Raw genomic sequence first — 192,505 nt, forward strand, 5'->3', positions numbered from 1 at the left:
AAACTGACTTTTATAATACGTTCTAAATGGTAGACCATAGATACCAACTTGAAAATTAGGTCGTATATTTTTTATAAGTTTTATTAATTTTTTAAAATCTGAAACAGCTTTTCTATATTTTTTCCCACAATTATTATCGCGAAGATTTTTAAATATTTGATTTTCTAGATTAATACACAAAACTCCTCCTTCATTTTTGTTTGGAAAAGTTTTAATTAGATATCTTTCCACTTTTTCTAGATTAATTATTCCTTCATTTTTAGGATCAATAAAGTGTTGAATAAGTATATTGTAACTTTTAAAGTTTTTATTCGTTTCCAAATATTTATTTGTTTCTTCATTATAAATATTTTTCTTATAATAAATACTAAACGTATTTTGTGAAAATACATTTAATGATGTTAGTAAAAATAGTACATATATAAATCTCATTGTCTAATATTTTTTGAATATGAAAAAAGTAATCCCATTGGAAAAAATAACAAAACGGAAAAGTAAATAGCCGCTGTAAAGGAATGCTGAACAAAACCTTGTATTAAAACTATAAAAACCCAAATATAATTGTGATCTAGATTTGATAATTTAAATGCTCGTTTAAAGGAAGGAATTAAAACCATTAACAACAAAATGAATCCAACAACACCTGTAGCCATTAGCGTTTCTAATATAAAGTTATGTGGATAAACACCAATTTCAATTCTTCCCCCAAAAATTGGATGTGCTAAAAATTCGTACCATGCTTCAGACCATAATTCTTGCCTAGCACTGATTCTATAACCTTGTGTAGTTTTTAATGTCCGTTCAAAAACAGAACTTCCAGTTTCTAAAGCCCCCCAAATTAATAAAGGAATACTTATTATTGTAATAAAAATAAATCTACTTTTTTTCTTTATGTTTCCAAAATAAAATAAAACAGGTACACTTAAAATTAATGCAATCACCGATCCTCTAGATGCTCCCAAAAAAAACATAATTGCAGCCAATATTATTGTCGAATATATATACAGTCGATATTTTTGTGATGTAGGCTTTTTATATAACAATACATATAAACATAAAACAATAGTAAGCGAACCAGCATAAGATAAAGCCAAAGGATTTAATGTTTGTGGTTCAAAATCTGCATATTTCGCTAAATTTATTCGCCCAACACCATTACTTAAAATTTTTCGATACAAAATTAATGTAACTAATCCCATTACAAATCCAGAAAATATTAATGAATTTAAAATAGTTTTACTATATTTTTTAAAATCAATGAGCATAAACATTATAAAAGGGAGAATAGAAAAATTTAACGCATAAAATATATATTCATACCAATTTCTAGACAAAGGCACATTTACATTCTGATTCAGTAATACTTTAAGTACATAAAAAAGCCAAAAACTACAGAATACAATTAATATCCATTTTTTGTAATAATCTAATTTTACTTTAGAAACAATTCTTAATATAACATAAAGCATTAAAAATGTTGTTACCATTCTTAAAGGTATTGTAACCCATCGAGAAGAATTAGTCATACCTAAAGCAAAAACAATTGCTAAAAAAGCATAATACCCAGAATAAATAAAAAATGTAACTAAATATATTATCCTATTCATAATTTTTTAGTCCTTTAAATAAGTGAATCCAACTTTCTCCAATAGTGTTTATAGAAAATATACCTGCTTTTTCAATAGCACTTTTTGAGACTTTATTTCTTAAAGATTCATTATTCATTAATTTGTTTAAACTATCTGCATATTGTTCAATACTAAATGGTTTTATTAAAAAACCATTTGTATTGTCATCTATTATGTCCGTAACAGATAAATAGCTCTTAAAAGCAAAAGGAATTACTCCATATTGCATAGCTTCAACTAAAACTATTCCAAAACCTTCAAATGATGATGTCATACAGAATAACGAAGCATCAATATAGTATTGTTTAGGGTTTTTAAAACCTTCAAATTTAATTCTTTCCAGTTTCAATATTTTAGCTTCATTTTTTAATTTTGGTAATTCAGGGCCATCACCAACTATAATTAATGACCAGTCTGGATTATTTTTAAAAACTTTTCTCCAAATTAAAAGTAATAAATCAACTCTTTTTTGAGATGTTCCAACTCTTCCAACATAAAGTAGCTGTTTCTTTTTTAGAACTAAATCAACTTTTTCTTTTTTAAACGAAGTTGGGTTTGATATGGCGATTATATTATCCTTACTTAAATTTTCAACAAAAAAATCTAATTCACTTTTAAAATTATCGGATAATAAAACAACTGAATCACTAATCTCGCATAATTTTTTATAATGTTTTTTATACTTATTTTTATAAAGATATAGAATTCCTTTTTTTATAATACTAAAATCTGTAATTGGTAATATCCACCCTAAATTATACTTTTTGGCTCTTGAAGCATAAGCACTACTAAAATTAGTGATAGACGATAACAATGAGTTATGTATACACGAAACTAATTTAACATTACAATCCTTTGCTGTATAAGCTAGTGAAGACAACACAGGATCCATACCATTTTGATTAATTAGGATATCAATTTTATTATCGGCTAAAAACACTTTAAAATAAGAAAAATTCTCCTTTGCAAGCACATCAGTATTGTTTGGAAAAAAAAATTGTCGCTTTTTATTAATTTCCCGTTCGTCATCATTTTCATTTTTCCCTGTTAAATATAAAACTTTATGTCCTTTAGATTCAAAATAATCAGCCAAGACATTGGTTACTCTTTGTATCCCACCTCTGGTTGGTATGATTGCTCCTCTATATATAAATAAAATATTCATTCCTTAACCAAGTATACTCGTTTCTAAAAAAGATTTTGATTTAATCTTTTCTATTTTTAAAATTTTATTAACTTTTTCATAATCTATTTTCTCAAAAACTGTATCCATATCAACACCTTGAGATGGTAAAACCAATCTATTTAATAAACCAACACTTTTCAAAAATGAAGTAAATCTAGTTAACCCTCTTTTTTCATTTCCAATAACAATAAATTGCTTCCCAAAAATAACAGAAAACATAGTGCCGTGAAATGAATCCGTAACTATAAAATCAGCATCTCTAAAACCCCTTAACCAATTAGACACAGAAGGGTATCTATAATTGTAAAAATCTAACGCTTTATTTTTAATCAACAATGCGGGATCTTTTTTATAATTAATTGATTGTATTTTTAAATTTAACTTTTTTGCAATGTCGTTTATAATTATTTCATTTTTCTTATTGTAATCTAATACATAGGTAATTAAAGTATTTTCTAAAGGTTTTAAGTTTTTATCGATAGTTTTTAAATATTCTTTTTTGTTAATTAAAAAAACGGGATCTAATACATGTGAAGCTTCTACTTTAAATACATCATGGCAAATATTCACTCCTGTATCTTCCCTAACAGAAATTGCATTAAAATCTTTTAATAGTTTAGAAATTTTAAGTATTTTTTCATCTGACCCATCAACTGTATCTTTACCAAATGAAGCAGCATAAGCAATTTTTTTAACCTTTTTATCACTTATAAAGTCAAGAAAGTAATTATTCTTAACACCTCCTACATTTTCAACTCTCCAAACTTGATCACTACCTACAATAAATGCATCAAAATCCTCTTTGTTTAGTTGTTGCATTTTTTCTTGAGAATCTATACTAAATGTTTTAGGGTTAATCCATTTATCACAAAACTTTTTTACTTTTCCTCTAATAATTTCATGGTAGATAAATTTCTGAACATAAAAACCTATTGTTTTTTTAGACCTATCCCATTGCCTATCCACTAAATAAGCATTGTAACCTTCATTTTTTAAATAGGTAAGTAATGCAAAAGCTTGTAAAACACCTCCGTAATTTCCCTTTAATGGTAATGTAAGAATCCCTATTTTTAATTTAGTTTTTAATTTACTCATATTTACTTTGATATTTTTAATAAGGTTTTAATCAATTGTTTTTCATAATTATTCATTCCAAAAAACCACATAGATAGAATAAAGAAACATCCATAAATTAATATTTGAACAAAATATAATATTGTTGAATTAGGAACAGAAACAAAATAATTAAAGCTATAATATAATATTACAACTCCTAGAACTGGCAAAGCCATTTTAATTATTTGAGTCCAAAATTCAATTATATTTAATTTTATTACTTTATGATAATAGATATTCATTATTAATCCATTACCTAATAATAAGCTTCCCCCAGTTACCATTGCACAACCTAAACCTCCATATTGTTTAGCTAAAGGAATAGAAAGTATAATATTTACTATAGCTATTAGCACATATACAATAGATCTAAATTTTTGTTGATTTTTAGCTTGTAAAATGGTAATTCCTAAATTTTGAATCAATGGTATTGAAATAGGAATTAAAATAAACAAAGCCATTAAATATGCTTCAGAATAATCTTTTCCTGCCCATAAAATAACAAATTTTTGACCAAAAAGAATAAAGCCTGATAATATAAACGAAAGGATAAGAAATTGAATACGGCCAACTTTTATAAAAATATTTGTAAGCTCTTGATTAGATACTTTAGCTGTAACCATTTGAGTAACCCTAGGTAGCAATACACTTACAATAGATGAAGAAAAAGACAAATACAAACTTCTTATAGTAATAGCAACGGCATAAACTGCAACCATAACGGTACCTGCTATTGCTCCTAAAATAAATTGACCGGTACTCCAATATATTTGATCAACAATAACACCTAAAAATATGTAGAATGAATAACCCAACACCTCCTTAAATAATTTTTTATCAAAAAATCCAAATGTTGGATTTATTTTGATTTTAGTTTTACAATAATAAAAATTTGTACCTAAAACTATTATGTTAAGAACCGTCATAACCACAACTAATGCTATTGATTTATATCCATAAAACAATAATGGAATCATTATTAAAGGGTTTGTGATTATTCTGAAAAGGTTAACTAGTTTAGAAAAAATAAAACGCTCATGTGAAATAATTATCGATCCATAAATACTAAATGGAAATGTTATCGCAAGATTAAAAGTTAAGAGCGCCATTAAAATCTTTATTTTTTCTAATTCCTCTGTATTCATACTATTACTAAAAATAGTACCTGCATTTAAATATAATATAGTTCCACATAAAGCAACAATAATGCCTAAAACGGCATATATTGCAATAAACATACCGTGTAAATTATTTTGAGTTTCTTCATCTCCTAAAGCTCTATATTTTGCAGTAAAACGAATAATAGAATTTCCAAAGCCCAAATCCATTATTGTCAAATACCCAATAGTTGCAGCAGCCAAAGAATACAAACCAAATTCTGATTGCCCTAAAGATCTAATTAAGAAAGGAGTATATGCTAATTTTATAATATTATTTAAAAATATTAACACATACGAAAGTATTGCTCCAGTTTTAACCTGATTCATTATTTACGTAATTTTAAATATAAAATTTTTAATCTCCCTGGTGCATATAAAATATATTTATAAAAAAATACTAAAGGAAACATTAAAAACTTAAAATAAAAAAAAGAATTTTTTCTTAAGGATTTTTCAAAGAAAATATGACTATACTTCGATAATTTAGACCTAGTTAAATAGATAATTTTATATCTAAAAGAGACTTTTTTATTGTTTTCATGAACTCTTTTTATTGGATACCATTCATTTTTTTTATTTTTTAGCCTTACTTTTAAACCCTCTCTTCTATGTCTTAAACCTGCAGATTGTGTTTTAATTATCTGTTCTGGATTTGCATTATCAATATGAATTTCATTTGCTTCAATTCCTTTCTTTATAATTTCAACAGCTAACTTATTTCTTGTAATTACCATATTAGTTCCGTTCGGATCTTTATTATATGGAGCTATCCAAGCATCACCAAAAGCTATATCTGCAGTTTCAGCTACTACATCATCACAATAATCACATGCATTATATTTAAACATCCCCAATCCCCAATCTGTACCATAAAAATTTTTCACCGATTGATTAATCTCTTTTTTTTCACTATTCAAATTAAAAGAAATTTTAGTGTTATAAGAACCTGCAAGTCCTTTTCCTGTTTTATGTCTAAAATCAATATTAGTCATTTCCCCTTTAGGCACACCTTTTTGAAACGCCAACATTTTAGAATAATTTGCACTCTTAAAATGCCCACAAACAAGTCCTACATAAAAAACAATACGATTTTTAATTATATCATTTTGTTCTGCTAATAATCTAACAGATTTTACAAAACAAGGAACACCTACTAAAACATATTTCTTCTCCCCTTTATTTAAAACTTCATTTATAACTTCACTTAATTCACCAGGATAATATTTTGTTTTTGCAGCATCTAAAACCTCTTCTTTAGTATGGGATATATCATATTTAAATAAAGTCTTACTATTAATATCTCTATTTTCTTTTAAATGAATTACACCATCAATAATTTTATTCTCTAATAATTTTAAGATAAACCATGTTGTTAATCCTCCTGAAGCTCCATATTTTCTATTTATTTTTGAATACCCAAAATATAAACCATTATAAGATCCCAAAAACTCATTTTTAAGATTATCATCAAAAATTCTTTGTGAAATTTGATCCTCATTTAAAGAATTATTTGAAAATGGACAAACTAAATTTGCTGCATTTTCTAACTCTCTATTTGACTCTCCTTCAAGAACTGCTTGATACTGACCATACTTATTAAAATCAACATTATAATTAGATACTGCTGAACAAACTCCACAGCCTATACAATAGTTATTTTTTACAACCGTGTTTAATAAAGTATTCATTTTTAAGAGTTATTATTTTTTAAATACCAATGATACATTTTCTCAATTCCTTCGTCCAACTCAATGGTATGCTTCCAACCTAACCCGTGTAATTTTGAAGGATTGGTTAATTTTTTCATGGTTCCGTCTGGCTTGTCTGTGTTAAAATAGAGGTTACCTTTAAAACCAACTTTATTTTTAATGGTTTCTGCGAGTTCACGGATGCTGATTTCTTTTCCGGTTCCTATGTTAATGTGGGTATTGCGGATTTCGGTTGATTGGGCATTTGACTTCACTTGATGAGACCCTGAAACAAGTTCAGGGTGACGGGCTTTTTCAGCAGCAGATTGCTTTGCGTCGCTCGCAATGACGTTAGTTCTACTTTCTGATTCTTCGACAAGTTCAGAATGACGTGTTGATTCTTGGTGAGACCCTTCGACAAGCTCAGGGTGACAAATAGTGTCTTTGAAATCTCTATTTTCCATGATAAATACACAAGCATCTGCCATGTCTTCGCTCCATAAGAATTCTCGCATTGGTTTTCCTGTTCCCCAGATTTCTACTTGGACTTGAGGGTTTAATCGGGCAGATTCTGAATCATTTGAGTTCTCTTGATGAGACCCTGAAACAAGTTCAGGGTGACGGTTGTGATTGGCTTTACGAGTAATTCCATATTTGGCTAATTTTTCCAAAATTACTGCTTCAGTGGCTGAACCATCAATGCCTTCAATAGGTAATGTATTTAAATCTGCTCGCAACCTATCCCAATCTCCAGATTCTAGCGCTTTCCCTAAATGCATTTTACGAATTAACGCAGGTAACACATGTGATTTTTCCAAGTCAAAATTATCATTAGGCCCGTATAAATTAGTGGGCATTACCGAAATAAAATTAGTACCGTATTGAATGTTGTAACTTTCACATAATTTAATCCCTGCTATTTTAGCTATGGCATAAGGCTCATTGGTGTATTCTAATGTATCCGTTAACAAACAATCTTCAGGCATAGGTTGTGGCGCATTTTTTGGATAAATACACGTACTCCCTAAAAATAATAATTTCTGAACTCCATGCACATAACTTTGGTGTACAATGTTGTTTTGAATCATTAAATTATCGTAAATAAATTCACCTCGGTACGTGTTGTTAGCAACAATTCCACCTACTTTAGCCGCTGCCAAAAATACATATGCTGGTTTTTCTTCTTGAAAAAAGTTTGCTACGGCTACGGTATCACGTAAATCCATTTCATCCAAGGTTCTAAACACAAAATTAGTATAACCTTTGGCTTTTAGGTTTTTATGTATGGCAGAGCCTACTAATCCTAAATGACCTGCGATGTAAATTTTATCTGTTTTGTTCATTTTTAACTACTACTATTGTTTTATTTTGTTCCATCATACTTCGACAAGCTCTGTATGACAGTTGTTCTTTGTTTCCGGCAGATTACTTCGTTGTTTTCACGCCTCGCAATGACGGGTTCTTCTTTTTCTTTTTTAAACACATTTCGACATGCTCAATGTGACAATTTTAATTTTATCATCATTTCCAACTTGATTGGAAATCTGTTCATTCTTTTCAGCAGATTCCGTGTCACATTTCGACTACGCTCAATGACCAAGTGCGGAATGACGGATTATTATTTTCGACAGATTGCTTCGTTGTTTTCACGCCTCGCAATGACGGGTTCTTCTTTTTCTTATTTAAACACATTTCGACATGCTCAATGTGACAATTTTAATTTTCTGGTTAAAAGATTACTCCGCCTGCTTTAAAATTTCATGACCTGCTTTTAACAAATCAACATCTTTTTTCATCAGCTGAACATCGCTTTTCATCATATCCTGTACCAAATCTTTTAAATCATATTCAGGAATCCAACCCAATTCTTCTTTTGCTTTTGTAGGATCTCCAATTAATAAATCTACCTCTGTAGGACGGAAATACGAAGGATCTACTGACAATACTTCTTTTCCTATTTCTAATTGAAACTCTTTAGTGTTGCATGCAACTACATACGCTTTCTCTTCTACTCCTTCACCTTTAAATTCTAATTCTATACCAACTTCTTGGAAAGCCATACGTACAAAATCACGCACCGTTGTAGTCACTCCTGTTGCAATTACCCAATCGTCTGGTTTATCTGCTTGTAGAATCATCCACATCATACGTACATAATCTTTAGCATGTCCCCAATCACGTTTTGCTTCTAAATTTCCTAAATAAAACTTTTCTTGCAATCCTAAGGCTATTTTAGCCACTGCTCGTGTAATTTTACGTGTTACAAAAGTTTCTCCTCTTCTAGGCGATTCATGGTTGAATAAAATACCATTACACGCAAACATATTGTATGCTTCACGGTAATTTTTAGTAATCCAAAATCCATATATTTTTGCTACACCATAAGGTGACCTTGGGTAAAATGGAGAAGATTCATCATAAAAACCTCTTTCATTTTTATTTTCTGACATTCCACCATACAATTCTGAAGTGGAAGCTTGATAAATTCTTGTTTTATTCTCTAATCCTAAAATACGTACCGCTTCTAATATTCTTAAAGTACCTAAACCATCAACATTCCCTACATATTCAGGAGTGTCAAATGAAACAGCAACATGAGACATAGCGCCTAAATTATAAATCTCATCTGGTTGAGCTTCTTGAATAATACGTGTTAAGTTCATGGAGTCGGTTAAATCTCCATAATGCAATTTTAACCGTAGATTTGGATCATGAGGATCTTGATATAAATGATCGATACGATCTGTATTAAACAAAGAGGATCTTCTTTTAATACCATGCACTATATACCCTTTATCCAATAATAGTTCTGCTAAATAAGACCCATCTTGTCCTGTGATACCTGTAATTAACGCTACTTTTTGTTTTTTCATTTTATGCTTTTTACATATGCACTTTACTTACCTTTTTAATATGCTTTAAAGCTGTATAAAAGTGCAATAATAATTTATTTTTTTAAGTTTAGTTTCCTGTTTTACAGAAAATTTAGCTTTTTATTTTTTTGCTGAAATTCATCAACATATTTATAATTTACTCTGATAGACTTTGAAATACAGTCTAAAAGATTGCTTCATTGTTCCACGCCTCGCAATGACGGGTTGTTATTTTTCTTCATCATGCTGAACTTGGTTCAGTATCTGTTACTTTTATTCTAAAAACTTCTAGTCTAACTAAAAGTGATCATCTTTCTTTTTATCCGGCAGACTCTGAATCAAGTTCAGAGTGACGGTTGTTTTTTTTCAGACAGATTGCTTCGTTTACATTTCGACTACGCTCAATGACCGAGCTCGGAATGACGGAATATCTTTTCCGATAGATTGCTTCGTTGTTCCACGCCTCGCAATGACGGGTTGTTATTTTTCTTCATCATGCTGAACTTGGTTCAGTATCTGTTACTTTTATTCTGAAAACTTCTAGTCTAACTAAAAGTGATCATCTTTCTTTTTATCCGGCAGACTCTGAATCAAGTTCAGAGTGACGGTTATTTTTTTTCAGACAGATTGCTTCGTTTACATTTCGACTCCGCTCAATGACCACTCGCAATGACGGTTCACTTCTCACTTCTCACTTACTATGTCAATTCCTTATTCGACTCTTTTACCTTATTGTAAATTCCCTTTACTAAATCACTTTCATTTTTAGGTAACACTAAAATAGCATCTTCGGTATCTACAACTATTACATTTGCTACTTCTGCACCTACTACTTTTTTCTTACCAAACACATAACTACTTCCTTTTTCACTAGATATTTTATTCAAATTATCTACTGTATTTCCTTCATCAAAATAATTTACAATCGCATCGAACGAACCTAAATCTGTCCAATAGAATTTAGACGCAATTGTTTTAATTAGGTCACTTTTTTCTAACACGGCATAATCAATACTATCGGCGGGTATCTGTTGCATCGCTTCTAAATTAATTTTTCCATTTTGAATGGTTTTATAGGCGTCTACACTTTTTTGATACATTTCTGGATTGTATTTTTTAAGCTCTTCTAACAATACAGATGCTTTAAAACAAAACATTCCAGAGTTCCAATAGAAATTTCCTGCTTCTAAAAATAACTTGGCATCTTTCAACGATGGTTTTTCTCTAAATTTCAACACTTCTTCCCCATTAAACTCAATATACCCATACCCTGTATGTGGCTCTGTTGGTTGAATTCCGAATGTAACAATTTGATTGTTTTGTGCAAGTTCTGAAGCTCTATCTATACATTTTTTATACACACTAGGATCTGCAATCATATGATCTGAAGGTGTTACAAATAAAATATCATCTGGATGAACAGCAAGCGCTGCTAATGCAATAGCCGGAGCTGTATTTCTTCCACATGGTTCAATAATTTTATGTGCTATTGAAATCCCCAATTCAATGGCTTGGTTTGCAGCCATCTCATATTGTACCTCATTTGTTATTAACATAAATTCATCCGCTACTTTTTGATTGCGTTCTAATGTATGTTGAAATAAACTTTTAGAATCAAAAATTTGTAAAAATTGTTTTGGATTGCTTGTTCTTGATAAAGGCCATAATCGAGTTCCTGAACCTCCACTTAATATTACGTTGATTACTTTTTGTTTCATTTTATGTTATTTCTGTTCTTTTATTTAATCACATTTCGACATGCTCAATGTGACAATTTTTATTTTTATCGTCATTACGAATGAAACGTAGTGTAATGAAGTAATCTCACCTTGTTGAATAGATTGCTTTGTTGTTCCACGCCTCGCAATGACGGTTGTTCAATTAATTCTTACCTATCTGATAATATTCAAATCCTTTTTCTTCTAATTTAAAAATATTGTATTGATTTCTACCATCAAATATAATAGGTGTTTTTAATTGTGATTTTAATTCTTCAAAATCTGGAGAACGGAACTCTTTCCATTCTGTTAATAGAATCAATGCATCTGTATTTTCAATAGCGTTGTATTTTGAATTTACATAATCAATACCTTCAACGCCTTTTAAATAAAACTCTTTGGCTTCCTCTACTGCTTTTGGATCGTAAGCCTTTATTTTTGCTCCTCGTTTTATCAATTCTTTCACCACATATATGGCTGGTGCCTCTCGCATATCATCAGTTCCTGGCTTAAATGCCAATCCCCAAAGCCCAAAAGTGAATCCTGTTAAATCTTCTCCAAAACGCTTTATAATTTTTTGAGCAATTACAAACTTTTGCGCATCATTCACATCTTCCACAGCAGAAATTACTTTTGCCTTATAACCATGTTCTTCAGCAATCTTTTTTAAAGCTTTTACATCTTTTGGAAAACAAGAACCTCCATAACCACAACCAGGATAAATAAAACTATATCCAATTCTATTATCAGAACCTATACCAATTCGAACTTGATTCGCATCTGCTCCAACTCGCTCACAAATATTAGCGATTTCATTCATAAACGAAATTTTTGTAGCTAACATAGCATTGGCTGCATACTTTGTCATTTCAGCTGATCGAATATCCATACCTATAAAACGATCATGATTCATACAAAAAGGGTTGTACAGCTGCTTCATAGTTTCCATAGCATACTCACTTTCTGCTCCAATTACCACTCGGTCAGGTTTCATAAAATCGTTAATGGCTGCTCCTTCCTTTAAAAATTCTGGATTTGAAACCACATCAAATTCTAATTCTGAATTTCGTTTATCCAATTCAGCTTGAATAGTTGCTTTTACCTTATCTGCTGTTCCAATTGGAACTGTTGATTTATCTACTACTACCAATCTTTTTTGCATGGTTTCACCAATTTCTTTAGCGACACTCAACACATATTGTAAATCTGCTGAACCATCTTCACCCATAGGAGTTCCAACAGCAATAAAAACAATTACTGCGTCTGCTATTGCTTCGCTTAATTTTGTAGTGAATTTTAAGTTTCCTCGTTCTACATTTTTCAAAACCATAGTTTCTAAACCTGGCTCATAGATTGGGATTATTCCATTTTTTAATTTTTCAACTTTTTCTGCAACATTGTCTACACAAGTTACTTTGTTACCCATTTCAGCAAAACATGTTCCTGATACTAATCCTACATATCCTGAACCTACAACTACTATTTTCATATATACTTTTTAATTTTTTACGTCATGCTGAATTTATTTCAGCATCTGTTTGTTTAAATCTAAAATTCCAATCTAGCTGAAAGAAATCATCTTTATTTCAATCGAGTAGACTCTGAAACAAGTTCAGAGTGACGTTTATCTACTTTTTATTATTTAAATACATTTCGACACACTCAAAGTGACAGTTTATTTTTTATTAGTTTCTTTTTGATGTACTTCTTTACGTAATCCACTACTTGAAAAACGATGGTCTCTTCCGTTGTAATACAACTCTATTCCTTTTTCTTTACAATATTTTTTCCCCGTAAAATCTTTCTTTTCGTATTCATCTCCAACAATACGCACATCTATTTTAAACGATCGCAATACATCTTCTAAATCTTGCTCTGTTGCATATGGAACAACTTCATCTACATACTTACAGCCCTTTAATTGTATATATCTTTCAACCACAGATTGAACTGGATGATTTTTTTCTGGTCTGTCTAAAGTTGGGTCTGTTTGTAGTCCACAAATTAAATAGTCGCATTGAGATTTTGCCTCTTCAAGCATTTTAATATGGCCTGCATGTAATAAATCGAATGTACTAAAGGTGATGCCTATTTTCATAATATTGTAATTTTTATTCTTTTTAAATAAGAGTAAAAACTGTAATAGCTTCAAAACTAATAAAAACAGTTTTTACAATATTGCAAATCTATTACTTATAATTTAAATGGGTGATTTGTTAATGGTTTTTTTACGAAAGGGTGAAAATCCCCTTTCGCTCCAATAGGTTCAGAATGACGTACTTGATGTACAATTTCAATGGCTTGCCTTGGAGCTTCTAGACCATATCCATTTCCTTTTAAAATCTCTTCATAGGAAACTGTGTGTAAATCTGTAAATCCACCACTAAATTCTAACTCTTCACCTTCAATAGTGATAGAGCGATAGGTGCGCTGCCCTTTTGCTTTGATAGCTTCTGGTAAAACATTGTAATTTATAGATAAAAACCATCGAACTCTCGCTTTTTTAAACTCTAAATAACCCGCTGAACGATCGTGCGTGTTAACATGGATTGTATTTTGTTTTAGGTCTCCGAATATCCATGAAAGCATATCAAAAAAATGAACTCCAATATTGGTAGCTATACCTCCTGATTTAGACTCGTCTCCTTTCCATGATGTATAATACCAATGACCTCTAGATGTTAAATACGTTAAATCTATATCGTAAATTTTATCTTTTGGTCCATTATCAATCTTCTGTTTAAGAGCGATAATACTTGGGTGCACACGCAATTGTAAAATATTGTAGATTCTTTTACCTGTTTCTTTTTCAATTTTTGAAAGCGCATCTATATTCCACGGGTTTAGCACCAATGGTTTTTCACAAATAGCATCTGCTCCTTGTCTTAACGCAAAACGAATATGCGCATCATGTAGGTAGTTTGGTGAACAAATACTTACATAATCTAGATTTATATTTTGATCGTATTTTAGTTTTGAGATATGACGATCAAAACGTTCGTATTCTGTAAAAAAATCAGCATTTGGAAAATAACTATCTATAATTCCTACACTGTCGTTTTTATCTAAAGCAGCCAATAAATTATTATTGGTTTCTTTAATAGCTTTCATGTGTCTTGGCGCTATATAACCACTTGCTCCTATTAATGCAAAATTTTTCATAATTTTCTATAACATTGACTAAAACAAAAACTCTATATTTTAATATTCTAGTTCTTAATCTTTTATATTTTTTTATCGTAATACTAAATTTGATTCAGCATCTGCGCGACAAAATTAATCCTTTTAATGAGACTCTGAAACAAGTTCAGAGTGACGCATATTTTTAAATTTTCCTAAACACATCACTTTTCACTCATTTCACTTCACTCCAATCTATAATTTCCCTTGAACTTCACAATCTAAAAATCCTTTTACATCGTAAATAACACCATTCTTTTTAAGGTGTTTTTTTAAATCAATTTTTAAAAACTCATTATGTGAAACTGCTAACACAATTCCGTCAAATTTTTCTTGTGGCATATTTCGATTTGTTCTTAGATTGTACTCTTCAAACACTTCGTCTGTATTTGCCCAAGGATCAAAAATAGTGACTTGGGTTCCAAATTCAGTTAAGTTACGAATAACATCTACAACTCTTGTATTTCTAACGTCTGGACAATTTTCTTTAAAAGTAATTCCTAAAACTAGTACTCTTGCTCCTTTTATATGTATATTGCTTTTTGCGAATAACTTTACCACTTCAGAAGCAACATAATTACCCATACTATCATTCATTCGCCTTCCTGCTAAAATAATTTCGGGATGATACCCTACTTCTTGTGCTTTTTGAGCCAAATAATAAGGGTCTACACCTATGCAATGCCCTCCAACTAATCCTGGTTTAAATGGTAAGAAATTCCATTTTGTACCTGCCGCCTGTAACACTGCTTTAGTATCGATACCTAAAATATTAAATATTTTTGCTAATTCATTTACAAATGCAATATTTATATCTCTTTGAGAATTTTCGATAACCTTTGCTGCTTCCGCCACTTTAATAGTTGGTGCTAAATGTGTACCAGCCTCGATAACTGATGTATACAATGCATCTACTTTTTTACCTGTTTCAATAGTTGAACCAGCAGTTACCTTTAATATTTTTTCTACGGTATGTTTTTTATCTCCAGGATTAATTCGCTCTGGTGAATATCCAACATAATAGTCTTTATTAAACTCTAACCCTGATTCTTTTTCTAAAATAGGAACACAAATTTCTTCAGTAGCTCCTGGAAACACTGTAGATTCATAGATAACTATATCGCCTTTTTTTAATACACTTGCAACGGCTTCACTTGCCTTTATTAATGGTGTTAAATCTGGTTTATTGTTTACATCAACAGGTGTTGGTACAGTTACAATATAGTAATTGCAATTTTCTAAATCAGTTAGTTTTGAAGTACAAAACAATCCAATAGTATCACTATTTTTAACTAGAACTTTTTTTAAAACAGCTGGTTCAACTTCTAAAGTTGCATCTACTCCTTTTTTTAATTCTGAAATACGCTCTGTATTAATATCAAATCCTACTACTTTGTATTTTGTTGCAAATAATCTAGCTAGTGGCAAGCCAACATAGCCAAGACCTATAATTCCTATTTTAATACTCATTTTTACAATTCACTTTTGTACTTTTCCACATACCAATCTACTGTTTTTTGAATACCAGATTCAAAATTTTCTTGCGGATTCCAGCCTAAATCATTTTTTATTTTTGAAGCATCAATGGCATATCTAAAATCGTGCCCTGCTCTATCTTCAACATATTCTATTTGATCTTTATACGATCCATTATTTTTTGGAACTTTTTCATCTAAAAGTTCACAAATTTTGTTTGCAATATAATTATTATCTCGCTCATTATCACCTCCTATATTATAAACTTCTCCATTTACACCTTTGTGATAAGCTATATCTATTCCAGTACAATGATCGTTTACATATAACCAATCTCTAACATTACTTCCATTTCCATAAATAGGGATTTTTTCTCCTTTTAATGCTTTTCTTATAACGGTTGGAATCAATTTTTCGTTGTGCTGATATGGGCCATAATTATTAGAACAATTAGTTATAATAATATTTAAACCAAAAGTATGGTGATAACTTCTCACCAACATGTCGCTACTTGCTTTTGAAGCACTGTAAGGTGAATTTGGAGCGTATGGTGTTTTTTCTGTAAACAAGCCTTTTTTTCCTAAAGTTCCGTAAACTTCATCTGTAGAAACATGTAAAAATCTAGGGAATTCGCCTTTTTTATTTGGATCACTATAGACTTCTTTATACACATGAGGTGCATCCATCCAATATTTATAAGCTACATCTAACAAGGTAAAGGTTCCTTTAATATTGGTGTCAATAAAAATTTCTGGACCTGTAATTGAATTATCTACATGAGATTCTGCAGCCAAATGGATAACTCCATTAATTCTATAAAACTGAAAAATACGTTCTACTAAACTTCTATCGCAAATGCTTCCTTCAACAAAAGTGAAATTTACTTCATTTTTTATAGCATCTACGTTATAACTATTTCCAGCGTAGGTTAATAAATCTAAACACACAAACTTATTATTTGGGTATTTTTTCACCATATACTGCAACAGATTAGAGCCTATAAACCCTGCTCCTCCAGTAACTAAAATTGATTTATGTTCCATACTTATTTTTTTTATTGAATAACTTTGTTTTCTTGACTTACAAAAATATAATTGATAAAACTCTTAAAATATATTTTCTACAATGTTTTATTTTAAGCTTACAAGCTTAAGATAGAACTTTCTAAATTCTCAATGCATTTTTTTAATGAACTTTTCCACTCTGGGATTTCAACATGATACTTCTCCTCGATTTTTAATGTATCTAACAAACTAAATTTTGGACGCTTTGCTTCGGTTGGATAAAAATCTGAACTTACTGGTTTTACTTCACATTGTAAATTGAAATTTTTAACAATTTCGGTTGCAAAATCAAACCAACTACAACTTCCTTTATTTGTATAATGTAACAATTCAACATTAGAATTATTTATTTGAGGTATAATATCTAGTATAGTTTTAGCCAAATCTTTAGCATATGTTGGAGAACCTATTTGATCATTTACAACTGAAATTGATTCTTTTTCTGAAGCTAAATTTGAAATAGTTTTTACAAAATTAGACCCATACTCACCATACAACCATGATGTTCTAATAATTATGGTGTTTTTTGGGTTGATTTCTAATAAAATTTGCTCTCCTTTTAATTTGGTAATACCATAAACATTTTGAGGATTAGTTATATCTTCTTCATTATAAGGAATTTGAGATTCCCCATCAAAAACATAATCAGTAGAAATGTGAATAAGTCCACAATTATTTTGTTTTGCTATTTCAGCCAAATTCTGAACAGCTTTAAAATTTAATCTATTTGCATTTTTCGTATTGAATTCTGCCTTTTCTACGTTTGTATAAGCTGCGCAATTTACAATTACAGCTATGTTATTCATTCTAACAAATGCTCTCAACATTTCTTTATCAGAAATATCCAAAACCGCCTTATTTGTAAAATAAAAGTTGAATTTTGAATATTCTGTTTGGTAAAATTGAATAGATTTACCTAGCATTCCATCTGCACCTGTTACTAAAACATTTATCATATATATTTTTTTAATCGAATATTTCAGCCTTATTAAAGGTTGGCTGATTTTTATCTTTTTCTGAAATTATTAAGTCTTCTGTTGGCAATTTCCAATCAATCCCCAAAACCTCATCATCAAACTTAATTCCTCTATCTAATGCTGCTGCATAATAATTATCTACTTTATACGAGAAAATAGTGTCCTCATCTAAAACCACATATCCATGCGCAAATCCTTTTGGTACAAACAACTGAAATTTATTATGTTCACTTAATTCTAAAGCTACATGTTTTCCATAGGTGGGTGAATTTTTTCGAATATCAACCGCAATATCCAACACTTTTCCTTTAATAACTCTTACCAATTTACTTTGAGACATTGGAGATAATTGATAATGTAAACCTCTTAAAACTCCCTTGGATGATTTTGCTTCATTATCTTGACAAAAAGAAATTTTAGCACCAATAAAGTTTTCCAATGCTTCTTTTTTAAACGATTCAAAAAAATAACCTCTATCATCTGTGTAAATTTTAGGTTTACACAAAACTACGTCAGGTATGTTTGTTCTAATAAATTCCAAATTAGTTTGAGTTTGCTATACGGAATAAGTAATCTCCGTATTCGTTATTTTTATACGTTTCTGCTAATTTTAATAATTGATTTTTAGATATATACCCTTTTTCAAACGCTATTTCTTCAATACAAGCCACTTTTAAACCTTGCCGTTTTTCTATAGTTTGTATAAAATTTGAAGCTTCTAACAACGAATCTTGTGTACCTGTATCTAACCAAGCATATCCTCTTCCCATTAAATCCATTTTCAAGTCTCCTTTTTCTAAATACTGTTGATTAACTGTTGTAATTTCTAGCTCACCTCTAGTACTTGGTTTTATATTTTTTGCTATTTCAACAACCGAATTAGGATAAAAGTACAAACCAACAACTGCATAATTACTTTTTGGTTTTACAGGTTTTTCTTCGATACTTATTACATTTTTACTTTTGTCAAATTCTGCAACACCATACCGTTGAGGGTCTTGAACAAAATAACCAAAAACAGAAGCTTTCTTTTCATTTTTTAACATTGAAACAGCTCTAAGTAATTTTTGTTCAAAACCAGCTCCATAAAAAATATTATCTCCTAAAATTAGACAAACATCTTGGTCACCTATAAAATCTTCCCCAATAATAAATGCTTGTGCCAAGCCATCTGGAGATGGCTGCTCTTTATAAGAAAAATGCATTCCAACTTCTGAACCATTTCCTAATAATTTTTTAAAATTAGGAAGGTCGTCTGGAGTAGAAATAATTAACACTTCTGTAATTCCAGCTAGCATTAATACAGATAACGGATAATATATCATAGGTTTATCATATACAGCCAGTAACTGTTTTGAGGTACCTTTTGTAATTGGATATAGTCTTGTTCCTGAACCACCCGCTAGTATAATTCCTTTCATGTTTATAAACTAAAAAAGCTAAAATAAAGTTATTAAATATACATCTATGCGAAAATAACCATTTAAAGTTAAAAAATACACATATTTAGAAGTATAATCTACCGTAAAACTATTTTGTACCATTAGAAACCTAACTAGAATAATAACTTAAAAAACTAATAAATGGCGTGTTTTTATAAATAAATGGCTGTATTTTTTGGTTTTTAAAATATTTTTATATAATTTTATACTTGTAAAAAACTAATAATCAAAACTATAAAGCAACCCCAAATTTTGAAAATGATGAATGCAATATCTTATGAAGAGTTTAATACTCACAATCATGTTGAGAAATTTGCTCTTAAAAATTACAAAACGTACGTATCACACTACAAGGAAAGAAAATTAACCCCTATGTCTTTTCAAGAGTTTTTAAAGAATTACATATCATAGTTTCAATTTACGCAATTTTAATAACAGCATTCTAAAATTAGAATGCTGTTTGCTTTTATACCATTTTAAAAAACAGTCTATATAAGTTCTATTTTTGTAAATAAAATTTACATTTACAAAATGAATAACGAATCCTCAATTTTTTCAAAAAAAGAAAAATTTAAAAAAATTTCAGAACTAAAAAACAAGCACTCACTTAATATAATAGATTTATTTTCCGGCTGCGGAGGCATGTCTTTAGGTTTTAAATGGGCTGGATTTAATTCTATTATAGCTACAGATATTGACGAAAATGCAAAAGAGACTTATAATCATAATTTTCCGAAAACGCCTTTTATAAATAAAGACCTACGTGAATTAACAAAAAATGAGTTTGATAAAATTATCGATTCCCAAAAAGTAGACGTAGTTGTTGGAGGTCCTCCATGTCAAGGTTTTAGTTTAGCAAACAAACGAAGAAACAAAATAAAAGATGACCCAAGAAATGAGCTGTTTTACGATTTTGTAAAAGTTGTAGACTGGTACAAACCTAAAGCATTTGTAATGGAAAATGTCAAAGGTTTACTTTCTATGAAAAATGGAGAAGTTATAAAAGTAATTCTACAAAGTTTTGAAGATATTGGATATACTGCAAATTACAAAGTTTTAAAAGCTTCTAATTATGGCGTTCCACAAGACCGAGAACGTGTTTTTATTATTGGCTATAAAAAAAACCTAAATATACCTGTCGAATTTCCAAAAATAAAAATATCAGAACCATTTACTATTGATGAAGCAATATCAGATTTACCGATTATAAATTCTGGAGAAGGAGAAGAAAGTGTAAAGTATTCTTTTAAAGCAAAAAACAGCTATCAAGAGTTTATGCGCTTAAATTCAAAAAAAGTTTTGAATCATGTTGCAATGAGGCATACTCCCAGAGTTGTAGAACGCTTTAAAGCTATTACAACTGGTAAAAAATTAATTGATGTTTGGGATACACATGGAGCTGTTTCAAGAGGAAATCCAAATCAAAAGTCAAAAATTAAGTTTTCACAAAATAATTTTAGAGTTTTCCCCCACAAACCTGCACCAACAATAGCCGCTTCTTTTCAAAGTAACTTCATTCATCCATATTTACATAGAAATTTTACCGCTAGAGAAGGCGCAAGACTCCAATCGTTTCCAGATAATTTCGAATTTAAAGGTATGCGAACAAAAATGAGTTGGGAAAAAGGCTTAAGTCAATACCAACAAATTGGAAACGCTGTACCTCCATTGCTAGCAAAAGCAATTGCAGAAGAAATATATACTAAAATAAACCCTCTTTAAGTAAAAATTGATACGCTCTAAAATAATACACCGATTTTAATCTGAATTCCGATTGCTTTAAAACAAATTTGATACATTCAAATTCTAAACCTCAATTTTAAATAGCCTGTATAAAAAATTGTTTTTTTTAATATATCGGAACGGTTTCAAACTAAAAATAATATATTTACACATTCTAAAAACAAAGGTTATAAAACCAATATTTTTAATACTAAAACCAATTTTAGGTTAGTTATTTAGTAGTAAAAAACAAGGATTACAATAAATTATAAAATACAAATTTAGGCATTATGAGAAGTGATGAAGTAAAAAAAGGACATCAAAGAACCCCACATAGATCATTATTCAGAGCAACGGGACTAGTTGATGAAGATTTTGAAAAACCATTTATAGGAGTTGCAAATTCCTATATTGAAATTATTCCTGGCCACTTTTTTTTAGATAGAGTTTCAAGAGTTATCAAAGATGAAATTAAAAAAAATGGCTGCGTTCCTTTTGAATTTAATACAATAGGTGTAGATGATGGGATTGCAATGGGACACGATGGTATGCTTTTCTCGCTACCTTCAAGAGAAATAATTGCAAACTCTATTGAAACAGTAATGAATGCACATAAGTTAGATGCTATGATTGCGATTCCAAACTGTGATAAAATAGTTCCTGGTATGATTATGGGAGCTTTAAGAGTAGATGTTCCAACTATATTTGTAAGTGGTGGACCTATGAAAAAAGGGCATACTAAAGATGGTGTACCAATTGATCTTGCCACAGCATTTGAAGCCGTAGGAAAATTTGAAGCTGGTGAAATGACCAATGAAGAATTAAACGATATTGAATGTAACGCATGTCCGAGTGGAGGAAGTTGTTCAGGAATGTTTACTGCAAACTCTATGAACACACTTATGGAAGCTATGGGTATTGCACTACCTGGAAACGGAACTATTCTTGCACTTACAAAAGAACGTGAAGAACTTTATAGAAAAGCAGCAAGAAGGATTTGTGAAATAGCAAAAAGCGAAGCACAAACAGAAAAATTTAAACTTAAAAACATATTAAACGAAAATGCTGTAAGAAATGCATTTGCTGTAGATATGGCTATGGGAGGAAGTTCCAATACCGTTTTACACATGTTGGCTATTGCCAAAGAAGCAAAAGTTAATTTTCAGCTTGAAGATATTAATCACATTTCTAAAAAAGTATCTCACATTGCAAAAATTTCACCAAGCTTATCAACTGTTCATATGGAAGATATTAACCGAGCTGGTGGTGTAAACGCTGTAATGAAAGAAATGACTAAAAGAGGAGACAACATTCTAAATGACAACCTAACAATTACAGGAGAAACAGTTTTAGAAAAGATAAAAGATGCTTCGATAAAAGATACTAGCATTATCCACACTATAGACAACCCATACTCTGAAGTAGGAGGTCTTGCTATATTATACGGGAATCTTGCAGAACAAGGAGCCGTTATTAAAACAGCAGGTATAACAGGTGCAAGAGCTTTAACAGGAACTGCAGTTTGTTTTGATGGTCAGCAACAAGCTATTGATGGTATTTTAGGTGGTAAAGTAAAAGCAGGTAATGTTGTTGTTATAAGATATGAAGGACCTAAAGGAGGACCTGGAATGCAAGAAATGTTAGCTCCTACATCCTTAATTATGGGAATGGGATTGGGTGATAAAGTAGCATTAATTACCGACGGTAGATTTAGTGGAGCAACTAGAGGTGCAAGTATAGGACACGTAAGTCCTGAAGCTGCTGAAGGTGGTATGATTGGATTACTAAAAGATGGAGATGAAATACATATTGATGTTGACAAATACATTCTAGCTGTTAATTTAACAGAAGAAGAAATTGCAAAAAGAAGATCAGGATTCACACCAATAAAAAAGGAGCTAAAATCTAGCTGGCTAAAACAATACAGAGCATTAGTAACCAATGCTAGTAGTGGAGCAATTTTAAAAACAGATTTGTTTTAAAATTCCATCCAAAAACCTTATAAAAATATTTATAAACAAAAAAAGCATCTCAAATGAGATGCTTTTTGCGGTCTGGACGGGACTCGAACCCGCGACCCCCTGCGTGACAGGCAGGTATTCTAACCAGCTGAACTACCAGACCGTTGCTTTTAGCGATTGCAAATATACACAATTTAACTAATAATACTAAAATAAAAATAAATTTAATCCATAAAAAAAAGCATCTCAAATGAGATGCTTTTTGCGGTCTGGACGGGACTCGAACCCGCGACCCCCTGCGTGACAGGCAGGTATTCTAACCAGCTGAACTACCAGACCGTTGCTTTTAGCGGATGCAAATATAAGCGGCTTTTTCATATTTGCAAAGGTTTTTGAAAAAAAATTACAAAAAATTCTTTCTACTAATTAAATATGATATTAATACCTGTTCAAAGCCTTTGTTAATATCAACAGGTACATAATCTATTTTATACTGCATACACTTCAATTTCAAATCATTAAAGTATTTTTTTACTTCCTCTTTATATTTTTTTTGTACAGAAGAAGCATATAAATTTATTTCTTCACCACTTTCAACATCAACAAACTTTTTTGGTGTATCCTCAAAATCAAAATCTAATTCACTTTTTCCATCATACGTATGAAATAAAACCAATTCGTGCTTATTGTATTTTAAATGTCGTAATGCTTCAAATAATTCCTCTTCATCTTTATTTGATTGAAACATATCCGTAAATAAAAAGATTAAAGAGCGCTTATGGACCTTTTCAGCTATTTCATGCAACATAGTATATGTTTCAGTTTCTGACTTTGAATAGTTTTTTAACAAACCTTCTAATTGAGACAATAACATACGTCTATGTCTATCACTTCCTTTTGCTGGAGCGTAATACTCGGTTTTATTACTATAAACACTTAATCCAATTGCATCTCGCTGTCTTCGTAAAATTTCCATAAGTGCAGCTGAAGCAATAGCTGAAAATCCAATTTTTGATAAATTTTCAGTTGTAGGTTTTTCTATAATTGGATAATGCATTGAAGCCGAATTATCTATTATAATGTGGCAACGTAAATTTGTCTCCTCTTCATAACGCTTAATAAACAACTTCTTTGTTTTCGCATACAATTTCCAATCAATATGGCGTGTACTCTCTCCTTTATTATACAATCTATGTTCAGCAAACTCAACAGAAAATCCATGAAACGGACTTTTATGCATTCCGGTAATAAATCCTTCTACTACTTGTTTTGCAAGTAGCTCAAGGTTATTTAATTCGGTAATATGTTTTACTGAAATTTCACTCATTATTTATACTTATAGTCTGTAAATATAGTACATAAACAAAAAATGCCCGACAAAAGTCAGGCATTTTATATAATTTATAAATTAACTCTTATAAATGAGCATCTATTTTTTCAGCATATGTTGCTTTTGGAGCTACTCCAACTTGTTTTTCAACAACCTCTCCATTTTTAAATACTAATACTGTAGGAATATTTCTTACTCCGTATTTAGCAGCAAATTCTTGATTTGCATCAACATCAACTTTACCTATAACTGCTTTACCATCATATTCAGTAGTTAATTGATCCATTATTGGAGCTACCATTCTACAAGGTCCACACCATGCAGCCCAAAAATCAACCATTACTGGTTTATCTGATTGTAATACTACTTCATCAAACGTTGCATCTGTTACTTCTAATGCCATAATCTATATTTTTTAATTAATATTTTCAATTTTTTACTCGTACAAAAGTAAGCAAATATTTTACCAAAACAATTCAACAATTATTACATTTATTTATAAAACTATCAACAAATTCGATATAAATTGTTAATTAAAACACCTCTTTTGCAATTGCCTTAACATTATCTGATTTTCCCATTGAATAAAAATGAACCACTGGAGCACCTTTAGCTATTAGTTCTTTAGATTGTTGAATTGCCCATTCTATACCTACTTGACGTACTTGTTTATTATCTTTACAACCTTCAATTGCTGAAATCAAATTTTCTGGCATATCTAATCTAAAAATTTGAGGTAAAATTTGTTGATGCCTTTTAACAGCAACAGGTTTAATACCTGGTATAATTGGAACCGTTATTCCAATAGCTCTTGCTTTTTCAACAAAATCAAAATATTTTTGATTATCAAAAAACATTTGAGTTACTACATAATCTGCACCAGCCTCAACTTTTTCTTTTAATCTACGCAAATCTGTTTCCATACTTGGCGCTTCTAAATGCTTTTCAGGATATCCAGCTACTCCAATACAAAAATCTGGCTTATTATTAGTTTCAATTATGTTATGCAAATACTTTCCTTCATTTAAGTCTCTAATTTGCACTACTAAATCCGATGCAAAATTATTTCCTCCTTCAGTTGGCACAAAATAAGGTTGATGTTTCATAGCATCACCTCGTAAAGCCATAATATTATCTAAACCTAAATAATGGCAGTCAACCAACACATATTCTGTTTCCTCTTTAGTAAAACCTCCACACAACACATGCGGTATAGCATCTACATCATACTTATACTTTAAAGCGGCACAAATACCAACAGTTCCAGGGCGCATTCTAGTCATTTTTTGCTCTAACAAGCCATTCTCTTTTTTAATGTATACGTATTCCTCACGCGAAGTAGTTACATCAATAAAAGGTGGTTTAAACTCCATTAACGGGTCTACGTTATTGTATAAATCTTGAATATTTTGACCTTTTTGTGGCGGCACTATTTCAAACGAAAACAATGTTTTACCGTTTGCCTGTTTAATATGATCTGTTACTTTCATTTTTATTTCTTTGGGCGTTACCTTTCAGGTCGCGCTATCCATTATATCTTTTTAAACTATTCTAATTGCGAAAACTTTTATTTACAAAGTTTGTGCATTCTGCTATATTCAACAGATTACTTCGTCGCAAACTCCTCGTAATGACGTTTCCTAATTTAAAAAGGATGCCATTGCTATCGCTAACGCAAATTATTTATACAACCGGTGATTGAGCGGAGTCGAAATCATCTTTTTAATTGTCACTTCGACTCCGTTCAGCAACCGATAATTTTCTACTTACTCCGCTAAATTAGGGTTTAACCACTTTTTAGCTTCGTCAAAACTCATATTTTTTCGTTCAGCAAAATCCTTCACTTGCTCTTCAGTAATTTTACCAACACCAAAGTATTTAGATTTTTCATTACCAAAATAATATCCCGAAACTGATGCTGCAGGCCACATTGCCAAACTATCGGTTAATTCAACACCAATAGTTTCTTTAACACTTAACAAGTCCCAAATCGTCAATTTTTCTGTATGATCTGGACAAGCAGGATAACCTGGCGCAGGACGAATTCCTTTGTATTCTTCTTTTATTAAATCTTGATTAGAAAGCACTTCACTAGAAGCATAACCCCAATACTCTTTACGCACTTTTTCGTGTAAATATTCAGCAAAAGCTTCAGCCAATCTATCAGCTAAAGCCTTAATCATTATTGAATTATAATCATCGTGGTCTTTTTCAAATTCAGCTGCTAATTCAGCAGTTCCAAAACCAGTAGATACACAAAATGCTCCAACATAATCTTCAATTCCAGTTTCTTTTGGCGCAACAAAATCTGCCAACGCAATATTAGGAATTCCTTCTTTCTTTTTAGCTTGTTGACGTAGTGTTACAAATTTTGTATTCACTACTTTTCTATCAGCATCAGCATACAATTCAACATCATCATCTCCAACACTATTTGCAGGAAAAATTCCAAAAACAGCTTTTGCTGTTAGTAACTTTTCACTTAAAATTTGAGCTAACATTATTTTTGCATCGCTAAATAACTTTGTTGCTTCTTCACCAACAACCTTATCAGTTAAAATTGCTGGATATTTACCTGCTAATTCCCACGTTCTAAAAAATGGAGTCCAATCTATATAATCAACCAATTTTGTTAAATCAAAATCTTCAAAAACTTGAATTCCTTCAAAATTAGGTTTTACAATAGTTGAAGTATTCCAATCTATTTTGAATTTATTTTTTCTTGCATTAACTAAAGAAACATATTCTTTTTTACTAGATCGGTTTGCAAAACCTTCACGAACCTTTACATAGTCTGCTTTTATATCACCCACATATTTTTGGTTGGTTCTTTTGTTCAACAAATCGCCCACAACAGTAACAGCTCTAGATGCATCGTGCACGTGAACTACTGCATTTTTATATTGTGGATCAATTTTTACAGCAGTATGTGCTTTTGAAGTTGTAGCTCCACCAATTAATAACGGAACTTCAAAATTTTGACGTTCCATTTCTTTGGCTAAATACACCATTTCATCTAAACTTGGTGTAATTAATCCACTCAAACCAATAGCATCTACATTTTCATCTTTTGCTGCTTGAATAATTTTTTCAGGAGCAACCATTACTCCTAAATCTACAATATCATAATTATTACAACCTAAAACTACGCCTACAATATTTTTACCAATATCGTGCACATCTCCTTTTACAGTTGCTAATAAAATTTTTCCATTCGATTGGCTAACACCATCTTTATCTTCTTCAATAAACGGTAATAAATAAGCCACTGCTTTTTTCATTACACGTGCCGATTTTACTACTTGTGGCAAAAACATTTTACCCGAACCAAATAAATCTCCAACCACATTCATACCAATCATTAAGTTACCTTCAATAACTTCAATTGGTTTAGCTGCTTCTAAACGCGCAGCTTCAACATCTTCAACAATAAATTCATCTAACCCTTTTACTAAAGAATGTGTAATACGTTCTTGTAATGGTTTTTCTCGCCAAGATAAATCTACTTTTCTTTCTTTGGCTGTGCTTACTACACTTTCGGCGAAATCTAATAAACGTTCGGTTGCATCATCTCTTCTATCTAAAATAACATCTTCAACGTGCTCTAGTAAATCTTTTGGAATATCGTCATACACTTCTAACATTGCAGGATTTACAATTCCAATATTCATTCCCGCCTGAATTGCATAATATAAAAACACCGAATGCATTGCTTCACGCACTGCGTTGTTTCCTCTAAATGAGAAAGACACATTACTTACACCTCCACTAACACTTGCATTTGGTAAATTTTCTTTTACCCAACGTGTTGCTTCAATAAAATCAATAGCATTTCTACGGTGCTCTTCCATTCCGGTTGCTACTGGAAATATATTTAAATCGAAAATGATATCTTCTGATGGAAAACCAACTTCGTTTACCAAAACATCATACGAACGTTTCGAAATCTCAATTCTTCTTTCGTAATTATCAGCTTGTCCAACTTCATCAAACGCCATTACTATAACAGCCGCACCGTACATTTTTATTTTTTTGGCGTGCTCAATAAATTGCGCTTTACCTTCTTTTAAACTAATAGAATTTACAACACATTTACCTTGAGCAACCTGTAAACCAGCTTCAATAATTTCCCATTTAGAGCTATCAATCATAATTGGCACACGCGCAATATCTGGTTCAGCTGCAATTAAATTCATAAAACGAACCATAGCTTGTTTTCCATCTAGCAAACCATCATCCATATTAATGTCGATAATTTGCGCACCACCTTCAACTTGATGACGTGCTATTGCCAACGCTTCATCAAATTTTTCTTCTTTTATTAATCGTAAAAACTTACGAGAACCCGCAACATTTGTTCTTTCACCAACATTAATAAAATTACTTTCAGGAGTAATTATTAATGGCTCAAGTCCCGATAGTTTTAAATATTTTTTTTCTGTATTCATTCTATAATTATGAGATTCTGAAACTAGTTCAGAATGACGAATATTTATTTTTTAAAAAACCTCTTTTTAGTAACTAATTACCATCAACCAAATTTCTAGGCTTATAACCTTCAGTAATTTCAGCTATTGCTTTAATATGTTCAGGTGTTGTTCCACAACAACCACCAATAATATTTATCAAACCTTTATCTAGGTATTCTTTTATTTGACCTGCCATTTGGTCTGGAGTTTCATCGTATTCACCAAAAGCATTTGGCAAACCTGCATTTGGATGCGCTGATACTCCAAAAGGTGCTTTTTGTGATAAAATCTCTAAATGAGGTGTTAGTTGTTTTGCACCTAACGCACAATTAAACCCAACTGTTAATAAAGGAATATGAGATACCGAAATTAAAAATGCTTCGGCTGTTTGACCAGATAATGTTCTTCCACTAGCATCTGTAATTGTTCCACTTAACATTACAGGTACATCTATATTTCTTTCAGCTTTAATTTCTTCAATAGCAAACAATGCTGCTTTAGCATTTAAGGTGTCAAATACTGTTTCAACTAACAGCATATCTACTCCTCCATCTATTAAAGCTTCGGCTTGTTGTTTGTAAGCGACTCTTAAATCGTCAAAAGTTACAGCTCTAAAACCTGGATCGTTTACATCAGGCGACATACTTGCCGTTCGGTTTGTTGGTCCAATTGAACCTGCTACAAAACGAGGTTTATTTGGATTTTTAGCTGTAAATTCTTCTGCTACTTCTTTCGCTATTTTAGCAGATTGGTAGTTTAACTCGTACACGTACTCTTCCATTTCATAATCAGCCATTGCAATGGTTGTACTAGAGAATGTATTTGTTTCAATAATATCTGCGCCTGCTTCTAAATATTTACCGTGTATTGTTTTAATAGCTTCAGGTTGTGTAATTGAAAGCATATCATTGTTTCCTTTTACCGAAACTTTGAAATCTTTAAACTGTTCACCTCTATAATCTTCTTCAGTAAATTTGTACTGTTGAATCATAGTTCCCATAGCTCCATCGAGTATAAGAATTTTATTTTTTAATATGTTACGAATGTCTTCCATTTTCTTTCTTTAGTTAGTTAAAAACACGGAAGTAATTACAATGAAGAGAGAGTTATCTGTCCGCAAAAACGGTAGAACGCGGCACCTTCTTTAGTTTAAAGGGTTGCCAAGGCTTCAACAGGTCTAATCCTTCTGCCTTTCTTAATAACTACTTGTGTGTTTAAGAACTTTTTGCAAATAAACGGCATATTCTTATTAATTACAAAAAAGCATTTCTTTTATTTAAGAATTTGACAAGTTTCTTACTCTAAAGAAATAAATTTCACATATAATTATATGTAATAGATTAAATTTTACGCCTATTTATTATTTTTCAATTTCAATTTTTACTGAATATCAACACTTCTTAACATTTTATGATAGCTTAATTTAACATATTACCAATTAACATGATGTTTTATTGATTATTTTTAATATTTTTTTTGATTTCATGTATTTTATTGATTGTTAAGTCATTTTTATTGAATTATTTATATATTTACTAAAAATAGAAATTTGAAAAATAAAATTGAACTACCGTTATTCTCTTCTTATGAATTTGATTCAAATTTTTACGATGAGCTGTTTAATAAAAACAAAGAAACCCGAGATATTTATAAACGTCTTTTTAAATTATTAAGTCAGTATTCGGTAAATGAATTCAATTCTTTAAACAATAGAGCTAAAGAATCTTTTTTCAACAATGGAATTACATTCCAAGTCTATAATTCTGATCAAGTTTCAGAAAAAATTTTCCCTTTTGATTTATTTCCTAGAATTATTAATTATAAAGAATGGTCTACAATAGAAAAAGGTGTTTTACAAAGAAGTAAAGCTTTAAATCATTTTTTATGGGATGTTTATCACGACCAAAAAATTATAAAACAAGGAATTGTTCCATTAGATTTAATAAGTTCTTCTGAAAATTTTTTACCTCAAATGGTTAATTTAGATCCGCCAGAAGGTATTTACAACCATGTCTCTGGAACAGATTTAATTAAACATTCCGACGGAAATTATTATGTGCTAGAAGATAACATACGATGCCCTTCCGGAGTAAGCTATGTAGTGGGAAATAGAGCCGCTGTGAAACACGCTTTATTTGGAGTATTTAATGAATATAATGCGCATACTGTTGTAGATTACGGAGCTAATTTATTAGAAATTATGGAGTCTGTAAAACCAAAAGGAGTAGACAACCCTGTTTGTGTAGTTATTACTCCTGGAGTTTACAATTCTGCATATTACGAACATTCTTTTCTAGCAAAACAAATGGGAATTGATTTAGTTGAAGGAAGAGACTTATTTGTTGAAAATGATTTTGTTTATGAACAAACTATTTACGGACCAAAAAAAGTAGATGTTATTTATAGAAGAATTGACGATTTATTTATAGATCCTTTAGAATTTAGAGCAGATTCTGTTTTAGGTGTTCCAGGTTTATATTCTGCTTATAAAAAAGGCAACGTTTCTCTAGTAAATGCACCAGGAACTGGAGTTGCAGATGATAAAGCAATTTACACATATATGCCAGAAATAATTAAATATTATTTAAACGAAGATCCTATTCTAAATAATGTACACACCTACCATTGCAGCCGTAAAAAAGAGTTAGACTACGTTTTAAAAAACATTAATAAACTGGTGGTAAAACCAGTTGATGAATCTGGTGGCTATGGAATTTCAATAGGAAATAGACTAACAAAAGCAGAAATTCAAAAAGTAAAAGATACTGTAAAAGCAAATCCAAGAAAATATATTGCACAACCTATAATGTCCCTGTCAACGCACCCAACTTATATTGAAGAGAGTGAATCTTTTGAGCCAAGACATGTAGATTTAAGAACTTTTACACTTTTAGGAAACAACAAAGAGTTTGTATTAAAAGGAGGCCTTTCGAGAGTAGCACTTAAAAAAGGAAATTTAGTTGTAAACTCATCTCAAGGTGGAGGTTCAAAAGACACTTGGGTATTAAAAAAATAAGATAAGTATGTTAGCAAGAGTAGCAAATAACCTATTTTGGATGGGTAGATATATAGAACGTTCTGAACATTTAGCAAGATATTTAAATGTAAATTATTTTTCATCGTTAGATGCTCCAAACGAATTATCACAATCTAGAGAATTTGTTCTTAGATCAATTCTTTTTATGGCAAGTAATAAAGTTGTTGATTCAGATGTAAATTTAAAAGAAGAAGATGTTTTATATAATATTGGATTAAATATTAAAGAACCATATTCTATTATATATTCCTTTAATTCAGCTCATGAAAATGCACGAAGTTCTCGTGATTTAATTTCAACTGAATTATTTGAATCATTAAACACCATAAACCATAGAATAAAAAATTACGATGCCAAATCTTTTGTAAAAAATGGCCTCTATGATTTTACATCAATAATTACAAAATCTGCATTAGAATTAAGAAGTAAAATGAGAGCAACTTTACTGCATGATGAACTTTATGCAGTTATAATGCTAGGTATTTATTTAGAAAGAGCTATACAAGTTACACGAATTATTAATTCTAAATGTAGTGATGCTACTGTTGAAAAATTAAAATATAAAGATTCTCAAGATAGTGGGCATTCATGGGCAACTCTTTTAAAATGTGTTTCTACTTATGATATGATGAGAAGACAGTACAAAAAAACCCCAACCCAAAAAACAACACTAGAATTTTTAATATTAAATGCTGATTGTCCTAGATCTATAAAAAATTGTTTAGATCAAATGGAAAAATATGTCGATACACTTGCAAAACATCAAATAATTAAAAGTGATTCTGCAGCATTTGAAATAAAAAAATTAAATGCTGAATTTAAATATAAACTAATAGAAGATATTGAAAAAGATATTGAAGGTTTTTTAAGTGACTTAATCAATAAATTAGTAATTATTGGTAAAAAATTAGATGAAAATTATTTTAAAGTAACAACATATCCCGTTATAAAAAACAAATCGGTTTCAACAACTCAAAGTCAATAAACACTAAAACTCTTTAGCCGGCCTAATATCAACAGAAATTTCCATTTTATTTTTACCTGAACTATAGGTAACACCTTTTAATGGTGGAACATCTAAATAGTCTCTTCCATGTGCTACCACTATATGTTGATTTTTTGGTATTTGATTATTTGTAGGATCAAAATCTACCCAACCAACAGTTGGTATAAAAACTGAAAACCATGCATGTGATGCATCTGTTCCAATTAATTTCTCTTTTCCTTCTGGAGGTAAAGTTTCAATATATCCACTTACATACCGTGCTGGAATACCAACCGAACGTATACATGCTATCGCAATTTGAGCAAAATCTTGGCAAACACCTTTCCGCTCTTTCATTACCTCATTTAAAGGAGTTGTAATAGTTGTAAATCCAGAAACAAAATCAAAATCATTAAAAATGCGCTCCATTAATTCAAAAGAAGCCTCAAACAAATTTCTATTTGGTTTAAATGAAATTTTAGAATACGATTTAATGTCTTCTGAATTAATTGAAATAAGTGGAGATTTTAACAAAAATTGTTTAGCATCTAGCACTTCATTATCAACACCTTTCATCAATTCTCTAGCTTTACTTATAGTAACTAACTTATGGTCTTTTAAATTAAGAACAGCTTCTTGCTCTTGATAATTTCTATAAACCTTACTTGTAGCAGTTACATCTAACTCTTCGTGATATTCTTGAATAGAAAAACTAGTAATAGTATTTCCAAAAAAATCTACTCTTTCTGAAATTTCACTTGGTACTGGATGTATTGCTAAATTGTAATCTAACAATTTTTGCCCAAGTATATTTTTGGGTTTTAACGTTGCTAAATTATGGCAAAAAGAAGCACCATTTTCATATTTATAACGTGTTGCATGAATTATATCAAAAACCATTAATCTACACTATTAGATTGTTGAATTACCATTTGAGTTTGTTTATACATATGATTAAAGTAAGTATTTGAAATTGACAATGAAGTTTCATGTAATAAATCACTTAACTCCTCCAAAACCTTATCTAAATTTAATCGCATATTCGAATTTAAATCTACAGCTACCAACTCTGAAACCTCTAAATTTTGAATTTTATCAAAAGCTTTTTCAATATTTTTTGTACAAGCAGTAAATTCATTACTTGTATTATTTGGCAGTTGATTTATATCTTTTTTTAACCTTCTAATTTGATAAGATAACGATTTTGCATATTCATTATCTAACAAAACTAAATTTACCACATTTTCTATACTTAAATAAGATTTATAACTGTACCTGTAAATATTTAAACTTTCATGACTACTTAACAAAGATTCTAAAATTTCATATTCCAATTCTTGATTATGATTTACAATAATTAACGATCTAAACTTTGCAATTGTCATGGTAGCTTCCTCCATCTGCAAACCAATAAAATAGAGCAAGAGTCCTTGTTTAACAAGAATACACTCTTCCGAAAGCGCTCTAAAAGCAATTAATCTTGTTATAATTCTATCAAAAAATTTCACTAAAACAGGAATTGAATAATTCTCTAAATCTTTAAAATTTTGCCATAACTTTTGAATACTATCAAATACACGCCACATATCTCTAGACCATAAATTTCTGCGAGAATAATAGGCATAATTAAAACTTGAAATAGTTTGTGCAAAACTACCAAACCTAGTTTCATCCAATATTACAGATTCAATTTCTTTTAATGGATTTTTCATAGCTTCTAATTCATTTTCACCAGTAAACCCAGGAAAAGTAGAAGTTATATTTGTTATTGATTGGAAGAGTATTTTTAAGCTTTCAGATTCAGATTTTCTAGTATTAAACTGAACATTTGCCATTTGATTTAAAGTCATTCTCAAATATCTTGCAGTAACTATTGTTCTACCTAAATATCTACCTGCCCAAAACAAATTTTCAGCAGTATCACTTGGTACATCATTAATTCCCCTAAATTGATTTGAGGTTGTCTTATGCCAAGAATAATGTTGAATATTACTTTGATTTTTATCACTTACCACCCAAAAATCTTTACTAGTTCCACCTTTTTGATTTGAAACCATTAACTCTTCCCTTTCAGCAGCTACTCTCACCAATCCGCCTGGCATTACACTATAACTATTGTTTTTAGCAACTGAAAAAGTTCGACACACTATTTTACGTGGCTCTAGCTTTCCATTAACAAAATTTGGAGCAGTAGAAAAATTAATATTTTCTTGTGCTACAAATTGATATGGCATTTTTGAGATTTCATTTTTAAGCTGTTTCAATTCTTTTTTACTCAAAAATTCACAAAAATAAATATGCTCTCTATGTGTTTTATCAATTCTTTTCAATACTAATGAAGGTAAATGACTTAAAACATATTCTCTTTCCTTTTCTTGTCCGCACCACCAAGATGCTATTTGCGGCAATAATAAATCTTCATTTAAAAAATATTTACACACATTATTTAAGAAAGGAATTAATCCCGGATTTTCTAAAATTCCACTTCCCACCGGATTTACAATAGCAACATTTTGAAGACGTACAACTTCCATTAAACCTGCAATTCCTAGATACGAATCTTCTCTCAATTCTAAAGGATCCATAAAAGCATCGTCTACTCTTCTATAAATAACATCAACTTGTTTTAATCCTTTTAAAGATTTCATCCACAATTTACCTCCTCTCACCACTAAATCACTTCCTTTTACTAAAGGATATCCTAAAAATGAAGACAAATAAGAATGTTCAAAATAAGTTTCATTATGTGGACCAGGAGTTAAAACTACAACTGTTGGATTTTCTTTATTTGACGGAGCTGAAGTTAATAAAAGCTGATTGAAATCTTTAAAAAAAGAAGATGGTTGCTCAACATTAATATCTTCAAAAATTTCAGGTAACATTTTATTTGTTGAAAACCTATTTTCTAAAGCATAACCCATTCCAGAAGGTGCTTGAGTTCTATCATTTACTACCCACATTCGTCCGTCTGGACCACGCGCTAAATCTGCTGAATGAATTAATAATTGTTTGGCTGTTTTGTATTGAATTTGATCACAAGATCTTAAAAAGCCTTTGTGTGCAAAAATAACTTCGTATGGAACAATCCCTTTTTTTATAAGTTCTCGCTTACCATAAATATCTTTCAACAATAAATTTAAAACTTCAGATCGCTGTTGAATTCCTTTTTCTATAGAATTCCATTCCTCTTTTTGAATTAAAAAAGGAACTACATTTAACTCCCAAGGTCTATTTAACCCTTTTGGATCGTTGTACACATTGTAGGTAACACCATTTTCAGATAGCAACCAGTCAACTTCTCCTTGTTTAATAATGAGGTCTTTACCTCCAACTTTTGAAAGATTATCTAGTAATTTGCCCCAGTTTTTATCAATACCTAAATCCGAAGCAAAAACTTCATCATAACCTTTATAATCTTTAAAATAATCTCTAAACAGTGTGTTTGTGCTCGTTGGCATTCTTCCTTTTATTTTTTCCTTAAGTCCAATGTATTTGGAAATTCAAAATTAATCGGAATTTCTTTATAACGAAACTTTTTTGAACTTCCTTTTTCTTGCACTGTTTTTGTTGAGTCATCATCATCTTGTAATGTCTCTTCAATAGGATCTATTTCACCTTGAGTATGTCCAAATTCCCAAAAACGATTAATTCTTCTGGATTCTGCTTCAAAACTATTTACTGGATATGTTTCATACGATCTTCCACCTGGATGCGCTACAAAATAAGTACAACCACCAATAGAGCGTCTGTTCCATTTATCAACAATATCAAAAACTAACGGCGTATCTACTCCAATAGTTGGGTGTAATGCAGAATATGGATCCCACGCTTTATATCTAATTCCTGCAACATATTCACCTTTTACAGGTGTAGGCTGTAATTGAACTTTCACTCCATTACATGTTAACACATAGCGTTCTTCAATAAAGTTATTAACTTTAACTTGAATTCTTTCTAATGAAGAATCTACATAACGTGCTGTTCCTCCACCAGTCATTTCTTCACCTAAAACATTCCAAGGTTCAATAGCGGAACGTAATTCAATATGAATATTATTTATATCAACCATTCCGTGTAGCGGAAATCTAAATTCAAAAAATGGATTAAACCAATCTTCTTTAAATTTATAACCTGCTTTATTTAATTGCTGAACAATGTCTTTAATATCCTCACGAACAAAATGTTCTATTAAAAATTTATCGTGTAATTCTGTTCCCCAACGCACTAAATCGTGTTCATAAGGTTTTTTCCAGAACCAAGAAACCAAGGTTCTTACCAACAACATTTGCATTAAACTCATTTCTGGATGTGGCGGCATATCAAAACCTCTCAATTCTAAAATTCCTAATCTTCCTGAAGAAGAATCTGGCGAATATAATTTATCAATACAGAACTCGGCTCTATGCGTGTTTCCAGTTAAATCGGTTAATAAATGCCTAAATAATCTATCCGTTAACCAAAATGGCACTTCCCCATCTTTTGGAATTTGACTAAATGCAATTTCCAATTCATATAAGTTTTCTTGACGTGCTTCATCAATTCTTGGGGCTTGACTAGTTGGCCCAACAAATGAACCTGAAAACAAATAAGATAATCCTGGATGATGCTGCCAAAACGTTAATAAACTTCTTAATAAACTTGGCTTTCTTAACAATGGACTATCAGCAGGTGTAATACCTCCTAAAGTTACGTGGTTTCCACCACCAGTTCCTGTATGTTTACCATCCAACATAAACTTTTCAGTTCCTAATCGAGATAGTTTTGCTTGTTCGTAAATGGTAAATGTATTTTCTGTAAGCTCTTTCCAATTGTGAGTTGGATGTACATTTACTTCAATTACACCAGGGTCTGGCGTAATTTTCATAGATTCTAGTCTACTATCTTTTGGTGGTTCATATCCTTCCAAAATAACAGGAATATTTAAAGCTCTTGCTGTTAATTCTATTGATGAAATTAAATCTAAAAATATTTCTGCAGAATCTAATGGTGGTAAAAAAAGATATAATTTACCTTCTCTAACTTCTGAACAAAGTGCTGTTCTTACAAAGTAATTGTGCCTATTCTCTAAAATTCCATCACTTAAAAATTCTCTATGCCTTTTTAAAACTCGATTTTTATAGCTTGGTAATTTTTTCTTTTTTGAAAAATTATCAGGTTCAAATTTAGGAAATTCGTTTCCTGGTTTTTCAATTAACGAATCTAACGGTAACCTTAATCCTACAGGTGAATTACCAGGAATTAAAAAGATATGATTTCTTCTAAACTCCCATTGATTGGTGTACCATTGACCTTCTGAATTATTTAAAGGCAACACGTAACCAACTGCTTTATCGGTTCCAGATTCTAATATTTCATTTAATTTTTTTCTAACTAAAGAAGCTTCTTTATCGTTAGAAGGATCAACATCTACTGGTAATTTACCTTGTTCCCATAAAAAGTAAAATGCATCTTCATAAGTTGGTAAAATATGCTGGTTTGAGATTCTTAAATAATTTGTAAGTGTTTCTAAAAACAGTAAGTCTGCATTTTCTTGTAATTCTACATTGTCTGAAAAAGCACCTAAAAGTTTTTCATTATGCCAAATTGGTCTTCCATCTTTACGCCAACAAATTTCAATTTGCCATCTTGGTAATGGTTCACCTGGATACCATTTTCCTTGTGCATGGTGTAAAACACCTCCTTTGGCAAATTTATCATATAGTTTTTCAGTTAGGTTCGCAGCTAGTTTACGTTTATGTTCTCCATCAGCATCGGTATTCCATTGAGCAGATTCCATATCGTCAATTGAAACAAAAGTAGGCTCACCTCCCATTGTTAAACGCACATCACCTTTTTCTAATTCTTTTTCAACTTTAAAACCAAGCTTATAAATTTCGTTCCATTGTTCTTTTGTATAAGGCTTTGTTACACGTGGAGATTCGAAAATACGTTTTACTGTATTCTCATAAAAAAATTCTGTTTCACACACGTCAGTCAACCCTTCAACAGGTGCTGCACTTTCAAAATTAGGAGTACACGCTAATGGAATATGCCCTTCTCCAGCCAATAAACCAGATGTAGCATCAAAACCAATCCAACCAGCTCCTGGCAAATAAACTTCTGCCCACGCATGTAAATCTGTAAAATCTTCTTCTGGACCCGAAGGGCCATCTAATGATTTTTCATCAGAAGCTAACTGCACTAAATATCCTGATACAAAACGTGCTCCAAATCCTAAATGACGTAACGTTTGTACAAACAACCAAGCATAATCTCTACAAGATCCATTTTTTTGTGCTAAAGTTTCTTCACATGTTTGCACTCCAGGATCTAATCTAATATTGTAGTTTAAATACTCATAAATTTTTCGATTAATATCAATTAAAAAATAAATAGTTTTTCGCGGTGTATAATCTATGGTTTTTAAAAAACCTTCTAAAAGTTTTCCTTTTTCAGTTATTTCTAAATAAGGAGATAATTCTTTTTTTATAGTATCGGTATATTTAAACGGATATTCTTCGGCAGATTCTTCAACAAAAAAATCAAATGGATTTATTGTTTTTAAATCTGCTATAATTTCAACATCAATAGATAACTCTTTTGTTTTCTCTGGAAAAATTAAACGCGCCATATAATTTCCAAAAGGATCTTGCTGCCAATTAAAAAATTGATTTTCAGGTTTTATTTTTATTGAATAAGACTCTATTGGTGTTCGGCTATGAGGCGCAGGTCTTAATCTAAAAATATGAGGTGATAGTGAAACTGATCTGTCATATTTATAGGTTGTTTTATGAGAAATTACAATTTTTAAAGCCATATATTTTTTTTGAAAACAGTATTTGTTTAACGTTATTTATTATAAAATAAAGATTTCTTAAATTTAATAATATTTCAATAAAAACATATTTTTATTGAATATAATATTGCATTTTTATACAAACTATTAAAAGTGATGATTATTTTAAGTAAAATACTTCAATATCAAAATTTTAAATAATGAATATTGAAGTAAGTATAATATTAGAGTAAATTATTTAATGAACTTATAAAGGTATTTGCTCTTTGTTATCAATAATTCGTTTAGTTAGGGAGTTTAACGTTGATACTTTTTCTTGAAAATCTCCTTTTATGGTTTTTCTAAATCTATTTAAATTAGTGGCTAAATCATCAATATTATCGGGAATAACTTCTTCAAAAAACTGACGTAGACGTTTTGCTAATGTAGGTGATTTACCATTTGTTGAAATTGCAATTTTAATATTTCCTTTTGTTACAATTCCTCCTAAATAAAAATCACATAAACTTGGTGTATCTGCAATATTTACTAATATATTTTCTGCTTTTGCATCTAAATATATTTCTCTATTAACTATTTTATTATTAGTAGCTCCAATTACTAATTGCTTATTTTTTAATGCTGATTCACTATAAGCAGATTTTACCATAGAAACGCAATATTTTTTAGCAAGGTTTAAAAAATCATCATCAAATTCTTTTGAAACCACTACTACATTTGCATTTGGGCTCGATTTTAATAAGAATGATAATTTTTCTAAAGCAACTGTTCCTCCTCCAACAATTAAAACATTTAGTTGGTGTACCTTTAAAAATATTGGATATAATTCGTTTTTTATCATAATTGTATGAGTAGAATGTTTATAAATAAAACTAGTTATGTTGAACTTAACGATATTTAATATTGATGTTCAACTAAATTTAAACTTTGATAGAAAGAGCGTAGTTTTGAACTTTCTTTTACAACCTCGCCTATAACAATAATGGCTGGAGATGATAGCTTTTTTTGAGCAACAACCTCTTCAATAGTACTTATTGTACCTAACCCTAGTTTTTCGTTTTTAGTGGTTCCATTTTGAATAATTACTGTTGGAACATCTTCTTTTTCAAACTGCTTAAAAATAGAAACTATTTGATTTAACTTACTCATTCCCATTAAAATAACAACCGTTGCAGTTGATTGAGCTGCTAAATAAACATCGTTTGATAGGTTTTTTTCTGTGGTTGTTCCGGTAATTACCCAAAAACTTTCAGAAACGCCCCTTTTTGTTAATGAAATTCCTTGACTTGCTGGAACAGCCATTGACGAAGAAATTCCCGATATTACTTCAGTTTCAATCCCAAAAGACTCTATATAATCTACTTCTTCTGAACCTCTACCAAAAATAAAAGGATCTCCACCTTTTAAACGAACTACATTCTCAAATTCTAACGCGCTTTTCACAATTAACTCGTTAATTTTATCTTGTGAAAACCGATGATAACCTTTTCGTTTTCCAACAAATATTTTTTTTGCTGTTGGTGCATATTCTAATAATTCTCTATTAATAAGAGCATCGTACAAAACTACTTTTGCTTGTTTCAATGCTTTTACCCCTTTCACTGTAATTAAATCTGGATCACCTGGACCTGCACCAATTAAGGTTACTTTTCTTTTTATATTATTCTTCATTACTTACAGTTTTGGCTCTATAATTATCTACTTTTTTATAGAATGATTTAGCATCATTCAAATACTTTTCAGCAAATTGCTGTGATGGTTCATTATTTTTTATTTGATAAATTAATTCAGAAAAAGGAATATCTAATTCAATCTTATCATGAAAAACCTCTTCGAATTGAGAGATAATTCCGGCATGTGTATTTGTTTTTTTTCCTTCTGAAGTTAACAATGCTTTTGCTGTATTTACAATACTAGAATATGCATAGTAAATGCTATCTGAATATTGATTTAATTTTAAGGACTCTGAAGCATTTTCTAATTTTTCTTCGCTTTCAAATAAAAGTGTAGCTATTAAATCAATTACAACACCTGCACATTCACCAACTCCAACAGCTTTAACATATGCTTCATTACTTCCCCAATCAACAAAATCGCTTGGCTCTAAATTTGAAGTATCCGCTAATGGCTTTAATAAATTGTAAAAATACTTTTCACCTTGTCTATCATAATAATCAATAAAAGATTCTTCGTCTTTTACATTTGCTTCGTAATTGTTTAAAATTGTTCGCAATGCTTGAGGACCTCTTTTACTTGGAATTTTTAAAACCTTATCAGCAATTCTTCCTTTTCCATCACCCAAAACACTTCCACCTAACAACACTTGTAATGCAGGAGCAACTAACTTTCCTGATTTAATAGACATACCTTGAAAACCAATATGAGCCATTGTATGCTGCCCACAAGAATTCATACAACCACTAATTTTTATGGTGATATTTTTGTTGTTTGCATAGTGTGGATATTCCGTTTTTAAAACCCTTTCTAATTCTGTAGAAATTCCAGTACTGCTAGCAATACCTAAATTACAAGTATCAGTTCCCGGACAAGATGTAATATCTAATGCACTTTGGTAACCTAAATCTACAAATCCAAGTTTTTGCAATTCAACATAAAAAAACGGTAATAACTCATTTTTTACATGACGAATTAATATATTTTGACGTAGTGATAAACGAATTTCGTTCCCCGCATATTTTTTAATTAAATCTGCTAAAATTCTAGCTTCTTTTGTATAAAAATCTCCTAATCGAACTTTTACACCAATTGCACTTAAACCTTTTTGTTTCTGTTCAATTACATTTGTTGCTTTCCATGTTTCAAAAGCATTTTGATCTTCAATTTCTACTGTAGTGATTTGAACATGAGATAAATCAACCTCTTTATTTAAATTTGATGTATCTATAGGAAAAGTAGACACTGATAACGCTTTTTGTTCCTCTTCTACTAACTTTACAAAAGCATCAAAACCAATGTCTTTTATTAAAAATTTTAAACGAGCTTTTGCTCTTTTAGAGCGCTCTCCATACCTATCAAAAACTCGTAGTACAGCTTCAGTAATAGGAATAATTTTATCTGCTTCAACAAACTCAAACAACGTATCGGCTAATCTAGCTTGAGAACCTAAACCACCAGCAATCATCACTTTAAAACCAACAACACCATTTTTAATTTTGGCTATAAATCCTAAATCGTGCATAAAACTTAATGCAGTATCCTTGTCTGTTCCAGAGAATGAAATTTTAAATTTTCTACCTAATTCTTGACAAATTGGATTACGTAAAAAGAATTCGAATACAGCATGTGCATAAGGCGAAACATCAAAAGGTTCATCTTTATCAATTCCTGCAGTTTCACTTGCAGTAACATTTCTAACTGCATTTCCACACGCTTCACGCAGTGTAATATCATCTTTTTCTAATTCTGCCCAAAGTTCAGGTGTTCTATCTAAACTTACATGATGAATTTGAATATCTTGCCTGGTTGTAATATGAAGTCTTCCTCTAGAGTATTCATCAGAAACATTGGCTATTCTATGTAATTGTTCGCTTGTTAATTTACCATAAGGTAATTTAATACGAATCATTTGAACTCCAAATTGACGCTGCCCGTAAACTCCACGTGCTAAACGCAGACTTCTAAAACGTTCCTCGTCTATAGTTCCTTCATAAAATTGTTTAATCTTTTTTTCTAGGTCAATAATATCCCTCTCGACGATCGGATTTTCGATCTCGCTTCTAAAGCTTTGCATGCTATTTGTTTTTTTAGTTAGTAGTAATAGATTCCCTAGTTCATAAGGAATTATGAGCTTTAATAAATTATATGTATTTGATTTTTAGTTTCTTACCTTATTCGATAAATCCAACACCCACAGTGTTGTTTGATTGTGGATCTATTAAAATAAATGATCCGTTAGTTCTATTTTCTTTAAATGCATCAAAAAATATTGGCTTGTTTAATTGAAATGAAATTGATGCAATATCATTCATTTTTAAACTATCAACATCCAACTCAATTCCAGAATAATCTGGATTTATTCTATTATGAATTGTATTTACTTTTGCCAATACTTTATTTACTCCATGTTGTAAAACATATTTAGAGCCTGACTGTAAATTTTTATTATCCATCCAAGCTATAGTTGCAGTAAAACGTTTATCACTTTTTGGTAATTCTCCAACTCTAACAATCATATCTCCTCTGCTTACATTTACATCATTTTCTAATGTTACAGTAACTGATGATCTACGTGCAGCACTTTCGTATTTTTTGTCGTAGAAATAAATCTCTTTAATTTTACTTTTTGTTTCTGAAGGAAGAATTACCACATCGTCTCCGACTTTTAAATCACCTCCATAAACTTTACCTGCATACCCTCTAAAATCGTGATATTCTTCTGTTTTTGGACGAATAACATATTGAACTGGAAAACGAACATTTCCTTTATTATAAATATCTTCCGTATCTAATTTTTCTAAATGTTCTAGCAAAGTTTGGCCTTCAAACCAATCCATATTATTTCCTTTTTCAACTACATTATCACCTTTTAAAGCACTTACAGGAATAAACGTAATATTTTGATCTTCGTAATCACTTTTATCAACAAGTTTTTGAAAATCTGCTTTAATTTCGTTGTATCTATCTTCAGAAAATTCAACTAAATCCATTTTGTTAACAGCTACAATTACATCTTTAATTCTCAATAAATTATTTATGAAAAAGTGACGATATGTTTGTTCAATTACTCCATGACGCGCATCAATTAAAATTATTGCTGCTTGTGAAGTTGAAGCTCCTGTAACCATGTTACGTGTATACTCTACGTGACCTGGTGTATCTGCTATAATATAACTTTTAGTTGCTGTTGAAAAGTAGATATGTGCTACATCAATTGTAATTCCTTGTTCACGTTCAGCAACCAAACCATCTGTTGCTAAAGAGAAATCTAAATAATCATATCCTTTTTGTTTTGAACTACGTTCAATTGCTTCTAACTTATCATCGGTTAATGATTTTGTATCATACAATAATCTCCCGATTAAAGTACTTTTTCCATCATCTACACTTCCTGCTGTTGCTATTTTTAAAACTTTCATTTTTTTGTTTAGCTTTTTACCGTTCGCTTATTGCTATTGGCTTAATTTTAGTAATATTTTTTTCTCTGCTATTGGCTAAATGCCAAAAGCTAAAAGCACAATTTTCTAAAGAAAATTTTAAAAGTACCCTTGTTGTTTACGTTCTTCCATTGCTGCTTCTGAACGTTTATCATCTATTCTCGCTCCTCTTTCTGAAATACTAGAATCTCTAATTTCTGATACAACTTGATTAATTGTTTCAGCATAAGAATCTACTGCTGCTGTACAACTCATATCTCCAACGGTTCTAAAACGAACCATGCGTTCTTCTACTACTTCTTCTTCATCTCTATATACATGTTCAGAAGCAGACCATATAAGGCCATCTCTTAAAAATACACTACGTTTGTGAGCAAAATAGATTGAAGGAATTTCTAAATTTTCATTTTCTATATACGTCCAAACATCTAATTCTGTCCAGTTTGAAATTGGAAAAACACGCACATTTTGACCAAAATCAATTTCACCATTCAACATATCGAACAATTCTGGGCGTTGATTTTTTTCATCCCATTGACCAAAATCATCACGCACTGAAAAAATACGTTCTTTTGCTCTAGCTTTTTCTTCATCTCTTCGAGCTCCACCAATACATGCATCAAATTTAAACTCTTCAATTGCATCTAATAATGTTGTTGTTTGCAACATATTTCTGCTTGAATATCTTCCTGACTCTTCTTTTACTTTACCTTGATCTATAGAGTCTTGTACATTACGTACAATTAATTCTAATCCTAGTTCCTTAACCAATTTATCTCTAAATTCTATAGTTTCTGGAAAGTTATGTCCTGTATCAATATGCATTAATGGAAAAGGAATTTTAGCTGGGTAAAATGCTTTTTGTGCCAACCTTACTAATGTTATTGAATCTTTTCCTCCAGAAAACAACAGCACTGGTTTTTCAAACTGTGCAGCTACTTCTCTCATAATATAAATAGCTTCGTTTTCTAATTGATTAATGTGTAACTTCTCTGTCATAATTCAAATTTTATGAATGCAATCCGCATTCTCTATTCTCTAATACTTTTGTTGGGTCAAAATATGTAAACTCATTTGGCAATTCTTTTTCTGCTAAATAAGTATCTAATTCTTTATCTGTCCAATTATAAAAAGGACTTACTTTTAATTTTCCATCTTTACTAAAAGAAGCAACACTTATACTATCTCTAAAAGCAGTTTGACCTTTACGTAAATTAGTAAACCAAACATCTGGCTGATGCTCTTGCATTGCTCTATTAAACGGTTCTAATTTTACTTGTTCTGTAAACACTTTATGCATTGGATCATCAATTTGAGGAATTCCCATAATTGAATCTCTATGAGCAGTAGTTTGTTGCGGTACATATAAATGCACATTTAAACCTAATTTTTCGATAATTTCATTAGCATGTTTATAGGTGTTTGGTGTATTGTAACCAGTATCGCACCAAATAACTTTTAAATCTTTTTTTATTTCAGTACAAGCATTTAGAATTGCCACTTCGTAAGGTCTAAAATTGGTAGTTACTACTGGGTTTTTAGCATAATCTAAAGCCCAAACAATAATCTCTTCTGGAGATTTCCCTTCTAATTCCTTATTAATTTCTTCTATTGATAATTTACTCATTTTTTCCCCATTTTATATTATTCCAAGCTCTTTCATGAAAGAAATATAAAGCCATTTTAGTAACCAATTCTACTGTTCCAATACTAATTGCTAACGCAACTTCACCTGTAATTAACCAAGAAATAACTACTGTATCTATAGTGCCAACTACACGCCAACTTATTGATTTAACAACACTTCGAAGTGTGCTTTCAGAAGAGGTTTTTTCAACTTTTTTTGACTTTTCTTCTTTAGCCTTTTTTTGGTTCGATATAAATATTTGATCTAAAATCATTTATAATTTTAAAATTTACATTTTTTAACATTGCAAACATACATTATTTTTTATTACCCTACTAATTCGATAGACTTATAGGGTAAAATTTTTTAAACTTTTAACATATCCCTAAAAATCATCTTAAAATTTTAGCTATTTAGTGCTTGCTCTAGGTCTGAAATAACATCTATAACATTCTCTAAACCAACCGATACCCTTACCAATCCAGGTGTAATTCCTGCTGCTAACCTCTCCTCTTCACTTAATCTAAAATGTGTGGTTGAAGCTGGGTGCGTAACTATAGTTCTAGTATCTCCTAAATTAGCAGAAAGCGAACATAATTTAATGCTATTTAAAAACTTTTTACCTGCTTCAATTCCTCCTTTAATTTCAAAAGCAATTATATTTCCTCCTAATTTCATTTGCTTTTTTGCAATTTCATATTGCGGATGCGATTCTAAAAATGGATATTTTACCAAGCTTACATTTTTATTAGACTCTAAAAATTCAGCAACTTTTAAAGCATTTTCGCAATGTTTTTCAACTCTAACAGCTAAAGTTTCTAAACTTTTACTTAATACCCAAGCATTAAAGGGTGACATTGCTGGTCCTGTATTTCTAGAAAATAAATAAATTTCTCTTATTAAATCACTATTTCCAACAACTACTCCACCCAAAACTCTACCCTGACCATCCATTAATTTAGTTGCTGAATGTACTACTAAATCTGCTCCATATTTAATTGGTTGTTGAATGTATGGTGTTGCAAAACAGTTATCAATTACCAATAATAAATGGTGCTTTTTTGCAATTTTCCCCAACAACTCTAAATCTATTAAATCTACTCCTGGATTTGTAGGAGTTTCAGCATAAATTATTTTTGTTGAAGGCTTTATAAAACTTTCTATTTCTTCAGGCTTATTTATATCGAAATACGAAGTTTCAATATTCCATTTTGGAAGATATTTAGTAAACAATGTATGTGTTGAACCAAAAACAGAACGTGCCGAAACAATATGATCTCCACTGCTTAACAACGCTGCAAAAGTTGAAAAAATTGCTGCCATACCAGTTGCAAAAGCATAACCATCTTCAGCTTTTTCCATTGCTACCACTTTCTCTACAAACTCCGATGTATTTGGATTGCTGTAACGTGAATAAATGGTTCTAATTTTTTCTTCAGTAAAAGAAGCTCTCATATCCTCTGCATCTTCAAAAACAAAACTAGATGTTAAGTACATTGGTGTTGAATGTTCTTGAAATTGAGAACGTTCTAACTGGTTTCTAATGGCTTCTGTTTCAAAATTAAAATCGCTCATATTTATTGAATTCCTATATTTTAATATTCTAAAACAAGTTCAGAATACTGCTTTATTATTAGTTAAAATTAATTCTTTTCTGCTAAACGTAAAATATCTCCAAATACTCCACGCGCTGTAACTGCTGCTCCTGCTCCTGCTCCTTGAATAACAATTGGTTTTTCACCGTAAGATTCTGTATAAATTTCAAAAATGGCATCTGCTCCTTGAATTTGACCTAAAGCACTTGATTTTGGTACAGACACTAATTTTACTTCTAAAACACCTTTATCTTGTTGTAAATCTCCGGATAAATCTCCTATATAACGAAGTACGTGATTTTCTTTTTGATTGTCTTTTACTTCTTTATAATAACCGTTCAATTCTTCTAATCGTCCTAAAAACTCTTCAGCAGAACCTTTACGTAAATTTTCTGGAATTAAATTTTCAATAACTACATCTTCAAATTCATTTTGTAAATCTAACTCACGAGCTAATATCAATAATTTTCTACCAACATCATTACCACATAAATCTTCTCTTGGATCTGGTTCTGTATATCCATTCTCAATTGCTTCACTTAATACTTCACTAAAAGGTCTATCTTGAGCTGAAAAATTATTGAACAAATAACTTAATGAGCCTGAAAACACGCCTTTTATTCCTGTAATATTTTCACCTGAATCGTGTAATACTTTTATAGTATCTATTAAAGGTAAACCTGCTCCAACATTTGTTTCGTACAAATACGTTTTTCTATTTTTAGCTAGTTTCTCACGCAACTCTTTGTAAAAATCATAACTCAACGTATTTCCAACTTTATTTGATGAAATTAAATCGAATCCGTTTTCAACCAACTCAATATAATTTTCAACAAAGTCTGCACTTGCAGTATTGTCTATTGCAATTAAATTTTCTAAATGGTTTTTATCTGCAAATTCAATAACATTTTTTACTGAATAATTCTCTACACCTTCGCTCAATAACTTTTCCTCCCAATTTGAAGAAACTCCATTTTTATCTAACAATACTTTTGTTGAATTTCCAACAGCAAACACATTTAATTGTATGTTTTTACGTTTTAAAATATTTTGTTCGCTTTTTAATATTTGCTCAATTAAAGTTCCGCCAACTAATCCTTTACCAAAAATAGCAATGTTTATGTTTTTTGAAACTCCAAATATTTCACCGTGAACAACATTAACAGCCTTATTTAATTCAGTTTGCTTAACAACTAAACACACGTTTTCACCTGTTACTGTATTATTTATTAAAACAGGTGTTATATGGTTTTTTATTAAAGCACTATATGGCTGATGAAATGTATTTAATGTTTGTCCAATTATTGAAATTACCGATACATTTTCAGTTACAAATATGCTGCTAACATCTTTACTTTGGAAGTCATTTTTAAACTCGTTTTCCAATACATGTTTTGCTTTATAACCATTTTTAGCGTCTACTATAAAACCAATTCCACGTTCACTTGAACCTTGCGAGATTATACTTACACTAATCCCTTCTTTACCCAAAGCTGTAAAAATTCTTCCATCAACACCAACTTTACCTAACAAACCTCTACCAACCAAGTTTACCAAAGCAACATCTTCTTGAACAGACAACGATTTTATTCCACCATTTTCAGATTCTGGACCAATTAATGTTCCTTTATTTTCATTGTCAAAAGTATTTAAAATACGTAGTGGAATATTTTTTTGAATTAAAGGAATAATGGTTTTTGCGTGCAAAATATTTGCTCCAAAATTTGCCATTTCATTGGCTTCTTGATAGGAAAGTTTTTCAATTTTTTTAGCATTGTCTACCAAATCAGGATTTGCAGTAAAAATTCCGTTTACGTGTGTGTAATTTTGAAATTCTGAAGCATTTAAAAAATTAGCAATTAATGAGGCTGTATAATTACTTCCATTTCTACCCAAAGTAGTTGTTTCACCATTTAAATTTGAAGCAATAAAACCTGTAATTACTTGAATTTCATTTGCTGGATGTTCAGAAAAATGCTTAATTACCAAATCTTCCGAAGCATCTTCAAATAATTGTGCATCACCAAACTGATCGTTTGTTTTTAATAAAGTTCTAGCATCTACAAAATTTGCTTTGATTCCTTTTGAATTTAATACATGTGCAATTGTTTTTGCTGATAAAATTTCACCTTGTGCTAATACTTGATCTTTTACTTTTGCACTATAATCACCTAATAAATTAACACCTTTAAAAATTTCATCTAACAATTTAAACTCTTCTGAAACTTCAATGGTTTTATCTAACGCTAATTGGTACTTTTTAAAAGCTTCTAATTCCTCTAAATAAGGTAAATTATTTTTGGCTTTTTCTAAAATAGATTCTAATTGATCGGTAGATTTTCCTCTTGCTGAAACTACTAAAGTAATAGCTTCTTCATTAGCCACTTTATTAGAAATAACATTTAATGCACTTTCAATTCCTTTACCGTTTGCCAAAGATTTACCTCCAAATTTTACTACTTTCATGTTGTTTTTTGAACGCTTATTAAAAATAGGTTCTATAATTTTTTCTAGTTGTTTGTATTCTATTAAAAAGGCATCGTGCCCATGCACCGAGTTTATTTCATTATACGTTACATTCGGATTTATTAAAGCCAATTGCTTGTGCGTATCTCTATTTTCTTCAGCTGTAAAAAACAAATCAGAATCCACACCTATAATGTGAATATTAGCTTTAATAGTGTCTAAAATATTATCTTCTCTTCCTTTAGTAACATCTAATGTTTTAAGCAATTGATTCATTAATCTATATGCCGAAAGCTGAAAACGCTCTTGCAATTTTTCGCCATGATGCAACAACCAACTTTCTACATTAAAAATCTCTAACTCATCATTTTTTGAACGCTGAAAACGCTCTTTAAAAGATTCTGGTGTTCTGTAACACAACATTGCGTGCATACGGGCATCGTGCACTGGGTTGCTTGAATTTACCAAAAATTGTTCTTGAATTTGGCAGTTTGCAATTAACCAATCAGTAGCTTTCCAATCGGTTGCAATGGCAATTAAATGGGCTGTAATTTCTGGGTTTATCACTGCCATTTCCCAAGCTATTCCTCCTCCCAATGAGCCTCCAATTAAGGCAAATAATTTTTCAATTTGTAATTGTTTCAATCCTAATAAAAAAATATTTGCTATATCTCTGGCTTCAAAATCTTTATAGTTTACAATTTCAAAACCATCAAAACCATTTCCAGGTATATTGAATGAAAGAATTGTATAACAATTTATATCAATTACTTTTTCTTCACCTACTAAATCTTTCCACCAACCTTCTTCACCAGCAACGTTGCTATTTCCAGTTAATGCGTGATTTACCAAAATAATTGGAGCCGTATTAATTGGCTGTCCAAAAACTTGGTAAGACAATTTAATATCTGAATAAGAATCTCCTTTTTCAGAAGTAAAATTTTGAATTACTATGTGCTTTAATTCACTCATTATTAATTATTAAAAGATTGAAAAATCCAATCATTTATATTTGTTATTACAAAGCTACAAAGTAGCTGAAGTAATCTGTTTGTCTATTAACAGATTGCTTCGTCTCTATGCTCACCGCAATGACGAACGTTTGTTAAAAAATAATTGTTAAGAAAAAAGACAGAATTTCAGAAAAATTCTTGTGGGTTATCTATCCAAATAATTTGGTAGAATTTAGGCACCTTCTTTAAAGATAAAGGGTTGCCAAGGCTTCACAGGGTCTATTCCCTCTGCCTTTCTTGATAACAATAGTCAATAAATTACTGAACTCGAACGCAAATTAACGCATTAATTTTTTTCTAAACAACTGTTTTATACGTAATTATTTTTTTGTTAATCATCATTGCAAAATAGCTGAAGTGCTCTCTTTATCTTAACTACAGATTGCTTCGTTCCTAGCAATGACGATATTTCTATACAATAAACATTTATATAGCTTTAAAAGCTGCTTCTAAATCAGTTTTTAAATCTTCAATATCTTCAAGCCCAACTGACAATCTAATTAAATCTTGACTTACACCCGCACCTGCCTGTTGCTCAACAGTTAACTGTTGATGTGTTGTACTTGCCGGGTGAATAATTAGCGATTTTGTATCTCCAATATTTGCTAATAATGAAAATATTTTAGTTGCATCAGTTACTTTTTTAGCCGCTTCAAAACCTCCTTTTACTCCAAAAGTAACTAAACCACTTTGCCCTTTTGGTAAGTATTTTTTAGCCAACTTATTGTAGTTACTACTTTCTAAACCTGGATAATTTACCCAAGCAACTTCTTTTCTACTTTCTAACCATTGTGCTAATTCTAGAGCATTTGCACTGTGTTGTTTAATACGTACTGGTAATGTTTCTAAACCTTGTATAATTTGAAATGCATTGAACGGACTTAAAGCTCCACCAAAATCACGTAAACCTTCTAAAATTAATTTAAACGTAAACGCTGCTGCTCCTAAAGCTTCACTATAAATTAAACCATGATAACCTGCTGAAGGTTCAGTAAATTCTGGAAATTTTCCGTTAGTCCAATCAAAAGTTCCAGCATCAATTATTGCTCCGCCTAATGAATTTCCTTGACCGCCAATGTATTTTGTTAAAGAATGTATTACTAAATTTGCTCCGTGTTTTATTGGATTTAATAAAGCTGGACTCGCAACTGTGTTATCAACTATAAATGGAACTTCTGCCGCTTTAGAATGTTCAGCAATTGCTTCTAAATCCAACACATCTAACTTTGGATTTCCTAAAGACTCTACAAAAAATGCTCTGGTATTTTCTTGTACAGCAGCCTTAAAATTATCTGGATTAGAAGCATCTACAAAAGTGGTTGTAATACCTAATCTTGGTAATGTTACATTTAATAAAGTGAAAGTACCACCGTACAAACTACTAGAAGCTACTATGTGATCACCGGCTTTTAATAAAGTTAGTAACCCTGTTGATATTGCCGAAGTTCCAGATGCAAATACTACAGCTCCAACGCCACCTTCAATTGCTGCCAAACGTTGTTGTAAAATATCATTTGTTGGGTTATTAAGTCTTGTATAAATAAATCCTAATTCTTTTAGAGAAAATAAATTAGCCGCATGTTCTGTATCATTAAAAACGTACGATGAAGATTGGTAAATAGGAACTGCTCTAGTTCCTGCTGTTGTTGTTGTATCGTGTCCTGCGTGTAATGCCTGTGTTGAAATTTTTTGAGTACTCATAATTATATTTTTAATGTTTTATTCTGAAATTGATATAAAAAAGTCCCTTTAGTTAGGGTATTACCAAAGGGACTTAAAATCTATTTATTGATTTTTTAGTTTTTTCATTTTAGGCAATACCAATTCATTGTGCTACACATTATTTGCATTCGCATTTTTTGTTGATTTGACATGGTGTTTTTTTTAGTTGTATTCATTTTATAAAAAAAAACCTCTGAATTTCTTCAGAGGTTTATTATTTATATTTTATTAATATTTAAACAATAGTTACCTCTGTGTAATTTTACACATCATAGCACACATATTGTTAAACATTGTATTCATTTTTCTTGTTTTTGTTGCAACAAATGTAAATACTTTTTTCTAATCACCAAATATATTTTTAATTATTTTAATTCAGCGTGACCAAAACTCACCAAGAAATCTACACACCAAATTACTACATATTTATACTTTTCTAAATCGGTATTTTCAGGAATATTATATGTATAATTACCCTCAATTCCTTTTAAATCTCCCAAGTTCACAAAATCTGTTGACTCTACAGAAGTTGATAAATAAACCAATAATTTTGGTCCGTCATCGGTTTTGAAATTTTGAAAATTTAATGTTGAATTTGTAACTGTAGTTTTTCCTGAAGTTGGATGCGCATCTGAAACAAAATCACCCATAACTGTTACTTCTTCAGAAAGTTCAGATTCCAAATCTACCTCAATTTGATTCATTGTTAAAGAATCATCTGAATCACTTGAACTACAACTTACCATTACAAAAATTACAACTATAGCTAATATATATTTCTTCATTCTTAAAAAAATTTAATGTATTTGTCGAAAATTTTAAATACTTCTTACAGAATACTTCATAAAAAACAAATGAATTAAAATTTAGTTAAAATTTAGTTGTTATCATTCTAATTTTTATACATTTGCAGTCGAAATTAATAGAGGAAGGATTTGAACTGATTGCAACCTCTCAAAAAAAATGCTAAAGCAGTATGTATTACTTCCTTTAGCTTTCGCAACCAGTAAATTTTAAGTTTAAAAAACAAAAATAGATAGAATATGTCGTATTTATTTACATCAGAATCTGTTTCTGAAGGACACCCAGACAAAGTTGCTGATCAAATTTCAGATGCTTTAATTGACAACTTTTTAGCTTTTGATAAAGATTCAAAAGTAGCTTGTGAAACCCTAGTAACAACTGGTCAAGTTGTATTGGCTGGAGAAGTAAAATCTAAAACGTATTTAGACGTTCAAAAAATTGCTAGAGATGTAATCAATAAAATTGGTTACACTAAAAGTGAATATATGTTTGATGGAAACTCTTGTGGAGTTTTTTCTGCAATTCACGAACAATCTCAAGATATTAACCAAGGTGTTGATAGAGCTTCTAAAGAAGAACAAGGTGCTGGTGACCAAGGAATGATGTTTGGTTATGCTACCAAGGAAACTGAAAACTATATGCCTTTAGCTTTAGACTTGAGTCATAAAATTTTACAAGAATTAGCTTTATTACGTAAAGAAAATAATGAAATTACCTATTTACGCCCAGATTCTAAAAGCCAAGTTACTATTGAATATACCGATGATAATGTTCCTTTTAGAATTAAAGATATTGTAGTTTCTACTCAACACGATCAATTTTTAGAAGATGACAATGAAATGTTGGCTAAAATTAAACGTGATGTTATTGAGATTTTAATTCCACGTGTTATAGCTAAACTTCCTGCTGATATTCAAGCTTTATTTAACAATAATATTGTGTATCACGTAAATCCAACAGGTAAATTTGTTATTGGTGGACCTCACGGAGATACTGGATTAACAGGAAGAAAAATTATTGTTGATACTTACGGAGGTAAAGGTGCTCACGGTGGTGGAGCTTTTTCTGGAAAAGATCCAAGTAAAGTTGATAGAAGTGCTGCTTACGCAACGCGCCATATTGCAAAAAATATTGTTGCAGCTGGTGTTGCTGATGAAATTTTAATTCAAGTTTCATACGCTATTGGTGTTGTAGAACCTATGGGAATTTATGTAAATACCTACGGTACTGCAAATGTAGATTTAAGTGATGGTGAAATTGCTGAAATTATTTCAGAAATTTTTGATATGCGCCCATCTGCCATTGAAGATCGCTTAAAACTACGTCAGCCAATGTATTTAGAGACAGCTGCTTACGGACATATGGGACGTAAAAATGATACAGTTACTAAAACTTTTACAAATGTTGATGGAACTGAAATTTCTACCGAAGTTGAATTATTTACTTGGGAAAAATTAGATTACGTTGATAAAGTAAAAAAAGCTTTTAAGCTTTAAAAAACTATATAAAATAAAAAAAGCCTAACAAATTTGTTAGGCTTTTTTTATACTTTATTCTGAAATTCTATATAAAAAGTAAGATTACTGTTAATACAAAACCCGCTATTGTATAGTACATTCCTTTTTTAAAAATTTTTGATTTTGGAAGAAACATCCAAAAGGAAGAGATTGCAAAAAATAAAAGTGACACTCCAAAAAATACGTTTAACCAATACAATGGTTGTTTAGTTGTTGCTTTGTGTAAATGAACAAACTTATCTAAAACATACGGTAATTGTTTTGATGTATAGTTTACCAAACCAGTTTGTCTATTATAACTTCCACCATTAAAATATACCAAATCACCTTCAGCTTTTGAAATTTTAATATTTCGCTTTTTTATTGCTTTTCCAATTTCTGCTATTTCAGCATTTGGCTGAAGTTTTTTTTCAATTTGTTTTTCTACTTTTAAAAATTCCGTTTCTCTAAAAATTAAAACAACTCCACTTAAGGCGTAAACCGTCATAATTCCTGCTAAAAAAAAGCCTAAATATCGATGCACAATTCTCATATAAAGACTGGTAGATTTTTTGTTACTCATTATTTAATATTTATAAATTATATTTTACTGAAAACATCCATATCCTTGGTTGAATATAATATAATGATGTTGTGTTACTATTTACAATTTCGTTTAAACTATCTCTATTTATAGATGTATTATCTGTTAAATTATCTGCTGAAAGTATAAATTCCCACTTACTGTTTTTTTGCTGATAATAGAGTTTAGCATTTAAAAACGAATACTTGTTTTCTACCGTTTTCTCATCATTTTCATACTTAAAATGAGTATAATCTGCTGTTAAAATAAAGTTCTTTAAAAACCCTACTTCAATGTTTGCAAATGGCTTATCTGTAGTACTTCCTGTATTTGAATAATCTGTAAACGATTTTTGATAACCAACTTCAAAATTAGGTGCATTTTTAAATTTAGTAGCAACACTTGCAGTATAACTATGTGTTAATGATTTTAATTTTACACGCTCATCATTCACTAAATTATTGTAATTATTTTGAGAAATTCTTGTACTAAAGTTTGTTTTCAATTTACTATATGTTTTCCCATATCTAAAACTTCCTGAAAGTGATTCATCAGCAAAATTAAAATTTAAAGGATATGATATTCTATCAACACCTATTAATTCTGTATTGTTTTTTACTGAATTAACATTTTTTGAATAATTTATAGATGCATGAATGTTTGTAAACGAAAACATACTAAAACTAAAATAATTTAATGAGTAGTTATGTTTTAAAGAGTTTTCAATAGTTCTATTTCCGCGAGACATTGCGTTATATGTATCCAATAAATAACCTTCAGCTACAGTTTCAATATCAGAAAATTGCGAAGTAATTGCATAATTTAAACGAAGATTTGCTGAAGAATTAAAACTATATTTTGCATAAATATCTGGTAAAATCTTTGAAAAACTATCTTTATTTTCACTTCCTAATTGTGTATCTTTAGTTGTATATTGATGAATAGTAACACCCGGATTTAATGTAAACTTACCAGCTACAAGCTTATAATAAACACCTAAAAATACATCCGAAAAGTTATAATCTACATTGTTGTTTAATGTTGTATCTGAAAAACTAATGGTACTTCCATCAGGTAATTCTTGTTCAATATCCGATTCAAAATTTTGAGCACTAAAAGTTGTTCCAAAACGAATATTTATATTGCTTTTAGGAGTTAACAAATAGTAGTAATCTAGTTTAGCATCAAACTTACTTGTTGTTGTTTTTGAATTTTGAAACAAATTAAATAAATCTGACGCATCCTCTTGTACAGTTGGTAATAATTCAAAAGGTTGTGTTGAAGTTATTGAATTATACAAAGGCATATCTTTTTGATATAAATGCTGTATTTCAGTAGCAAATATATTTTTATCGTCAATAGTATAATACAAGTTAAAATTTTGATTTACTGAAGCTGGTTTTTCTTCTAAATAGGTATCAACTGCACCTCTGTTTGTAGAATTAACATCGTTAATTTCAGTTTGTTCAGAGAGCTTTCCAAATATATCATAATCTAAATGGATATTGGTATTTGGGCGATAGGTTGTACTAAATTTTAACATCCCTAACTTACTTTCTTGAAATGCTGAAGTTTCTCTTTCTTCAATTAAACCAGTATCGTTGTATATTGTATTAGATTTGGTTAACATGCTAGTTTCAGAATTATTTACAATAGCAAAACCATTTAAGTCTAAAGTTTTTTTAGGCGAAATATTAAAGTTTAATGCTCCAAATTTTGAAACTATTTCTTGTGCTTTGTTATTTTGAGCTGTTGTAAAACCTAAACCTCCTGTTGAAACATTGAAACTTGTTCCTCCACCTTGCATAGAACCACGTAAACCACCTGTAAAACGAAAATAATCGCTTCTTGTAAAAGGTGCAACACCAATATTATTAAAATCTGCTAATAGATTTACACTTTTTTTAGGACTGTAATAAAACAACTTTGGTTTAACAATATGTTTTTCGTTATCTCCAATACCTGCATTTACTTCTCCAAACCAAAAACTATCTTTTCCTGTTTTTAATTTTATGTTTAAGGCAATATTATCTTCATTATTAGTAACACCGCGCATTCCAGAAACTTCGTTATAATTTCTTAAAACTTGAACTTTATCTATGGCGCTTGCTGGAATATTTTGAGTGGCTAATTTAGAATCTCCATCAAAAAACTCTTTGCCTTCAACTAAAACTTTCTGTACTTTTTTCCCTTCAACTTCTACTTCACCATTGTCATCTATTTCAATTCCTGGAAGTTTTGCCAATACATCTTCCAATTTTTTCTCTTTTCCTGAAGTGAAAGAATCTGAATTATAAACAATGGTATCACCAACAATTTTTACGGGCATTTCGTAGGTAATTTCAACTTCATTCAATTCTTCATTGGATTGTGTAAGTACAAAATCCTTTTTAAAATCGTTTCCTGAATTATCAACTGAAATGTCTACATTTAAATTATCAAAACCTAAATAACTAATTTTAATTGAATAATCATTCGTATCTTCTAAACTTAACTTATAGTTTCCGCTATGATCAGTAATTGAATATGATTGTAGAAATTTAGTTCCTTTTTTAAAGGCAATTACATTTGCCATTTCTAACGGATTGCCCTCGTTATCTTTTACAGTTCCTTCTAATTTAACATTTTGTGAAAAAGCAGAAAAAGCTGTTAAAAATAATACTAAAACAATGCTGTATTTTTTCATTATTTAAATTTTAACGTCTATTAATTAGTTAACCTCTCATTCTATGTCCATTATTTCCACTTTTTTGACGCTCATTTTGCATACGTTCTCTCATCTCCTCCATTTTTTCAGTCGTAATTTTATCATATTCAGATTGGGTAACAACTTTCCCTTTTTTAGGTTCTGAAATTTCTATTTTATCTTTTGGATTTAGTACAATTTTAGTACATAAAATAGTTGTATTTGCATAAGAAAGTTCTAAAATTAAACCCGGCAAACCATAATAATTATCAGGTCCATGTCCAACAGGAACATCTAATGTGTACCAAGCAGTTACAACTGTATCAATAATTTCAGGATTCATCATTTCTTCCCTTTCTTTCTTTCGCTCCTCTTCTGTTTTTTTATCTTCTCCTGGTCTACCTCTACCAAATCTCATTTCTCTAGGTTTAGGCATTTGAACTATGGCAGTAGCTTTAAAACATAAATAATTACCAATAGTTTTGGTTTCTTGCTCCATTTTCCATTGATAAGTAGGTAAATTATCTTTTATTAAAAAGTTTTTTCCACTAAATTCATTTTCTTTAGTACTTTTTTTAGTTTGAATATTTTTATAATGTTCCCCAGTAGCACCTCCACCAAACATCATAAATCGCATGCCTCTTCCACCAGATGCATTGTCTAATTTCTCTTCTTCTTTGTAAATAGATTCTGTTTTATTAAACGTAAGCTTGTATGTTTTTTCTAACCTGCTTTTCATCATTTCTTTTACTCGTTGAATTCTATCAGCAGGAATTCCAGAATTATCTAAATCCATGTTTAAAGTAGTTTTAGATTGGTAATTTGCAATACCTTGAAAATCTTGAGCAAAAGATTGTATAGATATAAACAATACAATAGCCGAAGTTAATTTTAGTATTCTTGTATTCATAAGTATTCATTTTTAATTTTGTATCACAAATATAGTTTGAATAAATATTATTTATGGTTAAACAGTGTTAACGTCTGTTAATCGGCTGTGATATTAACATATCTATAACTACCTTTGAGTTATGAACAATAAACGGTACCAATGGATTATATATGTAATTGCAATTACTATTGCAATTACTATTGCTGTACAGGTATATTGGAATTACCGTGAATATCAAATAAATAAAGAGTATTTGATAACCAAAGTACAACGAAGTATTGATACTGCTGTTGAAGATTACTTTGCTGAAATAACAAAGTCTAGCTTTATTACTTTAACCTCATTAGACTCTTCAAATACTAAAAGAAAAAGTGACACTATTAAATTAAAAACACGTTCTAGAAGAATGATGTATAAAAAAATTGATAGTACCTTAATTGATTTAACTGAAAAAGATAGTACCAAAATTTTTGTGATTGATAAAGGAAATCATAAATATGGAGTACAAGATGGTAAAGGCTTTAATTTTTACAAAAAATCTGATTTTTTTGCTCAAAATATGGATAGTATCTTATCCAAAGTAGTTGTTTCTTTTTCAAGAGATTCGCTAGATTTAAACAAGTTAAACTTACAGATTATTAAAGAATTTGAAAGACAAAATATTAATGTTAAATACGCTTTAAACTTTACTTATTATGATTGGGTAGATTACGATAGTGTTACCACAAAAACACAAACCTTAAATATTAAAAATTTCCCTAAAAAACATTTAACCATAAAAACTAAATCGCATTATTTACCTCACAGAAGTAAATTAGAATTATTTTTTACCGATACTACCACTGATATTTTAAGAGAGTCATTTATAAGTATATTACTTTCTCTACTACTTTCAGCTAGTATTATTGCTAGTATTATTTATTTACTTAAAACCATTCACAAACAAAAACAACTATCTGAAGTAAAAAACGATTTAATTAGCAATATTACGCACGAATTTAAAACACCCATAGCAACTATAGCAACGGTTTTAGAAGCTATGAAAAATTTCAATGTTTTAGAAGATAAAAATAAATCTGAAAAATATGTTGAAATGGCAAGTACTCAAACAGCTAAGCTTCATTTAATGGTAGACAAGCTTTTAGAAACTGCAACACTAAAACAAGAAGAAATTAAATTAACTAAAGAACCTATAATTATAAATCAACTGTTGGAAAAAATTGTTGGAAAATATCGTTTACTAAACCCTGAAAAAACTTTTAATTTCAGCAATAAAAATGGAGATATAACTATAAATGTTGATACATTTCATTTTGAAAATGCTATTTCCAATATTATAGATAACGCTATAAAATATGGTGGAAACACAATTTCAACAAAGCAAAATAACACTAAAAAAGGTGTTGAAATTTTAATTTGGGATAATGGAAACGGGATTCCTAAAAATCAAAAAGATAAAGTATTTGAACAATTTTATAGAATTCCTACTGGAAACACACATAATATAAAAGGTTTTGGGATAGGATTGTATTACACTCAAAAAATTATTGAAAAACACAATGGTAGTATTTCAATAAATTACAATAGTAAAAACAACACTGTATTTAAAATTGAATTGCCAAATGAATAAATCAGTTAAAATATTACTTGCAGAAGATGAACCTTCATTAGGGCAAATTGTAAAAGAAAGCTTAGAAACAAGAAATTTTGAAGTTTTACTTTGTGTAAATGGTGAAGAAGCTTATAAAACTTTCAAAGCCGAACAGCCTGAATTATTGGTGTTAGATGTAATGATGCCAAAAAAAGATGGATTTACATTAGCAAAAGAAATAAGACTTGAAGATCCAAACATTCCAATTATATTTTTAACTGCAAAATCACAAACCGAAGATGTTGTAGAAGGTTTTAATTTAGGAGGAAACGATTACCTAAAAAAACCATTTAGTATGGAAGAGTTAATTGTTAGAATGAATGCCTTATTAAAAAGAAAAAAATCATCTGAATCTATTGATAAACCCATAAAAATTGGAAATTACACCTTCGATTTTAAAAAACAAACACTTTCAATAAAAAACAATTCAGAAAAATTAACACATAGAGAAGCTCAATTACTTTTTCATTTAAACCAACAAAAAAATCAAGTTTTAGAACGATCCTTTATACTTAAAAAGCTTTGGGGAAGCGATGATTTTTTTAATGCAAGAAGTATGGATGTTTTTATTACAAAGCTTCGAAAAAAATTAAAATCAGACGAATCAATTCAAATAATTAACGTACGAGGTTTTGGTTATAAATTAATTTATTAACAGTGTACACTTTGATTTGTTTTATCATAAAAAAAATAATTACCTTTAGCACTTTATAATCAAGTTATTTTATAAGTATGCACGTTGCAATTGCAGGTAATATTGGAGCCGGAAAAACAACCTTAACAAAACTATTAGCAAAACATTATAAGTGGGACCCTCACTTTGAATCTGTAGATGAAAATCCTTATCTGGATGATTTCTATGGTGAAATGGAACGATGGTCTTTTAATTTGCAGGTTTACTTTTTAAATAGTCGTTTTAGACAAATTTTAGAAATTAGAGAAAGTGGTAAAGCTATTATTCAAGATAGAACTATTTATGAAGATGCTCATATATTTGCACCTAATTTACATGCAATGGGTTTAATGCCTAATAGAGATTATCAAAACTACTCTTCATTATTTGATTTAATGGAACGTTTAGTATCTCCTCCAGATTTATTAATTTACTTGCGTGCATCTATTCCAACTTTGGTTGGACAAATTCATAAAAGAGGTAGAGATTATGAAAACTCAATAAGCATAGATTATTTAAGTAGATTAAATGAACGCTATGAAGCTTGGATTACAAAATACAGTAAAGGAAAATTATTAATTATTGATGTGGATGACATAGATTTTGTTGACAATCCAGAAGATTTAGGTTCTATTATTGATCGTATCGACGCTCAAATAAACGGACTATTTTAAATAGAAACAAGATATTCATAAATAAAAAAGCCTCGCAATTGCGAGGCTTTTTTTATTGCTTTTAAAAATCGTCATTCTAAACTTGTTTCAGAATCTCATTAAACTTATTCTACATTTTTGTGCGACCCTGAAACTAGTTCAGGGTAACGTTAATTTTATACTACTTAAAGTGCTTATCTCCTTGGAAAGATTTCTTTGTTTTCTTTTTACCTTTTGAATTGAATGAGTAAGTAACACCAAATTCAAAAACAGGTCCCATACGTTCATACAACGTTTCTTGATAAAAAATTTGATCATCAGCAGCATTGTATGCATTGGTGTCTAAACCTTGATCATTTTGAGCAAAAATATCCAAACCTCGTAATGAGAAATTCCACTCTTTAGCATTTTTTGGCTGATAATTTAATGCAATATTTGACACTGAAAATGCATCGTTCTGACCTTGTGAAGTTACTGTATTCGATTTTCTACTATAATCGTAATTGAATTTAAATTCATCAGATAAATTAAAAACAACATTACTTTTTACAGACCAGTTTGTACTATTTTGATCAACATTGTAGCCAAATACTTCACCATCAATTTGGTAATTATATAATGAAGCTCCAACAAAGAATTTAACAAAATTACCCACCATAATATTTGCATCAAATTCTGCTCCTAAACTTGTTGAATTTCCTGCATTTGTGTATGATCTAATTAAAACATCTTCACCTAAAATACTATATAAAGGTGCATTTTCTAATTGTGTAGTTACCGTATTTACTCTAAAAACGGTATTATCTGTTCCCCTATAAAAACCTGTTAAATTAAATGTATGTTTTCCAACAGATTTATTAAAACTTAATTCAATATTATTCAAGTATTCTGCTTCTAATTCTGGGTCCCCAACAACATAAACCTCAAAATGCCTTCGGTATAAGAATGGCGCTAATTTAGTAACTGATGCTCTGTTTATTCTTCTACTTCCTGCCAAAGTAACTTTATTATTGTCATTTAATTTATAGCTTAAATGTGTTGAAGGAAACAAATCAAAATCATCTTGAGCATAATTAGATTGTAAATCAGATCCAAAAATTGGCACATAATCAGTTTCAGCAATATCCATAGTTTGATCTTGGTATTCAGCTCTTAACCCAACTATATAACTTAAATCTCCAGTAGTTCCAGAATAATCCACATAAGCAGCAAACACAGTTCTTGTTAAATCAATTGAATTGTCTAAATTTTTAGAAACTAAATCATTATCAAAATTAAAATCTCCATCTATATTTGTGTATTGAATTTGAAGTCCTGTTCCAAAAGAATCCCCATTATTAAACTCTTTCTCGTAATCTAAAGCGAAACGTAAACCTTTTAAAGGAGTATTATCAGATAATGAATAATTATTAGCTTGGTATGCGTTTGAAAAGTTACTAGCTATATCATTATCAACATCTTCTTTTGAAGTATAAAAGAAATTTTTATTGTTTAATTCTCTACTTAATTTGGAGATCTCATATGCAGCGGCCATTTTAAACGAAGCATTATTTTCTAATTTTGAAATATAATCTACATTAAATGTGTTGTATTTTCCATCTCTGTTATCAATGTTTGGGTTGTACATAAAACGTTCCGTGTGTTTTCCTGATTGATCAGTAGCACCAAAAAAAGTGTTGTAAACATAATAAGCTGCTCTACCTTCGTTTCTATTTCCGTAGAAATAAGACAATGATAATTTTTTAGAATCGCTTAAATTAAAATCAATTCCTGCATTTGCAGAATAGTTTTCAAACCATTCTGGTCTTGCTCCATCATAGGCATTCATATGAAAATATTCATCTGGATTTGTTGAAGTTAAAACTCTTGCTTCACCTGAACGCTGTCCGTTAATGTTTTTCTTATTGTAATTGAAACCTCCATATAAAGTTGCTTTTTCAGTTCCGAAAGAAATATTAAAACCACCACCATAACGATCATCTTTTAAATTGTGATTACTGTAAGAATCGGTATAATCATTCCATGGATCACCACCCAATATTCCATTTACTGAAACAGATAAACCTTGTGCAATATTCTTTTTAGTTGTAATGTTTACAATTCCACCTTTTCCTTGTGCATCGTATCGAGCAGTCGGTACAGAAATAATATCTACCTTATCTATATTATTACTTGCAATTTGAGCCAATAAAACGGATGGTTCAATATTAGTCGGTTTTCCATTTAAATACACCATAAAATCTTCCGTTCCACGAACAGAAACCTTCCCATCAGAAGCTACATTTACCGAAGGTAATTTGTTTAAAACATCACTTGCTGTTCCACCTTTTGCAGTAGCAAAATCTGAAGCTATGTATGTTTTTCTATCAATTTTAGTGGTTTGGGTTTTATTTACCCCAGTAATTTGAACTTCTTTTAAAGCTTCAGTACTAACAGTTAATTTAATATTATCCAAATTAATTGTTGAGTTACTTTTTGAAACATGTATGTTTTCAATTATTTTATCTGTAAAACCTATGTAAGTGATTTCCAATTGATAATTTCCGACCGGTATTTTCTCGAACAAAAAATTGCCATCAAAATCTGAACTCAAACCTTTGGTTATTTTATTAGATTTTAAAACTAATGTAGCAAATGGAATTTTCTCATTGGATGTTGCATCTAAAATGGACCCTTTTATTGTACCATTTTGTGCCTCTATTCCAATAATTGAAAACATTGAGATACAAATTACTAAAAGTATTTTTTTTAACATAATGGTTTTATTTTCAATTTAAACATGCATAAACTTATTGTAATTCAATAAACTAAACTGCAATAAGTAACTAAAGTTACTTACTTACGAGCCTCAAAAATATAAAACTAAACGGAATAACAGTATTAGAACGCGAAAATTAATTGTAATTTTTACGTTTAATAAATGGAGTAGATATAAAAAAAAATATACCTAAAGAAACAAAAAAAAGACCCACATATGTGAGTCTTTCTTTATCTATTAAAATAGTTTAAACCTATTCTTTCTTTTTAATTTTTTCAACTTTTACCTCAACATCTTTTAAGCCTTCTAACTTTGCTTTAACTTCCGCTTCAGTTCCTTCAAAAACTTGTTCTTCAACTTTAATTTCACCATTTTCAGTAGTTTTAGTAACTACCGTAGCCATAACAGTTCCATTTTCAAGTGTATTCATTTTAACTTCAACATCTTTTTTAATTTCTTTTGAAGCTACTATTTCAGTAGCAACTTTATCAGAGGTATATTCAGAAACTGAATCAGAAGACATGGCTATACTTGGAGCAATTACCAATGCTACAACACTCATTAACTTTAATAAAATATTTAATGAAGGTCCAGAAGTATCTTTAAAAGGGTCACCAACAGTATCACCAACTACAGCAGCTTTATGAGCATCTGTACCCTTTCTACCTTGTTCTTCAATCATTTTTTTAGCATTATCCCAAGCTCCACCAGCGTTTGATTGAAATATTGCCATTAAAACACCACAAGTTGTAACACCCGCTAGTAAACCACCTAACATTTCAGCGCCGCCAAGAAAACCTACAGCAACAGGAACAACAATAGCTAATAAACCTGGTAATACCATTTCTCTAATAGAAGCTTTTGTTGAAATATCTATACATTTTTCATAATCAGCAACTCCATCAGCTTCATCAAAAATTGCTCTATCTTCAACAGATGCTTTAGACATATCTGAATCGTATTTACGCATTACAGCTAATGCAGCTTTTAATTTTGGAATATCTCTAAACTGACGACGAACTTCTTCAATCATTGCCATTGCAGCTCTACCTACTGCATTCATAGATAATGCAGAGAATACAAATGGCAACATACCACCTACTAATAAACCTGCCATAATATTTGGGCGAGAAACATCAATTGATGTTACGTTTGCAGTTTTCATAAATGCGGCAAATAATGCCAAAGCTGTTAAGGCTGCGGATGCAATAGCAAATCCTTTACCAACAGCTGCTGTTGTATTTCCAACTGCATCTAATTTATCAGTACGTTCACGTACTTCATTTGGTAATTCTGCCATTTCAGCAATACCACCTGCATTGTCACAAATTGGTCCGTAAGCATCAACTGCTAACTGAATTCCTGTATTTGCTAACATACCAACTGCTGCAATTGCAATACCATATAAACCAGCAAAGTGATGAGAAACCATAATAGCAGCAGCAATTAAAATAATTGGAATTGCTGTAGACATCATTCCTACACCTATACCTGCAATTATATTTGTTGCTGATCCTGTTTCAGATTGCTTTACAATTGATAGTACTGGTTTTTTACCGGTAGCTGTATAATATTCTGTTATTTTACCTACTAACAATCCTGCTACTAAACCTGCAATTGTAGCCATAAACACACCTGTTGAAGTATATTCAATTCCTGCATCAACCCATGTAGCTGGAAGCATTGCTTTTATAATGAAATAAGATGCAACTAACATTAAACCTGCTGAACCAAATTCACCAATATTTAATGCTGTTTGTGGATTCCCTCCATCTTTAACTCGTACAAAAAACGAACCTAAAATTGACATTACAATACCAACTGCCGCAAGAACTAATGGCAAATATACTGCTCCTAAACCGTTAAAAGCAGCTTGAAATTCAGGTAATGTAGCATAAATAGCTCCTAAAACCATTGTCCCAACTATAGAACCTACATATGATTCAAATAAATCTGCTCCCATTCCGGCAACATCACCAACGTTGTCTCCAACATTATCTGCTATTGTAGCAGGGTTTAATGGATGATCTTCTGGAATACCAGCTTCAACCTTACCAACTAAATCAGCACCAACATCAGCAGCTTTTGTATAAATACCACCACCAACACGTGCAAAAAGTGCAATTGAAGAAGCTCCCAAAGAAAAACCAGAAAGTACATTTAACACCATTGCTAAATTTTCTTGTCCAGACCACATTCCTTGGTATATCATAAAAAGTCCACTTAATCCAAGTACTCCTAGTCCAACAACTCCAAGTCCCATAACTGCTCCACCTGCAAAAGCAACTTCTAGTGCTTTTCCTAAAGATGTTCTAGCAGCTTGTGTGGTTCTTACATTTGCTTTTGTAGCAACTCTCATTCCAATAAAACCTGCTAAAGCAGAACAAATAGCACCTACAATAAAGGATACTGCTACCATTCCGTTGGAACCTGTTTCGTAAGTTCCTTTTAAAAACAATAATACTGCTACAGCTGCTACAAAAATTGCTAAAACTTTATATTCAGCTTTTAAAAAAGACATTGCTCCTTGAGCAATATTTTTGGCTATTCTTACCATCTTCTCATCTCCAACTTCTTGTTTAGAAACCCACATGTTTTTAACAAAAACAAAAATAAGCGCAAGCACCCCAAAAAGAGGTAAGAATTTTACTAATAAATCCATAGTTTAATTTAAGTTTAATTAATTTTAAAGTACTGTAAAAGTATTAAAATATGAGCGCAAAAAAAACTGCATTCACAAAAAAATGCAGTTTTAAGTATTGTTTTTTACGAAATCGATATATTTTTATATAGTGAATGTTCTTTTCTTCTTATGTTCACTTTCATCATATCTTATAACACACTCTTCATATATTTTAATTGCTGCTTCTGCATTACCCCAACCACCAGTATCAACTTTCTTTTCTTCTAAATCTTTGTAAACCTGAAAAAAGTGTTCAATTTCTTTTAATCTATGTGGGTTTAAATCATATATATCGTTTCTATTACTCCAAATAGGGTCAGATACTGGTACACAAATAATTTTTTCATCAGGTCCTTTTTCATCAGTCATATAGAAAACTCCAATAGGTCTAACTTCCATTACTACCATAGGATATGTAGGTTGATGACCTAACACTAATACATCAAGTGGATCTTGATCTAATGCTAATGTTTCTGGTACAAAACCATAATCTCCTGGATACATCATAGAAGAGAAAAGCATTCTATCGAATCTAATTTTGTGTAAAGTAAAATCGTATTCATACTTATTTCTACTTCCTTTTGGGATCTCTATTAACACATCAAATGTTATATCTTTTTTTTTCTCGCTCATAATTCTTGATAATTTTTGTAAAAATAATAATTTATAATTGGCTAACGTTAAGTTAAAGTGATTTTTTAGAAATGGAAACCAAAAGCACCTTTTACTGCAAAATTATTAGCTCCAGGTATATCTTTATAACTTCCTCTCCATGTGAAATCTATTCTAAATACTTTAAAAATATTTCCAACACCAACACCGTATTCATAATAACCCTTTGTTGGAGCTGCATAATTTAAAGTTGAAGCATTTAAAGCTTTATTTTCATCTGAAATATTACCCCAAACACCTTTTAATGTTACAATTTCACGTAGATTTAGTTTCCTTAACAATGGAACTCTTGAAAAGAAACGGCCATTAAAATTATGCTCTACGTGTAAACTTGCATATTGATCGGTTACAAATTCATAATAATCTAATAATGAATAGGTATTTTCAATGGTGAAATAAGATTGATTTCCAGGAACAACATTTAATAATCCAAGTGGAACTTCTCCAAATGTTTTTCCTACTTCTGCTGTAGCAAACATTCTACCAAATCCACCAATTAAAATAGGTTGACGATAATAGAGTTGTAATTTATCATAATTAAAATCACTATCAAACATACCTTTTACACCTTTTGAATAACTTAAATAGAAGGTTGAATACGTATCACTCACTTCGTTTCTTTCAACTCCATATCCAATTGTTTTTCTATTTGGAGTATATCTTAACGAAAAATCAAATTCTGTTTGTGCAACTTCAGATTGAGCTGTGGTTTGTGATGCATTAGCCCAATAATCTAAATTAAAAGTATCTGGAGAAGCTGATTTTAATGTTCTATATGATGCACCCAAACGTAATTCCAAATTCTTTTTTGGTTCAATAGACATGTATAAATTAGATAAATTAATAGATGTTAGTTTACTATTATCTCCACTTGCAAATAAAGCTGACGAGGCAAAACTTCTTCCTAAAACATCATTAGTTGTTGTTAAACTTACACCTATTTGCTCTATATCACGCCTATTTCCACCTCCAATAGTAAATCTACTTTTTGGATCTAACATCCATTTTCCAGATAAACCATATTTAAATTGATTGTCATCTAACCCATATGCTAAATATCCTTGCAACCTCCATGGCTCGTTACCTCCTAAATATGTTCTACCTCCAACTCTTAATCTCCATCCTTCAACATCATTTTTACCAAACGTAGAATAAATTGGCCCGTAATCAAAGTTATTGAATTCAATATAACCAGAACCTAAAATTGAAACTAGATTGTAAATTTGTTTAAACTTTGGAACTTGTGTTAATGTATCTAACATTTTATAAATTCCTTGTTCGTTTTTGTTTAACTCTTCTTGTCTATTTTCAGCCCAGTAGTCTTGAGTTTTAGTATAAATTTTTTCATCATAAACGTCTATTTTTTCATTATAAAAACTATCTTCTTCTGGTTTATCGAATTTATAATTGGTATACATGGTTGTTCTTTTACCATACAACCCTTTAGATTTATCTTTTTTATTAAGGCTGAAATCAGACAGCATATAATCTCGCTTTAACAAGAAAACAGAATCATTTAACACATCAAATTCTTGTTCTATATAAATATCTTTTACCCAGTTTATATTAGCACTTCTAGTAGCTTGCATATTTATTTCTTTTACAGCAAAAGTGCTATCATTTACCCAAAAATCTCCCTTAAAAGTTAATTCGCTTTTTCTTCTAGGGTAATAAATAATATTATAACACCATTTATTGTCTATAAAAGAACTATCTGCCAAAACATAATTATACGTAGAAACTCCTGCTAATTTAGATAATGGGCTTACAAAACTTTTGTCGAAAATTTTAATATAACTATCGTACACGTCATAATCTACATATAAATCTTTAATAAAAGCTATTACGTTTTGGTTTGAATTGAATCCAGAATTTTTGTTAGCAACAAGGTCTTCTCTCAATTTTTTTCCACCTTTATTTTTTCCGTACGTATTGTATACAGATTCATTTATAAATATGGGTAAAAATGCTTTTCCTGTAATTCTTGAGGTATCCACACTATTAAAAATAAATTCCATCCCTTTAAAAATCTTCCGCTGCATTAAAAGGCTGTCAATATTGTTCATATCAAACTCAAGTTTTTCATACTTTTCGTATTGATATTGATCAAATAGTGAAATTCCATTTTGACGTTTTTTCTCCCAAATTTTCTTTAAAATAGCAATAGCTGGATTTCCTTTTTTCTTAACTTTTCCAGCATAAATAAAGACTTCTTTTAACTGTGAAGCAGATTCTTCTAAAATAATATTTAATTTAAAATCTCTACTTTTTATATCTACAATTTTATTTTCAAATCCTAAAAATGAAACCTCTAATTGAGTATAGGTTTTAGGAGCTTCTAAATAAAATTTACCATTCTCATCAGATACTGTTCCAACTGTTGAACCCACAAAAAAAACATTTGCAAAAGGTACAGATTGATTTTCTTTATCAACAATAACTCCGCTTACTTTCACTTGTGAGAACCCAATAGCTAAAACAAAAAATAGTAATAAACTTAAAACTTTTTCTTTCATCTTTTTATCTTTATTATTTTTCAAAAAACAGATAAAATATCCTTTTAATAATTTTATTACACTACTTAATAGCAGTTTGAATACTTCATGTTTTTAAACGAAAAATTCCTTCCAAGTTAAACTCGAAAGGAATTTATAACGCAATTATTATGCCTTTATTTTATATACATTACATCTTTAACAGCTTTAACAACATCGTTAAAGTTTGGTAACCATTCTTCCATTAACACAGGAGAATAAGCTGCTGGAGTATCAGCTGTAGTAATTCTTCTAACTGGTGCATCTAAATAATCAAATATATTTTCTTGCACTTGGAAAGTAATTTCAGAAGAAATACTAGCAAATGGCCATGATTCTTCTAAAACAACCAAACGATTTGTTTTTTTAACTGAAGTAAATATTGCTTCAAAATCCATTGGTCTGATAGTTCTCATGTCTATAATTTCACAAGAAATCCCTTCTTTTTCCAGAACGTCAGCTGCTTTGTAAGCTTCTTTAATAATTTTACCAAAAGATACAATTGTTACATCTGTTCCTTCTCTTTTAATATCTGCAACTCCAATAGGAATAATATATTCACCTTCAGGAACCTCCATTTTATCGCCATACATTTGTTCTGATTCCATAAAAATAACTGGATCATCATCTCTAATAGCAGCTTTTAACAAACCTTTAGCATCATATGGATTTGATGGAATAACAACTTTTAAACCTGGTGTATTAGCAAACCAGTTTTCAAAAGCTTGTGAATGTGTAGCTCCTAATTGACCTGCAGAACCTGTAGGACCTCTAAAAACAATAGGACAATTTAATTGTCCACCAGACATTTGTCTGATTTTTGCTGCATTATTTATAATTTGATCAATACCAACTAACGCAAAATTAAACGTCATAAACTCTACAATAGGTCTATTCCCATTCATTGCTGAACCAACTGAAATACCTGCAAAACCTAATTCTGCAATAGGAGAATCAATTACTCGCTTTGCTCCAAATTCGTCTAGCATTCCTTTAGATGCTTTATATGCACCATTATATTCTGCTACTTCTTCACCTATTAAAAATATAGATTCATCACGACGCATTTCTTCGCTCATGGCTTCACAAATGGCTTCCCTAAATTGTATTGTTTTCATTTATATAGTTTTTAAAGATTTGCAAAATTAAACATTTAGTTAGCTTAAACCAATCAAATTAGCATATAACATCAAATATTTTACTATGCACGCATAGTATTTTAAAAAAATTTAGTACTTTCGTAGCAATTAAAAATCAAAAACACCTTAATTTTAATAAAAATTTAAACTTAATCAAGTATGAAAATATTAGTTTGTATTAGTCATGTACCTGACACTACTTCAAAAATTAATTTTACTGATAATAACACCAAGTTTGACACTAACGGTGTACAGTATGTAATTAATCCGTACGATGAGTTTGCTTTAACCCGAGCTATGTGGTTTAAAGAAAAACAAGGAGCAAGCGTAACAGTAGTAAATGTTGGAAATACCAGTACGGAACCAACTTTACGTAAAGCATTAGCCATTGGTGCTGATAATGCTATTAGAGTAAATATGGAACCTACAGATGGTTATACTGTTGCTAAAGAATTAGCCGAAGTTGTTAAAAACGGTGATTATAATTTAGTACTAGCTGGAAAAGAATCTATTGACTATAATGGTGGAATGGTTCCAGGAATGTTAGCTGCAAATTTAGATTTTAACTTTGTAAACGCTTGTATTGGATTAGAAATTAATGAAGAATCAGCAACTATTATTAGAGAAATTGACGGAGGTAAAGAAACCTTAAACTCAAAATTACCTTTAGTAATTGCTGGACAAAAAGGTTTGGTTGAAGAAAAAGATCTAAAAATACCAAACATGAGAGGAATTATGATGGCGCGTAAAAAACCATTAACTGTTATTGAACCTACAACTAGCGAAACTGCTAGTACTAGTGCTTCATTTGAAAAGCCAGAACCAAAATCTGCTTGTAAAATGGTTGATGCTAATAATGTTGACGAGTTAGTAAACTTATTACATAACGAAGCAAAAGTAATTTAATCTAACTATCCAAAATCGAAAAAATATGTCAGTATTAGTCATCGCCGATTCATCGGAAGGAAAAATAAAAAAATCAGCTTTTGAAGTAACTTCATACGGAAAAAAAATAGCTGAACAATTAGAAACAAACGTAGTAGTTTTAACTGTTAACACAAATGAAACTTCAGAATTATATACATACGGAGCAGAAAAAATTCTTTTAGTTTCAAACGAAAATTTAAACACCTTTAATGCCAAAGTTTTTGCAAATATTGTAAAACAAGCAGCTGAAAAAGAAAATGCACAAGTTGTTATTTTCGATTCAAATATAAATGGGTTGTATGCAGCTCCAATTGTTGCAATGAACCTTAATGCTGGTTATGCTAGCAATGTAGTTGCTTTACCAAGTAGTATTTCACCTTTTACTGTTAAACGTAAAGCATTTTCAAACAAAGCATTTAATAATACTGAAATAACTACAGCTATTAAAGTTATTTCTTTAGCTAAAAATTCGTTTGGCTTAATTGAAAATGAAGTGTCAGGAAGTTCTGAAGAGTTTTCACCATCAATAATTGAAAGTGGAGTTACTTCTCAATCAATTGAAAAAACCACAGGTAAAGTTACTATTGCAGATGCAGATATTGTTGTATCTGGCGGACGTGGTTTAAAAGGACCTGAAAACTGGGGAATGATTGAAGAATTAGCTGAAGTTTTAGGCGCTGCAACAGCTTGTTCTAAACCTGTTTCAGATTTAGGGTGGAGACCTCATAGCGAACATGTTGGCCAAACAGGTAAACCTGTAGCCTCAAATTTATATATTGCTGTTGGAATTTCAGGAGCAATTCAACATTTAGCTGGTATTAACTCTTCAAAAGTAAAAGTGGTTATTAACACAGACCCTGAAGCACCATTTTTTAAAGCCGCTGATTATGGTATAGTTGGCGATGCTTTTGAAGTAGTTCCAGTTTTAATTGAAAAGTTAAAAACTTATAAGGCAAATAACGCATAATTTTACTAAATTGTGCCTCTTAAAAGGCTGTCTAGTTATTGGACCTGCGTCCTTTAATTAGATAGCCTTTTCTATTAAATTAAATTTAATTTATGAGTTTAGTTCGATTGAACATAAAAGGAATCTCTTACAGTCAAACGCAAAGTGGTGCATACGCTTTAGTTTTAAGTGAAGTTGACGGTAGTAGAACTTTACCAATTGTTATTGGAGCCTTTGAGGCACAGTCTATTGCAATTGCATTAGAAAAAGAAATAAAACCTCCTAGACCTCTTACACACGATTTATTTAAAAGTTTTGCAGATCGTTTTCAAATAATTATAAAACAAGTTATTATTCATAAACTTGTTGATGGTGTATTTTATTCAAGTTTAATTTGCGAACGTGATAATATTGAAGAAATTATAGATACTAGAACTTCTGATGCTATTGCACTTGCTACACGATTTGATGCTCCAATTTTTACCTATGAAAATATTTTAGATAAAGCAGGTATTTACTTAAAAGTAAAAGATGAATTAGAAATTAATGATGAAAATGAAGATCTAAATCTAGAAGAACTTTCTGAAGAATCAAAACCTACACAAAAATCATCGTTTGTAAATGACTCACTAAAACAATTAAACGAAAAATTAAATCAAGCAGTTGAAAATGAAGACTATGAACTTGCTGCAAAAATTAGAGACGAGATAGAAAATAGAAAATAAAAAAGCTTCACAAACAATTAAACATAAAAATATGAATGTAAAAATAAAACTAACTATTATGAGTTTCCTACAATTTTTTGTTTGGGGAGCTTGGCTAATAACTGTTGGTGTATATTGGTTTCAAAATAAACAATGGTCTGGTGCCGAATTTGGAGCAGTTTTCTCAACTATGGGTATTGCTTCTCTATTTATGCCAACCCTTACAGGTATAATTGCAGATAAATGGATGAATGCAGAAAAATTATACGGTATTTTACATATTTTAGGTGGCTTAACATTAATGCTAGTTCCTACAATTGGAAATCCTAGTGATTTCTTTTGGATTATTTTATTAGCTATGGTGTTTTATATGCCAACTATTGCTTTATCTAATTCCATTTCATACAATGCTTTAAAAATAAATGGATTAGATATAGTTAAAAGTTTTCCACCAATTAGAGTTTGGGGTACTGTTGGTTTTATTGTAGCTATGTGGATTACTAATTTATCTGGTAATAAAGCATCAGCTAATCAATTTTATATAGCTGGTTTTGTAGGAGTTGCGTTAGGAGTTTATGCTTTTTTCTTGCCTAAATGTCCGCCGTTAGGAACAACTAAAGGTGAAAAATCTATGGTAAAAATGTTAGGTTTGGATGCTTTTAAGCTATTTAAAAATTACAAAATGGCTTTATTTTTCTTATTTAGTATGCTTTTAGGTGCTGCATTACAATTAACAAATGCTTATGGTGATGTATTTTTAGACGATTTTAAACATATTCCTGAATTTGCAGATTCTATTGTAGTAAAGTATTCTACGTTAATTATGTCTATATCTCAAATGTCAGAAACCTTATTTATACTTGCAATTCCATTTTTCTTAAAACGATTTGGTATTAAAAAAGTAATGCTTATTAGTATGATTGCTTGGGTTTTACGTTTTGGACTATTTGCTTATGGTGATCCTGGATCTGGGGTTTGGATGATTATTTTATCTGGAATAGTTTACGGAATGGCATTCGATTTTTTCAATATATCAGGTTCTCTTTTTGTTGAAACAGAAACAGATTCATCGATACGAAACTCTGCTCAAGGTTTATTTATGATGATGACCAATGGGTTTGGTGCAATATTAGGAAGTATAGCAAGCGGTATTATTATAGATTTATATTTTACATCTGAAGTTGGTAAAGACTGGAATGGTATTTGGCTTACATTTGCAATTTACGCTTTAATAGTAGCCTTTTTGTTTGCAATATTATTTAAGCACAAACACAATCCAGAAAAAATTGGAGACGTAAGTCATTAAATAATTTAGAATTACACTATTTAAATGAACTTGAGAGAATTTGTTCAATTCAACATTTTTTTCAAGTTCATTTTTTGAAATAAAGACTTTTAAAAATGAAACAATATTTAGATTTAATTAAGCACGTTAAAGACAACGGAATTGTAAAAGAAGACAGAACAGGAACAGGAACTAGAAGTGTTTTTGGTTATCAAATGCGTTTTGACTTAAGTGAAGGTTTTCCAATGCTAACTACCAAAAAATTACATCTAAAATCCATTATTTATGAACTACTTTGGTTTTTAAAAGGAGAAACTAATATTGAATATTTAAAAGAAAATAATGTTAAAATTTGGGATGCTTGGGCTGATGAAAATGGAGATTTAGGACCTGTTTACGGACATCAATGGAGAAATTGGGCAAGTGAAAATATTGATCAAATTTCTGAAGTTATTGAAACTATTAAAACAAACCCTGATAGTAGAAGAATGATTGTTTCTGCGTGGAACCCAAGTGTTTTACCTGACACATCTGTTTCCTTTGCTGAAAATGTAAAAAATGGAAAAGCTGCATTACCTCCTTGTCATGCTTTTTTTCAATTTTATGTAACCGAAGGAAAATTATCTTGCCAATTATACCAACGTAGCGCAGATATTTTTTTAGGAGTTCCATTTAATATAGCTTCATATGCGTTATTAACTATGATGATGGCACAAGTTTGCGATTTAAAACCTGGAGATTTTGTTCATACTTTTGGTGATGCTCATATTTACAACAATCATTTAGAACAAATAGATTTACAATTATCACGCGAACCAAGAACACTTCCTCAAATGGTAATTAACCCTAATATCAAAAACATTTTTGACTTTACTTTTGAAGATTTTACCGTTGAAAACTACAATCCTCATCCACATATAAAAGGAAAAGTTTCTGTATAAAATTTAAGACTGTTTTAATATAATTAAAAAATAGTTTTTTTAACTTTATCGAAAATGATAAACAATGGACTCACAAAATTTAAAAAATAAAATAACCGACAGAATTAATAGTATCAGCAATCCTGAATTATTGAATAACATTCAACAATTTTTAAACAATACTTCAAATGAAGATTTACATGAAATATTAGAAGCTGTTAATTCAAAACTACAACATGACAATTTAGGAGAAGAAAAAGATTATACTTCTTATATAAAAGAATGGGTTAAAAGTATGTAAATCCACATAACATGCTATGAAAAACTTATTATTTACACTTTTAACAGTGTTTTTTGTTTTAAGTGTAAATGCTCAACAAATTGGACTAGATAAATGGGAAAAATACACTAGCCCAAGTATTGATAATTATTTTTATCATCATTTTAAAAAGTATGTTACTCCAGATTTACTTTCAACAGAAATTTTTGAGAAAAATTCTTCAAAAATCATTCTAAAATTTTATCTAAACGATAAAAATGAAATTGCAAACGCAAGTTCTAATTCAAGATCTAAAAAACTTAATAAAGCTATTTTAAAAGGGTTTGAAAAACTAACATTAAGTAGGCTTAAAATTTATGGTGGCAACAAATTTAACAAGACTAACTACAATAAATATACCTTACAAATAATTGCAAATAAAAATGGAATAGCTACACTAAATTGCAGTTCATCTGTTCTCATAGAAAAGCTTCCTAAAGTTGTAAATTGTTGGGGTAAAAATTATATTGAATATTTTGAAAATATTAAAAAGGAACTCACAAGAACAATTGCCTCAAATATTGAAATAACCAATAAAACTATTATTAACAAATTTAATAATGATGGAGTTTCAACTATTCAACTAGCTATTAATTCCAAAGGAGAAATTTCTTTAAAAAGCATTGAACAAAAAGATGAACTCTTAAAAGAAAGTATTCAAAAAGCTATTGAAAATTCCTATTTAGATATTATTAAATCTGCAGAAATTAATGGGATACCTGAAAAATTTCTATGCACAGTGCAATTAGCTAATAACAATTTTTATTTAAAACTAACTAAAAGAAAAGATGGTAGTTTTGGAAAATCAGTTTTCTTAAATTCTTCAAAAAACACCTTAAAAACTTCAAAGGTATTAAATAAAGGAGATTCACAAATAGCGTCTCCTCTTTATATTGGTTTAACTTTAGCTGAACAAACTTTTGAATTGGATAAATGGGATACATACACAAATCCTGGAACTGATAATTTTATTAACCATCATTTCAGTAAATACATAACTCCTAAAATTCTTTCAAAAGAAAATTTCAACAAAAACTCAAATAAAATAGTTATTCAATTCGGTCTCAACAAGGAAAATTCAATAGTAAACCTTCGAACCAATTCTAAAATAACTTCAGTAATGCACCCAATTATTGAAGCTTTTAAAACTATTGATTTTTCAAAACTTAAAATTAATAAAGTCACCCCAACTCATAATTATTCGCTACAAATACTAGAAAAAATTGGTGATAAAGCTGTTTTAAAATGTAGTAGTAATTTACTTCAAGAAACACCTCCAATTAGTTCGGAAATAAACAAACAAATTGATTTTCAAGATTACAACTACAACCTTTCCAAAAGGTTAAAAAAATACTTAATCAACAATATTAACAGTTCAGATGTAGCTAATTTAGCTATAAATAGTGAATTATTTGACATTAATATAACCATAGATTCTATTGGAAAGTTTCAGAAAGTTACTACAACTTCATCTAACAATAGTTTAAATAATGTAATTAAAAAAGTTTTTGAAAATTCTACTATTAATTTTATTCCAGCAACTTATAATGGTAAAAACGATTCGTATGTAATTGCTATTAAACCCATTGTAGATTTAGAATTAATACAGTCTGAATTCTTCAAAACTTCATTAAAAAATAAGTTCAGCACCTATTTTCAAAGTAAAATTCCAAACTCAATATTAAAATTAGAAAAGCTTTCTACAAATAGAAATTCAGTGTTTATAAAATTTACTATCAATAAAAAAGGAAAATTACAAACAATACAATGTACAGCAAAAAACAAAACTGTAAATAAAAAAATTATTGAAGCTTTTAAAAAGTACCCAATTGAAAAACTTAATTTACTAAACATAGGTTCACCTCAAAGTATTTATTATCTAAATATTATTGAATATAATAATGGGAAAAATAGAATTAGTTGCACTCATAAAGTTCGTTCAGAAACCCCACCTATTATTTCAGATTGTTCTACATCTAAAACTTATGATATTCTAAAAAAGTGTAATAAAAACTCCATAAGTTTTCATATAAATAACAACATAAAAAAATACATAATTAAAAAACAACTTGATGTAAAAGGGCTACGAATTTTTACAGGTTTTAAAATTGACAATAAAGGGTTAATAACTAGAATAGATATTAGAAATTGTCCGGATAAAATAATAAGAGATGAGATAGTAAGAATTCTAAAGAGTATTAATGTTTTAGCTCCAGGTTTGTCTAACCAAACTCCAAAAGTAAATTATTACAACGTTCCAATTACATTACAATAATAATTAGATATTTAGACTAATAGATATACTCTAAACTATGAAAAAATTAATGCTATTTACCCTATTACTTTTGAGTATTATTACAATTAAAGCTCAAAAAACTGAATTTCAAGATACATGGGACATCTATACTACTCCTAGTACTGATAACTATTATTATTATCATTTCAAAAAACATCTTTCTTCAAATCTAATTTTATCTGAAAAGCTTTCAAACAAAAAGAAAAAAATTATAGTTGAGTTTAGTTTGGTTAATGGTGTTATTGAAAATGTTAAAACAAACGCAGCAAATACACTACTTAAAAAAGAAATTATTTATGCTTTTAATAAATTAGATTTTAGCAAAGTATCTATTCAAAAAAATAGCGTTTTCCATAATTATTCACTTCAATTAATAGAAAAATCAAATGGTAAAAATGTTTTAAAATGTAGTGCGTCTGTTTTACACGAAACACCTCCTATTTGCTATAATTGTGAGAAAAGAAAAGATTTTGAAAGTTATAATTTGTGTTTTAAAAACAAACTTGAAAAATACTTATTTGAAAATATTGATAGTACAAAATTTTCTGAATTAAAAATTAATATGCAAGAAGTTGATAAACCTTTTGCTTAATATTCATCAGAAAAAAGATTTATATCAAGCGGTAATAATCCTTTTTCTATAAAGGTTAAAATAAATGAAAATGGCCAGGTTTTAATTTCGAACAATGCAAAAGATATAGTTGTAAATAATGAAGTAAATAGAATTTTAAATACCTATAACTTTGAAAATATTACTCCTGCTACTTACAATAATATTAATAATGAATATACTTATGAATTAAAAACTTCAGAAAGAAGATTAGTAGATTTTTGGTTTTATAAAACTTCTGAAACTAATAATCTAGCGCATTATTTTAAAAATAATGTTTCTAGCACTTTAATAAATAAGGAGTTTTTAGATGATAAAAAAAATACTGTTTCAATAAGTTTTTCGATAGATAAAAAAGGAAAACTAGAAAACATTACTTCTTCTGCAAAAAATAAGGAATTAGACAAACGCTTAATAAATGTATTTAAAAAATATCCTGTTGAAAAATTAAAAATACTTGAACCTAAACGTACATTAAGTAAATACTTTTTTACTGTAATTGTTTCAGATGATTTTAATAATAGAATAAAATGTAATAATTATATTTTTAGCGAATCTGCACCTATAGCAAAAGGCTGTGAGAATTCAAAAAGTCATAGCCTTTTATTAAAATGCTTACAAAATTCTATAACAACTCATGTGAATAGAAACTTTAATTCTAACATAGCAAAAAAACTAAAATTATCTCCTGGCGTAAAAAGAATTTATGTGATGTTTAGAATTAGTAACACTGGAGAAATAACAGATGTTAAAGCTAGATCTCCACATAAAAAGTTAACTGAAGAAGCTATAAGAGTTGCCAAGAGTATTAAAATTACTTCACCAGGCTATCAAATGGGACAACCAGTTGGAGTAAAATACTCTTTACCAATTGCTTTTAGAGTAGAGCAAAAAAAAACAGAAGTTGATCCTTTTAAAGGAATGAATACAAGTAATAATAAAAGAAGATATTAATTTATTATTTTAGCTTAATCAAAATAAAGAATAATGGACCAAGAACAACACGAAAAATACGAATATGCCCGTAAAAGAGTAAAACAAAAAAAACGTTTATACTTTCACTTTATCGTTTTTTTAGTTGGCTCTGTATTTTTAATTATTTTAAACAAAGTACTTAATGTAGGTGAAGAATTTATTTCTGACTGGTTTGTTTGGGCAATATTATTGTGGTTTTTCTTTTGGGCGTTGCATTTTATAAATGTATTTATAACTAATAAGTTTATGGGAAAAGACTGGGAACGAAAAGAAACAGACAGATTAGTTTTAAAGCAAGAAGTGAAAATTGCAAAAATGGAAAAACAAATTGCAAAAGAGGCTCAACTAAAGGCTGAAAGCAAAGAGTTTTCTGTAGAAGTAAAACAACAAGAATTAAAAAAAAACGAGAACCCAACCAATTTATGATTACAATAATTGCTGCAATTGCTAACAATAATGCACTAGGTAAAAACAACCAGCTTATTTGGCATTTACCATCAGATTTAAAACGATTTAAAAAAGTTACATCTGGCCATTGTGTAATTATGGGGAGAAAAACTTTTGAATCGTTAGGGAAACCTTTACCTAATAGAACAAATATTATTATAACTAGAAATACAGCTTATAAAGCTGAAGGATGCTTAATTACAAATTCTTTAAATGAAGCTATTGAATTAGCAAAAAAAGAAGATAATAATCCATATATTTTAGGTGGAGCCGAGATTTACAAACAATCTTTAAAGTTTGCTGATAAACTCGATTTAACTTTTGTGCATCACACCTTTGAAGCTGATGCCTTTTTTCCAGAAATAGATTTAACTATTTGGAAGCAAAAAAGCAGAGAAGATTTTAAAGCTGACGAAAAAAATAAATACGATTACAGTTTTGTTACCTATACAAAAAAAGAGGTTTGATAAATCAAACCTCTTTCACACTTATTAAACTTAACTTAAATATGAATTTCTAAATTTCAATTTCTTTTACTAATACTTCTTCTTTTGTTGTTAAAACTAAATTGTAATGTCCTTCTGGCAATTCTTCTAGATTTAAACTTCTTTTTAAATCCATTCTACCTTTTAAAGTTTCAGTATAAATTAAATCATTTTCTGAATTATACATTTCTACTTTTAATGGATCTAGATTTAACGATAACTTTGTTATTTTTACCAAACTTTCATTTACAACCACAACTGGCTTGTAATAAACTTCTGTTTTATCGTAATCAAATTCTAACTTGTTTTCTTTTACATGAATAGGAAACGTTTTAATTTTTGTTTCTCCATTTAATTCAATAAAATAAACTCCTTTTGGCAACGTTTTTAAATCATATGTTTTTGTATATACAATACCGTTAAAATCTTCTGTGTAAAATACATGACCTTCTGAATCTTTCATAGATATTTGCATATCTCCATCAAAATTATTTAATGTAAACTGAATTAATTTAGAATCTAATCCTTTAATTTTAATGTTTACATCTCTTTCATTTGCCATACTTACTAAACCAGTAACCATTACTGCTATTAGTACTACCTTTTTAAATAAACTTTTCATAATTATTCTTTTTTAATTAGTATGCTACAAATGTATAATCATTCTAAATAGCAAAATACTACAGATTTTTCTATTTTATATTCTATTTTCACTAATACGAAATCGTTATAGTTTATTTAAGGTTAATTTAACACACAATGTAGTGAAATATTAACATTTATAAATTCAATTTTCTATATTTGTAAAAAATATAATGAATGAATACTACAAAACCTACTTTAAAAAAAATCAGTCCAGATTTTGGAAGTTCGTTAGTTGTTAACCAACATACACTAGAACATAAAACAGGGTTTTTGCCTTTTTGGCACTTTCACCCAGAGTTAGAATTAATATATGTAAATAAAGGAAAAGGAAAAAGACATATAGGAAGCCATCTATCATATTTTAATAATAGTCAGTTATTATTATTAGGATCAAATTTACCACATAGTGGATTTACAGATAGGTTTACTACTAATGGTTCTGAAACTATTGTACAGTTTAAAGAAGAGTTTTTAGGAAATGACTTTATTAATATTCCTGAAATGCAATCTGTTAAAAATCTTTTTAAACGAGCAAAAAAAGGATTGTTATTTTCTGTTGAAGCCAAACAAGTTATTGGACCAAAAATTGAAAGTTTAGTAAAATATCAAGGTTTAGAGCGTGTTATAAAATTTTTAGAAGTTTTAAAAGATTTAGCTGAAACTCCACACTACAGTTTATTAAATGTTGACGGCTTTGCTTTTGAGGTTGAACCACAAGACAATAAAAAGATTGATATTATTTTTGATCATGTGAACAAAAATTTTAAACGATCTATACCTTTAGATGAAATTTCTGAAAAAGTGAGTATGACAGTTCCTGCATTTTGTAGATATTTTAAAAAAGCTACAGGCAAAACTTTTACTCAATTTGTAAATGAATTTAGAATAGTACATGCAACTAAATTATTAGCTGAAAACCCAACAAGTATTACAGATATTTGTTTTGAAAGTGGTTTTAATAACTTTTCACACTTTAATAAGTTATTTAAAAAATTTACAGGTAAAAGTCCTTTAAAGTATAGAAATGAAATGAAGCAGTTACTTATTCAAAAGTAACACTACACTTACATAAGGTTATATTATATTCAAAAAACATATAAAAACAAAAATGAGGTTTAAAACCTCATTTTTAAGTTAACCAAATATCTAATAAAGTATGTAGTGTGCAAATGTAGTACTTATTAGAAATGTAAATATTATAACCTTAATTATTACATAACAAATATACTAACACTCCTAAATTCACAACACATCAAATTTTACAAATTTATTGCTTAAATTAACCTTTACGAAATCGTTTTAGCTATATAAATGTTAATTTAGAATATTTTTAAGTCAAAATACTATATTTCTATTACTTTATCTCTAACATAAAAGGTAGTTTAGCTTGTACACCTTTTGTTTGTGAAGCTTGCTTTAATTTTTGATAAATTTTAAAATATTCCTCCCCTAATTCTTCTTTTAAAATTTCACTTTTAGCTTTACTAAAAGGTAAAGAACTAAATCTATCTTCTAGCTCTACTTTATAACTAGGATAGTTTCTAACTTTATACTCATCTAGTTCAGCAAGTTCGGCCGCATAATCAATAGCATCTTGTAAACTTCCTAGCTCATCTACCAAACCATTTTCTTTAGCTTCTACTCCACTCCAAACCCTACCTTGAGCTATTTTATCAACTTCTTCAATAGTCATTCCTCTATTTTCAGCAACATGTGTAATAAACGTAGTATAAATTTTTTCGATACTTTCTTGCGTTACTACTCTAAAATCTTCAGTCATAGGTTCAAAAACACTATAGCTTGGTGATTTATTTGTACTTACTTGTTCTGCATTAATTCCAATGCTTTTTGAAAGCTCATGCATATTTGGAATCATACCAAAAACACCTATTGAACCAGTTATAGTTGTTGGTTCTGCATAAATTTTATCGGCTGCACATGCAATATAATAACCTCCTGAAGCGGCAACATCTCCCATAGATACAACCATTGGCAATTCTTCAGCTGTTAACTTTAACTCACGTAACATTAATTCACTAGCTAATGCACTTCCACCTGGTGAATTAACACGTAAAACTACAGCTTTGGTGCTTTTAGATTTTCTTGCTTTTTTTAGTGCATTTATTATTAAATCTTGACCTATTAATTCTTCATTTCCTTTTCCATAAATAATTTCACCTTGAGCATAAATTACAGCAATCTTATCTGATGCCGTTGAAGTAATTCTTCCTTTTCCTGTTGAAATATAATCTTTCATTGAAATTCGTTTCACTGCAGCTTCTTCGTCATTAGAAATTCCAATAGCTTGTTTTAATTTACTTTCATATTCATCAAAGTAAATAGCACCATCAATTAATGCACTTTCTTGTGCTTTAGTAGCATTTCTTCCTAATAAATTATCTGCAACTTCGTTTAATGCAGCTACAGAAACTGATCTACTTTCAGCAATATCAACTAGTAATTCATCCCATATAGATGATAAAAACGAAACTGTTTGCTCTCTATTGGCATCACTCATTTTATTTGTTAAAAATGGTTCCACAGCACTTTTATACTTTCCGTGACGAATCACTTCCATTTTTACACCTGTTTTATCTTGTAAATCTTTATAATACAATATTTCACCAGATAAGCCTTTAAAGCTAACTTCTCCAACAGGATTCATAAATACTGAATCTGCAACAGAACTTAAATAATACGATTTTTGGTCATATACATCGGCATATGCATATATAAATTTACCAGACTCTTTAAATTCTAATAGTTTATTTCTTATAGCTTGTGTTTGTGCAACTCCAGAAGTAATTCCCATTGTTCTTAAACTAATACCTTCTATTTTTTCATCGGTTTTAGCATTTTCAATTGCGTTTAAAATATTGTTTAAACCTAATTTTTGATTATTTAAACCTAATATTTCTTCAATCGGATCATCACTTTTTGGAGCAAAATCTTTTACAACTTTATCTAGCTTTATTTCTAAAACCGAACTTGATTCTACTTTAACTTTTTCGGTATCAGACATTAAACTTGCAACTCCTATAAAAATAAAAAGGATTAAAAATAAGGCAATAGTTGAACCAATAATTGAGGCTAGTAAATTTCTTAAAAATTTCATATATAATTTATTTAATAACTTATAAGTATACTAACTTATGCATTTGTTACACAAAAAAATGTTTATAAGTTGAAGCACAAATATATGCTTTTAAATAATTCTTTTCTTTTCTTTGTAACTACGTTTATGCAACTACTTAGAACCACATATTTATCACTTGGAAGTAACCAAGGAAATAAATTAGAAAACCTTCAAAAATCCATTGATAATATTGGTAATAATGTTGGTTTGGTACGTAAAATTTCTTCGGTTTACAAAACTGCTTCTTGGGGTTTTGAAGGTGAAGATTTTTTAAATATTTGTATTGAAGTTGCTACTGCATTAAATCCTGAAAATTTATTAAAAAAACTACAGGATATTGAATCTAAATTAGGAAAAGTTAAAAATAAAACAGAACATTATAAGGATAGACCTATTGATATTGATATTTTATTTTTTGATGATGAAATTATTTTTTCGAAAGATTTAATGGTTCCTCATAAAGAAATTTTAAATAGAAATTTTGTTTTAATTCCTTTAGCTGAAATTGCGCCAAACTTTATTCATCCAATTGAACATAATCGTATACAAACTTGTTTAGATAATTGCACGGACACTTCAGAAATAAAAAAAACAGATTTACCATTAATTAGACCTGTTTGTTTATCTGAAAAATACAATTACATTGCTATTGAAGGAAATATTGGTGCCGGAAAAACTTCACTTTCTAAAATGATTTCAGAACAATTTAATGCTAAAGTTATTTTAGAACGTTTTGCTGACAATCCTTTTTTACCAAAGTATTACGAAGATATGGAACGTTATGCGTTTCCTTTAGAAATGAGTTTTTTAGCAGATCGATACCAACAACTTTCTGATGATTTAGGCCAATTCGATTTATTTAAAAACTTTATTGTATCTGATTATTACATTTTTAAATCGTTAATATTTGCTCAAGTTTCATTAGCTAAAGAAGAATTTTTACTCTATCGCAGAATGTTTGATATAATGTATAAAGAAATTTCAAAACCAGATTTATACATTTATTTATACCAAAATACACCTCGACTTTTAGAAAATATTAAAAAAAGAGGTAGAGATTACGAGCAAAAAATTCCGGCTGAATATTTAGATAAAATTCATCAAGGGTATTCTGGATTTGTAAAAACACAAGAAAACCTTAACTCGTTAATTATTGATGTTTCAGATAAAGATTTTGTTAATAATAATGAAGATTATAATGAAATTGTTGATTTAATTAAAAAGGCTTAAAAAATTGTTATTCTGAACTTGATTCAGAATCACATCCATATTATCACTTCTAATCATGAGAACCTGAATCAGGTTCAGGTTAACGAAAATTATTTTAAAAATATTTTTTAACTATAGATTCCTGCCTCCGCAGGAATGACAAAACACCTCTCATCAACTAATACCTAAATTTACTTCTTCAACTCCAATTTTTCAGCAAAATAATCACAAAAATCTCGCATAGTTGCGCTCATTTTTTGATCGTTTGTTGAAGTTTCAAAAGTATTAGCCATAGAAACTAACGTTTGATGAAAAAATTGTTTCATTTCATCTAACGGCATATCTTTTGTCCATAAATCCATTCGCAATGTGTCTTTTGCTTTATGATCCCAAACCGAAAGCATAATACATTTAGATTCTTCGTTTTTAATTGAGCCATCATCTGCCGACCAGTTTATAGTTTCTGGAATTTTATTTTCATCTAATCCTACTGTAAATTCAATTTTTGAAGTATGCTTTACTGCCATTATTTTTTTGGTTTGTATTTTGAGTTTTTAAAAATAGTTTCTGCATTGGTTTGCAAAAGTTGGTGCAAAGTTACATTATTATTATTCATATATGCTTTTACAATTTGCCAACCTATAAAAACACCTATTTTGCCAGGAGACTCTTTATCAATATCTATATAAAATTTTGAAAATGGAGCATTGGCAATAAAACGTTCGTATAAACCACTATCTGTACTATACAATAATTTATTTTCAATAAAATATTTCCATATCATTTGTTCGTTTTCTGTTGCCCATAAATATTCTTCTAGAGTATATTCTATTATATTTTCATTTTTTATTAAAGGCAAATAACTATTTATCAAATACATTTTTTTGCCTTGGTTAATTAATGTAGTTAAAAACTGTCTGTTACGTTCAGGAATCAAATAGTTATCTGCAATTTCTTTAGCTACATCTATTTGCAAATATTCTTTTGAATAACTTTTTGAAAGGTATTTTGGAAAATCTTTATAAACCTCATTATCCATTCCTAAATACATATCTAACGATACTAACAATAAGCTATCTGCATAAATTACTTTATTTCTATAATCTAAATCTGTAATTAACGTAAGTATTTTTGGTTCTTTAAAAGTTGGATGGTAATACTTTACGTGTTTAAACAAATGCCTTAATGTTGCTTTTTCTGAATTAAAATCTCCAAATACATTTTCTGCATTTTGAAACAATTCTTGTTCGTTCTTAATTTTATTCACCCAAACAGAATCAGGGTTATTACTTGGAAATAAATAGGGATATTTTGCTTTTAGCTCTGATAAATCTAATGCTGTAGCATTGTAAAACTGCTGATCAAATCTATCAATTTTAACTTCAACATTAATATTAGAAACATCTACAAATTCCTTTTGTTTATTATCACACGAAGCTATTAGAAATAAAATTATTGCAACTATAATATATCTACTCATTAATTTTTATATTTACCATTCTATTTAAAAACGTTAAAAATACTAAATTAGTTTAATTATGAAGAGTGAAAAAGTTACTAAACATATTATTTCCTGGTTAAAGAATTATGCGGAAAAAGCAAAAGTAAACGGATTTGTAGTTGGAGTTTCTGGAGGAATTGATTCTGCAGTAACCTCAACACTATGCGCTGAAACCGGATTTCCAGTACTCTGTTTAGAAATGCCAATTCACCAAGGTGTACATCAGGTTAACAGAGCAAAAGAACATATTGAGCAATTAAAAGAACGCTATACAAATGTTTCTTCTGATGAAATTAATTTAACTGCTGTTTTTGAAGAATTTATATGTGCTGTACCTGCTTCAGAAGATGAAGCTAAAGTAAACTTATCGTTAGCAAATACAAGAGCTAGATTAAGAATGAGTACCTTATACTACTTTGCTGGTTTACATGGTTATTTAGTAGCTGGAACTGGAAATAAAGTTGAAGACTTTGGAGTTGGATTTTTTACAAAATATGGTGATGGTGGTGTAGATTTAAGTCCAATTGCTGATTTAATGAAAAGCGAAGTTTACAATGTTGCCGAAGTTTTAAAAGTACCTGCATCTATAATGAAAGCACAACCAACCGATGGTTTATTTGGTGATAGTAGAACTGATGAAGATCAAATTGGTGCTAGCTATAATGAATTAGAATGGGCTATGTTACAAGCTGAAAATGGTAAAACTGTAGCAGATTTTGAAGGAAGAGAAAAAGAAGTATTTACTATTTACAAACAACGTAATGCGGCTAACAAACATAAAATGGATCCTATTCCTGTTTGTATAATTCCAGCAGATTTAAAATAATTACATTATTCTATTTAAACGCTCAAATAAACGTTGTTTTAATTGAGTGTAATTCATAATAGATTCTAAAATAATTTCACGCTCTTTAATTTCTTCTTCATTAGAAATAAGGGCGTTTATTTTTTTCTCAATTAACACTCTTCTTAAATTATAAATAGCGTCTAAAACCATTTTAGATAAATCATTTTCTTTTGGTTTTATATAAATTCCTTTTTTATTCCAATCGCTCATAGAGTGTTTTTCATCATCCATTAAAACACTTGTAACCATATTAGCAATTTCTGTATTAGAATGATTCACCAACTCGTCAACCAAAATTGTTTTGTTCTGATTTAATTGATGAATAACTTCAAAATAAATTTCTTTAAATAAACTATCCGTAAACTCAATTTCATCTTCTTGTAAACTCAAATAAACTTCTTGAGACACCACATTATTAAACTCTACTTTTTTTAATGCTTGTACTTCATTATCATCAACTTGTTCTCCAGCCACAAAATCTACAAAGTCTACTTCGTTATTTCCATACAGCAACAATATTTTAATAATTTCTTGCTCATATTTTCGCAACTCATTTACCTTTTCAACTTGTGGTGTTTTGTCCACCTGCATCATTTCAGGATACAAAACATCTATAGGCGGTTCGTTTGGATCAGGAGCGTTTTGTTGTGTTTTTGTGCTCGAATAAGTTCTATTAGAATTTTTACTTTTTTTAGCTTCTTCTCTAATAGATTTATTTTTCAATTGAGCCAGCTCATTAAATAATACGCTTTCAGAAATATCCATTATTCTGGAACATTCTTGTATATAAACTTCTTGCTGAATTCTATCTGGTATTTTTGAAATACTTATTACAATATCTCTAATTAATCCTGCTTTTTTTACCGGATCATTTTGAGCATCTTCCATCAATAAGGAAACTTTAAAATTGATGAAATCCTGCGCGTTATTTTTTAAATATTCTTTTAATTCTTCTTCTGAAACTTTTTTTGCAAAGCTATCTGGATCGTCTCCATCTGGAAATGTAAGAACTTTTACATTCATTCCTTGTTCCAAAATTAAATCTATACCTCTAATAGAAGCTCTAATTCCGGCTGCATCTCCATCAAAAAGTATGGTAATATTTTTTGTGAGTCTATTTATTAAACGAATTTGATTTTCGGTTAAAGCCGTTCCTGAAGAAGAAACCACATTTTTAATTCCACTTTGATAAAATTGAATTACATCGGTATAACCTTCTACCAAAAAGCAATTGTCTTCTTTCGCTATGGTTTGTTTTGCATAATGAATTCCATATAAAACATTACTCTTATGGTAAATATCACTATCTGGCGAGTTTAAATATTTAGCTGCTTTTTTATCGTTAGTTAAAATTCTTCCTCCAAAACCAAGCACTCTTCCACTCATGCTATGAATTGGAAACATAACTCTACCTTTAAAACGGTCAAATTGCTTTGTTCCTGTTGAAGAAAGTAAATCTTGTTTAACAATTGTTAAACCCGTAGATTCTAAATATTTTAAATTATAACCTTTATTTAAAGCTTCTGTTGTAAAAGCTTCCCATTCATCTAATGAATAACCTAACTGAAATTTATCAATTATTTCATCAGTAAATCCACGCTCTCTAAAATAACTTAAACCAATTGCTTTACCTTGTTGGTTTTCGTGTAGTATTTTTTTAAAATAGTCTCTTGCAAATTCCGAAACCAAATACATACTCTCGCGCTCATCGGCTTGTTGTTTTTGCTCATCGGTTTGCTCAATTTCATCAATTTCAATATTGTACTTTTTAGCTAACCATCTAATAGCTTCTGGATATGAATAATGCTCGTGTTCCATTAAAAACGAGATGGAATTCCCTCCTTTTCCTGTACTAAAATCTTTCCAAATTCCTTTTACTGGAGATACCATAAACGATGGTGTTCGTTCATCTGAAAATGGACTTAACCCTTTAAAGTTACTTCCTGCTTTTTTCAACTGAACAAATTCGCCTATTACTTCCTCTACACGAGCAGTTTCAAAAACTCTATCTATGGTTTCTCTGGATATCAATTGTTTTTATTTTTGAAAGTTTAAAAATAGGAAATTATTTACATATTGTCATTTCTGCCCCAGGCAAGAATCTATTAACTGTTGCAAATTAGATTTGTGCCTTCGCAGTAATAACGTTGCTAACAAAAAAACAGGTAGTTTCAACTCCGCTCAACCACCTGTTTTTTTTGTTAATTTATCTAGTAAATTACGAAACTGCTTTTAATCTTTTTAACTTGGATTTATTAATTTTATTTTCAGCGTATTTCTTATTTACTTTTAATTGATTTTCTTCAGTTCCTGGCATTTCAAACATTGCATCTGTTAAAATTGCTTCACATAAACTACGTAAACCACGAGCACCTAATTTGTACTCTACAGCTTTTTCTACAATGTATTCCAAAGCACCTTCATTAATAGAGAAATCTATACCATCCATTTTAAACAACTTTTTATATTGCTTTACTAATGAATTTTTTGGCTCTGTTAAAATAGCTCTTAACGTTTCTGCATCTAATGGATTCATGTGTGTTAACACCGGCAAACGACCAATAATTTCAGGAATTAACCCAAACGATTTTAAATCACTTGGAATAATATACTGTAACATATTTGTTTCATCTATTCTGGCTTCTTTTATAGAAGCTCCATAACCAACTGCTTGGCGATTTAAACGTTTTCCAATAACTTTATCTATTCCAGAAAATGCTCCTCCAGCAATAAATAGAATGTTTTTAGTATTAACCTCTATAAACTTTTGATCTGGATGTTTTCTTCCTCCTTTTGGTGGAACATTTACTACAGATCCTTCTAATAATTTTAACAATGCTTGTTGAACTCCTTCTCCGGAAACATCTCTTGTAATTGATGGATTGTCACCTTTTCTAGCAATTTTATCTATTTCATCAATAAAAACAATACCACGTTCGGCTTTGTTTACATCGTAATCTGCAGCTTGTAATAAGCGCGTTAAAATAGTTTCAACATCTTCACCTACATAACCAGCTTCAGTTAAAACAGTTGCATCTACAATACAGAAAGGTACATTTAGCATACGTGCAATGGTACGTGCTATTAATGTTTTACCAGTTCCCGTTTCTCCTACTATAATAATATTACTTTTTTCAATATCTATTGCTTCCTCATTCTTTTTAGTTGGAGGTTGTAACAAACGCTTATAATGATTGTAAACAGCTACAGACATTACTTTTTTTGCTTCATCTTGACCAATCATATATTGGTCTATAAATTCTTTTATTTCACGCGGTTTTTTTAAAATCAACTCTTGCGAAAGTGAAGAAGAACTTGATTCGGCAATTTCCTCCATCACTATTCCATGTGCTTGTTCAATACATCTATCACAAATGTGTGCATCGAGCCCAGCAATTAATAAGTTGGTTTCTGGTTTTTTTCTACCACAAAACGAACATTCTAAAACATCATCCTTTGCCATATAATTGGGATTTATCTAAAAACTATGTTTTTATTTTCTAATTAAAATTTCATCAATCATACCGTATGCTTTTGCTTCTTCAGCTTTCATCCAGTAATCTCTATCAGAATCAGCATGAACTTTTTCCATAGATTGACCTGAATGTTTTGAAATTATTTGGTATAATTCATCTTTCAACTTCATTATTTCACGAGCCGTAATTTCAATATCACTTGCTTGTCCTTGAGCTCCACCTAAAGGTTGGTGAATCATAACTCTAGAGTGTGGTAATGCAGAACGTTTTCCTTTAGTTCCAGCACACATTAAAACTGCTCCCATTGAAGCTGCCATTCCAGTACAAATTGTTGCTACATCTGGTTTTATAAATTGCATAGTATCATACATTCCTAAACCTGCATATACGCTTCCTCCTGGAGAATTAATATAAATTGAGATATCTTTTGAACTATCAACACTTTCTAAAAACAACAATTGCGCTTGTATAATGTTTGCAACATAATCATCAATTGCAGTTCCTAAAAATATAATTCTATCCATCATTAAACGAGAAAACACATCCATTTGTGCAACGTTTAACTGACGCTCTTCTATAATATATGGCGTAACACTACTCACCAACTTATCATAGTACATACTATTAATTCCTTGATCTTTAGTCGCAAATTTTTTAAATTCTTTTCCGTAATCCATTGTTAGATTTTTAAAGTATTAAGTTTGTAAAGATAAGAAGTATTAACTAAAAATAAAGTTAATTATTGGTTAGTATTTATTTAGGCCTATTTTCTACTAAAAATACATTGTTTTGAATACTAAATTATTGTCTTTTTCTATTTGAATTTCATTAAATTAGCTTTTTTGAAATTTAGTCGACATGAAATTTAAAATTCTTTTCTTTTTTTTAATTGGAACTATTTCCATTACAATTGCTCAACATAACAATCCTCAATACGGAATTATTGATATAGAACATTATAAACTAGCCTTAAATGTAAATGATTCTACCAATGTAATTGACGCTTCTATGGAAATTCAATTACAATATAAAAAAGCAACTAACAAACTAGTGCTAGATTTAGTTGAAAAAGACTCTGTTTCTGGTGAAGGAATGAAGGTTCAATTAATTTTTCAAAACAATATTGAAGTAAATTTCACCCATACAAATAATCAATTGTTAATAGAACCAAAACACAATTTTCCTAACTTAACATATACGTATACCATTAAATATAACGGTATACCTAAAGATGGTTTAGTTATAAGTAAAAACTTACATGGAGATAGAACTTTTTTTGGAGATAACTGGCCAAATAGAGCTCACAATTGGTTTCCGTGTATAGATCATCCTTCAGAAAAAGCAACTATTGAGTATTTGGTAAATGTTCCTAATTATTATCAAGTAGTAGCTAATGGTAGTTTAATTGAAGAAACCAATATTTCAGAAGATATTACACAATACCATTATAAAACTAAAGTTCCACTTCCGCCTAAAGTAATGGTTGTTGGTATTGCAAAGTTTGCAGTTCAAAATATTGGAGAAACTAACAATGTTCCTGTTTCAACTTGGGTATATCCAGAAACTAAAACTGAAGGTTTTCACGATTTTAGTGTGGCTCAAAAAGTACTTTCATTCTTTATAACAAAAATGGAGAGTTATCCTTTTGAAAAACTTGCAAACGTACAATCTAAAACGCGCTTTGGAGGTATGGAAAATGCTGGAAATATTTTCTATTTCGAAAAATCTGTAACTGGAAAACAAGAACACGAAGATTTAATTGCTCATGAAATTGCACACCAATGGTTTGGGAATTCAGCTTCAGAAATTGAATGGTCGCATTTATGGTTAAGTGAAGGTTTTGCAACCTATTTAACCGATTTATATTTGTTAGAAACTCAAGGAGAAGCTATATTTAATAAACGCTTGGCAGAAGAAAAAACAAAGGTTTTAAACTTCTACAAACAATATCCTAAACCAGTTGTAGATGGGACTCAAACTAATTTTATGAAACTTTTAAACCCAAATTCTTATCAAAAAGGTGCTTGGGTTTTACACATGCTGCGTAACAAAATAGGAGATGAAGTTTTTTGGAAAGGGATTAAAGCTTATTATGAAAAATATAAATTCAGCAACGCTTCAACAACAGATTTTAAAAAAGTAATGCAAGAAGTTAGTGGTAAAAATTTAGAACTCTTTTTTAAACAGTGGTTGTTTAGAGCTGGACATCCAATTATAAAAACTAGCCATGTTTTTTTTAATAAAAAATTGAGATTAACCGTTGAACAACTTCAAGAAAAAGCTTTTGAATTTCCTTTAGAAATTGAATTAGTTTATAACGATAAAACTTCAGAAATAAAACTAATTGAAGTGTCTAATAAAGCCTACCAATACGAAATTGAAACTGAAAAAGAAGTAAAATCTATAAATTTAGACCCTAATTTAAAATTACTTTTTGAAGAAGCTCAATAATGAAATGTAAACTTTGTTCTTCTAAAACTAAACTATTTTATATTGAAAACAAAAAATCTTATTTTCAATGTGAAAATTGTGAAAGTATCTGTTTGGACACACAGCATTTTCCTTCAAACAAAGAAGAACTTGAGCGATATTTAGAACATAATAATAATATTGAAGACAAAGGTTATCAAAATTTTGTGCAACCAATAGTTTCTTCAGTTTTAAAAAATTTTACTAAAAAACATATTGGTTTAGATTATGGTTGTGGCCCTGGACCTGTAATTTCCAAATTACTAAAAGATAAAAATTACAACATTACACCTTTTGACCCATTTTTTGAAAACAAACCAGAAGTTTTAAAAAGGCAATACAATTATATTATTTGTTGCGAAGTAATTGAACATTTTCACAATCCATAACAAGAATTTCAGCGTTTAAAGTCTTTACTAAAACCAAACGGAAAGTTATTTTGTATGACTGATGTATTCTCTAAAAAAATTGACTTTAAAAATTGGTATTATAAAAACGATATAACCCACGTTATTTTTTATCATAAAAACACCTTTAACTGGATTCAAAAAAATATTGGTTTTACACAAGTAACCATCGAAAACAGACTTATAACATTGGAAATATAATAAAACCTATATTTGCAAAAATTATAGGCAAATGAAATTTTCTGATTTAAACTTAAACCGCTTTTTACTTGATGCTTTGGATGAAATGGGTTTTGAAACTCCAACTCCAATACAAGAGAAAGCATTTAATGTAATAATGAGTAGTAGAGATGTTGTTGGTATTGCTCAAACTGGAACTGGAAAAACGTATGCTTATTTACTACCTATTTTACGTCAACTTAAATATTCTGAACAAAAACACCCGCGTGTTTTAATTGTAGTACCTACGCGTGAGTTGGTAGTGCAAGTTGTTGAAGAAATTAAAAACCTTACACCTTATATTAATGTACGTTATACTGGAGTTTATGGTGGAACCAACTTAAACAAACAAAAACAAACTGTTTATGCGGGTCAAGATATTATTGTAGCTACACCAGGAAGATTGTTAGATTTAGCATTAGATGGAATTTTAAAATTAAAATTCATACAAAAATTAGTAATTGATGAAGTTGATGAAATGTTAAATCTAGGATTTAGAGCTCAACTTACTACACTACTCGATTTAATGCCAAAAAAACGTCAGAATATTTTATTCTCTGCAACTTTAACTTCAGAAGTAAATAATTTATTAGACGACTTTTTTAAATCTCCTATTAAAATTGAAGTAGCAGCTAGTGGAAGTCCATTAGATACTATAAAACAATTAGCATATCCTGTTCCTAACTTTTTTACAAAGGTGAATTTTTTGGTTAATTTACTACAAGACAAAAAGACTTTTAATAAAGTTCTAGTATTTGTAAAAAACAAAAAGCAAGCCAATATTTTGTATGAAGAATTAGAAGAAGCTTTACCTAAAATTGCTGATGTAATTCACTCAAATAAAACTCAAAATTACCGTTTACGCTCTGTTAAAAATTTTGAAATGGGCTTTTTTAACGTGTTAATTGCAACCGATATTATTGCGCGTGGGTTAGATTTAACAAATGTAAGTCACGTACTAAATTTTGATGTTCCAAAAGAGCCAGAAAACTACATTCATAGAATTGGTAGAACTGGTAGAGCAGAACAAGAAGGTGTTGCTATTTCATTTTTTAATGAAGATGAAGCTGAATATTTAGGCGAAATTGAACTGTTAATGAATAAAGAAATTGACGTACTAGATTTACCTAACGAAATTGAAATTTCTTCAAAAATGATTGATGAAGAAATGCTTAAAGTTGAAGCTGAAAAAACACATTCAAAAAAATCAACTGAAGTTCCTAGTGGACCAGCATTTCATGAAAAGAAAGAAAAAAATCAAAAGAAAAATTTAGGTGGTTCGTATCGAAGAGAAATTGCTAAAAAATATAAAAAACCAAAAACTAGAGGACAAAAAAGAAAGTAAATCTTCACTTTTTTTTAATCTTTATAATTCTTAAATATCGTAAATTTAAATTCTAATTTACGTATATGCTTTTTCCTAAAAATAAACTCGAAGAAATTAATAAAGATTTAGATGCAATTTTAATTCGTATTAATGAATATGAAAAAAAATACAACCATTTAGTCGAAAAAGTACATCCTAAATATACTAAAAGCGCCCAAAATTTAATTCATTATCTTGCTTTACGAAGTTCAAATGTAGATATACTTCAAAAAAAACTAGACACTATTGGATTACCAAGCTCATCAGATTCAACCATAAGTGTACTTAATGAACTTTTAAATACTAAAACACTTATAAAAAGCTTATTAGACATTGAAAAACCCAAAGTTGAAGGCTTATTTCTATCTAGAAAACAGGCTAAAAAACTTTTAAAAAACAATTCTATTGCACTTTTTGGGTTGAAAAAAAACAACAGAAAAACTAGTATAATGGTTACTCAACCTACACTAGCGGCTGAAAATTCAGAATTTGCAAATACCCTATTAGATTTAGGAATGAATTGTGCACGTGTTAATTGTGCTCATGATGATGAAACTGTTTGGAAAAAAATTATTTCAAACATAAAAAATAAAGATCCTAAATGTAAAATAACCATGGATTTAGGAGGTCCAAAATTACGAACAGGTAAAATGAAACCTGGACACAAAGTAATACATATAAAACCAAAACGTAATACTTTAGGGCAAGTTATTGCTCCAGCCAAAATATGGTTGGCTCCCTTTGGCACCATTCCACCTGAAGGTGAAGAAGTAGATGCTATAATACCAGTAAACAAAAAATGGCTAACAAAAACCAAAGAAGGTTCGTATGTTATTTTTAGAGATTCTAGAGATAAAAAATGTAGATTTAACATTGAAAAAATAGAAGGAAATGGACGTTGGGCTACATGTAATGATTCCGCTTTTGTAACAACAGGAGCGCTATTAAATGTTTTTATAGAAGAAGAAGCCACTTCAGAAATACACTCCGTGCATGAAATACTTCCTTTAGAAGAAGTTATTTTTTTATATGAAGGTGATTTTCTGCGTTTAGACAAAGAACCTATTTTAGGTGAACCAGCTACATATAATGAAAATGGAACTATTAAACAAATTGCTCATGTTTCATGTACACTTCCTCAAATATTTAAAAATGTAAACATTGGAGAACCAATTTATTTTGATGATGGGAAAATAGAAGGTATTATTAGTGAAATTAATCCTGCACATTTACTTATTAAAATTACAAGTACAAAAAAGAAAGGCGGAAAATTAAAAGCTGATAAAGGCATTAACTTACCAAACAGTAAGCTTAAAATTAGCGGTTTAACTGATAAAGACAAACAAGATTTAAAGTTTGTTGCTAAATATGCCGATACTGTAAATTTTTCGTTTGTAAATAACAAACACGATGTTGAAGATTTACTTAATGAACTAGAACAACTAGATGCTAGTATTGGTATTATTCTAAAAATTGAAACACAAAAAGCATTTGAAAATTTACCAAGTATTTTATTAAAAGCAATGCAAAATTACCCTGTTGGAGTTATGATTGCTCGTGGAGATTTAGCAATTGAAACTGGCTGGAAAAATTTTGCTATTATTCAAGAAGAAATTTTACAATTATGTGAAGCAGCACATTTACCCGACATTTGGGCAACACAAGTTTTAGAGAATTTAGCTAAAAAAGGAATTCCGACAAGGGCTGAAATTACCGATGCAGCTATGGCTCAACGTGCTGAATGCGTTATGCTTAACAAAGGCCCTTATATTGAAAAAGCTGTGAAAATGCTCGATAAAATTCTACGAAGAATGGAAAAAATTCAGAAGAAAAAAAGAACTATTTTACCAAAGTTAAAATTCACAAACAACCTTTAAAACTTCTATTCTAATAATTCTAAATATAAATTTGAAGTTCAAAAAGACTATAATGTACTCGAATTGGCAAAACTTTATCTTTTTACTACAAACTAACTCTAAAATAAAAAAAGCCTCGCAATGCGAGGCTTTTTTATTTTATAAATTACTACTTTTTAACTGTAAACTTCTTTTACAAATTTTTCGTAGTTAACTTCTTTTACTTTAAACGTAATGTTTTCTTTATAGAAGTCTAATAATTTTTTACTTACTAATTGCTCTTGTAAACGTTTAGCCTCATCTTGGTTACTTAATACACGTTGTACAATATCTTCCAAATCTTTTTCTTCTGGATTTAATTGACCGTATTGTGCCATTTGAGCTTTTACAAAACCTTTAGTAAAGTCTTTCAACTCATCAAAATTAATTTGAAGATCGTTATCTTTCATAACTTTACCTTCAATTAATTGGTAACGTAAACCTTTTTCAGATTTTTCAAACTCTTCTGAAGCTTGTTCTGGAGTCATTGGTTTTTCACCAGCAACAGCTAACCATTTTTTTAGAAATTCAGCTGGTAAATCAAATTTTGTGTTTTCAACTAAATATTCAGTAACTGCATTTAACAGTTGTTGATCTGCTTGTGTTTGGAATTGTTTTTCAGCATCTTCTTTAATCTTCGCTTTTAATTCCTCTTCAGATTTTACGTTTCCTTCTCCAAATATTTTGTCAAATAACTCTTGATTAACTTCTGCTAATTCAGTATAATTAATTTCTTCAATAGTAAACGTTAATGGAATATCTAAACCGTGAATCTCATCATGTCCAACACCTAAAGCTCCCATTAATTTGTGATCGTCTTCAAATAAACCTTTTGAGTTTAACTCAATTACATCACCAACTTTAGCGCCAATAAACATTTTTAAATTAGATTTACCTTTGATTGTATCTAACTCAATAGTTGATTTTTTATCAATTCCTTTTTCTTCATTTACAAAAGTACCAGCAACATTATCGCCTTTAGCAACTTCATCTTTTTGAATTAATTTTCCAAAACGTTTTTGTAAATTTTCAACTTCTTTTCCAATTAACTCATCATCAGCTACAATATTATATTGTGTAATTTTCTTTTTTTTAGATAAATCAACATCAAATTCTGGAGCTAATCCTAATTCAAACTCAAAAGAATAATCATTAGTATCCCAATCAAAATCTTCTTGCATTTTTGGTAATGGATTCCCTAAAATGTCTAATTTTTCTTCAGTTAAATAATTGTTTAATGATTCTTGTAATAATTTATTTACTTCATCAATCATTATTGATTTTCCGTATTGTTTTTTTACCATTCCCATTGGCACATGACCTTTTCTAAATCCTGGGATATCAGCTTTTTTACGGTAATCTTGTAAGATTTCTTCTACCTTATTTTGGTAATCATCAGCTGAAATTTCAACCTTCACCACTGCATTTAATGCATCAATATTTTCTTTAGTAATATTCATTTTATGCTGTTTTAACTTAAATCATTAAAAAATTGGGTGCAAAAGTACTATTTTTTATGCACCTAACAAAGATTTAAACTATTCAAATTCAACTATTTTTCGTCCTTTTCTTTTAATAATGAAAATAATACCGATTGGAAGAAAGAGAGCAACAAACTAAATAATAAAGCAATCCAAAATCCATTAACTTCAAAACTAGTTCCAATTAAATAATCTGCTAGTAAAATAATTACAGCATTAATTACTAGTAAAAATAATCCTAAAGTTACTATGGTTGCTGGTAGTGTAAAAAATATTAGTAAAGGTTTTACAGTTACACGTAATAACCCTAAAACTACTGCTACTAGTATTGCGCTTGTATAACCTTGAAGCTCAACACCAGGTAAAAAACTTGCTATAACTATAACTGCTATTGCAGTTAAAAGTATTCTTAAAATTGTTTTCATTTATGTATTCTTTAATTTTATTTAAAGATAGCTAAAACAATGCCAAGAACTAAATTATGACAAAAATGAAATTACTTCGTTATAAAACTGTGTAGGATTCTCTGCATGAAGCCAATGACCTGCATTTTTGACAGTTACCACTTTTGCCTGTGGAAAGTGAGCTTCAATCAAAGGAATTTCTTCTGTAGTTATATAATTTGAATTTTCACCTTTTAAAAATAAGGTGTTCCCATCAAAATGTGTAAATGAAGGTAAAGCTTCACCTACTTCTGAATTATTTATAGTTAAACTTTGAATATTAAACCTATAACCTAGTTGATTTTTTGTTTTTCGGTATACATTTTTTAATAAAAATTGTAAAATTCCAGGATCTTGTATGTATATTTTTAATGTTTCTTCAACTTTTTTTCGCGTATTTTGAATATCGAAATCCACTGCATTTAAAGCTGCTAAAATAGTTTGATGATGTGGTTTGTAATATTTTGGACTTATATCAGCTACTATTAATTTTTCAACCATTTCTGGGTAATTTACGGCAAATAACATTGCAACTTTCCCTCCCATTGAATGGCCTAGAACAAATACTTTTTCTAAATTATGATGTTGAATATAGTTTACTAAATCTTCAGTTAAAATTTCATAATCGAACTCATCTGCATGAAAACTTCTACCATGATTACGCTGATCAATTAAATGAACTTCAAAATGTTCAGAAAATTTATTGGCAAGAGATTTCCAATTATCTCCCATACCAAAATAACCGTGTAAAATTAACAATGGCTCACCTGTGCCTAATATTTTTGAATGTAAAATTTCCAATCTTAATCTTATTATTTCGTTTTCAACTTATACTTATACATATTAATTACGTTCTCTAAACCTAAATACAAAGATTCTGTAATTAAAGCATGACCAATTGAAACCTCTAATAAATTTGGAATATTTTTAGCAAAAAATTCAATATTATCTAAACTTAAATCGTGCCCAGCATTTATTCCTAAACCTAATTCAGTAGCAAAAATAGCACTCTCGGTATATGGTTTTATCGCTTCTTTATTACCTAAAGCATATTGCGTAGCAAAATCTTCGGTATATAATTCTACTCTATCTGCACCAGTAGTTGCAGCTGCTTCAATTAATTTTTTATCAGTATCAATAAAAACAGATGTTCTAATTCCGTTAGATTTAAATTCAGCAATAACTTCCTTTAAAAAATCTTGATTTTTAATAGTATCCCAACCAGCATTTGAAGTAATGGCATCAATAGCGTCTGGCACTAAAGTAACTTGTGTTGGCTTTACATCTAGCACTAAATCTATAAAGCTTTGTATTGGATTTCCTTCAATATTAAACTCTGTAGTTACAATTTTTTTTAAATCATAAGCATCTTGATATCGAATATGTCTTTCATCTGGTCTTGGGTGAATAGTGATTCCCTCCGCTCCAAAGCTTTCAATATCTTTTGATACATCAACAACATTTGGAAAATCAGCTCCTCGTGAGTTTCTTAACGTCGCTATTTTATTTACATTTACGCTTAATTTAGTCATTGTAAAGTATGTTTTATTTTAAATGCGCGACAAATTTACAAAGTAAGAAACTGTTTTTGGTTTTATTTTTGATTAATTTGCAATATAATAGTAACTGAAATGGATATAGCACCATATATATTAAAAGAATATAAAGCATTTACACTAAACTCAAAAGTTAGTGAAATTAAAACATTTTTTAATGCTAGTACATTTAATTATTTCCCAATAGTTGAAGATAAAAAATTAATTGGTTTAATTTCTGAAACAGAAATTCAAGGTATTAATGAAGATGATAAAGAGATTGGATATTTTCAATACCTTTTTGAAGTATTTTCTACTGAAGAAACTAGTAATATTTTAGAAGTTTTAAAAGAGTTTGCTTCTAATCAAAGTACTATTTTACCTATTTTAAATAAAGAAAGACATTATATTGGCTATTACGATTTAATAGATGTTTTACATGTTTATAATGATACTCCTTTTTTCAATTCAGAAGGAATTGTATTATTACTTAAAAAAGAAGCCAGAGATTATAGCTTAAGTGAAATCTGCCAAATTATTGAATCTAATAAAGGAAAAGTTTATGGGTTATTTGTATCAGAATCAAATCAAACAACGGTTCAAATTGTAGTTAAATTTGATTCTCCCGATATCAACGAAACTATTCAATCTTTTAGAAGATATAAATACGAAATATTATCTAACCATAAAGAAGATATTTTATTAGAAGAATTAAAAGATCGTTCTAATTACCTTCAAAAATACTTAAATATTTAAGAATGAAAGTTGCACTTTACGGACAGTTTTACAAACCAGAAGATAAAATTTATATTGAAGAATTGTTATCTATTCTTACAAAAAAAAACATATCGGTAGTTGTAGAACAAAACTTTTATAAAGGTTTTTCTTCTGAAATAAATCAAAAAAACATTGACACATTCTCGTGCTATGAAGATTTAGATAATTCATTTAGTTACATGTTTACTTTAGGTGGAGATGGGACAATTTTACGTGCGGTAACCTATATTAGAGATAAAAACATTCCAATTGTAGGTATAAACACAGGAAGATTAGGGTTTTTAGCAAATGTTCAAAAAGATGAAATTGATGTAGCTGTCGATTTTATTTTAGAAAAAAAATATAAAATTAAAGAGCGTTCAGTATTGCATGTTGCCACAAATCCAATTATTCCAGAAATGCATCCTTTAAATTTCGCTTTAAACGAAGTCTCTGTAAGTAGAAAAAATACAGCTTCTATGATTACCGTAGACACTTATTTAGATAATGAATATTTAACTTCCTATTGGGCTGATGGTTTAATTATAGCAACACCAACAGGTTCAACAGGATATTCATTAAGTTGTGGAGGACCCATAATTGCACCTACAGCAAAAAGTTTTGCTTTAACACCTATTGCTCCACATAATTTAAGCGCAAGACCAATGGTAATTCCAGACGAAACTATTATTGATTTTAACGTTAAAGGAAGAGAAGATGAGTTTTTATTATCACTTGACTCTAGAATTGTAACCATAAATAGTGCTATAAAAATAGAAGTTAAAAAAGCTGATTTTAGTCTAAAAATGGTTCAAATTAGCGAACAAACCTTCTTAAAAACACTCCGAGAAAAATTATTATGGGGACAAGATACTAGAAATTAACCTTTAATTTATACTATTAAAAAAGGCTTTATACCTTTACAATATTTTAAAGAATAATCAGTTAATCAAAAAAGACATTGTTTAACTTCTATAAGCAAATAGATTTATTTATATTTGCTCGCTATTTTTACATATGAAAAAGCTAATTATTTTTTTTACATTTATCTGTATTACAGTTACTTCTAATGCACAACTTCATGAAATTGGGGTTTTAGCTGGAGGCAGCAACTATATTGGTGATGTTGGATCAGAAACCTATATTAATCCAAACGATATAATGTTTGGTGCTGTTTACAAACGCAATATAAACCCAAGGTTTGCCTTAAGAGGCAGTTTTACGTACGCAGAAATTTCAGCAAATGATTCTGATTCAGAAAATGTTGCTAGGCAAGAAAGAGGTATTTATTTTAATAATACAATAAAAGAATTGGCTGTTGGATTGGAATTTAATTTTTTTGAATTTAATATAAGTAATCATAGAACAACTCAAACTCCATATTTATTATTAGAATTTGCGGCCTTTAATTATTCAACAATAGACCGTGAAACATCTCCTGGAGTATATACTACAAAATCACAAACTTCTTTCGCTATTCCTTTTGGATTAGGCTATAAAACTAAAGTAATGGATTTTCTTGTATTAGGTTTTGAAGCTAGAGCAAGATATACATTTAAAGATGATTTAGATTATAATTACCGTGATAGTAGCTATTTAGATTTTGGAAACCCAAATAGTAATGATTGGTATATGTTTACAGGAATATCATTAACATATTCATTTGGTCGCCCACCTTGTTATTCAGCACCTTACTAATGGAAAAAATAAAAACTCAAATACAAAAAGGAAACATTCCAAAACACATTGCCATTATAATGGATGGAAATGGGCGATGGGCTAAACAAAAAGGAAAACCAAGAATTTTTGGTCATAAAAACGGCGTAACGTCTGTTAGAGAATCCATTGAAGGCTGCGCTGAAATAGGCGTTGAATATTTAACACTTTATGCATTCTCAACAGAAAATTGGAACCGACCAAAACTTGAAGTTAAAACTTTAATGAGTTTATTAGTTACCTCATTAAAAAAAGAACTCAAAAATCTTCAAAAAAACAACATCATTTTAAATACTATAGGTAATATAGACTTACTACCCAAAAATGCTCAAAAAGAACTTTTTGAAGTTATTAAACAAACCGAGAAAAATACAGGTTTAACATTAACACTAGCTTTAAGCTATGGCTCAAGAGAAGAAATTGTTAATGTTATCAAAAATATATCGGAAAAAGTTGTTAATAATAACCTAAAAATTGAAGAAATTGACGAAAAAATTATAAATAATCATTTATATACATTTTCTTTGCCAGACGTTGATTTAATGATTCGCACAAGTGGTGAACAAAGAATCAGCAATTTTTTATTATGGCAAATGGCATATGCTGAATTGTACTTCACCAATACATTTTGGCCAGATTTTAGAAAAAAAAATCTGTTTAATGCTATTTTAGATTATCAACAAAGAGAAAGACGATTTGGAAAAACCAGCGAACAACTTGAAACCATCCATGAATAAATTTCACCTAACACTTATACTTGTTGCTATTTTTACAGTAAACAATTATGCACAAGAAATAAAAACTGACTCAATAATAGCTATTAAAGACTCTATAAACCCTAAAATACAAGCTACATTTGAAAGTGGAAAATCCTACGAGTTAGGAGGTATATCTGTCAAAGGATTACAAAAATTTGAAGAACAAACTGTAAAAGTTTATTCAGGACTAAAAGTAGGGCAACAGATAAAACTTCCTGGTGATAAATTAACAAGCGCCATTAAAAAATTATATGGCACAAAACAATTTAGCGATGTTGAAATTTATGTTTCTAAACTAGATGGTGACGTTGCATATTTAGAATTTGATGTAACTGAATTACCTCAACTTAATCAAATAACCATTTTAGGAGTTAAAAAAAATAAAGCCAAAGATCTTCAAAAAGATGCAGAGCTTAAAAAAGGAACTATGGTTACTGATAACTTAATAGTAACTTCAAAAAATTACTTCAGAAAAAAATACCAAGAAAAAGGTTATTTAAACACCAAAATTACGCTAGATACTAAAGCAGATACTACTGAAACAAATGCAGTAAATATGCTAGTTAGAATTGATAAAGGTGAAAAAGTAAAAATTAAAAACATTAATTTTGAAGGTAACAAAGCTTTAAGTTCAAAAAAATTAAGAAAAACATTAAAAAATACCAAACAAAAATTGATTGGTAGATTTTGGAAAGGATCAAAATATATTGAAGCTGATTTTAAAGAAGATTTAGAATCTCTAATTACCTACTACAGTGAAAATGGATATAGAGATGCCAGAGTTTTAGACTATACTATTTCTAATAACGAAGATGAATCTTTAAACATTGATTTAGTAGTTGAAGAAGGTAAAAAATACATTTTTGGTAACATTAATTTTTTAGGAAATAGTAAATACAGTGATTATCAATTACAACGAATTTTACGTATTGAAAAAGGTGATACATACAATGGAAAAATTCTTAAAGAAAGAGTAACTGGTGATGGCACTCCAGATTCTGAAGATATATCAACCGTATATCAAAACAATGGATACTTATTTTCTAGAGTAATACCTGTTGAAACCAAAGTACATAATGATTCTATTGATGTTGAAATTAGAATTTTTGAAGACGAACCAACTAAAATTAGAAAAGTTACTGTAAATGGAAATGAGAAAACTAACGACCATGTTATTTATCGTGAAATTAGAACAAAACCAGGTTATTTATACAGTAAACAAGACATTATTAGAACCATTCGTGAAATTGGACAATTAGGCTTTTTTGATGCTGAAGCAATCTCTCCAGATTTAAAACCAGATTATCAAAATAAAACAGTAGATATCGATTATACCGTTGCAGAAAAAGGATCAAGTCAAATAGAACTTCAAGGAGGTTACGGAGGTGGGTCTTTTATAGGAACAGTTGGATTATCATTTAATAATTTCTCCATTAAAAACTTATTTAACAAAAAAGCATACAAACCACTTCCAATGGGTGATGGTCAAACATTGGCTTTACGTTACCAAAAAAGTAGATATTATTCGACATCTAGTTTTTCTTTTACAGAGCCATGGTTAGGTGGAAAAAAACCTAAATCATTTTCGTTCTCTATATACAATTCTAAACAATTTAGATATGATTACTATACAAATGATGTAGATAAAGATCAAAGAATCAATATTATTGGAGCTTCCATTGGTTTAGGACAACGTTTAAATTGGCCTGACAACTATTTTACACTTTCACAAGGAATTAGTTATAAGTTATATGATTTAAAAGATTATCCTATTTCTACATTTTCTTTTTCTAGTGGTCAATCAAATAATTTAGCTTACAACATAACTTTTGCAAGAAACTCTTCTGGTCCAAACCCAATATTTCCAAGAAATGGTTCTGAATTTAGTCTATCAGGTAAATTTACATTTCCTTATTCAGCTGTAAATGGTAAAGATTATTCAGACCCTAATATGGATGATAGCGAAAAATATAAATATTTAGAATATTATAAAGCAGGATTCAAAGGTAAATGGTACACCCCAATTACTAAAGATTTAGTTTTAATGTCTAATGCAGAATTTGGGTTTTTAGGATTTTATAATAGCGATTTAAGCGACTCACCTTTTGAACGTTACTTTGTAGGAGGTGATGGTATGGCAAACTATCAATTAGATGGTAGAGAAACAATTAGATTAAGAGGATACGAAAATGGCCAAATATCAGATATTGCAGGTGGTACAGTTTTTAATAAATTTGAACTAGAATTAAGATACCCTATTACATTAAAACCTTCAGCATCTATATATGTATTAGGATTTTTAGAAGCTGGAAATTCGTACAATGGATTTGATAAATACAATCCATTTGAATTAAAAAGATCTGCCGGACTAGGTTTAAGAATATTTATGCCAGCCTTTGGTTTATTAGGAATTGATTTTGCTCATGGATTTGATCCAATTCCTGGAGAAACTGTAAAATCTGGATGGCAAACACATTTTTATATTGGACAACAATTTTAATGTAAATAAGTTATATTTGTAATCAAAATTTAAATTGGCACGGTTTTTTCTAAATATATTATAGTCATGACAAAAAAAGTTCTTTTAATTGCAGTTTTTTTTATAAGTGTAACTATCAATGCTCAAAAGGCGCAAAGAATTGGTTACATTGATATGGAATATATTTTAGAAAATTTACCTGAATATACCCAAGCTCAAGCCAAAATTAATGCTAAAGCAATTACTTGGCAAAACAATTTAGAAAAACAGCAAAAGGAAATAGACGATTTAAAAACAGAATTAGTAAACGAAAGAGAATTGCTAACTGATGATTTAATTTCAGAAAGAGAAGAAGATATTGAAATTAAACAGTTAGAATTTAAAAAATTACAAGCAGCCTATTTTGGAACAAAAGGTGATTTATACTTTATGCGCCAACAACTTGTAGAACCAATTCAAGATTTAGTTTTTAACGCGGTTCAAGATATTGCTAAAAAACGTAAATACGATTTTGTTTTAGACAAATCTAGCGATTTAATAATGCTATACACAAACAAAACATATGATATTAGCGATATTGTAATTACTAGTATAACAAGAATTAAAAAAACAAATGAAGCACTCGCTAAACAAGATCAACGTAAAAAAGATGCTGCGTCAAGAAAACAATCATCAAAAGCAGTTCCTAATGAAGCGATTACAAAAAAATTAAGTGATAGAGAAATAAAAAGAGCTGAATTACTTAAAGAAATTGAAGCGAAAAGAGAAGCTAAATTAAAAGAAAGAGAAGCTCTTAAAAATGCTAAATCTGCTGAACGAAATTCTAAAGAAGATGCAACTGAAGAAAAAAGTGTTATTGATGAAACTATTGCAAATGAAACTGCAAAAAAAACAGACACTATATTAAGTGCTAAAGAAGCAAAAAGAATAGCGCTACAAAAACGAATAGAAGAACGTAAAGCAGCGCAAGCAAAGAAAAGAGAAGAATTAAAAAAAGCTATTGAAGAAAAAAGATTAAAACGTATTCAAGAAATAGAAGACGCAAAAAAAGCTAGAGAAGAAGAAAATAACGATTAAAAAAGAAAGAATAATTAATTTAAATAACTAGAAAGAAATGAAAAAATTTAGAATTTTAGTATTAATTGCTGTGGTAGCAGTTGGGTTTAATACTTTACAAGCTCAAACAAAAGTTGGACATATTAGTACAGATTTATTAATAAGTTTAATGCCTGAAACTAAAGCTCTAAACGCTGAATTAGAGAAATTAGGTAAAACTTACGAAGCTGAATTAAAAGCTGAAAATGATAAATTAGAAGCGAAACTTAAAAGATATGATGCTGAAGCGGCTTCACAAACTGATGAAGTTAACAAACAAAGAAGTGTTGAAGTTCAACAAGATCAGCAAAAATTATATCAATCTTCACAAATAGCTCGTGAAGAAATAGGTAAAAAACGTGATGAAAAATTAAAACCAATTTTTGAAAAAGCTAAAGCTGCTATTAATGAAGTAGCTAACAGTAATGGTTACACTTATATTTTAGAAGCTTCAACTTTAGTAGTTGCTAACGGAACTGATATTCTTCCTTTAGTAAAAGCTAAATTAGGAATTCAATAAGAAATACAATTTAGATAAAATTAAAATCCCGCAATAGCGGGATTTTTTTTACCTTTATTTTATAAATTATCTTCAAAAAATGCAACAACCTATCGGTTTATTTGATTCTGGAATTGGAGGAACTTCTATTTGGAAAGAAGTTGTAAAACAGTTACCCAATGAACAAACTATTTACCTAGCCGATAGCAAAAATGCACCTTATGGTGAAAAATCAAAAGAAGAAATTCTTAAATTCTCTATTAAAAATACCGAGTTGCTTTTAGAAAAAGGCTGTAAGCTAATTATTGTTGCTTGCAATACTGCCACTACAAACGCCATAGATTATTTACGAGCCAATTACAATGTGCCTTTTATTGGTATTGAACCAGCCATAAAACCTGCTGCGTTAAAAAGTAAAACTGAAGCTATTGGAATATTAGCAACCAAAGGAACACTTTCAAGTGCGTTGTTTGAAAAAACTACCAAAGTATACGCTAAAAATATTACAACTATTGAACAAGATGGTGAAGGATTGGTTCCATTAATTGAAGATGGTAAATTAGGTTCTTCAGAAATAAAGCAACTTTTAGAAAATTACTTAAAACCAATGTTAAAATTTAATATAGATCATTTGGTTTTAGGCTGTACACATTACCCTTACTTAATACCTCAAATAAGAGAAATTGTTGGTAAAAATGTAACTATAATTGATTCTGGTGAAGCAGTAGCAAAACAGACCAAAGCTATATTAACAAAACACAAATTATTAAATACTACCATAAACACAAAACCTCATCAGTTTTATAGCAATACCAACAAACAAGTTTTAGAAACAATTTTAAATAATGTTTTAGCTACATTTACTATTGAAGAATTAGAATTCTAGATAGCTTTATAACTAGTAATTAATTTTATATAATATTAGCTCCAATATTAAAACATATATGTACAATAATTGCAGGTATTAAACTATTCGTTTTTTCTTTATGGTAACCAGCAATTAGCCCTAGTAATATTCCAAAAGTTACAATATTTAGTACAATAACAATTGGTACACCAAGTGCAAGTAAAGCTAAATGCATTGCCCCAAAAAACACAGCTCCAATTATAACAGGTAAACTTAAATAAATATTAAAAAGTTGTAGACCAATATGCTTTAATGAAGATAAATAACCCTGTATTAAACCTCTTGTAAAAATTTCTTCAGAAATACTTGCTAAAATCCAAACATAAATAATTTCTTCAAACAATGAATATGCTGTAGTAGGCATATTTAATGAAGAATTAACAAATAAACTTCCAACTAAATACGATAGAAAACCAAAGACTAATGAAATAAAAATAATTTTTATATATGGAAAATTAAGACTCCAATTAAATCCATACGCTCTTAATTTTCCTTTATTCAATATTAAAATAATCAGAATTGAAAAAATCAACATAACCAAATGAGTTATTATTTTTTCTAGGTAAGGAAAATTGTGCGAAATACTTTTAGTATTCAATACCACCATTTGAGCAACACTTGATAGCATTAAAATAAGTATTCCTAAAGCAAGTGCAATTACTATTTTAATACTAGTAGTTTTCATGGTACAGCTATTTTTTTGAGTAGTTGATTAGATAAATCTACTACTTTTTATACCAACCAGAATATTTTACATAATTATTAGCAATTCTATCAATCTCTCCTGAAATTAATTCTTGACTAATATCTTTTATTTTTTTTGCTGGAATACCTGCGTAAATTGTTCCAGATTCCACATGAGTACCTTTGGTAACTATGGCACCAGCAGCAATAATAGAATTGCTTTCAACCACACAATCGTCCATAACTATTGCTCCCATTCCAATTAAAACATTGTCTTTAATTGTACAACCGTGCACCATTGCGTTATGCCCAATGGAAACGTTATTACCAATATTTGTTGGATATTTTTGATATGTTGCATGGATAACTGCACCATCTTGAACATTTACCTTATCGCCCATTTTTATATAATGAACATCTCCTCTAATTACTGCATTGTACCAAATACTGCATTGCTTACCCATTTCTACTTGCCCTATTATTACACAGTTTTCTGCTAAAAAACAATCGTCTCCAAATTGTGGTTTTACTCCGTTTAATTCTTTTATAATCATTGTTGAAATTTTAAGATGGTAAAGTTAAAATATTAAAAGAGAGTTGAAAAGTGAAAAGGTTTAAAAGTGAAAATAAAAAATGGATTTCTGCCTTCGCAGGAATAACAAACGTCTGTCTTTCTGAATGAAGAGCAACGAAATGAAGAATCTATAATTTTTGGGTTATGAGATATTTCGACTTCGCTCAATATGACAAATTGTGTTGTTATTCTAATAGCGTCAATTGAGAAACTTTGAGAAAAGTTGAAGCAACCTCATTTAAACAGGCAGATTACTTCAGTCGTTCCTCCTTAGTATTGACTAATTAAAAAGATTCTTCATTTCAACTTCGCTCGATACGTCAAAATTTATTTAAAAAATGCTAATAACTCAATTTTTCTAGAGGAAGAAACCGAAAGTTCTTTTCCGTTTTCTAATACTACCGTTCCTCCTTTTCCTTTTTTGTAATTCACAATATAGTTTACATTTACTAAATATGATTTGTGAATACGTGCAAAACTATTTTCCTTTAAAGCTTCTTCAAAATATTTAAGTGTTTTACTCACCAGCTTTTTTTGCCCATTTTTTAAAAACAAATGCGTGTAATTATCATCTGCTTTCGCGTATAAAACATCTTGAATTTCTAACACTTCAAACCCTTCTTGAGTTGGAATGGTAATTTTAGCATTATTAGAAATAGTTTTAGGTTTTAAAACCGTATTTTGAAGCTCGTTTTCACGCTCTTTTACTTCTGTAACATAATCTACTGCTTTTATCAATTCGTCAATAGAAATAGGCTTTAAAAGATAATACGAGGCATGTTTATTTAACGCCTCAATAGCATATTGGTTGTAAGCTGTTACAAAAATGGTTTCAAAATTATGATTCCCTACTTTTTCTAATAAATCAAAGGCGTTTCCATACGGCATTTCAACGTCTAAAAACACCAAATCAAGTTCGTTTGATTTTATTAAAACCAACGCTTCATCTACATTTTCAGCTTCACCTAAAACTTCTACTTGCGGACAGTATTTTTGAAGATAATTTTTTAAAATATCTCTACTTGTTTTTTCGTCTTCAACAATAATTGCTTTTAACATAACTTACTCTTTTTTTAGTGTTAAAATCACTTTAGTTCCAGAAGTATCAATGTATAAATCTTCAATAAAAACATCAACTTTATCACTGTACATTTCATTTAAAATGGCTACACGTTTTTTAATATTTGCCATTCCTTTAGATTGTTGTTTTTGTTGATTTTCAGTTTTCAACGCTTTAGATTTTGTGCGTCCAATTCCATTATCCGAAATTTCAATAACAATACTTTCTTCATTCTTTTTAATGAATGAAACCTTTAAAAAACCTTTTTCTTCTTTGTAACGCAATCCGTGCCAAACTGCATTTTCAACATATGGTTGCAATAACATTGGCGGAATTTGATATTCGTTTATAGTTAGATTTTCATCTATATTAATACTGTAATCAAATTTATCTTTAAAACGTGCGTGTTCCAATTTCATATACAGTTCAAGTAATTCAATTTCTTTTGAAAGCGGAATAAAATCTTGTTCAGAATTATTCAACACATTACGCATTAAGGTAGAAAATTCCGTTAAATATCTATTTGCCGAACGCTCATCGTTCTGGGCAATAAAACTATTTACAGAGTTTAATGCATTAAAAATAAAATGAGGATTCATTTGACTTCGTAACGATTTTAATGCTAATAAATTATTTGCCAATCTACGTTGCTTGTTGCTTTTATACATAAAATAAATAGCGGCTAACAACAATAATAAACCACCAATTAATGAATAAATTATTAACCGTTGACGCTTATAGTTTTCAACAGTAACTTGTTGTTCCGTTTCATACAATTTATACTGACTTTCGTTCAGTTCTCTATCTTTTTCTAAACTATTAATTCGATTTTGCTTTTCAGACAAGCTTTTACTTAAAGCAACTGCATCTTCAATTTCTTTCTCTTTCTTTTTATATAAAACGTCAACTAGAGCAACATATTCTTGATAATTACTCAATGCTTTTTTATAATCTCCAACATTTTTATACAGTTCAGAAAGTTGCTCAACAGCTTCCTTTTTTGTTTCAATATCTGAAACTTTATCAGCCTCGTTTTTACTTTTCTCCAAATAATCTATTGCCTTTGGAAATGATTTCTTTTTAGCATACGCGTTTCCAATATCTAAATTTAATTGTTGAACTGAAATATTTTCTTCAGCATCATTTTCAACAGAAACTTCTTCTAAATTAGCAGCTTCTAATTCTTTTAATGTTTCTTTTTTTAGTTCAATTTCTTTATCAAAATTTTGTTGATCTCTGTACTGATTTGCAACTGAATTATTAGTAATTGCTCTTTTATTAATACTTTGATTTTTAGAAACTGAAATTGCAGAATCTAAATAATTTTTAGCCTGCGAAGTTTTACCTTGAATTGTTAATACTTCAGCTAGTTTTGAATTTAAATCTGTAATTTTTTGTGTAAATTTATTTGCTTTAGCCAATGCTAGTGCTTTTACATAATTAGATTCAGAAACACTGAATTCTTTTAAACTTTTATAATTATTCCCTAACAACTCATACGTTTCCACTTTTTCTAATGAAGACATTTTTCCATTTAAAATAGTACTTAAAATACTATTACTTTCACTATATTTTTTAGCATAACTATATGCTTTTGCCAACTTTAGTTTTACAGAATTATTGCTTTTACTATTTAAAGAAGTTGTATAATTGTCCGTTGCTAAATCGTATTGTTTTAAGTTTACATATACATCACCCAAAACCTCATAAGCTTGTGCAATTTTATCGGTATTTCCTCTTTTTGAAGTTTGAGACTTTAGTGCTTTTTCAACGTGTTCTATACTTTTAAAAGGTTGTGTATTTTTTAATTTTATAGCAGCATCAATTTCTATATTAAATTGGTCTATAGTTTTACTTTTAAATTTTGAGCTTCTATACTGTGATACATCTTCAACCGTGTATTCTATACTTCCATCATACACATAGGTATTAATAATTACACCATCTTTACTCAATTCAATTACATCTCCAATACTCGCTTCAATAGTAAACCTACCATTAAAATCGGTAATAGTTTTTTTACTTGTACCTTGAACGCTTACCTCAATATCAACCAATCTATTACCATTTTCATCGGCAACAAAATCTGAATATATGGTAGTAGTATTTTGTTTAGATTCTTTCTCTTGAGTAAAAACCTCTACAGAAAACAATACAATTATAATAAAGAGAATTGATTTAAATTTCATTTTAAAACTTTGTTCTGTAAAGCTACATACTTTAACGCATTAAATAAAATGCATTTCTTTAGAATACTGCTAAAAACAATCTAAATCTACTATAAAAAATAGCGTACACCAATTAATACGTTTAGTTTACGCATTCAAAAATACCACTCACTCATTTTGCTTTTTTTCTGAAAAAAGTTGACACTACTTTTATAATGAATTTAAACCAACTAAAAATGAAAAAGCTAATTACATTATCAATTCTATTTTTAACATTCACAACTAATGCTCAAAATTTTCAAAAAAATTTTATAGACCAAAATTATATTGAATTAACTGGAACATCTAGATTAGAGTTAACTCCAAATGAAATCTATTTAAAAATTAGTATTAATGAAAATAATAAAAATGGAAAACTTTCGGTTGAAGAACAAGAAGAATTAATGGTTAAAACTTTAACAAATATTCCAATAACACTTGATAATAATTTTAAAATTATAGATTATACCAGCAACTTCAGATACTTCTTTTTAAAGAAAACCGATATTAGAAAATCTAAAACATATCAGCTAAAACTAGCAAATGGATTGGAAGTTGGAAAAGTATATTTAGCTCTAGAAAATATTGGAATTTCTAATATATCTATTGAAAAAATTGACCATAATGAGCTTGAAAAATTTAAACTAGAAACTAAAATTAAAGCCATTAAAATGGCTAAAACAAAAGCAGAAAAATACACCGAAGCTATTGGGCAAAACCTTGGTAAAGCAATTTATATACAAGAGGTAGAAAATTACAATCCAACTACATACAATAATAATATTCAAATTAGAGGAGCTTCATCTTACAATTCTATTTCAAAGTTCGAAAGTAAATCTTTTGAAAACATTGAATTTGAAAACATTGTAATTAACGCTAAAGTATTGGTGAAATTCAAATTAGAATAATACAACTTCTTAAACAAGTTCAGAATAACTAAAAAAACAATTATCACTAAAAACAAACAGTATGAAAACGCTTTTAAAATTATTAATCATCACACTAACCATCTCAAAATTTACTTGTAATGCTTCTAATTCAAAAGCAAAAAAACCAGCACCAAAGCAACAAATTAAAGTTGCATTATTATTAGATACCAGTAATAGTATGGACGGATTAATTAACCAAGCAAAAACACAGCTTTGGGAAATTGTAAATGAGCTTTCCTACGCAAAATGCGGTACACATCAGCCAGATTTACACATTGCGTTGTATGAGTATGGAAATGATGGATTAGAGCAATCAGATGGCTTTATTAGACAGGTATTAGATTTTAGTACTGATTTAGATGAAATATCTAAAAAACTATTTAGTTTACGAACCAACGGAGGAAGTGAATATTGTGGTGAGGTAATTCAATCTTCACTAAAAGATTTAAAATGGGGAACTAATAACACCGATTTAAAACTAATTTTTATTGCCGGAAACGAACCTTTTACGCAAGGAAAAATCAATTACAAAGAAGCAGCTTCTCTAGCTAATGAAAAAAATGTAACTGTAAATACAATTTTTTGTGGAAATTACGAGAATGGCATTTCAGGAAAATGGCAACATGGCGCTCAACTAACTAAAGGTGATTATATGACTATTGATCATAACAAAGCAATTGTTCATATTGCAACACCTTATGATAAAATTATTATTGAACAAAACAAAAAGCTGAATACAACCTATGTAAACTACGGAAGTGAAGGAAATTATAAAAAACAATTGCAAGCTGAACAAGATAGTGAAGCTGAAACTTTAGATGAAGTTGTTGTAGTTAAAAGAGCTGTAAGTAAAAGTAGCAGATTGTATAAAAACTCATCATGGGATTTGGTTGATGCTTCAAAAAAGAAAGAGTTTAAATATGATGATATAGACAAAAAAAGCCTACCTAAAGAACTTCAAAATAAAACTTCTTCTGAATTAAAAATGTATGTTGAAAAACAAGAAAAGGAACGCGAAAAAATTCAGAAAAAAATTCAGGAGTTAAATAATTTAAGAAAACAATATATTGCAAAGCAAAAAGCTAGTTCTAAAAACAATAGTACTAATTTAGATACCGCTATGATATCGGCTATTAAAAAACAAGCAAAAACTAAAAACTTTAGTTGGGAATAGTACTTAAATAAAAAGGTCGGTTAAATTAATTTAACCGACCTTTTTATTTTGAGAAAACTGTTTTATTAAGACTTTATAAATTTTTTAAAACCCACACCTTTATCTGTGGTAATTCTTACAAAATATACACCTTTAGTTAAGGTTGTGACATCAATACCATTTATATTACTCGTTTGCTTAACTAAAGATCCAGAACTGTTAAAAATACTAATATTTTTAATAGTTTGTTTTGTGCTTAAAAACAAACTATTTATTACTGGATTTGGATACAAAATAATTGAATTTGACACTTGATATTTATCAATGTTAAGAGTACTCAAATCGTATTCAAAGGCTCCCAAATCTATAGTTGTATTAAAAAACCTATTATTACCTAACACATCAAAATTTCCATATAATGTAGAATTGTAATAGGTATTATTACCTTGATCTAAAATATAAGAAGAGCTTGATGTTGGTTTATAATCAGCATCTAAATTTAAGGTATCACTTGTAGGATTTAAGGTTGTTATATTTGTAGCTGAAAAAGCACCATAAGTTCCACCATTAGAAACATTTGTAATTATTGCATTATTTATGGTTACTGAATATCCTGTTTCTCCACCTCTCCAAACATCTCTATCTACATAAGAACCATTTTTTGTATTTGCCCAAAACAACGAATTATTAATAGTTAAAACTCCGTAACTTGAACTTGAACTCATTGTAATTGACTGACCAAAGTTTGAACTAGGGTTATTAGTGTTAGTTACATTATTGTTAATTACGCTAGTATTAGTTAACGTTAATAACAATTGTCTATTATTATTCCAAGAGTTGTTATTAGGTTCTCTATATGCATTTATAATACCTAACTCTGTTTCATTATCGCTTATTAAAACATTTGCTAGGCCTACATACATGTCATTAAAACGAGTTTGCTCTAGGTAGATTAAAGCTTTTCCTATACTTCTATTATTTTGAAAACTTACATTTTGAAGTTTAAAACTATCTTTAAATACACGAGATTTTATTATATAATCGTTGCTATAATTATTTCTAATAATACTATTTACTAGCTTAAAACCTGTTATCCAATCTGGAGCACCAGCCCCTATTTGACGAATAAGTTGTGCGTAAATTACACCATTATCTTCATTAGCGCCATTACTTGAAACATCATAAATATTTTCTAAAATTAAACCGTCAAGTGTTACATTAATTGCATTTATTTCTATCAACCTATCGGCATTATCGCTTTTATTTGAAGTAAAATCGCCAACAATATCATCATTATTAAAATCACCTGTAATTATAGTTGCGTTATCTGTTTTAATTTTAGTTATATCTCTATCTGTTAATGCTGTTTCAGTACCATTAAACCCACCATAAATAGTTACAGTTTCATTAATTTGAATAGGTGTATTTTGTGCAGAAGGTGTGTAAACTCCTTTTGCTACCCATATTTTACTGTTTTCCGTTGCTACAGCCAATGCAGCTTGTATAGTTGTAAAAGCATCGCTCCAAGAGCTACCATCATTAGCGCCGGTTGCTAAACTATTCACAAAAATAGGCTCATAACCACAATTTGAGCTATAACTTGAAGTAGCATCTTTAGTCCAACCCGTTGCATATTGACTTGCATTAGATGGTGGCGTATATCCAGCATCTATTTGAATACAAGGTAAATTAGGGTTATTGTAAGATTTCATATAAATAAAATTGCTATTGTTTCCATTTGCAACATTTAATTTTGTTAAATCGTTCCCATAGACCAATATTTCAGCAATATTTGAATTATTACTAATATCAATTTCGGTTATATTATTATCCGCACAATGCAAACGTGTTAAAGCTAAATTAGCGCTTACATCTAGCTGTGTTAAATTGTTGCTATAGCAGTCTATTCTAGTAATATTTATAAACGCTTCAATTCCAGTTAAATCTGAAATTGATAAACTTGAAGCTAAAATACTTCCAGTAAAACTCTGTGCTTCAGAAACTGAAATCTCGGCATCTCCATTGGTATTGATAGATGTATCTGCTACCAGATAAGCTTTAAAATTAGCATCAGGTATAGATACATTTTGTGCTTTAACGTTTGTAAAAGCAATACTTAAAAATAAAAACAATTTGGGTAATAGTTTTTTCATAATCATTAGATTTTTTTGGGTTAAATATTAAAAATTAGTTAGTTAAATTTGAGTGAAATAGGCTGTAAAAAAAATGAAGAGAACTGCATTTATTAAATAATTTACAGCCTTTATTTGTTATGGTTTAGCATCACATTTACAATAATTACCGTATGGTGCTCGCACGCTTCCTCTGTTTATACCATTAAAGTAAGGTGCACTATAAGAGCCACTACCAGTATAGTCTCTTCTTACAATAAATTGTTGCAACATACATTGCCCATCAGAATTTTTTTGAACTACTGCTCCAACTGCCCATTGATATAATGGAACTCCAGTGACTTTATGCTTTACTGTAGACCATTTATTAGAAATTAAGTATTGAGAAAGGTTTTTCATACTTGTTTTACCATAATATGCATTTAAACCACTAATTGCAGCACTTTTTATGGCAGAATTAGTGTCAAATGTTCCTTTATTTGGCATTACCACTTAATTCATTGCTTTACCTTTCCAATCTTTACGCAATTCGTCAAATTTTCCAAATGTAACTTGTTCAGTTAGAGCAATGTTTTTATAATATTTTTTAATTTTTTCTGGATCTTTTGCGGCAATAACAAACTCTTTTGGCTGTGTATTGTTCATCCATTTATGACCTTCGTTATTATTTTTATGGTATACTTCTGCTCCTATTAACAAAACTCCGGGCTCTAATAAAAGTACATTTGTATTTGTCCATTCAGGACCTCCTCCCATTCCAAACTGGAATTGAATATTTCCTTTATCTGCAGATTTTCGGTAATGCTCTGGAACTACTCCATATCTTTTTTGATTTGGACTAAAATAGGCTGTTAACTCATACGTAGCTGGATTATATTCTATAGAAAAACCTTCATAAATATCTCCAGGATTAGAATCAAAATGGCTTGAAGGGTTTCTTACAAAATATTTAGATAAATGATAATAACCAGATAATTCTTTTGTATCTAAAAAACCTCCATCAAATGCTGGTAGTTTTTTATATTTTGTTCTATTTAAAACATATAGCTGCCCATTTTTAAACTTTGCATCATCACCACTTTCTACTGGAGAAGGAATTGTAGACACTGTTACACCTTGGTTATTTGCTTTAGCCACTATAGCTTTTTGTTCTTCAAGTTGTTTTTGTTGGTGTTCTTTGTACTTTTTAAAGTATAGCTCTTGTTTTTCTGTATCGTTTGGATATTTTTCAGCTAATTCTTTTTTAAATTCTTCATCAGAATACTCATTGTCTGAATTTTGAGTTTCAATAGTATTATTGGTGTTTTGAGTTGAAGAATTTACTTTACTTTTAACTTTTTTGGTAACGGATTGTTTTGCTTTTTTTACAAGTTTACCAAACTGAACATTTGATGTGTTAAAGCTGAATGCTAAAAAACACATAACAATAATTTTTTTCATTTTAGTAGTTTTATTTCTTCAAATAAAGAAAGTAAAACACATAAACCAATGGTTCTTTTTCTAAAGTCTAGGTTTTTTTTTCTGAAATACTAGTTTATAAAAAGGTTTCCTTAATAATTGCTAAAAATTGTTCTTTTTTAGATTTCGAAATTGGAATTCTTTTTTTAGTGCTCATTACTAAATAATCACCATCTTCTTTTATTAACTCATCCACATATTTTAAGTTAATTAAATATGATCTATGGCATTTAAAAAATAAAGTATTATTTGAAAGTTGCTCTACAAAATGCTTTAAAGGTTTACAGATAATTTTAGGTTTCGAGTTTTTTAAGATAACATTTGTGTACATACCATCTGCCTCAAAAAGCACAATATCATCATGCGAAGCAAATAAAATTCCCTTTGGAACTTCTAAAGCAATTTTATCTATAGCTAACTGCTTTAGAGATTCACGTAATTTTTGTAATTGAATATTGGTATTATTGTTTTCAATTGCTTTAGAAGCTTTAATAATAGCCGCTTTTAACTCTAAAACATCTATTGGCTTTAACAAATAATCTATGGCCGATAGTTTAAATGCATCTATAGCATAATGATTGTAAGCAGTTACAAAAATTATTTCAAAATCTATAGTTTCAGAAAAATAATCTAAAATACTTAAACCAGACTCTTCAGGCATTTCAATATCTAAAAAAACAATTTTAGGTTTCACTTCTTTGATTAAAGCTACACCTGATTTTAAATCTTGCGCTTCATGTAGTGCCGTAATTAAAGGGCAGTGTTCTTTAATTAAACTTGACAATAAATGTCTTGCTCTTTTTTCATCATCAATTATAACTGCTTTCATTGTTTATTTTTTTACTGACATTGTAATAATAACAAGTGTTCCAGTTGCTATATTATTTGAATATAAATCTTCAATTTTAATTGCAATATCACGGTTTAATTTATTTTTATATAATGAAACTCTTTCCTGGTTGGCTTTTGTTGCAAAAGGTTGATGTCTTTTAGATGATTGGTTTATTTCTTTAGAGGCTTTTCTACCAATACCATTATCTTTTATACGTATTTGAATTTTTTTATTTTGGTCTATAAAATTTACTGCAATACTTAAAATTTTATCTTCTTTTTTATGAAGTAAACCATGTTTTAAAGCATTTTCTACGTATGGTTGAATAAATAATGAAGGTACTTTAACTATTTCTGTATTTATGGCTTGGTCAACATTAACAGTGTAGTTAAATTCTTCTTCAAAACGTACTCTTTCTAATTCTAAATATAATTTTAATGCATGTAATTCTTCTGATAATGTTATTTCATTTTCTTGGCTGTAATCTAAATACATTCTAATTAAACGACTAAATTTAACTAAATAAGAGCTAGCCAAATCTTTATGATTAGAAACAATATAATCTTGAATAGAATTTAATGCATTAAATATAAAATGAGGATTCATTTGAGATCTTAAATTCTCCAATCTTAAATTAGCTATTCTATTTTCTGCAATTATTTTACTTATTTCTGTTAAACGCTGATTCTCTTTATCTTTTAATCGCTTTTTAAAATACATATATAATAAGCTTAAAGAAATTGCAAGAATTAAAATATAAAACCAATACCATTGCCAAAATGGTTTTTTAATTATAAATAAAATTGGAGAAATAGCTACACTATTAGTTCCGTTTATATTGGTAGCTTTTAATTCAAAGTTATATTTTCCACTAGATAAACTATTAAATTCTACATAGTGCATACCTATAGGTATTGAATTCCATTTTTCTGAAATTTTATTCAAACGGTATTGGTATAAAATATTTTTATTAGATTGAAATCCATTTGAATTAAATTCAATTCTAATTTTATTTAAATAGTATGGTAATTTGTATTCATAATTTACAAGTGTGTCCCTATCATTTATTAATATATTATCAATACTAACTTGAGCTGTTTTATAATTTTTAAACAACTTATTATTTTTTGGTAAAATATAAAATTGATTAGGCATAAAAAGCACCAAGTTGTCTTTTAGAACTAAAATATTATTTATAGATTGATTAATACCATCTTGTTCACTTAACAATTTTAATACTTCAGTTTCTTCATTGTATTTATAAATAGCATTATCAGTTACAAGCCATAAATACTTACCATCTGATTCAATAGCACTTATATTTTTAGGGAATTTTACACTGCTTCTTATAAATTCTCCATCTTTATAATAAAGTAAGCCATAATTTTTAGTTGCTAACCAAATATTACTTTTGGTTTGTGTTATTTCATTTACATGAATACTTTGATTGTTATAATTTACTTCTTCAAGAGTTTCATTAAATAAGTTATATCTAAACAATCCATCTAAAAACGAAATGTACAAGATATTATTTATATTTAATGCAGTTTTTACTCTTTTAGAAGCAACTAATTTTAGTGAATCTGAAGTATATGGATTTTTATATATAATGGCTTCTTTATAATTTCCATAAAACAATTGTTTCTCACCTATTTTTAAAATTTTTTTAGCAACTGAATATTTGTTTTTTTTATTCTCTACCGAATAATCATTTAAATTAACTATATACGATTGGGAAGCATTAATGCTTACAATAATTTTATTCTTTTCACTATCAAAAAACAAATTACCAACTACTTTTTTACTATTTAATTGTATTGTTTTTTTATATACTCCTTTATTGTAAAAATGCAGTTTTCCATTATTTGTCCCTACTAAAAAGTTATTCGTATTTAATTTACAAACAGCTGTAATTTTATCTTTAGAATTAGATAAACTAATGCTTCTAATATTTAAATTTGGAGAAACAATAATACCATTATCTAAAGTAGTTAACCAATAATTTTTATTAAAATCAACTTCTACATCAGTTACTGATTCATTTTTAAAAATATGTTCAATAAACACAAATTTATTTATGTTTAGAAGTTGATAAACATATACACCTTCAGTTGTTAAAAACCAATACACATTATTAATTTTTTTAATATTATAAATGGTAATATCTTCAATTAACTTTGGAGTGTTTAACTTCAACACATCCTTTTCATGTTGAATACTATAAAATTGATTTAAACCCTCTACTTGAAAACTTAATATAGCTAAATTATTGAATGCATAAAATCTTGGAAGCCCAACATAACTTTCAATTTCTAACTGAAGAATGTTTTTTAGAGTTTGATTTGACTCATAAATATTATATATTATTTTTTTGTTTTGGTTTTGTGATGAAAAAAAATAATGTGACTTCTTATTAGAACTTGCACTTAATACCACTCCATTGTATATTTCAGTAATATTTTTAGTGTTTTTATCTATTTGATAAACACCAGAAACTGTATACAATTCTATAACATTTTTTTTTATAGAAAAATATGCCAATTGCCCATTTGTAAAATTACTAGCATTATAAAAAAGCTTTAATACATTGTTTTCAATATAAAAAATTTGTCCATAAATATTATTACACCAAATAGTTCCTTGAGAATCTTTTTTTAAACCAAAAACCGATCCTCCAATTTGATTTTCATTTACAATTTTAGTATAATTATTACCGTTGTATTTGTATAATCCTTTTCTTGCTGATAGCCAAATTGCATGATCATCACTTTCAATAAGATCATAAAATACCGTATCTGGTAAATCAGAAATATTTAACAAATTATTACTAATTGGATTTTGTCCAATAACATTTATCACTACTATAAAGAATGATAACTTAAAAAATATTTTTTTTAGTATCCTTAACATTGTTCAGAAATTCAAACTTACAAACTACCTATAAATTATAAGATTTTTTTTTCTGTATTTAGGCGTTTTTTTTCTAAAAAGTAAAAAATAAAAGTAATTTATGTAAATAATTATTTATGGTTAAAAGAATGTTACCACAGAATTTGGAATTATTAAGCTATTAAAAATAATCAAAACTTTAGTTGGGAATAGTACTTTGATTGTCATTTTGAGTGAACCAAAAAAATCAAAACAAGATTTTTAATTTATTCAAAATGGCAATTCTTTTTTTAGAATGAACCATTTATATTTGGACAGCCACTTGCTCTAGGCGTTCTACATCCAAAATTAAAACCTAAAGTAAGTTGGTGGTATCCAGCGTCTTCAAACAAAATATCGCCACTTTGTTTTGTATATGTGTACGATACCATAAAATTCTTATAATTAACACCAACTATTGGTGTTATGTATTTTAATTCTTCCGTAGCTGAATTATCAAAACCTCTTCTGTATGAAATTGCAGCCCATAACAGAGATTCATTCATTTTTTTGTAAATTTTCATATTAAAATCTACAAATTTTTCTCCAGTAAGTTCAATTGCTTGTCCCATAATAGAAGGTTCAAACTGAATGCTTTTTCCTTGACCAAAATAGTAACCAACAGTTGCTAAATAACGTCTTAAATTCATAGATTCATATCTATCATCGTATAAGCTTCTTGCACTAAACATCACATTTTTTGCAGTAAAATATGAGAAAAATCCTCTATTATGATATGCAAAACTTATATCTGAATTAAAATAGCTTTCATTTCTAATAATAGGAAAAGTATCTCCAGAAGGTTCAAAAGAACGTTGATCTAAACTATTGTTTACCGCCATTAATGATAGTCCAAAAGAAAGTTGATGTGCTTCTTCAGGTCTTCCTAAATCAATATGATATGCGTATGTACCTTGTATACCTTGTTGTGAATGGTATCCATTTTTATCATTAAATAAAATAATTCCTACTCCAGCATTTGTTCCAACTCGTGTATGTGCACTTAATGTTTGTAAAGCTGGTGCATCTGAAATTCCACTCCATTGTGTTCTACCTGTTAATCTAACCTTTCCACAATTCCCAATACCGGCAGCTGAAGGGTGTACTAAATACACATTATCTGATAAATAATCGGAATATATAGGTAATGTTTCTTGTGCTTTAACAAAAATTGGAATTGTTAAAAACAATAAAACAATTAAAACTTGAAATTTTTTCATTTTTATAGAATAATTCCCAAATATAAAATATTTATAGGTATAAACTTATTTCTTGATTAATATATTATTCAGAAACATTAAAAAGCGATAAAACTTTACTTTTTCCTTCTTCATTTTTTCCAATAAAAAGTTTAATGTTAAGAAATTCCAAAACCTTAATTAATGTTCCAAATCTAAAGTCGTGCGCATCTGCTTTTGAAGCTAATAATTCATTAATTGCAGTTTTACTTAAATGAGTTGCTTTACTTAAATCACTTTTAGTAATACCATTATTTCTCATTTTTTTACGAATAACTTTTGCAATTTGTAATCTGCTATTTACTTCTGTAAGATTTATAGATAACATATTTTTAGCTATAGAATTAGACTTCACCCTAATTTACTAATTTTTAGGCAAATAAAAAAGCCATCTCTAATTAGAAATGGCTTTTTAAAATATATTTAAGGTTGATTACACGTTAGCCGCTAACCAATCTCCTACTTCACTTGTTCCGTAAGCTTTTGCTCCATCTGCTAAATCTTCTGTAACAATACCTTTACTTAAAGCTTTATTTACAACTTCTCTAATTGCTTTTCCTTCTGCTTGTAAACCAAAGTTTTCAAACATCATTGCAGCAGATAAAACTGTTGCCATTGGGTTTGCTATATTTAATCCTGTAGCTTGTGGATACGAACCGTGAATTGGCTCAAACAAACCAATATCAGAACCTAACGATGCTGAAGGCATTAATCCCATAGATCCAGAAATTACAGAAGCTTCATCGGTTAAAATATCTCCAAATAAGTTTTCAGTAATTAATACATCGTAACTATTTGGCCATTGTACCAAACGCATTGCAACTGCATCAACAAACTCATAAGAAACCTCAACTTCAGGATAGTCTTTTTCCATAGCCTGTACAGTTTCTCTCCATAAACGAGATGTTTCTAATACATTTGCTTTATCTACACAACATAATTTTTTAGAACGAGTCATTGCTAATTCAAAACCTTTTTTAGCTAATCGTTGCACTTCTTCTCTTGTATAAACACAATTATCAAAAGCAGTTTCTCCACCATCTCTTCTACCCTTTTCACCAAAGTAAATTCCACCAGTTAATTCACGTAAAAAAACTAAATCTGTTCCTTCAATACGCTCTCTTTTTAATGGCGATTTTTCTAATAATGAAGGAAATGTAAACGTTGGACGTACATTAGCAAATAAACCTAAAGCTTTACGCATTTTTAATAAACCTTGCTCTGGTCTAACTTTTGCTGATGGATCATTATCAAATCTAGGATGACCAATTGCGCCAAATAAAACAGCATCAGAACTTTTACAAATTTCGTGTGTTTCATCTGGATAAGGCTCACCAACTGCATCAATAGCTGCAGCACCAGTTAATGCTGGTTTCCAGTTTATTTCATGTTTAAATTTTGATGCTACTACATCACATACCTTTACTGCTTGGTCTATTACTTCTGGCCCAATTCCATCACCTGCTAATAGTGCTATATTTAATTTCATTGTTTTACGCTTTTGGCTGTTCGTTTTTGACAATTTACTACAAGAACAGCTAATTATTTATTTTATTATATTTTTTAGCTAATAACTAAAGGCTAAAAGCTAATTGCTTATTTAAATTATATTCAACATTTTTTCAGTGGCTTTAATTGCAGATACTGTTTGATCTGAATCTAAACCATGAGTTATAAATTCTCGTTTTTTAGTTCTCCAAGTTATAATTGTTTCACATAACGCATCAGAATTACTTCCAGGAGGAATTCTAACTGCATAATCAATTAAATCTGGTAATTGTCTTTTACTATGTGTTTTGTACAATCTACTCAATGCTTTCATAAATGCATCGTATTGTCCATCACCTTGCGCATGTGCTTCATATAAAACACCTTCAACTCTTAATTGTAAAGTAGCTGATGGTTTCATTCCTCTGGCATGCCCTAAAACATAGTTTTCTACAACTATACGTTTTTCAATAGTATCACTATCTAAAACATCGGAAATAATATATGGTAAATCATCTTGAGAAACCACTTCTTTTTTATCTCCTAATTCAATAATACGCTGAGTAACTTTTTTTAAATCTTCATCATTTAACTCTAAACCAAGTTCTTGAAGATTTTTTTCAATATTTGCCTTACCTGAAGTTTTACCTAAAGCATATTTACGTTTTCTTCCAAAACGTTCTGGCAATAAATCGTTAAAATAAAGATTGTTTTTATTATCTCCATCTGCATGAATACCTGCAGTTTGCGTAAACACATTATCACCTACAATTGGTTTATTTGCAGGTATTCTAAATCCAGAAAACGCTTCTATAATTTTACTAACTTTATTTAATGAAGTTTCTTTTACAGAAATTTCAATTTCATCTTTATAAAAGTCATTTACTACAGCAACCACACTAGCCAAAGGAGCATTTCCTGCTCTTTCACCCATTCCATTCACAGTTAAATGCAAGCCTTTTGCACCTGCTTCTATAGATTCCATAACATTTGCTACGCTTAAATCATAATCGTTATGCGCATGAAAATCAAAATGTAAATCTGGATATTTTGTTGTTATTTTAGAAAAATAATTGAATGTTTCTCTATGTGTTAATACACCTAAAGTATCAGGTAATAAAATTCTCTCTATAGGAAGTGTTGCTAAAAAATCTAAAAATTGAAAAACATAATCAGGTGAGTTTCGCATTCCATTACTCCAATCTTCTAGATATACATTTGTTTTAACTCCACTATTACCAGCTAATTCAACAACCTTTTTTATATCTGAAAAATGTTTTTCTGGCGTTTTTTTAAGCTGATGTTTTAAATGGTTTAATGAGCCTTTAGTTAATAAATTTTGAACTGTTGCTCCTGCTTTCAACATCCAATCAATAGATTTTCCTCCATCTACAAATGTTAGCATTTCCACACGATTTAAATAACCTTGCTCTTTTGCCCATTTGGTAATTGCTTTTACAGCTTGAAATTCTCCTTCTGAAACTCTTGCAGATGCTACTTCGATTCTATCTACCTGTAAATCTTCAATAAGCAATTTTGCTATTGTCAATTTTTCTGAAGAAGAAAAAGATACTCCGGATGTTTGTTCGCCATCTCGGAGCGTAGTATCCATTATTTCAATTTTTCTTTTTTTCATTTTCTAAACAGTTGTTTACTGTTATTCCTGCGCAGACAGGAATCTATACTAGTCTTCATAAATGGATTCCTGCCTACGCAGGAATGACAACTAAAAAAAATTTACTTTCAAGTGATTTCGACTCCGCTCAATCACCATCTTAAAAATTCTAATTCAGACTAAAACGGTCTTTTATCAGCAAAGTCTTTTATTTCTTCTTTCATTTTTGATAAATAGTCTATATCATCAAAACCATTTAACATATTATCTTTCTTATAACCATTAATATCAAAAGATTCTTGTTCACCAGTTTCTAATAATGTAATTGTTTGTTTTGGTAAATCTATTTCAATTTCTGTATTAGGATCAGCTTCAATTGCTTTAAATATTTTATCTAAAAATTCAGCACTAACCTGCACTGGAAGTACTCCAATATTTAAACAGTTTCCTCTAAAAATATCAGCAAAGAAACTAGAAACCACACAACGGAATCCATAATCGTACACTGCCCAAGCAGCGTGCTCTCTTGAAGAACCTGAACCGAAGTTTTTACCTCCAACTAATATTTTTCCTGAATATATTGGATTGTTTAATACAAATTGTTCTTTTGGTGAATTGTCTGGATTGTATCTCCAATCTCTAAATAAATTATCACCAAATCCTTTACGCTCTGTTGCTTTTAAGAAACGAGCTGGTATTATTTGATCTGTGTCTACGTTTTCAATTGGTAATGGAACCGCAGAACTTTTTAATATTTCGAATTTATCGTAAGCCATTTTCGTAGTTTTAAGATTATAAAAGTGTTCTTGGATCAGTTACAACTCCTGTTACAGCTGTAGCAGCAGCAACTAGTGGACTTGCTAATAATGTTTTTGATCCTGGTCCTTGACGTCCTTCAAAGTTTCTATTTGAAGTACTAACTGCAACTTTACCTGCAGGAACCTTATCATCGTTCATAGCTAAACAAGCTGAACAACCAGGCTCACGTAATATAAATCCAGCTTCGTGGAAAATATCTAATAAACCTTCTTCTTTTATTTTTGCTTCAACTATATGAGAACCTGGCACTAACCAAGCTGTAATATTAGCTGCTTTTTTTCTCCCTTTTACTATAGATGCAAAGGCTCTAAAATCTTCAATTCTACCATTGGTACAACTTCCAATAAACACATAGTCTACAGGTTTTCCAATCATAGCTTCACCTTCAGCAAACCCCATATAATCTAACGACTTTTTATAAGTAGTTTCTCCACCTTCAACTTGATCAGCACTTGGAATATTATTTGAAATTCCTGTACCCATACCTGGATTAGTTCCGTAAGTAATCATCGGCTCAATTTCAGTAGCACTAAAGGTTAACTCTTTGTCAAATACTGCATCTTCATCAGTTGTCAACGTTTCCCAATAAGCCATTGCTTTATCCCAATCTGCACCTTTTGGAGCTAACGGACGACCTTTTACATATTCAAATGTTTTTTCATCTGGAGCAATAATACCTCCACGAGCTCCCATTTCAATACTTAAATTACAAACAGTCATACGTCCTTCCATAGACATTTGCTTAAATACATCACCTGCATATTCAACAAAATAACCAGTAGCACCTGAAGTTGTTAATTTTGAAATAATGAATAACGCAACATCTTTTGGCGTTACTCCTAAACCAAGTTCGCCGGTAATGTTAATACGCATTTTCTTTGGTTTTGGTTGCATAATACACTGTGAAGTCAATACCATTTCAACTTCAGAAGTACCAATTCCAAAAGCAATTGCACCAAAAGCACCGTGTGTAGATGTATGTGAATCTCCACAAACAATTGTTGCTCCAGGTAACGTAATTCCATTCTCTGGACCTACTACGTGAACAATACCGTTATTTTGGTGACCTAATCCCCAGTGAGAAATTCCCCATTCAGCTGAATTTTCTTCTAATGCTTTTAATTGATTTGCAGATAACGGATCTTCAACAGGTAAATGTTGATTTATGGTTGGTGTATTATGATCGGCAGTAGCAAACGTACGATTTGGATATAATACTGAATTGTTTCTTTGTTTTAAACCTAAAAAAGCTACAGGACTTGTAACTTCATGAATTAAATGTCTGTCAATAAAAAACACATCTGGTCCATCTTTAATTTTACGAACTACGTGTGAATCCCAAACTTTATCAAATAATGTAGTACTCATTTATTATATTTTATTTTGTTTATTCGCTATAATTAAACATAAATTTTATGTTTAATTACAATAGCTGTTGCAAAATTAAAAAAAGTAAAATTATAAGGGCAATCATTAAATATTTAATACGATACCCAAAGTGGTTTTTTTTCAAATATCACCAAACTACATTTTTAAACGCCTTTTTTAAAGCTAAAAAATAAAATATTTTTTTTCTAAAATTTAGAAAACACAATAATATGTGTAATTATTTAATATTTATTTTTAACTCTAGATTAGGTCTTTTTTTTAAAAAATACACAAAAATATAATCGTTTTACACATAATTATTGATATAATACATTCGACATTGTTTTATTGAGAATGAAAATTTATGTTTAAATAACACTAAATATATATGTTTTTATTTATTTTAAAGACTCTAAAATTATACGATACTCAAAAAAAATATGGCTGTTTTTTTAGTTGTTTTTACTTAATTTATTTATCAAATTTCACTAACATCAATCTAATTATTAGAAGTTAAAAATGCAAAAAAACCACACTGTTTACAGTGTGGTTTTTTTAATATTTAATTTGAAAAGATTAAGCTTAATACCAACCTTTATAATTGTATTCTTTTTGTGGTTGATTATTTCCATAAGCTACACCAACATCTCTACCTGCTTTTATTCTGTCTTTTTCTAGATCAAGTTTTTTCAATTTATACGTCCAATCTCTGTCACTTACTTCTTTAACTCTAGCTGATATTTTTGAAAACAACGATTTTACTTGAGAGAAACAAGATGAATCTGGATCAATTTCAACCAAAATTTCTGCTGCTGCATTTGCTGCATTTATATCTTGGTTTGCCGCCCAAATTCCTGAAGCTTCATTTAATCTAATTTTGCATTCTCTATCTATTACCTTTTGAAATATTGATTTAATAAGTTTATAACTTTTATTAAAACAAGTACTTGCTTCTGGAATTAAAGATAATTCAAATAAAGCTTCTTCATATTGTTTTTGAGCTTCTAAATTAGCTGCTTTTCTAATAATTAAATCGCAATTAGTGTTGTAATAATTAATTATTTTCTTTTTACCTGTTTCAATAAAGTTTTGTATTGCAGGATTTCCAGGTCTTAACCTATTTATTGCTGAAATGTATGCTTTGGTTTCATTAGTTCCAACACCTTTTAAATTAAAGGATTCGCTTGCAAATAAATTTCCTCCAATACCATCAGCAATATATAATGTTACATCTAGATTTAACGCTACTTTAGGAGGTGCTGTTGGCGTATAATTTTTACTAATTACGCTTACCTTCGGCACAATTATAAATCGTGAATTATTAAGATCGTCACTAATTCCATTTTTAGTTATAATTTGTCCTAATTTATTTACAAATAAACTTTTTGAATTTGAAGGTATATTTTCAGCTTGTTCAGGAATTTTTGCTCCTAAATAAATTCCTGTATTTTCTTGAGCAACCATTGATGTAGTTATCAGGAAAAAGAATATGATTTTAAATATTTTCATTTTAATTTCTATTTTAATTAATTATTTACCTCCAAGAATTAAGGTTGCTCTACCTAAACCTTTCATTACTAATTTATTTGGAATCATGTGAGTTTTACTTAAATAACTACTTAATCCACGAACAAATCTTCTAGCGTCAATTGCTCTACCTTTTTCATTGTAAAGAGGTATTCTAACTTGTTCAAATAAAGCCATACTTTCTGTCATATCAGTTGTACTAAATCTACCAGCAACAGTATTATCTGCTAACCAATCTTCAATTAAATAGCCTAATTCTTCACCATCAAATTCACTTTCTAAATCTTCACCCCAATCGTTCCAAGTTTGAATTCTTACAATAATTTCTCTACCATTTTTAAACATATCATCAAAATGATCTTGTAAAGAATTTGTGAAATTATCCATATGAGCTAATACTGCCTCTGAAAGTAATACTGGTAAAGCTGCAGAAAATGAAGGACTTCCCGTTCCTGTTGCAGTTGCAATTTGCTTATCTGTATAAGAATCTAACCCTTGTAAATTAAAATTAACTGATTTTTTAGGACCTGTTTTATTTAATGTCCAAGTTAATTGAATAATAATATCAGCTTTAGCAACTTTTTTTAAGGCGTCTATTGGACTTTCTGAAACCTCACTTCCTGTATTTTTTGAAGTTCTCATATTATCTTCAGCATTGTTTGCTTGAAGTGTTTTTATGGAAGATTCCATATTTTTTAGAGGAAAACCTCTTTCAGCCATCATTCCATTTATCTGACTAATTACTTGATTTACTTCTGTGTTTTCTTGAAATGCTCTTTTATAATCAGGAATTTTAACTAAAGTTCCTTGATCATCAAATTCTAATACATATCCATTTTTTATACACCAAGCATCGCTAGGCACTACCATTAAGGTTGGTTTTTTAGCTTGGGCATATACTCCTATAGTAAAAAATAGTATGCTTAATATTAGTATGTTTTTTATATTAAATTTCATATTACTAATTTTTATAGTTATTAAAATCCTGAAGCGAGACCTTTGACAATACCTTCGCTTTCTAATCGTTTTCTCAATGCGTCGGTTAATACATTAACAACCACACCTATTTTATATTCTCGTTTACTAACTTTAAGTCTATCACCTGGAGCAATACTTCCATCTGTAGCCATTGAAACATATTTTAAATATTCTCCGCCATCGGCAAAAAAGGCATCAAAAAAACTTGCATACTTTTCTTCCATTTCCACTGAAGGGACTAACGCTCGAAATGTTGTACAACCTTGTCCACCACCTGAATAACCTTTAAAAACTATTCCATGAACTGCATTTTTCATTCCTCTAGAAATGGCGTGTTTTGGATTTTTTGAGTACGACCAAACTTTTACAAGTTTTGAACCTCTTTTACCAATACCTTCACACTCTAAATCATACCTCCAAATTTTTGAATCTTCATTTGCTTTGTTCTTTTTCCATTGTGCGTTAACACTAACACCAATGATTAAAAACAACATTAATAGTACACTTTTTTTCATGTTTTTTACGTTATGTTTAATTATATAATTGTTGATTAGTTAATTTGACGAATTAACATTCCTGAATAATATTTACCTTTTGCACCTGTAAACGTAGTATATTTTTTTTCAGACTCTACTCCATTTTCTTCGTCAGCCATAAATCTATTATCCCAAATTTGGTTTTTGTCTACTTTTACAATTCCTACTCTTTTATACTCTGTTTTACCTTCTTTATTTAAAACCTGTTCTAGCACTTCAAATTTATCTCCTTTCTCTACACCTTCTTTAAGTCCTATTTTTGCTGTAATAGGATCTCCACTTAATAATGGCGATTTAGTTCTAAAATCTTCAAACTTTTTTTGAAGTTTTGCAATGGATTTATCTGTAGCTTTTACAGTAGCAACTTCAATAAGGCCTTCGTCTGATTTTTGAGTAAAAATTGTACTCTGCAAATCTGCAAAAGCACTTTGAGAACCTATTAATTTTAATTTAAATATGTCACTTTTTTCAAACGCTTCTTTTTTTGCTAGATCAATTGATCCGTCTTCTGTCCAATAATCGTTATAAAAAATAGCTGCAGTTTCTTCATCCCAATCTAATTGATATAAGTAAGCTGTTGTTTTAATAACATATCCTTTTCCTGCAACACTTACACCTGCATTTGTTAGTGTTGCTACATTTGCAACATCACTATATCCCGCATACGATGCAACTTTTGCTACAATTTTTAATATTCCACCTGCTTTTTTTGCAACTTCTTCTTTATTTGTAAACTTATAATCGTTTACAATTACAAAAGTATTTTTAATTAACTCTTCACCTGCATCTTCAATTACAGACATTCCACGTTCTTTATTTTTTGCTAGTTTAATATCTAAATCTGTTGCACTGTATTTACCTCTTTCAGCAATAAGATCCATATTAAAACCTCCTTCAGGACTTCTATTAAACCATTTAGAAACCATTTGCTTCGCTATATCATTTGTACTTAAATATTCTGAAATATTTCGACTTTGATCTTTTACACCTTGCTCAATATCGATTAGATATGGTCCAATATTATGATCGTTAAATTTTTCTGGTAATTCAAAATTTCCAAATGTATTTTTAATCATACTAGAATGTTCTCTACCATCATTTTTAATCATTAATGTGTATAATGAACTTCTTCTGTATTTAACACCATCTGCATTTTTATTAGCTTCAGACTTTTTTATTTTAGTTTTACCGGTAACAATTTCACCTAGTTCAGTTGTAGCTGTAACTGTAGTATTTGATTGAGGTGTTGTTTTAACTATATGGTTTCCTTTTAAAATTTCGTTTAATGCAGTTTCTCTATTATTTGTTAAACCACTTAATGAAGCAGTACTGGTTGAAATATCTTCACTTTCTGCTGTTTCGGTAATTATTTCTGCTGTTGTTTCTGTTGTTGTTTCTGTTGTTGAGGCAATTTTTTGTTGCTCTTGCTTTAAAGCAATTTGTTTATTTATAGTGTCGGCTAGTAAATAATTTTCATTTGCAATTGCTTCTTTTTTTAATTCTTCTAATTCTTCAATAGTTAACTTACTATAATCATTATTCGAATTAGCTGTTGTATTATTTGAGGCAACCACACTTTGTAATGATGATGACAAACCTGCTGAAGGTACACTTGCTAGTGATGAATGAAGCTCTACAGAAGTTTCTTCTTCATTTCCTATGTATTCATTGTATGATCGAGATACAATATGAGCAAATTTGTATTGGTCTTCTTTTAGTTCTTCTTCTGAAAAATACAGTGGTGATTTCTTAAAAACTTTTGATCTTGCTTTTTTAACTTCTTTTACATCATTTGTAATATTAACTAGCATGTAACCAGATTTTTTATCTTCTGTTCTACCTTCTTTTCTAGCTTGTTTATTGGCTGCTAATGTTTGTTTAAGTTCGGCTTTATCTTTCAACTCGGCTTTAACAAAGTACTCTTCTCCTGGTTCTATATTTAGAGAAACAAATTCGGGTTTATACTGGTTTGTTAAATCTTTAATTAATAAACCAAAATGGTGTTCACCTGGTTCACACTCGTACTTAATTATTTGACCAGATTTAGATTTTCCAATGTTTTTCTCTCCATCATAATACCTAAATTGTAGCACTGCTCCAACAATAGATGTTCTATAAAAATATACGGTAGCTTTTGAATTTTGAGAGTTTTGGGCGTTTAATGCAGTATAATTTGTGACAAATACAAGCACAAATGCTAGTAGCATTTTTGATGATTTCATAAATAGTTAGTTTGGGTTAGTTATCACAAATAAAAGAATAAAAAACCAACAAAACAATACTCATTATGAGTATTACCTAACATTTATTCAAAAAATACTAATAATTTAACACAGACGTTACATTATATCCATTTAATTTATCTTTTCCTTTTAAAAAATCTAATTGCATAATAAAGTTACATTGTACTATTTCTCCACCCAAACGCTCTACTAATTTACAAACTGCTTCTGCTGTACCGCCTGTTGCTAAAACATCATCGTGTATTAATACACGCTCTCCTTTTTCTATAGCATCTACATGAATTTCTAAAGAGTCCTGACCATATTCTAGATCGTACGATTCAGCAATTTTTTTAAAAGGTAATTTTCCAGGTTTACGTACTGGTACAAAACCAGCATTGTATTGTTGTGCTAATAAAGTTCCAAAAAAGAATCCTCTAGATTCCATTCCAACAACTTTATCTATTTTTTGTTCACCTACCAATTGAGTTAAATTTTCAAGGCATAACCTCATTCCAACAGGATCTTGAAGTAGTGTTGCTATATCTTTAAATAAAATTCCTTCTTTAGGAAAATCTTGTATATCTCTAATGTACTTTTCAATATTATTCATACCACAAAAATACATTAGATTTTTGTAAGGTAAAACTTAAAAACACATTCTTACCGTAAATATTATATCTGATTGTATTTTATTATTAAAGTTTTAGTATTTTTGAATTGCTATGAAAAATTCTGATAAACAATTACCTACACTATTGTTAAAAAAAGTTGTACACCGAAAGGATGTTCAATTAATGATTCATTTTACTTTTAATGATTTTGTTAAAAACAGACTGAAGTACGACTTAAATTATACATGGAGTCAATCACACAAATCTTGGTATACTTTATTTAATGAAGAAGCTATTTCAAAGTTAAAAAAGGTTTTAGGTCCAAAAGTACACTATGATTTAGATGCAAGTTTATTTCAAAAAATTGAAGTAAAATTAGAACGAAAACCTAGAAATATTTCAGAAGAGAATAAAGAAATTATTCGCAACTATGTTAAGTATTTAAAAGGGAAACGTTATAGTGAAAGCACCATTAAAACATATTTTACCTTTGTTGCAGATTTTATTGATTATATTAAAAATAAACCTCTTGAAAAACTATCTAACAAAGATGTAGAATTATTTATTGAAGATGTTTTTGTGCCCAGAAAAATGAGCATTAGTAGCCAACGTCAACTAATAAGTGCTATAAAATTATTTAAAGCATTTTATCCAGATTGTGCAATTGATGATGTTAGATTACAACGCCCTAAAAAAAGTAAAATTTTACCAACTGTTTTATCTAAAGAAGAAGTAATTGATTTATTACGCTATACTAAAAACTTAAAACACAGAGCTATTTTAGGCATGATTTATTCTGCTGGTTTACGAATAAGTGAACTTATAAATTTGCAACTTAACCACATTGATATTGATAGACGACAAATTATTGTAAAAAATAGTAAAGGTAGAAGAGATAGACATATTATTTTGGCTGAAAGTATTATTCCTTTATTAATAAACTATTTAAACAGTTACCAACCAAAACAGTATTTTGTTGAAGGAATTACAGCTGGTAAAAAATACAGTACCGAAAGTGTTCGAGGATTTTTAAAACTATCAGTTAAAGCTGCCAATATAACAAAACGAGTTACACCACATACGTTACGCCATAGTTATGCCACACATTTACTAGAAAACGGTATTGATTTACGCTACATTCAAGAACTTTTAGGGCATGCAAAACCAGAAACCACCATGATTTATACACATGTGAGTAAAAAAGATTTACTACAAATAAAAAGCCCTTTAGATATGGCTTTAAAAAGTTTAGTTGAAAACTCTAATGGAAACAATAATATTAAACGTCTTTCAGAAAACTATTAATTAATATGTTAATATGTTTTATCAACACTTAAAAACCCCTTAAAACACTGTAAATCCATATTTTAATAAATTAAATTAATATTAATCGATAAAATAATTTTAAATTTGCAATTAAATTAAAACCCCAAATGAGACATTATTTTTTAATAATAACAATAATTCTTGTATTAATTTCTAGTAAAGTAAATGCCCAATACAAAGTACTTTTTAGTAATAATTATCCACCATACAATTATATAAATGAGAATAATGAATTAGTAGGTTTTAATATAGATATATTAAATGCTATTAAAGATTTGTATGGAAGCGACATAAGTATTGATTCAGGAGATTGGGTTACCATAAATAATTTCTTAAATAATAATGAAGTTGATGCAATTGGTGGAGCACATTACCCAGGAGGCTTTGAAAATGATTTTATTTATTCACGATCTTCAATTAATACATCTCATTGTTTTTTTTACAATAAAAACCACATAAAAAGATTTTCATTAGAATATTTAAGAACTTCTAAAGAACCACTTATTGCCATGTGGAAAAATGATGTTTTGGAATATTATATTCTCTCCATTAATCCATCAGCAAAATTTTTATATATTAAAAACTACGAAAGTTTAATAAATGCAGTAGACAAAAAAGAAGTTACTTGTGCTTTTGGTCAACGAGTTGGAGGAATGTTTTATGCTAAAAAGCTTCATAAAGATTATATCGAAGCACTTAACCATAGAATTCTAGAACGTTCTATGGGGTTTAAAATTTCAAAGCAATCATCCGAATTTGCTGAAATACTAAACAATGGTCTTGAAGTAATTTTAGCAAATGGCGAATACCAAAAAATTTACGACAAATGGATTGCTGAATACGATGAATCCAAAACCAATTGGGATCAATATTTAAAATATATATTGTTTAGTGGAATTATTATACTTGCAATTATTATTTTGCTTATAAGTATAAATAGAATTTTACGAAGTAGAGTTCGAGATAAAACTAAAGATTTAAGAAGTCAACTTCAATTGAATTCTGAAATGATGAAAGAGCTAAAAAAGCAAAAAAACAAAGCAGAAGAAAGTGATAAAATGAAATCTGCATTTTTAGCAAATATGAGCCATGAAATTAGAACACCAATGAATGGTATTTTAGGATTTGCTGATTTATTAAAAAATGCCGAATATTCTTCCGAAAAAAGATCTCAATTCATTGAAATAATTGAAAAAAGTGGTCATCGAATGCTTCAAACAATTAACAATATTATTGATATTTCTAAACTTCAATCTGGACTTGAAGAAGTTCAATTAAAAAAAGTAAACATTCTTAATATTATAGAAGAACTTCAACATTTTTTTGAGCCCGAAGCTACAACTAAAGGATTAACATTATTTTTCAAAAATAAAAACTCAACCATAACAAAACCTTTTTACAGCGACGAACAAAAACTAAACTCTATATTAACTAATTTAATTAAAAACGCTTTAAAATTTACACCTAAAGGATCTATCGAAGTTGAATACACACTTCAAAATGATGTTGCAGAATTTTGGGTAAAAGATGCAGGAATTGGAATTCCTTATAAAAAACAAACAACTATTTTTAATGAATTTGTACAAGCTGATTTTTCTCATTCAAGTGGTTTTGAAGGTTCAGGATTAGGGTTATCTATTTCAAAAGGATATGTAGATTTATTAAATGGCGACATACAACTCAAATCCAAACCAAATGTAGGCTCTACTTTTTATGTTCGTATACCAAACTCTATTACAACTATACCTGAAACAAATACAAGTTTAGAAAATACTATTTCAAATAACTCTATTTTACCTAAATTTAAAATATTAATTGCAGAAGACGATGAAACCTCTTTTGAATATTTAAAAACTGTTTTAGAGGATATTACAGAAAAAATACTTCATGCAAAAAACGGAATAGAAGCAATTGAACTTGCTAAACAAAACGCAGATATTGACGTTATATTAATGGATATTAAAATGCCAAAACTAAATGGGCTTGAAGCTTCAAAAGAAATACGAAAATTTAATAAAAACATATTTATAATAGCTCAATCTGCTTATACTCAAAAAAGTTATAAAAATGAAGCAGAAAAAGTTGGCTGTAATACCTTTATTTCAAAACCTATAAACAAACAAAAACTACTAGCAATATTTTCAAATATTAAGAACTAAAATTGTTAGATAAATTTGAACTTCTTTTCTATACTATTTAAAAAATTATAAATAGAAAATTTAGTTTAGATATAATATTTTTTATAATTTAGGTTAAAATTAAAAATTGTTAATCTAGAGAAACTTACATTCTGATAAAAAAGACAAAACCTTGGTTTATCCGGAATATTTAACCATTAAACAGTAAGTTTTGTTTGGATATAACCAGTTGGAAAAAATATTAGGTGCGAGGGGTTTGTCGTAACGAAACCTCAACATTATATTTATTTTTTTCAGCAATCTACACGTGTTAAATAACGTGATTAAAATTAACGCTATGACATTTACATTTAACAGATACAGACATCATCAAAATATTTTAAAATTTTTAACTTCAGAGTATGATTCTAATTTTAAAAATAAAGGTAAAATAGAATACACACATATAGAAATAGCTGAAAAATTTAAAATAAATGACGTAAAGGCTTTGGAAGTCTTGACGGAGTTAAGAGATGATGATTCTGTTAAGTTTTCAAAACCAAATAAATACATAGCTTCAAATAACGGATTTAGAAACATTAAGTCAAACAAGTATGATAAAATACATAAAAAGCATTTATATGATACGATTATAAAGCAAAGTAAGGATTTTATCATAATACTTGTTGGCGTTTTAACATTAGCTTCACCACTTTTTAAGTCCAAAAATTCAAATAAAAAACTCGAAGAACAGTTAGACACAATCCAATTGCAAGTAAAAGATATAGAGTTGGAATTATCCAATCTAAAAAATACTCAAAAAAGGATTCTAAATGATTCTTTGTTTTTAAAATAAAATTGTTTTTTCTATTTTCCATTGTTTCTAAATCTTTGTGAGAAGCTCACCGAAAATTGTTTCTAAACTCTAACGGGTTTATTTTGCTTTTTCAAACCAATTTGCAACCGCTAAAAAAATAAATGAAAAGGCTTTGTTTTGTCTTGCTAACCTAGTTCATAAATTTCCTAATACTTTAGCCAACTATCGTCATATAAAAAATTACTTCTCTTGTTATTAATTCTATTTTTATTCTTACTTTTATTGTTTAGAGTTGCTACGAAAAGAAGTATAATTAAACACGTAACTTTTCATATCAATTCCGTTGGCAACAATGTCCGAAAAACCTATGAACAGAATTTTAATCATTTTTCTATTAATCGGATTTTACTCTTGCGGAGAAAAACAAAAATCTGAAAAGAAAGCGGAAAATGTCGAAATTGGAAAGTCAGTTTCTGAACTCAAAGATTTTGAATTGCTTCAAGATTTTGAGAAAAATAAAGCGGAATTTGGAACACCAGACACTTTTGAACTTAACGACCATTCTGCTGATGGTGGAGAATTGAGCGTATTTCACGATAAAGACTTTGATTACATTGTTTATGACTTTTGGTTGTATGGAGAAACTGGAAAACTGAATTATACATATTGGACAGAAAAAAACGGAAATATGAAATTCAAGTTTGTAAAGAAACTGAATTACGAATATGACAAACCATACTATGAAAAAGATTATAAAACGGATTCTATAATTCGTTATTTATCGTATTCTGATTCAAAAATCAAACTATTTGATATAAACAAAACTGAAATAACAGAACCTGAACTGATTGAAAAAAATAAATCGGAATTAGAATCATTTTTCAGAGATGTAACTAAAGGAATTGAAATAATAAAATAAAACACAGTTGCCAACACCGTATAAAATTAATTGCTTGGTATGAGCCTACTTACGAAAATCCTCACGGATTTTCTATTCGGTTTGTATTTGCTAAATTAGGTGCTTAAACACGCAACTAATCTTATACAATCACGTTGGCAACAAGCTGAAAAATAAAAGCATATAGGATCCTGAAAAAATTATGAAAACACTAATTTCAATAACTAATTTACTAATTATACTACAAACATATCGATCAAGATATGGATATGGCTCTGAATCCTCTTTTAAGAGCTTCTATGGAATTATATTTTTATTATTTTTAATAGGAATATTTCTAATTATTGTAAAAAAAATATTAGATAATATTATAAAAAGAAAAGAAGGAAGTGATGCAAGAAACAAAGCCCGAGAAAATTATATAAATAGTGGTAGAAGAAAGCAAGATTATGATTTAATATCTGATTGGATATATAGAAAAATCGTAAAACCAATTTTAATTGGAATAGCACTTTTGATTATAGCTGTTACTGTTAAAGTTTGTAGTGTGAACAAAGAGAAGCGACTAAAATCAAAAAATACTGTAGAAGTTATAAAATCATCTGATAGAATTAATGATATATAAGTTTTTTTATTTAATGTTTAATCTAAATATAGTGAACTGAAAGAATATAATAAAAAGCCAGTTGCCAACACCTCATATAATTTATGCTTAAATTTGAACTAATACAGACGATAAACATTCAACTAACGATTTGCTACCACCGAAAAATCTCCGATTTTTAGGCGCACAAATCATATAAAATCACGTTACCCAACATTTGAAAAAAACGACATTCTACATATCATTTATAGTTTTTATTCTGACTTTTTTGAGTTGCGACTACTTTAAAAAACCAGAAAAACTTCCGAAAACCGAACAGTATGAAAAACTGATTGGAAAATGGAAAGTTACTTATTCGAATTTCTTACCATTTGAACATCCTTCATTTTGTAAGAAAATGGAATTGAATTCGATATTTGAATTTGACGAATACGGAATTTTGAGAGTTTATGAAAATGAAAAAACAAAACGGAATTGTAACGATAATCAAAGATTCTGGATTGACGGAACTGAACTAATTGCTTTCGAATATGACGTTGGATTTCCATACGAAATCCTAAAACTGACTTCGGACTCTTTAATAATAAAATCGGAAATCGTGCCTGCCTACTTGTTCAAGGGAGAAAATATTAAAACAGTTAAAGATTTAGAAGGAGACGATATAAAATTTATAAGAGAAAAAGGAATTATAATTACGCTAAAAAAACTAAAAAACGTTGGGTAACACCGTATAAAAATAATAGCGGTTTAGTGCTTAACCAAAGGTCGTTGCGTGTTTGTAACGTCTGATTTTCCTTCGGAAAATCCTCGCAGACAAACCCGCAACTATTCTTATACATCAACGTTCTACGCAATTTGAGAAAAATTTTGCAAACATACCAATTTTTGGTATATTTGATATAAATAGTATCAAAATGAACAAAAACACATCAATATCACTCGGAAATTATTTTGACCAATTCGTCCAAAATAGTATTAGTGAAGGAAGATTTAAAAACGTTAGCGAAGTTATACGAGCAGGATTAAGACTTTTAGAAGAAGAAGAAAGTAAAGTAATTGCATTGAAAAAAGCAATTCAAGAAGGAATAGACAGCGGAATAGCGCACGATTTTGACCCGAAAAAACATCTTGAATCTCTAAAAGCAAAAAAGCACTCGAATGGCTGAATATAAACTGACGAACAAAGCTGTTGCGGATTTATCAAAAATTTGGGAATATACATTTGAAGTTTGGTCGGAAAAACAAGCCGATAAATATTACGATGGACTAATCTCAAATTGTGAAGAAATTGCTGAAAATCCAGATTTAGGAAAGAATTATGAAGGAATTTCAAAGCAACTCTTAGCAATAAAATCAAATCGACATATAATATTCTATAGAACTTTAAACGAAAATTATGTTGAGATTACTAGAATATTACACGAAAGAATGGATTTGAAAAAAAGAATAGCTGAATAAAAACTGCGTAGAACAACGTGTATAAAAAATTGCTAAATTAGTGCTTAATCAAAGGTCGTTGCATTTTTGTTACGTCTGATTTTCCTTCGGAAAATCCTCGCACACAAAAACGCAACTTTCCATACACAAAACCGTTGGCTACAATATAAAAAATGAAAATTTATGAAAAAGATTTACTTTGATGATATGTCAAATTTAAAAAAGAATTGGACTAAACCGATTATGTTATTTCTGGGATTAATTTTGATCATATTCGGAACATTCACTGAATTCCTATCTGAAGATTGGAATAAATGGATTAAAGCTTCTGGATATCTCTTATTTTCTATTTATTTCCTACGAAAAGTTATTCGAAAAAATTATGTTCAATGGAATAAATTGGGAATGACAGTTCGAATTAACTCATATTTCGGAGAAAAAAGAATTACGTTTAGTGAGATTAATTCTTATGAGTTTATAAATGATAAATTAAGAATTATTCAATCAAGTAAAACGATTGAATTAGACTTGAAAAATTTTTCCGATTATGACAAAACAAAAATGATTAAAATAATTGAAAAATATACTGTAGCCAACAACGTATTCAATTAATTGCTAGGCTAGGTTTCCATTTACGAAAATCCTCACGGATTTTCTTTGTTCGGGAACTATTTGCTAAATTTAAAGTCTAAAACACGCAACTAAATTAAATACAAAACCGTTGCCATTCATTGCGGAAAATACTAAAACCTAAAAATATAAATGGAGTTTAAAAATTTTGAGGAAAACCTTTTACGCTTGATTAATGACTATTTCATTTCGAGAAATGGAAAAGTTGGAGTATTAGAAAACTCTTATTCTTTAAACTCAAATAATTATAGTGATACAGTCTTCATTAACATTGGAAATAACATTTCAAAAAAACTATTTAGAGTACATATTGGAATTGTTAGACGCATTCATATAATTGAAAAATTATGGGAAGATTTAGAAACAAGAGAAAAACAAAATAGTACGTTTGGAACTGGAATTAACCAAACTATGACTACGATTGAAATTGATTCTAACGAGAATGATTCAGTGAAAAAGTCTTTTAATTTTATTGTTGATAATTTAGAAAACCAATTAACCGAAAAATTAGATTATTACTCTGACATAAATATTCTTGATTCAATATTTAATTCTACGTATGATAACTTAAATGTTTATCCAGCTACTATTCACGGAATTTGGTATAAAAAGCTAATTATAGCGAAACTAGCTGATAATCCTGATTTTAATTTAATTTTTAATTACTTAAATGATATGTTCATTCAAATTATCAAAGATAAACCTAATGATAAAAAATGGAAGGAACGATTTATGATTCTGAAAGAAGTAAATAAAAGAGTTCAATTATTAGATAAGTTAAATAAAGATATTTTATGATAATCTTTTCACGATATTAAATATAAAAACAACGAAATGGCAACAACTGGTATATTTTATAGCTTGGTTTTAGCACACTTACGAAAATCCTAGCGGATTTTCTTGGCAGGTAATTATTTAGTAAATTAGTCGCTTAAACACGCCACAAAACATACCAAAAACCGTTAGCAAAAATAAAATCACAGAACGCTATGAAAAATTATTTATTGATTTTATTGAGTTTTATTTCCATGAATAATTACTCACAAATTCTAAATGAGAGAAAATTAAATAAAATAGAATCTTTTGGAATTAATTTGACAAATTTTAATCAGAATGAACAAAAAGTGATTAATGATTGGAATTTAATACTTGATAAAGATTGGAAACGAAAAAAAACAAAGACTGCTGGAATTGTTTTTACATCATTATCAATTTTGAGTACAGCGTTTGGAGCAAAATTAATATCCGACAATAAAAACTCCGAGGAAGGAGTTGGACATTCTATCGGAGTAATGTTTGTTACTGGAGGAGTAATAAGTGCAGGAATATCTGTTCCATTATTTATATCTTCGAGTAAAAGGAAAAAAGAAAGAGATAAACTGATTAAGTTATATAAAGAGTGAGATTTATTGACAAAACGAATGACAATACTTTTGCTAACACTGCATATACTTTATTGCTTGGTTATAGCCTACTTACGAAAATCCTAGCGGATTTTCTATTCGGTAATTATTTACTAAATTAGGTGCTTAAAAAACGCAACAAAGCATATTCAAACTCGTTGTAACACATTCGATTAATGAAAAATAAGATGAAATTATTAATCAAACTGATTGAGAATTATGAGAATAATTTGATTACAGCAGATTCTACGATTTACGAGTTTAATAAAATAGCAAATTCACCAATTGATAAATTCATTCTTGAATCATATTGGAAGTCAGAAAGTATTGAGGAATTTGTTGCGAGTTACTCGTATGAGGAAATCAATGATTGGAAAGAAATTGATGATGAAAGAGCTATGAATTTAATAAATGAGTATAAGGAGAATTTTGGTGAGAAATTAATAACGGAAAGAATTATCAAAGCTTTGGAGAAAAGATATTCAAAAACTCAAGGTTCGTTAAATGAGATTATTTATGAGAAAACAACAACAGAAGTATTGAGCTTCTTGAAAAAAGATACAGTGATACGATTATAAAAACGTGTTACAACACCGCATATAATTTATTGCTAGTTCAAGCCGACTTACGAAAATCCTAGCGGATTTCCTATTTGGTTTTTATTTGCTAAATTAGTGCTTTAAACACGCAACAAACCATATTCAAACCCGTTGCCAAATATTGCAGAAAAACGAAAAAAATAGAAAAATATGAATAAAGCTAGAATTATAGGAGGAATATTAATCATCATTGGAATTATATTAGTTTTCTTAATTGATTATGATGGAATTGGATTTTTAGGAGGTGCTATATTAGGAATTGGGATTGGATTTGTATTAACAGGTAGATTTAGTTATAAAACTAAAACTGATTGAGAAATATTAGTTTCTCTCCTACTCTACTAGATTGAGAATTGAAGTGGTACGATTTAAACACCAGTACGGAATTCAAAGTTGAAACGGATAGATTTCCAAATCATAGCGGAATTGAGCAAGGAAACGGTTTGATTTTAGCACAGCAGTGGAGAAATGATTAGAGGGATTGCAAAATAAAAAAATTACACTGAATAAAGATATAAAACGAATTGATAATTCAGAATGTAAACAACATTAGGCAACACTGGGTTTATTTCATTGCTTGGCTATTCCACATACGATTAGCCTCTGAAGCTCCAAATGTTTTAGATTTTTAATTAACTTTGAACTAAACCAACGCAACGAAATTAAACCCAAAACCGTTGTAAAAAATAAAAACGAATTAAATAACTATAAAATGAAAACAAAAACTATGAAAAGAATTACTACATTATTTGTATTAGCTTTATTTACTATTACGAGTATAAATGCTCAAAAAGAATTAGACGTTTTGACATATGAAAATACTCAAGACATTAATTTTTTTAGAAACATCAAAAACAATACTAAAGTAAAAAAGTATGTTACTGTTAGTGAAAATATTGTTAAAATTGGAGACACCTTAATTTTAGGAAACCCTACATCACAAGAAACGAATTCAAGAACTATTGGAGGTAGTTATGGCAGTAGAGGAAGAGTTGGAGCTGCAAAAACGAGAAGTACAACAACAAAAACTTATGAATTCATTAAAATGGGAAGACCTGCAGGATTTGGAAGTATTATGACTGCTATGAGTGGAGAATCACAGATAATGGCAAGTAATAGTTTCAAGAATACTAAAGTTATAGTTAATGAAATGAAAGCATATCATAGAGGAAGTAAAAAGAAACCTCTTTATATTGTTATGGTTTTAGGAGAAATTAATGGTCGAGCTTTTGGTGTAAACAAATACTTAAGTGTAATGGATTCTGAATTAGCATTAGAATCTGGTGAAATTTTATTGAAAAATAGAAAAATGACGAGAGATGAAGCAATTTCAAAATTAAAAGAAGCTAAAGAATTAATGGAAATTGAAATGATGTCTAAAGAAGAATTTGATAAATTGAAAAAAGAACTTGCTCCAATAATAATGAATAAAGGTTAAAACTATTACTTTTTACAACAACTGGTATATTTTATTGCTAGGCTGATTTCCTTTCGGAAATCAAATCAATTTAATTAACTTTGTTACTAAACCGAAAATCCTATCGGATTTTCTCGCAACAAAACATACCAAAAACCGTTGTAAATAATGGTGACCCGTCCTGAATAAAGGCTACATAATTTTAAACATTATGTATAAAAACGACAAAGTAACCAGACGTTACAGCGAACCATTCAAATTAAAAATTTTAGCCGAACTTAGTACTGGAAAGTATAATAAGTATCAACTAGGTAAACTTTACGGTATTGCTTGTTCTACAATCAATGAATGGATTAAAAAGTATGACCGTAAAGACCTTATGAACACAAGAGTTATGGTAGAAACTAATGATGAAATATCAAGAATAAAAGCATTACAAAAAGAGATCAATCAACTTAAGAAACTGCTCCTTAAAAAAGATATGGATGGACTTATTGATGATGCATATTTAGAAGTTGCAGCTCAAAAATTAGGATATAAAAGTGTATTGGAACTTAAAAAAAAACTAAGTATCAAGCCTTAATCATTGCTGTAGTAAAATCCAAAGGATTTACGTCTATTTCTAGGGTATGTAAAGGTTTTAACTTAAAACGAGATGCTTATTATAAATACAAATATAGAGCCAATAGGAGAAACAAAGTTGAACAACAAATTATACATATCGTTAAAAAAAGACGTAAGTCCTTACCCAGAGAAGGTGTGCGTAAATTAATGAAGTCTCTAAATAACGACTTTGATAAACAACATTTAAAAGTTGGAAGAGATGCCCTATTTAAAGTGCTTAGAGAGCATAATATGCTAACATTAAGAAAAAAATATAGTTGTAGAACTACAAATTCATACCACAGATTTTATAAGTATAACAATATGATTAAAGACATAGAAGTGACAAAACCGAATCAAGTTTGGGCTTCTGATATAACATACATCAGAACCTTAAACGGATTCTGTTACCTGGCTCTAATTACAGATATGTACTCAAGGAAAATTGTAGGATACGACCTTAGTGACAGCTTAGAACTTAAAGGATGTGTGAGAGCGCTTAATAAGGCTTTGTATAAAACAAAAAACATTAAGGGACTCATACATCATTCTGACAGAGGAATACAATACTGCAGTAATGTATACACTCAAATACTCAAAAGAAAAAAAATTGAAATTTCTATGACTGAAGAAAATCACTGTTACGAAAACGCACTAGCGGAAAGAGTAAACGGAATATTAAAAGATGAATTTTACCTTGACCAAACCTTTATGGATACTGATCACGCAAAAAGAGCCGCAAAAAATGCAATTAAATTATACAACGAAGTAAGATTACACTTATCTTTAAACTTTAAAACACCAAATATGGTATATAAATTAACAGCGTAAATTCAATTTTAACCTGTAGCCGTATTTTAGGACTAGACATGGCGGATTATGAGCTTTAAGGATTTATGATTTGAATTAATCGTTAAGCTTTACAACTTAATCGAAAAAAAACTAATGAGAAGATAGAAACCTACAAATGAAAAAATATGAAAAATTTATTGATACTATCATTTTTACTAATTAATACAATTGTTTTTAGTCAAACTACCAATGATAACAAAAATGGATATTATGAAATAATTAAAGTTGATAGCTTATCTAAAGAACAAATTTACAAAAGATCAAAAGAATGGATAGCATTGAATTATAAATCAGCTAATGATGTTATTCAGTTTGATACAACAGATAAAATTATTGTTAAAGGAATTTTTAAGATTCCGTATCTTACTTATGAGCATACTTATAACCACTCACTAATAGTATCTTTTAAAGAAAATAGATATAAGATTGAAATGGTATTAAACTCAATGCACACCAATTTATCATCTGAAAAACTTAATATTGAAAATGGATATTTGAGCACAGATAGAGATGAAATCTTTGAACGAATTACCTCAAACCCTAACTCTAAAGAGGAAAACATAAAAAAAATGTTTATAGAAGAATTCAAAAATTTAGGTTTTAGTGAAAAAAAGGCTTTAAAAGAATGGGAGAAAAACAAAGCTGATATGCTTTCAACAATTCCAAAATCACCAAATGATATCGAAATAAAACCTATTGTCCAAAACATAGAATTGATAAGAAAGAAAGTCAAAGATATTTTTTATAATATTGAAAATTTTATTAAAAATAAAAAATCAGATGATAATTGGTAATTTAATTTCAAATTGAAAAATTGAATGAGAAGAAAATACAATGTTTGAACTAAAACCACTATTTACAACAACTGGTATATTTTATAGCTTGGTTTTTGCATACTTACGAAAATCCTAAAGGGATTTTCTTGGTCAGTAATTATTTACTAAATTAGTTGCTTAATCACGCCACAAAACATACCAAAAACCGTTAGCTAATATTTTGATGATTAAAATGAAAAGATTAGAATTACTTATAGATACTTTAAATGAAACTGAACATTTATCAGGAGAAAAGTTTAACACAAATTCTAAAGCTATTTCAACTTTTATCACTTTATATGGAGAAGAGTTATATAAAGAAAAAATTGAATCAAAGAATTTTTTTATTTATAATCCTTTTTACTATCCTAGCTTTTGCATAGGAAGAGAAATCAAACGCTATAAAACTAAATTATCGGAAATAAATAATCTTTTAAATAAAGTTAAACAGGTTCCAATAAGAAATTATTTAAGACTTAATCTAATCGAACACTGTCTTAATATTTGTGAACAAGATTTAGCAAAAAATATAATACTTGATTTACCTGACGAATCGAAATATTCAGCCCATAGATTATTATTAAAGAAATACGCTTTAAAAGGAAATTTGAATGATTTTAAAGAAACTCTTAAATTATCAAAATCAAATAAGTCTCCAAGAAATGACATTTTTGATTCGAAAAAAGTTTTTATCGAAAATTATTCTTTAAAAAATGGAATCTTAAAATCTTTGGAAATCTGTAATCTTAAAATTTTTGGTGAAAAATTCTATACGAATTCGTTAATCCCACATTGTAAGAAACTTTCAATTCGGAAAATTGATGAAATAATTGAAAAATACCCTATAATAAAGAAAAATGAGAAAAATATTAAAGCAATAGCTTATGTTGAGCATTTTAATAAAAATAAAAGAAGTTCTATTGGGAAATTATTATTTGAAAAAACTCTGAACGAATTAAAAAAAGTTGATAAAAATTTAAAGTTTGGGGATGGAAGATTAAAAGATTTCTTATTATGTAGTTTAGGTAGTTCTATTACAAATATTGACCAAATAAATCAATGTAAAAAAATGATAATTTCTCCATTCTATAAAAAAGAATTAAATTACTATATAAAAAACATTAGCTAACAATTGGTATATTTTATTGTTTGGTTCTAGCACACTTACGAAAATCCTATCGGATTTTCTAGGTCGGTAATTATTTACTAAATTTATTGCTTAATCACTCAACAAAACATACCACAAACCGTTGGGAAAAATATTAGGCACGAGGGGTTTGTCATAACGAAACCTCAACATTATATTTATTTTTTTTAGCAATCTACACGTGTTATAAAACGTGATTAAAATTAACGCTATGAGTTTACAAGAGTTTAATGAAGATATAAGATTTGATATGCACTGTTCAATTAGTAGAGTTAGGTCTTTACTGGATTCTAAAATATTATGGAGTAAAGAAAATGAATTATATTTAAATTCTGTTTTAACTGAAGTTTTAATAGAGTTAAGAGATTTATTGAAAAAATCTGACAAATATTTAGGTAAAAGAATAAATTTTAAAGATGATGTTATAGAAGATAAAAGATTTAATGTATATGATGTTGATGATTTGATAAAATTCTTTAGAGATTGTGTTTGCCATAGCCATATACCACAATTAAAATTTGACAATAATAGGTTTAAAATCCATTTTAATAGAATAACAAAAAAGGAGGTTTTTTCTACTTGGGGAGGTGTCGTTATAGAAAATAAATATGATGATGACATTGCATTTAATATGGGTTCAAATGTAATATATTTAAAAAGACATATTGAACGAGCATTTAAAGAAGTTGAAGACATATTTAAACCTTATAATTATTAATATAATCACTACTACTTATCAATTCAGCTACTTTAAATGATAAAAAATCATCTTCATAAAAATATGTTATCTGAATAATTTCATCCGCTAATCTTTTTAGTTTTTCGTCTTTTATAATGTATTTAGGTCTTTCGTTTTCCATTGTTTCTAAATCTTTGTGAGAAGCTCACCGAAAATTGTTTCTAAACTCTAACGGGTTTATTTTGCTTTTTCAAACCAAATTGCCACCGCTAAAAAAAATAAATGTTAAGGCTTTGTTTTGTCTTGCTAACCTAGTTCATTATCATTCCTAATACTTTAACCAACTGTCAGTATATAAAAAATTACTTCTCTTGTTATTAATTCTATTATTATTTATTTAAATTTACTCTTTGGAGGCTATGAAAAATCTTTTATAAAACACGTAACTTTTCATATACACTCCGTTAACAACAAGGCTAAAAAAGAACCAAACTGACAAGATTTCCATAATATAGATAGTACAAAATTGAAATCCCACCCACAAACAACACATTTGCAAATCACACGAGCCAACCCTTGACCAAAATTTGCAAAAGAGTTGTTTTTTCTAACACACCTCTTGCAATAAATGATATTTCCTTTATAATCTCATTTAATGTTAGCAACTAACGAAAATGTATACATTATCTGCAAAAATGTTTAAGTAACATGCCTCTTGTGTGCTGTTACTTTGTATCGTAATAAAATTCATTAATAATTAAAACTTTAAAATGATGAGTTTAGGAGGAAAAATAGTGTCAAGAAAATATTGGAGTGCTGACGACATACCCAGTCAAAAAAGCAGGGTCTCTATAGTTACTGGATCGTCGAGCGGGATAGGCAAGGAAACTGCGAGAGTGTTAGCACAGAAACAATCGACTGTGGTACTTGCTGTAAGAAATGTGTCTAAAGGTGAGAAGGTTGCAGAGGAAATACGAGCAGACCATCCAGACGCCGACATTTCGGTTATGCAGCTGGATCTTTCCAATCTTCGTTCAATTCAAGAGTTCAGTTCGCAGTTTTTAGCAAATTTCGACAGACTTGATTTGCTGATTAACAACGCAGGAGTAGCCTGCCCTTATGCCAAGACTGACGACGGGTTTGAAATTCTGATTGGTACGAATCATTTAGGTCACTTTGCATTGACCGGACATTTGATTGAGGCACTCAAGAAAACACCAGATTCCCGCGTGGTGGTCGTTTCCGCCGGCGCTCATAAGTCCTCGAAGATCGATTTGGATGATCTGAATTGGGAAAAGCGAAAATACAGCAATTTTACGGCGTACGCTGATAGCAAATTGGCGAATCTCTACTTTGCCTATGAGCTGAAAAGACGGCTTGAATCAGAAGGTGGCAACCCTATGGTTACAGCCGCTCATCCAGGTTGGACGACATCAGGACTTCAGCGTGGTTTTGTGAAATTTTTAAATAGATTTTTCGGTCAGAGCAAAGAAATGGGAGCACTGCCAACCCTGCGAGCCGCAATAGACGAGAATGCGTCTTCGGGTGATTTTTTCGGCCCGAAGGATTTTTTTGAACTGCACGGCGCACCAATTAAGGTGGAATCAAGCAAGCTGTCGCATGATGCCGAAGCGGCGCAAAAGCTTTGGACGCTATCTGAAGATTTAACGGGGATAAAGTATTAATGGAATAGAACTAAATAAAAACTAAAAATAATAATGAGATGAAATACAGAAACTTAGGAAACACAGGATTATACGTTTCAGAGTTAACACTCGGAACCATGACTTTCGACAAAGAAGGTGGAAGCAACACCGGAGTGATTGGAACAACCGGACAGGAACTGGCCACAAAAATGGTTAACCGGGCAATGGATGCAGGTATTAACATTTTTGATACAGCTAATGTATATAGTTCGGGCGAATCGGAAATTATGCTTGGCAAAGCCTTAGGTGATAAAAGGAAAGATGTGCTTATTGCAACTAAGCTATATAATACAATAACTACTGGCCCAAATGACCTTGGTTCAAGCCGCCTTGCGATTATGCGGGAAGTGGAAGCCAGCTTAAAACGTCTGGGAACCGATTACATCGACCTATATCAGGTTCATCAATTCGATGCAACAACACCTCTTGAAGAAACAATGAGAGCACTGGATGACTTAATTCGTCAAGGAAAGGTGAGATATATAGGTCTTTCAAATTTCAGTGCATGGCAAATCGCCAAAGCTGATGGATTAGCGAAATTATTAGGCACTGAAAAATTCTGTTCTGTTCAGGCTTATTACTCATTAGTGGGACGTGAATTGGAGAGGGAAATTATACCTGCTGCAATGGATTTAGGATTGGGAACTTTGATATGGAGCCCTTTAGCAGGAGGCTTTTTAAGCGGGAAAATTACTCGTACAAGTGAAGCTTCAGGGCGAAGAGTAAATTTTGACTTTCCACCGGTTGAAAAGGAACAAGGTTTTAATGTTGTGGATAAACTAATGGAAATTGCAGAAAGTAAAAATGCTTCTGTTGCACAAATTGCTTTGGCTTGGTTGCTTCACAAACAAGGTGTTACCAGCGTAATTGTAGGAGCGCGAAAGGAAGAGCAGCTAATTGATAACCTGGGAGCAGCCGATATAGTGTTAAGCCATGATGAAATGAAGCTATTGGATGATGTGAGTATTTTAAAATCTGAATATCCACACTTTCTACAACCATTACAACGTGGAGAAACCATTTTTGGCAAGGTCGAAGACCTCAAATAATACAGACATCTATTTGATGAATAATTATTTATAAATCAACATCTTTAGTTTGCTGTAGTAAATGAAAGAAGGTAACAGCAGCTAAAGATGTTCTTATAGTTTTACATTAAATTTGTAGCAATGAAACATATAAACTTTAAAAATATTACGGAATTTAATCAGGCTCATCATTTACCAAAGCCTGAAAATCCGCTTTTTAGTATAGGATGTAAAAGCTTAAACGTCGATGAAATTGAGAACTGTGGTGCGCCATCTTCGGAAGAAGTTAGTTATAGTAACCCGTTTTATCTCATCAGCCTTAAAAACATCGTTTCGGGTGAAATTCTTTACGGACGTACAAAATACGATTGCGATACCGGAACCTTATTGTTTTCTGCACCTAATCAAACATATGCTTTAAAAGATGTAGTAATAAGTTCAGAATCCTGGGTTATTGCTATTCATGAAGATTTTATTCGAGGATTGGATATTCAGAAGCGAATCAAGAAATATAATTTCTTCAATTACAACGTAAACGAAGCTTTACACCTTTCTCCAAAAGAAGAAAAAATTATCAAACTTATTTTTAAAGGAATTGAAGCAGAATATAATAACAATCAGGATGAATTTAGTAAAGACATAATTATATCACATCTTGAAGCTTTGTTGAAATATGCTGATCGTTTTTATAAGCGCCAGTTTCTGAATCGTAAAGGTATTAATAAGGCTCTTTTTACTCGTTTTAAGGAGATATTAAATGTGTATTTTGATACAAATCAATTGGAAGAAAAAGGTATTCCAACGGTGGACTGGATTTCAAATGAATTAGGAGTTAGCCATCGCTATATGAGTGACACGATTAAAGCAGAAACGGGAAAAACAGCTATTGACCAAATTAACTTATACTTGATCGAAGAAGCAAAGAATTTATTGCTTACACCAAATATTTCTATTTCTGAAACAGCTTATAAATTGGGATTTGAATATCCACAATACTTTTCACGTTTATTCAAGAAAAAAACAGGGATAAGCCCTAAAGAATATATTGAAAATGCAGGCTTGAATTAATTCAATCACTTTCGATAATATGTTTAAATCTGTTGTATCGAAATTATGGATTTTTAAGAAAAATAATAAACAATTAATCTCATCAATATGAAATTCCTACCTTATGTAATATTATCATCCATACTGGCACTTCTCGTGTTATCAATTATCTATGTCTCAAAGAAAACCATTTTTGTATTTGAGATTGAAAATACACGTTTTATATATCTTGGATTTAGTATGTTTACTATTATTTTTCTCTTTGGGTTTGGATTATTTATGAATGCAACAGGAGAATTAGGGCATACACTTTATAGAATTGCAGCCCTTACAATGGGTGCTTATCTTTTTATTGTGTTCTCGTTTCTAATTGCTGACGGTATTAATTTGTTCGTAAAACAAAGCCCTTCTATCTATGGTTTTATTGGATTTGGGTTGGCTTGTCTTATTTCTGTATTGGGCTATTGGAATGCATCAAATATTAGAGTTACTCCTGTTAATATTCCAATACAGGGATTAAACCAAGAGGTTAAAGCGGTGCACCTTACCGATATTCATATTGGGCATTTCAGAACCAATGGTTTTTTGCAAAAAATTATCAGTAAAACCAATGCTCAAAATCCTGATGTAATATTTCTAACAGGCGATTATTTGGATAGTAAATACGCTCTAAATAAAAAATACTTTGAGCCACTAAAACAACTTAAAGCTCCTATATATTTTGTTGATGGAAATCATGACCATGCTACGGATAACGATAGCATTGTAGCTTTAATGCGAAGTGTTGGTGTTAAGGTTTTAGAAAATGAAGTTACTCACCTAAATGGCTTGCAAATAATTGGACTGAACTACATGCTTGCCGATCGAAATTCTTTAGACATGCACGCCTCTGGAGATAATCCTACAATTGCTGAAACATTACCAAGATTGGATATAGACAGAGAAAAGGCTACAGTTCTACTTCATCATGCCCCAAATGGAATTAAATATGCAAACAAATATGGCATTGATTTATACCTTGCCGGACATACACATGCAGGGCAGATTTTTCCTTTTAACTTTTTTTCTGATATGATGTTTGAGTACAACCGTGGATTACATGATTTTAAAGGAACAAAAGTATTTGTTTCGGAAGGAGTTGGAACGTTTGGCCCTCCTTTTAGGATTGGCACAAAAAGCGAGATTATATCACTTACTTTATCTCCTAATTAAAAAAAATGAGATTACTTGCTTGAATTAATGTCCCAACCCTATTTGTAAGCACATTGGTAAGTCGCACGAGCCACACTCAGGCTAAAACTTACCAAAGAGCTTACAAAGCCTGCCTGAGTAACCGACTTGCAGGACGGTTTTAGGCTTGCCCTCCCTTCAAAACAAAATAAATTTGGTGCTTCGAAAAAAGTTAGTGTTGATTAGATATTTATTAGATTGCAGAGTAAATTGATTGAAAACAATAAAGCCCAGTTGCTAACAATGCATAACCAAAATTGTTACATTTAGTAAAATAGAATGTTTCTTAATTCTATTTATATTAATTTCATAAAACGAAAAATTGCATAACCAAAACACAACTTTGGTTATTCTAACCCGTTGTGCAACATTATGAAAATGAGACAAACAATAATATTTATTTTAACAATTATATTTTTTAGTTGTCAAAATGATCTGGATAAGAATAAACAAGTATTTCAGAACATTCTTGGAGAAAAGAAAACAAATGCGATTAATTCATTAGTTACGGATTTTGAAAAGAATTTAAAGAAAAATTATCCTGAACTAAAAATAGAAAAGGCATACGAAAAATACCTAACTGAAATAATATCTGATTCAACAACTGACTTTGAAAAGTTTAAGTTTCAATCACCAAAAACAGAAATCAAACTGAATAAAAGTGGTTTATGGAATGAACTTTATTTAAAAGATGAAAATGGTCTATTAATGATTAATAAGACTGGGCAGTATTTAAGAGCTTTGGATTATGTTGGGAAAACAGACAAATTTGTAAAAGAATACTATGAAAACAGAGAAGCTGCTGGAATGATTAGACAAGAATTAATTGTGAGAGGAATTTTAAAATCTAATCCTAATTTTAATGATTATTTCCATAAAAGAATTGTAGTAATAGAATTTACATTTTGAAAAGTAATAAACGTTGCACAACAACTGGTATATTTTATTGTTTGGTTCTAGCACACTTACGAAAATCCTCACGGATTTTCTTGGTCAGTAATTATTTACTAAATTTAGTGCTTAAACACTCAACAAAACATACCAAAAACCGTTGGCGGTAATACGATAAAATGAAACCGATAGAATTTAAAGGAAAGACATATAATAATTGGAAAGATTACTTTCTTGACAAATTTGCTGACAAAGAAATATTTGAAGTCGAACAGTTAAATCTTGATGATAATTTTTTAGAAAGTTATCGAGTAACCTCAAAATTAGGAGAAAGTGAAACTGAAATTATTTTTCAAATGCATATTGATAGATTTAAATACCTTGAATTATTTGACGTTTATTTTAATAATCCAAAGTCACCAAAATTGGAGAATGATAATGAATCAAATTATGGATTTGATGGACAAGGTTCAACTTTCAATGTAAAGCATTTAAAAGAGATTGATGAGTGGATTGATATTCCAGTTTCAAAAGGTTGGATAGAAACCACAACATATTTTGATGAAAAAGAAATAAAAACAGAATGTACTTGGATTCAAGACAACAAATCTATAATATGTCCGATTGACCAAAAATATTTAGATAATTATGGTTGTTTTTTATTTCCAATTATACCATTGAAAATATTCTTGACAGATATAAAATTAAAGAAAAATCCAGGTAGAGTAAAAGTTGTCGAAAACGTAGTTGAACCTATGGTAAATAAGTAAAGTACATACCGCCAACAATGCGCATAAAAAATTGCTTAATTCAGTAAAATAGAATGTTTCTAACTAATAAAATAACTAAATTTATCAAGCTGAAAAGTACGATTTATCAATCGCAACTTTTCATGCTCTAACCCGTTGTGGTTAATTAGATGAAATGAAAAAGATAAAATCATATTTTAAGATTTCAAATCTTATGAAAGAAGCTTCCGATGCTTGGGAAAATAACCAAACTGATTTAGCAATAAAGTTTTATAAGGATATTTTGAAAATTGATTCTAAAAATTCTAAAGCAAATCTGTGGTTAGGAATACTACATTTTGACAATAATGATTTCGATAATGCTTTATCCTTTTTAAGAAAATTTAAAGATTTGAAACCTAAAGATTATCGTTCTTCTCTATATCTTGGACATATTTATTTAAAGAAAAAAGATTTCATTTTAGCAATAGAGGAATATGAAAATGTTTTAAATAAAATTAAGATTTATTCTGTATCTAATTTTAAGGATTATTATAATGGAAAATATGATGCTTTTTTCAATATTGCTTTCGCAAATTTCGCATTAGAAAATTTTACAAAAACGATTGATTTTACGAATAAAGCACTCAAAATAAAACCTGATTGTAAAATGACAAATGATTTAAAAATGATTGCGTATGATGAATTGAAAAAATAAACTAACCACAACACCTCATAAAATTTATGCTTACTTTTAAACTAAATAACGAACCGACAAACATTCAATAAACGATTTGCTACAACCGAAAAATCTCCGATTTTCCAGTCGCACAAATCTTATAAAAAACCGTTGTAAAACATTTGACAAAAAATTATGGGAATAGACAAAACAGAAGAATTATTAAAAAGATTTGATTATAAATTTGAAAGGAAAAATAACGAATTGATAGTGAAAATGGATTTTTCTCAAAGAATGATAATTGATTTCTCTGACTCTGAAAAAATTAAAATAAAAGATAAGCTCGTTGGTTGGATTTTTTTGACTGGATTAATTGAAATGAGTATTAAGAATGCAACTCTTTATAATTTTATTGGAGCAATAGTAATGACATTTTTATTCGTGTATTTGGATTTAGAGTATAGCGAAATCAATCTGATTTTTTTCTTTTTAATTTTTATAATTTGGGTCATCTTGTGGACAATGTTTTATTTAGTTAAATCGGAAAACCTTAAACGGACTTTAATTAGCTGGAATGAATAATAAGAACCTGAAAAAAAACGTTTTACAACACTGTTTATATTTTATAGCTTGGTTCTAGCACATTTACGAAAATCCTAAAGGGATTTTCTTGGTCGGTATTTATTTACTAAATTTATTGCTTAATCACGCTACAAAACATACACAAACCCGTTGCCATTAATTAGATGAAAATACAGAAATGATTAAACTAATTTTTATATTTATTGTATTTCAGATAATCTTCTTGATACCTTCATATTTTTTATATAGACGATTTTTGATTAAAAAATTAAGATTAAAAAAAATAAAATTGTATTCTTCTCTTGCAACAATATTAATGCCGATTTTTTGGACAACTCTAATGATTGCAATTTGTTATGGAATAATTAATCCTATTTTGAGGTCAAAAGAGTTTAATTCAAAAGAATGGATTGAAAATGTTGATTTAAGATACAGAATGATTAATGATTTAGAAAAAAATAATAAACTCATAGGAAAAACAAAAGAAGAGATAATTGAACTATTAGGAACTGAATACTCAACTGATTGTTGGACGAAAAATACGATTTGCTATATTTCACCTGATCCTGATAATTATGCTGTTTTAGATCACTTTGAATTTGTTGTCTTTTTGAATGAAAAGAACAAAGTTGAACGAGTTGAAAATATAAATAGATAAAAACTAATGGCAACAACTGGTATATTTTATTGTTTGGTTCAAGCACATTTACGAAAATCCTAAAGGGATTTTCTTGGTCAGTAATTATTTACTAAATTTATTGCTTAAACACTCAACAAAACATACCACAAACCGTTGTGCATAATTTAACGAATGAAATTAATTGAACATAGAAAGATTATAAATCAAAATCCGAATTCATACGAAACGGATTTAAAAACTGATAGATTAGTAAAATCAATTATTAATCATATTAGAGATGATTTTTCGAATATCAGATTTGATCAAAATAAAAGAAATATTCTAAAAGAAATTGTAAGATTATTATTTGAAGCACAAGAACAAAGACCTTTTTTTCACGTTGAGGGAACAGAATTACCTTTATGTTGGAATAGACCTTCTGATTGGGATATTGATTATATAAAATACGAATGGGGACATTTACTTTCACAAAATCAAATGCCAGAAAAAAGTAGCTCAATTGAGAATATTGGACTTTATTCTGCAAGATGTAATCAACATATTCAAAGCAGTATGAATATTCAAGAATTAATGGTTTACGGAGGACTTTTAGCTCAAAGAATATCAAATGTTTTAACTAATCGGAGAATTTTGTTTGAGTCCGATAAATGGAAAAATCTAATTTCAAATCTAAAGAGTTAAAAAATGGCAAATAGATGGGGAATTCCGATTGATGTTGAAAATTTTGTAAAACAAAGAGATAAAACTTGTGTCTATTGTGGAGTTGAGTTTTCAAAAGATAACTCTTCGAGAAAAACAAAACCATCTTGGGAACATATTATAAATGATATAAAAATAAACGGAAAAGATAATATTGCTCTTTGTTGCGTTTCTTGTAATGCTAGTAAAGGAGCGAAACTTTTAGAAGATTGGTTAAAAAGTGATTATTGCAAAAAGAAAAATATTACGATTGATACAGTTTCAACTGTAGTTCAAAACGTAATTTCAAAGACAAACACGATTGATTAAAAAAACTATGCACAACAACTGGTTGTCTTCTTAAAACTTCCTAGTAGTTGTTTTTAAAGGGTTTTTAAACTATATTTTAAAAATGGTACAACATAGGTACAACATTATTTTTACTACAATTTAATAGTAGTGATCTATAATTTATAAGCCAAAAAAACCGTTACAAATATAATGTAACGGTTTCTTTTTATGTGTAATTAATGCCTAAAGTTATTAAGCTGCCGTACCATTGCCTAAATACACACTATTTGATACTTGACTTCCATCCTCTGAAATAAAAGCCATAAAAACCTCTATTGTATCTCCAGCGTAAGAACTTGGTATTGATAGCATTTGAGTTGTAGCGGTTCTTACTTCACCATCCAAAATGTAAATTGATTCTTTTCTACTTGGGTTATAAACCAAAATCATTGCTTTATCAGTTGCATTTGCATTTCCTTCATCTGAATTATTATCCCATTCAAAAGTAACATTACCAGGAGTAGAAACGTCAAATGTAGGATTCAAAGGAGTTGACAAACTACCTCTACTCAATAATGCGTTAGAATAATCAATTGTAAAGTCTGGAGCTACTCCTCCAATTGCGTTATTTAATACATAAGACATTGCTGCATTAAATTCTGTTTTCTTTGTTGCAAAAGACTTATAACCAAGTTTTATAAAATCTTTATTCGGTTGTAAATACTCTAACGTAACGGTGAATTTATTACGCTGATTAACTTGTCCTTCTGTTCGTGGGTTTGCGACACTAGAAGGCTTAATTCTAATGTAATCAATACCTTTCCAAGTACCACCAATTACATTTCCTACCTTACCACTTAATCCACCTAAAATTCCTTGAGAAATCTTTCCCATAACTATATAAAATTTAAAATTAATACTTGTTCGGATTTGGTACGGACTTTATATTGCTTTTAAACTTTGTTTTCCCTACTAATATAACGAAAATTGTGCCAAATTGTTATATTTAGTAGGGGTTTAGGTGTGTTTGCATTGGCTTACATTTTAATGCATTGCATTGATACAAGATTGAATATATGACACTTTTAAAACTGCCAATTTTTCAATGACATTTTGTAACTCTTTTTCTTTATTAGCTATTACAGAAACTATTTTAATGTATTTTTTCAATTCAGAATTAGCAATTGGGTTTGATTTTAACCCTTTTTTAAGCGTATTTCTGCAATCATTTATAGAAATAAACGGAATAACACTTCCTTTTAAATAATAAGCGTAAAAACCGCCTATTTGCAACATCATTGATAAATGAAAAAGTGTATTTTTTTCTTCATCAGTTTGCAAAATGACTACAAAACAGTTTGGACACGGTTTTTCAAGTGGCTTTCCACTATTTAAACCTTTATTTAGAATAAAAAAGTGCGGTTTCGCGTAGGTTCTTCCGCTTCGGTGCGTTTTCATTTCAAAAATTGACATAGTAAGGCATTTAAAATTTATGCTCCGCTACGCTTCGCGCATATTAATTTTGAAACAAAAAGAAAAAAGAAAGCACGAGTGTGGTTGTGTGGCAAAGGCTGTCAAGTTTTTTGAGAAAAATATTTTAGAGATATAATTAAAAGGCTATTGATTTTTAGCCTTACAACTTTGACACCTAACAAATAAAAAGTAAGAGTTATTAAAATATTTTTTTCAAAACCTATAAGGCTTGAACTTTATAGCCTATGTGTGGCTGGTGAAGGAAACAACCGATATTTGCTATCTTTTTTATTTTTTTTTGTAACGTAAATATTCTATGATAGTTTTTACGAATGTTTGTTGTGTAGTGAATGGGTAGTTTATTAATTTGTAGTATGGTAATACTGCTATTAACTGAACTACGCATTTTTACTTTAGCAATAACTTATTGATTTTTTGAGATAAAAAAAAAGCAATGTGTTATGCGGTTTGATGTTCGTATTTATGTGGCTGGAAAGCGGCTATTTAACATAATTGGGTTATAACTACAGCTTGGGTGATGTGGTTGGTGGAGCTGCTGTATTATAACTGCGTGTTATGTTAACATAGCTTGGGTGAGTTTAGGGTTTTATGATTTAATAATAACTCAATAGCTTATTGCAGTTTGGTTTGATTTTATGAAAAACAAAGCTGTAATATACTATTACCTTAAAGACAAAAAAACGCTAAACCTATTAGGTTGTAAGTTTTTTTAAATAACTATGTTATTATATTATAGACGTAATATAGATTAATTTTTTATTGTAAGATTGTACTAGTTCTTTAATAAATTAATTAAGATTGATTTAGTGGTTTTTTTAACCTTAACAGGAACCATTTTACCCCAACCTTTGATAATTTCAGAATTACGACAATCAACATTTTTAAAATCACCAATATAATAATCAGCTTCATTTGTGCATAAAATCAATAATGGAATATCAGGAAAAATATCAGAAATAATTTCTTTAAATGAAATACATTGACCTATACCAATATAACCAACATCATTTTTTATAAAGTTTTTTTCTTCTAAAAACAGCCTTTTTTCTGTCAAATAAAAATCTATATCTGTGAGTGCAAAACCTTTACCCATATTTTCACGAAAAAACCGACTTAAAGGTGTAGATTCTTTACTACCTAATGCAAACGAATCCAAATATTTACATTCAGTTAATTCTATAATTCTATTTTTGAATTTACTATATGTTAACACTCCTTTTTTACCTGTTTTTATATTAAAGACAGAAATAGACTTCCTTGCTTCATCAAAGGATACATTAATAACTGAAATATTCGGATTTATTTGTTTCAATATATTTTCATAAACATTACTGAAAGTACCTTCAATGATCACTAAATAACGTGAATCTTTATTATTATTTATTGATTGGCGACAAGTAACAACCCAAATATTAGCGATAAAATCAATGTTGTTTTTTATTAAAATAGGTTCTAATAAACTATTTCTCGATCCAAATTTTTCTTCTTTTACTTCTTCCATTATATCTTTTTTGATTGCAATTAAGCTTCAAATTCTAATTCATTTAAAAATAATAAATCAACATATTACTTAACAACCTATATTTTAGCACTAAAAATTTGAATGCATATTATACAAAAACTATAAAGAGTTTAATTTTTCCACAAATACTTCTTCTCTATTAGCTTTGTTATAGAATGGCATACCAATCAATTTGTATTGTTGACTTTCATATAATTCAATTACTGCTTCTTTTTCTATTTCTTGAAGAAATTGTTCTTTCCATTCATCATTGTACAGTAAATGATCTCCTTTTGGCTCTATGAATAATTGATAAATAACCTCATCATCTGAATTTTTATCTGTCATATATAATACAAAGTCTGGTTCTGTTGCCTTTGCATCACTAAACCTATATAGCTTGAAAAATCTTTCGTTTCTTAATAGATATATATCTTTAAATTTTTCTTTTAAATCATCTATATTATCGTGAAAATACTTTACTAAAAACTTTTCTTCTGACGAACCAAAATTTTCATTGTAAGCATACCAATCTGCTTTATTAAGGTCTACAAAATATTCTTGTGGTATATCATTACGCATTGTTGGTTTACCTGTTTCTGCTGTTGCATTTTGATTTACGGAAAACGCTAATTTCTTATTCTTAAAATACTTTCGTAATGGTTCTCTATAGAATGATTTTGTACCTCTATAATCGCCAAACTTGGTTGATATTTCGTTTGCTATTTTAGTAGCTACACTTATAACAATTTCTAATTTTTGATGTGCTGATAAATTATTAGTATCTTTTTGTAAACCTGTTACTTCAACTGTTATACCACCAAAATACTTTTCATTTGTAATAAAATCATTCATAGATTTTACACTTGGGAAAAACTTTCTAATATTACTAAAATGATAAAAAGGAATTTTATTTAAACCTTTTTGAATAATGGTTTTATCCCATACAGAAAACAAATGCTTATTTGCATAATTTGCTTGTACTGTATTTTGCTTTACTCTGTTGTTATCTAATATAACGGTTTGAGCTGACCTATTTGTTTTTAATGCGTAGGTATGCTTTTTTACAATAGTTGGCTCTTGATATTCTAATAATGTTTTAGGGTTATTTTTAACCTTTTTATTTAAGAATATAAAACCGCTTTTATATAATGCTGTTTCTTTAAATTCATCTTTAAGAATTAAATCTACTTCTACTTTTTCTTCAGGAAACATTCCTATTTCACGAAGTGCGTTGTTTAATTCAGTAATATATCTTGGATTGTGAGAACAATGGTAATGCAAAGTTTCGCAAAAACGCATTATGTTTTCTATATCATTATCATATTTACGTTTGTCTAATTCTTGATTATCTTCTAATTGAAACGGATAATACCTTGCACCTCTACCAATTAATTGTGCTTCTGCAACTGTTGTTTTACCTGGTTTATTTCCTGTTGCATCCCTTGTATCATATAATCTAACAATATCATACAAGTTTAAAACATCCCAACCCTCATTTAGCTTATCTACTGCAAATACTGCTCTGTATTCGTTATTATTATCTTCAAGACTATTTATTACAATTTGTTTATCGTCTGTATCATTTTTAGAGTTTACAGATACTATTTTATCTTCTGTGAAATCTTCTTTTATTTCATCTATTAAACCTTGTGACGATATATTTAGCTCTTTAAAATAGGCTATTGCTCTATCTAAAATTGCATTATCTAATTTTATAAGATTCTCTAATTTAGCAACCGTTAAGTTTCTTATTTCATTAATAAATGCCTTTTCCATTTCAGCACTTTCTGTAGTTGTTTTAGATTTAAACATTACTACTGGTTTTGCTAAAATACCTTTTGATGCAAATATTTTCTTTTTAAACTGACTTATTAAAACCGCAACAATAGCGCGTTGAATAGGTTGATAATCTACTTGATTGGTTTGTACTTCTTTTGAATAGCCATCTTCTCTAAACTTTGCTAATGAATAATCGTATAATAATTTATCTGCATATTTTGATGCTATATTAGGATGATTGAGGTCTAAAGTAGCTGTAAACTCCATCATAACATTGTTTACGTTACTTCTTAAGATACGCTCAACGGTATATTCCCAACTTGTAAAGTTTTCTTTTTCACCTTTACTTAATTTCTTTTTGGTAAGTGTGTTTATATGATGTGCTTCATCGCTAATTAAAACAACTTGTTTATTTAAAAAATCATCAAAGGTGATACTGTTTTCTCTTGGAGTATTTAGTTTAGTATGTAAGCCTTGAATCGTAGAAAATAATATACTAATATCATCTGCATTAGTGGACTCAAAACTTTCTACTTCTGTGATATTTACATTTACACCATCTATATTAATTTGTTCATTAAACAGGTATTTAGTACTGTTTGGGTTTAAGAAGTTTTCTTTTGTTTTACGGATAATAGTATCAGTATTTACAAAGAAAATAAAGTTGCGATAACCCATTTTATACAACTCTAACATTGTACCTGACATAACCAATGTTTTACCAGAACCTGTTGCCATATGAAACAACACCTGCGTAGGTTTAGCTCTTAAACGTGGGTTATTTATGTAATAGATAAAGTGTGTAAACGCTTCTACTTGATAAGGACGTGGCGCAAACTTTAGATTATTTTTAATAATTGGCGATAGCTCTGCGATTAAATCACCATCATCTATTTTAGTAGCAATACGCTTGTCTAAACGCTGAATAGTTTCTTGATTAAATAAACTCATACCAGCTATTATTTTTTATAAAATGAGTAGTTTAACGCTTTATCTTCATTACCAATATTGAAACTACCATCTTCAATTTCGCTAAAGTTTACATACAATTGGTTTTTATCTAATACTTCAATTAAATAGTGCTGCATAGTTTCTAAAGAAGCTGTTTTAAAAGCGTCTAAATTCTTATTAAACATATCTTTATTAAATTGGTAGGATATGAATGCTTTGTCTTGTATTTCTATCCACATAGTTAAAATATCCTCTTTAGTTTTAGCCTTTTGTATTTTGTCTACAAAGTATTGATTGTATTGCATTAATTCTGCATATACAAAAGAATCATTATTAATGACTTTTTGATTCCTTTCAACACAAATATCAATATGTTCATCCAATTGTTCAACTAACATAAACTTCCTGTTGCCACCGTCCTCTTTATTCAACTCTAAAACAGCGTGTGCGGTAGTACCACTACCTGCGTGGAAATCTAATACAATATCATCTTTTTTTGATAATAATTTTAGAGTATCAACAACAGTATAAAGGGATTTAGGAAAACTAAAACCTTTTCTACCTATTATCTTTTCTAATAATCTTATACCATTGTGATTGGCATTATATTTTTTATCATTCCATATGGTAGGTACTTTTTGACCTTTGTCAACCCTATATTTTTCATAAATTACTAATGAATCTTTTTCTTTTGCAGGTACTAATTCCGTAAGTTTTTTTTCTGTTGAGTTTTTTGAAAGTTTCCAAGTTCTTTCTTGGCCGGTTGAAGTAATTGGATATACTTCATAAAAACCTTCTTTGTAATTAAGACTTAATTGAGATAAATCTTTACTAACAAAAATTGGGTACCAAAAGTTAGACTTATTAATTCTTAAATTAGCATCACCACCACCTACTCGAATAAAGTTTTTTAATTTATACCTGCCTTTCTCATCTTCTTTATCAAATGTTTTTAAAAAATCCTCATTTAATACAACATTATTAAAAGCTGCAAACTCATTATTCTTGCAATATATTAGCATAAAATCATTAACCGTAGAAAAATATTTTGCTTGATTACGCCCCATTGGATTATTTACAACTGAAACAATACCTAACCTATTTTCTTGACCAAAAATTTCATCAGCTAAAGTAATTAGATAACCTAATTCATAGTGGTCGATTGCAATAGCAATAAAACCGTCTTTAGTTAATAATTTTTTTGCGATTGTTAATCTGTTTTTCATAAATGTTAACCACGTAGAATGATTAAAAGTGTTGTTATAGGTAAATATGTTAGCGTCACCACCAGTGTTGTATGGTGGATCTATATATATTAACTTAATTTTTTCTCTATGTGTTTTTAACAAAGAAGAAATTACTAATAAATTATTACCCTTTAATATAAGGTTTTCATCCCCCTTAAAGCCAGTTAATTTATACTCACCATCCCTATCGTATTTTTTAAAGTTCGTAAATGCTTTAGCGTCTAACAACCTATCTACATTATCTGGTGCAAGTGTTTCATTCCAAAATATTTCGTTTCTTTTTTGGTCTTCTTTGGTTTGACCTCCCTCTAAAACACAGTCTTTATGAGGCCATACTAATACAACATCATTTTTGGTTTTTATAAAATTATCATTAGTATCGTTATTAATTGCTAATCCTATTTTGTTTTTAAAGGCTGTATAACTATCAGGAAGAAAAGATTTATTATTTACAAACCTTTGAAACTTAATTTTATCGAATACTAATACATTTTCTACTTCTTGGAAGAAATGCTTTTTAAACGTATCGCTTTTTATTAATAAACCTATAAGAAATGGTTCTACTTTTAAAGCTGCTTCTATTATTTTATTTTTATTTAATTGGTTATCTACTACTAAATTATCTTCGTTTTTAAGTAGTTCTATTAGGTCTTGTTGTAAATTTTGCATTAATAAGATGATTTATTTTGAATAACAATTTTTAAAGGTTAAAATTAGCGTATATATTTATAACAACAAATAAATGCTTCTTTAAATTACAACTAGCAAGTTTTTATACTATATTTGAATATGAATAAGGTTATTTTCATAGGTAACCTTTCTTTTTCATAGCAATTTTCCACCACTTGGTTTTTTAATTAAGTGGTGGTTTTGTTTCATCTCATTTTTACCCCTGTTTTAGGGTATATTACAAGTTGTAAAACATTAGTTTTTTAAACTATAGTTTACTTGGTTTGTAATTTTATTTAAAATGATATTTTGAAAGTTGTTATTCGACTTCACTTTTACTAACTTATTGTATGTTATTCTGTCTTTTTTAAAAGATTCTGTATGCTGGTTTTGTACACTCTTTTTTATAATTGGATTTTCCATATAAGCAATTAGCTTTTTCTCTTTTAAATTACATTCAGAATAATCTATTATTGTTGTTGTCTGAATCATTTTATACCTATCTATTAACATATTGCATAGCTTATTGTATTTTTCTTCATTAATTAAATCTGCGACATTCTCTATACCAATGTTGTTTGTTTTGTTGTTAAAAAACTTTGTTTTAGCTTCAATTTCGTATCTGAAATATGGTTTATTTAAGCTAAAATTATCTTTAGATTTTACTTGAAAGGTTTTGTTATACCCTTTAATATAATAGTCTGTTAAATGAAATTTAGCTCCATATACTTTGTTTTTGTCTTGCATTTGCATTGGTGACTTACCTTGATAATACAACCATTCTCCATATGTTTTTTCTGCATTTTCTTCAAAGACAATACCTATAGCTACTTTTGTAACTATTGCTTCGTAAACATTAAAAGGTAATAATTTGTTTAACCTCTCAAATGCTTTTACTACCTGACTGTATGAAAACGATTGATAATTATTATTCATATAAAACTTTTGTAACGAGTTTTTAAGGTAGATTTTATCATATTTCAGCACCAACTTTAAATTATTGATATACGTATAATAGTAACTTAAATAACCTTGATTATTAATTACTGGTTGCCAACTTAAACCTCTCCACAAATAGGGTTCATTTTTTAAGACTTTAAAGTGATACGGCAATTTTTTTATTTGATACTGAAAATTAATAGTATCGTAAGACATTTATCTTTTTTTATTTTTAAATGCCTTGTTGTAATTTTTATCTAATAAGATTTTTACATCTTTCATACTGTAGTAGATTTTACTACCTATTTGAGAAAACGAAACTACACCTTCATCTCTCCAAGTTTGTGCAGTTCGTTTACTAATATTCATTAGCTGTAAAAACTCTTGATTGTCTAAAAATACTTCTTGTGGTTGTTTTTGTTTTTCTTCTAGTTTCTTGTTTAGTTCATCTAAACGGTTAACTAATTCACTGTACTGTTCTGTTGTTAAAATTACTGCGTTCATTTACTTACTTTTTAATGGTTAAACATTTAATTATGAAGCAAATGTGAGTAAAACAATAAAGCAAAAACAGTTATACAGGGTTGTACAACCCTGTGTTAAACCCCTTAAAACATTGATGATTTTAAGGAAAAAATTATTTGATTTTTTTTATTTCAGCTAGTAAAGTGCGCAAATGTTTTTCCCAAAATTCAGCTGATTTAGGTTCTGGTGAGTTAAATAAATTTCTTAATTTATTGGTGCTTATATCCGAAGATTTTTTAGTTTCAAAACTATCTGAAATGAACCTATGTAATTCCGCTTCTGATTTCAAATCAAATATATTAGGCTTTAAGTCTTTTAATAGTTTGAATAACAATGCTAATTGAGGTACAGATAGATTTGTTTTAATTTTATTTTTAAGCAATGAAGGATTTTGACTTTCTTCAATTTTTTTTAATTCACTATTTGTTATACGTTGAAGCTCGTAAATTGAATAAAACTCATAGGGAAAAAGAAGTCGTTCTTTATCAATGTAGTATGTTTCTTTTGCATCTACATTCCCATCTATTTTTTCTAGAATTTTATTTTTTCTTAAATAACCTTGCTTGATTAAGTCTTCTTTTGAATACCCATTATCTTCTAATTTTTTTAAAGCATTATCAACATCTTCAGTAGAAAAGTAACTTTCGTGCAAGTCTCTAGCAGTGAATAAATAAAATTCAATATCATTTTTAAAATATTCAAGAGCATTCTTATCCATTGCTGTTTTCTCTTTAACAAACTGATAAAGTTCTAAATAAGTATAATTTGAATTTTTAATATCATTTAACAATTCATTAAAATCTTTAGGTGATTCCTGCTCTTCAATATCTTGTTTAGGCTCAATATTTACAAAAGTTTCCTCTATTAATTCTCTATGTAATTGTTGGTACATTTCTGCAATAATATTTCTTTCTTTTTCAATAATATTTTCTGTAGCTTTTAAAAAAGGTTCTGTTGTATACGGTTTTAATTCTTCAGGTATTTTTATTTTGGTTAAATCGGTATCATATATCCTCCTAGTTAAAGCATTAAACCTATACCAATCTTTCTTCATAAAAAAATTAAAACTCTCATCTAAAAGCTCGAAAAGAAAGGCTTTTTGAGGATGTGTGAAATTCTCAAATACAATTTCTAACCTAACTTTTTTAAACGCTTCATTAGGTTTTGAAAATACTGATTTGTTATAGTAATTATTGTCATATTTACTATCAATAACCCATAATATATTTGGAAATAATTTATTCGCATAAGTCATTGCTTTACTTTTTATTTCCATTTTTTTACTTTGTCTGTTCATAGCTTAATTTATATATTTATCTACTGCATTATCTAATTCACTATTAATTATTTTAGCATATACCTGTGTTATTCCAATATCGGAATGATCCATTAATTTAGATACGTGTTCTATTCTCATACCATTATTTAAAGCTCTTGTTGCAAATGTGTGCCTACTTACGTGGAACGATAGGGAAAAGGGTAATTCTAATTGTTTCCCCATTTTAGTTAAGTACATATTACTTAATCCCATTGCTTGTCTAACTACTACAGCTCTATGTTCTCTATCTTTAAAATATTCTTCATCAATATTAGCAAATGGAAATATTATATCGTTATCACTTATTCTTGATTTGTAATATTTATCTAAAATATCAATAGCTTTTTTACCTATTTTAATACTATGCTGTCTATTTGTTTTACGTATTTCTTTAGTTATTTTATGGTCTTTAATATTGTAATTGCTCCATTTTAATTCGATAACATCACCAAACCTTAAACCACCAGCAAACACCGAAAACACAAACATATCCTTTATAATATTTGCTTTGGCTTTATCTGAAACTTCTAAATTAATAAAAGCATCTAATTGCTCTTCTGTTAAATATAGTTTTGTGCTTTTTGCTTTTTTGACTTTAAATTTAGCAAAAGGAAAATGATTTAAAGGAATTAAATCTTCTCTTTGAGCTTCTTTAAACATCAAATTAAGAATCTTTAAAGAAAAATTTATAGTTGTGTTGTTATTACCTAAAGTTGTGCTACAGTAACCAGCATAATCTTTTAAAGTTGTTACAGTAATATCATCAAACATTAAGTCTTTATGTCCTACGAATTTTTCAAACTTTTTAAGGTAGTTTTTGTAATTTTTATAAGTTGATAAGGCTAAAGTATCTTTTTGCTTTTCACAGCGGTTATAAGAGTATTCAAAGAAGTTTACTAATGGTTTTCCTTTTATAGCTTCTTTTAATTTTCTTGCTGATGTAGATTGATTTTTAGTTTCTAAATCTGCTATTTGTCCTTGTGCATCAGCAACCTTTTGAGTAATATATTTGTTTAATCGTGTTGAGTTACTATGATTCTTTTTTACTTTTTGTTTTGCTTCATCCCATTCGTTTGGCTCTAATTTTAAGCTTAATGAAATAAATTTTGTCTTTCGGTCTTTTATTACTCTTAAAAATAATGGCGCTTTTCCAGACTTATCTACTCTATTTTTTCTTAATATTACTTTTATTGAAGACATAATACATTGATTTAAAAGGGGTGCAATGAGCTGCAAACCAATAACAAGGTACAACATTTGGTACAACAAACAATGCTTTTTTATGTATTTTATTGCATTATTTTACTTTTTGAAAATCAATAAAAGCCTTATATAGTAGGGTTTATAGCGTATTTTAAAGAAATAGAATATAATAACTAGACAACAACTGGTATATTTTATAGCTTGGTTTTAGCACACTTACGAAAATCCTCTCGGATTTTCTTGGTCAGTAATTATTCACTAAATTAGTTGCTTAAACACGCCACAAAACATACCAAAAACCGTTGCAGGTAATATCGCGAAAAATGAAAAATTGCTTTATAATATTAATTTCGTTACTATTTTTAAGTTGTTCTAATAATGAAAAATTAGAAGGATTTTGGTATGGGAAAAATAATAATTCATATCCAGTTTTAATAAAGTTTGATAAAAATTCATTTATTGATTATTCAGCTAAATATGATACTCTAAAATATAGGTATTCTAATGAAAAATTAGTCATAACAAATGAATTTAACGAAAAACACGAAGTTAAAATAAGTTTCGAGAATTCTGAATTATTTTTTATAAATCCAACTACAGATTCAATAATTCAAAAATTTAAGAAAAGAAAATCTGACTATTTATTTACTGACATTATAAATGAGAAATCTTTGAAAGTTAATTTACCCGTTGGTAATGGCGTTCAAAGAAAATTTGGAGAAATCAACTTGTTCGAACCACTTTACATTACGTATGAGAATAATAATTTAGTTGCAAATTTCAGAAACATTACAATTCCAATTGATAAAGGTTTTTATAAATTTTTAATAAAAACTGCAAAATATAAATTCGATGAGAAAAATTACTTTAAGATATTATTTTTAGCAGATAAAAACATAAAAATTCAAGATTTTGAATTAATCAAAAAACAGATAAAATTAGCAGATTATAATAGAATTGAACTCATTCTTGAAAATGACAAATATGAATATATTAAAAGTTTTCAATTAAGACTTCCTCCATTGCTAGATAAAGACTTGAAAGAATACGGTATAAATTCAAAGGAATATATTCTTCCACCAGCTCCTGCAAAGTTTGACATAAACCACAGTTTATTAATTGAGATTGGAAAAAGTAGTATTAAAATCAATAATAAAACAATAAATAAAAATGACCTAAAAAAGACAATTCAAGAGAAACTAACAGCTGATTCAGAATTTAATGTCTCATACACATTTACAGAAAATGCGGTTTATCAAGATTATATTTACACTTTAGATATTGTTTATAATTCGATTATTGAGTTACGAAAAGTTTATTTAAAAAATAAATACAATATTGACTATTACTCAACTATTTATGATGATAGAGAGAAAATAAAAGAATCGAAAGAAAAATTTAGATTTATCTTTTTTAATAATGATAATTCGATACACTAAAATACTACCTGCAACAACTGGTATATTTTATAGCTTGGTTTTAGCACACTTACGAAAATCCTAAAGGGATTTTCTTGGTCGGTAATTATTTACTAAATTTATTGCTTAAACACTCAACAAAACATACCACAAACCGTTGGGCGTCATTATGAAGAAACTATGGAAATTGATTTGACAGAAATAAAAACATCTAAAGAGTATTTTCAGAAAGTCTGTAATGAAATAGGAAAAAAATATGAATCTAAAGGATTCAAATACCTATCTTCAAGACCAAAAATCATATATAAAGACACAGAAATTAAGTTGGAAATTACATTTTGGTCAAGTAGAACAAATGAACTAGGAAACTATATTAATTTAGAAATTCTTCCAAACTTTCATTCAATAGAATTGAGAAAGAATAAAAAAGGATATTTATTTGGACATACTTCAATATTTACGAAAAAATATCTTAAAGACAAATCTAAAATTAGAGTTAATCAGATTTACGGAGAAACTTTAGAAAGAACAGATGAATATTCGAGAGAATCAGTCATTTACGACAATAATAATTGTAATGTAAATGATTTTAACGAATATAAATTGAATAAAATTATTGAGTTTATTGATTCTAAAATTATTATTTGGATTGAGAAAATTAAAACGGAAGAAGGGATATTCGAATTAACAGAAAATATTCCTGATTCAGTGACTTACAATTTAAGAGAAAGTATAAATTTCATTGAATATTGTAAGATTAATTTTCCAAAAATTGATATTTTAGAACGATTAAAAAATTAACGAACGCCCAACAACTGGTATATTTTATTGTTTGGTTCAGGCACATTTACGAAAATCCTAAAGGGATTTTCTTGGTCAGCAATTATTTACTAAATTTATTGCTTAAACACTCAACAAAACATACCACAAACCGTTGCCAGTAATTACTGGAAAAAAATGAAATAAATACAAAAAAAGATATGAAAAGAATACTATGGGTTTTACCTGTTCTAATTTTATTAAGTTGCAATGAAACTAGAAATAACAAAACGAAAACTGAATCTGAATTTAAAATAGATTTTGATGCAACAAAAATTTCGAATTTTACAATTGAGGAATCTGAATTTTCAAGTGCAAAAGCTTTAACTCGAAAATTATCTGATTACTCAACTCAAGAACTTAAAGATTTACCAAAGTTTATTAGATTAACAATGTCAATTGTTGTTCCGTATGATATTTCAAAAGAAAGCATTGAAAACACTTTAAAATCAATCGTTTATGAACAGTCGAAAAAAAATAAAGATATTGATGAAATCGTAATATTTGCTTACGATGACAAAAACGATATTGGAAAAGGATATACTTATGGAAAATTACTTTGGTCGCCAAATGCAAAAACTGGAAATGTAACGCCTGAAATCGCAAAAAATAATATAAGAACGAATTATAATTTTGAGATAATAATCAAAGACAAAGTTGGAAAAGTAACTAAATCTGATTTGCCAACAAAAAGAGAATTAGAAATCTACAACGAAATTATGAGCGAGAAATATTGGGATATGCAAGAAGAGCAATCTGAACCGATTATAATGAAAAAATTTAAAATAAGTAGAAAAGAGCTTAAAGAAATCTGGCTGAAAGTTGCAAAACATAAACAATAATAACTACTGGCAACAATGCGTTTATTTCATTGCTTAATTAGTTCATCGTACGAGAATCCTTTTAAGTTTCAAATGAAAAAGATTTTTAATTAACTTTGAACTAAACCAACGCAACGAAACCAAACTCTAACCCGTTGGCACAAATACGAAAAATGAACTTTATGAAAAAGAAATTCTTACTAGAACAACCTCCAATAACGAATAAATTTCGATTAATTGTTGATGACATATCCGATAATAATAATTATGGGTTTACAAATGATATTGATAAAATCGAGTATAATTTAAATATTATGGGTAATGAATTTAAAGATAAATTCGATTTACATAATTTATTCTCTGACAAAGGAATGACTTCTGTTTTCCAATTAGGTCGATTTATAACAATATTGGAAAGAAATAAAGAAAAAACTGAAGGGAGAATGACTTTTTTCGATTTTGATGTTGATGCTGACGTTAGTGAGATTAGATCTATAATAGAGCAACAGTTTTCTGAAAACATAATTAAAGAATGGTTTAGAGTTTATTATTTGATTTCATCTGATTTTTCAGAATTGGATGATTTAATTGAATTAGTCCGAGTTGAACCGTTTTGATTCCAAAATGAAAATAGTCTTTTATAAGAATTCTTATTTTTAGATTTATATTCGTCAAGTATGAAAATTGATTTGATTTGCATAATAATTTGATTTATAATTAATAAAATGATTAAAAAAACTTGTGCCAACACCGTACAAAATCAATTGCTTGGTTTTAGCTCACTTACGAAAATCCTCACGGATTTTCTTGGTCAGTAATTATTTATTAAATTAGTTGTTTAACCAACGCAACTAATCTTGTACAAACTCGTTGGTGGTAATTAAAACCGAATATAAATGACAGCACAAGCATTTGAGAAATTGATCTATAAAAATGAGGAACATAAAATTGCGTGTGAACCTCTTTACAATTATTTAGTTAAAACAAATAAAAATCCGTTTGCTTATAAATCTACAGACTGTAGTAGAGGTTATATTGGAACTTGGAAAATCGAAAACAAGAAATTGTATTTAATAGATTTAATTGGTTTCACAGATAATGAAGATGTGGGTATAGAATCTCTCTTCAATGAAAAAAAAATAGTTTTTGCAAGTTGGTTTAGTGGTGAAATGAAAGTCCCTCAAGGAGAAAGAATTCAATATAGTCATCGAGGTCACTTTTCAGTTTTCGAAAAAGATTTAATTTTTGAGTTCATAAATGGAGAATTAATTGGTCAAAAATTAATCAATAATATGACCAAAGAAGTTCAAGAAATTGATATAAATCAAATTGAAAAGGATGATTTAAAAAATAAAATCAATCAAGCTAACCTTTTTGAGCTAATAGAAATGCTCAATACTCCTTTAAAAGAAATGGCTGGTAATGATTATTTAAAGTATCGTGCCGAAAAAATCAGCGAAACTCATACTGACTACATAAAAGTAGATATAAAAAATTGGAATTATCTAGAAAAAGAAAAGCTTTTTATAGGAGTATTAAGAGGTATCAATCATTTCTATTTCATCATAACAAATAAGTCCAAAATGCCATTAAGCGGATTTAACAGCGTGATGAATGCTATAGGTGGAGAAAATCATATATTTGTTAATAAAAAATCGATTAAATGGTTTGATTTTGATGTAAAAAGCAAATTGAAAAATCAAGGAGTAATTTTTGAGGATTTAAAGACATATACTAACGATTATGTTGATTATGATTATAATGATCGATACAATGATAATAACTGGTTGATTGATGCTTCAGGAACAGACGACCCAGAAACTATGAATGATGTATATTGGAATTTAGATTAGATTTGTTAAATACCAACTAATAATTATATGCCAATAAATCATATTTTTCGAAAATCAATAGATCAATTAAAATCTAGTCAAACAAACTATTTTTTAAAATATGAAAGTATTTTAAAATGGCATAAAGAGAATACAAACTTATATAATAAATCAATTAACAATTATTCTTGTTCAATTCACGAACCAAAACTTCCTTGTTTCTGTGAAAAAAGAAAGGTTGATTGTCTTTTTATTGATATATATAAAGAACTTTCTAAATTAATAGAAAAAGAGAATATTTTTAAAAAAACTGTTTTAGAGTTTAATTCACTAAAAAATGATACTACGAAAATTTTAAATTGGAAAAACGAAAATAAAAGAATTAATTTTAATACTTATATCAACGAGAAAGGATTAATTATTCGATTAAATGCAAGTAAAAAAAATGACACCTATTTAGAATTTATAATGCGAATAAAAAAAGAAGAACTAATTTTTCATAAACAACTGAATGAAATATTTCAAACTATATAAAACTACCACCAACACTTGGTATAAAAAATTGCTAAATTCAATAAAATAGAATGTTTCTAAAACATAAATAACTTAAATTTAAACATTGGAAAATTATGTTTTCAAAAACGCAACTTTCCATACCACAAACCGTTGTACCACATTGTGACCCGTCCTGAATAAAGGCTACATAATTTTAAACATTATGTATAAAAACGACAAAGTAACCAGACGTTACAGCGAACCATTCAAATTAAAAATTTTAGCCGAACTTAGTACTGGAAAGTATAATAAGTATCAACTAGGTAAACTTTACGGTATTGCTTGTTCTACAATCAATGAATGGATTAAAAAGTATGACCGTAAAGACCTTATGAACACAAGAGTTATGGTAGAAACTAATGATGAAATATCAAGAATAAAAGCATTACAAAAAGAGATCAATCAACTTAAGAAACTGCTCCTTAAAAAAGATATGGATGGACTTATTGATGATGCATATTTAGAAGTTGCAGCTCAAAAATTAGGATATAAAAGTGTATTGGAACTTAAAAAAAAACTAAGTATCAAGCCTTAATCATTGCTGTAGTAAAATCCAAAGGATTTACGTCTATTTCTAGGGTATGTAAAGGTTTTAACTTAAAACGAGATGCTTATTATAAATACAAATATAGAGCCAATAGGAGAAACAAAGTTGAACAACAAATTATACATATCGTTAAAAAAAGACGTAAGTCCTTACCCAGAGAAGGTGTGCGTAAATTAATGAAGTCTCTAAATAACGACTTTGATAAACAACATTTAAAAGTTGGAAGAGATGCCCTATTTAAAGTGCTTAGAGAGCATAATATGCTAACATTAAGAAAAAAATATAGTTGTAGAACTACAAATTCATACCACAGATTTTATAAGTATAACAATATGATTAAAGACATAGAAGTGACAAAACCGAATCAAGTTTGGGCTTCTGATATAACATACATCAGAACCTTAAACGGATTCTGTTACCTGGCTCTAATTACAGATATGTACTCAAGGAAAATTGTAGGATACGACCTTAGTGACAGCTTAGAACTTAAAGGATGTGTGAGAGCGCTTAATAAGGCTTTGTATAAAACAAAAAACATTAAGGGACTCATACATCATTCTGACAGAGGAATACAATACTGCAGTAATGTATACACTCAAATACTCAAAAGAAAAAAAATTGAAATTTCTATGACTGAAGAAAATCACTGTTACGAAAACGCACTAGCGGAAAGAGTAAACGGAATATTAAAAGATGAATTTTACCTTGACCAAACCTTTATGGATACTGATCACGCAAAAAGAGCCGCAAAAAATGCAATTAAATTATACAACGAAGTAAGATTACACTTATCTTTAAACTTTAAAACACCAAATATGGTATATAAATTAACAGCGTAAATTCAATTTTAACCTGTAGCCGTATTTTAGGACTAGACAGTTATGAAAAGAAATATTAGATGATAGATTTTAATCCACCAATTAAAGAACGAGGTACGAATGATTTATTGAAAATTGTAGGAACTCCGAAAGATTGGAATCCTGAAATTGTTAAATTGGCGGAAACTGAATTAAAGATTCGAAAGGTCGATAATGAAAAGATAAAAACAGCTAAACATCTTTCAAAGAAACGAGAGAAATTTAAAAAATCAAAGAAAGCAAATGAAAGCCTTCTTTGGGATTTTATCGGAGACCCATTTTCCACAATTATCGTGATTTTATTCTCATGGGAATTAAAAAAAGATGGATATGATAGAAAAGCGAAAGAACAAAAGATTATTAGATTGATTATATTTTCAATAATAATATTGATTCTCGGAATGATTTATCTTGATTTAATATAAACCTACATACAACAACTCATATAATTTATGCTTAAATTTGAACTAGTACAAACGACAAACATCCAACAAACGATTTGCTACGTCCGAAAAATCTCCGATTTTCCAGTCGCACAAATCATATAAAAACACGTTAGCAAAAATGGACGACGAGCCACAGATTGAAGAAAAGTTCTGAAAAATATTGATAAACTAAAACGAGAAATTCCAGGTTGATTTTAAGAAAAAATACGCTGATTAAAATTGAAACGGAATGATTTGCCACTCAAAACGATTTGAAAGTTGAAACGAAAAACTCATAGAAACGCAGAATGAAAAACTGCACGAATTTGAGCAATGAAAACGGAAAGATTTGCCACTCGAACCGAATAAAAAAGCAATTACAGATTTGAGCAACGAAACTCGAAAAAGTTTTTAACGACAAATTCTCGTAAAATGAGAAATTTAAGAATCTAAACAACAAAAAGATTTGAGTAGCAAAACGCTGAATGAGAAAAAAATTGAATGGAAAAAAGAGTAACAAAATGATAAAAAACCACTTTAGCTAACATTGGGTTTATTTCATTGCTGGTTTATTCCACGTACGATTAACCTCTGAAGTCCTAAATATTTTAGATTTTTTATTAACTTTGAGCTAAACTAACGCAACGAAATCAAACCCTAAACCGTTGCAATTCATTGTGCGACGATACTCAAAACGAAAAAAAAGTTCAGAAAAATATTGATTAACTAAAATGATAAATTCCAGATTGATTTTAAGAAAATAAACTGATTAAAATTGAAACGGAATGATTTGCCACTCAAACCGATTTCGAAAATTGAAACGGAAAAAAAATCATTGAAACTCTAAAAATGATTGAGCAATGAAAACGGAAAACTCATTGAAACGCAGAAAGATTAACTGTACGATTTTGAGCAACGAAAGCGGAAAGATTTGAGCAAAGAAACTCGAAAAAAAATTTTTAAAGATTAATTTTCGTAAAATGAGAAATTTAAGATTTAAAAAATAAAAGGATTTGAATAGCAAAACGCTGAATGAATATAAATTGATTTGAAAAAGGATAAATAAAATGATTGAAAAACAACGAAATTGCAACACTGCATATAATTCATTGCTAGGTTTTTGTCGCTTTACGACAAAATATCTTAAATTTAAACTTTGATTTCATTTACGATAAGTCTTACGACTTTTTCGCAACGAAATCATATTCAAAATCGTTGGCTAAAATAAGATGAAAATCTGCAAAACGGAGAAAGGTTCTTAAAAAGATTGATAAACTAAAACGAGAAATTCCAGATTGATTTTAAGAAAAAATACGCTGATTAAAATTGAAACGGAATGATTTGCCACTCAAAACAATTTGAAAGTTGAAACGCAAAAACTCAATGAAACGCAGAATAGAAACTGTAAGAATTTGAGCATCGAAAACGGAAAAATTTGACACTCAAACTGAATAGAAAAGTAATTACAGATTTGAGCAACGAAACTCGAAAAAGTTTTTAACAACAAATTCTCGTAAAATGAGAAATTTAAGAAAAAAATAACAAAAGGATTTGATTAACAAAACGCTGAATGAGAATAAATTGATTTGAAAAAAGATAACAAAATGATAAAAAATTACTTTAGCCAACATTGGGTTTATTTCATTGCTGGTTTATTCCACGTACGATTAACCTCTGATTTGCCAAATGTTTAAGTTTTTTAATTAACTTTGAGCTAATCCAACGCAACGAAATTAAACCCTAAACCGTTAGGGCACATAATGACAATACTCTAGTTATGAAAAAGACATTCTACATTCTAATCTTGATTTGTTTTGTGAGCTGTTCCAAAAATGAGAACAGTTTGGACTATGAGAAAGAAGTAATGATTCAAATTCTTCCAAGCGTTGTTGATTCTATTTTTAATGATTGGAGAATATCGAAAATTCCAGAACCTTATTTTGAAAAAGGGATATCTGACAGTTTGAGACTTGAAAAGTTAAAAAGATACGAAAAATCTCTAGCTGAACGAGAAAAGAGAATAATTGAAATTAAAAATGATACGAGTCGAATTGTAATTGCCATTATAGATACGATTTATGCTGAATCTCTTTTAAAAAGTTCAGAAAGGATAAAAGACAATGGAATAGAATATATTTTTGATTCAATTACTAAAAAGATTGAGTATAAAATAGATTTGAATAATTTTAAAGAAAATGAAAAGTTCAGATTTAAATATAGCTCGGAATTTCCGAAAGGAAGAAAAATATTTAGAACCAAATATCCTTTTTATTTTGGAGGAGCAATTTCCTTTTCAAGAATAGTTTTTGATAAGGATAAAAAATATGGAATAATGTCAGCAGGAATTGCATACGAAGCTTTGAATGGTTATGGATTTAGGATTTACCTTAAAAGAGGTAAAAATGATAAATGGATTATTGATAAAATAAAAGGAACTTGGATATCATAAATTACGATGCCCTAACATCATATATAATTCATTGCTACATTTTGTCGTTTTACGACAAAACATCGTAAATTTAAACTTCGATTTCCTTTTTGATAAGTCTTACGACTTATCGCAACGAAATCATAATATAAAACCGTTGCCCACAATAAAGAAAACAACTATGAGTAAAGAGGAAAAGAAAGATTCAACGATGAATGAAAACGAAAGAGCGAGAACTCAAGCTTTTAAGAATGTAATGGAACGAAAGGATAATAAAATAGATATGAAAGAAAAAGATGGATTAATGATATTTACTTTGAAAGAAGCAAATTACTTGAAGGAATATTACAGCAATTTGCTTCTAGGAAACATTATTAGAGGGAATCCAGGAATTAAACTAACTGATATAATCATAGTAGATTCAAATAAAGAAGGAATGTATGCTTTGCAAGTTCAAGGATATCAGATGAATCAATCGAATATTCACATAAAGACAAGGATAGAGAATTTAATAACGGAATTGAATCTAAAACACCCTAAAGGTGTTTTAAAGAGAAAGGATGTTTAGATAATTCTATTGGATTATCTGAATTTAAAAAATCTATATCAGCAACAAGATAATATCCGTTTTCTTCAGAATATTGCAATGAAAACGCAAAAGGATATTCGTCTAAAATTTTCTTAAACTCATTAAATTTAGGATTTACCTCATTAATAATTTCTTGAGCTTTTAATTTTTTGATATTGAATTTAGAATCTGATTGATTTGCCATAATGATAAAATTACTGTGGGCAACAATGTGTATAAAAAAGCAAGGCATTGTTGTTATCCACCTATTAAATAAATATTTTGTTCTGTACGAAAAGTTTTATACTTTAATCTTGCCTTTTCATACACTAACTCGTTGCCCACAATAAAGAAAACAACTATGAGTAAAGAGGAAAAGAATAATGCGAACTACTTAAAAGAAAAGTTCGAAGAAGAAATATTAAAAAAACCTTTCAATTCTAACGAATCAAAAACACAATTCGATAAAGGAATGGAAAGGTTGAATGTTAAATACAAAGATTATTTTGAAAAATGCCCTGAAGACGTTTTTTGCGTGGAGAATTTTGTGTTAATTTCGCAACACGGTTTTAGTTTTAAAGACGAGAACTATTTATCTGACGAAATACGTTTAGATATATTAAGTCTTTTAAAAGGTTTGCCATCGTGAGATTTAGGGAAATATTTTTCACAAAATTCATTATACATTTGAGCAAAATTAGAATGATGTAGTGAAAAAGAATAATCATCAATTGTATTTTTATAGTGAATCCATTCATTACTATTATCGAAATTTATTTCAACTTTTTCTTTTGAAATATCTCTTAATTGTGTTTTTACAACACCTGTATTCTTTGGGTGATTAGTCAAAAAAGACTTAACAGCTTCTCGATATGCTTCTTTTGCTATTTTTAGTTTATCTGTATAATGTTGAATGTTTTTCCCTAGTTTGATTTTATTTTCAATTTCAAGAATAGGAATGATATTATCTTTAAATAGAAAATATTCAGAAACGATAAATTGAGGGAAAAGTAGTTCAAAATGAGTTGAGTTAATGAATAAATTAAAATTTTCGTATTCGGTTTTAAAGTCTGATAATATTTCCGTATTTTGATTATCTTGATTTGCCATAATGATAAAATTACTGTGGGCAACAATGTGTATAAAAAAGCAAGACATTGTTGTTATCCACCTATTAAATAAATATTTTGTTTTGTACGAAAAGTTTTATACTTTAATCTTGCCTTTTCATACACTAACTCGTTGCCAAAAATGCCCGAAGAAAAATGAAATGGAAAGATTGAGAAAGAAAATATTACTTGAAAGTATTTTGATTTCCTATTTAATTGGATTGCCAATAGGATTAATTACAATATTGATTGTTTTTTCAATTCCTGTAACGATTACAGGAGATGGAATAATAACAATTTTGATTATTGAAATTTATGGAAAAGCAATTATTGGTTTGATTTTATCATTTATTATTGCTTTAGGATTCGCAGGTAGAAACGCTTATGAGAATCTCCTAAATGAAAATACTTTGATAAAAACTTCTTTTAAGTATTCTCTGAAAGTTAATTTGATTATATGGAGTGTTTTTATGATAATTACATTATTTGACAACTTTAAAATAGAGAGTTTATCTTATTTGATTTTTCCGATAATAGCATTCATAATTTGCGTTTTATTGACAACTTATACGATTGGATTATTAATATGTTTTATGATTAAAAAAAAGATTAGATTATTGATTAACGATTAAAAAACACTTTAGGCAACAACTGGTATATTTTATAGCTTGGTTTTAGCACACTTACGAAAATCCTATCGGATTTTCTTGGTCGGTAAATATTTACTAAATTAGTTGCTTGAAACACGCCACAAAACATACCAAAAACCGTTGGGCGTAATTAAAATTAAATAAAATATGAAAAAGTTACTATTATTATTACTATTTATTCCACTTATTTCTTTCAGTCAGTCAGTTCGAAGTATTGAAATAGAAACATATAAATATATAGTTATAGATGAAATCATTGGAAAACATTCAGGTGAAATCCGTCGTTTTTTTACTAAAAACCTTAAAAAAGGAGGATATAATGTTGTTAATTTGAAAAAACCGTTAAAAACTCACGAGTCTTTCCCAGAGGATTTAAAAAACAATCCTGATTTAGCGTTATACCTGGTAGCTGAAGAGGATATTAGAGGCTGCTATTATATTACATCAAACTTGTTAGATTATGAAGGTAATGTAAAATTATCTCGTGAAGGAAAAAGCTGTGGCTTATTATCATCTAGCATTAAAAAATCTATCTCGGGTTTAACCTCTTATAATTATAAGTATAATCCTGAATTAAAAAGAAAAAGTCAAATAAAAAGAGGATTTGCTAAAGGACAATGGGCAGGTAATGGTTCTGGTGTAATTATTTCTAAATTAGGACATATAATTACTAATCATCACGTTATTAAAGATGCGGATGATATAGAAGTAGAATTTATTTTAAATAATGAGGTTAAAAAGTTTAATGCTGAAATAGTTCAGGTTGATAAAATAAATGATTTAGCCATTCTCAAAATAATTGATATAAATTTTGATGGCGTAGATGAACTACCTTATAATTTCAAGACTAGAAGTAGTGATGTCGGTACTAAAGTTTATGCTTTTGGTTATCCTATGGCATTATCTATTATGGGTAAAGAGATTAAAGTAACAGATGGAATGATAAGTTCTAAAACTGGATTTGATGGAGATATCACAACATACCAAATTACAGCACCAATTCAAGCTGGTAATAGTGGAGGTCCTTTGTTTGACGAAAAAGGAAATCTAATTGGAATAAATTCATCTGGAATTAGAAAAGATATTGCAGACAATGTAGCTTATTCAATTAAGACAAGTTACCTTTTGAATCTAATAGATATTCTCCCTAAATCGTTAGAATTACCTTCAAATAAAAAACTCGAATCATTAGAACTTACAGAGCAAATTAAGGAAATATCTAAATATGTTGTTTTGATAAAAGTAAAATAACATACGCCCAACACCGTGTATATTTAATTGCTTTATTATTCTCTACTTGCGAATATTCCTGCGGAATATTCACGGGTTCGTAAAAGTTTACTAATTTAGTTGCTGAACCACGCAACTAACCATACACAAACACGTTGGCAACAATTTGGAATTGATTCGTTTTTGATGTATATTTACACCAAATAATTAAATTATGTCAAGACAAAGTATATCATTCACAAAGCCAAACGATGAATGGCTGAAAACTCAAGTGGATAAAAAAGAGTATTCAAGTAAAAGTGAACTCGTAAACGACTTAATAAGACAAGCTCGAAAACAACAAGTTGAAATTAACTGGATTCGCGCTAAATTGGAAAAAGCCGAAAATAGCGGATTTACAAGTGAAAGTAAAAATCAAATTTTAGCGCAATCAAAGTCTTTGCTTAATGACTAAATATAGATTAAGCAATGAAGCGAAAAATGACTTGATACGGATTCATCATTACGGTGTGAAAAAATTTGGAATGACTCAAGCGGATAAATACTTTGAATCATTTTTTAAATATTTCGAAATAATTGCTCAAAGACCTTTTTCATTTGAATCGGTTGACTATATAAAAAAAGACTACAGACGCTGTATTTGTGGAGTTGATAGCATTTATTTTAAAGTAAATGAGGATATTGTAGAAATAATGGCAATTGTTGGAAGGCAAGATTTGAATGAAAAACTGTAACCTGAATTAATAAAAACTGTTGCCAACAATGTGTATAATTCATTGCTAGTTATAGCCTACTTACGAAAGTCCTCGCGGACTTTCTATCTGTGATTTATTTGCTACTTTAGTGCTTAAACACGCAACTAACCATACACAAAACCGTTACCTGCAAGCAAAAAAAACGAATGAAAAAAATTACATTACTATTATTGACATTAACAATTTGTTCTTGTCAAAGCCAACAAGAAATCGATTTTAAAGTTGGTTATCTGCCAAACTTTAATTACTCCTTAACTCAAAAACAGATTTCAGAAAATAACGTCTTGTACATTGCCTCTGATGAAATTATTGAGAATTTAAAGAATAATGGATATTCAAATCCAACAATAACGAAAGATACTACTGTTCTACGAAGTGTTTCTAAAACTGGTGAGTTAAATGGCAATCAATTCCCTCTAAATATAGAAGTGTTAGAATCCTCTAACAAATCTTTGGGTAAAGGAATGAGAATGCACGGTAACTATGTGAGTGAAAGCATTAAAATTGACTCTATTTCCAATTCTTCAATGTCTGATAAAAGTAAAAAGGAACTTTTAACATCAATGGAAACAATGATGAATCAAATTAAATATCCAAATAGGAAAATTAAAGTTGGAGAAAGTTTTGAACAGAAAAATCCAATGTCAATGCCAATTGCAGATGTAACAATTGAAATGGAAATTAATTCAATTTATACATTAAAAAAAGTGGAAAACGGAGTTGGATATTTTGACCTTGACCAAGTTTACACAATAAAATCTGCAACGAAAGATTACAAAATGGAATTAGACGGAATTGGAAAAGGACAAATAGATTTTGATATCAAAAAACAATTTTTCACAAAGTTCTATCTCGAAATGGAAATGAATTTGAAAACGGAATTAGAAGCATTTAGCATTGAATTACAAACGAAAAGTATAACTGACCAAACAACTGAAATAATAAAAGCCAGCAGGTAACAACGGGTTTATTTCATTGCTTTATTGTTCGCTTTACGAGAAACCTCTGATTAACCAAATGTTTAAGATTTTTAATTAACTTTGAACTAAACCAACGCAACGAAATTAAACCCAAAACCGTTGTGCCTAATGCTAAAACAAAACCGAATGAATGAACATTGAATTCGAAATACCAGACGAAAAAGTACAGAACTTTAGTACTGATGCTAAAACTGAACTGAAAAATCAATCTTGCCGAATTGCGGAAGAAATAGTTGATGAAGCTAGTAGAATAGAAGCTAGTAGACGAGTTCCTGAATCTAATTCAGAAGTTACTCAATCAAATGTAAAGGAAGCCGCAAGTCAACCTAGAATGGTTGTAGCTAAAAAGAAAAGTTGGTTATCAAAAATAATCCAGATTGTAGCATTTGTATCAACTCTAGTTGCAGGTAGTTTACTTGACACTACAAAATTTACCGAAACGAATCACGTGATTTGGTTTATTGTAATGTCATTTATTGCAATAGGAACAACTGTTTACTTAACTTTTAATCAAGACAATAATGGATAATTCAACATATAGCAAATTAACAGAGTCTGCAAAAATTGCTCTTGATGAAACAAAGCAAGAGATTGTAGATAAAATATTGGAAAAAGCCTATAGAAATGCTCTTTCTAAAAACACAGCAGAAAAAGAAATCTCGTTAAGCGATATTATAGAAGCAAAAGAGGAAGTGTTGTATCAAAGAAACGAAGTGACAAAACAAGATTCTAAAAGAAAAAAATGGACTTTAATGCTTTCAATGTCAGGAGCACTTTATGCTGTTTTTGGAATTGTTTTTTACTTATATCAGAATAAGAGCTTTGATACAACAAAGGATTTAGGGTTAATTATTGCCGCAATTGGAATTATGATGTCTGTTGTTGCTTTTTACTACAGTCTATTAATTTCTCGAAAAAAAGTTCAAATTAGAGAAAAAGACGTTCAAACCGAAAGAGACTATTCCGAATTTGAAATTGTGAGAAGATGGCAGGCAATTGAAAAGCTTGGTAGTGAACTAATGAGAAAAGAAGGGATTTCTGATAATAAGTCTCGCTCTATAAATTTTGTGATTCAATTTCTTTCAGATTCTATTTTGGACAAAAACACCTCAATGAATTTAAGACAAGTTTTAATGGCACGTAATGATGTTGTTCACGGTGGATTAAAACTCTCTCGTTTCGAATTAGAAAATCTAACAAAAAAAGCTGATTTAATAATTGGAGAGTTAGAAAATAAAATAAAAAAACACTAGGCACAACAATGGCTATAAGTAATTGCTTGTTCTTACCTACTTCTGAAAATCCTCACGGATTTTCAGCTTGGTGTGTACTTGCAAAGTTAAGTGCTAACCCACGCAACTACTCATAGCCGAGACCGTTAGCTAAAATATTGTGAAAAAGATATTTACGACAATAATTACATTAATAACAATCATAAGTTGTTCAAAAAAAAATCAACAAGAACTAATTGATAAAAGATTTGAAGAATGTTATAATTCAGAGATGAATCAATTGGTTCAAGAATTTAGTTTTGATAAAAAAAATGAATTAATCGAAAGAAAGATTTATAACCATTTTGAGAACTTTTTGATTAAAGAGTCGATGTTAGATAAAATTGATAAATCGAGTTATATAAACTTGCTTGAAAGAATAGAAAAAGGAGATATTAAAAAAGGAAACTCTAATAAATTTTCAGAGGAATTGAATTTCGAAACTGATTTTTATTTTAGCCCATTCACTATTCTGTCTTGTCACGAGAAACTTTACAGAATTGAAAAATTAATAGATGAAAAAAGTTGGCAATATCAAACAGCATTAGAAATAAATCATTATCAAGCAAGTGGTGAAATTAACGATTTGATTAAAGCAGTGAAAACAATTCCGAAGGATAAATTTGATAAGATTTATTATCGAGATTTGATTATAGTTTATATTTATAACATAATACGATAAAAAAATACTTTAGCTAACAACGGGTTCATTTCATTGCTTTTTTGTTCGCTTTACGAGAAACCTCTGATTAACCAAATGTTTAAGATTTTTAATTAACTTTGAAATAAACCAACGCAACGAAAGTAAACCCAAAACCGTTGCAGGTAATATCGCGAAAAATGAAAAATTGCTTTATAATATTAATTTCGTTACTATTTTTAAGTTGTTCTAATAATGAAAAATTAGAAGGATTTTGGTATGGGCAAAATAATAATACATATCCAGTTTTAATAAAATTTGAGAAAGATTTATTAATTGATTATTTTGCTAGATATGACACTTTAAAATATAGTTATTTCAATAATAAATTAGTCTTAACAAATGAATTTAACGAAAAACAGGAAATTGAAATAAGTTTCGAGAATTCTGAATTATTTTTTATCAATCCAACTACAGATTCAATAATTTCAAAATTTAAGAAAAGAAAATCTGATTATTTATTTACTGACATCATAAATGAGAAATCTTTGAAAATTAATTTACCCTTTGGTAATGGCGTTCAAAGAAAATTTGGAGAAACCAACTTGTTCGAACCACTTTACATTACGTATGATAATAATAATTTAGTTGCAAATTTCAGAAACATTACAATTCCAATTGATAAAGATTTTTATAAGTTTTTAATAAAAACTACAAAATATAAATTCGATGAGAAAAATTACTTTAAGATATTATTTTTAGCAGATAAAAACATAAAAATTCAAGATTTTGAATTAATCAAAAAACAGATAAAATTAGCTGATTATAATAGAATTGAACTCATTCTTGAAAATGACAAATATGAATATATTAAAAGCTTTCAATTAAGACTTCCCCCATTGTTAGATAAAGACTTGAAAGAATACGATATAAATTCCAAGGAATATATTCTCCCTCCAGCTCCAGCAAAGTTTGACAAAAACCACAGTTTATTAATTGAGATTGGAAAAAACAGTATTAAAATAAATAATAAAACAATAAATAAAGATGACCTAAAAAAGACAATTCAAGAGAAACTAACAGCTGATTCAGAATTTAATATTTCATACACATTTACAGAAAACTCTGTTTATCAAGATTATATTTATACTTTAGAAATTGTTTATAATTCGATTATTGAGTTACGAAAAACTTATTTGAAAAATAAATATAACATTGACTATTACTCGACTAATTATGATGATAGAGAGAAAATAAATGAATCAAAAGAACAATTTCGATTTATCTTTTTTAATTATGAAAATTCGATACACTAAAATACTACCTGCAACACCGTGTATAATTAATTGCTAGGTCACTGCCGACTTACGAAAATTCCGCTGGAATTTTCTATCTGTGATTTGTTTGCTAACTTTAAGGCTTAACCACGCAACTAACCATACACAACAACGTTGGCACACATAT

174 protein-coding genes, 2 tRNA genes, 1 pseudogene and 2 riboswitches (1 of these 179 running past the window's edge) are annotated in these 192,505 nt (G+C 29.1%); of the genes and pseudogenes, 88 read left to right on the top strand and 89 right to left on the bottom strand.

Features of this window, described 5'->3' with window-relative positions:
- From R3X25_RS10930 to rfbA, 17 genes are all read right to left on the bottom strand, one after another.
- Positions 1-432: the 5' portion of a hypothetical protein gene (locus R3X25_RS10930; RefSeq protein WP_317674727.1), read on the bottom strand. 444 nt of this gene lie to the left of the window's left edge; only the first 432 of its 876 coding nucleotides appear in the window; its start codon is at positions 430-432; the stop codon falls past the left edge of the window.
- Positions 429-1,607 (bottom strand): O-antigen ligase family protein, encoded by a 1,179-nt coding sequence (locus tag R3X25_RS10935; protein WP_317674729.1) that lies wholly within the window; start codon positions 1,605-1,607, stop codon positions 429-431. The genes R3X25_RS10930 and R3X25_RS10935 overlap by 4 nt, the downstream gene beginning before the upstream one ends.
- On the bottom strand, positions 1,600-2,793 hold the full coding sequence (locus R3X25_RS10940) for a glycosyltransferase (RefSeq protein WP_317674731.1): 1,194 nt from the start codon (positions 2,791-2,793) through the stop codon (positions 1,600-1,602). Before R3X25_RS10940 ends, R3X25_RS10935 begins: the two co-directional genes overlap by 8 nt.
- 3 nt (positions 2,794-2,796) lie before the next feature.
- On the bottom strand, positions 2,797-3,909 hold the full coding sequence (locus tag R3X25_RS10945) for a polysaccharide pyruvyl transferase family protein (RefSeq protein WP_317674733.1): 1,113 nt from the start codon (positions 3,907-3,909) through the stop codon (positions 2,797-2,799).
- 2 nt (positions 3,910-3,911) lie between these two features.
- On the bottom strand, positions 3,912-5,417 hold the full coding sequence (locus R3X25_RS10950) for an oligosaccharide flippase family protein (RefSeq protein ID WP_317674735.1): 1,506 nt from the start codon (positions 5,415-5,417) through the stop codon (positions 3,912-3,914).
- Positions 5,417-6,778, bottom strand: a complete 1,362-nt coding sequence (locus tag R3X25_RS10955; protein WP_317674737.1) for a Coenzyme F420 hydrogenase/dehydrogenase, beta subunit C-terminal domain — start codon at positions 6,776-6,778, stop codon at positions 5,417-5,419. Before R3X25_RS10955 ends, R3X25_RS10950 begins: the two co-directional genes overlap by 1 nt.
- Positions 6,779-6,780: 2 nt before the next feature.
- Positions 6,781-8,121, bottom strand: a complete 1,341-nt coding sequence (locus R3X25_RS10960; protein ID WP_317674739.1) for a GDP-L-fucose synthase — start codon at positions 8,119-8,121, stop codon at positions 6,781-6,783.
- 393 nt (positions 8,122-8,514) lie between these two features.
- Entirely contained in the window at positions 8,515-9,651 is a 1,137-nt protein-coding gene (gene gmd, locus R3X25_RS10965; RefSeq protein WP_317674741.1) for a GDP-mannose 4,6-dehydratase, read from the bottom strand.
- A gap of 698 nt (positions 9,652-10,349) precedes the next feature.
- Entirely contained in the window at positions 10,350-11,369 is a 1,020-nt protein-coding gene (locus tag R3X25_RS10970) for a mannose-1-phosphate guanylyltransferase (protein WP_317674743.1), read from the bottom strand.
- A 163-nt stretch (positions 11,370-11,532) separates the two neighbouring features.
- Positions 11,533-12,858 (bottom strand): UDP-glucose/GDP-mannose dehydrogenase family protein, encoded by a 1,326-nt coding sequence (locus R3X25_RS10975; RefSeq protein ID WP_317674745.1) that lies wholly within the window; start codon positions 12,856-12,858, stop codon positions 11,533-11,535.
- A gap of 186 nt (positions 12,859-13,044) precedes the next feature.
- Positions 13,045-13,467: an adenylyltransferase/cytidyltransferase family protein gene (locus R3X25_RS10980; RefSeq protein WP_317674747.1), complete on the bottom strand. Its 423-nt coding sequence runs from the start codon at positions 13,465-13,467 to the stop codon at positions 13,045-13,047.
- Between the two features lie 95 nt (positions 13,468-13,562).
- Positions 13,563-14,531, bottom strand: coding sequence for a Gfo/Idh/MocA family oxidoreductase (locus R3X25_RS10985; protein ID WP_317674749.1), 969 nt, complete (start codon positions 14,529-14,531; stop codon positions 13,563-13,565).
- A 213-nt stretch (positions 14,532-14,744) separates the two neighbouring features.
- A complete protein-coding gene (locus R3X25_RS10990) occupies positions 14,745-16,019 on the bottom strand; it encodes a nucleotide sugar dehydrogenase (protein ID WP_317674751.1) in 1,275 nt (424 codons plus the stop codon).
- Between the two features lie 2 nt (positions 16,020-16,021).
- Positions 16,022-17,068 carry a dTDP-glucose 4,6-dehydratase gene (gene rfbB / locus R3X25_RS10995; RefSeq protein ID WP_317674753.1) on the bottom strand — a complete coding sequence of 349 codons (1,047 nt, stop codon included), beginning with the start codon at positions 17,066-17,068 and terminating at the stop codon, positions 16,022-16,024.
- Positions 17,069-17,166: 98 nt separating this feature from the next.
- The gene (gene rfbD, locus R3X25_RS11000; protein ID WP_317674754.1) at positions 17,167-18,045 is read right to left on the bottom strand and encodes a dTDP-4-dehydrorhamnose reductase; all 879 of its coding nucleotides are present in this window, start codon (positions 18,043-18,045) and stop codon (positions 17,167-17,169) included.
- Positions 18,046-18,055: 10 nt separating this feature from the next.
- Positions 18,056-18,607, bottom strand: a complete 552-nt coding sequence (rfbC, locus tag R3X25_RS11005) for a dTDP-4-dehydrorhamnose 3,5-epimerase (RefSeq protein ID WP_317674755.1) — start codon at positions 18,605-18,607, stop codon at positions 18,056-18,058.
- A gap of 1 nt (position 18,608) precedes the next feature.
- Complete coding sequence (gene rfbA, locus R3X25_RS11010; RefSeq protein WP_317674757.1) at positions 18,609-19,487, bottom strand: glucose-1-phosphate thymidylyltransferase RfbA; 879 nt, start codon at positions 19,485-19,487, stop codon at positions 18,609-18,611.
- Positions 19,488-20,039: 552 nt separating this feature from the next.
- On the opposite strand from rfbA, the gene R3X25_RS11015 reads away from it, so the two are divergent.
- Positions 20,040-21,230, top strand: coding sequence for a DNA cytosine methyltransferase (locus tag R3X25_RS11015; protein WP_317674759.1), 1,191 nt, complete (start codon positions 20,040-20,042; stop codon positions 21,228-21,230).
- Positions 21,231-21,520: 290 nt separating this feature from the next.
- On the top strand, positions 21,521-23,212 hold the full coding sequence (gene ilvD / locus R3X25_RS11020) for a dihydroxy-acid dehydratase (protein WP_317674761.1): 1,692 nt from the start codon (positions 21,521-21,523) through the stop codon (positions 23,210-23,212).
- 68 nt (positions 23,213-23,280) lie between these two features.
- Here ilvD and R3X25_RS11025 read toward each other — a convergent pair.
- The 7 genes from R3X25_RS11025 to R3X25_RS11055 form a co-directional block, all read right to left on the bottom strand.
- A tRNA-Asp gene (locus R3X25_RS11025) sits at positions 23,281-23,354 on the bottom strand.
- 102 nt (positions 23,355-23,456) lie between these two features.
- A tRNA-Asp gene (locus R3X25_RS11030) sits at positions 23,457-23,530 on the bottom strand.
- A gap of 64 nt (positions 23,531-23,594) precedes the next feature.
- A complete protein-coding gene (locus R3X25_RS11035) occupies positions 23,595-24,518 on the bottom strand; it encodes a DUF58 domain-containing protein (protein WP_317674763.1) in 924 nt (307 codons plus the stop codon).
- Positions 24,519-24,606: 88 nt separating this feature from the next.
- Positions 24,607-24,924, bottom strand: a complete 318-nt coding sequence (gene trxA, locus R3X25_RS11040) for a thioredoxin (protein ID WP_317674765.1) — start codon at positions 24,922-24,924, stop codon at positions 24,607-24,609.
- Positions 24,925-25,054: 130 nt separating this feature from the next.
- Positions 25,055-26,011: a methylenetetrahydrofolate reductase [NAD(P)H] gene (gene metF, locus R3X25_RS11045; RefSeq protein WP_317674767.1), complete on the bottom strand. Its 957-nt coding sequence runs from the start codon at positions 26,009-26,011 to the stop codon at positions 25,055-25,057.
- A gap of 276 nt (positions 26,012-26,287) precedes the next feature.
- Positions 26,288-28,969 (bottom strand): methionine synthase, encoded by a 2,682-nt coding sequence (metH, locus tag R3X25_RS11050; protein WP_411556579.1) that lies wholly within the window; start codon positions 28,967-28,969, stop codon positions 26,288-26,290.
- A 73-nt stretch (positions 28,970-29,042) separates the two neighbouring features.
- Complete coding sequence (locus tag R3X25_RS11055; RefSeq protein ID WP_317674769.1) at positions 29,043-30,044, bottom strand: homocysteine S-methyltransferase family protein; 1,002 nt, start codon at positions 30,042-30,044, stop codon at positions 29,043-29,045.
- A 49-nt stretch (positions 30,045-30,093) separates the two neighbouring features.
- A riboswitch (SAM riboswitch) is annotated at positions 30,094-30,195 on the bottom strand.
- A gap of 344 nt (positions 30,196-30,539) precedes the next feature.
- Here R3X25_RS11055 and R3X25_RS11060 point away from each other — a divergent pair.
- On the top strand, positions 30,540-32,006 hold the full coding sequence (locus R3X25_RS11060) for a circularly permuted type 2 ATP-grasp protein (protein ID WP_317674771.1): 1,467 nt from the start codon (positions 30,540-30,542) through the stop codon (positions 32,004-32,006).
- A gap of 7 nt (positions 32,007-32,013) precedes the next feature.
- Entirely contained in the window at positions 32,014-33,012 is a 999-nt protein-coding gene (locus R3X25_RS11065; RefSeq protein ID WP_317674773.1) for an alpha-E domain-containing protein, read from the top strand.
- Positions 33,013-33,015: 3 nt separating this feature from the next.
- Here R3X25_RS11065 and R3X25_RS11070 read toward each other — a convergent pair whose 3' ends face one another.
- The 14 genes from R3X25_RS11070 to R3X25_RS11135 all read right to left on the bottom strand — a co-directional run bounded on the left by R3X25_RS11070 (position 33,016) and on the right by R3X25_RS11135 (position 54,109).
- Positions 33,016-33,912, bottom strand: coding sequence for a transglutaminase family protein (locus R3X25_RS11070; protein ID WP_317674775.1), 897 nt, complete (start codon positions 33,910-33,912; stop codon positions 33,016-33,018).
- The gene (locus R3X25_RS11075; protein WP_317674777.1) at positions 33,912-36,470 is read right to left on the bottom strand and encodes a circularly permuted type 2 ATP-grasp protein; all 2,559 of its coding nucleotides are present in this window, start codon (positions 36,468-36,470) and stop codon (positions 33,912-33,914) included. The genes R3X25_RS11070 and R3X25_RS11075 overlap by 1 nt, the downstream gene beginning before the upstream one ends.
- 8 nt (positions 36,471-36,478) lie before the next feature.
- The gene (locus R3X25_RS11080; protein WP_317674779.1) at positions 36,479-39,808 is read right to left on the bottom strand and encodes a transglutaminase family protein; all 3,330 of its coding nucleotides are present in this window, start codon (positions 39,806-39,808) and stop codon (positions 36,479-36,481) included.
- Between the two features lie 226 nt (positions 39,809-40,034).
- Complete coding sequence (locus R3X25_RS11085) at positions 40,035-40,628, bottom strand: bifunctional precorrin-2 dehydrogenase/sirohydrochlorin ferrochelatase (protein WP_317674781.1); 594 nt, start codon at positions 40,626-40,628, stop codon at positions 40,035-40,037.
- A gap of 56 nt (positions 40,629-40,684) precedes the next feature.
- The gene (gene cobA / locus R3X25_RS11090) at positions 40,685-41,458 is read right to left on the bottom strand and encodes a uroporphyrinogen-III C-methyltransferase (protein WP_317674783.1); all 774 of its coding nucleotides are present in this window, start codon (positions 41,456-41,458) and stop codon (positions 40,685-40,687) included.
- Positions 41,448-43,538, bottom strand: a complete 2,091-nt coding sequence (locus tag R3X25_RS11095; RefSeq protein WP_317674785.1) for a HEPN domain-containing protein — start codon at positions 43,536-43,538, stop codon at positions 41,448-41,450. The genes cobA and R3X25_RS11095 overlap by 11 nt, the downstream gene beginning before the upstream one ends.
- Positions 43,539-43,635: 97 nt before the next feature.
- On the bottom strand, positions 43,636-44,883 hold the full coding sequence (locus R3X25_RS11100) for a sulfate adenylyltransferase subunit 1 (protein ID WP_317674787.1): 1,248 nt from the start codon (positions 44,881-44,883) through the stop codon (positions 43,636-43,638).
- A gap of 117 nt (positions 44,884-45,000) precedes the next feature.
- Positions 45,001-45,900, bottom strand: a complete 900-nt coding sequence (cysD, locus tag R3X25_RS11105; RefSeq protein WP_317674789.1) for a sulfate adenylyltransferase subunit CysD — start codon at positions 45,898-45,900, stop codon at positions 45,001-45,003.
- Positions 45,901-45,910: 10 nt separating this feature from the next.
- Entirely contained in the window at positions 45,911-46,528 is a 618-nt protein-coding gene (locus tag R3X25_RS11110; RefSeq protein WP_317674791.1) for a phosphoadenosine phosphosulfate reductase family protein, read from the bottom strand.
- Entirely contained in the window at positions 46,521-46,802 is a 282-nt protein-coding gene (locus tag R3X25_RS11115) for a DUF2061 domain-containing protein (protein WP_317674793.1), read from the bottom strand. The genes R3X25_RS11110 and R3X25_RS11115 overlap by 8 nt, the downstream gene beginning before the upstream one ends.
- Positions 46,803-46,933: 131 nt before the next feature.
- Positions 46,934-48,103, bottom strand: a complete 1,170-nt coding sequence (locus R3X25_RS11120; protein ID WP_317674795.1) for a trans-sulfuration enzyme family protein — start codon at positions 48,101-48,103, stop codon at positions 46,934-46,936.
- 68 nt (positions 48,104-48,171) lie between these two features.
- The gene (gene thrA, locus R3X25_RS11125; protein WP_317675067.1) at positions 48,172-51,564 is read right to left on the bottom strand and encodes a bifunctional aspartate kinase/homoserine dehydrogenase I; all 3,393 of its coding nucleotides are present in this window, start codon (positions 51,562-51,564) and stop codon (positions 48,172-48,174) included.
- 180 nt (positions 51,565-51,744) lie between these two features.
- A riboswitch (SAM riboswitch) is annotated at positions 51,745-51,849 on the bottom strand.
- Between the two features lie 179 nt (positions 51,850-52,028).
- Entirely contained in the window at positions 52,029-53,303 is a 1,275-nt protein-coding gene (locus R3X25_RS11130) for an O-acetylhomoserine aminocarboxypropyltransferase/cysteine synthase family protein (RefSeq protein WP_317674797.1), read from the bottom strand.
- Between the two features lie 386 nt (positions 53,304-53,689).
- Positions 53,690-54,109 (bottom strand): DM13 domain-containing protein, encoded by a 420-nt coding sequence (locus tag R3X25_RS11135; RefSeq protein WP_317674799.1) that lies wholly within the window; start codon positions 54,107-54,109, stop codon positions 53,690-53,692.
- A 258-nt stretch (positions 54,110-54,367) separates the two neighbouring features.
- Here R3X25_RS11135 and metK point away from each other — a divergent pair, with 258 nt between their 5' ends.
- Positions 54,368-55,624: a methionine adenosyltransferase gene (metK, locus tag R3X25_RS11140; RefSeq protein WP_317674801.1), complete on the top strand. Its 1,257-nt coding sequence runs from the start codon at positions 54,368-54,370 to the stop codon at positions 55,622-55,624.
- Positions 55,625-55,691: 67 nt separating this feature from the next.
- On the opposite strand, the gene R3X25_RS11145 is transcribed toward metK, so the two are convergent.
- The 3 genes from R3X25_RS11145 to R3X25_RS11155 are packed head-to-tail and all read right to left on the bottom strand — an operon-like array spanning position 55,692 to position 59,803.
- Positions 55,692-56,207, bottom strand: coding sequence for a PepSY domain-containing protein (locus tag R3X25_RS11145; RefSeq protein ID WP_317674803.1), 516 nt, complete (start codon positions 56,205-56,207; stop codon positions 55,692-55,694).
- A gap of 10 nt (positions 56,208-56,217) precedes the next feature.
- Positions 56,218-58,893 (bottom strand): TonB-dependent receptor, encoded by a 2,676-nt coding sequence (locus R3X25_RS11150; RefSeq protein WP_317674805.1) that lies wholly within the window; start codon positions 58,891-58,893, stop codon positions 56,218-56,220.
- 28 nt (positions 58,894-58,921) lie between these two features.
- The gene (locus R3X25_RS11155) at positions 58,922-59,803 is read right to left on the bottom strand and encodes a GLPGLI family protein (protein WP_317674807.1); all 882 of its coding nucleotides are present in this window, start codon (positions 59,801-59,803) and stop codon (positions 58,922-58,924) included.
- Between the two features lie 121 nt (positions 59,804-59,924).
- Here R3X25_RS11155 and R3X25_RS11160 point away from each other — a divergent pair, with 121 nt between their 5' ends.
- The 3 genes from R3X25_RS11160 to R3X25_RS11170 all read left to right on the top strand — a co-directional run bounded on the left by R3X25_RS11160 (position 59,925) and on the right by R3X25_RS11170 (position 62,783).
- On the top strand, positions 59,925-61,415 hold the full coding sequence (locus tag R3X25_RS11160; RefSeq protein ID WP_317674809.1) for a HAMP domain-containing sensor histidine kinase: 1,491 nt from the start codon (positions 59,925-59,927) through the stop codon (positions 61,413-61,415).
- Positions 61,408-62,091 (top strand): response regulator transcription factor, encoded by a 684-nt coding sequence (locus tag R3X25_RS11165; RefSeq protein WP_317674811.1) that lies wholly within the window; start codon positions 61,408-61,410, stop codon positions 62,089-62,091. The genes R3X25_RS11160 and R3X25_RS11165 overlap by 8 nt, the downstream gene beginning before the upstream one ends.
- Before the next feature lie 77 nt (positions 62,092-62,168).
- Positions 62,169-62,783, top strand: coding sequence for a deoxynucleoside kinase (locus tag R3X25_RS11170; RefSeq protein ID WP_317674813.1), 615 nt, complete (start codon positions 62,169-62,171; stop codon positions 62,781-62,783).
- 160 nt (positions 62,784-62,943) lie between these two features.
- Here R3X25_RS11170 and R3X25_RS11175 read toward each other — a convergent pair whose 3' ends face one another.
- The 5 genes from R3X25_RS11175 to R3X25_RS11195 form a co-directional block, all read right to left on the bottom strand.
- Positions 62,944-65,517 (bottom strand): TonB-dependent receptor domain-containing protein, encoded by a 2,574-nt coding sequence (locus R3X25_RS11175; RefSeq protein WP_317674815.1) that lies wholly within the window; start codon positions 65,515-65,517, stop codon positions 62,944-62,946.
- Between the two features lie 256 nt (positions 65,518-65,773).
- Complete coding sequence (locus R3X25_RS11180) at positions 65,774-68,182, bottom strand: sodium-translocating pyrophosphatase (RefSeq protein ID WP_317674817.1); 2,409 nt, start codon at positions 68,180-68,182, stop codon at positions 65,774-65,776.
- Between the two features lie 123 nt (positions 68,183-68,305).
- On the bottom strand, positions 68,306-68,836 hold the full coding sequence (locus R3X25_RS11185; protein WP_317674819.1) for an inorganic diphosphatase: 531 nt from the start codon (positions 68,834-68,836) through the stop codon (positions 68,306-68,308).
- 65 nt (positions 68,837-68,901) lie between these two features.
- Positions 68,902-71,391 (bottom strand): DUF5686 and carboxypeptidase-like regulatory domain-containing protein, encoded by a 2,490-nt coding sequence (locus R3X25_RS11190; protein ID WP_317674821.1) that lies wholly within the window; start codon positions 71,389-71,391, stop codon positions 68,902-68,904.
- A gap of 155 nt (positions 71,392-71,546) precedes the next feature.
- A complete protein-coding gene (locus R3X25_RS11195) occupies positions 71,547-72,527 on the bottom strand; it encodes a pyruvate dehydrogenase complex E1 component subunit beta (protein ID WP_317674823.1) in 981 nt (326 codons plus the stop codon).
- A 180-nt stretch (positions 72,528-72,707) separates the two neighbouring features.
- On the opposite strand from R3X25_RS11195, the gene R3X25_RS11200 reads away from it, so the two are divergent.
- The 11 genes from R3X25_RS11200 to R3X25_RS11250 all read left to right on the top strand — a co-directional run bounded on the left by R3X25_RS11200 (position 72,708) and on the right by R3X25_RS11250 (position 82,444).
- Positions 72,708-73,454 (top strand): electron transfer flavoprotein subunit beta/FixA family protein, encoded by a 747-nt coding sequence (locus R3X25_RS11200; protein ID WP_317674825.1) that lies wholly within the window; start codon positions 72,708-72,710, stop codon positions 73,452-73,454.
- A gap of 25 nt (positions 73,455-73,479) precedes the next feature.
- Positions 73,480-74,442, top strand: a complete 963-nt coding sequence (locus R3X25_RS11205) for an electron transfer flavoprotein subunit alpha/FixB family protein (protein WP_317674827.1) — start codon at positions 73,480-73,482, stop codon at positions 74,440-74,442.
- Between the two features lie 92 nt (positions 74,443-74,534).
- On the top strand, positions 74,535-75,146 hold the full coding sequence (locus R3X25_RS11210; RefSeq protein ID WP_317674829.1) for a bifunctional nuclease family protein: 612 nt from the start codon (positions 74,535-74,537) through the stop codon (positions 75,144-75,146).
- Positions 75,147-75,177: 31 nt separating this feature from the next.
- Positions 75,178-76,431: a nucleoside permease gene (locus tag R3X25_RS11215; protein WP_317674831.1), complete on the top strand. Its 1,254-nt coding sequence runs from the start codon at positions 75,178-75,180 to the stop codon at positions 76,429-76,431.
- Between the two features lie 95 nt (positions 76,432-76,526).
- On the top strand, positions 76,527-77,351 hold the full coding sequence (locus R3X25_RS11220) for a thymidylate synthase (protein ID WP_317674833.1): 825 nt from the start codon (positions 76,527-76,529) through the stop codon (positions 77,349-77,351).
- A 64-nt stretch (positions 77,352-77,415) separates the two neighbouring features.
- A complete protein-coding gene (locus tag R3X25_RS11225; RefSeq protein WP_317674834.1) occupies positions 77,416-77,631 on the top strand; it encodes a hypothetical protein in 216 nt (71 codons plus the stop codon).
- A 16-nt stretch (positions 77,632-77,647) separates the two neighbouring features.
- Positions 77,648-79,924: a hypothetical protein gene (locus R3X25_RS11230; RefSeq protein ID WP_317674836.1), complete on the top strand. Its 2,277-nt coding sequence runs from the start codon at positions 77,648-77,650 to the stop codon at positions 79,922-79,924.
- A 37-nt stretch (positions 79,925-79,961) separates the two neighbouring features.
- Positions 79,962-80,537, top strand: coding sequence for a hypothetical protein (locus tag R3X25_RS11235; protein ID WP_317674838.1), 576 nt, complete (start codon positions 79,962-79,964; stop codon positions 80,535-80,537).
- A gap of 657 nt (positions 80,538-81,194) precedes the next feature.
- Positions 81,195-81,509, top strand: a complete 315-nt coding sequence (locus R3X25_RS11240; protein WP_317674840.1) for an energy transducer TonB — start codon at positions 81,195-81,197, stop codon at positions 81,507-81,509.
- A 33-nt stretch (positions 81,510-81,542) separates the two neighbouring features.
- Complete coding sequence (locus R3X25_RS11245; protein ID WP_317674842.1) at positions 81,543-81,956, top strand: 2TM domain-containing protein; 414 nt, start codon at positions 81,543-81,545, stop codon at positions 81,954-81,956.
- Positions 81,953-82,444, top strand: a complete 492-nt coding sequence (locus R3X25_RS11250; RefSeq protein WP_317674844.1) for a dihydrofolate reductase — start codon at positions 81,953-81,955, stop codon at positions 82,442-82,444. Before R3X25_RS11245 ends, R3X25_RS11250 begins: the two co-directional genes overlap by 4 nt.
- A gap of 49 nt (positions 82,445-82,493) precedes the next feature.
- On the opposite strand, the gene R3X25_RS11255 is transcribed toward R3X25_RS11250, so the two are convergent.
- Positions 82,494-83,084, bottom strand: coding sequence for a hypothetical protein (locus R3X25_RS11255; RefSeq protein ID WP_317674846.1), 591 nt, complete (start codon positions 83,082-83,084; stop codon positions 82,494-82,496).
- Positions 83,085-83,281: 197 nt separating this feature from the next.
- Here R3X25_RS11255 and R3X25_RS11260 point away from each other — a divergent pair, with 197 nt between their 5' ends.
- The gene (locus R3X25_RS11260; protein ID WP_317674848.1) at positions 83,282-84,163 is read left to right on the top strand and encodes an AraC family transcriptional regulator; all 882 of its coding nucleotides are present in this window, start codon (positions 83,282-83,284) and stop codon (positions 84,161-84,163) included.
- Between the two features lie 298 nt (positions 84,164-84,461).
- Here R3X25_RS11260 and sppA read toward each other — a convergent pair whose 3' ends face one another.
- Complete coding sequence (sppA, locus tag R3X25_RS11265; RefSeq protein WP_317674850.1) at positions 84,462-86,222, bottom strand: signal peptide peptidase SppA; 1,761 nt, start codon at positions 86,220-86,222, stop codon at positions 84,462-84,464.
- Positions 86,223-86,348: 126 nt separating this feature from the next.
- Here sppA and folK point away from each other — a divergent pair, with 126 nt between their 5' ends.
- A complete protein-coding gene (gene folK, locus R3X25_RS11270; RefSeq protein ID WP_317674852.1) occupies positions 86,349-87,473 on the top strand; it encodes a 2-amino-4-hydroxy-6-hydroxymethyldihydropteridine diphosphokinase in 1,125 nt (374 codons plus the stop codon).
- A gap of 170 nt (positions 87,474-87,643) precedes the next feature.
- On the opposite strand, the gene gldC is transcribed toward folK, so the two are convergent.
- Both gldC and gldB read right to left on the bottom strand, forming a co-directional pair.
- A complete protein-coding gene (gene gldC / locus R3X25_RS11275; protein WP_317674854.1) occupies positions 87,644-87,979 on the bottom strand; it encodes a gliding motility protein GldC in 336 nt (111 codons plus the stop codon).
- Positions 87,979-88,932 carry a gliding motility lipoprotein GldB gene (gene gldB, locus R3X25_RS11280; protein ID WP_317674856.1) on the bottom strand — a complete coding sequence of 318 codons (954 nt, stop codon included), beginning with the start codon at positions 88,930-88,932 and terminating at the stop codon, positions 87,979-87,981. The genes gldC and gldB overlap by 1 nt, the downstream gene beginning before the upstream one ends.
- A gap of 58 nt (positions 88,933-88,990) precedes the next feature.
- Here gldB and nadE point away from each other — a divergent pair, with 58 nt between their 5' ends.
- Entirely contained in the window at positions 88,991-89,779 is a 789-nt protein-coding gene (gene nadE / locus R3X25_RS11285; protein ID WP_317674858.1) for an NAD(+) synthase, read from the top strand.
- Here the strand turns inward: nadE and dnaG are convergent, their stop codons facing one another.
- The 3 genes from dnaG to clpP all read right to left on the bottom strand — a co-directional run bounded on the left by dnaG (position 89,780) and on the right by clpP (position 93,953).
- Positions 89,780-91,831 (bottom strand): DNA primase, encoded by a 2,052-nt coding sequence (dnaG, locus tag R3X25_RS11290; RefSeq protein WP_317674860.1) that lies wholly within the window; start codon positions 91,829-91,831, stop codon positions 89,780-89,782.
- A 187-nt stretch (positions 91,832-92,018) separates the two neighbouring features.
- On the bottom strand, positions 92,019-93,263 hold the full coding sequence (clpX, locus tag R3X25_RS11295) for an ATP-dependent Clp protease ATP-binding subunit ClpX (RefSeq protein WP_317674861.1): 1,245 nt from the start codon (positions 93,261-93,263) through the stop codon (positions 92,019-92,021).
- A 30-nt stretch (positions 93,264-93,293) separates the two neighbouring features.
- Positions 93,294-93,953: an ATP-dependent Clp endopeptidase proteolytic subunit ClpP gene (gene clpP, locus R3X25_RS11300; protein WP_317674863.1), complete on the bottom strand. Its 660-nt coding sequence runs from the start codon at positions 93,951-93,953 to the stop codon at positions 93,294-93,296.
- Between the two features lie 181 nt (positions 93,954-94,134).
- On the opposite strand from clpP, the gene R3X25_RS11305 reads away from it, so the two are divergent.
- The 4 genes and pseudogenes from R3X25_RS11305 (at position 94,135) to R3X25_RS11320 (ending at position 99,614) form a co-directional block, all read left to right on the top strand.
- Positions 94,135-95,727: a M1 family metallopeptidase gene (locus R3X25_RS11305; protein WP_317674865.1), complete on the top strand. Its 1,593-nt coding sequence runs from the start codon at positions 94,135-94,137 to the stop codon at positions 95,725-95,727.
- Positions 95,727-96,353 (top strand): annotated as a pseudogene (locus R3X25_RS11310) (class I SAM-dependent methyltransferase). Before R3X25_RS11305 ends, R3X25_RS11310 begins: the two are co-directional and overlap by 1 nt.
- A gap of 31 nt (positions 96,354-96,384) precedes the next feature.
- Entirely contained in the window at positions 96,385-97,716 is a 1,332-nt protein-coding gene (locus R3X25_RS11315) for a DEAD/DEAH box helicase (protein ID WP_317674867.1), read from the top strand.
- Positions 97,717-97,781: 65 nt separating this feature from the next.
- Complete coding sequence (locus tag R3X25_RS11320) at positions 97,782-99,614, top strand: pyruvate kinase (protein ID WP_317674869.1); 1,833 nt, start codon at positions 97,782-97,784, stop codon at positions 99,612-99,614.
- A gap of 155 nt (positions 99,615-99,769) precedes the next feature.
- On the opposite strand, the gene tig is transcribed toward R3X25_RS11320, so the two are convergent.
- From tig to R3X25_RS11340, 4 genes are all read right to left on the bottom strand, one after another.
- Positions 99,770-101,092 (bottom strand): trigger factor, encoded by a 1,323-nt coding sequence (tig, locus tag R3X25_RS11325; RefSeq protein ID WP_317674871.1) that lies wholly within the window; start codon positions 101,090-101,092, stop codon positions 99,770-99,772.
- 92 nt (positions 101,093-101,184) lie between these two features.
- On the bottom strand, positions 101,185-101,538 hold the full coding sequence (locus R3X25_RS11330) for a phage holin family protein (RefSeq protein ID WP_317674873.1): 354 nt from the start codon (positions 101,536-101,538) through the stop codon (positions 101,185-101,187).
- A gap of 54 nt (positions 101,539-101,592) precedes the next feature.
- Entirely contained in the window at positions 101,593-102,357 is a 765-nt protein-coding gene (locus R3X25_RS11335; protein WP_317674875.1) for an alpha/beta fold hydrolase, read from the bottom strand.
- Positions 102,358-102,368: 11 nt separating this feature from the next.
- Positions 102,369-103,088, bottom strand: a complete 720-nt coding sequence (locus tag R3X25_RS11340; RefSeq protein ID WP_317674877.1) for a pyridoxine 5'-phosphate synthase — start codon at positions 103,086-103,088, stop codon at positions 102,369-102,371.
- 99 nt (positions 103,089-103,187) lie between these two features.
- Between R3X25_RS11340 and R3X25_RS11345 the strand changes: the two genes are divergently transcribed.
- From R3X25_RS11345 to murI, 8 genes are all read left to right on the top strand, one after another.
- Positions 103,188-103,847 (top strand): CBS domain-containing protein, encoded by a 660-nt coding sequence (locus tag R3X25_RS11345; RefSeq protein ID WP_317674879.1) that lies wholly within the window; start codon positions 103,188-103,190, stop codon positions 103,845-103,847.
- Positions 103,848-103,849: 2 nt separating this feature from the next.
- Positions 103,850-104,731 (top strand): NAD kinase, encoded by an 882-nt coding sequence (locus R3X25_RS11350; protein ID WP_317674882.1) that lies wholly within the window; start codon positions 103,850-103,852, stop codon positions 104,729-104,731.
- 133 nt (positions 104,732-104,864) lie between these two features.
- Complete coding sequence (locus R3X25_RS11355; protein ID WP_317674884.1) at positions 104,865-105,545, top strand: DUF6089 family protein; 681 nt, start codon at positions 104,865-104,867, stop codon at positions 105,543-105,545.
- Complete coding sequence (locus R3X25_RS11360; RefSeq protein WP_317674886.1) at positions 105,545-106,300, top strand: isoprenyl transferase; 756 nt, start codon at positions 105,545-105,547, stop codon at positions 106,298-106,300. Before R3X25_RS11355 ends, R3X25_RS11360 begins: the two co-directional genes overlap by 1 nt.
- A complete protein-coding gene (bamA, locus tag R3X25_RS11365) occupies positions 106,293-108,821 on the top strand; it encodes an outer membrane protein assembly factor BamA (protein WP_317674888.1) in 2,529 nt (842 codons plus the stop codon). Before R3X25_RS11360 ends, bamA begins: the two co-directional genes overlap by 8 nt.
- A gap of 66 nt (positions 108,822-108,887) precedes the next feature.
- Positions 108,888-109,877 (top strand): OmpH family outer membrane protein, encoded by a 990-nt coding sequence (locus R3X25_RS11370; RefSeq protein ID WP_317674890.1) that lies wholly within the window; start codon positions 108,888-108,890, stop codon positions 109,875-109,877.
- 37 nt (positions 109,878-109,914) lie between these two features.
- Positions 109,915-110,415: an OmpH family outer membrane protein gene (locus tag R3X25_RS11375; protein ID WP_317674892.1), complete on the top strand. Its 501-nt coding sequence runs from the start codon at positions 109,915-109,917 to the stop codon at positions 110,413-110,415.
- A 79-nt stretch (positions 110,416-110,494) separates the two neighbouring features.
- Positions 110,495-111,280, top strand: coding sequence for a glutamate racemase (gene murI, locus R3X25_RS11380; protein WP_317674894.1), 786 nt, complete (start codon positions 110,495-110,497; stop codon positions 111,278-111,280).
- 25 nt (positions 111,281-111,305) lie between these two features.
- Here the strand turns inward: murI and R3X25_RS11385 are convergent, their stop codons facing one another.
- The 4 genes from R3X25_RS11385 to R3X25_RS11400 all read right to left on the bottom strand — a co-directional run bounded on the left by R3X25_RS11385 (position 111,306) and on the right by R3X25_RS11400 (position 115,808).
- Positions 111,306-111,986, bottom strand: coding sequence for a CPBP family intramembrane glutamic endopeptidase (locus R3X25_RS11385; protein ID WP_317674896.1), 681 nt, complete (start codon positions 111,984-111,986; stop codon positions 111,306-111,308).
- Positions 111,987-112,026: 40 nt separating this feature from the next.
- Positions 112,027-112,539 carry a gamma carbonic anhydrase family protein gene (locus R3X25_RS11390; RefSeq protein ID WP_317674898.1) on the bottom strand — a complete coding sequence of 171 codons (513 nt, stop codon included), beginning with the start codon at positions 112,537-112,539 and terminating at the stop codon, positions 112,027-112,029.
- Between the two features lie 347 nt (positions 112,540-112,886).
- Positions 112,887-113,618 carry a LytTR family DNA-binding domain-containing protein gene (locus R3X25_RS11395; RefSeq protein WP_317674900.1) on the bottom strand — a complete coding sequence of 244 codons (732 nt, stop codon included), beginning with the start codon at positions 113,616-113,618 and terminating at the stop codon, positions 112,887-112,889.
- 3 nt (positions 113,619-113,621) lie between these two features.
- Positions 113,622-115,808 (bottom strand): histidine kinase, encoded by a 2,187-nt coding sequence (locus R3X25_RS11400; RefSeq protein ID WP_317674902.1) that lies wholly within the window; start codon positions 115,806-115,808, stop codon positions 113,622-113,624.
- Between the two features lie 215 nt (positions 115,809-116,023).
- On the opposite strand from R3X25_RS11400, the gene R3X25_RS11405 reads away from it, so the two are divergent.
- Both R3X25_RS11405 and R3X25_RS11410 read left to right on the top strand, forming a co-directional pair.
- Positions 116,024-116,734, top strand: a complete 711-nt coding sequence (locus R3X25_RS11405) for an SIMPL domain-containing protein (protein ID WP_317674904.1) — start codon at positions 116,024-116,026, stop codon at positions 116,732-116,734.
- A gap of 61 nt (positions 116,735-116,795) precedes the next feature.
- The gene (locus R3X25_RS11410) at positions 116,796-117,929 is read left to right on the top strand and encodes a VWA domain-containing protein (protein WP_317674906.1); all 1,134 of its coding nucleotides are present in this window, start codon (positions 116,796-116,798) and stop codon (positions 117,927-117,929) included.
- Positions 117,930-117,994: 65 nt separating this feature from the next.
- Here the strand turns inward: R3X25_RS11410 and R3X25_RS11415 are convergent, their stop codons facing one another.
- The 16 genes from R3X25_RS11415 to R3X25_RS11490 all read right to left on the bottom strand — a co-directional run bounded on the left by R3X25_RS11415 (position 117,995) and on the right by R3X25_RS11490 (position 137,677).
- Positions 117,995-120,061: a T9SS type A sorting domain-containing protein gene (locus R3X25_RS11415; RefSeq protein WP_317674908.1), complete on the bottom strand. Its 2,067-nt coding sequence runs from the start codon at positions 120,059-120,061 to the stop codon at positions 117,995-117,997.
- 117 nt (positions 120,062-120,178) lie between these two features.
- Positions 120,179-120,526 (bottom strand): hypothetical protein, encoded by a 348-nt coding sequence (locus R3X25_RS11420; protein WP_317674910.1) that lies wholly within the window; start codon positions 120,524-120,526, stop codon positions 120,179-120,181.
- A 6-nt stretch (positions 120,527-120,532) separates the two neighbouring features.
- Positions 120,533-121,480 (bottom strand): hypothetical protein, encoded by a 948-nt coding sequence (locus R3X25_RS11425; protein ID WP_317674912.1) that lies wholly within the window; start codon positions 121,478-121,480, stop codon positions 120,533-120,535.
- 94 nt (positions 121,481-121,574) lie between these two features.
- Complete coding sequence (locus R3X25_RS11430) at positions 121,575-122,327, bottom strand: LytTR family DNA-binding domain-containing protein (RefSeq protein WP_317674914.1); 753 nt, start codon at positions 122,325-122,327, stop codon at positions 121,575-121,577.
- A 3-nt stretch (positions 122,328-122,330) separates the two neighbouring features.
- Entirely contained in the window at positions 122,331-125,240 is a 2,910-nt protein-coding gene (locus tag R3X25_RS11435; protein ID WP_317674916.1) for a histidine kinase, read from the bottom strand.
- 269 nt (positions 125,241-125,509) lie between these two features.
- On the bottom strand, positions 125,510-126,478 hold the full coding sequence (locus R3X25_RS11440; protein WP_317674918.1) for a type IX secretion system membrane protein PorP/SprF: 969 nt from the start codon (positions 126,476-126,478) through the stop codon (positions 125,510-125,512).
- Between the two features lie 64 nt (positions 126,479-126,542).
- Positions 126,543-126,824 carry a helix-turn-helix transcriptional regulator gene (locus tag R3X25_RS11445; protein ID WP_317674920.1) on the bottom strand — a complete coding sequence of 94 codons (282 nt, stop codon included), beginning with the start codon at positions 126,822-126,824 and terminating at the stop codon, positions 126,543-126,545.
- Between the two features lie 105 nt (positions 126,825-126,929).
- Positions 126,930-127,985: a 3-isopropylmalate dehydrogenase gene (gene leuB, locus R3X25_RS11450; protein WP_317674922.1), complete on the bottom strand. Its 1,056-nt coding sequence runs from the start codon at positions 127,983-127,985 to the stop codon at positions 126,930-126,932.
- Positions 127,986-128,096: 111 nt separating this feature from the next.
- Positions 128,097-129,620, bottom strand: a complete 1,524-nt coding sequence (locus R3X25_RS11455; RefSeq protein WP_317674924.1) for an alpha-isopropylmalate synthase regulatory domain-containing protein — start codon at positions 129,618-129,620, stop codon at positions 128,097-128,099.
- Positions 129,621-129,778: 158 nt separating this feature from the next.
- A complete protein-coding gene (leuD, locus tag R3X25_RS11460; RefSeq protein WP_317674926.1) occupies positions 129,779-130,375 on the bottom strand; it encodes a 3-isopropylmalate dehydratase small subunit in 597 nt (198 codons plus the stop codon).
- A 16-nt stretch (positions 130,376-130,391) separates the two neighbouring features.
- On the bottom strand, positions 130,392-131,786 hold the full coding sequence (leuC, locus tag R3X25_RS11465; protein ID WP_317674928.1) for a 3-isopropylmalate dehydratase large subunit: 1,395 nt from the start codon (positions 131,784-131,786) through the stop codon (positions 130,392-130,394).
- A gap of 582 nt (positions 131,787-132,368) precedes the next feature.
- Entirely contained in the window at positions 132,369-133,295 is a 927-nt protein-coding gene (locus tag R3X25_RS11470) for a hypothetical protein (RefSeq protein WP_317674930.1), read from the bottom strand.
- 21 nt (positions 133,296-133,316) lie between these two features.
- Positions 133,317-134,270, bottom strand: a complete 954-nt coding sequence (locus R3X25_RS11475; protein WP_317674932.1) for a DUF6175 family protein — start codon at positions 134,268-134,270, stop codon at positions 133,317-133,319.
- A 20-nt stretch (positions 134,271-134,290) separates the two neighbouring features.
- Entirely contained in the window at positions 134,291-134,806 is a 516-nt protein-coding gene (locus R3X25_RS11480) for a hypothetical protein (protein ID WP_317674934.1), read from the bottom strand.
- 35 nt (positions 134,807-134,841) lie between these two features.
- Positions 134,842-137,049 (bottom strand): hypothetical protein, encoded by a 2,208-nt coding sequence (locus R3X25_RS11485; protein WP_317674936.1) that lies wholly within the window; start codon positions 137,047-137,049, stop codon positions 134,842-134,844.
- Between the two features lie 97 nt (positions 137,050-137,146).
- Positions 137,147-137,677: an adenine phosphoribosyltransferase gene (locus R3X25_RS11490; RefSeq protein ID WP_317674938.1), complete on the bottom strand. Its 531-nt coding sequence runs from the start codon at positions 137,675-137,677 to the stop codon at positions 137,147-137,149.
- Between the two features lie 97 nt (positions 137,678-137,774).
- Here R3X25_RS11490 and R3X25_RS11495 point away from each other — a divergent pair, with 97 nt between their 5' ends.
- The 20 genes from R3X25_RS11495 to R3X25_RS11590 all read left to right on the top strand — a co-directional run bounded on the left by R3X25_RS11495 (position 137,775) and on the right by R3X25_RS11590 (position 153,046).
- Positions 137,775-138,968: a site-specific integrase gene (locus R3X25_RS11495; RefSeq protein ID WP_317674940.1), complete on the top strand. Its 1,194-nt coding sequence runs from the start codon at positions 137,775-137,777 to the stop codon at positions 138,966-138,968.
- 128 nt (positions 138,969-139,096) lie between these two features.
- A complete protein-coding gene (locus R3X25_RS11500; RefSeq protein WP_317674942.1) occupies positions 139,097-141,148 on the top strand; it encodes a response regulator in 2,052 nt (683 codons plus the stop codon).
- Between the two features lie 316 nt (positions 141,149-141,464).
- A complete protein-coding gene (locus tag R3X25_RS11505; protein ID WP_317674944.1) occupies positions 141,465-141,962 on the top strand; it encodes a hypothetical protein in 498 nt (165 codons plus the stop codon).
- A 328-nt stretch (positions 141,963-142,290) separates the two neighbouring features.
- Positions 142,291-142,842, top strand: a complete 552-nt coding sequence (locus R3X25_RS11510) for a hypothetical protein (protein WP_317674946.1) — start codon at positions 142,291-142,293, stop codon at positions 142,840-142,842.
- A 181-nt stretch (positions 142,843-143,023) separates the two neighbouring features.
- The gene (locus tag R3X25_RS11515; protein ID WP_317674948.1) at positions 143,024-143,446 is read left to right on the top strand and encodes a hypothetical protein; all 423 of its coding nucleotides are present in this window, start codon (positions 143,024-143,026) and stop codon (positions 143,444-143,446) included.
- A 247-nt stretch (positions 143,447-143,693) separates the two neighbouring features.
- Positions 143,694-144,149 (top strand): hypothetical protein, encoded by a 456-nt coding sequence (locus R3X25_RS11520; RefSeq protein WP_317674950.1) that lies wholly within the window; start codon positions 143,694-143,696, stop codon positions 144,147-144,149.
- A gap of 190 nt (positions 144,150-144,339) precedes the next feature.
- A complete protein-coding gene (locus R3X25_RS11525; RefSeq protein ID WP_215937343.1) occupies positions 144,340-144,591 on the top strand; it encodes a type II toxin-antitoxin system ParD family antitoxin in 252 nt (83 codons plus the stop codon).
- Complete coding sequence (locus R3X25_RS11530; RefSeq protein WP_317674954.1) at positions 144,584-144,883, top strand: type II toxin-antitoxin system RelE/ParE family toxin; 300 nt, start codon at positions 144,584-144,586, stop codon at positions 144,881-144,883. The genes R3X25_RS11525 and R3X25_RS11530 overlap by 8 nt, the downstream gene beginning before the upstream one ends.
- A 162-nt stretch (positions 144,884-145,045) precedes the next feature.
- A complete protein-coding gene (locus R3X25_RS11535) occupies positions 145,046-145,474 on the top strand; it encodes a hypothetical protein (protein WP_317674956.1) in 429 nt (142 codons plus the stop codon).
- A gap of 150 nt (positions 145,475-145,624) precedes the next feature.
- Positions 145,625-146,290, top strand: a complete 666-nt coding sequence (locus R3X25_RS11540) for a hypothetical protein (protein WP_317674958.1) — start codon at positions 145,625-145,627, stop codon at positions 146,288-146,290.
- A gap of 191 nt (positions 146,291-146,481) precedes the next feature.
- On the top strand, positions 146,482-146,895 hold the full coding sequence (locus R3X25_RS11545; protein WP_317674960.1) for a hypothetical protein: 414 nt from the start codon (positions 146,482-146,484) through the stop codon (positions 146,893-146,895).
- Between the two features lie 176 nt (positions 146,896-147,071).
- A complete protein-coding gene (locus R3X25_RS11550) occupies positions 147,072-147,473 on the top strand; it encodes a hypothetical protein (protein WP_173302575.1) in 402 nt (133 codons plus the stop codon).
- A 171-nt stretch (positions 147,474-147,644) separates the two neighbouring features.
- Positions 147,645-147,809, top strand: a complete 165-nt coding sequence (locus tag R3X25_RS11555; protein WP_317674962.1) for a hypothetical protein — start codon at positions 147,645-147,647, stop codon at positions 147,807-147,809.
- A gap of 38 nt (positions 147,810-147,847) precedes the next feature.
- On the top strand, positions 147,848-147,970 hold the full coding sequence (locus R3X25_RS11560; RefSeq protein ID WP_317674964.1) for a hypothetical protein: 123 nt from the start codon (positions 147,848-147,850) through the stop codon (positions 147,968-147,970).
- A 236-nt stretch (positions 147,971-148,206) separates the two neighbouring features.
- On the top strand, positions 148,207-148,932 hold the full coding sequence (locus R3X25_RS11565; protein WP_317674966.1) for a hypothetical protein: 726 nt from the start codon (positions 148,207-148,209) through the stop codon (positions 148,930-148,932).
- A gap of 190 nt (positions 148,933-149,122) precedes the next feature.
- Positions 149,123-149,494, top strand: a complete 372-nt coding sequence (locus R3X25_RS11570; protein WP_317674967.1) for a transposase — start codon at positions 149,123-149,125, stop codon at positions 149,492-149,494.
- 2 nt (positions 149,495-149,496) lie between these two features.
- The gene (locus R3X25_RS11575) at positions 149,497-150,345 is read left to right on the top strand and encodes an IS3 family transposase (protein WP_317675069.1); all 849 of its coding nucleotides are present in this window, start codon (positions 149,497-149,499) and stop codon (positions 150,343-150,345) included.
- Positions 150,346-150,491: 146 nt separating this feature from the next.
- Positions 150,492-151,160 (top strand): DUF4468 domain-containing protein, encoded by a 669-nt coding sequence (locus R3X25_RS11580; protein ID WP_317674969.1) that lies wholly within the window; start codon positions 150,492-150,494, stop codon positions 151,158-151,160.
- Positions 151,161-151,374: 214 nt separating this feature from the next.
- Complete coding sequence (locus R3X25_RS11585; RefSeq protein ID WP_317674971.1) at positions 151,375-152,310, top strand: hypothetical protein; 936 nt, start codon at positions 151,375-151,377, stop codon at positions 152,308-152,310.
- Positions 152,311-152,539: 229 nt separating this feature from the next.
- Positions 152,540-153,046, top strand: a complete 507-nt coding sequence (locus R3X25_RS11590) for a hypothetical protein (RefSeq protein WP_317674973.1) — start codon at positions 152,540-152,542, stop codon at positions 153,044-153,046.
- On the opposite strand, the gene R3X25_RS11595 is transcribed toward R3X25_RS11590, so the two are convergent.
- A complete protein-coding gene (locus R3X25_RS11595) occupies positions 153,027-153,188 on the bottom strand; it encodes a hypothetical protein (protein WP_317674975.1) in 162 nt (53 codons plus the stop codon). The two genes, R3X25_RS11590 and R3X25_RS11595, sit on opposite strands and share 20 nt — an antisense overlap.
- A 592-nt stretch (positions 153,189-153,780) precedes the next feature.
- On the opposite strand from R3X25_RS11595, the gene R3X25_RS11600 reads away from it, so the two are divergent.
- From R3X25_RS11600 to R3X25_RS11650, 11 genes are all read left to right on the top strand, one after another.
- The gene (locus R3X25_RS11600; protein WP_317674977.1) at positions 153,781-154,692 is read left to right on the top strand and encodes an oxidoreductase; all 912 of its coding nucleotides are present in this window, start codon (positions 153,781-153,783) and stop codon (positions 154,690-154,692) included.
- A 38-nt stretch (positions 154,693-154,730) separates the two neighbouring features.
- Positions 154,731-155,762: an aldo/keto reductase gene (locus tag R3X25_RS11605; protein ID WP_317674979.1), complete on the top strand. Its 1,032-nt coding sequence runs from the start codon at positions 154,731-154,733 to the stop codon at positions 155,760-155,762.
- 120 nt (positions 155,763-155,882) lie between these two features.
- Positions 155,883-156,809 (top strand): helix-turn-helix transcriptional regulator, encoded by a 927-nt coding sequence (locus R3X25_RS11610; RefSeq protein ID WP_317674981.1) that lies wholly within the window; start codon positions 155,883-155,885, stop codon positions 156,807-156,809.
- 366 nt (positions 156,810-157,175) lie between these two features.
- On the top strand, positions 157,176-158,000 hold the full coding sequence (locus R3X25_RS11615) for a metallophosphoesterase (RefSeq protein WP_317674983.1): 825 nt from the start codon (positions 157,176-157,178) through the stop codon (positions 157,998-158,000).
- Between the two features lie 396 nt (positions 158,001-158,396).
- Positions 158,397-158,927 (top strand): hypothetical protein, encoded by a 531-nt coding sequence (locus R3X25_RS11620; RefSeq protein ID WP_317674985.1) that lies wholly within the window; start codon positions 158,397-158,399, stop codon positions 158,925-158,927.
- A 161-nt stretch (positions 158,928-159,088) separates the two neighbouring features.
- Positions 159,089-159,679, top strand: a complete 591-nt coding sequence (locus R3X25_RS11625; protein WP_317674987.1) for a hypothetical protein — start codon at positions 159,089-159,091, stop codon at positions 159,677-159,679.
- Positions 159,680-159,872: 193 nt separating this feature from the next.
- Positions 159,873-160,355 (top strand): tetratricopeptide repeat protein, encoded by a 483-nt coding sequence (locus R3X25_RS11630; RefSeq protein ID WP_317674989.1) that lies wholly within the window; start codon positions 159,873-159,875, stop codon positions 160,353-160,355.
- Positions 160,356-160,511: 156 nt separating this feature from the next.
- Positions 160,512-160,898, top strand: coding sequence for a hypothetical protein (locus R3X25_RS11635; protein WP_317674991.1), 387 nt, complete (start codon positions 160,512-160,514; stop codon positions 160,896-160,898).
- Between the two features lie 316 nt (positions 160,899-161,214).
- The gene (locus R3X25_RS11640; RefSeq protein WP_317674993.1) at positions 161,215-161,556 is read left to right on the top strand and encodes a hypothetical protein; all 342 of its coding nucleotides are present in this window, start codon (positions 161,215-161,217) and stop codon (positions 161,554-161,556) included.
- A gap of 153 nt (positions 161,557-161,709) precedes the next feature.
- Positions 161,710-162,219, top strand: coding sequence for a hypothetical protein (locus R3X25_RS11645; protein WP_317674995.1), 510 nt, complete (start codon positions 161,710-161,712; stop codon positions 162,217-162,219).
- Positions 162,220-162,222: 3 nt separating this feature from the next.
- A complete protein-coding gene (locus R3X25_RS11650; protein ID WP_317674997.1) occupies positions 162,223-162,546 on the top strand; it encodes an HNH endonuclease signature motif containing protein in 324 nt (107 codons plus the stop codon).
- A gap of 213 nt (positions 162,547-162,759) precedes the next feature.
- Here R3X25_RS11650 and R3X25_RS11655 read toward each other — a convergent pair whose 3' ends face one another.
- The 9 genes from R3X25_RS11655 to R3X25_RS11695 all read right to left on the bottom strand — a co-directional run bounded on the left by R3X25_RS11655 (position 162,760) and on the right by R3X25_RS11695 (position 174,133).
- Positions 162,760-163,401: a DUF6266 family protein gene (locus R3X25_RS11655; RefSeq protein ID WP_317674999.1), complete on the bottom strand. Its 642-nt coding sequence runs from the start codon at positions 163,399-163,401 to the stop codon at positions 162,760-162,762.
- A gap of 150 nt (positions 163,402-163,551) precedes the next feature.
- A complete protein-coding gene (locus R3X25_RS11660) occupies positions 163,552-163,980 on the bottom strand; it encodes a DUF6943 family protein (RefSeq protein WP_317675001.1) in 429 nt (142 codons plus the stop codon).
- 793 nt (positions 163,981-164,773) lie between these two features.
- The gene (locus R3X25_RS11665) at positions 164,774-165,502 is read right to left on the bottom strand and encodes a hypothetical protein (protein WP_317675003.1); all 729 of its coding nucleotides are present in this window, start codon (positions 165,500-165,502) and stop codon (positions 164,774-164,776) included.
- Positions 165,503-165,622: 120 nt separating this feature from the next.
- Positions 165,623-168,235, bottom strand: coding sequence for a DEAD/DEAH box helicase family protein (locus R3X25_RS11670; RefSeq protein WP_317675005.1), 2,613 nt, complete (start codon positions 168,233-168,235; stop codon positions 165,623-165,625).
- An 8-nt stretch (positions 168,236-168,243) separates the two neighbouring features.
- A complete protein-coding gene (locus R3X25_RS11675; protein ID WP_317675007.1) occupies positions 168,244-170,151 on the bottom strand; it encodes a site-specific DNA-methyltransferase in 1,908 nt (635 codons plus the stop codon).
- A gap of 255 nt (positions 170,152-170,406) precedes the next feature.
- A complete protein-coding gene (locus tag R3X25_RS11680; RefSeq protein ID WP_317675009.1) occupies positions 170,407-171,306 on the bottom strand; it encodes a hypothetical protein in 900 nt (299 codons plus the stop codon).
- The gene (locus R3X25_RS11685) at positions 171,307-171,594 is read right to left on the bottom strand and encodes a helix-turn-helix domain-containing protein (protein ID WP_317675011.1); all 288 of its coding nucleotides are present in this window, start codon (positions 171,592-171,594) and stop codon (positions 171,307-171,309) included.
- 133 nt (positions 171,595-171,727) lie between these two features.
- Positions 171,728-172,912 (bottom strand): hypothetical protein, encoded by a 1,185-nt coding sequence (locus R3X25_RS11690; protein WP_317675013.1) that lies wholly within the window; start codon positions 172,910-172,912, stop codon positions 171,728-171,730.
- Positions 172,913-172,915: 3 nt separating this feature from the next.
- Entirely contained in the window at positions 172,916-174,133 is a 1,218-nt protein-coding gene (locus R3X25_RS11695) for a site-specific integrase (RefSeq protein ID WP_317675015.1), read from the bottom strand.
- A gap of 326 nt (positions 174,134-174,459) precedes the next feature.
- Between R3X25_RS11695 and R3X25_RS11700 the strand changes: the two genes are divergently transcribed.
- From R3X25_RS11700 to R3X25_RS11750, 11 genes are all read left to right on the top strand, one after another.
- Positions 174,460-175,575: a hypothetical protein gene (locus R3X25_RS11700; protein ID WP_317675017.1), complete on the top strand. Its 1,116-nt coding sequence runs from the start codon at positions 174,460-174,462 to the stop codon at positions 175,573-175,575.
- A gap of 159 nt (positions 175,576-175,734) precedes the next feature.
- A complete protein-coding gene (locus R3X25_RS11705; RefSeq protein WP_317675019.1) occupies positions 175,735-176,355 on the top strand; it encodes a hypothetical protein in 621 nt (206 codons plus the stop codon).
- Positions 176,356-176,534: 179 nt separating this feature from the next.
- The gene (locus R3X25_RS11710; protein ID WP_317675021.1) at positions 176,535-177,215 is read left to right on the top strand and encodes a hypothetical protein; all 681 of its coding nucleotides are present in this window, start codon (positions 176,535-176,537) and stop codon (positions 177,213-177,215) included.
- Positions 177,216-177,376: 161 nt separating this feature from the next.
- Entirely contained in the window at positions 177,377-177,811 is a 435-nt protein-coding gene (locus R3X25_RS11715) for a hypothetical protein (protein WP_317675023.1), read from the top strand.
- A gap of 279 nt (positions 177,812-178,090) precedes the next feature.
- Positions 178,091-179,047 carry a hypothetical protein gene (locus tag R3X25_RS11720; protein ID WP_317675025.1) on the top strand — a complete coding sequence of 319 codons (957 nt, stop codon included), beginning with the start codon at positions 178,091-178,093 and terminating at the stop codon, positions 179,045-179,047.
- A gap of 27 nt (positions 179,048-179,074) precedes the next feature.
- On the top strand, positions 179,075-179,560 hold the full coding sequence (locus tag R3X25_RS11725; RefSeq protein ID WP_317675027.1) for a hypothetical protein: 486 nt from the start codon (positions 179,075-179,077) through the stop codon (positions 179,558-179,560).
- A 184-nt stretch (positions 179,561-179,744) separates the two neighbouring features.
- Positions 179,745-180,116: a transposase gene (locus R3X25_RS11730; protein ID WP_317674967.1), complete on the top strand. Its 372-nt coding sequence runs from the start codon at positions 179,745-179,747 to the stop codon at positions 180,114-180,116.
- Between the two features lie 2 nt (positions 180,117-180,118).
- Complete coding sequence (locus tag R3X25_RS11735; RefSeq protein WP_317675069.1) at positions 180,119-180,967, top strand: IS3 family transposase; 849 nt, start codon at positions 180,119-180,121, stop codon at positions 180,965-180,967.
- A 59-nt stretch (positions 180,968-181,026) separates the two neighbouring features.
- Entirely contained in the window at positions 181,027-181,410 is a 384-nt protein-coding gene (locus tag R3X25_RS11740; RefSeq protein WP_317675029.1) for a hypothetical protein, read from the top strand.
- Positions 181,411-183,253: 1,843 nt separating this feature from the next.
- Complete coding sequence (locus tag R3X25_RS11745; protein ID WP_317675031.1) at positions 183,254-183,859, top strand: hypothetical protein; 606 nt, start codon at positions 183,254-183,256, stop codon at positions 183,857-183,859.
- Between the two features lie 160 nt (positions 183,860-184,019).
- A complete protein-coding gene (locus R3X25_RS11750) occupies positions 184,020-184,406 on the top strand; it encodes a hypothetical protein (RefSeq protein WP_317675033.1) in 387 nt (128 codons plus the stop codon).
- On the opposite strand, the gene R3X25_RS11755 is transcribed toward R3X25_RS11750, so the two are convergent.
- Positions 184,375-184,611, bottom strand: coding sequence for a hypothetical protein (locus tag R3X25_RS11755; RefSeq protein ID WP_317675035.1), 237 nt, complete (start codon positions 184,609-184,611; stop codon positions 184,375-184,377). The genes R3X25_RS11750 and R3X25_RS11755 overlap by 32 nt on opposite strands.
- Before the next feature lie 156 nt (positions 184,612-184,767).
- On the opposite strand from R3X25_RS11755, the gene R3X25_RS11760 reads away from it, so the two are divergent.
- Positions 184,768-185,055 carry a hypothetical protein gene (locus tag R3X25_RS11760; RefSeq protein WP_317675037.1) on the top strand — a complete coding sequence of 96 codons (288 nt, stop codon included), beginning with the start codon at positions 184,768-184,770 and terminating at the stop codon, positions 185,053-185,055.
- Here the strand turns inward: R3X25_RS11760 and R3X25_RS11765 are convergent.
- On the bottom strand, positions 184,995-185,516 hold the full coding sequence (locus tag R3X25_RS11765) for a hypothetical protein (protein WP_317675039.1): 522 nt from the start codon (positions 185,514-185,516) through the stop codon (positions 184,995-184,997). The genes R3X25_RS11760 and R3X25_RS11765 overlap by 61 nt on opposite strands.
- A gap of 160 nt (positions 185,517-185,676) precedes the next feature.
- On the opposite strand from R3X25_RS11765, the gene R3X25_RS11770 reads away from it, so the two are divergent.
- The 9 genes from R3X25_RS11770 to R3X25_RS11810 all read left to right on the top strand — a co-directional run bounded on the left by R3X25_RS11770 (position 185,677) and on the right by R3X25_RS11810 (position 192,357).
- Positions 185,677-186,147: a hypothetical protein gene (locus R3X25_RS11770; protein ID WP_317675041.1), complete on the top strand. Its 471-nt coding sequence runs from the start codon at positions 185,677-185,679 to the stop codon at positions 186,145-186,147.
- Between the two features lie 165 nt (positions 186,148-186,312).
- Positions 186,313-187,416 carry a serine protease gene (locus tag R3X25_RS11775; protein ID WP_317675043.1) on the top strand — a complete coding sequence of 368 codons (1,104 nt, stop codon included), beginning with the start codon at positions 186,313-186,315 and terminating at the stop codon, positions 187,414-187,416.
- Between the two features lie 193 nt (positions 187,417-187,609).
- Positions 187,610-187,849 carry a CopG family transcriptional regulator gene (locus R3X25_RS11780; protein ID WP_317675045.1) on the top strand — a complete coding sequence of 80 codons (240 nt, stop codon included), beginning with the start codon at positions 187,610-187,612 and terminating at the stop codon, positions 187,847-187,849.
- Positions 187,842-188,129 (top strand): type II toxin-antitoxin system RelE/ParE family toxin, encoded by a 288-nt coding sequence (locus R3X25_RS11785; RefSeq protein ID WP_317675047.1) that lies wholly within the window; start codon positions 187,842-187,844, stop codon positions 188,127-188,129. Before R3X25_RS11780 ends, R3X25_RS11785 begins: the two co-directional genes overlap by 8 nt.
- Before the next feature lie 167 nt (positions 188,130-188,296).
- Positions 188,297-189,109: a hypothetical protein gene (locus tag R3X25_RS11790; protein WP_317675049.1), complete on the top strand. Its 813-nt coding sequence runs from the start codon at positions 188,297-188,299 to the stop codon at positions 189,107-189,109.
- 151 nt (positions 189,110-189,260) lie between these two features.
- The gene (locus tag R3X25_RS11795) at positions 189,261-189,659 is read left to right on the top strand and encodes a hypothetical protein (protein WP_317675051.1); all 399 of its coding nucleotides are present in this window, start codon (positions 189,261-189,263) and stop codon (positions 189,657-189,659) included.
- On the top strand, positions 189,652-190,383 hold the full coding sequence (locus tag R3X25_RS11800; protein ID WP_317675053.1) for a hypothetical protein: 732 nt from the start codon (positions 189,652-189,654) through the stop codon (positions 190,381-190,383). Before R3X25_RS11795 ends, R3X25_RS11800 begins: the two co-directional genes overlap by 8 nt.
- Positions 190,384-190,522: 139 nt before the next feature.
- Complete coding sequence (locus R3X25_RS11805) at positions 190,523-191,083, top strand: hypothetical protein (protein WP_317675055.1); 561 nt, start codon at positions 190,523-190,525, stop codon at positions 191,081-191,083.
- A 158-nt stretch (positions 191,084-191,241) separates the two neighbouring features.
- A complete protein-coding gene (locus tag R3X25_RS11810) occupies positions 191,242-192,357 on the top strand; it encodes a hypothetical protein (RefSeq protein ID WP_317675057.1) in 1,116 nt (371 codons plus the stop codon).
- The last annotated feature ends 148 nt before the right edge of the window (positions 192,358-192,505 follow it).

The organism is Lutibacter sp. TH_r2 (assembly GCF_033101135.1).
Classification (GTDB): domain Bacteria; phylum Bacteroidota; class Bacteroidia; order Flavobacteriales; family Flavobacteriaceae; genus Lutibacter.

Excerpts from the sequence above, each read along its gene's own strand:
- R3X25_RS11215 (WP_317674831.1), top strand. The coding sequence starts at position 75,178 with ATGAATGTAAAAATAAAACTAACTATTATGAGTTTCCTACAATTTTTT.
- R3X25_RS10945 (WP_317674733.1), bottom strand. The coding sequence starts at position 3,909 with ATGAGTAAATTAAAAACTAAATTAAAAATAGGGATTCTTACATTACCA.
- R3X25_RS11420 (WP_317674910.1), bottom strand. The coding sequence starts at position 120,526 with ATGCCAAATAAAGGAACATTTGACACTAATTCTGCCATAAAAAGTGCT.
- R3X25_RS11475 (WP_317674932.1), bottom strand. The coding sequence starts at position 134,270 with ATGAAATTTAATATAAAAAACATACTAATATTAAGCATACTATTTTTT.
- R3X25_RS11770 (WP_317675041.1), top strand. The coding sequence starts at position 185,677 with ATGGAAAGATTGAGAAAGAAAATATTACTTGAAAGTATTTTGATTTCC.
- R3X25_RS11075 (WP_317674777.1), bottom strand. The coding sequence starts at position 36,470 with ATGCCAACGAGCACAAACACACTGTTTAGAGATTATTTTAAAGATTAT.
- R3X25_RS11625 (WP_317674987.1), top strand. The coding sequence starts at position 159,089 with ATGAAACCGATAGAATTTAAAGGAAAGACATATAATAATTGGAAAGAT.
- R3X25_RS11595 (WP_317674975.1), bottom strand. The coding sequence starts at position 153,188 with ATGGAAAACGAAAGACCTAAATACATTATAAAAGACGAAAAACTAAAA.
- R3X25_RS11610 (WP_317674981.1), top strand. The coding sequence starts at position 155,883 with ATGAAACATATAAACTTTAAAAATATTACGGAATTTAATCAGGCTCAT.
- R3X25_RS11165 (WP_317674811.1), top strand. The coding sequence starts at position 61,408 with ATGAATAAATCAGTTAAAATATTACTTGCAGAAGATGAACCTTCATTA.
- R3X25_RS10980 (WP_317674747.1), bottom strand. The coding sequence starts at position 13,467 with ATGAAAATAGGCATCACCTTTAGTACATTCGATTTATTACATGCAGGC.
- R3X25_RS11700 (WP_317675017.1), top strand. The coding sequence starts at position 174,460 with ATGAAAAATTGCTTTATAATATTAATTTCGTTACTATTTTTAAGTTGT.
- R3X25_RS11370 (WP_317674890.1), top strand. The coding sequence starts at position 108,888 with ATGACAAAAAAAGTTCTTTTAATTGCAGTTTTTTTTATAAGTGTAACT.
- R3X25_RS11810 (WP_317675057.1), top strand. The coding sequence starts at position 191,242 with ATGAAAAATTGCTTTATAATATTAATTTCGTTACTATTTTTAAGTTGT.
- R3X25_RS11185 (WP_317674819.1), bottom strand. The coding sequence starts at position 68,836 with ATGAGCGAGAAAAAAAAAGATATAACATTTGATGTGTTAATAGAGATC.
- R3X25_RS11350 (WP_317674882.1), top strand. The coding sequence starts at position 103,850 with ATGAAAGTTGCACTTTACGGACAGTTTTACAAACCAGAAGATAAAATT.
- R3X25_RS11095 (WP_317674785.1), bottom strand. The coding sequence starts at position 43,538 with ATGCAAAGCTTTAGAAGCGAGATCGAAAATCCGATCGTCGAGAGGGAT.
- metF (WP_317674767.1), bottom strand. The coding sequence starts at position 26,011 with ATGAAAGTAACAGATCATATTAAACAGGCAAACGGTAAAACATTGTTT.
- R3X25_RS11730 (WP_317674967.1), top strand. The coding sequence starts at position 179,745 with ATGTATAAAAACGACAAAGTAACCAGACGTTACAGCGAACCATTCAAA.
- R3X25_RS11485 (WP_317674936.1), bottom strand. The coding sequence starts at position 137,049 with ATGAAATCATCAAAAATGCTACTAGCATTTGTGCTTGTATTTGTCACA.
- R3X25_RS11195 (WP_317674823.1), bottom strand. The coding sequence starts at position 72,527 with ATGAAAACAATACAATTTAGGGAAGCCATTTGTGAAGCCATGAGCGAA.
- R3X25_RS11260 (WP_317674848.1), top strand. The coding sequence starts at position 83,282 with ATGAATACTACAAAACCTACTTTAAAAAAAATCAGTCCAGATTTTGGA.
- R3X25_RS11535 (WP_317674956.1), top strand. The coding sequence starts at position 145,046 with ATGAAAAAGATTTACTTTGATGATATGTCAAATTTAAAAAAGAATTGG.
- R3X25_RS10990 (WP_317674751.1), bottom strand. The coding sequence starts at position 16,019 with ATGAGTATTAAAATAGGAATTATAGGTCTTGGCTATGTTGGCTTGCCA.
- R3X25_RS11245 (WP_317674842.1), top strand. The coding sequence starts at position 81,543 with ATGGACCAAGAACAACACGAAAAATACGAATATGCCCGTAAAAGAGTA.
- R3X25_RS11355 (WP_317674884.1), top strand. The coding sequence starts at position 104,865 with ATGAAAAAGCTAATTATTTTTTTTACATTTATCTGTATTACAGTTACT.
- leuB (WP_317674922.1), bottom strand. The coding sequence starts at position 127,985 with ATGAAATTAAATATAGCACTATTAGCAGGTGATGGAATTGGGCCAGAA.
- R3X25_RS11170 (WP_317674813.1), top strand. The coding sequence starts at position 62,169 with ATGCACGTTGCAATTGCAGGTAATATTGGAGCCGGAAAAACAACCTTA.
- R3X25_RS11605 (WP_317674979.1), top strand. The coding sequence starts at position 154,731 with ATGAAATACAGAAACTTAGGAAACACAGGATTATACGTTTCAGAGTTA.
- R3X25_RS11070 (WP_317674775.1), bottom strand. The coding sequence starts at position 33,912 with ATGGTTTTTGATATAATTCATGCAACACGTTATAAATATGAAAATGGT.
- R3X25_RS11455 (WP_317674924.1), bottom strand. The coding sequence starts at position 129,620 with ATGAAAAAAAGAAAAATTGAAATAATGGATACTACGCTCCGAGATGGC.
- R3X25_RS11220 (WP_317674833.1), top strand. The coding sequence starts at position 76,527 with ATGAAACAATATTTAGATTTAATTAAGCACGTTAAAGACAACGGAATT.
- R3X25_RS11190 (WP_317674821.1), bottom strand. The coding sequence starts at position 71,391 with ATGAAAGAAAAAGTTTTAAGTTTATTACTATTTTTTGTTTTAGCTATT.
- R3X25_RS11540 (WP_317674958.1), top strand. The coding sequence starts at position 145,625 with ATGGAGTTTAAAAATTTTGAGGAAAACCTTTTACGCTTGATTAATGAC.
- R3X25_RS11650 (WP_317674997.1), top strand. The coding sequence starts at position 162,223 with ATGGCAAATAGATGGGGAATTCCGATTGATGTTGAAAATTTTGTAAAA.
- R3X25_RS11525 (WP_215937343.1), top strand. The coding sequence starts at position 144,340 with ATGAACAAAAACACATCAATATCACTCGGAAATTATTTTGACCAATTC.
- R3X25_RS11470 (WP_317674930.1), bottom strand. The coding sequence starts at position 133,295 with ATGAAAATATTTAAAATCATATTCTTTTTCCTGATAACTACATCAATG.
- R3X25_RS11760 (WP_317675037.1), top strand. The coding sequence starts at position 184,768 with ATGAGTAAAGAGGAAAAGAATAATGCGAACTACTTAAAAGAAAAGTTC.
- R3X25_RS10935 (WP_317674729.1), bottom strand. The coding sequence starts at position 1,607 with ATGAATAGGATAATATATTTAGTTACATTTTTTATTTATTCTGGGTAT.
- R3X25_RS11635 (WP_317674991.1), top strand. The coding sequence starts at position 160,512 with ATGGGAATAGACAAAACAGAAGAATTATTAAAAAGATTTGATTATAAA.
- R3X25_RS11530 (WP_317674954.1), top strand. The coding sequence starts at position 144,584 with ATGGCTGAATATAAACTGACGAACAAAGCTGTTGCGGATTTATCAAAA.
- R3X25_RS11210 (WP_317674829.1), top strand. The coding sequence starts at position 74,535 with ATGAGTTTAGTTCGATTGAACATAAAAGGAATCTCTTACAGTCAAACG.
- R3X25_RS11430 (WP_317674914.1), bottom strand. The coding sequence starts at position 122,327 with ATGAAAGCAGTTATAATTGATGATGAAAAAAGAGCAAGACATTTATTG.
- metK (WP_317674801.1), top strand. The coding sequence starts at position 54,368 with ATGTCGTATTTATTTACATCAGAATCTGTTTCTGAAGGACACCCAGAC.
- cysD (WP_317674789.1), bottom strand. The coding sequence starts at position 45,900 with ATGACAGAGAAGTTACACATTAATCAATTAGAAAACGAAGCTATTTAT.
- R3X25_RS11445 (WP_317674920.1), bottom strand. The coding sequence starts at position 126,824 with ATGTTATCTATAAATCTTACAGAAGTAAATAGCAGATTACAAATTGCA.
- R3X25_RS11665 (WP_317675003.1), bottom strand. The coding sequence starts at position 165,502 with ATGGAAGAAGTAAAAGAAGAAAAATTTGGATCGAGAAATAGTTTATTA.
- R3X25_RS11035 (WP_317674763.1), bottom strand. The coding sequence starts at position 24,518 with ATGAGTGAAATTTCAGTAAAACATATTACCGAATTAAATAACCTTGAG.
- R3X25_RS11150 (WP_317674805.1), bottom strand. The coding sequence starts at position 58,893 with ATGAAAAAATACAGCATTGTTTTAGTATTATTTTTAACAGCTTTTTCT.
- R3X25_RS11715 (WP_317675023.1), top strand. The coding sequence starts at position 177,377 with ATGAAAAAGAAATTCTTACTAGAACAACCTCCAATAACGAATAAATTT.
- R3X25_RS11640 (WP_317674993.1), top strand. The coding sequence starts at position 161,215 with ATGCCGATTTTTTGGACAACTCTAATGATTGCAATTTGTTATGGAATA.
- R3X25_RS11180 (WP_317674817.1), bottom strand. The coding sequence starts at position 68,182 with ATGGATTTATTAGTAAAATTCTTACCTCTTTTTGGGGTGCTTGCGCTT.
- R3X25_RS11115 (WP_317674793.1), bottom strand. The coding sequence starts at position 46,802 with ATGATTTTAGATCAAATATTTATATCGAACCAAAAAAAGGCTAAAGAA.
- R3X25_RS11630 (WP_317674989.1), top strand. The coding sequence starts at position 159,873 with ATGAAAGAAGCTTCCGATGCTTGGGAAAATAACCAAACTGATTTAGCA.
- R3X25_RS11780 (WP_317675045.1), top strand. The coding sequence starts at position 187,610 with ATGTCAAGACAAAGTATATCATTCACAAAGCCAAACGATGAATGGCTG.
- sppA (WP_317674850.1), bottom strand. The coding sequence starts at position 86,222 with ATGAAATTTTTAAGAAATTTACTAGCCTCAATTATTGGTTCAACTATT.
- R3X25_RS11660 (WP_317675001.1), bottom strand. The coding sequence starts at position 163,980 with ATGTCAATTTTTGAAATGAAAACGCACCGAAGCGGAAGAACCTACGCG.
- R3X25_RS11590 (WP_317674973.1), top strand. The coding sequence starts at position 152,540 with ATGAGTTTACAAGAGTTTAATGAAGATATAAGATTTGATATGCACTGT.
- R3X25_RS11130 (WP_317674797.1), bottom strand. The coding sequence starts at position 53,303 with ATGAGTACTCAAAAAATTTCAACACAGGCATTACACGCAGGACACGAT.
- R3X25_RS10955 (WP_317674737.1), bottom strand. The coding sequence starts at position 6,778 with ATGAATACTTTATTAAACACGGTTGTAAAAAATAACTATTGTATAGGC.
- R3X25_RS11500 (WP_317674942.1), top strand. The coding sequence starts at position 139,097 with ATGAGACATTATTTTTTAATAATAACAATAATTCTTGTATTAATTTCT.
- R3X25_RS11750 (WP_317675033.1), top strand. The coding sequence starts at position 184,020 with ATGAGTAAAGAGGAAAAGAAAGATTCAACGATGAATGAAAACGAAAGA.
- R3X25_RS11155 (WP_317674807.1), bottom strand. The coding sequence starts at position 59,803 with ATGAATACAAGAATACTAAAATTAACTTCGGCTATTGTATTGTTTATA.
- R3X25_RS11645 (WP_317674995.1), top strand. The coding sequence starts at position 161,710 with ATGAAATTAATTGAACATAGAAAGATTATAAATCAAAATCCGAATTCA.
- R3X25_RS11015 (WP_317674759.1), top strand. The coding sequence starts at position 20,040 with ATGAATAACGAATCCTCAATTTTTTCAAAAAAAGAAAAATTTAAAAAA.
- R3X25_RS10985 (WP_317674749.1), bottom strand. The coding sequence starts at position 14,531 with ATGAAAAATTTTGCATTAATAGGAGCAAGTGGTTATATAGCGCCAAGA.
- gmd (WP_317674741.1), bottom strand. The coding sequence starts at position 9,651 with ATGAAAAAACAAAAAGTAGCGTTAATTACAGGTATCACAGGACAAGAT.
- R3X25_RS11415 (WP_317674908.1), bottom strand. The coding sequence starts at position 120,061 with ATGAAAAAACTATTACCCAAATTGTTTTTATTTTTAAGTATTGCTTTT.
- murI (WP_317674894.1), top strand. The coding sequence starts at position 110,495 with ATGCAACAACCTATCGGTTTATTTGATTCTGGAATTGGAGGAACTTCT.
- R3X25_RS11755 (WP_317675035.1), bottom strand. The coding sequence starts at position 184,611 with ATGGCAAATCAATCAGATTCTAAATTCAATATCAAAAAATTAAAAGCT.
- R3X25_RS10960 (WP_317674739.1), bottom strand. The coding sequence starts at position 8,121 with ATGAACAAAACAGATAAAATTTACATCGCAGGTCATTTAGGATTAGTA.
- R3X25_RS11200 (WP_317674825.1), top strand. The coding sequence starts at position 72,708 with ATGAAAATATTAGTTTGTATTAGTCATGTACCTGACACTACTTCAAAA.
- R3X25_RS11490 (WP_317674938.1), bottom strand. The coding sequence starts at position 137,677 with ATGTATTTTTGTGGTATGAATAATATTGAAAAGTACATTAGAGATATA.
- leuD (WP_317674926.1), bottom strand. The coding sequence starts at position 130,375 with ATGGCTTACGATAAATTCGAAATATTAAAAAGTTCTGCGGTTCCATTA.
- tig (WP_317674871.1), bottom strand. The coding sequence starts at position 101,092 with ATGAATATTACTAAAGAAAATATTGATGCATTAAATGCAGTGGTGAAG.
- gldB (WP_317674856.1), bottom strand. The coding sequence starts at position 88,932 with ATGAGTAGATATATTATAGTTGCAATAATTTTATTTCTAATAGCTTCG.
- cobA (WP_317674783.1), bottom strand. The coding sequence starts at position 41,458 with ATGAAGAATAATATAAAAAGAAAAGTAACCTTAATTGGTGCAGGTCCA.
- R3X25_RS11425 (WP_317674912.1), bottom strand. The coding sequence starts at position 121,480 with ATGAAAAAAATTATTGTTATGTGTTTTTTAGCATTCAGCTTTAACACA.
- R3X25_RS11225 (WP_317674834.1), top strand. The coding sequence starts at position 77,416 with ATGGACTCACAAAATTTAAAAAATAAAATAACCGACAGAATTAATAGT.
- R3X25_RS11230 (WP_317674836.1), top strand. The coding sequence starts at position 77,648 with ATGAAAAACTTATTATTTACACTTTTAACAGTGTTTTTTGTTTTAAGT.
- R3X25_RS11515 (WP_317674948.1), top strand. The coding sequence starts at position 143,024 with ATGAAAACACTAATTTCAATAACTAATTTACTAATTATACTACAAACA.
- R3X25_RS11135 (WP_317674799.1), bottom strand. The coding sequence starts at position 54,109 with ATGAAGAAATATATATTAGCTATAGTTGTAATTTTTGTAATGGTAAGT.
- R3X25_RS11785 (WP_317675047.1), top strand. The coding sequence starts at position 187,842 with ATGACTAAATATAGATTAAGCAATGAAGCGAAAAATGACTTGATACGG.
- R3X25_RS11405 (WP_317674904.1), top strand. The coding sequence starts at position 116,024 with ATGAAAAAGCTAATTACATTATCAATTCTATTTTTAACATTCACAACT.
- R3X25_RS11795 (WP_317675051.1), top strand. The coding sequence starts at position 189,261 with ATGAACATTGAATTCGAAATACCAGACGAAAAAGTACAGAACTTTAGT.
- R3X25_RS10970 (WP_317674743.1), bottom strand. The coding sequence starts at position 11,369 with ATGAAACAAAAAGTAATCAACGTAATATTAAGTGGAGGTTCAGGAACT.
- R3X25_RS11110 (WP_317674791.1), bottom strand. The coding sequence starts at position 46,528 with ATGAGTAAATTATCAATAGAAGAAATTAATAAGGAATTAGAAGGGAAA.
- R3X25_RS11160 (WP_317674809.1), top strand. The coding sequence starts at position 59,925 with ATGAACAATAAACGGTACCAATGGATTATATATGTAATTGCAATTACT.
- R3X25_RS11670 (WP_317675005.1), bottom strand. The coding sequence starts at position 168,235 with ATGAGTTTATTTAATCAAGAAACTATTCAGCGTTTAGACAAGCGTATT.
- R3X25_RS11725 (WP_317675027.1), top strand. The coding sequence starts at position 179,075 with ATGCCAATAAATCATATTTTTCGAAAATCAATAGATCAATTAAAATCT.
- R3X25_RS11100 (WP_317674787.1), bottom strand. The coding sequence starts at position 44,883 with ATGAAAGTTTTAAAAATAGCAACAGCAGGAAGTGTAGATGATGGAAAA.
- R3X25_RS11065 (WP_317674773.1), top strand. The coding sequence starts at position 32,014 with ATGTTAGCAAGAGTAGCAAATAACCTATTTTGGATGGGTAGATATATA.
- R3X25_RS11480 (WP_317674934.1), bottom strand. The coding sequence starts at position 134,806 with ATGAAAAAAAGTGTACTATTAATGTTGTTTTTAATCATTGGTGTTAGT.
- R3X25_RS11585 (WP_317674971.1), top strand. The coding sequence starts at position 151,375 with ATGAAAAGATTAGAATTACTTATAGATACTTTAAATGAAACTGAACAT.
- R3X25_RS11800 (WP_317675053.1), top strand. The coding sequence starts at position 189,652 with ATGGATAATTCAACATATAGCAAATTAACAGAGTCTGCAAAAATTGCT.
- R3X25_RS11690 (WP_317675013.1), bottom strand. The coding sequence starts at position 172,912 with ATGAACAGACAAAGTAAAAAAATGGAAATAAAAAGTAAAGCAATGACT.
- R3X25_RS11175 (WP_317674815.1), bottom strand. The coding sequence starts at position 65,517 with ATGTTAAAAAAAATACTTTTAGTAATTTGTATCTCAATGTTTTCAATT.
- R3X25_RS11720 (WP_317675025.1), top strand. The coding sequence starts at position 178,091 with ATGACAGCACAAGCATTTGAGAAATTGATCTATAAAAATGAGGAACAT.
- R3X25_RS11055 (WP_317674769.1), bottom strand. The coding sequence starts at position 30,044 with ATGGAAGACATTCGTAACATATTAAAAAATAAAATTCTTATACTCGAT.
- R3X25_RS11695 (WP_317675015.1), bottom strand. The coding sequence starts at position 174,133 with ATGTCTTCAATAAAAGTAATATTAAGAAAAAATAGAGTAGATAAGTCT.
- R3X25_RS11510 (WP_317674946.1), top strand. The coding sequence starts at position 142,291 with ATGAACAGAATTTTAATCATTTTTCTATTAATCGGATTTTACTCTTGC.
- R3X25_RS11685 (WP_317675011.1), bottom strand. The coding sequence starts at position 171,594 with ATGAACGCAGTAATTTTAACAACAGAACAGTACAGTGAATTAGTTAAC.
- R3X25_RS11790 (WP_317675049.1), top strand. The coding sequence starts at position 188,297 with ATGAAAAAAATTACATTACTATTATTGACATTAACAATTTGTTCTTGT.
- R3X25_RS11320 (WP_317674869.1), top strand. The coding sequence starts at position 97,782 with ATGCTTTTTCCTAAAAATAAACTCGAAGAAATTAATAAAGATTTAGAT.
- R3X25_RS11400 (WP_317674902.1), bottom strand. The coding sequence starts at position 115,808 with ATGAAATTTAAATCAATTCTCTTTATTATAATTGTATTGTTTTCTGTA.
- R3X25_RS11680 (WP_317675009.1), bottom strand. The coding sequence starts at position 171,306 with ATGTCTTACGATACTATTAATTTTCAGTATCAAATAAAAAAATTGCCG.
- R3X25_RS11085 (WP_317674781.1), bottom strand. The coding sequence starts at position 40,628 with ATGATAAAAAACGAATTATATCCAATATTTTTAAAGGTACACCAACTA.
- R3X25_RS11545 (WP_317674960.1), top strand. The coding sequence starts at position 146,482 with ATGAAAAATTATTTATTGATTTTATTGAGTTTTATTTCCATGAATAAT.
- R3X25_RS11395 (WP_317674900.1), bottom strand. The coding sequence starts at position 113,618 with ATGTTAAAAGCAATTATTGTTGAAGACGAAAAAACAAGTAGAGATATT.
- R3X25_RS11340 (WP_317674877.1), bottom strand. The coding sequence starts at position 103,088 with ATGACTAAATTAAGCGTAAATGTAAATAAAATAGCGACGTTAAGAAAC.
- R3X25_RS11385 (WP_317674896.1), bottom strand. The coding sequence starts at position 111,986 with ATGAAAACTACTAGTATTAAAATAGTAATTGCACTTGCTTTAGGAATA.
- R3X25_RS11620 (WP_317674985.1), top strand. The coding sequence starts at position 158,397 with ATGAGACAAACAATAATATTTATTTTAACAATTATATTTTTTAGTTGT.
- R3X25_RS10975 (WP_317674745.1), bottom strand. The coding sequence starts at position 12,858 with ATGAAAATAGTAGTTGTAGGTTCAGGATATGTAGGATTAGTATCAGGA.
- R3X25_RS11315 (WP_317674867.1), top strand. The coding sequence starts at position 96,385 with ATGAAATTTTCTGATTTAAACTTAAACCGCTTTTTACTTGATGCTTTG.
- R3X25_RS11410 (WP_317674906.1), top strand. The coding sequence starts at position 116,796 with ATGAAAACGCTTTTAAAATTATTAATCATCACACTAACCATCTCAAAA.
- R3X25_RS11600 (WP_317674977.1), top strand. The coding sequence starts at position 153,781 with ATGAGTTTAGGAGGAAAAATAGTGTCAAGAAAATATTGGAGTGCTGAC.
- leuC (WP_317674928.1), bottom strand. The coding sequence starts at position 131,786 with ATGAGTACTACATTATTTGATAAAGTTTGGGATTCACACGTAGTTCGT.
- R3X25_RS11375 (WP_317674892.1), top strand. The coding sequence starts at position 109,915 with ATGAAAAAATTTAGAATTTTAGTATTAATTGCTGTGGTAGCAGTTGGG.
- R3X25_RS11570 (WP_317674967.1), top strand. The coding sequence starts at position 149,123 with ATGTATAAAAACGACAAAGTAACCAGACGTTACAGCGAACCATTCAAA.
- R3X25_RS11740 (WP_317675029.1), top strand. The coding sequence starts at position 181,027 with ATGATAGATTTTAATCCACCAATTAAAGAACGAGGTACGAATGATTTA.
- R3X25_RS11435 (WP_317674916.1), bottom strand. The coding sequence starts at position 125,240 with ATGTTAAGGATACTAAAAAAAATATTTTTTAAGTTATCATTCTTTATA.
- R3X25_RS11765 (WP_317675039.1), bottom strand. The coding sequence starts at position 185,516 with ATGGCAAATCAAGATAATCAAAATACGGAAATATTATCAGACTTTAAA.
- R3X25_RS11345 (WP_317674879.1), top strand. The coding sequence starts at position 103,188 with ATGGATATAGCACCATATATATTAAAAGAATATAAAGCATTTACACTA.
- R3X25_RS11205 (WP_317674827.1), top strand. The coding sequence starts at position 73,480 with ATGTCAGTATTAGTCATCGCCGATTCATCGGAAGGAAAAATAAAAAAA.
- R3X25_RS11580 (WP_317674969.1), top strand. The coding sequence starts at position 150,492 with ATGAAAAATTTATTGATACTATCATTTTTACTAATTAATACAATTGTT.
- rfbA (WP_317674757.1), bottom strand. The coding sequence starts at position 19,487 with ATGAAAGGAATTATACTAGCGGGTGGTTCAGGAACAAGACTATATCCA.
- R3X25_RS11330 (WP_317674873.1), bottom strand. The coding sequence starts at position 101,538 with ATGAAAACAATTTTAAGAATACTTTTAACTGCAATAGCAGTTATAGTT.
- R3X25_RS11390 (WP_317674898.1), bottom strand. The coding sequence starts at position 112,539 with ATGATTATAAAAGAATTAAACGGAGTAAAACCACAATTTGGAGACGAT.
- R3X25_RS11250 (WP_317674844.1), top strand. The coding sequence starts at position 81,953 with ATGATTACAATAATTGCTGCAATTGCTAACAATAATGCACTAGGTAAA.
- clpX (WP_317674861.1), bottom strand. The coding sequence starts at position 93,263 with ATGGCAAAGGATGATGTTTTAGAATGTTCGTTTTGTGGTAGAAAAAAA.
- R3X25_RS10950 (WP_317674735.1), bottom strand. The coding sequence starts at position 5,417 with ATGAATCAGGTTAAAACTGGAGCAATACTTTCGTATGTGTTAATATTT.
- metH (WP_411556579.1), bottom strand. The coding sequence starts at position 28,969 with ATGAATACAGAAAAAAAATATTTAAAACTATCGGGACTTGAGCCATTA.
- R3X25_RS11080 (WP_317674779.1), bottom strand. The coding sequence starts at position 39,808 with ATGGCTTTAAAAATTGTAATTTCTCATAAAACAACCTATAAATATGAC.
- trxA (WP_317674765.1), bottom strand. The coding sequence starts at position 24,924 with ATGGCATTAGAAGTAACAGATGCAACGTTTGATGAAGTAGTATTACAA.
- R3X25_RS11675 (WP_317675007.1), bottom strand. The coding sequence starts at position 170,151 with ATGCAAAATTTACAACAAGACCTAATAGAACTACTTAAAAACGAAGAT.
- rfbB (WP_317674753.1), bottom strand. The coding sequence starts at position 17,068 with ATGGAACATAAATCAATTTTAGTTACTGGAGGAGCAGGGTTTATAGGC.
- clpP (WP_317674863.1), bottom strand. The coding sequence starts at position 93,953 with ATGGATTACGGAAAAGAATTTAAAAAATTTGCGACTAAAGATCAAGGA.
- nadE (WP_317674858.1), top strand. The coding sequence starts at position 88,991 with ATGAAGAGTGAAAAAGTTACTAAACATATTATTTCCTGGTTAAAGAAT.
- R3X25_RS11120 (WP_317674795.1), bottom strand. The coding sequence starts at position 48,103 with ATGAGCGATTTTAATTTTGAAACAGAAGCCATTAGAAACCAGTTAGAA.
- R3X25_RS11655 (WP_317674999.1), bottom strand. The coding sequence starts at position 163,401 with ATGGGAAAGATTTCTCAAGGAATTTTAGGTGGATTAAGTGGTAAGGTA.
- ilvD (WP_317674761.1), top strand. The coding sequence starts at position 21,521 with ATGAGAAGTGATGAAGTAAAAAAAGGACATCAAAGAACCCCACATAGA.
- R3X25_RS11305 (WP_317674865.1), top strand. The coding sequence starts at position 94,135 with ATGAAATTTAAAATTCTTTTCTTTTTTTTAATTGGAACTATTTCCATT.
- R3X25_RS11505 (WP_317674944.1), top strand. The coding sequence starts at position 141,465 with ATGACATTTACATTTAACAGATACAGACATCATCAAAATATTTTAAAA.
- R3X25_RS11235 (WP_317674838.1), top strand. The coding sequence starts at position 79,962 with ATGAAAAAATTAATGCTATTTACCCTATTACTTTTGAGTATTATTACA.
- rfbD (WP_317674754.1), bottom strand. The coding sequence starts at position 18,045 with ATGATAAATGTTTTAGTAACAGGTGCAGATGGAATGCTAGGTAAATCT.
- R3X25_RS11440 (WP_317674918.1), bottom strand. The coding sequence starts at position 126,478 with ATGAAAAAATTTCAAGTTTTAATTGTTTTATTGTTTTTAACAATTCCA.
- R3X25_RS11360 (WP_317674886.1), top strand. The coding sequence starts at position 105,545 with ATGGAAAAAATAAAAACTCAAATACAAAAAGGAAACATTCCAAAACAC.
- gldC (WP_317674854.1), bottom strand. The coding sequence starts at position 87,979 with ATGGCAGTAAAGCATACTTCAAAAATTGAATTTACAGTAGGATTAGAT.
- R3X25_RS11775 (WP_317675043.1), top strand. The coding sequence starts at position 186,313 with ATGAAAAAGTTACTATTATTATTACTATTTATTCCACTTATTTCTTTC.
- bamA (WP_317674888.1), top strand. The coding sequence starts at position 106,293 with ATGAATAAATTTCACCTAACACTTATACTTGTTGCTATTTTTACAGTA.
- R3X25_RS11550 (WP_173302575.1), top strand. The coding sequence starts at position 147,072 with ATGAAAAATAAGATGAAATTATTAATCAAACTGATTGAGAATTATGAG.
- R3X25_RS11145 (WP_317674803.1), bottom strand. The coding sequence starts at position 56,207 with ATGAGTAACAAAAAATCTACCAGTCTTTATATGAGAATTGTGCATCGA.
- R3X25_RS11255 (WP_317674846.1), bottom strand. The coding sequence starts at position 83,084 with ATGAAAAGTTTATTTAAAAAGGTAGTACTAATAGCAGTAATGGTTACT.
- R3X25_RS10940 (WP_317674731.1), bottom strand. The coding sequence starts at position 2,793 with ATGAATATTTTATTTATATATAGAGGAGCAATCATACCAACCAGAGGT.
- R3X25_RS11495 (WP_317674940.1), top strand. The coding sequence starts at position 137,775 with ATGAAAAATTCTGATAAACAATTACCTACACTATTGTTAAAAAAAGTT.
- R3X25_RS11705 (WP_317675019.1), top strand. The coding sequence starts at position 175,735 with ATGGAAATTGATTTGACAGAAATAAAAACATCTAAAGAGTATTTTCAG.
- R3X25_RS11710 (WP_317675021.1), top strand. The coding sequence starts at position 176,535 with ATGAAAAGAATACTATGGGTTTTACCTGTTCTAATTTTATTAAGTTGC.
- R3X25_RS11555 (WP_317674962.1), top strand. The coding sequence starts at position 147,645 with ATGAATAAAGCTAGAATTATAGGAGGAATATTAATCATCATTGGAATT.
- R3X25_RS11565 (WP_317674966.1), top strand. The coding sequence starts at position 148,207 with ATGAAAACAAAAACTATGAAAAGAATTACTACATTATTTGTATTAGCT.
- folK (WP_317674852.1), top strand. The coding sequence starts at position 86,349 with ATGCAACTACTTAGAACCACATATTTATCACTTGGAAGTAACCAAGGA.